General features: G+C 42.6%; 190 protein-coding genes, 4 tRNA genes, 7 pseudogenes and 2 riboswitches (1 of these 203 cut by a window edge). Of the genes and pseudogenes, 127 read left to right on the top strand and 74 right to left on the bottom strand.

Going from position 1 to position 230,686, the window contains the following annotated elements; translation table 11 throughout:
• From FN961_RS02865 to rraB, 4 genes are all read left to right on the top strand, one after another.
• On the top strand, window positions 1-807 hold the 3' portion of the coding sequence (locus FN961_RS02865) for a metal ABC transporter solute-binding protein, Zn/Mn family (RefSeq protein ID WP_185972698.1). 108 nt of this gene lie to the left of the window's left edge; the window shows 807 of its 915 coding nt (coding positions 109-915); its start codon lies beyond the left edge, outside the window; its stop codon occupies window positions 805-807.
• 72 nt (window positions 808-879) lie between these two features.
• On the top strand, window positions 880-1,674 hold the full coding sequence (locus FN961_RS02860; protein ID WP_143563142.1) for a metal ABC transporter permease: 795 nt from the start codon (window positions 880-882) through the stop codon (window positions 1,672-1,674).
• 157 nt (window positions 1,675-1,831) lie between these two features.
• Window positions 1,832-2,554, top strand: a complete 723-nt coding sequence (locus FN961_RS02855) for a 1-acylglycerol-3-phosphate O-acyltransferase (RefSeq protein WP_143563028.1) — start codon at window positions 1,832-1,834, stop codon at window positions 2,552-2,554.
• A 129-nt stretch (window positions 2,555-2,683) separates the two neighbouring features.
• On the top strand, window positions 2,684-3,148 hold the full coding sequence (gene rraB / locus FN961_RS02850) for a ribonuclease E inhibitor RraB (protein WP_143563027.1): 465 nt from the start codon (window positions 2,684-2,686) through the stop codon (window positions 3,146-3,148).
• Between the two features lie 91 nt (window positions 3,149-3,239).
• Here rraB and FN961_RS02845 read toward each other — a convergent pair whose 3' ends face one another.
• Together FN961_RS02845 and FN961_RS02840 are read right to left on the bottom strand one after the other, a co-directional pair.
• Window positions 3,240-4,208, bottom strand: a complete 969-nt coding sequence (locus FN961_RS02845) for a GGDEF domain-containing protein (protein ID WP_143563026.1) — start codon at window positions 4,206-4,208, stop codon at window positions 3,240-3,242.
• Window positions 4,209-4,222: 14 nt separating this feature from the next.
• Complete coding sequence (locus FN961_RS02840) at window positions 4,223-5,218, bottom strand: response regulator (RefSeq protein ID WP_143563025.1); 996 nt, start codon at window positions 5,216-5,218, stop codon at window positions 4,223-4,225.
• Between the two features lie 387 nt (window positions 5,219-5,605).
• Here FN961_RS02840 and FN961_RS02835 point away from each other — a divergent pair, with 387 nt between their 5' ends.
• On the top strand, window positions 5,606-6,430 hold the full coding sequence (locus FN961_RS02835) for a crotonase/enoyl-CoA hydratase family protein (protein WP_143563024.1): 825 nt from the start codon (window positions 5,606-5,608) through the stop codon (window positions 6,428-6,430).
• A gap of 122 nt (window positions 6,431-6,552) precedes the next feature.
• The gene (locus tag FN961_RS02830) at window positions 6,553-7,047 is read left to right on the top strand and encodes a YqhA family protein (RefSeq protein WP_143563023.1); all 495 of its coding nucleotides are present in this window, start codon (window positions 6,553-6,555) and stop codon (window positions 7,045-7,047) included.
• Between the two features lie 401 nt (window positions 7,048-7,448).
• On the opposite strand, the gene FN961_RS02825 is transcribed toward FN961_RS02830, so the two are convergent.
• Together FN961_RS02825 and rapA are read right to left on the bottom strand one after the other, a co-directional pair.
• On the bottom strand, window positions 7,449-8,342 hold the full coding sequence (locus FN961_RS02825; protein ID WP_143563022.1) for a DUF3530 family protein: 894 nt from the start codon (window positions 8,340-8,342) through the stop codon (window positions 7,449-7,451).
• A 131-nt stretch (window positions 8,343-8,473) separates the two neighbouring features.
• Window positions 8,474-11,380, bottom strand: coding sequence for an RNA polymerase-associated protein RapA (rapA, locus tag FN961_RS02820; RefSeq protein ID WP_143563021.1), 2,907 nt, complete (start codon window positions 11,378-11,380; stop codon window positions 8,474-8,476).
• Between the two features lie 432 nt (window positions 11,381-11,812).
• Between rapA and FN961_RS02815 the strand changes: the two genes are divergently transcribed.
• The 4 genes from FN961_RS02815 to FN961_RS02800 all read left to right on the top strand — a co-directional run bounded on the left by FN961_RS02815 (window position 11,813) and on the right by FN961_RS02800 (window position 20,455).
• A complete protein-coding gene (locus tag FN961_RS02815) occupies window positions 11,813-13,207 on the top strand; it encodes a PhoH family protein (protein ID WP_143563020.1) in 1,395 nt (464 codons plus the stop codon).
• A gap of 324 nt (window positions 13,208-13,531) precedes the next feature.
• A complete protein-coding gene (locus tag FN961_RS02810) occupies window positions 13,532-17,239 on the top strand; it encodes a response regulator (RefSeq protein ID WP_143563019.1) in 3,708 nt (1,235 codons plus the stop codon).
• Window positions 17,240-17,479: 240 nt separating this feature from the next.
• Complete coding sequence (locus FN961_RS02805) at window positions 17,480-19,885, top strand: zinc-dependent metalloprotease (RefSeq protein ID WP_143563018.1); 2,406 nt, start codon at window positions 17,480-17,482, stop codon at window positions 19,883-19,885.
• 264 nt (window positions 19,886-20,149) lie between these two features.
• Complete coding sequence (locus FN961_RS02800) at window positions 20,150-20,455, top strand: hypothetical protein (protein WP_143563017.1); 306 nt, start codon at window positions 20,150-20,152, stop codon at window positions 20,453-20,455.
• Between the two features lie 77 nt (window positions 20,456-20,532).
• Here the strand turns inward: FN961_RS02800 and FN961_RS02795 are convergent, their stop codons facing one another.
• Genes FN961_RS02795 through FN961_RS02785 form a run of 3 tightly spaced genes read right to left on the bottom strand, consistent with a single transcriptional unit; the run spans window position 20,533 to window position 22,980 of the window.
• Window positions 20,533-20,883 carry a hypothetical protein gene (locus FN961_RS02795; RefSeq protein WP_143563016.1) on the bottom strand — a complete coding sequence of 117 codons (351 nt, stop codon included), beginning with the start codon at window positions 20,881-20,883 and terminating at the stop codon, window positions 20,533-20,535.
• A 40-nt stretch (window positions 20,884-20,923) separates the two neighbouring features.
• Complete coding sequence (locus FN961_RS02790; protein ID WP_143563015.1) at window positions 20,924-21,580, bottom strand: Qnr family pentapeptide repeat protein; 657 nt, start codon at window positions 21,578-21,580, stop codon at window positions 20,924-20,926.
• A 44-nt stretch (window positions 21,581-21,624) separates the two neighbouring features.
• A complete protein-coding gene (locus FN961_RS02785) occupies window positions 21,625-22,980 on the bottom strand; it encodes an MATE family efflux transporter (protein WP_143563014.1) in 1,356 nt (451 codons plus the stop codon).
• Window positions 22,981-23,211: 231 nt separating this feature from the next.
• Here FN961_RS02785 and FN961_RS02780 point away from each other — a divergent pair, with 231 nt between their 5' ends.
• On the top strand, window positions 23,212-23,502 hold the full coding sequence (locus FN961_RS02780; protein ID WP_143563013.1) for a co-chaperone GroES: 291 nt from the start codon (window positions 23,212-23,214) through the stop codon (window positions 23,500-23,502).
• 83 nt (window positions 23,503-23,585) lie between these two features.
• On the top strand, window positions 23,586-25,238 hold the full coding sequence (gene groL, locus FN961_RS02775; protein ID WP_143563012.1) for a chaperonin GroEL: 1,653 nt from the start codon (window positions 23,586-23,588) through the stop codon (window positions 25,236-25,238).
• Between the two features lie 450 nt (window positions 25,239-25,688).
• Here groL and FN961_RS02770 read toward each other — a convergent pair whose 3' ends face one another.
• The 4 genes and pseudogenes from FN961_RS02770 to FN961_RS02755 all read right to left on the bottom strand — a co-directional run bounded on the left by FN961_RS02770 (window position 25,689) and on the right by FN961_RS02755 (window position 35,225).
• Window positions 25,689-28,283: an AAA family ATPase gene (locus FN961_RS02770; RefSeq protein ID WP_143563011.1), complete on the bottom strand. Its 2,595-nt coding sequence runs from the start codon at window positions 28,281-28,283 to the stop codon at window positions 25,689-25,691.
• Window positions 28,284-28,338: 55 nt separating this feature from the next.
• Window positions 28,339-29,323, bottom strand: a pseudogene (locus FN961_RS02765) (nuclease-related domain-containing protein).
• Between the two features lie 351 nt (window positions 29,324-29,674).
• Window positions 29,675-31,825: a bifunctional 2',3'-cyclic-nucleotide 2'-phosphodiesterase/3'-nucleotidase gene (locus FN961_RS02760; protein ID WP_143563010.1), complete on the bottom strand. Its 2,151-nt coding sequence runs from the start codon at window positions 31,823-31,825 to the stop codon at window positions 29,675-29,677.
• Between the two features lie 1,177 nt (window positions 31,826-33,002).
• On the bottom strand, window positions 33,003-35,225 hold the full coding sequence (locus FN961_RS02755) for a winged helix-turn-helix domain-containing protein (RefSeq protein ID WP_143563009.1): 2,223 nt from the start codon (window positions 35,223-35,225) through the stop codon (window positions 33,003-33,005).
• A gap of 351 nt (window positions 35,226-35,576) precedes the next feature.
• On the opposite strand from FN961_RS02755, the gene FN961_RS02750 reads away from it, so the two are divergent.
• The 3 genes from FN961_RS02750 to FN961_RS02740 are packed head-to-tail and all read left to right on the top strand — an operon-like array spanning window position 35,577 to window position 37,914.
• Entirely contained in the window at window positions 35,577-36,461 is an 885-nt protein-coding gene (locus FN961_RS02750) for a TolB-like translocation protein (RefSeq protein ID WP_143563008.1), read from the top strand.
• Window positions 36,462-36,516: 55 nt separating this feature from the next.
• Complete coding sequence (locus tag FN961_RS02745) at window positions 36,517-37,713, top strand: serine hydrolase domain-containing protein (RefSeq protein ID WP_143563007.1); 1,197 nt, start codon at window positions 36,517-36,519, stop codon at window positions 37,711-37,713.
• Window positions 37,714-37,722: 9 nt separating this feature from the next.
• Window positions 37,723-37,914 (top strand): hypothetical protein, encoded by a 192-nt coding sequence (locus tag FN961_RS02740; RefSeq protein WP_143563006.1) that lies wholly within the window; start codon window positions 37,723-37,725, stop codon window positions 37,912-37,914.
• Window positions 37,915-38,310: 396 nt separating this feature from the next.
• Here FN961_RS02740 and FN961_RS02735 read toward each other — a convergent pair whose 3' ends face one another.
• Complete coding sequence (locus tag FN961_RS02735; RefSeq protein WP_229814614.1) at window positions 38,311-39,549, bottom strand: Xaa-Pro dipeptidase; 1,239 nt, start codon at window positions 39,547-39,549, stop codon at window positions 38,311-38,313.
• A gap of 304 nt (window positions 39,550-39,853) precedes the next feature.
• On the opposite strand from FN961_RS02735, the gene FN961_RS02730 reads away from it, so the two are divergent.
• On the top strand, window positions 39,854-40,258 hold the full coding sequence (locus FN961_RS02730) for a hypothetical protein (protein ID WP_143563005.1): 405 nt from the start codon (window positions 39,854-39,856) through the stop codon (window positions 40,256-40,258).
• A gap of 131 nt (window positions 40,259-40,389) precedes the next feature.
• Here the strand turns inward: FN961_RS02730 and FN961_RS02725 are convergent, their stop codons facing one another.
• The 4 genes from FN961_RS02725 to FN961_RS02705 all read right to left on the bottom strand — a co-directional run bounded on the left by FN961_RS02725 (window position 40,390) and on the right by FN961_RS02705 (window position 47,232).
• Window positions 40,390-40,662, bottom strand: a complete 273-nt coding sequence (locus FN961_RS02725; RefSeq protein ID WP_143563004.1) for a DNA polymerase III subunit epsilon — start codon at window positions 40,660-40,662, stop codon at window positions 40,390-40,392.
• 557 nt (window positions 40,663-41,219) lie between these two features.
• Window positions 41,220-42,395, bottom strand: a complete 1,176-nt coding sequence (locus FN961_RS02715; protein ID WP_143563003.1) for an NAD/NADP-dependent octopine/nopaline dehydrogenase family protein — start codon at window positions 42,393-42,395, stop codon at window positions 41,220-41,222.
• A 673-nt stretch (window positions 42,396-43,068) separates the two neighbouring features.
• On the bottom strand, window positions 43,069-45,789 hold the full coding sequence (locus FN961_RS02710; protein WP_143563002.1) for a c-type cytochrome: 2,721 nt from the start codon (window positions 45,787-45,789) through the stop codon (window positions 43,069-43,071).
• Window positions 45,790-45,807: 18 nt separating this feature from the next.
• The gene (locus FN961_RS02705; protein WP_143563001.1) at window positions 45,808-47,232 is read right to left on the bottom strand and encodes a hypothetical protein; all 1,425 of its coding nucleotides are present in this window, start codon (window positions 47,230-47,232) and stop codon (window positions 45,808-45,810) included.
• 540 nt (window positions 47,233-47,772) lie between these two features.
• On the opposite strand from FN961_RS02705, the gene FN961_RS02700 reads away from it, so the two are divergent.
• The gene (locus tag FN961_RS02700; RefSeq protein WP_143563000.1) at window positions 47,773-48,084 is read left to right on the top strand and encodes a zinc-ribbon domain-containing protein; all 312 of its coding nucleotides are present in this window, start codon (window positions 47,773-47,775) and stop codon (window positions 48,082-48,084) included.
• Window positions 48,085-48,165: 81 nt separating this feature from the next.
• On the opposite strand, the gene FN961_RS02695 is transcribed toward FN961_RS02700, so the two are convergent.
• Window positions 48,166-49,047, bottom strand: a complete 882-nt coding sequence (locus FN961_RS02695) for a hypothetical protein (RefSeq protein WP_143562999.1) — start codon at window positions 49,045-49,047, stop codon at window positions 48,166-48,168.
• 337 nt (window positions 49,048-49,384) lie between these two features.
• Window positions 49,385-49,470, top strand: a riboswitch (cyclic di-GMP riboswitch).
• A 66-nt stretch (window positions 49,471-49,536) separates the two neighbouring features.
• Between FN961_RS02695 and FN961_RS26135 the strand changes: the two genes are divergently transcribed.
• The 4 genes from FN961_RS26135 to FN961_RS02675 all read left to right on the top strand — a co-directional run bounded on the left by FN961_RS26135 (window position 49,537) and on the right by FN961_RS02675 (window position 55,996).
• Window positions 49,537-51,720 (top strand): immunoglobulin-like domain-containing protein, encoded by a 2,184-nt coding sequence (locus tag FN961_RS26135; protein WP_143562998.1) that lies wholly within the window; start codon window positions 49,537-49,539, stop codon window positions 51,718-51,720.
• Window positions 51,721-51,856: 136 nt separating this feature from the next.
• The gene (locus FN961_RS02685; RefSeq protein ID WP_143562997.1) at window positions 51,857-52,351 is read left to right on the top strand and encodes a peptidylprolyl isomerase; all 495 of its coding nucleotides are present in this window, start codon (window positions 51,857-51,859) and stop codon (window positions 52,349-52,351) included.
• Window positions 52,352-52,688: 337 nt separating this feature from the next.
• Window positions 52,689-53,618 carry a transporter substrate-binding domain-containing protein gene (locus FN961_RS02680; RefSeq protein WP_143562996.1) on the top strand — a complete coding sequence of 310 codons (930 nt, stop codon included), beginning with the start codon at window positions 52,689-52,691 and terminating at the stop codon, window positions 53,616-53,618.
• A gap of 8 nt (window positions 53,619-53,626) precedes the next feature.
• Window positions 53,627-55,996, top strand: a complete 2,370-nt coding sequence (locus tag FN961_RS02675) for a putative bifunctional diguanylate cyclase/phosphodiesterase (RefSeq protein ID WP_143562995.1) — start codon at window positions 53,627-53,629, stop codon at window positions 55,994-55,996.
• Window positions 55,997-56,086: 90 nt separating this feature from the next.
• Here FN961_RS02675 and FN961_RS02670 read toward each other — a convergent pair whose 3' ends face one another.
• Window positions 56,087-57,475 carry an aminotransferase class V-fold PLP-dependent enzyme gene (locus tag FN961_RS02670; protein ID WP_143562994.1) on the bottom strand — a complete coding sequence of 463 codons (1,389 nt, stop codon included), beginning with the start codon at window positions 57,473-57,475 and terminating at the stop codon, window positions 56,087-56,089.
• A 900-nt stretch (window positions 57,476-58,375) separates the two neighbouring features.
• Here FN961_RS02670 and ppnP point away from each other — a divergent pair.
• The gene (gene ppnP, locus FN961_RS02660) at window positions 58,376-58,657 is read left to right on the top strand and encodes a pyrimidine/purine nucleoside phosphorylase (RefSeq protein ID WP_143562993.1); all 282 of its coding nucleotides are present in this window, start codon (window positions 58,376-58,378) and stop codon (window positions 58,655-58,657) included.
• Window positions 58,658-58,797: 140 nt separating this feature from the next.
• On the opposite strand, the pseudogene FN961_RS26235 reads toward ppnP, so the two are convergent.
• The 4 genes and pseudogenes from FN961_RS26235 to FN961_RS02645 form a co-directional block, all read right to left on the bottom strand.
• Window positions 58,798-59,040 (bottom strand): annotated as a pseudogene (locus tag FN961_RS26235) (methyl-accepting chemotaxis protein); the annotation flags it as partial.
• Between the two features lie 12 nt (window positions 59,041-59,052).
• Window positions 59,053-60,246 (bottom strand): annotated as a pseudogene (locus tag FN961_RS02655) (PAS domain-containing protein); the annotation flags it as partial.
• Between the two features lie 398 nt (window positions 60,247-60,644).
• The gene (locus FN961_RS02650) at window positions 60,645-61,022 is read right to left on the bottom strand and encodes a DUF3135 domain-containing protein (RefSeq protein WP_143562991.1); all 378 of its coding nucleotides are present in this window, start codon (window positions 61,020-61,022) and stop codon (window positions 60,645-60,647) included.
• A 324-nt stretch (window positions 61,023-61,346) separates the two neighbouring features.
• A complete protein-coding gene (locus FN961_RS02645) occupies window positions 61,347-62,531 on the bottom strand; it encodes an MFS transporter (RefSeq protein ID WP_143562990.1) in 1,185 nt (394 codons plus the stop codon).
• 459 nt (window positions 62,532-62,990) lie between these two features.
• On the opposite strand from FN961_RS02645, the gene FN961_RS02640 reads away from it, so the two are divergent.
• The 4 genes from FN961_RS02640 (at window position 62,991) to FN961_RS25740 (ending at window position 66,824) form a co-directional block, all read left to right on the top strand.
• Window positions 62,991-63,434, top strand: a complete 444-nt coding sequence (locus FN961_RS02640; RefSeq protein WP_143562989.1) for a GNAT family N-acetyltransferase — start codon at window positions 62,991-62,993, stop codon at window positions 63,432-63,434.
• Entirely contained in the window at window positions 63,434-64,519 is a 1,086-nt protein-coding gene (locus FN961_RS02635) for an AraC family transcriptional regulator (protein WP_229814608.1), read from the top strand. Before FN961_RS02640 ends, FN961_RS02635 begins: the two co-directional genes overlap by 1 nt.
• 64 nt (window positions 64,520-64,583) lie before the next feature.
• Window positions 64,584-66,668: an alkyl/aryl-sulfatase gene (locus FN961_RS02630; protein WP_229814609.1), complete on the top strand. Its 2,085-nt coding sequence runs from the start codon at window positions 64,584-64,586 to the stop codon at window positions 66,666-66,668.
• Between the two features lie 15 nt (window positions 66,669-66,683).
• Window positions 66,684-66,824, top strand: coding sequence for a hypothetical protein (locus FN961_RS25740; RefSeq protein WP_185972697.1), 141 nt, complete (start codon window positions 66,684-66,686; stop codon window positions 66,822-66,824).
• A 404-nt stretch (window positions 66,825-67,228) separates the two neighbouring features.
• Here the strand turns inward: FN961_RS25740 and FN961_RS02625 are convergent, their stop codons facing one another.
• Complete coding sequence (locus FN961_RS02625; RefSeq protein ID WP_143562988.1) at window positions 67,229-69,883, bottom strand: M66 family metalloprotease; 2,655 nt, start codon at window positions 69,881-69,883, stop codon at window positions 67,229-67,231.
• Window positions 69,884-69,980: 97 nt separating this feature from the next.
• Window positions 69,981-70,068: riboswitch (cyclic di-GMP riboswitch) on the bottom strand.
• A 372-nt stretch (window positions 70,069-70,440) separates the two neighbouring features.
• On the opposite strand from FN961_RS02625, the gene FN961_RS02620 reads away from it, so the two are divergent.
• From FN961_RS02620 to FN961_RS02600, 5 genes are all read left to right on the top strand, one after another.
• On the top strand, window positions 70,441-71,658 hold the full coding sequence (locus tag FN961_RS02620; protein ID WP_143562987.1) for a cation:proton antiporter: 1,218 nt from the start codon (window positions 70,441-70,443) through the stop codon (window positions 71,656-71,658).
• 79 nt (window positions 71,659-71,737) lie between these two features.
• Window positions 71,738-72,106: a tautomerase family protein gene (locus FN961_RS02615; RefSeq protein ID WP_143562986.1), complete on the top strand. Its 369-nt coding sequence runs from the start codon at window positions 71,738-71,740 to the stop codon at window positions 72,104-72,106.
• 189 nt (window positions 72,107-72,295) lie between these two features.
• Window positions 72,296-72,670 (top strand): hypothetical protein, encoded by a 375-nt coding sequence (locus FN961_RS02610; RefSeq protein ID WP_143562985.1) that lies wholly within the window; start codon window positions 72,296-72,298, stop codon window positions 72,668-72,670.
• A gap of 61 nt (window positions 72,671-72,731) precedes the next feature.
• A complete protein-coding gene (locus tag FN961_RS02605) occupies window positions 72,732-74,108 on the top strand; it encodes a class II fumarate hydratase (protein WP_143562984.1) in 1,377 nt (458 codons plus the stop codon).
• Between the two features lie 178 nt (window positions 74,109-74,286).
• Window positions 74,287-74,883 carry a DUF1287 domain-containing protein gene (locus tag FN961_RS02600; RefSeq protein WP_143562983.1) on the top strand — a complete coding sequence of 199 codons (597 nt, stop codon included), beginning with the start codon at window positions 74,287-74,289 and terminating at the stop codon, window positions 74,881-74,883.
• A 210-nt stretch (window positions 74,884-75,093) separates the two neighbouring features.
• Here FN961_RS02600 and FN961_RS02595 read toward each other — a convergent pair whose 3' ends face one another.
• Entirely contained in the window at window positions 75,094-75,321 is a 228-nt protein-coding gene (locus FN961_RS02595; RefSeq protein ID WP_143562982.1) for a hypothetical protein, read from the bottom strand.
• A gap of 204 nt (window positions 75,322-75,525) precedes the next feature.
• Here FN961_RS02595 and FN961_RS02590 point away from each other — a divergent pair, with 204 nt between their 5' ends.
• Window positions 75,526-75,828, top strand: a complete 303-nt coding sequence (locus FN961_RS02590; RefSeq protein ID WP_143562981.1) for a hypothetical protein — start codon at window positions 75,526-75,528, stop codon at window positions 75,826-75,828.
• A gap of 468 nt (window positions 75,829-76,296) precedes the next feature.
• On the opposite strand, the gene FN961_RS02585 is transcribed toward FN961_RS02590, so the two are convergent.
• The 3 genes from FN961_RS02585 to FN961_RS02575 all read right to left on the bottom strand — a co-directional run bounded on the left by FN961_RS02585 (window position 76,297) and on the right by FN961_RS02575 (window position 80,546).
• A complete protein-coding gene (locus tag FN961_RS02585) occupies window positions 76,297-77,304 on the bottom strand; it encodes a class I SAM-dependent rRNA methyltransferase (RefSeq protein WP_143562980.1) in 1,008 nt (335 codons plus the stop codon).
• Window positions 77,305-77,519: 215 nt separating this feature from the next.
• Window positions 77,520-78,458 carry an EamA family transporter RarD gene (rarD, locus tag FN961_RS02580; protein ID WP_143562979.1) on the bottom strand — a complete coding sequence of 313 codons (939 nt, stop codon included), beginning with the start codon at window positions 78,456-78,458 and terminating at the stop codon, window positions 77,520-77,522.
• Between the two features lie 192 nt (window positions 78,459-78,650).
• A complete protein-coding gene (locus tag FN961_RS02575) occupies window positions 78,651-80,546 on the bottom strand; it encodes a DUF885 domain-containing protein (RefSeq protein ID WP_143562978.1) in 1,896 nt (631 codons plus the stop codon).
• A gap of 335 nt (window positions 80,547-80,881) precedes the next feature.
• Here FN961_RS02575 and FN961_RS02570 point away from each other — a divergent pair, with 335 nt between their 5' ends.
• Complete coding sequence (locus FN961_RS02570; protein WP_143562977.1) at window positions 80,882-82,423, top strand: FG-GAP repeat domain-containing protein; 1,542 nt, start codon at window positions 80,882-80,884, stop codon at window positions 82,421-82,423.
• A 121-nt stretch (window positions 82,424-82,544) separates the two neighbouring features.
• Here the strand turns inward: FN961_RS02570 and FN961_RS02565 are convergent, their stop codons facing one another.
• Complete coding sequence (locus FN961_RS02565) at window positions 82,545-83,831, bottom strand: sensor histidine kinase (protein ID WP_143562976.1); 1,287 nt, start codon at window positions 83,829-83,831, stop codon at window positions 82,545-82,547.
• Between the two features lie 2 nt (window positions 83,832-83,833).
• Complete coding sequence (locus FN961_RS02560; RefSeq protein WP_143562975.1) at window positions 83,834-84,517, bottom strand: response regulator transcription factor; 684 nt, start codon at window positions 84,515-84,517, stop codon at window positions 83,834-83,836.
• A 222-nt stretch (window positions 84,518-84,739) separates the two neighbouring features.
• Here FN961_RS02560 and FN961_RS02555 point away from each other — a divergent pair, with 222 nt between their 5' ends.
• Entirely contained in the window at window positions 84,740-85,414 is a 675-nt protein-coding gene (locus tag FN961_RS02555; protein WP_143562974.1) for a YiaD family glycine zipper/OmpA-like lipoprotein, read from the top strand.
• Window positions 85,415-85,613: 199 nt separating this feature from the next.
• Window positions 85,614-86,420 (top strand): molybdate ABC transporter substrate-binding protein, encoded by an 807-nt coding sequence (locus FN961_RS02550; protein ID WP_143562973.1) that lies wholly within the window; start codon window positions 85,614-85,616, stop codon window positions 86,418-86,420.
• Between the two features lie 49 nt (window positions 86,421-86,469).
• Here FN961_RS02550 and mgtE read toward each other — a convergent pair whose 3' ends face one another.
• From mgtE to FN961_RS02490, 12 genes are all read right to left on the bottom strand, one after another.
• Window positions 86,470-87,834 carry a magnesium transporter gene (gene mgtE / locus FN961_RS02545; protein WP_143562972.1) on the bottom strand — a complete coding sequence of 455 codons (1,365 nt, stop codon included), beginning with the start codon at window positions 87,832-87,834 and terminating at the stop codon, window positions 86,470-86,472.
• 80 nt (window positions 87,835-87,914) lie between these two features.
• Window positions 87,915-88,190 (bottom strand): HPr family phosphocarrier protein, encoded by a 276-nt coding sequence (locus FN961_RS02540; RefSeq protein ID WP_143562971.1) that lies wholly within the window; start codon window positions 88,188-88,190, stop codon window positions 87,915-87,917.
• The gene (gene rapZ, locus FN961_RS02535; protein ID WP_143562970.1) at window positions 88,183-89,025 is read right to left on the bottom strand and encodes an RNase adapter RapZ; all 843 of its coding nucleotides are present in this window, start codon (window positions 89,023-89,025) and stop codon (window positions 88,183-88,185) included. Before rapZ ends, FN961_RS02540 begins: the two co-directional genes overlap by 8 nt.
• Window positions 89,022-89,465, bottom strand: a complete 444-nt coding sequence (gene ptsN / locus FN961_RS02530; RefSeq protein WP_143562969.1) for a PTS IIA-like nitrogen regulatory protein PtsN — start codon at window positions 89,463-89,465, stop codon at window positions 89,022-89,024. The genes rapZ and ptsN overlap by 4 nt, the downstream gene beginning before the upstream one ends.
• Before the next feature lie 2 nt (window positions 89,466-89,467).
• Complete coding sequence (hpf, locus tag FN961_RS02525) at window positions 89,468-89,755, bottom strand: ribosome hibernation promoting factor (RefSeq protein ID WP_143562968.1); 288 nt, start codon at window positions 89,753-89,755, stop codon at window positions 89,468-89,470.
• A gap of 135 nt (window positions 89,756-89,890) precedes the next feature.
• Window positions 89,891-91,372 carry an RNA polymerase factor sigma-54 gene (locus FN961_RS02520; protein ID WP_143562967.1) on the bottom strand — a complete coding sequence of 494 codons (1,482 nt, stop codon included), beginning with the start codon at window positions 91,370-91,372 and terminating at the stop codon, window positions 89,891-89,893.
• 152 nt (window positions 91,373-91,524) lie between these two features.
• The gene (gene lptB, locus FN961_RS02515; protein WP_143562966.1) at window positions 91,525-92,256 is read right to left on the bottom strand and encodes an LPS export ABC transporter ATP-binding protein; all 732 of its coding nucleotides are present in this window, start codon (window positions 92,254-92,256) and stop codon (window positions 91,525-91,527) included.
• Window positions 92,253-92,855, bottom strand: a complete 603-nt coding sequence (lptA, locus tag FN961_RS02510) for a lipopolysaccharide transport periplasmic protein LptA (RefSeq protein WP_143562965.1) — start codon at window positions 92,853-92,855, stop codon at window positions 92,253-92,255. The genes lptB and lptA overlap by 4 nt, the downstream gene beginning before the upstream one ends.
• Window positions 92,856-92,934: 79 nt before the next feature.
• Entirely contained in the window at window positions 92,935-93,492 is a 558-nt protein-coding gene (gene lptC, locus FN961_RS02505; RefSeq protein WP_143562964.1) for an LPS export ABC transporter periplasmic protein LptC, read from the bottom strand.
• Entirely contained in the window at window positions 93,489-94,040 is a 552-nt protein-coding gene (kdsC, locus tag FN961_RS02500; RefSeq protein ID WP_143562963.1) for a 3-deoxy-manno-octulosonate-8-phosphatase KdsC, read from the bottom strand. The genes lptC and kdsC overlap by 4 nt, the downstream gene beginning before the upstream one ends.
• 124 nt (window positions 94,041-94,164) lie before the next feature.
• Window positions 94,165-95,142: a KpsF/GutQ family sugar-phosphate isomerase gene (locus FN961_RS02495; RefSeq protein ID WP_143562962.1), complete on the bottom strand. Its 978-nt coding sequence runs from the start codon at window positions 95,140-95,142 to the stop codon at window positions 94,165-94,167.
• Between the two features lie 87 nt (window positions 95,143-95,229).
• A complete protein-coding gene (locus tag FN961_RS02490; protein ID WP_143562961.1) occupies window positions 95,230-96,189 on the bottom strand; it encodes a calcium/sodium antiporter in 960 nt (319 codons plus the stop codon).
• 186 nt (window positions 96,190-96,375) lie between these two features.
• Here FN961_RS02490 and FN961_RS02485 point away from each other — a divergent pair, with 186 nt between their 5' ends.
• The 7 genes from FN961_RS02485 to murA are packed head-to-tail and all read left to right on the top strand — an operon-like array spanning window position 96,376 to window position 101,095.
• Window positions 96,376-97,191 (top strand): ATP-binding cassette domain-containing protein, encoded by an 816-nt coding sequence (locus FN961_RS02485; RefSeq protein ID WP_143563138.1) that lies wholly within the window; start codon window positions 96,376-96,378, stop codon window positions 97,189-97,191.
• A 60-nt stretch (window positions 97,192-97,251) separates the two neighbouring features.
• On the top strand, window positions 97,252-98,034 hold the full coding sequence (gene mlaE, locus FN961_RS02480) for a lipid asymmetry maintenance ABC transporter permease subunit MlaE (protein WP_143562960.1): 783 nt from the start codon (window positions 97,252-97,254) through the stop codon (window positions 98,032-98,034).
• Window positions 98,035-98,090: 56 nt separating this feature from the next.
• Complete coding sequence (gene mlaD, locus FN961_RS02475; protein WP_143562959.1) at window positions 98,091-98,561, top strand: outer membrane lipid asymmetry maintenance protein MlaD; 471 nt, start codon at window positions 98,091-98,093, stop codon at window positions 98,559-98,561.
• Window positions 98,562-98,564: 3 nt separating this feature from the next.
• Window positions 98,565-99,224, top strand: coding sequence for an MlaC/ttg2D family ABC transporter substrate-binding protein (locus FN961_RS02470; protein ID WP_143562958.1), 660 nt, complete (start codon window positions 98,565-98,567; stop codon window positions 99,222-99,224).
• Window positions 99,225-99,527 carry an STAS domain-containing protein gene (locus tag FN961_RS02465; protein WP_143562957.1) on the top strand — a complete coding sequence of 101 codons (303 nt, stop codon included), beginning with the start codon at window positions 99,225-99,227 and terminating at the stop codon, window positions 99,525-99,527.
• A 4-nt stretch (window positions 99,528-99,531) separates the two neighbouring features.
• The gene (locus tag FN961_RS02460) at window positions 99,532-99,822 is read left to right on the top strand and encodes a BolA family protein (protein WP_143562956.1); all 291 of its coding nucleotides are present in this window, start codon (window positions 99,532-99,534) and stop codon (window positions 99,820-99,822) included.
• Between the two features lie 13 nt (window positions 99,823-99,835).
• Window positions 99,836-101,095, top strand: a complete 1,260-nt coding sequence (murA, locus tag FN961_RS02455; RefSeq protein ID WP_143562955.1) for a UDP-N-acetylglucosamine 1-carboxyvinyltransferase — start codon at window positions 99,836-99,838, stop codon at window positions 101,093-101,095.
• Window positions 101,096-101,166: 71 nt separating this feature from the next.
• Here murA and degS read toward each other — a convergent pair whose 3' ends face one another.
• The 3 genes from degS to FN961_RS02440 all read right to left on the bottom strand — a co-directional run bounded on the left by degS (window position 101,167) and on the right by FN961_RS02440 (window position 104,266).
• Complete coding sequence (degS, locus tag FN961_RS02450; protein WP_143562954.1) at window positions 101,167-102,261, bottom strand: outer membrane-stress sensor serine endopeptidase DegS; 1,095 nt, start codon at window positions 102,259-102,261, stop codon at window positions 101,167-101,169.
• Window positions 102,262-102,366: 105 nt separating this feature from the next.
• A complete protein-coding gene (degQ, locus tag FN961_RS02445) occupies window positions 102,367-103,719 on the bottom strand; it encodes a Do family serine endopeptidase DegQ (RefSeq protein WP_143562953.1) in 1,353 nt (450 codons plus the stop codon).
• Window positions 103,720-103,867: 148 nt separating this feature from the next.
• The gene (locus tag FN961_RS02440) at window positions 103,868-104,266 is read right to left on the bottom strand and encodes a ZapG family protein (RefSeq protein ID WP_143562952.1); all 399 of its coding nucleotides are present in this window, start codon (window positions 104,264-104,266) and stop codon (window positions 103,868-103,870) included.
• Between the two features lie 114 nt (window positions 104,267-104,380).
• Here FN961_RS02440 and zapE point away from each other — a divergent pair, with 114 nt between their 5' ends.
• From zapE to rlmB, 8 genes are all read left to right on the top strand, one after another.
• Entirely contained in the window at window positions 104,381-105,487 is a 1,107-nt protein-coding gene (gene zapE / locus FN961_RS02435; protein ID WP_143562951.1) for a cell division protein ZapE, read from the top strand.
• Window positions 105,488-105,748: 261 nt separating this feature from the next.
• A complete protein-coding gene (gene rplM / locus FN961_RS02430; RefSeq protein ID WP_013049718.1) occupies window positions 105,749-106,180 on the top strand; it encodes a 50S ribosomal protein L13 in 432 nt (143 codons plus the stop codon).
• Between the two features lie 14 nt (window positions 106,181-106,194).
• Window positions 106,195-106,587, top strand: a complete 393-nt coding sequence (gene rpsI, locus FN961_RS02425; protein WP_143562950.1) for a 30S ribosomal protein S9 — start codon at window positions 106,195-106,197, stop codon at window positions 106,585-106,587.
• A gap of 134 nt (window positions 106,588-106,721) precedes the next feature.
• Window positions 106,722-106,910: a DUF2065 domain-containing protein gene (locus tag FN961_RS02420; protein ID WP_143562949.1), complete on the top strand. Its 189-nt coding sequence runs from the start codon at window positions 106,722-106,724 to the stop codon at window positions 106,908-106,910.
• A gap of 66 nt (window positions 106,911-106,976) precedes the next feature.
• A complete protein-coding gene (locus tag FN961_RS02415) occupies window positions 106,977-108,272 on the top strand; it encodes an adenylosuccinate synthase (RefSeq protein WP_143562948.1) in 1,296 nt (431 codons plus the stop codon).
• A gap of 417 nt (window positions 108,273-108,689) precedes the next feature.
• On the top strand, window positions 108,690-109,292 hold the full coding sequence (locus tag FN961_RS02410) for a tetratricopeptide repeat protein (RefSeq protein WP_280525008.1): 603 nt from the start codon (window positions 108,690-108,692) through the stop codon (window positions 109,290-109,292).
• A 60-nt stretch (window positions 109,293-109,352) separates the two neighbouring features.
• Entirely contained in the window at window positions 109,353-111,830 is a 2,478-nt protein-coding gene (rnr, locus tag FN961_RS02405) for a ribonuclease R (RefSeq protein WP_143562946.1), read from the top strand.
• Between the two features lie 15 nt (window positions 111,831-111,845).
• Complete coding sequence (rlmB, locus tag FN961_RS02400; protein ID WP_143562945.1) at window positions 111,846-112,586, top strand: 23S rRNA (guanosine(2251)-2'-O)-methyltransferase RlmB; 741 nt, start codon at window positions 111,846-111,848, stop codon at window positions 112,584-112,586.
• A 470-nt stretch (window positions 112,587-113,056) separates the two neighbouring features.
• On the opposite strand, the gene FN961_RS02395 is transcribed toward rlmB, so the two are convergent.
• The gene (locus FN961_RS02395) at window positions 113,057-113,827 is read right to left on the bottom strand and encodes a 5'-methylthioadenosine/adenosylhomocysteine nucleosidase (RefSeq protein WP_143562944.1); all 771 of its coding nucleotides are present in this window, start codon (window positions 113,825-113,827) and stop codon (window positions 113,057-113,059) included.
• A 609-nt stretch (window positions 113,828-114,436) separates the two neighbouring features.
• On the opposite strand from FN961_RS02395, the gene FN961_RS02390 reads away from it, so the two are divergent.
• Both FN961_RS02390 and FN961_RS02385 read left to right on the top strand, forming a co-directional pair.
• Window positions 114,437-114,793, top strand: a complete 357-nt coding sequence (locus tag FN961_RS02390) for a methanolan biosynthesis protein EpsI (protein WP_143562943.1) — start codon at window positions 114,437-114,439, stop codon at window positions 114,791-114,793.
• The gene (locus tag FN961_RS02385) at window positions 114,768-116,093 is read left to right on the top strand and encodes an SPFH domain-containing protein (protein WP_143562942.1); all 1,326 of its coding nucleotides are present in this window, start codon (window positions 114,768-114,770) and stop codon (window positions 116,091-116,093) included. Before FN961_RS02390 ends, FN961_RS02385 begins: the two co-directional genes overlap by 26 nt.
• A gap of 363 nt (window positions 116,094-116,456) precedes the next feature.
• Here the strand turns inward: FN961_RS02385 and FN961_RS02380 are convergent, their stop codons facing one another.
• The gene (locus FN961_RS02380) at window positions 116,457-117,209 is read right to left on the bottom strand and encodes a DUF481 domain-containing protein (protein ID WP_143562941.1); all 753 of its coding nucleotides are present in this window, start codon (window positions 117,207-117,209) and stop codon (window positions 116,457-116,459) included.
• Between the two features lie 252 nt (window positions 117,210-117,461).
• Between FN961_RS02380 and rpsF the strand changes: the two genes are divergently transcribed.
• From rpsF to rplI, 4 genes are read left to right on the top strand one after another with little or no spacing between them, the layout of a single operon-like run.
• Entirely contained in the window at window positions 117,462-117,881 is a 420-nt protein-coding gene (rpsF, locus tag FN961_RS02375; RefSeq protein ID WP_143562940.1) for a 30S ribosomal protein S6, read from the top strand.
• Window positions 117,882-117,889: 8 nt separating this feature from the next.
• Window positions 117,890-118,195, top strand: a complete 306-nt coding sequence (gene priB / locus FN961_RS02370) for a primosomal replication protein N (RefSeq protein WP_143562939.1) — start codon at window positions 117,890-117,892, stop codon at window positions 118,193-118,195.
• A gap of 11 nt (window positions 118,196-118,206) precedes the next feature.
• The gene (gene rpsR, locus FN961_RS02365; protein ID WP_076415822.1) at window positions 118,207-118,434 is read left to right on the top strand and encodes a 30S ribosomal protein S18; all 228 of its coding nucleotides are present in this window, start codon (window positions 118,207-118,209) and stop codon (window positions 118,432-118,434) included.
• A 27-nt stretch (window positions 118,435-118,461) separates the two neighbouring features.
• Window positions 118,462-118,914, top strand: coding sequence for a 50S ribosomal protein L9 (gene rplI / locus FN961_RS02360; RefSeq protein WP_143562938.1), 453 nt, complete (start codon window positions 118,462-118,464; stop codon window positions 118,912-118,914).
• A gap of 226 nt (window positions 118,915-119,140) precedes the next feature.
• On the opposite strand, the gene FN961_RS02355 is transcribed toward rplI, so the two are convergent.
• Window positions 119,141-121,363, bottom strand: a complete 2,223-nt coding sequence (locus FN961_RS02355) for a S46 family peptidase (RefSeq protein WP_143562937.1) — start codon at window positions 121,361-121,363, stop codon at window positions 119,141-119,143.
• Between the two features lie 107 nt (window positions 121,364-121,470).
• Between FN961_RS02355 and dnaB the strand changes: the two genes are divergently transcribed.
• From dnaB to FN961_RS02340, 3 genes are all read left to right on the top strand, one after another.
• Window positions 121,471-122,877: a replicative DNA helicase gene (gene dnaB, locus FN961_RS02350; RefSeq protein ID WP_143562936.1), complete on the top strand. Its 1,407-nt coding sequence runs from the start codon at window positions 121,471-121,473 to the stop codon at window positions 122,875-122,877.
• Between the two features lie 56 nt (window positions 122,878-122,933).
• Window positions 122,934-124,010 (top strand): alanine racemase, encoded by a 1,077-nt coding sequence (gene alr / locus FN961_RS02345; RefSeq protein WP_143562935.1) that lies wholly within the window; start codon window positions 122,934-122,936, stop codon window positions 124,008-124,010.
• A 78-nt stretch (window positions 124,011-124,088) separates the two neighbouring features.
• Complete coding sequence (locus FN961_RS02340; protein ID WP_185972696.1) at window positions 124,089-125,414, top strand: BamA/TamA family outer membrane protein; 1,326 nt, start codon at window positions 124,089-124,091, stop codon at window positions 125,412-125,414.
• A 163-nt stretch (window positions 125,415-125,577) separates the two neighbouring features.
• Here FN961_RS02340 and FN961_RS02335 read toward each other — a convergent pair.
• Window positions 125,578-126,039: pseudogene (locus FN961_RS02335) on the bottom strand (chemotaxis protein CheX); the annotation flags it as partial.
• A gap of 643 nt (window positions 126,040-126,682) precedes the next feature.
• Between FN961_RS02335 and FN961_RS02330 the strand changes: the two are divergent.
• A complete protein-coding gene (locus FN961_RS02330) occupies window positions 126,683-126,979 on the top strand; it encodes a hypothetical protein (RefSeq protein ID WP_143562933.1) in 297 nt (98 codons plus the stop codon).
• 494 nt (window positions 126,980-127,473) lie between these two features.
• Here FN961_RS02330 and FN961_RS02325 read toward each other — a convergent pair.
• The 3 genes and pseudogenes from FN961_RS02325 to FN961_RS02315 all read right to left on the bottom strand — a co-directional run bounded on the left by FN961_RS02325 (window position 127,474) and on the right by FN961_RS02315 (window position 131,951).
• Window positions 127,474-128,471, bottom strand: a pseudogene (locus tag FN961_RS02325) (transposase).
• A 193-nt stretch (window positions 128,472-128,664) separates the two neighbouring features.
• Window positions 128,665-129,750, bottom strand: coding sequence for a porin (locus FN961_RS02320; protein WP_308426184.1), 1,086 nt, complete (start codon window positions 129,748-129,750; stop codon window positions 128,665-128,667).
• 332 nt (window positions 129,751-130,082) lie between these two features.
• Window positions 130,083-131,951, bottom strand: a complete 1,869-nt coding sequence (locus tag FN961_RS02315) for a methyl-accepting chemotaxis protein (protein ID WP_143562932.1) — start codon at window positions 131,949-131,951, stop codon at window positions 130,083-130,085.
• Between the two features lie 445 nt (window positions 131,952-132,396).
• On the opposite strand from FN961_RS02315, the pseudogene FN961_RS26020 reads away from it, so the two are divergent.
• The 9 genes and pseudogenes from FN961_RS26020 (at window position 132,397) to FN961_RS02260 (ending at window position 144,754) form a co-directional block, all read left to right on the top strand.
• Window positions 132,397-133,399, top strand: a pseudogene (locus tag FN961_RS26020) (transposase).
• A gap of 1,142 nt (window positions 133,400-134,541) precedes the next feature.
• Window positions 134,542-135,360 carry a hypothetical protein gene (locus FN961_RS02295; protein WP_143562931.1) on the top strand — a complete coding sequence of 273 codons (819 nt, stop codon included), beginning with the start codon at window positions 134,542-134,544 and terminating at the stop codon, window positions 135,358-135,360.
• 496 nt (window positions 135,361-135,856) lie between these two features.
• Window positions 135,857-137,035: an AlbA family DNA-binding domain-containing protein gene (locus FN961_RS02290; protein ID WP_143562930.1), complete on the top strand. Its 1,179-nt coding sequence runs from the start codon at window positions 135,857-135,859 to the stop codon at window positions 137,033-137,035.
• 180 nt (window positions 137,036-137,215) lie between these two features.
• Window positions 137,216-137,848 (top strand): hypothetical protein, encoded by a 633-nt coding sequence (locus FN961_RS02285; protein WP_143562929.1) that lies wholly within the window; start codon window positions 137,216-137,218, stop codon window positions 137,846-137,848.
• A 961-nt stretch (window positions 137,849-138,809) separates the two neighbouring features.
• Complete coding sequence (locus FN961_RS02280) at window positions 138,810-139,865, top strand: nucleoid-associated protein (RefSeq protein WP_143562928.1); 1,056 nt, start codon at window positions 138,810-138,812, stop codon at window positions 139,863-139,865.
• Window positions 139,865-141,172 (top strand): hypothetical protein, encoded by a 1,308-nt coding sequence (locus tag FN961_RS02275; protein WP_143562927.1) that lies wholly within the window; start codon window positions 139,865-139,867, stop codon window positions 141,170-141,172. The genes FN961_RS02280 and FN961_RS02275 overlap by 1 nt, the downstream gene beginning before the upstream one ends.
• A 136-nt stretch (window positions 141,173-141,308) precedes the next feature.
• Window positions 141,309-142,727, top strand: coding sequence for an alpha/beta hydrolase (locus tag FN961_RS02270; RefSeq protein ID WP_143562926.1), 1,419 nt, complete (start codon window positions 141,309-141,311; stop codon window positions 142,725-142,727).
• A gap of 603 nt (window positions 142,728-143,330) precedes the next feature.
• Window positions 143,331-144,236: an endonuclease/exonuclease/phosphatase family protein gene (locus FN961_RS02265; RefSeq protein WP_143562925.1), complete on the top strand. Its 906-nt coding sequence runs from the start codon at window positions 143,331-143,333 to the stop codon at window positions 144,234-144,236.
• Between the two features lie 11 nt (window positions 144,237-144,247).
• Window positions 144,248-144,754: a hypothetical protein gene (locus FN961_RS02260; protein ID WP_143562924.1), complete on the top strand. Its 507-nt coding sequence runs from the start codon at window positions 144,248-144,250 to the stop codon at window positions 144,752-144,754.
• Between the two features lie 373 nt (window positions 144,755-145,127).
• Here FN961_RS02260 and FN961_RS02255 read toward each other — a convergent pair whose 3' ends face one another.
• Window positions 145,128-146,081, bottom strand: coding sequence for a helix-turn-helix domain-containing protein (locus FN961_RS02255; RefSeq protein ID WP_185972693.1), 954 nt, complete (start codon window positions 146,079-146,081; stop codon window positions 145,128-145,130).
• Window positions 146,082-146,207: 126 nt separating this feature from the next.
• Between FN961_RS02255 and FN961_RS02250 the strand changes: the two genes are divergently transcribed.
• The 8 genes from FN961_RS02250 to FN961_RS02215 all read left to right on the top strand — a co-directional run bounded on the left by FN961_RS02250 (window position 146,208) and on the right by FN961_RS02215 (window position 150,824).
• Entirely contained in the window at window positions 146,208-146,450 is a 243-nt protein-coding gene (locus FN961_RS02250; RefSeq protein WP_143562922.1) for a DNA-binding protein, read from the top strand.
• Window positions 146,451-146,496: 46 nt separating this feature from the next.
• Window positions 146,497-147,039 (top strand): phage regulatory CII family protein, encoded by a 543-nt coding sequence (locus FN961_RS02245; RefSeq protein ID WP_143562921.1) that lies wholly within the window; start codon window positions 146,497-146,499, stop codon window positions 147,037-147,039.
• An 8-nt stretch (window positions 147,040-147,047) separates the two neighbouring features.
• Entirely contained in the window at window positions 147,048-147,311 is a 264-nt protein-coding gene (locus FN961_RS02240; protein ID WP_143562920.1) for a pyocin activator PrtN family protein, read from the top strand.
• A gap of 22 nt (window positions 147,312-147,333) precedes the next feature.
• Window positions 147,334-147,696 (top strand): hypothetical protein, encoded by a 363-nt coding sequence (locus FN961_RS02235; protein ID WP_143562919.1) that lies wholly within the window; start codon window positions 147,334-147,336, stop codon window positions 147,694-147,696.
• Window positions 147,697-147,765: 69 nt separating this feature from the next.
• Window positions 147,766-148,005, top strand: a complete 240-nt coding sequence (locus tag FN961_RS02230; RefSeq protein WP_143562918.1) for a hypothetical protein — start codon at window positions 147,766-147,768, stop codon at window positions 148,003-148,005.
• A 1-nt stretch (window position 148,006) separates the two neighbouring features.
• Window positions 148,007-148,294 (top strand): hypothetical protein, encoded by a 288-nt coding sequence (locus tag FN961_RS02225; RefSeq protein ID WP_143562917.1) that lies wholly within the window; start codon window positions 148,007-148,009, stop codon window positions 148,292-148,294.
• Window positions 148,291-148,545 carry a hypothetical protein gene (locus tag FN961_RS02220; protein ID WP_143562916.1) on the top strand — a complete coding sequence of 85 codons (255 nt, stop codon included), beginning with the start codon at window positions 148,291-148,293 and terminating at the stop codon, window positions 148,543-148,545. Before FN961_RS02225 ends, FN961_RS02220 begins: the two co-directional genes overlap by 4 nt.
• Window positions 148,545-150,824, top strand: a complete 2,280-nt coding sequence (locus FN961_RS02215; protein ID WP_143562915.1) for a replication endonuclease — start codon at window positions 148,545-148,547, stop codon at window positions 150,822-150,824. The genes FN961_RS02220 and FN961_RS02215 overlap by 1 nt, the downstream gene beginning before the upstream one ends.
• A gap of 316 nt (window positions 150,825-151,140) precedes the next feature.
• On the opposite strand, the gene FN961_RS02210 is transcribed toward FN961_RS02215, so the two are convergent.
• A complete protein-coding gene (locus FN961_RS02210; protein ID WP_229814610.1) occupies window positions 151,141-151,395 on the bottom strand; it encodes an Ogr/Delta-like zinc finger protein in 255 nt (84 codons plus the stop codon).
• A 1,090-nt stretch (window positions 151,396-152,485) separates the two neighbouring features.
• Window positions 152,486-155,245, bottom strand: a complete 2,760-nt coding sequence (locus FN961_RS02205) for a hypothetical protein (protein ID WP_143562914.1) — start codon at window positions 155,243-155,245, stop codon at window positions 152,486-152,488.
• Between the two features lie 571 nt (window positions 155,246-155,816).
• Here FN961_RS02205 and FN961_RS02200 point away from each other — a divergent pair.
• Complete coding sequence (locus FN961_RS02200) at window positions 155,817-156,395, top strand: DUF2913 family protein (protein WP_143562913.1); 579 nt, start codon at window positions 155,817-155,819, stop codon at window positions 156,393-156,395.
• Window positions 156,396-157,093: 698 nt separating this feature from the next.
• Complete coding sequence (locus FN961_RS02195) at window positions 157,094-157,780, top strand: hypothetical protein (RefSeq protein WP_143562912.1); 687 nt, start codon at window positions 157,094-157,096, stop codon at window positions 157,778-157,780.
• A 96-nt stretch (window positions 157,781-157,876) separates the two neighbouring features.
• Here FN961_RS02195 and FN961_RS26015 read toward each other — a convergent pair.
• Both FN961_RS26015 and FN961_RS02190 read right to left on the bottom strand, forming a co-directional pair.
• Window positions 157,877-158,103, bottom strand: a pseudogene (locus tag FN961_RS26015) (transposase); the annotation flags it as partial.
• Between the two features lie 845 nt (window positions 158,104-158,948).
• The gene (locus tag FN961_RS02190; RefSeq protein ID WP_143563134.1) at window positions 158,949-160,022 is read right to left on the bottom strand and encodes a site-specific integrase; all 1,074 of its coding nucleotides are present in this window, start codon (window positions 160,020-160,022) and stop codon (window positions 158,949-158,951) included.
• A 148-nt stretch (window positions 160,023-160,170) separates the two neighbouring features.
• Between FN961_RS02190 and dusA the strand changes: the two genes are divergently transcribed.
• The 4 genes from dusA (at window position 160,171) to FN961_RS02170 (ending at window position 162,527) form a co-directional block, all read left to right on the top strand.
• Window positions 160,171-161,139, top strand: coding sequence for a tRNA dihydrouridine(20/20a) synthase DusA (gene dusA, locus FN961_RS02185; RefSeq protein ID WP_143563133.1), 969 nt, complete (start codon window positions 160,171-160,173; stop codon window positions 161,137-161,139).
• A gap of 271 nt (window positions 161,140-161,410) precedes the next feature.
• Window positions 161,411-161,710, top strand: coding sequence for a hypothetical protein (locus FN961_RS02180; RefSeq protein WP_143562911.1), 300 nt, complete (start codon window positions 161,411-161,413; stop codon window positions 161,708-161,710).
• A gap of 157 nt (window positions 161,711-161,867) precedes the next feature.
• Window positions 161,868-162,089 carry a PspC domain-containing protein gene (locus FN961_RS02175; RefSeq protein WP_143562910.1) on the top strand — a complete coding sequence of 74 codons (222 nt, stop codon included), beginning with the start codon at window positions 161,868-161,870 and terminating at the stop codon, window positions 162,087-162,089.
• A gap of 84 nt (window positions 162,090-162,173) precedes the next feature.
• A complete protein-coding gene (locus tag FN961_RS02170; protein ID WP_143562909.1) occupies window positions 162,174-162,527 on the top strand; it encodes a hypothetical protein in 354 nt (117 codons plus the stop codon).
• 23 nt (window positions 162,528-162,550) lie between these two features.
• Here FN961_RS02170 and FN961_RS02165 read toward each other — a convergent pair whose 3' ends face one another.
• Window positions 162,551-163,288, bottom strand: coding sequence for an enoyl-CoA hydratase-related protein (locus FN961_RS02165; RefSeq protein WP_143562908.1), 738 nt, complete (start codon window positions 163,286-163,288; stop codon window positions 162,551-162,553).
• Between the two features lie 32 nt (window positions 163,289-163,320).
• On the opposite strand from FN961_RS02165, the gene FN961_RS02160 reads away from it, so the two are divergent.
• From FN961_RS02160 to FN961_RS02150, 3 genes are read left to right on the top strand one after another with little or no spacing between them, the layout of a single operon-like run.
• Window positions 163,321-163,797, top strand: coding sequence for a copper chaperone PCu(A)C (locus FN961_RS02160; RefSeq protein WP_143562907.1), 477 nt, complete (start codon window positions 163,321-163,323; stop codon window positions 163,795-163,797).
• Between the two features lie 30 nt (window positions 163,798-163,827).
• Window positions 163,828-164,799: a DUF2333 family protein gene (locus FN961_RS02155; protein WP_143562906.1), complete on the top strand. Its 972-nt coding sequence runs from the start codon at window positions 163,828-163,830 to the stop codon at window positions 164,797-164,799.
• 7 nt (window positions 164,800-164,806) lie between these two features.
• On the top strand, window positions 164,807-165,556 hold the full coding sequence (locus FN961_RS02150; protein WP_143562905.1) for a TIGR04219 family outer membrane beta-barrel protein: 750 nt from the start codon (window positions 164,807-164,809) through the stop codon (window positions 165,554-165,556).
• 102 nt (window positions 165,557-165,658) lie between these two features.
• Here FN961_RS02150 and tolC read toward each other — a convergent pair whose 3' ends face one another.
• Window positions 165,659-166,990, bottom strand: coding sequence for an outer membrane channel protein TolC (gene tolC / locus FN961_RS02145; protein ID WP_143562904.1), 1,332 nt, complete (start codon window positions 166,988-166,990; stop codon window positions 165,659-165,661).
• Window positions 166,991-167,302: 312 nt separating this feature from the next.
• Here tolC and nudF point away from each other — a divergent pair, with 312 nt between their 5' ends.
• The 7 genes from nudF (at window position 167,303) to parC (ending at window position 175,426) form a co-directional block, all read left to right on the top strand.
• Entirely contained in the window at window positions 167,303-167,926 is a 624-nt protein-coding gene (gene nudF / locus FN961_RS02140; protein WP_143562903.1) for an ADP-ribose diphosphatase, read from the top strand.
• A gap of 19 nt (window positions 167,927-167,945) precedes the next feature.
• Complete coding sequence (locus tag FN961_RS02135; protein WP_143563132.1) at window positions 167,946-168,398, top strand: DUF1249 domain-containing protein; 453 nt, start codon at window positions 167,946-167,948, stop codon at window positions 168,396-168,398.
• 9 nt (window positions 168,399-168,407) lie between these two features.
• Window positions 168,408-169,247, top strand: coding sequence for a 3',5'-cyclic-AMP phosphodiesterase (gene cpdA, locus FN961_RS02130; RefSeq protein WP_143562902.1), 840 nt, complete (start codon window positions 168,408-168,410; stop codon window positions 169,245-169,247).
• Window positions 169,248-169,431: 184 nt separating this feature from the next.
• The gene (locus FN961_RS02125; protein WP_143562901.1) at window positions 169,432-170,010 is read left to right on the top strand and encodes a YqiA/YcfP family alpha/beta fold hydrolase; all 579 of its coding nucleotides are present in this window, start codon (window positions 169,432-169,434) and stop codon (window positions 170,008-170,010) included.
• 48 nt (window positions 170,011-170,058) lie between these two features.
• Window positions 170,059-171,945 carry a DNA topoisomerase IV subunit B gene (parE, locus tag FN961_RS02120; RefSeq protein ID WP_143562900.1) on the top strand — a complete coding sequence of 629 codons (1,887 nt, stop codon included), beginning with the start codon at window positions 170,059-170,061 and terminating at the stop codon, window positions 171,943-171,945.
• 47 nt (window positions 171,946-171,992) lie between these two features.
• Window positions 171,993-173,153: a PQQ-dependent sugar dehydrogenase gene (locus FN961_RS02115; protein WP_143562899.1), complete on the top strand. Its 1,161-nt coding sequence runs from the start codon at window positions 171,993-171,995 to the stop codon at window positions 173,151-173,153.
• Window positions 173,153-175,426, top strand: coding sequence for a DNA topoisomerase IV subunit A (gene parC / locus FN961_RS02110; protein ID WP_143562898.1), 2,274 nt, complete (start codon window positions 173,153-173,155; stop codon window positions 175,424-175,426). The genes FN961_RS02115 and parC overlap by 1 nt, the downstream gene beginning before the upstream one ends.
• 66 nt (window positions 175,427-175,492) lie before the next feature.
• On the opposite strand, the gene FN961_RS02105 is transcribed toward parC, so the two are convergent.
• Complete coding sequence (locus FN961_RS02105; RefSeq protein ID WP_143562897.1) at window positions 175,493-175,684, bottom strand: bacterioferritin-associated ferredoxin; 192 nt, start codon at window positions 175,682-175,684, stop codon at window positions 175,493-175,495.
• Window positions 175,685-175,961: 277 nt separating this feature from the next.
• Here FN961_RS02105 and FN961_RS02100 point away from each other — a divergent pair, with 277 nt between their 5' ends.
• On the top strand, window positions 175,962-177,542 hold the full coding sequence (locus tag FN961_RS02100) for a methyl-accepting chemotaxis protein (protein WP_143562896.1): 1,581 nt from the start codon (window positions 175,962-175,964) through the stop codon (window positions 177,540-177,542).
• A 481-nt stretch (window positions 177,543-178,023) separates the two neighbouring features.
• Here FN961_RS02100 and FN961_RS02095 read toward each other — a convergent pair whose 3' ends face one another.
• From FN961_RS02095 to rsgA, 6 genes are all read right to left on the bottom strand, one after another.
• The gene (locus tag FN961_RS02095) at window positions 178,024-178,950 is read right to left on the bottom strand and encodes a D-2-hydroxyacid dehydrogenase (RefSeq protein WP_143562895.1); all 927 of its coding nucleotides are present in this window, start codon (window positions 178,948-178,950) and stop codon (window positions 178,024-178,026) included.
• A 400-nt stretch (window positions 178,951-179,350) separates the two neighbouring features.
• A complete protein-coding gene (locus FN961_RS02090) occupies window positions 179,351-180,049 on the bottom strand; it encodes a glycerophosphodiester phosphodiesterase (protein WP_143562894.1) in 699 nt (232 codons plus the stop codon).
• A complete protein-coding gene (locus tag FN961_RS02085) occupies window positions 180,049-183,261 on the bottom strand; it encodes a mechanosensitive ion channel domain-containing protein (protein WP_229814612.1) in 3,213 nt (1,070 codons plus the stop codon). The genes FN961_RS02090 and FN961_RS02085 overlap by 1 nt, the downstream gene beginning before the upstream one ends.
• Before the next feature lie 139 nt (window positions 183,262-183,400).
• Window positions 183,401-184,279 (bottom strand): DMT family transporter, encoded by an 879-nt coding sequence (locus tag FN961_RS02080; RefSeq protein ID WP_143562893.1) that lies wholly within the window; start codon window positions 184,277-184,279, stop codon window positions 183,401-183,403.
• Complete coding sequence (asd, locus tag FN961_RS02075) at window positions 184,279-185,142, bottom strand: archaetidylserine decarboxylase (RefSeq protein ID WP_143562892.1); 864 nt, start codon at window positions 185,140-185,142, stop codon at window positions 184,279-184,281. The genes FN961_RS02080 and asd overlap by 1 nt, the downstream gene beginning before the upstream one ends.
• 33 nt (window positions 185,143-185,175) lie before the next feature.
• Window positions 185,176-186,234, bottom strand: coding sequence for a small ribosomal subunit biogenesis GTPase RsgA (rsgA, locus tag FN961_RS02070; protein WP_143562891.1), 1,059 nt, complete (start codon window positions 186,232-186,234; stop codon window positions 185,176-185,178).
• Window positions 186,235-186,344: 110 nt separating this feature from the next.
• On the opposite strand from rsgA, the gene orn reads away from it, so the two are divergent.
• From orn to FN961_RS02040, 6 genes are all read left to right on the top strand, one after another.
• The gene (orn, locus tag FN961_RS02065) at window positions 186,345-186,890 is read left to right on the top strand and encodes an oligoribonuclease (protein WP_143562890.1); all 546 of its coding nucleotides are present in this window, start codon (window positions 186,345-186,347) and stop codon (window positions 186,888-186,890) included.
• Window positions 186,891-187,034: 144 nt separating this feature from the next.
• A tRNA-Gly gene (locus tag FN961_RS02060) sits at window positions 187,035-187,110 on the top strand.
• A gap of 127 nt (window positions 187,111-187,237) precedes the next feature.
• Window positions 187,238-187,313 (top strand) — tRNA-Gly (locus FN961_RS02055).
• A 128-nt stretch (window positions 187,314-187,441) separates the two neighbouring features.
• A tRNA-Gly gene (locus FN961_RS02050) sits at window positions 187,442-187,517 on the top strand.
• A gap of 131 nt (window positions 187,518-187,648) precedes the next feature.
• Window positions 187,649-187,724, top strand: a tRNA-Gly gene (locus tag FN961_RS02045).
• A 743-nt stretch (window positions 187,725-188,467) separates the two neighbouring features.
• Window positions 188,468-188,923, top strand: coding sequence for a hypothetical protein (locus tag FN961_RS02040; RefSeq protein WP_143562889.1), 456 nt, complete (start codon window positions 188,468-188,470; stop codon window positions 188,921-188,923).
• A gap of 110 nt (window positions 188,924-189,033) precedes the next feature.
• Here FN961_RS02040 and FN961_RS25725 read toward each other — a convergent pair whose 3' ends face one another.
• Window positions 189,034-189,195 carry a hypothetical protein gene (locus FN961_RS25725; RefSeq protein ID WP_185972692.1) on the bottom strand — a complete coding sequence of 54 codons (162 nt, stop codon included), beginning with the start codon at window positions 189,193-189,195 and terminating at the stop codon, window positions 189,034-189,036.
• 499 nt (window positions 189,196-189,694) lie between these two features.
• On the opposite strand from FN961_RS25725, the gene tsaE reads away from it, so the two are divergent.
• The 13 genes from tsaE to FN961_RS01975 all read left to right on the top strand — a co-directional run bounded on the left by tsaE (window position 189,695) and on the right by FN961_RS01975 (window position 202,098).
• Window positions 189,695-190,153, top strand: a complete 459-nt coding sequence (gene tsaE, locus FN961_RS02035; protein ID WP_143562888.1) for a tRNA (adenosine(37)-N6)-threonylcarbamoyltransferase complex ATPase subunit type 1 TsaE — start codon at window positions 189,695-189,697, stop codon at window positions 190,151-190,153.
• 2 nt (window positions 190,154-190,155) lie between these two features.
• Window positions 190,156-191,475 carry an N-acetylmuramoyl-L-alanine amidase gene (locus FN961_RS02030; RefSeq protein WP_143562887.1) on the top strand — a complete coding sequence of 440 codons (1,320 nt, stop codon included), beginning with the start codon at window positions 190,156-190,158 and terminating at the stop codon, window positions 191,473-191,475.
• A gap of 58 nt (window positions 191,476-191,533) precedes the next feature.
• Window positions 191,534-193,360 (top strand): DNA mismatch repair endonuclease MutL, encoded by a 1,827-nt coding sequence (mutL, locus tag FN961_RS02025; protein WP_143562886.1) that lies wholly within the window; start codon window positions 191,534-191,536, stop codon window positions 193,358-193,360.
• 67 nt (window positions 193,361-193,427) lie between these two features.
• Window positions 193,428-194,318, top strand: a complete 891-nt coding sequence (gene miaA / locus FN961_RS02020) for a tRNA (adenosine(37)-N6)-dimethylallyltransferase MiaA (RefSeq protein WP_143563130.1) — start codon at window positions 193,428-193,430, stop codon at window positions 194,316-194,318.
• Window positions 194,319-194,410: 92 nt separating this feature from the next.
• On the top strand, window positions 194,411-194,695 hold the full coding sequence (hfq, locus tag FN961_RS02015) for an RNA chaperone Hfq (RefSeq protein ID WP_143562885.1): 285 nt from the start codon (window positions 194,411-194,413) through the stop codon (window positions 194,693-194,695).
• Window positions 194,696-194,717: 22 nt separating this feature from the next.
• A complete protein-coding gene (gene hflX, locus FN961_RS02010) occupies window positions 194,718-196,016 on the top strand; it encodes a ribosome rescue GTPase HflX (RefSeq protein WP_143562884.1) in 1,299 nt (432 codons plus the stop codon).
• Window positions 196,017-196,059: 43 nt separating this feature from the next.
• Entirely contained in the window at window positions 196,060-197,199 is a 1,140-nt protein-coding gene (gene hflK, locus FN961_RS02005) for an FtsH protease activity modulator HflK (protein WP_143562883.1), read from the top strand.
• 3 nt (window positions 197,200-197,202) lie between these two features.
• Entirely contained in the window at window positions 197,203-198,081 is an 879-nt protein-coding gene (gene hflC / locus FN961_RS02000) for a protease modulator HflC (protein ID WP_143562882.1), read from the top strand.
• Window positions 198,082-198,404: 323 nt separating this feature from the next.
• Entirely contained in the window at window positions 198,405-198,995 is a 591-nt protein-coding gene (petA, locus tag FN961_RS01995; RefSeq protein ID WP_143562881.1) for a ubiquinol-cytochrome c reductase iron-sulfur subunit, read from the top strand.
• Window positions 198,995-200,209 (top strand): cytochrome b, encoded by a 1,215-nt coding sequence (locus tag FN961_RS01990; protein ID WP_143562880.1) that lies wholly within the window; start codon window positions 198,995-198,997, stop codon window positions 200,207-200,209. The genes petA and FN961_RS01990 overlap by 1 nt, the downstream gene beginning before the upstream one ends.
• Window positions 200,209-200,910, top strand: coding sequence for a cytochrome c1 (locus FN961_RS01985; RefSeq protein ID WP_143562879.1), 702 nt, complete (start codon window positions 200,209-200,211; stop codon window positions 200,908-200,910). Before FN961_RS01990 ends, FN961_RS01985 begins: the two co-directional genes overlap by 1 nt.
• Before the next feature lie 108 nt (window positions 200,911-201,018).
• Entirely contained in the window at window positions 201,019-201,648 is a 630-nt protein-coding gene (gene sspA / locus FN961_RS01980; RefSeq protein ID WP_143562878.1) for a stringent starvation protein SspA, read from the top strand.
• Window positions 201,649-202,098 (top strand): ClpXP protease specificity-enhancing factor, encoded by a 450-nt coding sequence (locus FN961_RS01975; RefSeq protein WP_143562877.1) that lies wholly within the window; start codon window positions 201,649-201,651, stop codon window positions 202,096-202,098.
• Window positions 202,099-202,141: 43 nt separating this feature from the next.
• Here the strand turns inward: FN961_RS01975 and FN961_RS01970 are convergent, their stop codons facing one another.
• Window positions 202,142-203,245 (bottom strand): GGDEF domain-containing protein, encoded by a 1,104-nt coding sequence (locus FN961_RS01970; protein WP_143562876.1) that lies wholly within the window; start codon window positions 203,243-203,245, stop codon window positions 202,142-202,144.
• Between the two features lie 132 nt (window positions 203,246-203,377).
• Between FN961_RS01970 and FN961_RS01965 the strand changes: the two genes are divergently transcribed.
• From FN961_RS01965 to FN961_RS01935, 7 genes are all read left to right on the top strand, one after another.
• Entirely contained in the window at window positions 203,378-203,950 is a 573-nt protein-coding gene (locus FN961_RS01965) for an anthranilate synthase component II (RefSeq protein WP_143562875.1), read from the top strand.
• 184 nt (window positions 203,951-204,134) lie between these two features.
• The gene (locus FN961_RS01960) at window positions 204,135-206,618 is read left to right on the top strand and encodes a S9 family peptidase (protein WP_143562874.1); all 2,484 of its coding nucleotides are present in this window, start codon (window positions 204,135-204,137) and stop codon (window positions 206,616-206,618) included.
• Between the two features lie 186 nt (window positions 206,619-206,804).
• Complete coding sequence (locus tag FN961_RS01955) at window positions 206,805-207,947, top strand: HDOD domain-containing protein (protein ID WP_143562873.1); 1,143 nt, start codon at window positions 206,805-206,807, stop codon at window positions 207,945-207,947.
• A 683-nt stretch (window positions 207,948-208,630) separates the two neighbouring features.
• Entirely contained in the window at window positions 208,631-209,848 is a 1,218-nt protein-coding gene (locus FN961_RS01950) for an aspartate aminotransferase family protein (protein ID WP_143562872.1), read from the top strand.
• A gap of 134 nt (window positions 209,849-209,982) precedes the next feature.
• On the top strand, window positions 209,983-211,002 hold the full coding sequence (gene astA, locus FN961_RS01945; protein ID WP_143562871.1) for an arginine N-succinyltransferase: 1,020 nt from the start codon (window positions 209,983-209,985) through the stop codon (window positions 211,000-211,002).
• A gap of 10 nt (window positions 211,003-211,012) precedes the next feature.
• The gene (astD, locus tag FN961_RS01940) at window positions 211,013-212,473 is read left to right on the top strand and encodes a succinylglutamate-semialdehyde dehydrogenase (RefSeq protein WP_143562870.1); all 1,461 of its coding nucleotides are present in this window, start codon (window positions 211,013-211,015) and stop codon (window positions 212,471-212,473) included.
• Window positions 212,474-212,654: 181 nt separating this feature from the next.
• Window positions 212,655-213,452 carry a DUF1338 domain-containing protein gene (locus tag FN961_RS01935; protein ID WP_143562869.1) on the top strand — a complete coding sequence of 266 codons (798 nt, stop codon included), beginning with the start codon at window positions 212,655-212,657 and terminating at the stop codon, window positions 213,450-213,452.
• Window positions 213,453-213,511: 59 nt separating this feature from the next.
• Here the strand turns inward: FN961_RS01935 and FN961_RS01930 are convergent, their stop codons facing one another.
• The 4 genes from FN961_RS01930 to crp all read right to left on the bottom strand — a co-directional run bounded on the left by FN961_RS01930 (window position 213,512) and on the right by crp (window position 216,620).
• Window positions 213,512-214,846: an ATP-binding protein gene (locus FN961_RS01930; protein WP_143562868.1), complete on the bottom strand. Its 1,335-nt coding sequence runs from the start codon at window positions 214,844-214,846 to the stop codon at window positions 213,512-213,514.
• Window positions 214,843-215,517, bottom strand: a complete 675-nt coding sequence (locus tag FN961_RS01925; RefSeq protein ID WP_143562867.1) for a response regulator transcription factor — start codon at window positions 215,515-215,517, stop codon at window positions 214,843-214,845. The genes FN961_RS01930 and FN961_RS01925 overlap by 4 nt, the downstream gene beginning before the upstream one ends.
• 47 nt (window positions 215,518-215,564) lie before the next feature.
• A complete protein-coding gene (locus FN961_RS01920; protein WP_143562866.1) occupies window positions 215,565-215,903 on the bottom strand; it encodes a PepSY domain-containing protein in 339 nt (112 codons plus the stop codon).
• Window positions 215,904-215,984: 81 nt separating this feature from the next.
• Window positions 215,985-216,620, bottom strand: coding sequence for a cAMP-activated global transcriptional regulator CRP (crp, locus tag FN961_RS01915; protein WP_012144207.1), 636 nt, complete (start codon window positions 216,618-216,620; stop codon window positions 215,985-215,987).
• Window positions 216,621-217,087: 467 nt separating this feature from the next.
• Here crp and FN961_RS01910 point away from each other — a divergent pair, with 467 nt between their 5' ends.
• The 5 genes from FN961_RS01910 (at window position 217,088) to FN961_RS01885 (ending at window position 224,843) form a co-directional block, all read left to right on the top strand.
• Window positions 217,088-217,870, top strand: a complete 783-nt coding sequence (locus FN961_RS01910) for a tetratricopeptide repeat protein (protein ID WP_143562865.1) — start codon at window positions 217,088-217,090, stop codon at window positions 217,868-217,870.
• Window positions 217,871-218,321: 451 nt separating this feature from the next.
• Complete coding sequence (locus tag FN961_RS01900) at window positions 218,322-218,711, top strand: hypothetical protein (RefSeq protein ID WP_229814613.1); 390 nt, start codon at window positions 218,322-218,324, stop codon at window positions 218,709-218,711.
• A 271-nt stretch (window positions 218,712-218,982) separates the two neighbouring features.
• Complete coding sequence (locus FN961_RS01895) at window positions 218,983-220,377, top strand: TolC family protein (RefSeq protein WP_143562864.1); 1,395 nt, start codon at window positions 218,983-218,985, stop codon at window positions 220,375-220,377.
• On the top strand, window positions 220,377-221,699 hold the full coding sequence (locus FN961_RS01890; RefSeq protein ID WP_143562863.1) for an efflux RND transporter periplasmic adaptor subunit: 1,323 nt from the start codon (window positions 220,377-220,379) through the stop codon (window positions 221,697-221,699). The genes FN961_RS01895 and FN961_RS01890 overlap by 1 nt, the downstream gene beginning before the upstream one ends.
• A gap of 12 nt (window positions 221,700-221,711) precedes the next feature.
• Window positions 221,712-224,843 carry an efflux RND transporter permease subunit gene (locus tag FN961_RS01885; RefSeq protein ID WP_143562862.1) on the top strand — a complete coding sequence of 1,044 codons (3,132 nt, stop codon included), beginning with the start codon at window positions 221,712-221,714 and terminating at the stop codon, window positions 224,841-224,843.
• A 476-nt stretch (window positions 224,844-225,319) separates the two neighbouring features.
• Here the strand turns inward: FN961_RS01885 and FN961_RS01880 are convergent, their stop codons facing one another.
• The 3 genes from FN961_RS01880 to FN961_RS01870 form a co-directional block, all read right to left on the bottom strand.
• The gene (locus tag FN961_RS01880) at window positions 225,320-226,207 is read right to left on the bottom strand and encodes a phosphoribulokinase (protein ID WP_143562861.1); all 888 of its coding nucleotides are present in this window, start codon (window positions 226,205-226,207) and stop codon (window positions 225,320-225,322) included.
• A gap of 112 nt (window positions 226,208-226,319) precedes the next feature.
• Window positions 226,320-226,556 (bottom strand): YheU family protein, encoded by a 237-nt coding sequence (locus tag FN961_RS01875; protein ID WP_143562860.1) that lies wholly within the window; start codon window positions 226,554-226,556, stop codon window positions 226,320-226,322.
• A 6-nt stretch (window positions 226,557-226,562) separates the two neighbouring features.
• The gene (locus tag FN961_RS01870) at window positions 226,563-227,531 is read right to left on the bottom strand and encodes a hydrolase (RefSeq protein WP_143563128.1); all 969 of its coding nucleotides are present in this window, start codon (window positions 227,529-227,531) and stop codon (window positions 226,563-226,565) included.
• Between the two features lie 150 nt (window positions 227,532-227,681).
• Between FN961_RS01870 and FN961_RS01865 the strand changes: the two genes are divergently transcribed.
• A complete protein-coding gene (locus FN961_RS01865; protein WP_143562859.1) occupies window positions 227,682-228,191 on the top strand; it encodes a TAT leader-containing periplasmic protein in 510 nt (169 codons plus the stop codon).
• A 55-nt stretch (window positions 228,192-228,246) separates the two neighbouring features.
• Window positions 228,247-229,845, top strand: coding sequence for a GMC family oxidoreductase (locus FN961_RS01860; protein WP_143562858.1), 1,599 nt, complete (start codon window positions 228,247-228,249; stop codon window positions 229,843-229,845).
• The last annotated feature ends 841 nt before the right edge of the window (window positions 229,846-230,686 follow it).

The raw sequence follows: 230,686 nt of genomic DNA, 5'->3' as shown, positions 1-230,686 counted from the left end.
GCAGCATTAGCGAAAGAGTTAGCGCCTGATGCTAAGATATATTCGGCGACGACCGCGATGCAAGATCCTCATCAAGTTCAGGCAAGACCTAGCTTAATCGCTAAGATGCGCCAAGCTGATCTCGCTATTTGTGCTGGTGCAGATCTTGAAGTTGGTTGGCTGCCTATGTTGCAGATGAAGTCGTCTAATGCCAAGGTGCGTTCAACAGATCAAGGGCTGTTCTTTGCTGCTGAACATGTGAATACCTTGGATAAGCTTGAGTCTGTCGATCGTAGCATGGGTGATGTACATGCTAAGGGGAATCCACACCTGCATTTTTCTCCACAGAGGATGTTAAAGGTGGCTGAGGCTTTGACCGCTAAGCTAATTTCCCTCGATCCAGCTTCACAGGAACAATATAAAGCTGCCTTAAGCAAATTCAGTGATAAGTGGGCTCAAGCTACCTCAAAATGGGAAACTAAAGCTGCGCCGCTAAAGGGAAAGAAGGTGATAGCGTATCACTCTAGTTTCCGCTATCTGTTTGACTGGATTGGAATAGAGCAGGTTGGTGATCTGGAACCTAAACCTGGTTTGCCACCTAGTAGTAGCCATCTGGCGAGTTTGCTTAAGCGTGCTGAAGCTGGTGACATAATGGCTATCATTGTGGCGTCTTATCAAAGTGAGCGAGGGGCTGAGTGGTTAGGTGAGCGTGCGAACTTACCTGTGCAGATCTTACCTATGTCTGTTGGTGGTAATGATCAGAGCCAAGATCTGTTTACGCTGTATGACAGCGCTATTGATCTGTTGCTTCAGTATCAACCCCGCTAAATAGTGGATTTGTTAAGGTATTGCCCCTCTTCGGGGCGATACCTATTTCTATACTACTAAAGAGTATTAATGATGTTTGATACTGATTTACTCTCCATTTTACTTCCTGCCTTTGTCGCAGGTATTTTAGTCTTGTCTACCCATGTCGTACTTGGTCAACAGGTATTGAAACGGGGCATTATCTTTATTGATTTAGCCATTGCACAAGTGGCTGCTTTAGGGGCCATAGTGGCTCACCTTAATCATGACATTGAGCATTTACCATTTTCTAATGTGTGGATGCCTGCACTGTTTGCACTTGCTGGAGCTGGTTTTATTGCTTGGTTGTCGAAACGAATGGCAGATGAGTTAGAAGCCATTATCGGGTGCTTTTATGTTCTAGCCGCAGTAGCTGCGATGTTGATGCTCTCAAATGATCCCCACGGTGCAGAGATGTTGAAGCAGCTGATGTCAGGCCAGATCCTTTGGGTCAACTGGTCGCAATTGATATTACCTGCTGTTGTTTCTGTTGGTATTTTGAGTTTGATTTACGTTAAGCCTGCACTGCTTGATGGCAGAGGTTTCTATATCATGTTTGCACTAGTGATCACGCTCTCTGTTGAGTTAGTGGGGGTGTATCTCGTGTTCAGTACCTTGATATTACCAGCGTTAGCAGTTAACAAATTCAAGGTAAAATACAGATTGCCCACTGCTTATTTAGTTGGTTTGGTTGGCTATATCTTTGGGCTTATTCTTTCGGCTCGTTTCGATCTCCCCAGCGGCGCGGCTATCGTGGCCACGTTGGCAGTGAGTGCGATAGTCTTTAGGTTAATGCTTGGTAAGTTAGCGGTGGTTGATGCAGAGAAAAATAAATTAACCCAGAATTAAAATAGGATTAATGTTGAGCGGTTAAACTCCCTTGTTTGATGAGTATACGTGTTCAGGCTACAAGTGTATGACGAAGTATAGATTGGTATAAAATATTTGATTGAGTCGTTTCAGCTTGCTGGCTATACTGTCGCCATTGGTACCAAGGGAGTAAGTTGTGCTTTTAATCTTAAGAACGTTAGTTTTAGCAGTTATGTTACTGCTAGCATTTGTTTTTGGTGGTCTTGTTTGTTTATTAAGACCGAGACATCGTGACAATGTACACATGTTCGCTAAAATTTTCTCCTATGCTGCGCCAGTATTAGGTATCAAGGTCATAGTACGTAAACCTAGCGTAGCGACGACTGAGCCTTGTGTCTTTTTGGCAAATCATCAGAATAATTTCGATATGTTTACCCATACTGCGGCAGTACCGAAAGGGACGGTCAGTCTTGGAAAGAAGAGTTTAGCTTGGGTGCCTTTTTTTGGTCAGATTTACTGGTTGTCCGGTAATATTCTAATTGACAGAAAAAACCGCAATAGAGCGTTTGAAACCATGGCGCAAACCGCCAAAAAGATTAAAGATAAGTGCTTATCTATCTGGATATTTCCGGAAGGTACGCGCTCTCGTGGCAAGGGCTTATTGCCTTTTAAATCTGGTGCATTTCATACTGCAATAGATGCGGGAGTGGCTATGGTACCTGTGTTGGCATCAAATCAAAGCCATATAAAACTTAATCGTTGGAATAATGGTGTGGTTATTATCGAGATGATGGATCCAATCGAAACTAAAGGTTTGGCTAAGTCTCAGGTAAAGGAGTTGTCTAAACGTATCCACGCTATGATGTCGAATCGTTTAACTCAGTTGGATCAAGAAGCTTCAGCCTTAATGGCAAAGTAATCTATCATCCTTTGATCTTATTAGATTAAATTAGGCCCCCGCTTCAGGGGGCTTTTTTGTCTCGCTATCCTTAAATTTACACTTGTTTATCGTGTATAATCTTTGCAGATTTTTTATTTGGAGTTACCTATGTCAATTGATCGTTTACTTAAAGCGCAGAAACAAGAAAATCAGGAGATTGTTACGGCTATCTTAGATGATGGTTCTAACACTAGTGCTGAGTACACAATTGAACATCATTTTGCATCGGACAACTTTGACCGTTTAGAAAAAGCGGCCGTTGATGCATTCAAAGCGGGTTTTGAAGTCAGTGATGCCGAAGAGGTTGAGCTTGAAGATGGATCTGTGATCTTGTGTTTCGACGCCATTGCTCATCACTTGTTGGATGTGGACTTGCTGGATAAAGCATGTGAGTCACTCTTACTGCTTGCTGCTAAACATAAAGTGGATTATGACGGTTGGGGCACGTATTTCATTGATGAAAACGGTGAAGAGATCCGTGAAGAGGATTTCGAAGATGGTGAGTTTGAAGACGATGATTATGAAGATGACGACTTCGAAGCACAAGAGAAGAAGAAAAATCCACTGCATTAATATCAATTGATATAAGCGGTTTCTTTTATCAATAAAAATGCCCATCTTGATGGGCATTTTTATTGGGTGCGTGCTGCATATTGCTATTTACTTAAGCTGTTTTCGGCTTGTAGATAACGCACTTGTTTCGTCCTGACTCCTTGGCGGAATACAGTGCCTCATCGGCAAAGTTAAGCCATTGACCACTGTTTTCCAGTTCAGCTTGTATGTCACATATCCCGATACTAACCGTCACATTAATGGATTGGTTCTCATAGACCAGCGCAGTCTCTTCAATCTTCTTTCTTAGTCGCTCTGCAAATAGTAATGCATCGTTTGCCGATGTCTTTGCTAATACCACTGAAAACTCTTCGCCACCATAACGGCCAGCACAATCAGTTTCACGCAAAGACTGGGTTAGAAGGTGTGAGATATGCTGAATGACTTTATCGCCTATGGTGTGGCCGTAATTATCATTGACCTTCTTAAAGTCATCGATATCAAACATAACCAGACTGGTTTCGTCACCATAACGTGCATGTCTATCAAACTCTTTCTGCATGCATTGCTGCCAATAGCGGCGATTATTAAGCTGAGTGAGACCATCAGTCTGACTTAGGTGCTCTAGACGCTCATTCACGCCTTTTACTTGCAGCTTATTGATTGCAACATCAGTGACATCGTAAATGATCATACTGATATGAGTGATCTGGCCTGTGAGTGAAGATAGAGGGAGCAAGGTGACATTTTGGTACATGAAGTCTGCTCTACCTGTGATTGGACGGTAGTTTTTAAACTGAAAGATATAGGGACGTTGTTCCCAGCTAATAAAAGCGCGATTCTTAAGTAAAAAAACCGATTCCATTTTCTGTTTTAACCAATTTGCTGGAAGACCTTCAAATTGATCAAATAGGTTTTTTCCCTTGATGGAATTTGGTGAAACGCCGCTGTGGTTTTCCATAAAACCATTCCAAAGCTGGATATCAAAGTTCTTATCAAGGACAACCAAACCAACCTCAATGGTCTGAACCATATCGATCAGCCAGTGGAGTTCGTTCATTGCGCTTTGGTCATATGACATAGACTGAATCCAACTTAATCTAACAGGTAACCGAGCTTAAAATTAAGCGTCGGTAGTGAGTCTTCAGTAAACAGTAAAAGAAGATCACACTGAATATCATGATCCTCAATCCGGTAGTTTATCTCCATCGCTAAGGTGCGAGACCATTTCTCTGAATTGTCATGAATGAGGTCGTTAACGGTACAGTGACGACCCAGTACGACAGGGTGACTCTGGCTGAATTTCATGTGCAGTTGCTCAGAGATCCCGTTTAGGAAGGCGCCGATCAATACATTACCGGTATCGATCATCACTTCCATCTCGGTATTGATATCTTCAGGATTCGCAAGGCCCATCAGTTTAGCCATATCTTTAAAAGAGGAGTCATGGAACAGGAGTAGGGCTTCGCCTGCGATACCTGCGCCAATAAATCCCTGACACAGAGCAGACACTTTACTGTGCTCCTCCGTGGCCTTTAGCGTCATGGTTAATTCACTGACTTCGAGGACGTTGACATTCGGAATAGGTAAGAGCACGAACACATCAAGGAGTTTAGCGAGTAGATCCGCAGCTCGCCCCATGGCGACATTGGCTATCTCCTGACAGGCATCCCGTAGATCAACCTTGATCATTGGGCTATCGGCTACGCCTTCGTCGAGGGCGACAGTTAAGATCCCGTACTCTTGAAGTATGTTACTGATGGAGTCGGCACTTACCGGCTTTTGAATAAAGTCTAAGGCACCTAGTGCTTTGACTCTTTCGTGTGCCTTGATTTGAATATCGCCGGAGACGACGATAACGAGTGCGGGGAGGTCCTCTCTTTGGATGATCTCTAACACCTCGTAACCATCCATTACAGGCATATTTAGATCGAGAAAAACAATCTCACCTTTACCGGCTTTAATCGCTTCAATACCTTCTGCGCCGTTTTTGGCAAAGGTAATATCCACTTCCCAACCTTTAGGGAGCGTTCTGGCCATCTGCTTTCTGGCTAGTGCTGAATCATCACATATGAGTACTGGGATTGGCATTTTTCTTTTAACGTCCTAATCTGCCCATATATTCAAAGATAACACTTATTAGTGAACTCGCCCGTTCAATCGTTGAAAAATATTGCAGTATCTGTTTTTGTTTTTAAAGTTCAGTCTAAGCTGAATCTCATAAATTGCTTCTAATTAATCACTTTCATTCAGTTTTGTTGAACAAAAATATTGTGTAAAATATTTGCTGCCTAAGACAATCGATAGGGGTAAGCATTATCTATTACACTATTGTCTATCAGTATGACCAGAAAGGCTTAATTATAATGTCATTTTTTTGACGATAGTCAAACTTTCTTTGTATGTTATCTCTATTAGGTAAATATGCCAAATATGTTAATCTGGACACTGGGCTGACCAGTTTGAAAGGAGAAGGGCATGGCGGTAGGTGAGTTCGTTCAGTTAGAGCGAAAAATGGGGATTGCGTACGTAACGTTAACACGTCCTGAAAAATATAATGCACTCAATTTTCAAATGTTTAAAGAATTAGATAGCGTGATCTCCGACCTAAAAAAAGATCGTACTATCAAGATCGTTATCTTATCGGGTTCGGCTGGCAATTTCAGTTCGGGTCTGGATGTAAAAAGCGTATTGAATTCACCTTTGCAGGCTGTCAGCTTACTTTTTAAATGGTTACCGGGTAACGCTAATTTAGCTCAAAGAGTCTCCTGTGGTTGGCGAAACTTGCCTATTCCTGTGATCGCGGTTATTGAAGGTTGCTGTTTCGGCGGAGGAATGCAGATCGCGCTTGGTGCCGATATTCGTATTGTATCCCCTGACGCGAAGTTATCAATTATGGAGGCTAAATGGGGCTTAGTACCTGATATGGCCGGATTTGTATCACTCAGAGAGCTGGTAGGTAAAGATCAGGCGATGTTATTGACCATGACGGCTAAGGTGCTATCGGCAGAGGAATCACTCGAAAAAGGTTTGGTCACTGAGATATCCACCACGCCTATGGCCCGAGCCAAAGCGCTTGCTGACGAGATCAGTAATACTTCTCCCGATGCGAACGCGGCGATTAAGATGAGTATTAACAAGAGCTGGACTGCCAGTGTCAGGCGCCTATTATCTCGTGAATCTATCAGTCAGATTAGATTACTTATGGGGAAAAATAGGCTCATTGCGGCTAAGCGGAATAGTGAGGATGTAAAAGGAGTTGAGGTAAAGACAAAGTATCGAGATCGTCAGTCTGGCTGGTGACCTATCTTAATTTGTCATTATAAATAGTGAGTAAGATCACATTGTATTTATCTCATTGTAGTCAAAGGAATATTAGCCTTTAAGATCGGGATTCATTTCCTTGTCATGGTTTGGATTTACCAATGCGAAACTTATTTGAGCGTATGTTGTGGAGTAGCCGCCTGTCGGTCATGTTAGGCGTATTAGCCTGTATCGTGGCGGCATTTGTCATCTTTGTGATGGGGTTGAAAGATGTCATCCATATGCTAGATCTTATCTGGGTGTATATCTTTACCGGTGGGCATGACGTACGTAATGATCTCATTATGGTGGTGGTTGAGATCTTAGATACCTTCTTACTCGGCGCAGTATTGTTGATTTTTGCTTTTGGACTTTATGAGCTTTTTATCAATAATTTAGAGGCTGCAGAGAAGAGCAAAGCAGGTGGGAAAATATTAGTCATAAGCAGTATTGATTCACTTAAGAGCAAACTTGGCAAGGTTATCTTGATGATGCTTATCATCAAGCTATTCTCCTATTTTATCGAGATGAAACCACAGAGCATGTTAGAACTACTCTATATGGGAATTATTATCGTGTTGGTGGCACTCTCTTTGATGTTAACCAAAGATAAGTAGTATACCAATTACATTAAGTATCTGTTCATTCCGCGGGAATTCAAAGCGCTGAAGGCAAGGTCTGTATTTGCTCCTGCAATACAGACATTCGCCACATCCATGTGGCTAGCGGATGATTGAAGCTAATAGTTATTCTCGGCTCTGGCATCCTGCTTCGCCCTACCTTCTGCATCCATGCAGTCGTATATCTAAATCATTCAACACTGCATCCAGGGCTTTGAAACCCGCCCTGCGGGAGGCTCTCAAACATTCCACTTTTGCTTTCCATTGACTTACAAGGGGGATAACCATTCTTTCATCAATGCGCCTTGAATTGAAAAGTTTGAGTGCCTCTGAATTGATAACACATTTAATGTAGTTGGTATTACTTTGAGCGTGTTTTCGTTTTCAGCCCACCTCTCTTAATACGGATTATTAACGCGGTGGGCAAAGCCTTCGATTAAATCTAAGCAGGTTTGCCAAGCCTCTGCATGATCGAGGTTTAACAACATCAATTGCTGTCTGTAGCGATAGGGTTCATTTTGAGGGGAAAGCAGGCGTCGATCTGTTGTGGTCTTCTGAGAGGCGACATGGCCGTCTGCAGACTGGATATCGAGCACAGGAATATCTAATGTTGCTAGTAGTTTAGGAAGACCCAGATTCTCATGTGTCGTGCCCATAAAGGGATTGATAAGCACTAAAATATCGGGTTTGGCTAACATGTTTTTACTTAGCATTGAGATGACGAATCCAGCCCCTTGATTGGTGGCAATCAGTATCCTTTTCCCTGGGTAGGGAGTGCCTATCTCATCAAGTTTATTCATTGTGTTGGTAATGAAGGTTTCCTGCTTTTCTCGGATTTTTTCCCATTGTGCTTTTGAGTATTGCGGTGTGCGTTCGGCATTGTTTGGATTGAATTTTCCCTCACCCGCTTTCGAAATATTCTCCGGTGAAGTGGAAAAGTTCAGCCTTGATACCTTCTTTGGTGGTGTGATGGCGATCGTTGCCCAACCTGTATGGGGCAGTTCTCGTCTTAAAAATGCTTGTAGTCCTGCGGAATCGGCGTTCATGCCGGGGTTGGAGAACAGAATTGCCGCACCGAGTTCCTTCTTACCGACCCAACTACGTACTAAGACTTCTGATTTTTGTTTGCCGACTTCAATGAGGATGACCTCTTCACTTTCAAGGTAGTTATACTTGGGATGGCTAGTGACTTGTTCGGCGGCCCAGCTGTTTATGCTAAATGTACTGAGAAGCATGAAGCCTATTAATAAAGAGGACAGGGAGAAGAAGTGAAGTGTTTGGCTTACTTTCATCGAAGCGTCTCTTAGTGTGAATCAATTTGCGTGCTGCTCAAGTATAACAGAACCATGAGCCGATAATAAAAAGGCCCCTTAACTATAAATAGTTAAGGGGCCTAGAGAAAGTGCTTATGCTAAATAATTAGTTAGGCGTGACTAACCAAGATTAGGCGTATGGCGTCGAGCTGCAATATAGCCCCGTCCAAATAGGTGTTAAGTTCGGTCATCTGCTGGTGCAAATGCTCAATCTCCTCATCACGGATATTCGGGTTAACGGCTTTGAGTGCTTCTAAACGTTCCAGTTCACCTGTCAGTTGAGAAGTCATCTTAATACGAGCGCTGTCTGCTAGCAGTTTAAGCTCTGTAGCGGCGAACTCTTCACCTTTAGCAAATAGTGGATGCAAAATGCTCTGTGACGCATTTACAAGCTTACTGGCAATATGACGATTCACCGCACTAAGTTGCTTATTGAAACTGTCATAACTGACATTTTCAGCTAAGTTATTGCCATTTTTATCCAATAACACACGCACTGGAGTCGGTGGCAGATAACGATAAAGCTGGCTTGATTTAGGTGCAGACGCATCAGCCATGTATATCAATTCGAGAAAGATAGTTCCCGCAGGCAGAGACTTGTTTTTCAACACCGCGACGCTCGTGGTGCCAGTTTCTGACGATGTTATCAGATCCAGACCTGTTTGCACGATAGGGTGCTCTTGAGTGATCAGAGCAATATCATCACGAGAAAGTGCCATCTCTCTGTCGAAAGTCACGGTAATGCCGTCTTCAGGCAGACCTGGATACGTCGGGAACATCATATGTTCACTCGGGCGTAGCACGATAGCGTTCTCTCCACAGTCTTCTTGATCAACGCCGATAATGTCCCATAGACGGATCACTGAACCGATGAGGTTGGTATCTTCGTCACGCTTGGCCAGCTCTTTCACTAGCTTGTTGGCGCGCTCGCCGCCGTGAGAGTTAATTTCAAGTAACTTATCGCGACCTTGTTCCATGACGGACTTCAGCTCTGCATATCGAGTCTGAGTGTCATTTAACACTTGCTCTAGCACTTCTTTATCTTGGCTTATTAGCACATTAAGAAGTGATTCTGAGAACTCGTTAAACAGAATATGGCCACTTGGGCAAGTTTGTTCGAATGCGTTAAGCCCTTTGTGGTACCACTGCATTAAACATTCTTGTGCGGTACTTTCTAGGTAAGGCACATGGATCGAGACATCGTTATTCTGTCCAATACGATCCAAACGACCTATGCGTTGTTCGAGCAGATCTGGATTCAAAGGCAGATCGAACAAGATCAAGTGACTTGCAAACTGGAAGTTACGACCTTCAGAACCAATTTCAGAACAGATGAGGGCTTGAGCACCACCAGTTTCCTGTGCGAAGTATGCGCCGGCTTTATCGCGTTCGATAATCGACATTCCTTCGTGGAAAACAGTGGCCTGTATACCTTCACGTGTACGCAGTGCTTCTTCTAGACTAAGCGCTGTTTCAGCTTGGCTAGCAATGATAAGCACTTTTTCTCTGCGATGAGTTTTTAAGAAATCGATAAGCCAATCAACGCGAGGGTCAAATTTCCACCAGCTGGCGCTTGAGCTTTCGAAGTCTTGGTAAATCTTCTCTGGACTCAGTGCTTGTTTAACTTTTCCTGCCGTATCTAAATGGCCATTCATCATGGCACCCACGCGTGCAGCAGTGACATACTGTGCCGGCATTTTCTGCGGATAAGCGTTAAATATACGTGTCGGGAAGCCTTTGACTGAGGCGCGGCTGTTACGATATAGAACGCGTCCTGTGCCGTGTCTGTCGAGTAGATCTTGTAGCAGACCATCACGCGTGGCTTGCTGAGCATCTACATCGCCGTCAGTGGCCTGAATCAGCGCAAGGCTAGCACTGATATCTTTTTCAGATAAAAGTGTTTTCAGGCTATCAATCAGCTCTTGTGGTAGAGGTTCATTACCAGCAAGTGCATCTGCAGTGGTGGCGACATCGGCATAGTTAGCTTCCTCTTTTAAGAAAGCCTCGTAATCATAGAAACGATCAGGATCGAGCAAGCGTAAGCGAGCAAAGTGGCTCTGGTGGCCTAATTGATCTGGTGTCGCGGTCAATAACAATACGCCAGGTACGACTTCGCTTAAGGCTTCGATAATGCGGTAAGCGCGGCTGGGCGCATCTTCAGTCCATTCAAGATGATGAGCTTCATCGACAATCATCAGATCCCAATCGGCATCTAACGCTTGATCTAAACGTCGCTTCTTACGCAGTAATTCCAATGAACAGATGACCAGTTGTTCGGTATAAAACGGATTGTCGTTATCGGCATAAGCCTCAACGCATCTGTCTTCATCGAAAACTGAGAATTTAAGGTTAAAGCGACGCAGCATTTCAACCAACCACTGATGACGCAGCGTATCTGGCACAATCACGAGAATACGTTCGGCGCGGCCAGTCAGCAGTTGCTGATGAATAATAAGGCCTGCCTCAATGGTTTTACCTAGTCCAACTTCATCGGCGAGTAATACTCGCGGAGCAAATCGACGACCCACTTCATGGGCAATCCACTGTTGATGGGGAATTAGGCCGACTCTTGGACCTTGTAGACCAAGCAGATCTGAGGTGGCAAGTTTATGCCTGAGTTGCTGACATTGGTAGCGAACACCGAAACGCTCCAGGCGATCGATCTGCCCAGCAAACAATCGGTCTTGGGGCTTATTGAAACGAATATTGTGGTTCAGCAGTGTCTCTCGTAAGCTGACCTGCTCACCGGTTTCACAATGAATACCATGGTAGATAATAAGATTATCTTTCTCTTCAACTTCACTAACGGTCAAACTCCAGCCTTCATGGCTTTCAGCTTTATCGCCCGGATTAAAAATAACACGTGTTAACGGCGCATCGGCACGTGAGAACATACGGTTCTCATCAGTTGCTGAAAACATCACAGTGACCATGCGGCCTTCCACAGCGACGACAGTACCTAAACCAAGTTCAGATTCGGTGTCACTTATCCAGCGTTGACCTAAGGAAAAGGGCATTACTTATATTCTCATCTACAGGGTAAATCACGAAGGGCGCGTATGTTATAACATTAAGCGTATTTATGTCGAACGCTAATCTTGGCCGTTTGTCTCGCCAGCGCCTCAATAGTTGATGGTTAATTATACAGACGTGATATTAGGAATCAATTTGTCATCTGTTTGTCATCGAATCGTCATATAAATTCGTAAAGTTTAAAAGTAGGAACTCACAAGTAAGTTATTGAAGCTATACTTAATAGTGTGAGTATAGATTTTCAGGAAAAGTTTTTTAGTAACAATTATTTTTTATAAAAATTAATTGTTTAGTGGCTTAGGCTAAGGTAGGTTTGAATTATAGCTAGGCTATAAATGAACATCTTTTTACTTACATAACAAGGAGAGCATCGACCCGTATTTCAACGAGAGTTTAATGGAAATTATGGAGGCGCCATGGAACAAGACGACAGAAAGTTGTTTGTACTGGATACCAATGTATTACTACATGAACCTTTAGCCATTTATTCATTTAAGGAACACGATGTAGTAGTCCCGATGACCGTTCTGGAAGAACTGGATCAGATTAAGGACAGAAAAAGAGATGTAAGTCGAGATGCTCGAGTGGCAATCAGAGCATTAGAAGATATTCTCGGAGGAACTACCACACCTGAAGCGATAATTCAGGGCGTAAAGCTACCAAGGCGTGAAGATCATGGGGATGCATCTGGATCATTAGCCATTTTCCCTGACCATCAACTTGAGATGACACAAGCATCCCTTCCCGGGGATAATAACGATAATCGCATCATCAATACTGCGCTACACCTACAACAAATCCACCAACCTCGCACCGTCGTACTTGTCACCAAAGACATTAATATGCGCCTGAAAGCTAAAGGTGCCGGCATATTAGTGGTCGAAGATTATCGTACGGATCAACTGATCGACGATATTCGTTTCCTAACTAAAGGTTTCCACCAAGTTGATGGTGACTTTTGGCAACGAAAAGAGCATGTGACAACAGAAACGTTAGGGCGTCATACCGTACATACCGTGCCTATCTCAGAGGTAGGTGAAGAGAATTTTTATGTAAACCAATACCTAATGGATAAGGATTCCAACTTTTGTAGCCGTATAACGGAGAAAACGGATACAGATCTGCATTTACTTGATTTGGGTAAAGACAGGTTGTTAAATCTCGATGCTTGGGGGATCCGTCCAAAAAATATCTATCAAGGTATGGCAATGCAAGCCTTGCTGGATCCGGACATTGATCTGGTCATATTAACGGGCCCTGCTGGGTGTGGTAAAACACTCTTAGCAATAGCTGCCGCGCTTGAAATGGTGGTAGAACGTGGCTTATACGATAAGATTATCGTGACCCGTAACACCCCTGAAATTGCTGAATCTATTGGCTTTTTACCCGGTACCGAAGAGGAGAAAATGGCACCTTGGCTTGCAGCTATCACTGATACCTTAGAGGTGCTGCATAAAAATGATGTCAATCCGAGTGGTAGCATGAACTACATCATGGATAAGGCCAATATTCAGTTTAAGTCGATTAACTTTATGCGTGGTCGCTCGATTCAGAACTCGGTGGTCATCCTCGATGAGTGTCAAAATCTGACAGCATCTCAGATTAAGACCATGATCACCCGGATGGGAGAGGGGACTAAATTAATCTGTAGCGGTAACTTAGCTCAGATTGATACCAACTACCTCACCGCAGTCACATCTGGCTTAACTTATATTGTTGAGCGGTTTAAAAACTTCGAAGGAAGTGCAAATATTTATCTTAATGGCGTGGTTCGTTCTCGCCTCGCGGAGTTTGCCGAAGAGAATCTCTAACCCTCTTTAAACTCTTTGATTAGGCCTCTGACTTTTAGACTCGTAGAGGCCTTTTTACTTTCTATTGATTAGGCATGATATTGGTGGGTATACACTGATGTATCATTTTTATCCAGTTTGTCGTGTTTAGGTAACGGATTCATTAACGCTTTAACAAACGGCATTAGGCTTTTCTACACCGATCGCTCGGTTAACAAGTATCAGGAATATTGTGTGTTCCATTCACCTATCTTCCTGATACTATATATCAATTGATATTTATATTGAATTTTATAGCTCTGGCAGGCAGATGCCCGAGTGCGTTGTGTTACTCAAGGGTCAACAATGAAACCGACTGAGCCGGATCTTCAACTGAAGTCACCGATACAGAAAAACTATAACCGCGCTGTTTTTTATACCTATATTGGTGTGATCATCATGTCTTTGATCACGGCTTGGTTTTTCTTTGAGCGTGAAAAAAATCAGTTGTTGGACAAGAGAGAGGAGCAAGTTGAGCGTCATGTTCTGCAAGTTGATCTGCTATTAGAGTCCAGTATTCGTGCGGTAAAAAGTCTGCGTAACGTTGCTATCGATCATTTAAAGCTCGGTGAATTGGTTCGTACCGACAGATTACCCCAGTATGAAAAGTTTAATGAAAGTGGCCAATATTTTACCTTAGAGCCCAGTTACGCCAAAACCGGTGAGCCTTTTACTAACATGGGTCGCATCACTGGTGCGGGTTCGCTTAATGGGCGCAGTGATAAATTCTATCAAGAGCTTGAGATGTTGTTCGAGCTGTCACTCTCTTTCCCTGTTGCGACTGAAGCAGCACCCAAAGCCTCCTCTATCTACTACATCTCAAAACGCAGGATCATGTCTTATTATCCTTGGCCTGCTGATGAACAACGATTTCGTGAAGAACTACTCAATAAAAATCAATTTCAGTTAGCGACTCCAGCAATGAACCCACAACGTAGTGTGTTTTGGAGCCCTGCCTATGTCGATCCCAATAATAAAGAGCTGCTAACCACCTTGGGTGTGCCTATCTACCTACAAGATGAGTTTATCGGTTCGATTAATTTGGACATGACTCTGTCATCGCTTGCGAGACAGATTCGTCTCTATTTTAAGATGCCTGGCACGGTGATTCTGCTGGATCAAAAGAACAATATTCTCTCCCATAGTGGTGATGACAGTACCGATATGGGACGCGTCTATCATATCAGCCAGAAGATCCCTTCTGAGCTGCATTCACTGCCCGAGTCTGAACTGTTCGATGCCCATGAAGGGGTAATTCGTAACGGTTACTATATCAATTCAGTGGCTTTGCAGAATGTGCCTTGGCGCCTCCTATATCTGCAAAGAGAAGATGCGCTGTTTAAAGACTCGTGGGAAAAGTTGGAGCTGACGTTTATTTTAGTGGTATTGGCCTTGTCTATATTGGTGACCATTGTTCACTGGCAGACTCGTCGTTCCTTCGTCAACCCCGCATCTCAACTGCTGACTCACCTTGAGGGGTGCTCACAAGCACCAAGAAAACCGCCTGAGAAGATGACTTTAGGTTGGGAGCCTTGGTTTCAACTCGTGAGTCGAATTTTTGAAGAGAACCAGCAGTATACTCGTCACCTTGCCGAGCAAAATCGTCGTCTAGATAAATTGGTGGCAAGGCGTACTGAGCGACTTAAAGAGACCACTGAACGTCGTGAGCGCGAATATGCTCTATTACGTTCATTGCTCGACTCCATTCCTGAAGCGATTGTATTTAAAGACCGAGAAGGTAAATACCTCGGCTGTAACAAGTCTGCCGAGCGGATGTTGGGTTATACCGAAAGCGAGATGATCGGTCAGGAGAGCATCAAGCTCACCTCCGAAGAGCAATCAGTGCGGATCAAAGCAGAAGATGAACGCGTTCTGTCTGAACGTACGCCATTGCGTTATCAAGAGAAGGTCGAGTTAGCGGGTAAACCTGTTCTGTTAGATACCCTCAAAATACCGTTTTATAATCGCAGAGGTGAACTACTCGGCTTGATTGCGGTATGGCGTGATGTGACGCGTGAGTATGAATCTGCCGAGCAATTAAGGCTGTCAGAAGAGCGTTATCACTTGGCGATGGACGCCGTTGAAGATGGCTTGTGGGATTGGTATCTCGACTCGGAACAGATCATCTGTAATCCGGCTTACTACTCAATGCTCGGTTATAAAAGTAATGAGTTTCCGGCATTAGTATCAACCATAGACTCACTGATCCACCCTGACGATCGTATTCGTGTTGAAGAGTATCGTGAGGAGTACTTGTCAGATCCTATTGGCGCATTCGACATCGAATTTAGAATGAAGGGCAAGAGTGGTGAATACCATTGGCTACTGTCCCGTGGACGAGTAGTCGAGTTTACCGCCAATAATGAACCTAAGCGTATGGTGGGCACCCATAAGGATATTACTCGCCATAAGAGTAACGAAGTGGTGATGCTTGAGGCCAAACAGGACGCAGAATCAGCGAACCTGTATAAGAGTGAATTCCTGGCGAACATGAGCCACGAGATCCGTACGCCGATGAACGCCATTATTGGTATGTTACAGCTAGCACAACGTACCTCGTTGACTCCACAACAAGAGGATTATCTGGATAAGGCGGGTTTCTCGGCTCAGTCACTGCTTAGAATCATCAATGACATTCTTGATTTCTCTAAAATTGAAGCGGGTAAGTTGGAGCTAGAACGTGTCTCCTTCCCGTTAGATAAAGTGCTTGATCATGCTTTGGATCTTAACGCGTTAAAAGCCCAAGAGAAGGGCGTTGAACTGCTGCTTTATGCCCCCGTTACTGCAGGTTTGATTCTAGAAGGCGACCCTTTGCGTCTGGGTCAGGTGCTGATCAACATGCTCTCCAATGCCGTTAAATTTACCCAAAGTGGTGAAATTGAGTTGGGATGTGAAGATGTCGGAGAGCGAGATCATCGCATTACGCTGAAGTTTTGGGTGCGCGATACCGGTATTGGTATCAGTAAAGAGCAGCAGGAAAGCTTGTTCGATGCCTTTGCTCAGGCCGATGGTTCGACGACGCGCAAGTACGGCGGTACAGGTCTAGGGCTTTCTATCAGTAAACACTTAGTGTCAATGATGGGTGGCACCATGCAAGTGCAAAGTGAGATGGGAGAAGGAAGTACCTTCAGTTTTACCATTAGCTTTGAGATCGCCGAAGAAGCTGAAGTTAAACCTATGATTGTGCCTGACAAGTTAGGCAGTCTTAAAACTTTAGTGGTGGACGATAACCCGACTGCATTGCAGATCTATTCGACCATCATGCAAGGGTTCAAATTCGACGTTGATACTGCTGCTAGTGGCTCCGAGGCGATTTATAAACTCAGTAAGAGTTCGGTTGACTTGTTATTGCTCGATTGGATGATGCCAGAGATGGATGGTATCGCCGTGATTGAAGAGTTGGACCGTATGGTAGCCGATGGCCGTCTGGATAAACGGCCAATTATCATCATGATGACGGGTTATGCCGCAGAGCCATTAAAAGAGGATGTGGAGAAGTCAGATATCTACGCCATGCTGCAAAAGCCATTTAAAGCCTCGGCGTTGTTTGATGAAATTATCTCAGCCTTTATCGATAAACCTAAACTGAATCCAGTGAAGGAGTTAATCACAGAGGCCGTGGATGATGAGGTCACTGGGCAAGTATTGCTAGTCGAAGATAACTTTATCAATCAGCAGGTCGCAACTGAGCTGCTAAAAAGCGCGGGCTATGAGGTCGATGTGGCTGATAACGGCCAAATTGCTTTGGATATGATTGAAGAGAAACAGTACGATGCCGTTCTGATGGATATTCAGATGCCAGTTATGGATGGCTTAACAGCGACCAGAGAGTTGCGTAAGCATTACAGTCAGTCTGAACTTCCTGTTATTGCCATGACCGCTCATGCGATGTCGGGTGACAGAGAGAAGAGTCTGTCTGCGGGGATGAATGCGCACATCACTAAGCCAATTGTGCTAAATGAACTGTTTGATACATTAAGCTATTGGATTAAGCAGAAAGATCAGGTGAGCTAGCAACTCAGATTTTCATATCGCCATCAAAGGGGAGTGTTCTTAGGAATATCTCCCCTTTGTTGCTTTAGGAGATAAGGAAATAATAGCACTTGAGACTGAGGTGATTGCTGTTACCATGGAGTATTCAAAATACAGACTTACCTAATGATGTTGCTATTTATTAGGTGGCGCTAACTATCTAACAATACAGCTGAAAACAATAATTTAAAAAAGCTGTGTGACCCTATTCAAGGAGATAAAATGAAGCCCTTTAATATTGCACTGGCAGTTGCCCTTATGTCTGCGCCCGTTGTTAATGTCATTGCAGCACCAGTCAATACCGCCACATTAATCAAAAAGAGTCAGGCGGCTACCGGTTTTACCAATCTTTATTACGCTAATGCCTCAGGGGATCTCTACCTTGAGGTGGACAAACTTAACCAGCCATTTCTATTACTAACCAGCTTACCCCACGGTGTTGGATCCAATGATATTGGACTCGATCGAGGCCAGCTAGGTTACACTCGTTTAGTGCAGTTTGAACGCCATGGTCCTTATCTGATATTGAAACAGCTCAATACTCAGTATCGAGCAAGTAGCGACAATAGTGCAGAGCTGCGAGCTGTAAAAGAGGCTTTCGCTGAATCGGTATTGTGGCGCGGTAAAATTCTGGATGGAAAGCGCGACCTAGTGGCGATCAACGATCTGGTGATTAATGATCTGCACGGGATCTCATCAAGACTTGAAGCAACAGAGCAGGGAAGTTATCAACTGGATGCCGATCGCTCCTTGATCCTTCCAGAAGGGGTTAAGTCTTTCGAGCGTAACAGCGATGTCGATGTACTCCTGTCATTTAACAGTAAAAAAGCCGGTGATCATGTCGCCCAAGTAACACCAGATGCTAATCATTTGTCGGTTCGAGTGCGTTACTCGTTTATTCAGTTACCCGATGAAGGTTACGTTCCACGAGATTACCATCCTATGAGTGGTTACCTCTCAGACGAATATTTGGATTATGGTACGCAGGTGAATGAAGACATTCGTCAACGTCATCTATTGCGTCATCGTCTGCAAAAAGTCACCCCTGGATCAGCGCCTAGTGAGGTGGTGACCCCTATTACATATTATTTGGATCCCGGTGTGCCAGAACCGATCCGCAGCGCTCTGCTCGAAGGCGCGAGCTGGTGGGAGGAGGCGTTTACACAAGCAGGTTTCATCAATGGTTTTAAAGTTGAATTGCTTCCTGAAGATGCCGATCCACAAGATGTACGTTACAACATGATCCAATGGGTGCATCGTGCGACTCGCGGTTGGTCTTATGGCAGCGCAGTGACCGATCCTAGAACAGGCGAGATCATCAAAGGCCATGTCACTTTAGGCAGCCAGCGTGTGCGTCAGGATCATTTGATCGCCCGTGGTTTAACCGCTGGGTGGGAAGACAGAGCCGCTGCAGAAGATGCGGCAATGAAGCTCTCTTTGGATCGCATTCGTCAGCTCTCGGCTCATGAAGTGGGTCACACCTTAGGTTTTGATCATAACTTCGCTGCATCAACAAATGACAATGCCTCTGTGATGGATTATCCCCATCCCAAAATAGCCTTAGTCGATGGCAACATTGATATCTCAGCGCCTTATGACATCGGTGTGGGGGCATGGGATCGCTATATCGTTGAATATGGTTACGGCGAATACACAGATGCAAAAGAAGAATCGGCTCAGTTGCCAGCATTGATAAAGCAGGCGCAAAGTGAAGGGCTACGTTATATCGGCGAAGCAGATTCCCGCGCTAAGAGTGCCAGTAATGCCTATGCGAGTTTGTGGGACAATGGCAGCGATCCCGTAGCTGAACTGGTTCGCTTGGGAGAGGTACGCGCTAAAGCCATCAATGATTTCTCTCAGCTTGCTCTGCTTAAAAACCAGCCCTCTGGTGAGCTGAGTGACATTTTTGTGCCTATCTATCTACTGACCCGTTACCAGATAGAAGCTGCTGCGAAGTTCATTGGTGGCACAGATTACAGTTATGGCGAAGGGGTGGATGGCGAAGCCTGGCACTATTTGGCACCACAACTGCAACTTGATGCGCTAGAAGCATTACTGACGACCTTATCCCCAGAGCAATTGGTGATATCGCAATCTCTGCAGGAAGCCTTGGTGCCTAAGTCGGGCAACTATCGAAACAGTCGTGAGAGTTTTGATTCTGGCTTAGGGGTTATCAACGATCCCTTGGGCATGGCTGAAGTCTTGAGCCGACATACGCTATCGCAGCTGTTTACATCTGAGCGTTTAAACCGTGTTAATCAAGCTTACCTGAATGATAAAGAACAGATTTCGGTGCCTGACTTAGTCGATAAACTGCTCGGCGCCACTTTGTATGAAGATATTCCAACGGGAGCAGAACTCGGTGTTTGGATGCGAGTGAATACCGTTCTTCTTGATGAATTACTGTCTGCCTATCACAACAAGCAAACGCGTCCTGAAGTGAAAGCACAGTTAGCTGGTCGCTTAGCTGCAACACTCAAGCAGTTAAAGCGTAAGGTTAAACGTGTTAGCGCCTATGAGGCTGCACACTTTGCCTGGTTAGCCGAAGGTGTTGAAGAAGGGATGAAGGAGCCTGAATTCAAACTGATATCTGAGCCGTTAACCATGCCACCTGGATCGCCAATCTGATACAGGCATAAATATGATTAAATAAAACACTAGAGCCGAGTAACTCGTCGCTCGACTCTGGTTTCTTTCCTTATCTCTGCGATCTTATAACACTTCATTGCTCACTCTCATTATTCCGCATAAGTTCAACCATCTGTTTATATTGAATTTTACATTATAGGTCATGTAACACTTTGTATGAAATGGGACTCGCACATTCACCGCAGGGCAAATTTGCGTTAAAGTGGTGTTAATAATTTGTGGTCAATAAGATTGGAGTTCTACATGAAGTTGTTAACCAGCGTGACCTTGTCTGCAGTACTTGCCTTTGCATCTACATCAGCTTTGGCTGAGAAGCCTGATTTTTCTAAAACGGCTGCGGCGAAAGCCAGCTATGACTTTTCCAAAAATAAAGCAGCGTCGGGAAATCAGTTAGTTCAGTCATCCAGCCGACACGATTTTTCTAAAACAGCAGCAGCGAGCAATGAATACCAATTTCCAAAAAATCAGCCCGCTCACCTGTACAAGGTCAGTTTGCCTTCAACTCAACATGATTTTTCAAAGACTTCATCCTTAAAGCACGGCTGTTGATTTAACGCGTGTCCCGTCCTGAAATTAAAAGGGGCCAAACATAGCTATGTTTGGCCCCTTTTGAGTTTGTTAGAGTGTTAGTTTTCAGCTTTATCTGCAATGGCACCCAGCCAGTACGCATCGATGACACCGACTAGCCAAGAGATAATTAATGCGAAAGTGGCAATGTTATTATAAAGCGCTTGCTCGGCGGCGGGTTGCTGAGTGATAAGTGGGTAGATGACGCTAAGATCTAACGGGATCTGTCCATTGGCAATCTTATCTGAGATATCTTGGGCTCGCGCAACCGCTTGAACAAGCAGGTAAACTAAGGCCCCGAGAGTGACAGTTGAGAGTAACGTGCCCGTGTTATAGCGCTTTAGATAAAAATGACCACCGCCGGGACAGACAAAAGCGGAGATAAGGGCGGCTTTCATTGCTTTATTCATAGGGTTTCCATTTTCATGCTCAGTTATTACTGAGCAGCTATCAATCAGTTGTAATAATAAGACCCAGTGGTGCTAGCAGTAGCTCTTGCTGCCACTGGTTTATCATCACCCCTTCAAGCTTTACATTACGAGGGTCAAGCCCATCAAGTTCAATACGGCATAAGTTACAGCCCGATAATTCAAATGTGCCCCATTGCGATTGGGAAAAGTCACCACCGCTGAGATCAGAGCCCTTCATCGAAGACCCTAATAAGTTAGCCCCACGCCAGCGATTGTCCATCAGTTCACATTTTTCCAGCAGTGCCCCTTCGAAGTTAGCGTAAGCCAGATTGCAGGCGGTAATGTAGGCCGAGCAGAAGAAGGTTTTGTGGGTGATATGGTTGGCAAAACTGGCGCGGCCAAAATCGGCTCCCTGCAGGTTACACTCCCGAAGCTCAATGCCAAAACACTTAGCGCCAGTGAAGCTGGCCATGCTCAAGTTGCACTGTTTAAAGCTGGTGTTGGTTAAGGTGGCGTAGTTAAACCGACAACCTTGGTCATCGCCTTGTTCGACGAATTTACATTGAATAAAACTGGCATCACTTAGATCCGCGCGGCCAAAGTCACAGCGATAAAACTGACAGTCTTCAAAGATAGCATCTTGCAGATCGTCTTCGCTGAAGCTAGTGTCTATGAATACTTGATGACTGGCCTGCATACTATTTCCTTGCTGAATTGACGATTGTTGGCTGGTGGATATTTTTATGCCAATGATGGTTCGGTTTTTACAGGTTCAGAGATCTTCGTTGCCAATATATAACAGGCGATGCCGAGTGCGGTATTGGTAATTGGCAGTGCCAGTAGCAAGCCTTTTACGCCGCCTAAATATGAGCCTAAAGCGGCCAATGGCAGCATGACTAAGAACAGACGACACAGATTCAATACCAGTGAGCACATGGGTCTGTGATAAGCATTAAGTGAGGTGGCCAACAAAATCACCACGCCCAATGGGCCATAAGCCACTGGCAGCATAATAATATAAAAGGTTAACCACTCAACTACCTGAGGATCGCTGCTGAAAAGCTGGGCAATGGTACCAGCAAAGAAATACAGCGGCAGATAGAGCAAGGTTTGAAAAATCAGTACAAATTTAAGCGATAACAACAGAGCTTCACGGGCTCTGTCAGTTTGACCGGCCCCTAAATTTTGCGCGATAAAAGGCACTAAGCTGGACGAAAGGGCCATCACAACCACCAACAGTACCGACTCTAAACGTGTTCCGGCGCCAAACGCTGCCACAGCACCGTGGTCGATACGGGCTAGCATGGCCATAATCATGGCATTGGCCAGTGGATTCATCAGGTTCATCAAGGCCGCTGGCTGAGCAATATGGGCGAGCTTTTTCCAGTTATGTCGAAGTCGAGTGATATTGAAGCCAGCAAACTCCACCAGATGGCGTTTAAATATCAACAGATAACCCGATAGCGACAGGGCGACCATCCAAGAGATCACCGTGGCAATCGCCGCGCCTTCTATCTCTAAGCGAGGAAACGGCCCTATGCCGAAAATAAGCAGAGGATCTAAAATCAAATTGATCAGTGCCGCTAGCATCATGATTTTAGCGGGTGACTTAGTATCGCCAGTGGCACGTAGGCCTTGGTTGCCCACCATTAACATCACTAATAAGGGCGCACCGAAATACCAAATGAACATATAGTCATGGATTAACGGCAGACTTGAGTCATTAGCCCCAAGTAGGCTAAACAGCGGCTCGATACACAGACTGCCCAGCAAGGAGATAAACCCGGTTAAGATAAAGGTCAGCAATAAAGAGTCGTGCAGGAACACCTTAGCTTTAGGGGCTTGTCCGCTACCGATAAGTCGGCCTAAATTGGTCGAGACTCCGGCGCCTATGCCAATCGCGATGCTTGAAATGACCAAAGTAACAGGAAAAGTAAAGCTAATCGCCGCGAGAGATTCAGTGCCTAATTGACTGATAAAAAACGTGTCGACGAGACTGAACCCCAGAATGGTTAACACACCAATCAGGTTCGGTAGGCTCATATTTAGCAGTACACGACCAATTGGCTGAGTAAGCAGCCCGTGTCTGTCTCTCATGGGAAAGTTTTGCCTTATTACTGAAGGAGGGCAATTCTATCAGGATTGACCTCGCATTTATAAAGCCAAGTTAAAAAAAATGGACTTTTTTTTGTAAAGCCCTTGGTTCTGAACCAGATCACCCCCATATATCGAACGTCAAGCAGTAAAAAGTTGACTTAATTTTATTTACTGTATTTATTATACTTGCCAACCTTTGTTGGGCTAAAAAATCATTAGGAGCATCCATAGATGAATATTCGTCCATTACATGATCGTGTCATAGTTAAGCGTTCTGAAGTTGAATCAAAGTCAGCGGGTGGGATTGTACTTACCGGTAGTGCTGCTGAGCAATCAACTCGTGGTGAAGTTCTTGCAGTAGGCAATGGCCGAATTCTTGAAAATGGTTCAGTACAACCACTTGACGTTAAAGTGGGCGACATCGTTATCTTCAACGAAGGTTACGGCGTTAAGAAAGAAAAAATTGATGGTGAAGAAGTTCTGATTCTTTCAGAATCTGATCTAATGGCTGTAGTGAGCTAAATCACTTCGTTTAGAGACTTTTCCAATGCCTGGGGTGGTCAACGCCGCAGGTAATTAAAAAAAGAATTAAAGGACAATCAAAGATGGCAGCTAAAGACGTATTATTTGGTAACGATGCACGTGTAAAAATGCTTGCAGGCGTTAACGTACTCGCAAACGCAGTTAAAGTAACCTTAGGCCCAAAAGGTCGTAACGTAGTATTAGACAAGAGCTTCGGTGCTCCGCTAATCACTAAAGATGGTGTATCTGTCGCTAAAGAGATCGAACTTGCAGACAAGTTCGAAAACATGGGCGCACAGATGGTTAAAGAAGTTGCTTCTAAAGCCAATGACGCAGCGGGTGACGGTACAACTACTGCTACCGTACTTGCTCAAGCTATCGTAACTGAAGGCCTAAAAGCTGTTGCTGCTGGCATGAACCCAATGGATCTTAAGCGCGGCATCGACAAAGCGGTTATCGCTGCAGTTGCTGAGCTTAAAAAACTATCTCAAGAGTGTTCAGAGTCTAAAGCCATTGCACAAGTTGCGACTATTTCAGCTAACTCTGACGAATCAATCGGCGAAATCATTGCAACTGCAATGGAAAAAGTCGGTAAAGCTGGCGTGATCACTGTAGAAGAAGGTCAAGCACTTGAAAACGAACTAGACGTCGTTGAAGGTATGCAGTTTGACCGTGGTTACCTATCTCCATACTTCATCAACAAGCCTGAGACCAGTAGCGTAGAGCTAGAAAGTCCATTCATCCTACTTGTTGATAAGAAAATTTCTAACATCCGCGAATTGCTACCTATCCTTGAAGGTCTAGCTAAAACAGGTAAGCCACTGCTTATCGTTGCAGAAGACGTTGAAGGCGAAGCACTAGCGACGCTAGTTGTGAACAACATGCGCGGTATCGTTAAAGTCGCAGCTGTTAAAGCACCTGGTTTCGGTGATCGTCGTAAAGCGATGCTACAAGATATCGCAATCTTAACTGGCGGTACTGTTATCGCTGAAGAGATTGGTCTAGAACTTGAAAAAGCCACGCTAGAAGATCTTGGTACTGCTAAGCGCGTTATCATCACTAAAGATGACACTACAATCATCGACGGTACTGGTGAGCAAGAGCAGATCCAATCACGTGTTGCACAAATCAAGCTTCAAGCTGATGAATCAACATCTGACTATGACAAAGAGAAGCTTCAAGAGCGTATGGCTAAACTTGCTGGCGGCGTAGCTGTTATCAAAGTTGGCGCAGCCACTGAAGTTGAAATGAAAGAGAAGAAAGCCCGTGTAGAAGATGCATTACACGCGACTCGCGCTGCTGTTGAAGAGGGTGTGGTTGCTGGTGGTGGTGTTGCACTGGTACGTGTTGCTAGCAAGATTGGTGATGTTGAGGTTATCAATGAAGACCAGAAGCACGGTGTGATTATCGCACTACGCGCTATGGAAGCACCACTTCGTCAAATCGCGACTAACGCGGGTGAAGAAGGTTCAGTTGTTGCTAACAACGTTAAAATCGGTACTGGTAACTACGGTTACAATGCAGGTAACGACACATACGGTGACATGCTAGAGATGGGTATCCTAGACCCAACTAAAGTAACCCGTTGTGCACTACAGTTCGCAGCATCTATTGCAGGCCTAATGATCACAACCGAAGCAATGGTTGGTGATGCACCACAAGAAGATGGCGCTGGTGATATGGGCGGCATGGGTGGCGGTATGGGCGGTATGGGTGGAATGGGCGGCATGATGTAATTTTACTAGCCTAAATCGGTGATAACTGTGTTGCTTCACCACTCGTTTAAGAAAGCTAAACGTCGTGGTAAAGCGCCTTGTTCTAACTCGATTTATACTGCGTAAAATGCATTGCTGGTCTATAGCCTAAAAGCTTAAAGCCAAATGAATGAAAGCCCCGATACTTAACAGTATCGGGGCTTTTTGCTTTTAGGAGATAGTGGTTGCGCTCCTTTGCCGCTCTTAATAGTTGAGAGCTCAAAAGACTACACGTCGCGCCAAAAAGCCTTGCTCTAAAGCGATTTATCCTACGTAAAAACGTCTACCCCATAGGCCTGAGCTCTTGGTTGAAAGATAAGAACAACACCTAAAAAGAAAACCCGAGACTGGAAACCGTGTCGGGTTTTTAATGGCTAATCGCTTTACAAAAGCTAGAACTTTTCGTTCAAGATTAGTGAGGTGATGATAAGGTTACTTTCTGCTATTTTTTACTTCCTTAAAAAATGCAGCCAAATCTTCGATGTCTTGATTTAGTTCGTCAATGTCAGGCATAGGCACTACACCTGCATTAGCTGGGTTATCGTGGGCATCAAGGAAGCAACAACATTTGTCATAGATGGCAGTAATAAAAGCTATTTCTGACTCGCTAATTTTCAACAGCTTAGCGATCATCGTTACTCGGACATCTCTACTGAAACGTTGAACAATATCGCCAATTAGCCACTCTTCAATGAGTCGCTCTAAAGTGGTTCGCAACTTCCCATAGACGTATCTAGCTTTCTCTTTATAGTCTTCCTCTATGAAGTTCTCTAAATCTTTACAGTATGCTCTTAGAACATCAACTTGCTGACGTAGGGAAGCTATTCGTTCTCTTGTGGACGTTACATCCCATGGTAGACGGCCAACAGGGAAACCAGAATATGGGCCTCTCTTAGCAATATGTAATAAGTTAAACGAAGTCTCTGTTGCTGCTTCTCTCAACATGACTAGAAATGGTAAATCGTGCGTTAATACAATTACCTGACGGTGCAGAGATTCTACGGCTATCCGTTTTGCAAACAACCTACGCCATTTGTGGTCTAGTGAGTTTACAGGGTCATCAAAGATAATTGCTGACTTACGATTATCGATTGTTAACTCGGACATAAAGCCTGCCAAGGCAATACATTTTTGTTCACCCTCACTGGCTATATCTGAGATCTTTGTAGAGGTTATATTCGAAATAGCCAACTTCAACTTCTGCTCACCTGCTGAACCACGAGTTTTAGTTTCGACAGGAAAAGATTTAAAACCTAATACTGACAACTCGCTTTCAAATACACCTTTTAACTGACCTATTGCACCTGCATTACTAAGTACAGATGTAAACGAAGTTACTCTCGTGAGTACAACACTAGCTATAGCATTTTGAAACATCTGAAAAGTGTAAAGTCTGTTGATCTCATTTAAGACGGATTGTTTTTGTTGGCGTATTGTTTGTCTATCCTGTAACTCCAGCAGTCGTGAGTTCTTTTCTGCAAGCGATCTAGCTAATGAACCATCATCGGCCACGCTTTCAATCTTAGCTTTGAGAGAATCCAACTGTGCTTTCAACCAGCTTGGTACACTAAGAATTAGCGGCGGCTGGATAAAACATGGAGTGGTAGCTAGGACAGATTCTCTGCGCTTGGTTAGTTGGCCCATCAGTTCGCCTAAAGCGGCCATCACTTCAGGTTTTATGGCTTCGATTTCAGTTAGAATTCCAGCGAAGGGTGATAAATCGAAAGATAGGTTTTGAATAAACTGTATACGAGCTTGATATGCTTGAGTTGCTTTTTGAGCTTCAACTTGAGACTGATCTTGTAAGTAATTGTGGAATGCCTTCATACGTTCAGCTGTTGCAGTATCTATAACCTGTAAACAAGTCGGGCAATTCTCACCTGCAACTGGAGGGAAGGAACCATTTTGACTAGTTATAAAACCTTCAACATGCCTCCACATTTGTTTCCAAACTTCAGCACCAATTCCCCCAATAGGTAAACCTGTGAGAGTCGTTCTCCTTATGGTTTCTGCCGCAGCGACTTTGGATTTCTGTTCATCATACAATCGTCCTATTTCGCTTAAGTTGCCGTCACTAAGCTGAAATACCAAATTATTAATGAATTTATATAGGGGTTCTCGATGACCGTACTTACCTGCAAGTTCCTTTTTTAATTGATCTGGCGTTTTACCTGTTAACTCGACAATTTCTAGCTTTAAGGGTTCTATTTGAGCTATTTCTTCATCTGTTGCACAGTGAGAGTCTAAAGTTGTTGTTGATTCTGCAATAGGCAAATTATTTAGTGACTGTACAAACGCATTAACTTTAGTCGATGGGTTATATCCAAATATTGGGTGCGGTGCTGAATGATGCTTCTGTTCACCTAAAAGTCTTCTTTTCACCTCAAGACAAACACTTACTAGCTCATCAAGTAACTTGAGTTCTGCTGGTTTGTACTCAACGCTATCTTCTTTGGATATGTAATGTACTGCTGACTTAGAATCAAAAATACGAATGGACTTTAACTCTGGACTTTCATCACCATCCTTTTCCCAAATAAAGGGGGTAGGTGCGCTACCTGCTGTACTAAAACTCAGTGTAGCTTGAGGATTTTCAGTTGATGGTTTGAAAACATTTGTAAGAATATTAGGGACATCGCCACGAGTTAGACACGCGCTTTTTAGGATTTTTGCATAGCTAGATTTACCTGCACCATTGTCCCCATAGACGACTGTTAAACCATTAGGGTCGAAGTTTAGGTTTTGGTCTGGTACAAGAGATGAAACGTTCCGAACCATACCGAGAGAAAGTAGATTTATAGGGTGTTCTTCAACACCGAACCCCATTACTCCCACTGGTGATATATTTGATGGGTAGATCTCATCTTTTTGTAAGAGTCCAAACTCCATCTTTGCAAGGTTATATAAGACATCAACAAATTCAGGTTTGATCTCTCCATGACCTAAAGCTAAGCGTATAGCGTGACGCCACCAAAGTGGCTTTCCGTCTTGGTTTACCCATTCTACAACCTGTGCAACTTGTGACATTTTCAAAAGCCTATTTAAATTATGAGATAACGGGGCAGAACCCTTTACCTGAAAGTTAGTAGATCAACCCAGTTCCCCAACCACACTCTTGGCAGCTTAAGGTGTAGGTCTCTTTGCTTTTCTTCACTCTGGTATTCTTACTGCTGCACTGTGGGCAGGCTTGTTTCATCGGCGTGTTTTTAGTGCATTGATTGCAATGTATGTAATAGCCGAATTTGCCATACATTGGGCTGTAATTCGTTGATTCTCCGCAATGTTTACAGCGTAAAGTGATTTGAGTTGTTTGTTTGTTATTTAGAGCTTGTAGGTTGACTTGAGTTTTTTTTGGGGGGGGGCGCCTCATTCTTCATGGCGGCGATGATTGGTGCAGGTTTAGTGGATGCTGTTTTAGGTGCGATATGCTGCTCAATTAAAAACACGCCGATAGAGTCTAGCTCTGCGGGATTGAAGTCTGGGCGGGTATCGGTGAAGTTGACTACGCGTAAAAACTTATTCTTTAAGTTCATTATCTTGTTGAGCTTTTCTACTAGAAACTCCGACTTTACTAGTTTGTCTGAGACCGCTGCCGACATAGTTTTTCTGTCGATAACGGCATCGCTGGAGATGGCGCAGAGTTGATCCCAACAGCGCATGTTGAATCCCTGCTGTTTTATACCGAGTAACTTACTTAATATCTCGCTTTTATGTGCGCGTAGTAGCTCTTTTAATAAAGCCTGTTGCAACTCCACTTGTTTGATGGGCGATGCCATTCCTTGCCACTGACTGCTATGACTTCTAGTCCATTCACCTTGTTTGTTAACTTTGACATGTCCTTTAATGCTTTTTGATTCGATCAACACAAAGCCGTAAGGGTAGATAATCAGGTGGTCAATCTGGGCTATTTCATCGTTAAAAGTGAACTTAAAGTCATTGATGACCAGCACTTGCTTATGGTCTTTGTAGGCTCGACGTAAAAAGAAGGCAACGTTCTGCTCCTGTTTTTGACCTGCCACAGTTTGCGGTGTTTTGGTATTTTGAAGTCGCTTCGTCTTGAGAATCATTTATCAACAGCATCCATTCAACTGCTTTAACTCTCTCGGTTAGCGAGGGCTAGCAGCTTGATAATAATTGAACGTATTTTATCTGGCCTTTGTGTAAAAAAGCTACTGAAATAAATGAGTTTTAGCTTGGGTTAACTGTTACCTGTTTAGCTATTGAATCAATATACCTAGTTATGTATTTTATAAAGATATGGCTGCCCTGTCTTTCTTGAACTTAAATTGGCTGAGCCATATTTAATAACTTCATCTCTCATCAGCCTGAATATAAACATAAAACCCCCTACTTATTGCTAAGTAGGGGGTTTAGTTTAATCACAGCGTTTAAGCTAACTTGGTTTAGAGTCGTTTAAATTACTGAGCTTTAGCCGCACAGTTGAACTCTCCGTTGTAGTCAAAGTTAAAGTGGAACTTAGTAAAGCCTTCAGAGCCCGCTTTAGTGCCTTCTTCTTTATCTGTAGAAAGGCCAGTGATTCCATTGTCAACACAACGGAAAGCTTCATCAAGTGTTGCCGATGTAAACCAAACGCTCTTAGTATTTGGTGCTACAAGTTGGAACACTTCAGCATTAGGGAATGCCAATGAAGCATCGCCTTGGTTCTCAGCTAGAGAATCTTCTAGGTAGAATTGCACTAACTCACGGTTATTAAATGCAGCTTCTTCTTTAACTAGAACAGCTTTATCTACACCTGGCATGCTCTTATTAGATGCACGGTAGTTGTTAGTGATGACATAAATTTCAGCATCGTCAGCAATTTCAACGCCGTTATAGGTCAGGTTTGTTACCTGCTTATTCTCTGTCACGTCATGCTCAAAGCCATTAATATTGATGTACTTTGATTCATTTTCAACGTTAACAGTGTACTTAAGTAAGCCTTCACCTGATTGGCTAAAGCCACCAAAGAATACGTCAAAGTTATAACCAGGGAATGATTCATTTAGGAATCGTTCGCCAGCTGCTAAAGGTAGGCTGTTGTAGGCATTCGAGTTAACCCACTCAATCCAGTTCTTCATATCAGAACCAGTCATCTTTAACACTGCTGGTGTATTGTTATCAAACACATAGATATCAGCAACAGATGCGTTAGTTAACTCACCTTCTTGAATGTTAGTGAAATCTTGTGGACCATTACGACCAGACTTAAATGGCGCAGAAACAGACAAGAAGATAGCGTCTTGAGATGCATTGGCAAATTCACCTGCTTCTTTCCACTTTATTAACTGATGCAGTTGGGCTTCGTTAACGACCTGAATAGACAAATCAGGTACCACTTGTGGGAAGAAACTGTTCATGTTCACATCGATTGAAGCAATAGAGGTAGACATGTAATCAATCGTGCCTTGATGCTCATCTGCCACTAAATCTTCGATGATTTGGTCTGAGCCGTTTGGTACTAGTGAACGCAGCTCTGAAGTTGATTTAGTATGGTCAACAGCCCAGCTTTTTCCGTCATCTTTAGTTGTTAGCGTTAAATCAATAACGCCTAACTTAGCACCCCAGAAACCTGGCATAACAGCTGGAACACCATTAATTAATCCAAGCTTTGCATCTACACCTTCAATTTCACCGTATTCACCCGTTGTATTTGGGAACTCACGATGGTCATGGCCAAACATGATTGCATCAATATCATCTACATAGGCAAGGTGTAATGTTGCGTTTTCAGCAAACTCATTGTCATTATCATTTAAGCCTGAGTGAGGAATGGCAACAATAATGTCTGCGCCTTCTGCTTTCATTTTAGGCACATAATGTTCAGCTGTTTTCTTGATATCAGACACCATGACATTACATTTTAGTAATGATGCATCCCAACCCATAATATTTGGTGGGGTAAAGCCAATGACACCGACTTTAATGGTGTGGTAATCACCGTTACTGCTTTGGAATTCACGATCTAAGATCACGTATGGCTGATATCTGTGTTCAGCTGTGTCATAGAACTCTTCAGTGATGCGAACTTCACACTCTTCAGCTGCATTGCTGACTTTCTCTAGCGAGTTATCAACTTTCCATACGTTGGCACTCACATACGGGAATTTTGAACCTTTAAGTGACTCATCAAGGAACTCAAGACCGTAGTTAAATTCATGGTTACCTAAGTTAGCGGCATCGTATTGCAATTGGTTCATTGCTTTGTAAACAGGATGGGTATTCTCTTTAACGTGCTCAGTACCAAGCGAAGCCATATAGTCGCCCATCGGGCTACCTTGGATCAAATCGCCATTATCAAACAGCATGCTATTTTGAACTTCATCACGTGTCGCTTCGATAACCAAAGAGGTACGTGCTAAGCCCCATTCAGGTAACTTGGTTTCGTTGGCTTCTTTGCTGACAAAGTAGTTGTATGGCATTACGTTTGTATGGATGTCAGTGGTTTCCATCAAACGAACGCTGATAGTGCTATTGTTCACGTTATCATTGTTGTCTGATGAGCTGTTACAACCCACTAATGCTGCAGCAATGCTTGAGACAAGCAGAAGCTTTTTAGTACTCAATTTCATGTTCACTCCAAAACCATTTTATTATTTTTTATTAAAGTCATCATCACTTAAGATCCCGGTAGTGAACTCTTAAATGAAGTAGGGAATATCAAGCTGTAATGCTTAATATCAATAAATTCGCAGGCAAATTAAATAAAAAAAGTAACGAAGTAAAGTGAACAATGTATTTCTTAAAATAGCCGTTAACAATTAAAATGAAGAAGAAATTAACAGTAAAAGGAAATTAAGTAATAAAATTAAAAAATGTAATAAATATAAAGGTATAACAGACGGTGAATAATCAAATCTAGCCATATTTTTCAGCTCAAGCCCAACTACAACTACACAACCAAACATCGTTTAGTTACACAAAAATAAAACCTTTAGTTATTTTTTGTCACAATGGTTGCGATTGCGTTCATAAGTAAACGTCATATAAACATACATGCAAAATCAAAACATAGTTCATAAAATAGAACGCTAAAATTAAATCAGCATTTAAACTAATTAGAAACAATAAACTAGCTCACGACACGATTAGGCTATTACTATTAATCGCTGTGGTTTGGTAATATTTATATCTTAGCAAAGCACGTCTTGAACACTGATCTCCTGAATTAGTTAGTAATGATATATCTTGTTGATATTTAATGATCTAAATAGAACAATTTTGACTAAAAACTAAAATTAAGTGCTGTTTTTTACTACAGAAATATTTTTTATTAATATAATTTCCTACACTAAATAAAGCGGTATTAGTAACGTGATGGAAACATACTTAGAACAACTGCAACATGATGCATAACCCGTGAAGAGAAGCGGAGGAGTACCTCTGAGAATTCAGCTAAGACACTAAACAAACGAATCATCACTATTATTAATAGCGCTCTGATTCTTAGGGGGCATTTTGAGCTAATGGCTAAATCTATTGCATAGTGTAACAAGTGACACTTTTGGAGCGTTTCTCGGCTTAGCCAACCGAAAGGTGTACGAAGTTACACTTTGTTGTTGAGAATTGAGCATTCAAATAAGCTGGGTAAGAGTAAGTTTTATCCGTTCCCAAGTTGTAGCACTCTAGCGATCGTTGTCTGTCCACCGAGTGCTTGCTGAATAAAGAGTCTTCTATTAACCTGCTCACAATTGACCTGTCAGCTGATTGTCCTTAGAAGACAATGAACAATCGATTCTCTCTACTTGTTTATTTGCTTAAGTAGAGTTCAGCGACCTCTTTTTTTGAAAAAGCCCGTATTGTCATCAAAAGCTGTGTCTGATTGATGTCGGTTAAATAGTCTACATTTTTAGGTGACTCTCCGATGATTTCAAATTTGTCTGCGTCCAGAGCATATGACCACAATTGAAAATCATCATTGATACCATAAATGACACCGTCTTCTACCACGAATCGCTTACCACTTCCTTGGTCATCTAGCGCTTGAATAAGCTCATCTTCAACAGCTCCTGAACGCCAGAATCGTTCCATGTGATCGAGGTAGATGAGTTGACCATTATCATCTTTTGTTGCCCAAGAAACCGGTTTGTCATTAATCATGCGTATGGCGGAATTAGTTAAATTAAGCTCTACAGATTTTAATATCCCTTTGATACGTATATGCATCAAAGCGGTGTGCTTTTGGCTGTCCCATTGAAAAAGACGTACAACAGGGTATTCCAATGGCAAGGTTTTATGATTTGAATCCAGGTCAATTTGAGTCAGCATGTCGTTGGCATTCACTAAAAGGCTTTGTCCGTCTGCAGCCCACTCCATGCCAAAGATGTATGTATCCATAGGGAAGTGGCTGATCTGTCGTGAACCTTCACCATCGGTGATCCACACTTGCTCTTCGCCCGAACGCTCTGACTTATAAGCAATTAACTCGCCGCCCGGTTGAAATATTGCATTGTCCTCACCAGCTGTTGAACGCTCTAAAATAGTGAGTTCTTTGTCTTGTGATGTCGCAGTTAGTGTATTTGCTATCTGTGAGAGTGACACAGATACAATATCACTATCGTAACGCCCTTTAATCACCACCATTCGATCACCATTAGGATGAAATACGGGTGAGCCTATGGGTTCATCAAGCGGCAAGCTGACCTTACTGATTTGACCTTCGTATGACAGTGTAAAGAGCTGCCTACCAGTACTAAAAACGAGCAGGTTTTCAAAGGGAGAAAAGTTGGGATAGATATGCCTGAATCTTGGTATCTCTTTGGGCTTATTGATTCGATGACTCGATACAAGCTGACCATCAGTGCTAACTATTTCAATGTAATAATGGCCATCATGATGGATTGTTGTGAGAGCAAACAAACCGTCTGTGATTGAATAATCGTAATAGATGATGGTGCCATCATTGATTTCATATATGACTTGGCTTTCATCTTCGCTGACGGAGTAATTGATTAACTTCCAACGATCTGACGCCTTTTGTAATAAAGCGATGTTGTCATTATTCAACCATTTGGGTCTTTGTATTTTTGAATATTTACATTCCATTAATTCATGTAGAGGCTGAGGCGAGTTCAGTGCCTTGTTAAAATCCAAGCTCATGAGTTTGTAACATTTTTTCTGTGTGATCGGTTGACTACAGTCGATAGATTGAACAAAAGCCAGTTTCTGGCCGTCTTCAGAAAAGCTGTGACTGCCATATGTATCTAAGTTCTCGGTTAGCCTAAACTCCTCCTGTGTTTTGGTATCCTTGGCCCAAAGGTTGTTTATACAAAACTCTTCTGAATAACGATGGTAAACAATGTATCGACCGTCAGGCGAATAAATACCAGCACTCTCTTTGTTATCTGTAGCGGTAAGTGCGCGCAGTTCCCCAAAGGATAATTGTGGGGGTTGCTCGGGAGCGAGAGATTGATATCCAACAAAAGTCAGCATGATAATACCGATAATGATGGCCATCGACATTAAACGGGATCTTGAAGATGTTTGAGTTTTTGCTGCGTTTTCTACAGCATTAGGGGCTAACTTGGCGGGGTGATTAATATCGCTATTAGCGTCATCCCCCTCAACACCGATCTCGTCAACACAAATTTCATCAAGGATAGCTTCTTGAGTTTCATTGAGGTTAACCGATTCAGCGTTTGTTGAGTTGGCACTATCATGCCAGCGAACATCACACTCTAAACTGTATCCCTGTTTAGCATGGGTCTTGATATAGACTTGAACTTTTCCATCGTCACCCAGTGCCTTTCTTAATTGGGCAATGCTTCTTTGTAGCGTATTGGTTGAGACTACAGTGCCTTGCCAGACTTTCGCTAACAATTCGTCATGGCTTACTACTTTACCCCGATTTTCAGCCAAGTGGGTGAGCACTGCTAAGGCTTTGGGAGCAAGAGTTTCCGATTGATTATTTTTCGTGATTTGATTTCTGGATAAATCGATAAAAAAATCACCAACCCAGTATTGCTCTGACATATAACCTCTATTTAGGATGAAAGCTGATACTCGAAAGTGACTCTAAACGAAGAAATCACGCTAGCCTATTCCAACTCCTATCCAGCATACCTGCCACACCTATTGAGTACAACTTTGTAACCAACTGATAACAATGGGCTTTTACATTATCATGAAGACGTCAGGTAAAAATCATATTAACTTCAAGTGTTTTAGTTTCAATTGGTTGAATTTAGGACTCTTACTTCATTAACTATCGCGTTAAATGTTTATCGCAAAAAGTAGTGATTGTGAGTCGTTACCTGACCGTGTTTGCCATGACAGGAATACACGGTGGGCTTGGTTATCAAATTGGCAAAAAAGGAATTAAAAATGAAACCAATATCTCTGTTAATTGCACTGTTGCTTGCTGTATTAGCGATGATCAGCAAATGCTATGGCCAAGAAGGCTGGCCAATTTTAGAAGGCCCTTATATGGGGCAAACCCCACCAGGCATGACTGCAGAGCCATTTGCACCAGGTATCATCTCGAAAGATGGATGGGAGCTTGAAGGGGTGTTTGCACCCGGCATGAAAGAGTTTTACTTCACGACTGACAATGGGGATAAGACTCCTGCGGTGGTGATAGGCTTCCGCCAGGAAAACAATATCTGGAAGAAGTACCTAGAGGTTCCACGTATCGGCGAAACGGTATTCTCGCCTGACGGCAAACGCTGGCACATGGCAGAAGGCTACAGGGATCGCATTGGCGATGGTTGGTCAGAGCGTCAAAGCCTTGGGCCAATGTTTGATAAAAAAGACTGGGGCATTATGCGCCTATCTGCCTCCGCCAAGGGCACTTATGTGTTTGACGATTATAAAAGCAAGGATGTCATTCGTATATCGACGCTTAAGGACGGCAAGCGTCAAGCTCCGATACTCATGGACTCAATGGTCAATTCAGGGACGTACACAGCTCACCCTTTTATCGCGCCAGACGAAAGTTACCTCATTTGGGACAGTAAACGTAAAGGCAATTACGGAGACTCAGATCTTTATATCAGTTTTCGACAAAAGGATGGTTCATGGGGCCCAGCTATCAATATGGGCGATAAGGTTAATTCCGATAAATGGGATGCTTACGCGAGTGTTACGCCAGACGGCAAATACCTACTCTTTAATCGACGTATAGATAATGGCACTAATTACGACAACATGGATGTGGATATCTACTGGGTGGATGCAAAGATAATTGAAACTCTAAGACCCAAGCTATAAGCCACAAGCCATTATTTTGCCTTGGATAGAGGCATTAACAATTTGAAGGATTAACATGACCATCAACTTGAAATTCAAAAGAGTCATCGCAGTAGTGCTCCTTGGCGGCATGAGTAGCTTTGTGGCAGCAAGTGCTGAAGACAGTGCAGACCTCGCGCCAGAGGCCACAGCCGCTGAGGCTCAAATCTCATTCTGGGATATGCCTTTTCTCAAAAAAGCCTATATTGATACAACTCCAGCCGATAGAAAAGATGGTATTGCCGTTGGCGAATTAGGCGTTGATGGCGGTAATAAAAATAAGATTGTCATGCTGGCCCAAGAAATCGCCGACAGTAGGCACGGTGGCTACGACAGCCTACTCATTGCCCACAAGGGCAAACTCCTCTTTGAATCATATTATCAGCGTGCTCGTGTTAATCTGCCGCATTTTCAGTCGTCAACGACTAAATCCTATACCAGTCTAGCGCTTGGTCGTGCTATCCAGATGGGGTATTTGACCATGGCCGATTTGGACAAGCCCTTGGTCAGCTTTCTTAAGGACCTGGACCCAACAACATTCGTCGATGGTGCAGAAAAGATCACGTTGCACCAAGCATTGATCATGAGCTCTGGCATTCGCATCAGTGATGAACAAAGGGAAGAGTTCGAGAAAACTCCCAGTCGACTAAAGGGTCAAGGCGAAGTTCAAGCTTTTCTTGAGAGTAGCGCGCCTATCACCGCAAAGTCTCAGATATTTAAATATGGCGGCGGCCAATCAAACTTGGTGATGCAAGTAATCGAGGCCGTGGTGCCGGGGACGGCTAAAGCGTTTATTAAAAATGAGCTTCTCGACAAAATGGGTATCAGCAACTATCGCTGGCAGACTGGTGTAAGCGGGCTACCAGAAGCGGGTCAGCGTGTGAGCATGACATCAAGGGCTATGGTCAAGTGGGGCACCTTGGTCATTAACAAAGGCAAATGGCAGGGCGAGCAACTCATATCCGCAGATTATTTAGCTAAGGCCACCAGTAGCGTGACTAAGGCGACTGAAGATTGGCATCCCAAAAATTTCTTCTACGGCTATTTTTGGTATCAAACCAATATAACCATCGGCGATAAAAACTATGATGCCAATTTAGCGTGGGGTGGTGGCGGGCAACGCATTATTACAGTTGCTGAGCTTGATCTCATTATTGTGATAACAGGTGCTGATGATGCAGATACCATCATGACTCAGGTTTCAAAAATCATCCTACCCGCGTTTGCTAAATAAGGAGTCACCATGAAATCTGCTTATGTTTTTGCTCTTTCGGTACTGATAATGAGTAGCGGAAGCCATGCTCATGATGAGGCTTCAGTACTCGAAGGCCCTTATATTGGGCAAACACCACCAGGCTTAACGCCTGAAGTTTTCGCCCCTAGTATTTTTCTACAGAGCATCGAGATTGGGGTGGTAGCTTCACACCCGACATGAAAGAGTACTACTTCTCTAGGAGAAACAGCAAAAGTGGGGAAAATACGACCGTTGTTTTTAAATCCGAGAATAATGGATGATAGAATGGTTATGCCCTTGTGAGTTTAGTCAACGCAGAAGTAGGCAGCCAAAACACTCCTGAAAGGCGAGTTTTAGTGCATCCGATGCTTAAACGTAGAGCAACTATGTTCTTCGCTCGATGCGCAGATCATAGAAAACCTTAGGCCGAAAAGATAAACCATGTCAGGGCATTTATATCCAATTACTTTTGCCCTGCGTTTTTATTGATTATCGAGCAAGAGATTAGGATGACAACTTTTGGAACGGCAAGGATTAAAGCAGAGTGAAGCTGAACACTCTGCTTGTTTGTGTATTGACTGTTTAAACTACGAGTGTTTATTCGCTGGTTAAGTGTTTAAAGATTTGCCCATCCTTCATCACGAAGGTCACGTTTTCCATCAAGCTAATATTCTCTAACGGATCGCCTTCGACGGCGATGATGTCAGCTAAGAATCCCACTTTTATTTGCCCCATGTTGTCTTGCTTAAGTAAAGCAGCACTGTTAACCGTCGCAGCTTGCAGAGCTTGAGCTGGGGTCATGCCAAATTTAACCATGCGTGAGAATTGGTTGCCGTTATCACCATGGGGATAGACAGCAGCATCAGAGCCAAACACCATGTTAGCGCCTGCTTTGACTGCTTTTCTAAAGCTGTCACGCTGGGCTTGTGAGACGAGCTTTTCTTTGTTGATATTCTCTTCCGGGACACCATTGGCTGCGCCAAAGGCGAGGGTGTATTCGGTATTGTAGATATCGCAAGACAGGTAGGTACCCGCTTTAATGGCCATGTTGATTGCTTCATCGTCCATAAAGCTGCAATGCTCGATGCTGTCGACTCCGGCTCTGATTGATTCTTTAATACCACTGGTGCCATGGGCGTGTGAGGCAATGATCACTCCACGCATATGGGCTTCATCGGCGGCAGATTTTATCTCTTCATAGGTTAGCTGTTGAACGCCGACCTTAGTCCCTTTAGAAAATACGCCGCCAGTGGCACAGACTTTAATGGCATTGGCACCGTATTTAATATTCTCTCGGACTTTGGCGCGTATTGCCCAAGGTCCATCTGCGACACCTTGTGCTATTGACTGCTTTTCTGGGGCAGAGAAATTATCGTCACAATGTCCGCCGGTAATACTAATAGGATTGCCTACCGCCCAAATTCTTGGTCCTGGAATTTCACCTGCGTTGATGCCGTCACGGGTTGCTATTACTGCATAGCCTGAAGCGCCTAAGTCTCGTACTGTGGTAAAGCCTGCCATTAAGGTTATCTCGGCATTCTTGACCGCTTTTACAGTTTGGCGGGGAATCGAATAATTTTGCGCAGCTAAGAAATTATCCTCAGCATCACCGGCTAGGTGAACATGCATGTCCATAACACCAGGGAGCAGGGTTTTACCGCTTAGATCGACGAGCTTGTAATCATTATCCGTTGGGATTTTTGACTGTTTGGTTATTTTGCTTATCTGATTGTCGCTAATCACGATAGCCACGTCTTTAATGGTTTTCCCTTCGAGGACATCGACGTAAGCATCTGCGATTAACAGGGTATCTTGTGCGAGGGTTGGCAAGCTCATTGTGAGTGCGATTGTCGCTGCTAAGGATAATTGCAGAGAAGACTTTAAATTGAATTTAGTTAACGCCATGAACGCTTTATTGTTTACCATCCGTGTGGTCTTCCCTTTTTTGTTTTGATTGAAATAAGCTTGAAACCTATCATACGACAAATGTTAAGTTAGCGTTAATGCAGATAACTGTCGAATTGAAACAAGTGATGTAACGTATAAAGAATTCAGGTTATTTAATATTAACCTCAGTTATGTTGATTACAATGGGTTGCTTAGTCATCTACTTAAACAGTTAACAGAGGGTTTTGTCATCATGGGTACAGATAATTCACATTCGACTCGTCGTAAGCCTTGGATTGCGATAGGTGTCATCTTATCTATAGTGCTGCTTTTTTGGTTGTTGTTAATGATGATGCCAAAAGGGTTTAAGTCGACCTTTGAGGAGATCGGTGCTGGTAAGCCTGTGCTGGTGTTTGTCTATGATCCCAATCTGGCGGTGAGTAGCAGCCAAACAGAGCAGATGAATGAAGCGCGTGCACTGCTTGATGATAACGTGCTTTTTTTACTCGCCAGAGTGGGCACTCCAGAGGGGCAGCAGCTGATAGCTAAACACCGAGCTGGCCAAGCGGAGCTATTACTCTTTGATGCGTCAGGAAGCTTAATTAAAAGGCAGTTTGCTGTGAGAGGCGCTAATGAGCTAATACAGTGGGTGCAGTAGTTGCATGGTATAAAATAGGCTAAAAGTCTGAGGGATCCCAACGAGTCTAATCGTATGTTTGTGGATCCCTGACTCAATCTTGCGATATCTAACTTGCTTTTAACACCGCATCCATAATCAATATGGCTGTTTTACTGTTCGGTAAATGCCGCTTGAACCTTTTCTAACTCTTGCTCATCTCTAAGCTTCTGCTTTTCTTGCTCAGTCAGTTGTACTTCATTTTGAAGTGCTATTTGTCTTTGCTTAAGCTCGAATTTCTCATCTTTAGTCAAAAATTTATAGGCTTTCTTGTTGGCAAGTGCATAGGCAACAACGTCTTCGCCTTTTGTTCTGCGCTCATCAACTCGCTGTGAAAAACGTTCGTTATCTCGTGCTTTACGCTCTTCAGCGTTTAATTTACTCATCTTTTATTTCCTCATCAGTTAAACACTAGGTTCAGTCAAACAAATGAGATCTATACCAATCAGTATAAGAAAGTGATCTACTCAGTGCGGCTTTTGGCAAACTAGTTCAAGGCGAATGAATGACGGAATGGTTATTCCCTTGTGAGTTCATTCAACGCAGAAGTAGGTAGTCAAAAACACACCCAAAGGGCGAGTTTTAGCGCTTCTGATGCTGTGTTAACGAGCTTAAACGTAGAATAACTATGCTCTACACTCGTTGCAAAGAACATGGATGTTCTGAATGTCGTTAATGCAGGAGCAATTAATGTCCTTGCCTCTGAATCGCTAAATTCTCGCTGAGCGATCACATCTTTATACTGATTGGTATTAAACATTCATAAAGCTGAGAGCGGATTTTAGCATAAGATGCATTGCAAGCCCCATGGTATCTGGCTTTAGATTGATTTTAGAGCGTTAGATGTGAGATATATACGGGGTCAGAGTCAACTTTTGAACAAGTGGGATGCTCGTCAACTTTTAACCTGACCCTTTCTATTTTAAGGCTTAATGCTGTGTACTCACACTGGCATGGTTAAAAGGCTCTTTTGACCATCAGTTTCGACAAATTGCAGTAACTCCTCTTTCGTTAGTTCCGCTAACCCTAACGAAGCTAATGTCCTGCCTTCGGCATAGAAATCCCTTGATAGAATGCCACTGCACATCTCAATTAAACGATTACATTCAGGCATGTCGATACCTAACTTTTCACCTAATGAGGATAATAAAACCAGCCCCATAGGCACATCTTCAGTGACGTATCGGTTATCGAAACTATAAGGGCCTGGAGGTGATGATATTTTATAGCTTTCAAACACCTCTCTAGGATCTTGGTTAAGATCTTCTTCATTCCTGAATAAGCATGCTTCTAGATAAGGAATAGGTTCACATCCTAGGGCGCTTAATACCGCCATTTTCTCAGCGTCCAATTTCTCTATCATTAACCAAGCCATGTCCGTCGAAAGTGCATCTCTGTACATATATGGCACTTCATCAGGATGATGCTTGGCACAATATTCCAGCATGGGATACATAACATACTGCCCGATTGTGTGAACAATAATATTGGGATTATGCAGTGCTGAATCGAAGATATGTTTTCGAGCGTTACTGATTTCAAGATCGTAGGCTGGAAACAAGCGAGATGCTATCGCCATCCCTTCTGCCATTCTTGTTGCAGGGAAGAATGCTAGCGAGTTTCTGGCGTTCTTAAATAACACTTTTACAGTACCAGGTTCAACGACTCTTGCGTCATTAGGGGTTGATTCCCCTTCGGCAAATATCGGATTGTTCTCGCAAAACTGACTATAGAAGATGCTGCCTGCATAGCCTGGAATTGAGATGACAAGTTGGTCATCAGTGAAATATTTTGCGATTCGCTTTGCTAAATGAGGATGGTAAGTGGTTTGAATAAAAATCATGATCACATCCGCCCCCTCAATCGCTTCTTTAGGGTCTCGAGTTATCAGTTCTAATGGTTGAAAGGTTTTTTCGGCATCATCTGCGCTATCTGTAAAATGTCCTTTTTTGGTGTTATCGATGCAATATATGCCCTTATTTTTGACCATTGTTTCAAAATGATCATCATGAGTAATATTGTTCGATGTCTTCAGTAATCTGACTTTATGTCCTGCCTCGGCAGCCATAAACGCACAAGCAGAACCAGCATTGCCAGCTCCAATTATGGTTATTTTCATTTTATTCCTTTTATATTTTGTTTTTATTTAAGAATTTATGAAAATTATTCTCTTGAAAATGTGGAAATGTGTAAGCTTCGAGATGTGTAAGCTTCGAGATGTGTAAACTTCGAGATGTGTAAATTTCGAGATGTGTAAATTTCGAGATGTGTAAACTTCGAGATGTGTAAACTTCGAGATGTGTAAACTTCGAGATGTGGAAACTTCGAGATGTGGAAACTTCGAGATGTGGAAACTTCGAGATGTGGAAACTTCGAGATGTGAAAACTTCGAGATGTGAAAACTTCGAGATGTGAAAACTTCGAGATGTGAAAACTTCGAGATGTGAAAACTTCGAGATGTGAAAACTTCGAGATGTGAAAACTTCGAGATGTGGAAACTTCGAGATGTGGAAACTTCGAGATGTGGAAACTTCGAGATGTGGAAACTTCGAGATGTGGAAACGTAGATAGGTAGAAATGGCCTTAGGGTGAACCTGCATAAACGCTAATCAAAGCTGGATGCAATCGATATAGATTGAGCGAGCGGAGTATACCCTATACTGATGCTGGCGTCATAAAGCATTGGCCTGATTTTATTCGTCTAAGATATGGCAAAAAGTAGCGTGCTGGGTAAACAGCAAGCTACTTTCTGCTTAACGGATGACAAAGAGTGCATTGTTCAATGTGAATGCCTACTGAGGCATATCGGCTTGAGTCACGTCTGCATCAGGCTTACTGCGTTGAATGTTTTCATATTGAGCCGCTTTGACCTTGGCTGGATTTTGCATTTGTTCTATGTATTGCTGAGCAATGCTGGCATCAATCATTTTTTCTCCTCGATGTTGCACATTATAACGAGATAGATAGAACCAAATATCCTTCGCCTGAAAGCCTTTAATGATGTGGCCTTTTTGCGATTCAGCGTAGTTATGCTTAAAGCTATTGCTTTGTACATAGCTGACAACCCGTTTAATTTCGTCTTTGGTCAGCGTGCCACCGACTTTGTCATTATTACCAATACCAAAAGCGGGCATTGATGCGGTGGGGTTACCAGAAAAAACGAACGCTTCCATTGTCGCCGCAGGGTATCCCATAAAGTTCTTCAACGGTTTGCCATCAATGCCTTCACCGTTTTGGCCATGACAAAGCATGCAGTTTGCTTCAAAAATTTGCTTACCGCTTAGGTCATGTTGTGTGCCTTTACCGATAAGTATGGGCTTTGATGGTTGCAACGGAATGTGCGAACCGTCAGTACGCACCAGATCCGAACGGTTTACTAAACCCTCAACACCTTGGTTGGTGAGTGCTAACTGGGGTGCATGTTTAAGTGAGGGATGCTGCGCCAGTGAAAAGTTCATGGCGACATGGTCAAGATTATCGCCTTGGTAAGTATCACCTTCGATAGCATTAAACGCGGCATTTGATGCTGAACCAAGGTTAATTTTCACAACAGCGGCCATAACAGGAGCTGCGCCGTATTCACCATGTGCTTTACTCACATAGGGGATGCCATCAGCATCGTCATCGCCTGTACCATATCCAGTGAAAACCTCACCGGTGGATTGGTGCTCTGACAACAATAAGCCGCTTTGGTTAACGGTTTGAACCCACCAACGTGTCATGTGTTCTACTTGGTCTTCAAGCAAATAGCTTGGGGTGGTAAACATCACTTCACGTAAGGCTGCCATGGTAACGCCCACTGAATAAGGGGTGACGGTGGCAATATCATTGTTTAACTCACTGCGATAAACCCCATCTTTGACTTGCCAGTAATCGCGGTTAACATGGTTGTAGGCTTTTCGTGCTGCAGTGAGATATTTATCATCACGACTGGAGTAATAGGCTGCAATTAATGCTCGGATCCCTTCAAATTGCGATACAGCAAGACCATTTTTCCCCTGTGCTTGCCCTGATGTGCTGTAACTACTGTTAAAACTGCCATTAGGATTTTGCACTTTAACTAAAAAGTCCGCGTTATTGACCAGTAGTGTTTTTGCTTGTTGAACCAGCTCTGGTTTACGCGCCATATTTTGCCATGACTGTGCCATATCATTGATGGCGACCAGTGCCATTGCCATATCTTTTAATGTAATGGTTGAGCCTTTACCTTCTTCCGGATGCCATTGAGACACAAGTATATTGTTATCTGTGTGCATTGCTTGAATGTTACTAAAGACGGCATTACCAATTGATTCGGCCAGTAACCCTGTACGTTTTTCGACTAAACCGCCATCTACTGGGGGGTTATCCGTGAAAAAGTCACCACGGCGATTTGCAGCGACAGCATAGGCTGACGTTGCCCATACCCAAGATGCTTGATCCCATAATTGGCTACTTGGGTCTTGGATATCCATGGCCCAAACCCGCTCTGGAATGTCTCCCACCCATAATAGGTTTGGCTTTATTTCATGGGGAAGGTATTTAAAGCCATTTTTAGGATCATAGGTATCGGTATTGACGCCGATGAGTTTTTCACCATCGGTAAACATGGATGATTTAACCTGCAGCATGGCGTTCAAGGCACTCATGGTGAGCCCCCAACCACGCATGCCCTCTTCAGCATCATTACCTAATAGCGGCACCTCTTTATGCTTGGATATATGGGTTGTGCCCCTGTGATTGGCTTGGAAGAATCGGTCTAACCATTGTGATCGGCGTTTTACGAACTGTCCCATGGCACCTAAGTTAAAGGTGGTGTCCATGTCGCCATGATCAAAGCGTTGAGGCAAGTCGTTGAAGTAGGTATTAGGGACTCCCCAGCCTCCTTTTTTGCCACTTATTGGGTCGTCGAAACTGTCGGTATTGTCTAACTGACCAGTGAAAAAAGGTTGTACCGACTTGTATTGTAAGTAGGTTGGTTGAATATCATCGAACACGCGTGGGAATCCAGTTCGTTGATATACAAGGGGTAAATCCATCCCTAATAGAATGTCTTTGTTTGAAAATTGACGCTCACCTCGGTCACGCACTAATTTGTTAAACTGGCTGTGCTTGTCTGCTTTCATGCTGAAATATGGACCATGCACCATATGCACACCAGAGTGGCTACGTCCGCCAATATAATCCAGTAAATAGCGCGCATAGAAGTACATTTCACGGGCTGTGACCCATTGAAATGCTCTTTTATAGGCAATAGGAAAGCTGGCTTTCACCATGTCGTTATAGCCTTCCATTCCGGTTTTATAACCTTCATTTGCCATGAAGGTCGCTTCATTGGTATAGAAAGTACGATCAATGATTTTGCTGTCAATGCTTGAACGATATTGCGACAAGTCAGGTTGCGAGAAGCCGCCTTTAATCGTCACGGTTCGCTGATCAGGCGTTAATATGTAGTTCTTAGCTAATGCTTGGGTGATAAATGCACTGGCGATAGAAATACAAAATATCTTGATAATAAATTGTTTATTTTTCATTTTATGCGCTTCCTTAGCTTAAAGAATCGTACTGATAGAGAAACGGAAAACAGCTTCTGGTGCAGGACCTAAATCAGGTTCAATAACGCGGAAGAGTGATGAAAGGGTGAAACGCAATTGAGGATTAGGGCTAAAAATTAGAGACGGTGCGACAAACCCCGTTAATCCACCTGAAAATCCAGGACGATGGCCAACATCAAACACAAAGGCCTCTTCACCCACACTGCCACAGTTGCTGATCACGCCAAGATCTTCGGCGACACAGGTATGAATTTCTGGCTCTGGAATATTGCCAGCGTAGGTGTCTTCTTCGCGATCGAAAGCGATTAAGCTTAAATCCAGCGACAAGTAATCCTTGTAGATAGGTTTAACGAAAGAGGTGAAATAGGTGGTGATATCACCAGGGTCTATTCCATCATCTTCTGAAACAAATTTATGGCTAAATCCACCGTGTAATGCCGAGCGTCCAATGAAGCTATTCTCCGAGAATTGCTTCGTTAAAAAAGCCCCCACTAAGAAACTGGTCGATCCCGTTCCTGACTGTAAAATGGAAGGCAGGCGACCATCTGCTGAAAACCGACCAAAAACACCATTGTTAAAGGGGAAGTCTCCAACAAAGGAGTTGTCGAAGTTGCTGCCACCTGGCGCGAAGCTTTGTACTGCGGCAGAAGGTGCGCTAAAAGCGGGATTGTTATTACACAGCTCCCTATTATCAATATTGAAATTTCTGAAGAAACAGCGACCATCTCCCCAAGTACCATTGGCAACATTTGCCCGTTGTACGGCGTCAAAACCTTGGGCTGCGACAGTGTTGGGAGGCTGTGGACGTCGAGCACTAATTCGACCATTACTGCCAAAAGTTGCTTCGTTGCTACCAGTGGGTAAGAAAACAGCGCCAACCATGGCTAAACCAAAGCCACTATTGGCTTGATCGAGAATTTTCTTTTTTAAAAAGACACCAACGTCACCGATATGAGAAGAGCTACCGGCATTTTCTAAGCTGATGAAGGGTTGGCCATTAGGGTTAACTGAGCCGTTTGTTTCTACAGTACGGTAGGGTATGTTAACTCGTAGTGTAAAGCTATGGAGGTACTTTGTGTTTAAATCGAAGCCATAAAATAGATCGAGATCGGATAACTGCCGATTAACTTCAAAATTACTGAATACATCAGTATTAGGGGTTCCATCTTTAAAAAAATCATTTCCATCCAAAGAGATATACCGTTGAGAGAAATCTAACCGGAACGCTCCTGGTGGTAAAACATACGCATGTTGAGTGACTGCGGGAGTTAATAAGGGGGGAATAAAGGTTTTTATTTGATTGCCAATTTGAGTTCTATCATGCGCGTAAAAATCATCACTGCCATAAATACTGTCAGTGGTGCCTAATGTAAGATAATCATCAATGCTATTTTTTTTAACCTCCTCAGCGTGAGTTACCATCGATGTATTTAATAATAAAGCAAATAATAGAGTCTGCTTTATATTGAATTTTTTATGTTTAACATATATATCCAAAATAATCCCTTACTACTAATATTAATAACGTGGGATGATTCTACGGCTAAAAAAATATTATACTTCACGTGGAGTGATGTATTTTATAACGAATGTATCACGAAATATTATATTCAAGTTAATCATAGGTTATTAGGTAAGGGTTTTTATTTAAAAGGTAATTATATATATTATTTCCGGTATTGACTTTATTATATGTACCATTTGAAGATAATGTAACTAAATATTTTAACTTAATGTTGAGTCATTTTATAAACACTAATATCTAATTATTCATAAGATTATGTTAATAAGCATGCTCCTTCATTTACGGTAATTAGCATTAACCCTGGCCTTTTCTTGCCTATTGGTAAATCAAACAGGTTGCAACTACTTAGTGTGAGATTGCTTACCCGAGGCTCATTTTTATGTTTCAATAGACAATAAATCATTGGCTAAATCGGTGTAATTTAATGGAGATTGAGCATGTTATTTCTTGTCGGCATGGACAAAAAGTATGAGTTGATAGAGCCTTTAATGACTTGCCATTGCCAACGCTGTGGTGAGGAAAGGCAATGGAGCTTGTACAAGGAAACCGAATTAGCGTCATTGTTTTTCATTACGGTTTGGCGCTTCACCCCTGATTACTTCTTGGTGTGTGATGTATGCCAAGATATGGTTAAGCTTTCTAGGGTGCAGGGTAAGCAGTTGGTACATATGGGCTCTCGTGATCAAAAAATACACGATGAAGTCGAAGGCTTAGTGATTGAGCATCAAACAATTAATGACAAAAGTTAGTAAACACTGACATTTGTGATAAAACTAACCTCGCGCATGCAGAGGTTAGTTTCATATAAGCTTATCGAAGTGATTAGGGAACTATTTAAATGACAATCCCCACATGACCACTTTGCCACCAGCAGAGAGATCTGATGTTCCCTTAGCTGAGATTCTGATTCTGTCAGTATATGTGGTATGAGGTAAGGTAAACTCCTGTCGTTGATAGAAAGGGGCTATTTCAATCGGGGCGAACTGATAGCTTCCTACAGTTTCCCAAACTCCATCTTTCCAAGCATCAACAGTGAATGAAGTTAATCTAGTGCCTTCACCATTATTAAAGGAACCCAATCTAAAGGTTTTAAGTTTTAGTGGCTTGTTAAAGTCTAAATAGAATGACATCGGAAAAGGTGTTCCACCAAACCCAGTGTCGGTTTGCACGAAAATACCTGTATTAGGGGAAAATTCAGCTTCATAAATGGGTTCAAGATTATCAGTATCGACTAGAAAATTTGAATTTAGTGTATTATTTACACTATTATCGCCTACATCAAAAATATTATCAGCATAGTAAGAGGTTATATTCTTGAACGTAGGAATATCTTTAGTTAATACATCTGAATGGAAAGTAAAGTCACCTTGTTGACCACTTGGTCCATACCATACACCTTCCCAGTAGTTATTCTCGATACGGCCAAAATACCAGTTTCTGGTATCACCCTGATGGATCTCGAATCTAAACCTTGGCTTATCACCAGAGCCTATATAACTATTAGATGCATTTTCAACAACCCCAGAAATAATTGATCCATCTTCAGTTTTACCAATAATTAGATTACCAGATAAATCTACATTAATCTTAATATGATTCTGGTAATCATTAGCCCCATCAACAGTTTCATCGTAGTGTAAGTACACCACTTCATTTGCTGAAAACGCAAAAGGAGAAATCATACACAGAGCAGTAAGAAGCGTTTTTTTCATTAATACAGTTCCTTGGAAAGCAGATTTTTTAATATTTATTTGCAGAGTAGCGTCATTGATAACCCTGTTATCAGTCATGCTAGCTGCGGCTATTATCAGTTAAATCAACCTTGCAGGAAAAGTTTTTTAGTTCAAATTATCAGATAGTTAACTAATTTGTGATATCGAGCAAGAATACAGGTTTGGGTGGATAGCGGCTTACTAACACTTTTATTATCCGCTCATGTTAATGAATGAGATATCCTAATGAACCGCGTGTTTTTTAAATGGATTTTCATTTACAAAATAAGTATTAAAGATAATAATCATCAAGATTTTTATTGGTGCAATACCGCATTTGATGAAAAGGCAAAACATGTGAAAGCATGTGACGCAAAGCATCCAGCCTAAGGGGTATAACCCTAGGGTAGTGGGGTTACCTCAAGTGACGTAGGTTGCGCCGTAGGCATGCCTGTCACTTTTCTCTATTGAATGAAAAGGCATAGTTTAATGAAATCGTTTACTCTCAATCTCGTTGGATCTGGCATTGCATTGGCAATTAGCTCCTTGTCGTTACCGGCTGTAGCCAATGGTAGTGATATGGTGAATCCAGAGTCTGGTGTGGTTGTTGGCTATTGGCATAACTGGTGCGGTGGTGCGGGTTATAAAGGTGGCGTTGCCCCTTGTGTGTCACTTGCTGACATCGATCCGCAATACAACGTTGTTGATGTGTCTTTTATGAAAGTTTATGGCGCCGTTGGCACCATTCCTACCTTCAAGCTTGATCCTGAAATTGGTTTAACCGAAAGTCAGTTTATCGACCAAATTAGTGAGCTTAACCGTCAGGGACGTTCCGTCTTGATTGCCCTTGGTGGTGCGGATGCTCATATTGAGTTGCGACTTGGTCAAGAGCAAGATTTAGCCGATGAAATTATCCGTCTTGTTGAACAGTATGGTTTCGATGGACTCGATATTGATTTAGAGCAAGCTGCGGTGACAGCAGCCGATAATCAGGTGGTTATTCCTACCGCACTGCGCATCGTTAAAGATTACTACCGTGCTCAGAACAAAAACTTCTTGATCACCATGGCGCCAGAGTTTCCTTATCTCACCAGTGGCGGCAAGTATGTCCCCTACATTACTGCATTAGACGGTTATTATGATTGGATAAACCCCCAATTTTATAATCAAGGTGGCGATGGTATCTATATCGAAGGTTTGGGCTGGATAGCTCAAAATAACGATAACCTTAAGCAGGAATTTATTTACCACATTGCAGATGCTCTGGCTAACGGCACTAACGGATTTACTCAAATCCCTCACGATAAATTAGTGTTTGGTATTCCTACCAATATCGACGCTGCTGCAACTGGATTTATTCCAGATCCGCAGAAGTTATATGCCGCATTCAATCAATTAAAGCAGCAAGGTCAGCCTTTACGGGGTGTGATGACATGGTCCATTAACTGGGACATGGGACAGAACTCCGCTGGGCAAACTTACCAAGAGTCATTTATTAAGGCATATGGTCCGTTTATTCATGGTCAAGATATTCTTCCGCCAGAGCCGGATAACGGTAAACCTATTTTTTCTGGCTTGAGTGATACTCGAGTCAAGCTTGGTGGCCATTTTGATGCCTTAGCAGGGGTCAATGCTCGCGATATGGAAGATGGTGATATCAGTGCAGATATTCAAATAGAGGGTGCGGTTAATACTCATGAGTTAGGGTTGTACCCGCTGACATATAAGGTTGCTGATAGCGACGACAATGTCACTGAACAAGTTCGTACTGTTGAGGTGTATAACACCAAACCTGAGTTCTCTGGCGTTGCCGATATCACGATTACCTTAGGCAGCGTATTTAATGCCATGGCAGGCGTCAGTGCTATTGATGCTGAAGATGGTGATTTAACGGCAAATATCTCCGTTGAAGGTGAGGTTAATAGCGATCATATCGGCCAGTATCCACTGATGTACCGAGTGACTGATAGTGCTGGGCAAGTCTCTCGTGCTGAACGCATCGTGACGGTTAAAGAGCAAGGTGCTGTTTGTGATAACGCATGGGATGGCACTAAGGTTTACCTTGGCGGTGAGACTGTCAGTCATCACAGCCAGAGTTGGCTTGCAGGTTGGTGGACGCAGGGTAACGAGCCTGGCACGACCGGTGAATGGGGTGTTTGGACCTCAAAAGGTGACAGCGATTGCGACAGTGGTATTCCACCTGTTGTAAAGCCAACACTGGATGTGACTGGGCTCGCTTCTCGTTACCAGCTCGAACAAGGCGCGGTTGATATCCACTTCTCGGTTAGTGTGAGCCAAACCATGATGGTGAGCGCAAGCCTAGTGCAAGGCAGTGACACTTTTGCTCAGGCTGAGATTGAGTTAAGCAGTGAGGGATCACTAACGTTATCGGCTGCTAACTTAACAGCGGGCAGCTACGAGGTATTGGTTGAGGCTAAAGCTGGCAACCTCATGTATCGGGTCGCAGTGAACTTGACTGAAGAAGACGGTGAAGGTGGTGATTATCCTGAGTACGTGTCAGGCACTCAGTATCAAGCTGGTGATGTGGTGACCAATGCTGGTGGCGTCTATCAATGTCGTCCATGGCCTAACAGTGGTTGGTGTGGTGGATCTGCAACTCACTATGCACCTGGAACGGGTAGCGCATGGAAAGATGCGTGGTTTGTGCAATAAACCAGTCGCTATATATTAGTGATAACACTAGCCTCATCATTAAGGTGAGGCTTTCCCTTACGGTGTTTAAGTGAGGATGATGTTTGGCTATTGGTGTTAGTCGACTTAATTTATTCCAGTTGAAATAAGGATCTCTATGATTATTTTTACCACCAATTTTGGTGATATCGAGATTGAACTCGATTTTGAACATGCGCCTGTGAGTGCAAAGAACTTTCTGAGATATTGCGAGGAAGGTTTTTATGATGGGACTATTTTTCATCGGGTGATTAAGGGGTTCATGATACAGGGGGGCGGCTTTACTGCTGACATGGATGAGAAGCCCACGCGAGCGGCTATTGTCAATGAAGCCAACAAGGGACTAAAGAATGTGATCGGCACACTGGCAATGGCGCGAACCGATGCGCCGCATTCGGCCACGGGACAGTTCTTTATTAATTTGGCAGATAACGCATTTTTAGATTATACCACCACCACCAATTTAGGCTGGGGTTATGCCGTTTTTGGTCAGGTAAGCGTCGGTATGGATGTGATTAACAAGATGGCGAAAGTGAAAACTACCTCCAAAGATGGTCATGATGATGTGCCACAGGAGATGATTATTGTTGAGAAGGTGATTGTAGCCCAATAGTTTTTTCGGCTGGAATTGGAGCACTATTATAGCGTCATTAAAATGTTATTGATGTTAGTATTTGTATTATTTTCAAACTAACTGTACAGTTGACTACTCATGTTGTTAATCATAGTTAACTTAAGTGCTTAAATCTTGATCAATTGTTGTATTTGTATCCAACTCTATGTGATTAATTTGGCGACTTTAAGCTGTATTGTTATGACTGGATTTCAGCAGGTTTTTTTCTGTTCAAGATGTCTCAAAGTGAGGGTGGTATCGTTGTAAATATAGGCTTGAAATGTATACTGCTTGCCGAATTTGTCTTATTTCCAAAACAAACAAAGAGATATCAATAATGCGACTTTTTGCTCTATCTAAGTTAATCACAAAGTGCCTTTTTTTGATCTTCTTAGGTGGCATTTCGATTCAAGTGATGGCGCGAGATTTGGAAGAGATCCAAGCGGAGGGAGTACTTCGTCATCTTGGTGTCCCCTATGCGAGTTTTGTCACTCAGTATACCGAAGGTAGCAAGAATTCTCACAGTGGTTTAGATATTGAGTTGATGCAAAATTTTGCAAAGCATCTGGGGGTTGAATATCAGTTTATCCCCGCGACTTGGAATAATGTTTTTGGCAAGCTAACTGGGCGTAATGGTCAGTTTATCGATAATCAAGTTGTGTATTCTGAACAGCAAGTCATTGAAGGCGATGTGATGGCTCACGGTGTGACCATTTTAGATTGGCGCAAAGAGATTATTGATTTCTCTGATGATTACTTCCCCTCCGCTGTTTGGTTAATTGCTCGCACAGAGTCCGAACTTGATCCTATCGTTCCTACTGGCTCAATGAGTTACGACATTACCGCTGTTAAAGCATTAATTTATGGTAGAGATGTGCTCGCAATGAAGCAGTCGTGCCTCGATCCTGATCTGTATGACCTTTATGCCACAGGTGCCAATGTGATATTACCCGCTAAGCGACTGCAGCTTAATGAAATGGTGCCAGCTATCTTAAATAAAGAAGCGGAAATGACGTTGCTAGATATCGCCGATTCACTCATAGCATTGGAAAAGTGGCCGAGTCAGATAAAGGTGATTGGTCCTATGTCTGAAGAGCAAAGAATGGCGATGGGATTTAGAAAAGACTCGCCTAAGTTAAGAGAAGCGTTTAATGAGTATTTAAAACAGATTAAAGCCGATGGAAGTTACAAAAAGCTCATTAAAAAATACTATCCAAGCGTGTTCCATTATTACCAAGACTACTTTTCATCTGCGATAGAATCCTAATTGATATTATGAATATAAAGAAATGGTTTAACCGTCGAACTGCCATTATTGTCGCTGGCATTCTCTTAACTGCTTATCTCTTTTTAATCCTGACAGTGACGAATTTAGGTCAAAGCCGGTTACAAGAGTCTCAAAATAATGCCTTGGATCTTAAAGTCAGTAATTACACTGATAATTTGAGTTTCTTTTTCGATGTGAGCCAAGAAAATATCGCAAACCTTGCTACCAATATCGAATTCAATACCTACTTTTCAAATTTGGCAGCTGGCATGTCATTGCAGTACGGGCTCGGGTCGAGCTTGTTTAATCTTAGGAAGACAATCAATACTTTTGTTGAAACGAGTGAGATAGATCATCATCAAATCTATCAAAGGCTGCTGGTTGTTGGCTTTGGTGAAACGGTGATAGCCGATACCGATCCCAATGCACTATTTGATGTCAGTCAGATCCCAATGAAACTAATGGAGCATACAGGCACTAAAATTGTAATGCTATCGACTCCTAATGGGCCTTCGATCACCTTGCTCAGCACGATATATCTTCAGGGTAAACCTGTGGGAGTCTTGATTGCTGAGATCAATAATGATGTCGTCACCCACCAACTCTCAACCCAAGAGCATGTCAGTAGTGGTAGTTGTTTAAAGCTGATGACACCGCTTGGTGACATATTAGTGTGGAATTCGCTTAAGCCTCTAGCTGGGTCTAAGCCTGCATTACGGGGTATGACGAGTGCATCTATTCAATCCACAGAGCTACAAAGTCACACTAATACTTCAGCTCACGATATCTATTTTGAGAAAGATATTAGTGGCACTCCTTTTAAATTAAAGAGTTGGTTTGAGCCTGTTAATGAACAGGATATTTTTACCTCGGCTTGGTTTATTGCGGCGATATCTTTGTTGGCAGTGCCAGTCATGCTGGGATTACTCTATTTAATGCGGGTCAATAACGCGAATTTAGTATTACAAACCCAAATAGTAGTCTCATCAGAGCAGCAGCAGGAGCTGACGAATCAGAATATGTTGCTTGTCGATGAGGTTAAAAAGCGTAAAACGTCAGAGAATAAATTGGCTTATCAAGCTGCTCATGACGAACTGACAGGGTTATCGAATCGAACTCATAGTATGACTAAGCTAGACAAAGCAATTACTACAGCTCAGTCTAATCAGACTAAGGTGTTGGTGATGTTTTTGGATCTGGATAACTTTAAACAAGTCAATGATACTGTGGGGCATCAGGCGGGAGATGATCTCTTAAAGCAAACCAGTAAACGCTTGTTAAATTCAGTGCGAAATAGCGATACCGTCGCAAGATTTGGTGGGGATGAGTTCTTAATTATTATTCCTGAGTTGTCCCACCAAGATATGGCAAAAATGCAGGCAAGTTTAATACTCGGGCTCTTTGAACAAGGATTCGAGATTGATGGCCATGAGTTCTTTGTATCTACGAGCATTGGTATGTCTATTTACCCGCAAGATGGAAACAGTGCAGCCACATTGCTCAAGAAGGCCGACATTGCGTTGTATCGTGCTAAAGATGCGGGACGTAATGGCTTCAGTTTTTATAACGAGAATATGAACCTAGATGTGCAGCGTAAATTGACCCTTAATGGGCGTTTACATCAGGCGATAAACTCGGATGAGATTGAAATTTACTATCAACCCATTTTAGATCTCGCCAGTGGCAGAATCGTTGGCGCCGAAGCGCTGATGCGTTGGACTGACAGTGAGTTAGGGGTTGTTTCTCCGGAAGAATTTATTCCTCTATCGGAGAAAAATGGCTTAATTCATAAGCTTGGAGATATTGTGTTAATGACGGCCTGTGAGCAAGCCGCACATTGGCAAAAAATCAGTCCGATTAAAATCGCGATCAATTTCTCCAGTGTGCAGTTCCGCTATTGTGAGCAGTTACAGGCCAGAATTGTAGAGGTGTTGGCGCAAACTGGTTTACCTGCTGACAAGTTAGATATGGAGGTGACAGAAGGCTTGTTGATTGAGGAGGATAATACCTTAATGAACATGCTGGCCTATCTTAAACAGTTGGGTGTTGAGCTTTCAATCGATGATTTTGGTACTGGCTATTCTGCGCTGAGTTACTTGCAGAAGTTCTCATTTTCTAAATTGAAAATTGATCGGGCTTTTATTAATAAGATGGCGTCAAGTAAAGCGGACAGAGCGCTGGTAACGGCGATTCTAGCGATGGCTAAATCCTTGGAGTTAAAAGTCGTCGCCGAAGGGATTGAAGATGAGCACCAAGTTGAATTCTTGCAGAGTCATGGTTGTGAGTTTGGTCAAGGGTTCCTCTTTAGCCGCCCTGTTACTGCAGAGGTATTTACACAGCAGCTTTTGGACCAAGAGGTTTGCAGCGCCATCGCATAAAAGCCAATATCGATAGGCATCACTAACCAGATAATAAAACGGCCTTGAGTATGTCTCAAGGCCGTTTTTTATGGTTAATCAGAAGGTTGATTACACCATATTTCGATATAGTCGTTTCATCGCTTTCACTAATCCTTCCACATCATCTTCATCGTGGAATAGGTGAGTCGAGATACGAATGGTGTGGATTTTTTGCATGTCATCTTTCTTATTGTAGAAAGAGGTTGTACGTACAATATAGCCATATTCTTCGTGTAAACGATCGCGGAACTCGGTTAAAAGCTCGCCGTCATGTTGATCATAAAAAGGGTTAAAGGTGGTTAAACCGCTTGATAGTTCACGAATGTTAGGCGCATAGAAGTTTGCAAACGGGAAGGTGTCGAATAGCTCTTCCTTACATAGCTCACTTAGATCCAGTACGCGTTCTTCAATGACGTCTCGACCAATCTCTTCCCACATGACACAGCAATCGGCTAAGGCTTGCTTAGCTGGATAGTTATCTTGACCTACTGATTGCAGTTTAGCTTGTAGCTCTGTAGAGGAAGATGACGAGTTGATGCACCAAAGTGGAGTGTTGCGGTCACTCCAGTATTCGGCTAAACGCTGCGCATTGTCACGAACATAAAGGATACCTGTTGCGCCTGGACCACATTGCCATTTATGGCCTGCACCTGAGTAGAAGTCGCAGTCAATATCATGGAAATCGAGGTTAAGCATACCTGGAGTATGTGCGCCATCGATGAGAGTCACAATGCGATTTGGAATAGCGACTTCCTGACAGATACGCTTGGCTGGCAAGGTGGTGCCAGTGGTGTAGGTGATGTGAGAGAAGACAATCAGGCGTACTCGGTTACCGTACTCAGCAACAGCATCTGCAAATACATTAACGAAGTCATCTTCAGATACGGTGTTATTGCCTGTATATACAGGGATCTCAATCTCTACAACTTCAACATTATAACGATCACTAACATGCTTAAGCGGTATTTTTACAGCACCGTGCTCATGATGTGTGGTTAGAATGACATCGCCTTCTTCAAATTGAAGACCATTAATAATGCTGTTCATTCCGTCAGTGGTATTACGGTTTAATACCAGTTCGTGGTCATAAGCACCAAACCCAGGTGCAACCTGTTTTGCTAACTCAATTGTCGGTACGTTACTTTGCCAAGGATTAGCTGAAATCATCTCATTGGTACGGGCGTAAGACTTTAAAATGCTCTTTGGCATAGAGCCTGATGTGCCTACGTTCATGTAAGTAGTGCGCTTATTGAGTACAAACTCTTTGCGAACCTTTTTCCATAACCGTTTATCTGAATTGTGGCCTCTAAATTGTGTTAGTTCTTGCTCATCTCCTTTGGCTGCAGCAACTGATGGAAACATCATAGTGCCCGCACCGGCAAGTGCTAATCCTGTAGATGTTTTTAAAAAACTTCGACGGTTTAAACCTGGTGTGGCATCTTTATTATCGTTATTCATACTACTCTCAAATTAATTGATGACTGAATATAATTGTTTCTCTAGTGTAAAAAAAGCCTAATGGTATCAAGCTTATGTTGAGCGTTTTCAATATACATACATCGCGAATGTTATTAGTTATAAAGAGTGAAAATCGTGATGAAGAACACAGTTGTGGCAAAGGCTTATATAGAAAGAACTAAAGTATTAAATGTGAAGATCAATGAGTCACTGCGTTGTCGATGTAGCAGTATACAGTTAGGCAGTTGTTTAGTCATGTGTTTTGGGCGGGGTTCCAAAATTTTACGAACTTAGCTCATCGTTAACTCCGCTCTTTTACCTCGTGTGTCACAAATAATATCAATCACTTGGGTTTTGTATGTGTGCTAGGGAGATTAAGAGGTTGTAATGCTCTGTAACAATGGCAACGGGATCACTATCGTTCATCGCTCACTTTTACTGGTAAGAAAACCGAGTTTCGTCAACAGGCCGTTGATCATAAAGCGGCGTTAGCCAAGATAAGAGCCTCGCTGAAGGACAACGGCGTATTTATCATTTTGATCATGAGGCGGTAAAAGGTTCTGGTTATGACGCGCCAAATTCAACCCACAGAATTGATTCCAATATCGTCAAATATCAGATGGAAGAAGCTGGTTTTAAACTCGTTGAGGAAGCTTTTTATCTTAGAAACCCTGATGACAATAGATCGGTGAATGTGTTCGAAGATGAGACCCGTGGTAAAACGGATAGGTTTATCTATAAGTTCACAAAAAGCTAAAGATCTGCATTTTTAGTGTACTGGATTTAGCGATCTGATTGTGTAGTCACTGTTTTAGAATTACTGAGCCAAAGCTTTACTGCCAATGACCCAGTTTTATGGTATATCTCGCGAGTAAGATTATTCTATTTGAGAGAGATAACATGTTAGCCGTAAATGAATATTTTGAAGGGCAGGTTAAGTCCATTGGTTTTCAAGGCGAAGACAAACCAGCGTCAGTCGGCGTGATGGAAGCGGGTGATTATGAGTTCGGTACGGCGGCACCAGAAGTGATGCATGTTATATCTGGAGCATTGACCGTGTTATTGCCTGACAATGATGAATGGCAGACTTTCAAAGCGGGCGATAAGTTTGATGTGGTGGGAGACGCTAAGTTTCAAGTGAAAGTCTCGGTTCAAACGGCATATTTGTGCGTTTATGGCTAATAAAATCTACTAGCTGAGCTATGGCCGCTTATTGATTTTTGAGTAAAAAAAGCCCCTCTCACTTGAGTCAGTGAGAGGGACTTTTTAGTGCATTATGATTGATCGAGTTTTAGATTGACGGCGAGGTCTTGTAAGAATCGCTGAGTTTCTTCGGAAAGTTTGTTTATCTCAGTTACAGATTCTGATGAGCGAGAGGCCAGTTGGCGAACTTCATCAGCAACCACTGCGAATCCTCGTCCATGTTCTCCGGCGCGTGCAGCTTCAATGGCGGCATTGAGTGCGAGTAAGTTGGTTTGATTTGAGATCCCATCGATCACTTTAGCGATATCGGCGATCTCACTGCTGGACTTGGCGACATTGGCCATGATCTCATTCATGCCATCGCGCATCTCTACCTCTTCGGTGACATCCCTTAGGAAGGCTGTGTATAAAATTCGCCCGCTGACTTCGACTTTTGAAAGTGAAAGCGATCCCCATTTCTTACTGCCATCTTTACAGAATACGGGGACTTCACGGACAGTGCCGACAATTTTGTTGATGCCTGTATTTCGGTTCGCATTGACTAAGTTGTCATGGTTGGCCTGAAGCTCCATCGGCACTAACATTTTGACATTTTGGCCAATAACCTCATGTCGTTTATAGCCCCATAGCTCTTCTGCAGCCTTATTGAACATGGTGACAATATTGTGGTCATCTATAGAGACTACGCTGTCTAAGGCTTGCTCTAATGTTTGATCTATCGCTTCCTGTGCCAATTTAGCTTCGGTAATGTCACGTACAAATGCGGTGTATCCTATCTCTCCACCAACCTCTACTTTACATAGGGATAGATTTGCCTGAATGGTGTCACCGTCGGGGCGGGTTAAGTCTATATCTCGGCTGGTTCCGACGATCTTATTAATCCCTGTACTGCGATTGGCATTAACTAAAGAATCGTGGCTAGCTTTTATCTCATTAGGCACCAGCATTTTCACGTTGTTGCCAATAACGGTCTCTCTGGATATACCCCATAGTTTTTCAGCGGCTGAGTTCATGAAAGTGACGATGTTATTGCTGTCTATGCTAATGACGCCATCGAGAGCCTGTTCAAGTACTTGTTGCATGGTTTCTCTAGCTTGACGTCGTGCACTGATATCTCGAGCGAAGCCAACGTAACCAACACCATCATCACTTTCTAATCTGGAAAGGGCGAGGTTTATCCATGTTTTTGAACCGTCTTTACGTACCAGTTCTACATCGCGGCTGGTACCGACAATGATATCTTCGCGGGTACGTCTATTTTTATTCACAAAGTTATCATGGTTGGATTGGATCTCTTTAGGAACGAGCATTTTTACGTTCTTTCCGATCACCTCCTCTTTGGTGTATCCCCACATTTTCATTGCAGAATCATTGATAAAAGTAACAATATTCTGATCATTTATCATGATCACAGAATCTACAGATTGACCGAGAACTTTTTCAACGGCTTTGTTACCCGCTGCAGTGATGGCTTCTTGCACCTTTTTTTCTCTTAGCTTATCGCGTTCTTCATCGGCGGCAGATGGCTTATTTGATGAAGAGAAGAAGTTTTTTATAAACCCGGTCATGTCTGTTTACCTCTTAATCGGTATCATGTCTAAAGGAAGATCGTGGTGACATTTCCATGTCAGTTACTTCTCGCTAAAGTGTCTGAATTTTTGGTTTGAAATATTTTATTTATCAACACTTGTTCAAATTATAGTCAAGAATATGAATGCCACTTATTTTGTGTAAGTAATTTTGTTTTAAGTGTAGAAAAGTCATGAAATGGGGAGGGGAATTTATTGAAATGAGAGGAGTTAATATAGTTTTTTGGCTGATGGTATAGAGTGTGAACAGGTCAATGATAAAGCCCCATGAGTTAAGGTTTCATCATCTTTTGAAACCTTCCCATTGTGTTACTCGCTGATTGTTAAAGTGGGCATTAGCGTTCCAATGCTTACCCACTTTAGGAGATGCTAGAAAATCATGTTGCTTCAGGGGATTGTTTGTTTTGTTGGAAATGAATAATGTCCCTAACATCATGTTGTTTATCTGACAGATCATTTAAAACCCAATTGCTGTGATCGTGTTGCTCGGAAAATTCATTAAGTGTCGTATGCAGTTCACCTAAAGATTGGTGCATCATCTGTGAAATACGGATACAAGAGTCCATTGGGTTTTTAGCTATTATGCGCTGAGCATCCACTTGAAACTGTAATCCTCTAAGACGATGGTGATGCTGCTCCGATGCACTGCCTATCACTTCGTTAACTTCTTCCCTGAGTAAATGTTCAAGTTGTTCTGGATTGTTTTTTGCCATTTTCATCAAGGTGTCAAAATCTGGGAATGTTTGCTGACTCATAGTTGTTACCTACCACTTTTATTTTGATTTGAATTCGCATTTGCTCATTACATTCGAATATTTTTTCTTGCGTAATTTGCATCTTCTAATAGATAGATAAGGCAATTTCCGAACCAAAAAAGATCAGTAAATTTATCAGATGGTTAAAAATTTGGAGTTGGTCGAGTGTCGCAAATGTGAGACTCTGATTTGCGTTGCTACTACATGTTTAACTTTTTAGCATTGGATAAAAGTGGAGTTTTCTCAGGGGATGAGTGAGGTAGATAGGGTGAATAGAAGGAATAAAAAGGAGGCTGTTAAGCCTCCCTTTTTTACGTCTTAGAATTAAGCGCCAGCAATGGGGGTCTGCCCAGTGTGGATTTTTTCACTGCTCTTAATAAACATATAGAGGCAAGTGGTAATTAAGCAACCGCCTAAATAGAAGATCAAAGCATTGGGGGAATCAGATAGATTCGACGCCAATAAAGGGCCTAACACTGAGCCAATACTGTAGCTCAACAGCATTATCTCCGTTGCTGAGACTATTTTTTCCATCTGTATCGCATCACAAGCAAGCGTGATGGCGATTGGGTATAGCGCGAAACTACAAGCGCCTAGTAGTAAGTAGCTTGCACTGAGCACCATAAATGACTTTGATTCTAAAATGCCCATTACAGCGAGTGCACCGAACAAACAAAATAGTGCCATCAATAAGCTTTTGCTCATCTTAGGCGATAAATAGCTCACAAGTGGTTGGACTAACATGCCACCTAAAATGATAGTGGCCATTAGAATTCCAGTTTGCTCTGCTGAACCGGTCTGATTGGTAATATAAACGGGCATTAACCCGTATATTGGTCCAAGCAACAGTCCTGAAACGAGACAGCCTAATATCGCAGGGCGGCTAAGCTTCTTTATTTCACTGAGCTTCATTTTCAGGTTGTGTTCGTTTTTAGGCTGCCCGCTTTTAATCAATAGCGGAGGCAATATTGCCAGCATGAGTAGCCCTAGCACGAATAAATAAGGTAATACTCCATCGATTCCGACAGGGCCAATACCCAGTTGGCCTAAAGCGCTGCCGCCATAGAGAGAGGTCATGTATAGACCTAAACGCTTAGCTCTTTGTTTTGCGCTATCAGCCATCAGTAACCAAGACTCGACGACAACGAAGATACCTGCAACAGCAAAACCTGCAATAAATCGCGCCAGTAACCAAGTTGCTGCGCTTGGAAGGCTGAGCATTAAGACAATAGTCGAGATCAACAAGGACAAAAACAGGATAAATGCCACTCTGTGCCCAGTTTTTGCCACGACGCTTTCTATGCAAGTTGCACCGATGAGCAGGCCAAAGTAAAAAATACTGGCAAGCCAAGGAACGAGCGACTCATCAAGACCGAATGAAGATAATGAGAGAGGAATAAGGCTCATTAAGAATCCGGACGCGACAGCAAAAAACGACAATCCCACTACTGGGACGAAAGTGCTATTTTTGACTGGCTCACAGCTATTTACGTTCACGTTTACCTTCATTAGTCTGCACTTAATATAGCTTAGTGGCTCTATGCGTGTCGGGACGGTTTTAATTGGTCATTGGTTATTTTTTGCGAATGTATTCCCATTTATTAAAGAAGTAAAGAAGATAAATTAATGTAAAGATTAATTTTTTTGCATGTTTATTTATACCGTTGTTTTTAAATAAATATTTTTTACTTTTTTAGATATTAAATTTAATGAATTTCTTTATTGAATAATTACATTTTTTCTAATTGTTAGTGATTTTGGTTGTTTTTGTTATTTATTTTTTAACGTGTAAAAGTGCCATTAAATTGCTTTTAGGTGCTCTTTAAAGTGGGTTAGGTGCCACTTGGTTGCTCTAACTGTTATTTGTTGGTGTTTGTTTGTTGGTTTTGTCTAAGAGGGGAAATATGAGAGCAAAGCTGTTAGCCTAAAAGCAATGGATAAAAAATTGCTTTTAGGGAGTGTTGATTTATGGATTTCAATTTGGTGCAGGCGAGCGCTGAAGATCGCGGGTTTTTATTGGCTTTAAGAGTTGCGACTATGGTGGAGCATTTAGAAGAAGCTGGGATCTTTTTGACTCAGGAGGAGCATTTAAATCGACTTAATGAAGAGTATGATTGCTCCTATCTGATCCTTATTGAAGAGGAAGCTGTTGGTACATTGAAGTTTCGAGAGCAGATTGACAAGGTTGAAGTCATGCAGCTGCAGATCACTCCGACTCATCAAGGTTATGGCATCGGTAAAATGGTGTTGGAACGAGTGATTCAATGGTCTGTCGGTGCAAATAAGCCCGTGGCTCTAACTGTCTTAAAGGCGAATCCGGCCAAAGCGCTTTATTTACGTTTAGGCTTTACCTTAGTCGATGAGGATGAATATGAATTTCATATGCTTAGATCGCCGGTCAACATCGAATAATGAAATCAAAACCTGCTGATGCGACGTTGGTGAGCACTTCGATGGAGTGTGGCTTGGCTAGTGAGCCAAAGGCAAAGTACACCACGATAGCTGCTTGGTCATTAGCCGTTGCTCGGACATTAGATGCTGCGGGTATTGACCCTCAACCGGTATTTGAAGGGGCGGGTTTATCTCTGCAGGAACTAGAGTCAGCGCCAGAGTCACGTATTGCCATTGAGCGCATGACTCAATTTTGGGGTGATGTTGAAAAAGTTACGCAGTCAGCGGCATTTGGTCTGAGTGTTGGGCAATATGCGTATCCAATGCATTTTAGGGCCTTAGGCTTCTTGATGATGACATCGGATACTTTGGCCCAAGCCTTTGAAAAATTGCCCAGTTACTATGCGCTAATAAGTAATTCTGCCGGCATCAAGTTACAGCGAACGCCGCAATTAATTGGTTTTACTATCACCCCGCTTGATGGCGTAGAGATAAGCCATATGGCGATAGATGCGTTTTTTTCGACCTTGATGCACTATGGCGACTTGATGATTGGTGACTCGTGCTTTACTCATCGTGTGGATCTGATGCGCGCTGAACCCAAAGATCCAAGGCCTTGGCTAGATAGCTTTAAGGCGCCGGTGTCGTTTAACAGGCAGGAAAACTGCTTGTGGATGGACAGAGGGATACTTGAAAAGCCCACTTTCATGGCTAACCCTGAACAGGCTGCTGAAAATGAGCATCGAGTCCGTCAATACCTGAATATGATGCAGGCACTCACTTGGCAAGAGAAGACCTCTCAAGCGATACACGCCATGTTAGTGGTGGCTGAGCCAACTGCTGAGCAAATCGCAACAATCTATAATATTAGCGAACGTTCCCTAAGCCGTTATCTAAAACTGGAAGGAACCAATTTCCGATATCTACTCGGAAATAAACGCAAAGAACTTGCCCATTACTACCTGAAAAATAGTGAGATTAGTGTCACTCAGTTGGCCGATAAACTTGGCTATAGTAGCTTAAGTAACTTCACTCGAGCCTTTCATGTTTGGTATGGAGTCAGCCCAAGCGAGTATCGTTCAAGTGTGATGGTTGGCGTAAAATGATAACCTGAGTGTTGTCGATATGTAATAGGTTGGGTTTACTTGTTATGAAAGAGAACCTAGCAAAATGTCGAACCTTCCTCCATGTATCGCGATAGATCCAAGCCTGAATATAAAGGGCAGTACCCAAAAAAGAATAGGGACCATAAGGGCTAATCCTCTGTGTCGATTACTGCTTCCCTGCAGTGTGGGTTTGTTTTTGGTGGGCTGTCAGCCAGATAATACACCGATAAGTGGGAGCGAGCTAACGAGCATAGATGCAAACGGTTTCTCTGCTGCATCGATCTATACCATTGATGCTAATCGTCAGGTGTTAGATCAATTACCTTTTGAAGATACCCAAGACTTCACTGATGCAAAGCGTGGCTTCATTGCCAGTCTTCCAGATCTTAACGTCAGTGGATCACAAGGGGAGACGATTTGGAATACACCCGAATATGACTTTATTGAAGGGGAAGCGCCGACGAGCGTAAACCCTAGTCTATGGCGACAGGCTAGCCTTAATAACATTCAAGGTTTGTTTGAGGTGACCAAAGGGGTGTACCAGATACGCGGTTTCGATCTGGCCAATATGACGATTATTGAAGGTAAGACGGGATGGATCATCGTTGATCCACTGACAACAGCTGAAACTGCCCGAGTCGCTATTGAATTTGTGAATCAAGAGCTGGGTGAAAAACCCATCTCTGCCATCGTGTTCACGCACAGCCATATGGATCACTTCGGCGGCGCTTTAGGGCTTTTTAAAGGGGATATTCAAACAGAGTTGGCTGGCATTGATATTGTCGCCCCTGCAGGATTTATGCATGAGGCAACCAGTGAGAATGTGATGGCGGGCACCGCCATGGTTCGCCGTGCAATGTTTATGTACGGTAAACGTCTGCCCCGCAACGAAAGAGGGCATATCGATTCAGGCCTAGGCAAAGAGCCTGCTTTTGGTACCTTTGGTATTTTAGCGCCAACAATTTCGGTTGAAATCGATGAGTCACATCAAATCGATGGGGTTCAATTCGATTTCCAAATTGTATCTGGCTCAGAAGCCCCTGCCGAGTTTACTTTCTACCTTCCCGAGCAAGAGGCTTATTGTGGAGCAGAGCTGGTCTCTAAGACCATGCATAATCTCTATACCCTAAGGGGCGCTAAAGTCAGAGATGCGTTGCAGTGGAGTCGTTCAATTGATGAGGCGTTAATGAGTCAACGAGAGGCTAAGGTCTACTTTGGCAGCCATCATTGGCCTATTTGGGGAGGAGAAGCGATTGATGATTTCCTCGAGAAACAAAGAGATACCTATAAATATATCCATGACCAATCGGTGCGCATGCTCAATGCTGGTTTGACGCCGAGTGAGATAGCAGAAGCGATCCAGATGCCGCCTTCGTTATCGAATACTTTTTCGAGTCGAGGTTACTATGGTACGACCAAACACAATGCCAAAGCGGTTTATCAAGCTTATCTTGGTTGGTATGACGCCAACCCTGTGAATTTAGACCCTCTGCCTGAAGAAAGTGCCGCAATTAAGTATGTGGCAGTAATGGGAGGTGCTGACGCGGTCTTAAAGCACGCTGAAGCCGCTTACTTAGAAGGAAGTTACCGTTGGGCCGCCGAGTTGCTCAATCACTTGGTGTTTGCTGACAGCGACAATAGTGCGGCCAAAGCGTTATTGGCTAACACCTATGATCAGTTAGGTTATCAGGCCGAGTCTGCTCCTTGGCGAGATGTGTATCTCTCTGCAGCGTATGAATTACGTAATGGTAGTCCCGAGAAAGGCATCGATCTGGTGTCGATGAAACAGATCTTACTGCGATCGCCAGTCGAGAACTTCATGCAATCTATGGCGTCAAGAGTCATAGGGCCAGAGGCTTTTGGAGAGGAGTTTTTACTGAATATCCACTTTACGGATCTGAATGAGAACTATGTGTTAGAGCTGAAAAATGCCGTATTAAATCATAGAAAAGCACCGAAAAATCCACAAGCGAATGCAACGTTGAACATTAGCCATGAGTTGTTTGTCGATATCATCATCGGCAGTGCAAGCGCATCGGATATTCTATTTTCCGATGAGCTAAATATCGAGGGCAGCAAATTGGATCTGGTTAGCTTCTTTGGGCTGCTTGATAAACCTAAAGGCGTGTTTAATATCGTGACACCATAAGTGGGAGGCCTTCGAATGAAGGCTGATTTCATTTTCATTTTTGGTTTAGGGTTTGGTTTAGGTTTAGGTTTAGGTTTTAGTGTCTGGCTGAATTGGTATTGGGAGGTTCGTTTTAAGTTTAACCTTCATTGTTACTTATCACCTGCTGTGAGCTAATGTGTAGTTACTTCTGTGACACGGTGAATATGGCGTAGCCATGAGGTTATGAACGAGAGGCAAGGATGCCGAACTGGCTGTTAGACAAGGATGTTATTCAAGTACAATCCCTGTGGGCTTTACGGCCGCATCTGATGTGAATGGATTCACAAATGCCGAGGTGACATGGATGTCATTGAGCGGCCATGTCACGGACGGTCACAGCCGCATCTACACCTGATGATTTAAAGCAAGAGTTTCGCTTCGATTTGGCTTGAGTTGTTGTGATCAGCTTTTGATTCTCTCCGTGTCCTCAGTGGTGAAGCTTGGGAGTTTTGCTTTTATAGTAATTTATCACTGGTGGTCACAAATAAAAAATGGCCAGTAGCGATGGGCTATTGACCATTACAAAAGCTAACTAAAACTTAATTGATGGTGGAGATATATGTCCAGAATCGATTATTGGTTTTATTGGTTGGGAAATACCAATAGCGGGCGTCGCTACCTAATCCAGATAGTTTGAATAACTCCTTATCTCCATTGTAAGGGTTGTCGTAGACGTACAGATCGCCAAGGGTGCCTATTCGATCAAAATCTCCCCATTGATGATAGGTTTCATCTTTATCATAGCCATTCACCGTGTAAGACAACGAAGTTTTAACTGGGTCAATTAACTTTGCGACTAAGGTGTCTCCTTTGCACACAATGGCTGCACGTTCTGGCTGCTGCGCTTCAGGTATATTCACATGGAATTTGTTCATGGTAGTACCATTGATGCGAACGGCTGACAGCTTAAAGTTTAAAGACTGCCCATTACTCGTCTCTACATTCAGCTGACAATCATTTGCTGTTAGGCGCTCATTGTCATTGCTGTAGGTAAAACCGTATGAACCATGCAGGGCAGGGTAAATGTAGCTCGGCAATATCCCTTGGGGATCGTAATAACCCACAAGCGTGGTAATAGGTATACCAAAGGAAGTGGGCGCTTTTGCTATGGTCAGATCAGGAGCCTCTGCTTCATTCCATGTTATGCCGTCAGAGACATAGGATATGTTCAATCCATTGTAGATAAGAACCGACGTGTCATTGATGTATAGATAACTGTTGTAACCCGCTTTGTGGTTTATCGTGATAGCACGGCCTTTGTTAAGCTCAGAAGCTATGGGGACATTGATGTTCTTTGCCCAATTTCCGTTGTACATCCCAATGTTAACTAACGCATGGTCGTTAAATAACCCCGACAGATAGGCTTCCGATAAATGGTTGATAGATGCATTTATCTGCTCTCCATCCATCACTCGGTGTTGATAATCGGTCATTGTTTCAGTGACAGCATCCCATTTTTTAAAACCAGTATTGGAATCGGCTGAAAAAACAATTTTAGACTCTAGATTACGTTGAATATTAGCCGCGGTATAAGGCGTGTAGAGCGTGAATCGGTTCATCATCGACATGGGAGCGCCGCCAGCCATAGAATCTGAACCGAATGAGCGACCCTCGAAGGGGGCTTGGCACATGCCATTTAGGCACGCGCTTTGATTACTTTTCTTAGATGACATGTTCGGAATAAACTTATTCAGATCTGCATCCCAACCCCAAGTGGAATTAACGGCATCTGCTTGGCGGTGAATCGAACCATCGAAGCCTCCTGGGTAATGACCCATATTGAAGTTGTGTCCGATTTCGTGGCTAAACTCATTACCCAAAGAGGAGTCTAACGTCACTATCCCGCCACCACCGGAGCCACCGTGAGTGACGACTCCGTTCTCATAATTCCCGCGAGTGTTATGAGCCGCTAATTGTGAGGCTAAATAGGGATGGCCACTTTCGCCCTCACCAATGGAGCTGTTGATCCCATAATTGGCGTTATCAATGCCGATAGAGATGAGCTCTTTCCCAATTCGTTGACGCATTGTGCCACTGTGCCAGCCTCCGGTACTTGGATCGAAGTCGGTCAGTAAGGTGCCGTTTGGCAACATCACTTCAGGTAAGTATAAAGATTCATATTGGCTAACTGTCATACGGCTCACTGGCACAGTTTGGAAATACTCACGTTGTGCCAAGGCATCATTGGCAAAGTGAAAAGCGCCGCGGGGCTCAGTTAACATTCCGACATCAATGGTGTGGATAAGTAACTCTGAAGGCGCGCCAACTTTTACGTCACTTAATTTGCCTGATAGCTCACCATGAGAGAACTGCATCGTCATGCCTGGTTGAATCCAGTTTGGTGGCAGTTTGAGACTCCAAGTGTTAACGGCATAAACTAATTTGTTATTTTCTAATTCACCTTCAAGGATCCATTGGCCACTTAAGTATTTAAATACCAGTGTGTTTCCTGTTGTCAGAACGGTAGAGCGGTTGCTGTATTTTATGGTTGATGAGTATCCAGCTCTTGAGGTCACCTTGACGACTTTATCTGCCATTGATGCTGAATTTGGCAAGTAAATATCCCGAGTCCACACACCATTAGCGGTAATGATTTCGACTAAGTTATTGTCTGTTAGGCTTGTCTCTAAGTACGCCGCGCTAGGATCATTAAGTTTAGCCATTTCCGAAGCTGAATGAATGACGGTTGAGGCTCCAGCTACCGGAGTAAAATCGAGTTCACCTTCAGGTGCTCCGTCAATGGCATAGACTGTTTTAGGTAGTTGGTTAGGCGGGTTGAGGCGCATTGTACCCAGAAACTGACCTTGGCTATTCGTCGCTGTAACACTCAGTGGTGTTGCTGTATTGAGATCCTTTTGCTTGGGTTTGAACATCAGCAATGTGGTTCGCAGGGCTGCTAAATAGGGTTGAACATCTCCCTCTACCCCATGTTTTGATGGCATAATTTGGCTTTGAGCAAACGATACCGATGCAGCTAAACTGCCTTCTAAATCACTGGGGAAATCATTGTTATTAAACACCTGTAAATTCGCTGGTGCGGTGGTGGGGTTGATGACTTGTTCAGTCGCGTAAGCAGTGCCTGAAGCTAAAAGGCTAGCCACTATGCTGGCGATATAAGTGGTTTTTACGCGAGAGTGAAGAGGTGAGAAATGTTGCTTTTCCGAGGAAGCCAAGGAAAGAATGTTATTCGACATGTTTTATATCCTATTCGTTAGAAATTATTAACGAAAAGGGCTGCAACCAAGCAGAAAATATAGACAGTTATGATCCATTCTAAACTGTTAATAAAGCTATGGTGGCCCCGCTGTCATAGGTTTTAACAACCCTTAAACCGGTAGCTTTGCGTCTTAGCCTTTCGACTAGTTTGCCCTTTACATATACAAGTTAAACATTAGTACATCGTAGTTTTTTAGATACGATTTAAAATCACTAAACTTTAACTTAATAATAACAATATAGTTTTTTGAATGATTAAACAACTTGTCGTACGGTAACTGCTTAACATTTGATCACTGCACCATTATTCTTTGATCACTTAGTCGCAATGACATCGTGTTATTGACGAGACCTGCAGTGGTTTCAAACGTCGAAAGGGGAAGTTTTAATGAACGTATTTTAATGTCGGAGGGGCTCGTTGCTGGTATTCAGCACATGCTAAGTCAGCGCATATTTGTTAATCTATGCCCCTGAAGTTGTAACTGCTTAAATTCAACGTAAATTCAATATCATTGTATCGTTTTCAAAGGTGAACATGGACGACCATATCGTAATTTTGATTATTGCTTTGCTGGTATTGCTTTATGGCTATATCTCTAAAGCTCTATCTCGACTTAACATCTCCGGCCCAATGGTTTTTACTAGCTTTGGCTTACTACTTTCGCCCTTAGGCTTGAATCTTACGCAGGTGGAAGTCGATTCTGGTTTTGTGAAAATAATCGTCGAGATAGCCTTGGTGCTGGTGTTGTTTGCCGATGCAGCTCTGTTGGATTTTAAGTTGTTAAAGCAGTCATGGAAAATTCCCGCTCGCCTGTTATTTATCGGTTTACCTATCACCATTGTGGTTGGAACTTATGTTGCTATGCTTATCTTCCCTGAAGAACCGCTGACTTATCTGCTACTGCTGGCATTATTGCTGACGCCAACTGATGCTGCATTGGGTAAGGCTGTGGTAACCGATCCTAAAGTGCCAGAAAGGATCCGCTTGAGTATTAACGTTGAGAGTGGCTTAAACGACGGCATCGTGTTTCCCATCGTGTTGACTGCGGTCGCAATGATTCTTAGTGGTTTAACAGAAGCCCAAGATAACGGCTGGATGGGCTATGTGGTTGAACAGATCATATTTGGTGCCTTGGTTGGCGGAGCCGTTGGCTACTTAGGCACTAAGCTGACCATGAAGTCTGTAGAGAAGCGCTGGATGGAGCTGAGTTACGAAAACCTCATTCCCATAGCGTTAGCTATTTTGTCTTTCTATTTGGCTGAGTCATTTGGTGGAAATGGATTCATCGCTGCCTTTTTTGCAGGTTTGTATGCGGGGAATACCTGTGAGAAGACCAGACAACATATTGAAGATTTTACCGAAACTGAAGGTGAGTTATTTGTACTCATGAGCTTCTTTTTGTTTGGCTTAGTTTTTGTCCCACTCACCTTGCCTTACATCACTTTCGACGTTGTCTTATATGCATTTTTAAGTCTGACAGTGTTGAGAATACTGCCTGTGATGATCTGTTTGATTGGTGCTAAATTGGATCTGGCGACCATGGCGTTTATTGCATGGTTTGGCCCGCGAGGCATCGCTTCAATCCTGTATGTATTAATCGTTGTCCATGAGATAGGCACCATGGAAGGGTATGAAACTATCTACGCTGTCGTGACCTTGACCGTGTTAATGAGCATTTTAGCCCACGGGCTAACTGCCCAACCTTTTGCTAATTTGTACGCCAAGTCTCATAAAGAAGAGCACAAGGAATAAGTCGGCCTTCGCATGAAGGCTGATGATATTATCTTGCTGCGATTGAATAAGCTGTCATGCAGCAAAGGAACCTATTTGTATGCCTCACGTAGAAATTAAATATTCTGACAATTTAGACATCGATACCCACAAGATCTTTGATGCGGTCGAGAAAACCATCAATCAAAATGACATGAGCGCAGGGGAGTGTAAATCAAGAGCTTACCCTTGCTCTCAGTATAAATACAGCCATGTGCTGGTCACAGTATCGTTATTAACAAAACCTCATCGAGATAACGTTTTTACCCAAAATTTAAGCCGTGAAATAGAAACGGCGATAAAAGCTCATCTTAAACAAAGCTTATATTTTTCGTTAAATATTGAATATAGTCTGGATTACTACACGACAAATATTCATCTTGTTGAAGGCGATGAGCTACAAAGTAGGCTTGATGACGTTACAAGTTAAGTGGTTATCAATTGCTTTTATTGCCTAATCCCCCTCAATGAGTAAGAGCCTTAGCCCTCATTCATTCTCGTCACAGTGGTGCTAAATCGAAGCGATACTCAAATGCTTGTCAGTAGAGTAAATATCGTTGACATATCATACGTAAAACCACTTAATGAGATTAGTTGTTATTCTCATTAAGTGGTTTATATGTGCCAATGCTTCCCACAATTTGAACGTCAAGATCCTGCGATAAATGTGCTGCGCCATAAGATACGACATGCTGAAGAGGTTGATAATCCAAGTTTGGTGTTGATCTGGTTTTCCATGGAGGAAGCTTTGATGGGCGCATGTAAGCATGCGGCCTGGTCTCTTCATGTCGCAGAGTACCGATTATTGCTCGATACTCTATCTGATGACATGCTTGCAGGCCACTGGCGACTTTGGTGTTTAGATAACATCTATAAGCCGTTGAGTGTGTTGTCGAGGCTGGTGGACTGTGACGCTCAAAAGCAAGAGCTAGAAAAGCTCTTCTATGAGTTAAGAGTGACGAGCGAGTTCTTTAAGCCAGGTTTAGCGCAATGAAGTGGCTCACCAAAAATAGTGCTATGCATATCAAACGGCAATTAGGGTGGATAGATAGATCATGAATACACGTATTGAAAAAGACAGCATGGGTGGGCTTCAGGTGCCAGCAGATGCGCTCTATGGTGCCCAAACACAGCGAGCAGTGAATAACTTTCCTATCAGTGGTCGAACTTTACCTAAGGCCTTTATTAAATCCCTACTCATGGCCAAGTCTGCTGCGGCTCAAGCTAATGCCAAATTAGACTTGTTACCACAAACGATGGCTGACGCTATCTCTGCTGCTGTGAGTCAACTGCTTAACGATCAGAACATGATGCAACACTTCCCTGTTGATGTGTTTCAGACTGGCTCAGGTACAAGCTCGAACATGAATGCGAATGAGGTCTTGGCCACTCTAGCTTCTAAAATAGCGGGGCAAGCCGTCGGTGCGAATGATCATGTCAATTATGGTCAAAGCAGCAACGATATCATTCCATCTTGTATTCATATCAGCGCAGCGATGGAGCTAGAGGGACACCTTTTACCCGCCCTTAAGCATCTGTTGACAGTGATTAAGCAAAAAGCCCAAGAGGTGGATCATCATGTGAAGACAGGTCGAACTCATCTGATGGATGCAATGCCCGTACGTATGAGTCAAAGCTTGTTGAGCTGGGCGAGTCAGATAGAGCAAAATATCGAATTGATAGATGGGATAAGACCTAAATTACACAGCCTCGCACAGGGAGGCACAGCGGTGGGAACCGGCATCAATGCCCACAAGGATTTCGCCGCCGAGTTTACTCGTCTGCTCGGTGAATCAACCGGTTTACCCTTTACCCCCGCGAGCAATTTTTTCAGTCACATAGGCACTCAAGATATCGCCGTTGCCTTGTCGGGGCAGCTAAAAACCACGGCGGTGTCGATGATGAAGATAGCTAACGATCTCCGTTGGATGAACTCAGGGCCATTAGCAGGGTTAGGTGAGATTGAACTTCAAGCGTTGCAGCCAGGTTCATCAATCATGCCTGGCAAGGTGAACCCAGTGATCCCTGAAGCCACCACGATGGTCGCCGCACAGGTTATCGGTAACGACAGCGCAATCACTATTGGTGGCCAGTCAGGTAATTTTGAATTGAACGTCATGTTGCCTATGATTGCCGACAACCTGCTGTCGAGTATCAACTTACTTGCCAATGTCAGTTATCTATTGGCAGACAAAGCGATAGCCACTTTCACTGTCAATGAGCAGCAGTTGCAGAAAGCGTTGGCACGTAACCCCATCTTAGTCACCGCTTTGAACCCGATAATTGGATATGCCAAAGCTGCCGACATTGCCAAGAAAGCCTACAAGGAGGGTCGATCAGTACTCGATGTAGCCGAAGAGGAGACTGATATTCCGCGAGGGGAATTAGAGGTGCTATTAGACCCTATGAAGCTCACTTTAGGAGGTTTATAAACAGTTCTTCGAATGAAGACTGATTACATTTTTCTTGGTTTGATTTTTAATTTCTGGCTGAGTTTAGGGATTGGGTGATGTGTTTATCGTTTAATTCAGAGTGAACGATTTGCAATTTAGGGGGAATATAAAGCAGCATGGACTTATATAGTTAAAACCTACTATTTGAGGAACCATCATGAAACGGCTAACACTAGTATTGGCTTTACTATGCTCCCCCACGGTTTATGCAGGTGCATCAGCTCCAGACTTGGTTTATGCGGCTTTAGAAAGAACCAAGCATAGTGTGAGGTATGATGGTGCTTACCATAGCATCAGCTATCCCAATGGCGATGTTCCTGCAAATATTGGTGTATGTACCGATGTCATTATTCGCAGCTACCGGCAATTGAACGTAGATCTTCAAGCGTTAGTTCATGAGGATATGCTGGCAAACTTCTCCGAATATCCATCAAAAAGAATATGGGGGTTATCACGTCCTGATAGCAATATTGATCATCGTCGTGTACCAAATCTGCAAACCTTTTTTACGCGTCATGGCACGGTATTGCCAATCAGCCAGAATGCGAAAGCATACCGTTCTGGGGATATTGTGACTTGGATGCTACCAGGTAATCTTCCACATATCGGCATCATAGTTAACCAAGACGTTGGTGATAAAGAAAAGCCTTACGTGGTACACAATATCGGTTCAGGCCCAATACTTGAAGATATGCTGTTTGATTATCAAATCACAGGGCATTATCGATATGAGGCAACAGTTAGTGGTGATTAATTTAACCTTCGAATGAAGACTAATTACATTTTTTGGTTTGGTTTGGTTTGGTTTTAGTTTTTGGTTGAATTTGAATTTGAATTTGAATTTGAATTTGAATTTGTATTGGTTTGGATTCTTTTGTTCAAACTTCGTTTGAAATTAAAGTCGTGGTATTCCATACCACACCGGGCAAGGAGGACTGCTCGTCCTCATCCTCCTTGCATCCACCTATGACGCCCCAGCGAAGTTACATGCATTGAGTACATGCCTCATACTCCAATCAAAATAGCTTAACGGCTCAGATGCTACATCCATGTAGCTCCGAGCCTGAACCATCATCCATGATGCCTCTACAGCATTTTGAATTACGTATTTCGGCAACTTCCAATGGGGATAACTTAAGCCTGCAACGGCAATTGGAATCGCGCCAAAAGTGTTATTCGGATTTATAAACACCCACGTATCTCTTATTGGAAAGCCTTAATAGTTTTCCTTTGTATAATTTAGAATAATTCTTTTATAGCAAATGGTTGCATGTTTTAATCTCACCTAAGCAATCAAACCGATAGGAATGTTTATAGTAGTTATATTGGATAAGCGGTTATAAATCTAAGACATATTGTGTTTAATTAAATTATTCAACTAAAGCATGGAGCGTAAATGTTTAAGAAAGTATTCTTCTCTTTTGTAGCTATCTTATCGATCTCTGGTTGTGCTACTAAAACTATTGGTCCAACACCAGCTGGTGAAAACACCTATGTAATATCAAGACAAGAAGGTGCATTCCCGTCTGGAGATGAACCTTTACTTGCTGAAGCTTTAGGCGAAGGTAGTCGTTTTTGTAGCAGCTTAGGGAAGGTTTTAAAACTTGTTAATACTCATGAAAATCCAGGGCCTTATATTTTAGGTAATTATCCTAAGGCAACAGTAACTTTTGAGTGTGTTAATAAAACTAAAACTTAGGTGTAATGGGCTTAAAGGATGCACATTTAAACGGCTAAAATTAATTGAAAATGTTAGTTTTTCGCTGGTTTTAATCAATAGTTTTTAGCCTTTTCAGAAGCGTTAAACCTTAATCGAAGAGATAAACACTCGGGTGTAGATGCGGCAGTGAGCTTCGATGACATGGATGTCATCGTAGAGACTACAGGGATTGTACTTGAATGATATCCTATCTAAAGGCCAGTTCGACATCCTTGTCTCTCGTTCATAAGCTCAGAAACTTAAAGTTTCTATTCACCGTGTCACTGAAGTATCTGCACATAGGCCTGCTGCAAGCAATAAATACCATTGAAGTTATGGTATTCAGTAAACAAACCAAATACCAAACCTGCCCAATGAACCCAACTTCAAAGATACTTGAAACTTGTTATCCGACAAGTAGAACCAATTTGTTATCCGACAAGTCATCCAACACTGGAACTAAAGGCTTTAACCTAAAGTTAACGCCACCATTTTCAATGGGTGATTACCATCAAATGAAGGGAAGTCTTCATGGCAGTCTAACCACTGGTGGCTGACAACAGCACGTCCCTGTTTTTCGACACATTTGACCAAGCTATCAAACCAAGCCTGACGCTCAACTTTAGCGACATTGTTACAGCAGACGATGGTGCCACCTTTCTTGGTGGTTAACATGGCGGGTTTAAATAGACCTTGATAATCATTGATCAGATCCACCGTACCGAAGGCACTTTTGGCAAAACGTGGTGGGTCGAGGAAAACCAGATCAAACTGTGTGGATGTCATTTTAGGGTAAGCGGGCAGCTTTTGATTACGACGACCCGCGACTTTAAGTCCGGCGAGTTGGCGTAGTGCAGGGAAGGCATCGCTTTGGATAAACTGACAAACCTCAGACACACCATTAAGTTCAGCATTTTTGCGGCCAGCTTCTAAGGCGAACGATGAGAAATCGATATTGACCACACGTTTTGCTCCGCCAACAGCAGCGGCGGTGCCTATGCCACAGGTGTATGAGAACAGGTTGAGCACGGTTTTGTTGTGACTGTTGGCTTTGACGTATTCACGGCCGACACGCATATCTAAAAACAGCAGCGGATCTTGCCCTTCATGGCGAAGTTTAGAGGTGAATTTAATGCCATTTTCATGCATCACTAGCGATTGATTGGCGATGTCTTCGCTACAAACGTCAAGTTGGTTCATGACACGAGAGTTTTTATCGGAGCGATCGTTGTAGATAATCGGCAGGGCTTCGACTTGGGTTAACGCATCTCGAATCTCTGTTAGCTCTAGCTCACTGAGTGTTTGATGAAAAGTTTGTATTAACCACGCTTCACCGTACCTATCTATGTTTAGGCCATTTACACCTTCAACTGTGCCATGAAATACACGGTAACAATCTGTGTTGTTTGTCTTAGCTTGGGCAAGTAACGGGTGACGCTTTTCGAGAGCTGAAGCTAAAAATGTAGAGATAGACATGGTAAATAACTCGTTTAAATGGCTAATATTGATTGCAGGCCGTTGCCGCTGCGCAATGATAGCAAAATTACTCGCTAAAATCGGCGTTAAAATTGAGACTTACTGACAGATGAATAGTAGCAGTGAACAAGCAATTTAATGTTTATCTACATATGTCGATGATATTTAGCCAACAAGTTGTAGATGAAATTTTAAAAACACTCGCCGAGTCATAGTTACCTTTTCAGCGCTTTACGAGAGGAATGCTTCAGTGCTGGAAGTGCTTCAAGCGAACATAGCAATAGACCTGTCCAGATCAATGCGAAGCTAACCACTTTGACGTGATCGAAATGCTCGTTAAACAGCAGCACGGCTAAAAGGAAGTGCAAGCTAGGTTCGATATATTGCATTAGGCCTATCATAGACAAGCTGGTGGCTCTGATGGCTAGCGCAAAAAAGACCAAAGGCAATAAAGTCAGTGGTGCAGTGCCGATGTAGAGCAGGAGTACTGAGACTTCCCCGGATAACGCCGATGATATGGCGACACTTTGATCTGAACTCCATAGCCAGATCAGATAAGCCGTCGCAAAGGGCAATAGCCAGATGGCTTCGAGAGTGACTGAAGTCAGAGAATCGAAGCGGATAAACTTTTTACATAGGCCATATAGCGCAAAGAAGCCGCCCATGCTCAGTGCAAGCCAGGGCAGTTCCCCGTAGCTGTAGACCATATAACTGATGCCACAGCTTCCCAATACCACCGCCGCTTTCTGCGCTGCGGTTAATTTATCCCCCAGAAAAAGTACGCCGAGTCCGATAGCGAACAGAGGATTAATGAAAAACCCTAGGCTGGCGGCTAACACTTGTCCATGGGTGATAGCCCAAGTAAAGCTATACCAAGAGACACACATGATAAGCGATGCGAGTCCACACAGTACCACTGACTTTTTGTCAGATTTCAGCTGTGATATTGAAGGCATACGTCGCCCCAATAGAAGAAAAACCAGTGCCATAAAGGGGACTGAGAAAAGGATCCTAAAGGCCAGCAGTTCATTAATATTCGCATCGGGCAGGAATTGATAATACAGCGGCATTAAGCCCCATAACAAAAACGAGAAGGCTGCGAGTGCATTGCCCTTAAATGAAGAGCTGTTATGGCTTACTGACGAGGAGTGCATATGAAAGAACTTGAATTGATTTCGCTATTTAAGGGCGCGCATTCTCTCACTGAAAAGAGGATTAAAATGTGATGGTGATCACTCTACGGAGCCGCGAAGTGAATTATTTTTAACCGTTTAGTGTGCGAAAAGAAGAGGTGCTCCTTGAGTTGATTGAGGTCACTCAAGGAGCCATTTAGCGATGACATTGGTCTAGCTGGTGGTTTTGCCGTGTTGAGCAATCCAGCGATCGACATCGGCTTCGACAACACTCATAGGGCGAGCGCCAGGCAGTAATATCAGGTCATGGAATTGGCGGATATCAAACTGCTCACCCATAGCTTGTTTAGCCTTAGATCTGAGTTCGACCAATTTTAGCATTCCTAATTTGTAACCCAGTGCTTGTCCCGGCCAAGCGATGTAACGGTCGATGGCTGAGGTGACATTCGCTTGAGTCGCCCCCGTTGCTTGGGCAAAGTATTCAATGGCTTGCTGACGTGTCCATTTTTTATGGTGCAGTCCAGTATCGACGACCAATCGTGCTGCCCGATACGCTTCAGCTTTAAGGCGACCTAAGTTACCCCAAGGATCGTTCTCATACATGCCCATTTCAAAAGCGACTTGTTCTGAGTAGAGCGCCCAACCTTCAATATAGGCATTAAAGGACGCATTTTGACGCATCAACCCAATATCAGTTTGCAGCATATTGAGCGCTATCTGGAAGTGATGCCCAGGTACTGCCTCATGGTAGGTTAATGTTTTCAGGTCGAACTTAGCGATTGAGGTCATATCCTTCAGGTTAATAAGGTAAACACCATCGCGACTGCCATCAAGTGCTGGAGGTACGTAAGCGCCTCCAGCTGCACCAGCTTCGACCTCAACAGGAACGCGCTTAACCACAACCTTTTGTGGCGGCAAAGTTGAAAACAGTTGTGGGGCTTTTGCCATGACAAGTTCGATATCTCGACTTAGGTCACTGAGCAGTTGTGCACGGCCGTCATCGGAGTTCTCATAGAGGAAGCGGGGCTCATTATTCAATTGAATCATGCGCTCGCCAACAGTCCCTTCGCTGTAACCGTTTGCCTTTAAAATACTGTCCATTTCGGCGGTAATACGTGTGACTTCGGCGACGCCTATTTGATGGATCTCGTCGGCAGTAAGCGTTGAGTCGGCCAAATAAGTGATCCCATGCTGATAGAAATCGTCACCATTAGGTTGCGCCCATATGCCGACATTTTCAGGTGCTTTCTCCTGAAGCTCTCTCATTAGGCTATCGACTTCGCGGTAGGCTGGGTATATTTTCTGGGAAACAATATGACTTGCAGATTCAATGAAATCTAACTGTTGTTGCTTGTCTAATGATTCAATGGCATTTAGTTTCTCATTAAAACTGGTGACTAAAGTATGCTCGCTAGCTGGGCTGGCGACAAAGTTAGAGAGAAACTTTAACATGTTGGTGAATAATGGCTTAGGGAGTATCACGCCCTTTTCTGCATCATCTATAACCTTGGCTTTTACCTGATTAACCATGACCGCTAATGCCTCTAAGCGGGCAAGGTAATCCTGTGCTTCCTCAATATTGGTGACGCTCTGTTGGTCGCTTAAAATCACTGGTATGTCGATGAGCGGACCATTGATCTGGTTAACGATATAGGGAAGGTGACCCGCCCAAACATCGATGTACCCCGCGCCGAATGCTTTATCACCGGCGTAGTAGTTGGCGATAACCTGATTAACGGTGAGGTGGCGATTGTCATCATCTGAAAATGTATCGGTTGCGATATTGGCGAGTTGAGAGGCGATTAAGCTCATCTCCTTTTGCATTGCCTGCATGCCGTTTGTGGAGTAATCGGGTAGTCGACGTTGAAAATCTCCAGCGGTTTCTTTAGAGAGGTTTAAGGAGGTCGCTTGCGCAGGTTGCTTGCTCATGAACTCGTTGACGAACGCGTCTACTTTGGCATCTAGTACTATTTTGGGACTAGATTGAGTCGCTTGTACTGGTTTTTGTGGGCTAACTGAGTCTTGAGCTGTGGATGTGGTGTCATTGTCGTTCCCACAAGCCACAAGTGCCAAAAGGACACTCAAACCGATTACACTTTTCTTAAACATTGTTATTCTTCCATGTCAGTAGTTTGTTCTTTTTTTGTAAACTATACCCTGTTTCATTCGCTGAATGGGCTTATCCTTGGTTTAAGATTATGTTTTTAGCATTAGAGAGTATATTTAATCATAAGCAATCCTTTATTAGTGCAAGGTTGAAAGCATATTCGGTGGCACTAGGTTGAAAGTATATGAGGTTAACTTGGAAGAAGTGGCTTGGTGTATTCGATCTAGTTTGTAACAGAGCGTAAACCTGAACTTCCTTTTTGCGTCAGAGTCGATAGATTAGGGACTCTTACCTATTTTTATCACGTAGGTATTCACCAGAAGGGAGTTTGGCGTCAATGGTAAAAAGTACAGGAAAGCTAACTGATTTAGCATTTATATTGGTTAGCGGTGTCGGGCTAGCAGGTTATTCATTCAATGCTATGGCGGCGGGTGATAATCAAGATTTAGTGTTTACTGAACAGGTAATTCAAGCACCCTTTAAGCTGACTCATTCCTTACTTCCTGTTGATGTTTTGCCAGATGCAGGCAAGGAGTTATTGGCATTTGGCGTCGATGACAACCAACAGAAATGGCTGGGGGTATACACGTTAAATCCTACCTCTATGCAATACAGCTTAGCGAATAAATTCATGTTACCTGTGTCATTTCATACTTTTGATATTAGCGAAAATGAGGGGGGTAGGGATCAAGTCTATTTTCAGTCCAGCGAACATTTACTGCAGTTAGTGCCTACTGATAAATCCGCACCTTTTAAGAAAATCGCTGACATTACCCCGATGACACTTAAATCGCGGGCAGATTATATTAGTCGAGGGAACTTTGTCAGAGATCTTAATGGCGATAACCAGGCTGATGTTGTGATCACTAATTTTACGGATATTACCTTACTACTTGCACAAGAAGAGGGGGGATTTGTTGCTCAATCTTTACCTATTCAACCTTTCGTAAATGTTTATGAAAAGAGCGTTAATTACAGTGCATCTAAGCTATACCTGGCCGACATGAACCTTGATGGGCGAAAAGATATCGTAAAAATAGGGGAAGGAGCCTTAGAAAGTTACTACCAAACGAATGAAGGCAGTTTCTCGACAACAGCCAATTATCACCCGATGAGACAAGCGATAAGTGGGGTGGATTGGTGGCTTAAAAAAGATGCTTTTGGGGATAGTTTAGATCAAAGTTCATTGGTATATCGTAAGGTTGAGGAGATCAAAGATATTGATAATGATGGGATCACTGATCTTGTGCTTAGGTATACAAAAAGCTCTGGCGTGCTGGATAGAGTTAACGATTACGAGATATTTCTTGGTGAGAACAAAGAGGGGAAATTGGTCTTTCCGATTGAACCTAACAGTGTGATCCATGCTGAGGGGACGTTAACTGGATTTGAGTTTATCGATATTGATAACGATGAAAAACTAGAGGTGATGGTGTCAGGTTTTGATATCGGCCTTTCTCAAATTATTGGTGCGTTAATCTCTGGCAGCATAGATCAAGATGTCTATCTATTTAGAATGGATGAGAATAGACGTTTTAAAGAGAAGCCGAATATGTCTAAAGATGTGGAGCTTAGTTTTAGTCTAACATCGGGTGAGAGTGGTCAACCTGTGATTAAGCTGGCTGATTTTAATGGCGATAAGCGACAAGATCTGCTCTTGTCTGATGGGGATGATAACTTAGAGGTGTTCTTAGGTGAATCGAGTAGAACCTTAATCAGCAAGCGAGGAGAGAAGTTAAAGGTGAGTCTTCCTAAAGAGGGCGATATGCTGTCGATTGCTGATCTTAACGAGGACGGGAAAGATGATATTTTGATTAAATATGGTCGCCAAGATGACGAAACATTGTTAAATCAGTTTAAAGTGATCATGTCAGAGTAAGCTTGTGGGCAGTGTTATTGAGTTATAGCCATAGTTAACGATGGCTTTTGCTCATGATACTGCCGCTTTATCATGTGCAGTTATGCGCTATTTCCTCATCGCTCAGATGATCTTTCAACACTTAATGGACAATCTCATGACAACTCGGGAAATCGAGTTTGGCAATACAACCCGATTTACTCCCCGGTAATAAAGACAGTTTCCATGCATAACGATCGCAGATCGCATCGACAATAAGTAATCCCAAGCCATGACCATCTTTACTTTGCTCAGTGTCATTGAGTCCGCGTCCCTCATCGATGACTTGTATGCAGTTAGCTTGAACTTCTATTGTGATCACCCCTGAATCACTGGCGTTGATTGAATTTTGCAGTAAATTGCTCAGCAACATCCGCACCACGGCGATGTTGGGGTGGATCTTTGGCTCTGCGACAACAATGAGTTCAATCGTGATTGATTTTGAGTCTGCTAATGGTTGAAGATATTCAATCGTTTGCTCTATCTCTGCCCGCTGCAATATCCGACTAATGTGGCTGTCGTTTTCCCGTTCATGTTTAACTAGGCTTAATAGCGCTTCGATGGTGTGATTCATGTCTGTGGTGGCTTTGGCTATCCTTGTCCTTTGTCTGTTATTAAAGGTCGCGTTGCCTTCCAATTCAAGCAGTTTTGTCGCGCCTTGAATAATTGTTAGTGGGGTTCTTAATTCATGGCTAGCATATTTTGCAAATGCTTGCTCTTGGCGGATGAGTAATTCGTTTTGGGAGCGATAATAGTTAAGGCTAGAGGCCAGCTCTTTAAATTCAGTGACAGAGCTTGAGGACACGGTAAATGGGAGTCCTGCCTTGTCTGATTTAAGCTGTTTACTCAATTGTTTGATCGGGGTGATTAAGCGGCTTGTGAGTTTAGCGATCGCATAGCCAAATAGAATGAAAAGCAGGAACATGACCAGAATAGAGATGAGATTAATGTTGCGCCACTCGCTTTCTGAAAGCTCTGCTTGCTCTGCATCCATGATGAGCAGCAAAGGGATGATCTTGTCATGATGAAGATACTCGGTGCGGTAAATAAAGAGTTCATCCTTGCCGTCATGAGAGATCTCATCGAGGAAACCCAAAGGATAATTAGATAAATATTTGTACTTGCTGGGGAGCTCGTCAGGGTTGTTGTAAGCGGTGATATTGTTGGCAATGATTAGAGGCGGGGTTTCTCCTTTGATAAATTGCACCATTGCTGGGGTGGCACTCTGCTCTAGGATCCTTCTGTTTAATTCATCTTCTAGCCAGTAAAGTACTGTTTGGCTAAAAATAAATAATAACGCAGCAACAAGAATGGCTATTGAAGCAAAATAGACACTGAGTTTTTGTGTCAGTGTATTCGCGGATCGTTGGTCAGCGTTTATTAGCGGCATCGTTAGTCCTGCAGCTCTAGCTTAAAGCCTATTTTGGGAATAGTGACTAATATTGGTGCATCGAACGGCTTATCCACTTGGCTTCGTAACTGATACATATGACTGCGCAATATGTCATTACTGGGCGGCGTGTCGCCCCATAGTTCATCGATGATCTCTTCTCGTTTGACCAAGTTGGGTGCCCGTTTGATCAACATCTGCAAAATTTGATAGCCGATAGGAGTCAAGGCTATCTTGTGACCTGAGCGGTATAACTGATGCTCCGCGGTATTTAATTCCAAAGGACCATAGCGTAAAGAGCTGATAGCGACATTACCTCTGTGCCTATTCAGCAGTGCTGTCACACGGGCATTAAGCACATCAAGATCAAAAGGTTTAGCTAAATAGTCATCAGCACCGGATGAGAATCCACTGAGAAGATCGTTTTTATCGTCCAGTGCGGTCAACATGATGATGGGAGTGGCACAGCCTACTTCTCTGAGTTTTTTGGCTAAGGTTAACCCATCCATTTTAGGAAGCATGACATCTAAGATAATCACGTCGAAGCTTTCTTTTATCGCTAATTGATAACCCAACTCGCCATTGGTGGCAAAGTCGACGTCAGCGCCTTGTGCATCAAAGTAGTCCGCTAATATACCGGCAACATCAGCATTGTCTTCGATAACTAGCAGTTTTGTACGAGGCATTTGATTCTCAGGTTTATGCATTATATTAATCGGTATTATTACATGGTTCTGTGAACGTTTTGTCGAAATTCATGTGGTGTTTTATTCTTGATTGATCTGCCGCTGGTATGTGCGACAATGCTTCAGCCTTTAATGGTTGAACCATTTTCTATTCGTTATAAGTTGGTATTATCTGAACGGAATTAATTGCTTATTTCTGTTCTATGCTAGCTTGGAGTAAACATGAAAAACTTGAAAACCTCATTTGCTGTAAAAGCAATGTTAGCCTGTTCACTTGTCGCGCTGTCTGGCTGCCAAACAACCAATCCTTATAGTAATGAATCACAAAATGCCAAAGCGACCAACGGAGCGATCATTGGCGCTATCGCTGGTGCGGCGATTGGTGTTGTTTCATCAAGTAAAAGCGATCGAGGTAAAGGTGCATTGATTGGTGCCGCATCTGGTGCTGCGCTAGGTGGTGGTATCGGTTACTACATGGATACTCAAGAAGCTGAGTTAAGAAAACAGCTTCAATCGACGGGTGTGAGTGTTACCCGCAGTGGCGACAATATCGTATTGAATATGCCTAATGAGGTGACATTCGGTGTCGATCAGACCGATTTGAGTCCAGCGGCAAAGAATGTGCTGAACAGCGTGGCGCTTGTCGCTAAAGAATATGATAAGACACGATTAAATGTACTTGGTTACACAGATAGCTCAGGTTCTGAGTCTTACAATTTGAGGCTGTCTAAGGTTCGTGCTGTTGAAGTGGCCGATTATCTAGTGTCTCAAAAAGTGAAGTATGCCAGAGTAAAATCTAACGGTATGGGTGAAGCCCAACCTATTGCATCTAATGCGAATAAAGAAGGACGAGCACAGAATCGTCGTGTGGAAATTATTTTGAGTCCACTCTCTTAAAATAGATCATGTATTGTGATTATTAGAAGCTGCCTTATGGCAGCTTTTTTGTGTCTTGAAAATGCGACATTTTGTCTTCACCTGAATAAAAGCACGCGATCTGATTCTCACTTTACCAAAGTTCATCTCAGATGCACTTGTTGCCCTATGCGGGTTATGGCTTGATGTGGCCATAATTAAAGAGAGTAAGGTAAATGGAATGAATAGATGGATTGTTAGTTTGGTGCTGTTGTCACCTTTGATGTTAACCGCGGCGGAAATTGAGCAGCCAGGTACGATTGAACTCAGGGCGGCGGGAAGCTTGAAAAAGGCGATGAACGAGATTGTTGAATCTTATGCTCAACAAGGGGGAGAACAGATTCATGCTCAGTACGCACCTTCAGGGTTATTGCGTAAACGTATTGAAGCCGGAGAGAGGGTAGACCTTTATGCTTCTGCAAACATGAAACACCCCAACGCACTCAAACAGGCGAATAAAGGCGGACCCGTGGTGATGTTTGCTCGTAATAAGCTGTGCGCGATGGCGCAGCCAGAGATTGAGGTGTCTAGTTCAGATCTGCTTAATACCATACTCAACAATAAGATTCGGTTAGGCACGTCGACGCCTAAAGCTGATCCGGCGGGGGATTATGCGTGGAAGTTGTTTGCTAAGGCTGAGACCTTGGTACCGGGTGCTCAAGCACGTTTAGAGAGTAAGGCATTGCAACTGACCGGAGGCGCTGATTCAGCTCAAGCACCTAAAGGAAGAAACCCTTACGCTTGGGTGATGGAAAATAACCGAGCTGATATCTTTTTAACTTATTGCACTAATGCCGTATTGGCACAAAAAGAGCTGCCATCGTTGCAGATTCTGGCCATTCCAGACTCACTGTCAGTGGGGGCTAATTATGGGTTAATGGTGCTAGATAATGCTCAGGATGAGTCAGCTGAGTTAGCCATGTATATTTTGTCACACGAGGGGCAAACAATTTTGGCTAAGTATGGCTTCGATGCCCCGCTACTCTAAAATTGAAAAAAGGGAGCCGCTGGCTCCCTTTTAGCTTAGTAATCGTAATTTAATTAAGCAGGAATATGGTCGCTAAACCTAGGAAGGCAAACAGACCAATAATATCAGTGACCGTCGTGAGTACCATGCCACCTGCGAGAGCCGGATCGATTTTCATCTTTTTAAGCAGTAAAGGAATACAGGCGCCAGCAAGCCCTGCAACAGTCATGTTGATTAACATGGCGCCGCCAATGAGTGCGCCTAACGCAATATCATCTTTCCAGAGCCAGATAGCGATAAAGACAAGCACTGACCAGAGGATGCCGTTGAGGAAACCAATCGCCAACTCTTTACCGATAAGCCAGCGAGAGTTACTTTTACCTATCTGACCTAAGGCGAGACCACGTATCACCAAGGCTAAGGTTTGATTGCCTGCTACACCGCCCATACTTGGGACGATTGTCATCAAAATAGCAATGGTCGCGAACTGCTCGATTGTCCCTTCGAACATATTACTGACAGAAGCTGCTAATAATGCGGCAAATAGGTTGATGGTCAGCCAAAGTGAGCGCTGAAGCGTACTTTTTAAGACTGGACCGAAGGTATCTGCGTCATCATCCATACCTGCCATTCCCATCATGGAATGTTCGGCATTTTCCCTAATAACGTCAACCACATCATCGATGGTAATACGGCCAAGAAGTTGGTTGTCATCGCCGATAACCGGTGCGGATATCCAGTCATGTCGTTCAAACAGTTGAGCCACTTCGTTATCAGACATGCCGACAGGAATACCTTCTAGCTTGGCATCCATAATAGCTCGAATAGATGAATTAGGATCGCAAGTCAGCAGATCCGCAAGCTCTACACCACCGAGTAACCGATCATGTTTATCAACCACATATAAAGTGTCAGTGGCTTCAGGCAGTTTACCTCTGATCCTTAAATACCGTAGGATCACATCGATGTTAACATCGGGTCGTAGCGTGACAGTATCGGTATTCATGATACTGCCTGCGGTATCATCAGGATACGAGAGTGCTTGTTCAACTCTGACTCTGTCTTGACTGCTCATGGAGTTCAAAACTTGTTTAAACACACTGTCTGGCAGGCTACGTAAGATATACGCGAGGTCATCTGTGTCCATGCGGGCGGCTGCTTTTGCAACGCGCTCAGGACTCATCTGTTTTATCAGGTTATCTTTGAGTTCTTCACCTAGTTCATCGAGGATCTCACCGGTTTGATCTTGATCGATTAACTGCCATAAAACCTGACGTGTTCTGGGAGGGGACGATTCGAGAATAAAAGCAATGTCCGAGGCTGCCATATCATGGAGCATATTTCTGACATGGACAAACATGCCGCTACCTAGGGCTTGAGTGAGCTGATTTAATCGTTGATCGGTAAGCGCATTATCTAATACTTCAATTGGCATAGCCGGGCCCCTCTGAACTGTCTATATTTAGGGCTAAATACAGATTTACGGTGTTTTGCTGAGATCTTTAGTGGTGAGGTTTAGCTAGCTTCATCAAATTTGGCGTCAACTAGGGCACAAATAGCATCAAGTGCTGCTTTTGCGTCTTGACCTTCTCCGAGTAAGGTAATGGTTTTACCTATGCCGGTTTCTAACATTAATAAGCCTAATACACTCGCTGCAGAGGCTTTTTTATCACCTTGTATGATGGTGACTTGGGCATCGAACTCCGAGGCGAGTATTGCAAGTTTCGTTGCAGCACGGGCGTGGAGGCCAAGCTTATTACAGATGGTAACTTGGCGTTCGAGTTTAGTCATTGATTAATTCACGGTGGCGAGCTTGAACTGTATGTTTGCTTTGACTAAAGAGTTTAGCTAACTGCTCAGTGACGTAGACTGAACGATGCTGGCCGCCAGTACACCCAATAGCAATGGTGAGATAACTGCGATTGTTTCGCTCTAAATGCGGCAACCAGGTTTCTAATAGGTTCTCAATTTGCCAGATAAACTTATTAACCGTGGGCTGTTGGCTCAGGAAAAGTTGCACAGGTTCATCAAGGCCTGTCATCGGTCTGAGTTCCGGTTCCCAATGAGGATTGGGTAAGAATCTGACATCAAACATAAAGTCAGCTTCTGCGGGCATGCCATATTTGAACCCAAAAGATTCGAAGTTAATGACTAACTCTTTATCGACGCTGCCTAATAAGATCTCTCTGACTTGATTACTGAGATCGTAAATATTCAGGTTTGAGGTATCAATATAATGGTCGACAAGTTTAGAGACGGGCTCTAGTAGCACTCTTTCAAGATCTATCGCCTCTTTGAGTGAGGTTTTACTTCTTGATAGCGGGTGAAGACGACGGGTTTCACTGTAACGTTTGAGTAGAACTTCATCGCTTGAATTTAGGAAAAAACTCAATAGTTCAGTCCCTTCAGGCAGATGCGAAAGTTGTTTCTCTAACTCGGTCTCATGCATATTACGAACATCGACACTGATAGCGACAAGCTCTGTGCTGCCTTTGAGCTGCTCAAGTAATGTGTCCATCAGTGGTAGAGGTAAGTTGTCGACACAATAGTATCCTAGATCTTCTAATACCCGTAGGGCAACAGATTTCCCCGACCCGGATCGACCGGATACCATAACAAGTTTCATTGCGTTATCACCTGGTAAAGTTCTGACTCATCTTGTGTTTTTCGTAACTGCTTCAAAATTAGTTTGTCATTAAGCTTCTCTGCCATGGCAGATAAGGTGCTTAAGTGCTGCTCACATTGATCAGCTGGAACTAATAGTGCAAATAGTATATCTACCGGCTGTTTATCAATTGAGTCGAAAGGAATTGGCTCCTCGCACTTTATGAGTACTGCAACGGGTTGACTAATATTGGCTAACCTTCCATGTGGAATAGCTATGCCGTTACCTATACCTGTGCTGCCCATTTTCTCTCTGGCTAAAAGACTTTCAAAAATCTCTTGAGAGGAAAGGCTTGGGTACTGGACAGCGGCTAGATCGCTGATAAGTTCCAGTACCTTTTTCTTACTGCCCGGAGTGGCGCAAGTTGTACATTCCGGCTGCAGGATGGTGCTTAATTCCATTATTAGTGTTTTAGTTGCTTCTCTTTATGTTTAATTACCTGACGGTCGAGCTTGTCAATCAGGGAGTCGATTGCGGCATACATGTCAGTGCGTTCCGACATAGCAAAAACGTCACCACCTGCTAGGTGTAATTTCGCTTCTGCTATCTGCTGCATTTTCTGAACATTTAAAATAACGTGCACATTATTGATCTGATCGAAATGTCGTTCAAGCTTTGAAAACTTTTCTTCAACATATTGGCGAAGAGATGTTGTGATTTCGATATGATGACCTGTTACGTTAATTTGCATAGAAATACTCCTCCGGGTTCGATTGTGTTAATAAACACGTTCGTCGATTAGAGGTTTACATTGCATATTTAGGCATCAGACTCATGCCACAATGATTAACCTCAACACATAAATACCTACGTTTTCAACAATATTCTACAAGCTCTTTCTTTGGTTTGATGGTGGTATTAGCAAGGCTTCACGGTACTTGGCTATGGTTCGCCTTGCGACTTTAATGCCCTGTTCGGCTAAAAGTAGCGCCATCTTACTGTCACTTAACGGTTTCTGTTGGTTTTCTGCGGCGACAAGTTTTTTAATAAAAGCGCGAATTGCGGTTGATGAACATTCGCCACCGTCGTCGGTACCCACATGACTTGAGAAGAAATACTTCAGCTCAAATATGCCTCTTGGCGTGTGCATGTACTTTTGGGTGGTGACGCGTGAAATGGTCGATTCATGCATTTCGACCTCTTCAGCGATATCATTTAGCACCATAGGCTTCATCGCTTCTTCGCCGTATTCGAAGAAACCTTGCTGGAACTTAACAATGCAGTTCGACACCTTAAGTAGCGTATCACTTCGACTCTCTAAACTTTTGATAAACCATTTAGCTTCTTGCAAATGCCCACGAATAAACTGGCTGTCAGCTTGACTCTTAGTACTGCGAGCCATGGATGCATAATGTTGGTTTACATTAATTTTTGGCAAATAGTCTGGGTTGAGTTCAACTATCCAACGACCTTTTTTCTTGGTCACTGTGACATCGGGGATCACATATTCATCACGGTTTGGAGTAATGAGTAATCCTGGACGAGGGTTTAAAGTTTGGATCAACTCTATGGCTTGCTTTAACTCATCTTCTTTTAGTTTGGTTTTTCGCATTAAGAGGCGGAAGTCACGGCCGGCGATAAGATCCAAATGTTCTTTAATTAAGAGTCTGGCATTGTCAATATGAGGAGTGGTGTCTGCGTACTGTGCAAGCTGAATAAAGAGGCATTCACTGAGATCTCGGGAGGCAACGCCAATAGGATCAAAATGCTGGATGCGTTTGAGTACTGCTTCTACCTCATCAAGTTCAATTTCGGGATCGCCCATGGCTTCCAAGATATCGTCGGTATTTTGTGTGAGGTAACCACGCTCATCGATAGCATCAATAATGGCGGTGGCGATAGCGAGATCATTATCTGAAAATGGGGTTAAGTTTTTTTGCCACTCAAGGTGTTCGTATAAACCTTCGCTGGTTTCACCTTGGTAGGGGAGATCGTCGTCTCGCATGGCCCCTGAACTGGAATTTGGGCTTGCCGTATAGAGTTCGTCCCAGGTGGTATCCATAGGCAGATCTTCAGGCATTGAATCTTGTGCTAAGGCTTCGGACGTTTCCAGTGTCGAGTTATCTTTATCGGCAGAGGCTTCAGGTGAAGCACTAAAATCAGTTTCATCATTACTCTTGGGATTAGTCATCTCAGCTGTGACATCGACCTGCTCTTCATCCAATTCAAGTAGTGGATTGGAATCTAATGCTTGTTGGATCTCTTGTTGCAGTTCCAGTGACGAGAGCTGCAACAGGCGTATGGCCTGCTGGAGCTGGGGAGTCATGGTTAAGTGCTGACCCATTTTGAGCTGGAGTGACGCTTTCATGTACTGCTATTCCCTTCATTGTACTTATAAAATGAGAAAGCCTGCAGGAGTTATTTTTGGAAGTCTTTGCTTCCTAAATTCACTTCATTAGAATGACCAATAACGATATATCATATCTATTTTCTAGGGGGGGAATCTATTCCCTAAATTAACTATAGCTTGAATTGTTCACCTAAGTACACAGCTCGTACTTGCTGATTGTCTAAGATTTCCGCGGGTGTTCCTTCGGCAATTAGGTTTCCATGGCTTACGATATAAGCATGCTCACAAACGTCTAATGTTTCCCGCACGTTATGGTCAGTAATGAGCACACCTAGGCCTCGACTTTTTAACTGTAAGATAATTTTCTTAATGTCGATTACGGAGATAGGATCGACACCAGCAAAAGGCTCATCGAGTAGGATAAACTTAGGATTTGCGGCTAGGGCTCTAGCGATCTCTACGCGTCGACGTTCACCACCAGATAGCGACATACCTTGGCTATCTCGAATGTGAGTAATATGAAACTCTTCCAGTAGGTGCTCTAACTGCTCTTCCCGTTCATTGTTATCTAGCTCATCTCGGGTTTGCAGTACCGCCATGATATTGTCTCTGACCGACAATTTTCTGAAGATACTCGCTTCTTGTGGCAAGTATCCAATGCCTTTACGGGCACGCAAATGCATAGGATCGAGTGTCAGATCATCATCGTCGATAAAGATACGACCTTTATCGCTTTGCACTAAACCTACGACCATATAAAAAGTTGTGGTTTTTCCGGCACCATTAGGACCTAACAAGCCAACAATCTGGCCTGTTTTGACGGTTAAGCTGACGTCTTGTACTACAGCACGACTTTTATAGCTTTTGGCTAAATTTACCGCCTTTAATGTCAAAGAACTCATTTGATCTCCTGAGCTTTTAATGCAGGATCTTCTTGTGTCTTTGGCTGTTCATCTTGTACTTCAGACGGAGATTTTGAAGGCTCTGTCTTTGTGTCAGACTTACTATCTTCCTGATAATTTTCAGGTTGAATAATAGTGATAACACGATCATTACCTGAACTCTCAGCGATGAGTTGCTGTTTGGCGATGTTATAGCGTATTTGATCGCCAGTGACCTGACTACCGTCTTGCTCGAGTGTTGCATTGCCTTTCAAAATCAAAGTGCGCTTAGATAGCTCATAGAGGATCTCTTTTGCACTGGCACTCGCTAGACGACCATCTTCCATTATCTGTGAATAAGTCGCAGGGTTACCTGTTGCCACTAAAATTCGGCCACCGGCTCCCTCTTTGGTATAAGCTCTGAGCTTATCGGCGTTTATTTTTACAGAACCTTGAGTCACTTCAACTGGGCCATTAAAGATGATCTGGTTATTTTTAATATCGGCTTCTTGACTCGCAGCGGAAATTTTTACTTCTTGTTTTAAATCATCCACTTTTGCTAAGCTGTTAAAGCTGAACAGGCAGAGGAAAACTGTGATGATACCGGTATTATGCTTCATATATCCCTTCAGTTTGACTGAACATTTGTCAATGCTAATCATCTAGAACGCGTCTATTTATTGCCTAGATAATGCTAAATTAGTGTGTTGAATATGTGCCTTGTACTTGGCTGGTCAATTTAACGCTTTCAGCGTTGAGGTCGGCATACAAGCCAACCCCTTGAATAAGAAAATCGCTACCAGTAATGTAGATATCCTTATCTGACGTCATGATCATCGTATTGAGATCTAATTCGAGATAACTGGTTTCTATTGATTGAATCGGTTCTTGTGAGTCTATGGCCTTGATAATAACATTGTTCTCGAGTATCACTTTTCCCGAACCTTTATTCATGGTGCCCTTCGTCGATTGCAGCTGCCATTGTGCCTGACCTTGTTCAGGGTACACTAGATAGATAGGATCGGTGAAGTAAGTCATATTATCTTCTTCATAGTGTTCCATGTGTTTAGCACTCACACGGCTGTTCACCAAGCCAAGCTCATTATACTCAACACTTTTGAGGTTATCTGCAATGTAATCAGGGCGGGAACTAACATCAACGGTTAATTCTGTTTCTCCACGCTTAGATTGCACCTGCCAGTAGAGCGCTAGGGCTGTGCCAAAAAAGATGACAATGGCGAGGGTGACTCTATTCATATACTCATTCCATGAGCTGTCTCAAATTTATTTTGGCTAAGCAACAGTAAATCGGTTAATTCACGCAGGGCGCCATGGCCGCCTTTAATATGGGTGACAAAATCGGCACCTTGTTTTACATAAGGGTGGCCGTCAGCGACGCACACTGATAATCCCACTTGCTTCATCACGGGCAAGTCGACCATATCATCACCGATATAGGCGACCTCTTCAGGGCTTACCTGATATAGAGTCAGCAGTTCTTGATAAGGAACCAGTTTGTTATCGACACCTTGATAAATATGAGTGATCCCCAGTGCAGTCATGCGGTCTTCGACTATTTTTGACTTTCTACCCGTTATAATAGCCACTGGAATATTACTGGTGAGCAGAGATCTAACCCCATAACCGTCACGGGTGTGAAAGGTTTTTAGCTCATCGCCAGTATTACTCATATAGACTAAACCGTCGGAAAATACCCCATCAACGTCACAAATGAGCAGTTTGATTTTGCTGGCCTTCTGCCAAACATCATCCTCTATAGGGCCGTAAAAACCTTGGTGTGACATATTAAAGAATCTCCATTATCGCCATATCTAGCATATTCATTGCATCGATAAAGTCGCTTTGCCATTTTATTAAGCTGGCTTGTATTCGTAAAGAAAGAGCTAATGCTCTATTAAACTAGCTGCACTAAATCACGCCGGCCTTGACCATATCGAGCATGTTTAACGCCCCGATAGGATGCTGCTCAGCATCGATCACGATCAAGCCATTGATGTCTTTATCTTCCATCACTTTCAATGCTGCCGCCGCTAAGATATCAGCAGACACTGTGATACAGCCTTTAGACATTACATCACTGATAGAGGTTGTGCGCAGGTTAACTTCGCTATCGATAACACGCCTTAAATCACCATCGGTAAAGATGCCCACTAGCTTGTTATCACCATCGACAACCGCCGTCATACCTAGACTCTTTTTAGAGATCTCATAGAGGGCTTCTGTAATACAGATATCATGCTCAACTGAGGGCAACTCTTTGCCTTTATGCATGACATCACTCACCTTGAGCAGTAACTTTCGTCCTAAGCTTCCACCCGGATGGGAGAGGGCAAAATCATCTTTGGTGAAGCCTCTTGCTTGCAAAAGTGCAACTGCCAAAGCATCGCCCATGACTAATGTTGCTGTTGTGCTAGATGTAGGGGCTAAGCCTAGAGGGCAGGCTTCTTCTGGTACCTCTATACACAGATGCACCACAGATAACTTGGCCATGTTGGAGTCTGGGTTTCCAGTACAGGCGATAAATGGCAGTCCCATACGTTTAATGACCGGCATTAATGTGAGTATTTCATGGGCCTCACCTGAATTTGAGATGGCCAAGATAATATCATTTTCACTTAGCACACCTAGGTCACCATGGCTTGCTTCACCTGGGTGAACAAAGAAAGCGGGTGTTCCAGTGCTGGCCAATGTTGCCGAAATTTTATTGCCGATATGTCCTGATTTTCCCATGCCCATAACAATGACTTTGCCAGTGCAATTAAGGATGAGCTTACAGGCTTGGGAGAACTCATCAGAGTCGACATATTGGTATAGGTTATCGAGTGCATTACGCTCGATGTCGATAACATTTCTACCCCATTGGCGAAGTTGAGTTACATCTACCATCTTGATCTCTCTATTTGTTCAAGGCTATCTATGTTTAGGTTAAGCTTAATAAAATATGTCAGCTTATTTTACCAAAAATCGATTTAGTTAAACCTGAAACAGGACTAACTGATATGCGATAAAGGTGCAGAGTAATACCACACCATGCCAGCGCTTTAAGGATCTCGCTCGACCGCTTAACAATATAAATACTGCCAGCGCGCTGCTAGTTGCCAGCACCATGTAAAAGTCACGGGTACTGGCTGCTGCATCAACGACACCTGGGGCGATAATCCCCGGAATGGCCAATACAGCTAAAATATTAAATAGGTTTGAGCCTACAATATTGCCAATTGCCAGATCATCCTCTTTTTTGAGCACACCCGCAACACATGCGGCAAGTTCAGGAAGACTGGTACCGATGGCAATAATGGTTAACCCTATCACTAAGTCAGACAAATGGTAGGCTTTTGCGATACCAACGGCGCCCTGCACCATCCAATCTGCAGACAGAGGCAGAAGGACGATGCCGACAACTAACCACATTATGGCTTTGGATGTGGGCACACCTTTTGGCACCTCACTGTCGTCTTCATCATCTTGCACATGTTGTTTTTTATTGGTGACAGCATGCCAGATAAAGTAGCCCATCAGCATAAAGAAGAGTCCCAACAACATAAATCCTTCTATACGGGTCAGCATGCCATCATGCAGGAAGTAGCCTGCGATTGCGGTGGCAATGATCATTAGAGGGATTTCACGTTTTAAGGTTTGCGAGCTGACGGCGATGGCGCCCAGCAGTGCCGTGAGACCTAAAATTAGCGTGATATTTGCGACGTTAGATCCTAAAACATTTCCAATGGCTGTATCTGTCATTCCTTCCATTGAAGCGGTCGCTGCGACGAACATTTCAGGCGCTGAACTGCCCATGGCGACAATGGTTAATCCGATTAACATAGGAGGAAGACCAAGATTTCTTGCAAAAGCAGCAGCACCGTAGACGAATTTGTCAGCGCTCCAAACTAGCGCGATTAATCCAGCGATAAGCATGAAAATATTAAATAGCATCAATTAACTTCAGTAAAAGAGTCAGATGCACATTTTCGCTGGAATTGAGCAAAATTGAAAGTATTGCGACAAGATAGTGTTGATTCAGTTGTGCCTAATAGGTCAATTACGTACAATTTGTCTCTTTTTCTTTCGTTAGGCTGTTGAATTGGACAGTTAACTCACTTTAAGTGGAATGGAGACATGATGGAGCACAAGGTGATAACTGAGCCAAAACCATTGGTTGAAATCCACAATTTGAGTTTTAGCCGTGGTGAACATGTAATTTTTGATGACGTTAGCCTGTCTATTCCTAGAGGGAAGGTCACGGCTATTATGGGTCCCAGTGGCATCGGAAAAACCACTTTGCTTAAGTTAATGGGCGGGCAACTGACACCCGATACCGGCAAAGTGTTATTTGATGATGTCGATGTGAATAAGTGTCGCCGAGAAGAGTTGTTCGAATTGCGTAAGCGCATGAGCATGCTGTTCCAAAGTGGGGCACTTTTTACTGACATGAACGTGTTCGATAATGTCGCATTTGCCTTGCGGGAACATTCAGGTCTACCGGAAATGATTATTAAGCGTATTGTCTTAATGAAGCTTGAGGCGGTGGGCTTGCGCGGTGCAGCAAAGATGATGCCTAATGAACTCTCTGGTGGCATGCAGCGCAGAGTTGCATTAGCAAGGGCTATTGCTCTTGAACCTGAAATGGTGATGTACGATGAACCTTTTGCAGGGCAAGATCCTATCTCAATGGGGGTTTTAGTTAAGCTAATTCGTGAGCTGTCTGATGCATTACAACTGACCTCAGTCGTGATATCACACGATGTGCAGGAGGTGCTCAGCATTGCTGATTATGTGTATGTGATGGCTGATAAACGGGTGATAGCCCAGGGAACACCTGCTGAGCTGAAAGCGTCTGAAATTGAGCAGTTAAAGCAGTTTATTGGTGGCGAGCCTGATGGGCCTGTGCCTTTTCATTTTCCAGCTCAAGATTATCAAAAGGATTTGCTTGGATAAGATGATGATATTGAATCTATGTTCAGCCACATTCAGGCAATGCCCTGTGTGGGGTAAAAAATGAGTTTGCTAGATAAAGTCGCAAACTTGGGGCGGTCGGGCATTGAACTGATCATGGGCCTTGGCCGTGCAGGTTTAATGTTATGGGGAGCCATTGCCCGTAAACCAAGAGCAAAAGATTTCTCTTTGTTCGTTAAGCAATTATACGTTGTTGGCGTGCAATCTATGGTGCTGATATTTGTCTCAGGGCTTTTTATCGGCATGGTTCTGGCATTACAAGGGTATAATATTCTTGTTGGCTTCGGTACTGAAGAGAGCTTAGGACCTATGGTTGCGCTCAGTTTGCTTCGCGAACTAGGACCGGTGGTGACGGCACTTTTATTTGCGGGACGCGCGGGCTCTGCACTCACCGCCGAAATTGGTTTGATGAAAAGTACTGAGCAGCTGTCTAGTTTAGAGATGATGGCCATTGATCCGCTAAGACAGATCATTGCACCGCGTTTTTGGGCTGGTGTGGTGAGTTTACCCTTGCTAGCACTTATCTTCACTGCGGTGGGGATATATGGCGGGCATATTGTCGGGGTTGAATGGAAGGGCATAGATAGTGGCAGTTTCTGGTCTATTTTGCAGGCATCAGTTGAGTGGCGACAAGATATCGTCAACTGTTTAATTAAGAGTATCGTATTTGCTGTCGTAGTCACTTGGATTGCCCTGTATCGTGGCTATCAAGTGATACCAAACCCTGAGGGGATAAGCAAAGCAACGACGCAAACGGTTGTACAGTCTAGTTTGGCTGTGTTGGCGTTGGACTTCTTGCTTACAGCACTGATGTTTGGTCGTTAATGGATGAACATGAGTATCAGCACGATGGTATTCAAACATAGAGTGGAAATAAAAGTATGTTGACGCGTAAAATCGAATTATTGGTGGGCTTGTTTATTTTATCAGGCTTAGCTGCATTTTTAGTCTTGGTGTTTAATGTTGCGAATGTCGAAGTTAAATCGAATAGCAGTAATTACACTCTATACGCAAAATTCAGTAATATTGGCGGGCTGAAGGTGCGTTCACCGGTAAAAGTGGGTGGCGTTGTTGTGGGGCGAGTGAGTGAGATAACCCTTGATCCTGCTGAGCTAGTCCCTGTGGTTAAACTTGCTATGGATAAGCAGTTTAATCAGTTTCCTGAAACCAGTAGTCTTTCAATTTTGACATCAGGTTTATTAGGGGAACAGTTTTTAGGCCTTACTCCTGGCTTTATCGACGACGATATCGCCATGCTAGTCGATGGTGACCGCATCGATGATACTCACTCTGCACTTGTGTTAGAGGAGTTGATTGGCCAATTTTTATATAGTGCATCATCAAAGGATTAATGAATGAGAATGTTTAATTGTATATACAAGCTCGCCGTTTCACTCGCATTCGTGGCTGTCAGTGTGTCAGCACATAGCGAAGAGTCTGAAGTGAACAGCATGGATCCCTATGCTATGGTGGAAACCGTTGCCAATAATACCTTTGACAGATTTCATCATGATATTGCCATTATTGAGACCAATCCTGACCACCTTAAGGTGATAGTATCGGATGAGTTGATGCCTTATATCGATACGAAATATGCCTCTTACAAGGTGATGGGAACGTATTTAAAGCAGACAAGTAAAGATCAACGTAAACGGTTTGTTGAAGCGTTTAAAGGTTACCTAATCTCGACTTATGCGCAGGCATTTACTGAGTACACCGATCAAAAGGTGAGTTTTGCTCGAGCAGCGGATTTCAGTAAAGAGAAAATGGTTAATGTGGACGTACAGATTGTCGATGTGGGTCGACCACCGATTAAACTTCAATTCAGAGTTCGTCGTCTTAAAGACGGTAGCTGGAAGGCGTTTGATCTTGTGGCAGAGGGCGTAAGCTTACTGGCATCGAAAAGTGCAGAGATTTCGAACTTGATCCGTCAAAAAGGAATTGAAACGGTGATCACTGAACTTGAGGAACGCACTAAAACGTCAATCCAGCGTGCGTCGGATAAGCAGGCTTAAATGGTCGATTTTATTCAGCAAGGCGCAGTGTGTCAGATTAGCGGGCGCTTGTCCCAAGCAGAAGTGCCAGCACTGTGGCAACAGAGACACTCACTATTAAATAAAGGCGTAGAGACCATCGATCTCTCCACACTCTCATACAGTGACAGTGCCGGAATCGCCTTTATTTTGGAGTTGATGAGTTTAGCAAGAACTGAGAAGCGCAGCTTAAGCTTCGTTTCTCCTTCAAAGCAACTCTCAAAACTAATTGATTTATATGATTTAGAACTCTTCTTCAGCGAAGAAGCCAAACAAGGTAGATAGATACATGAATTCTAACGAAACAGAACAAGTTAACGACGAAGCTGCAAAACTTAAAGAGATCGAGCAGTTGTTATTGAATGCACTTTCATTAGATGAAGTTCATGTGACTCAAGCCGGTACCCATTATAAAATCGTCGCCGTCGGTGAATGTTTTGACGGCATGGGACGAGTAAAGCAGCAGCAGACCATTTACGGACCATTAATGGATCGTATCACTAGCGGTGAACTGCATGCGCTAACGATCAATGCTTTCACGCCGACACAATGGAAGCGTGAAAAAGTATTTAACATGTAATCTGAGAGTTAAAGTGGATAAATTAAAAATTGAGGCAAGCAAAGCGCTTGCCGGTAATGTTGTAATATCGGGCGCTAAGAATGCCGCACTGCCTATTTTAATGGCGGGTGTTTTAGCTGAAACCGATTTTATTGTAAGCAATGTACCCAATCTTAGAGATGTGAATACCAGTTGCGAATTATTGCGTTGTCTTGGTGCAGAAGTGACCCGCACTGATAACAGTGAAGTGCGTATTTCAACGGCCTCGCTAAATAACTTTTGCGCGCCTTATGACTTAGTTAAAACCATGCGTGCATCGATCCTAATTTTGGGTCCTTTGCTAGCTCGCTTTGGTACCGCTGATGTGTCGCTGCCTGGTGGTTGTGCCATCGGTGCGCGTCCTGTGAATCTTCACCTTCAAGGTTTAGAGCAGATGGGCGCAAAGATTGAAGTCGAAGAGGGCTATATCAAGGCTCGAGTTGACGGTCGTCTTAAAGGCGCGCATATCTTTATGGATATGATTAGCGTTGGCGCGACTGAAAACTTACTGATGGCTGCCACACTTGCCGAAGGTGAGACGGTCATTGAAAATGCTGCTCGTGAGCCTGAAGTGGTCGATTTAGCAAATTGTTTGATTGCCATGGGCGCTAAAATTGAAGGTGCTGGCACTGACTCAATTCGTATTCAGGGTGTGGAATCTTTGCAAGGTTGTCATTACCGTGTGATGCCAGACAGAATCGAGACTGGCAGCTTCTTAATTGCAGCAGCAGTAACGCGGGGCAAAATACGTTGTGTTGATGCTGATCCTTCGACCCTTGAAGCGGTACTGGCTAAGCTTGAAGATGCTGGCGCAACGATCACCACGGGCAGCGATTGGATTGAGCTGGATATGCAAGGTAAGCGTCCTCAGGCTGTCAATATAAAGACAGTACCTTATCCAGGTTTTCCGACTGATATGCAGGCGCAGTTCTGTTTGTTGAATGTGTTAGCTGAGGGAACCTCAACGATCACTGAAACCATATTCGAAAACCGCTTTATGCATGTGCCTGAGCTTATCCGTATGGGCGCAAATATGGAGCTGGAAGGGAATACTTGTATCATCCAAGGCATAGAGAGACTTAACGGTGCTCAAGTGATGGCAACGGATTTGAGAGCTTCTGCGAGTTTGGTTATTGCAGGCTTAGTGGCCGATGGCACAACCATTGTCGATCGTATTTATCATCTTGATCGTGGCTATGAACATATCGAAGATAAGTTCAAAGGCTTAGGTGGACAAGTTGTTCGTGTAAGCTAACAACTATTTATTTAAGATTTAACGTGAAAGCCACTAGTTGACCTAGTGGCTTTTTGTTTTAGCGGTAAACACTATTCGGCATCTTCAGCCACATTTTCACCTATCGTCACTGGCACATCATAGACCTTACCTTTACGGATAATGGTCATTGTGACTTGTTGATTAGGTGTTGATTCGGCAATTCTGTCCATCAGCATCTCAACACCAGGAACAAGTTCACCTTCAAATTTGGTGATGACATCTCGGGGTTGTAATTGAGCTTTTGCGGCTGGGCCGTTAGGGTCAACTGCCGTGATAACCACACCAGCCAGATCCGGCAGGTTGAGAATTTGCGCTATCACAGGTCCAACAGGTTCCCCTGTTATACCCAGCGCACCACGTATGACGCGTCCATCTTTAATCAGTTTACCCATAATGCTATGGGCTAGTTTGATTGGAATTGCGAAGTTAATGCCATGACCGCCACCTTCACCACCGACCTGAAAAGCGGCGGTATTGATCCCGATAAGTTGACCGCTGGTGTCAATAAGCGCCCCACCTGAATTACCGGCATTAATGGCAGCATCAGTTTGTAGAAAATCTAAGTAACCAGAACTTAAGCCATTACGCCCCGTTGCGCTGATAATGCCTTGAGTAATGGTTTGCCCTAAGTTGTAGGGATTACCAATGGCTAAGACGACATCGCCGACCTGGGCTGGTGCACCTAAGTTTACCGGCACGATAGGGAGTGTATTCCCCTCAACCTTCACTTCAACTTTCAGTACAGCAAGATCGGTAACCGGATCGGAACCTACCACTTCAGAGGTGAATTTGCGGCCATCCTGTAGCGCGACAACAATCTCATCGGCTTGCTTGATAACATGATAATTGGTGAGGATGTAACCCTCTTTGCTCATGATGACGCCAGAGCCCAGACCTTGAAGCGATCCAGAATTTAGCGGTTGATTGCGATTAACACTCAGGCTGTAGATGTTTACAACTGCTGGGGCTGCTCGTCTGACGGCTTTAGAAAAAGAGAGTTCAAAACCGTTATCACCACGTTTTTGGAAAAAGAGGTCTGAAGAGTTATTGGTGAGCAGTGGAGTGACGAAAAGAAAAACTGCAGCCATGATAAGGCCAAAAGTGACTGCCTTAGCGACGTATAATAATGTGTCTTTTATAGCCATATTTGAGAGAGTTAAGCAAAATTTGCATTAGATTAACACGATTGTACTTAATAAGCATGAGAGGATTGACGGCTAACATCGAGTGATAACCGTCAATCTTTAGTTTTATCTTAGGACTAAGAAAAGACTGTTATTACCGCGTTGTACTTTCAGTGCCACCGTACCTTGCTGCTCTTTAAGCTTAGCTTTAAGCGCGCTGAGATCATCGATAGAATTGCGGTTTACGCCGACAATGATGTCGCCTTTTTGTAAGCCGCTAGCCGCAGCGGGTGAGTTTTGTGCAAGATCAGTGATTTCGACACCATCATCGCCATTTTCAAGTGTCGCCCCTGCAAGCATTGGGTGTACAGCTCCGGCTGAGGTTTCAGTGGTTTGGCTAGCTTCGCCAAGTGTTGCTGATACTGTTTTTGAATCACCATCGCGGATCAAGCCAAATTTAACTTTAGCGCCCGCGCCCATTGTGGCGACTTTTGCACGCAACTCTTGGAAGCTCTTAATTTTACGATCATTAACACTGACGATGATATCACCAGCCTTGATGCCAGCTTTATCGGCAGCACTATCTTCCATGACCTGATCGACAAAACCACCATGTTGCGTATCGAGTCCAAACGCCTGTGCAAGCTCGTTAGTTAAATCTCTACCAGACACGCCGAGTACGCCGCGGCGCACTTCACCATGCTCAATAATTTGGTCGACTAAGTTATTGACCATATTAGCGGGAATTGCAAAACCAATCCCCACGTTACCGCCACCGGGGGCGACAATCGCAGTGTTGATACCGATAAGGTCGCCATTAAGATTAACTAAGGCGCCGCCAGAGTTACCGCTGTTAATCGCTGCATCGGTTTGAATAAAGTTCTCAAGCATCTCGATACCTAAGCCGCTACGGCCCATGGCACTGACAATACCTGATGTAACGGTTTGTCCAAGACCAAAGGGGTTACCGATAGCAACAGCAAAATCACCGACTCTAAGCTCGTCTGAATCAGCACGTTTTACGGCAACTAAGTTTTTGGCCTTAATCTGTAGCAGTGCAATGTCAGATTCAGCGTCGGCACCAATCAGGGTTGCTTCAACTTCTCGACCGTCATGAAGACCAATCAAGATCTCATCAGCACCTTCAATCACATGGTTGTTGGTGACGATATAGCCTTTTTTAGCATCGATGATCACACCTGAGCCAAGTCCACGAAAAGGACGCTCCTGAACTTGTTCTTGTGGCGCATTAGGGCCAAAGAAATAACGAAAGGCATCAGGGATTTTCTGTTTAGATACGTGGGTGCCTTCAACTGCAACAGCAACAACCGCTGGAGTTGTTCGCTCTAGCATAGGGGCGAGGCTTGGAATGGCATCGCCATTAACAGAAATAGGGATCGCTGCTTGAGAGATGGCTGGAGTCAAAGTAAGAGAGACCGTTAACAGGGCGGCTGAGAGTAAGCTTAATTTCGTTTTCATCAATTCATGGCTCCAATGTCAGATATGGATATGTGATCACCTAGGAATATTAAAGAATATTAATGCTTTTTCAAGCAGTGATCACAGATCAATTATTACAAAGTCCGACCTAATCAATGTAATGAAAGTTCACCTTTATTAACAAAGATTAATGATTTTGATTCACTATAATGATGCTGTCAGTCTCTTGTTCGTCTAGCAGGTGCTCTTTATCGTCTAGTGCGTTGGCGTCTTGCTTTGTCTCTTCGGCCTTATTGGCACCAAAAGTGGCCAAAGGCTTAAGACTGTTTTTGGGTGCTAATGTGTTAGCGGCTTCATTCCACTGCTTGTTGACCTTATTGAGCTGCTCAGTAAGCTCAGCAAGTTGCTGATAATGATCTTCAAAATGGTCGGTGACTTCTTGTTTATGCTGACTCAGCTCTAAACGCGTTTGTTCCAGTACTTCATCTTTGCCATTTGACTCAGTATTCTTGGCAAAAATAGATCTGATCACATAACCTAAAACGATACCTAATATAAAAGTGGCAACAACTAACGGCCATTCCATAGATGAATCCTCTGTATTTTTCATCGAAACTGATGATTGAAACAATATTAACATTGGTGATTCTTGGCATGATACCATTTAGACGAATTTTTAAGATAGAAGAGATCATTAGACGTGCCCCATCTAACGCCTTGGCAACATTACCAGCAAGACCTCACCCGTGATGATTTTTCCCCTGATCCGGCGCAAGAGCAAGCAGTAAAAAGTCTGCAACGGGTTTTTGATGAGATCCAACATCTAAATAGTAAACCTGCAGGTCTGAGTAAGTTTTTCTCTTTTCTCGGTGCCAAGGCGCAAACCGTTCAAGGCTTGTATCTGTGGGGAGGGGTTGGGCGTGGTAAAACCTATCTGATGGATACCTTCTATGATTCACTCCCTGGAGATAAAAAACTCAGGGCTCACTTTCATCGTTTTATGCATCAAGTGCATCTCGACCTCGATAATTTAAAGGGGCAAAGAGACCCGCTGCTTGTTATTGCTAAACAGATGTCAGAAAAATATCAGGTCATCTGCTTTGATGAATTTTTTGTTTCGGACATTACCGATGCCATGTTACTGGGCACCTTATTTCAAGCATTATTTAAAGAGGGAGTCGCGTTAGTCGCAACCTCTAATATCATTCCCGATGAGTTATATCGCAATGGCTTGCAGCGCGCTCGATTTTTGCCAGCGATTGAATTAATTAATAAAAACTGCCAAGTGTTAAATGTTGATTCAGGTATCGATTACCGATTACGTACCTTAGAACAAGCGGAGATTTATCATTTCCCCCTTGATACTCAGGCTGATAAAAACCTGCTTAGTTATTTTGAAAAATTAGCACCAGAGTCAGAAGTTTCAACGGCCGAAATCGATATTGATGGACGTAATATTGCCATTAGACAACAAGCTCAGGGCGTGTTGCTGATTAATTTCAGAGATTTGTGTGATGGCCCCAGAAGTCAGCGCGATTATATGGAACTGGCGTGTCTCTACCATACGGTGTTACTCAGCGGCGTAGAGCAGATGGGAGATAAGCTGACTGGGGATGATATTTCACGCCGGTTTTTGGCGATGGTGGATGAGTTTTATGAACGTAATGTTAAGCTAATCCTCTCTGCTGAAGTCTCCCTTGAAGATATCTATATCCAAGGTTTATTGACCTTTGAATTCAGACGCTGTCGTTCACGGTTAACGGAGATGCAGTCCCATGATTACCTCGCTTTAGAGCACCTTCCGTAACATTAAAAACGGGGCTGTTGACCACTGTTATGAATGAGATAACGGTAAAGATCGATTTAAATTACCTACATTGTAAAAATTAGGTGATTTTTAGCTCAGCTTTGTCTATAATCCGCCACCTGCCCTCGTTACTCCGTCTATATGATGGAAGTTGTAAAGCCTAATTCTTTGCTCGAAGGGGCGGGGAATGGCACTATTTGTGTTTTATCAAATAATTGATAGAGCATTTGAGACAGAATTTTAACATTGGGTTTTTGTAAAATGAAGACTACTTTTACTGCTACACCAGAGACAGTCACTCGCGAGTGGTTCGTCGTCGACGCTGAAGGTAAAACTTTGGGTCGTATCGCTACTGAAATTGCATCACGTCTACGTGGTAAGCACAAGCCAGAGTATACGCCTCATGTTGACACCGGTGACTACATCATCGTTATTAACGCTGAGAAAGTTACTGTTACTGGTAATAAAGCGAAAGGCAAAGTGTACTACTCGCATTCGGGTTTCATTGGTGGTATTAAGCAAATCACTTTTGAAAAGTTGCAAGCTCATAAGCCTGAAATGATCATCGAGAAAGCGGTTAAGGGTATGTTACCTAAAGGTCCTTTAGGACGTGCCATGTTCCGTAAACTTAAAGTTTACGCTGGTACAGAACATAACCACGCTGCACAACAACCTCAAGTTCTTGATATCTAAACGGGATTAAGCTAATGGCTGCAACTCAGTACTACGGCACAGGCCGTCGCAAAACATCTACAGCTCGCGTATTTGCGAAAGTAGGAACTGGTAACATTATTGTTAACAAGCTTCCTCTTGATCAATATTTCGGTCGTGAAACTTCTCGTATGGTTGTTCGTCAGCCACTTGAGCTAGTTGAAATGACTGACAAGTTAGACATCGTTGTTACTGTAAAGGGCGGTGGTAACACTGGCCAAGCAGGCGCAATACGTCACGGTATTACCCGTGCGTTGATGGAACTTGATGAGTCACTACGTCCATCTCTACGTGCTGCTGGTTTCGTTACCCGTGATGCTCGTAAAGTTGAGCGTAAGAAAGTTGGTCTACGTAAAGCACGTCGTAAGCCACAGTTCTCTAAGCGTTAATTTTCGCTTTCAGAATACAAAAAACCCAGCTTATGCTGGGTTTTTTATTGCCTGAAATTTATATCATTCTGAATGGTTTTGGCTAAAATATGCAAAAGTCGATACAGATTGTTTACTATTAGGAACTCACTATTATGTCTTTCCAGTTAATCATGCTTGCACTAGGGATCGTGCTTATTATTGAAGGGATTGGGCCGCTTTTGTTTCCTAATCGTTGGAGAGCATATTTGAAAGATATTTCGAATCAAAATCAGCAGCTTCTGCAACGTTTAGGTGGTGGTTTAGTAACCGCTGGTGTGGTTTTGTTGATTATTTTTTCATAAATGACTTGCCTACCGCCCCTATAGATCTGCTAAAATCCCGTTTTAACCACTACCGTGCAGCAAATAATGGGCAAAAACGTCGTAGTTCTCGGCACCCAATGGGGTGACGAAGGAAAGGGTAAGATAGTCGATCTACTTACCGAACAGGCAAAATATGTTGTTCGATACCAAGGTGGCCACAATGCGGGTCACACTCTTGTCATCGACGGCGAAAAAACCGTTCTCCATCTTATTCCATCAGGGATCTTACGCGATAATGTAAAATGCATTATTGGTAACGGTGTGGTGCTTGCACCAGACGCGCTGATGACAGAGATCAATATGCTTAAAGAGCGTGGAGTTCCTGTTGAGGAACGTCTACTTATCTCTGAAGCATGTCCACTCATCCTTCCATTCCATTGTGCTCTAGATGTTGCCCGTGAAAAAGCTCGAGGTAACAAAGCTATTGGTACAACGGGTCGTGGTATCGGTCCTGCTTATGAAGATAAGGTTTCACGCCGCGGTCTTCGTGTTGGCGATCTGTTTAACGCAGAGCTATTTGCAGAGAAGCTAAAAGAGGTGATGTCTTATCACAACTTTATGCTAACCGAATACTACAAGTGTGATGCAGTCGATTACGAAGAGACATTGAAAGATGCGCTCGCTATCGCTGATTACCTGAAGAGCATGTGTGTTGACGTTACTGAACTTCTTGATCAGGCACGTAAAGCTGGTGAGCCAATTCTATTTGAAGGCGCACAAGGCACATTGCTTGATATCGACCACGGTACTTATCCGTTTGTAACTTCTTCAAATACTACTGCAGGTGGTGTTGCGACAGGTTCTGGATTTGGCCCACGTCACCTAGACTACGTCTTAGGCATCATGAAGGCTTACACCACACGTGTTGGTGCAGGTCCTTTCCCAACAGAGTTGAAAGACGAAATTGGTGATTATCTTGGTGTTAAAGGTCACGAGTTCGGTGCGACTACTGGTCGTAAACGTCGTCCAGGTTGGTTAGACGCTGTAGCAATGAAGCGTGCGGTACAGATTAACAGTATCAGTGGTTTCTGCCTGACTAAGCTAGATGTTCTAGACGGTCTTGAAGAAGTTAAGATCTGTGTCGGTTACCAATATCCAGATGGCACTGTCGCTACAGTGACTCCACTTGCAGCCGAAGGCTACGAGATGGTGACACCTGTACTTGAAACAATGCCAGGCTGGAGTGAAGTGACTGTCGGTGCGACATCTTTAGAGCAACTGCCACAAGCAGCTTTGAACTATATCAAGCGTCTTGAAGAGTTACTCGATACGCCAATTGATATTATCTCAACGGGTCCCGATAGAAACGAGACCATGATTCTGGTGAATCCGTTTAGTTAATTGTTTAGAGGCCGCGCAAGCGGTCTTTTTATGTCAGGAACATTTATGAAGATTTACTAGGGATGGATATAAATCTTCTTTATGTCAGGAACATTTATGAAGATTTACTAGGGATGGATATAAATCTTCTTTATGTCAGGAACATTTATGAAGATTTACCAGGGATGGATATAAATCTTCGTTATTGCTTTGTTTACGTGTTAATAGAGAGAAATTTAGTTGCCCTTAAGAAATGGGCTATACTGCCGATGACCTATTAAGGATAGGGAATGGTAAGTATGGATGATATAAAGTACTTAATATTTTAGAGTGTTTTATCTCATCGCTACTTACATAGATAATATTTTTGTGGGAAAAGCCATGTTAAGAAAAGAGTTAATAGGTTTTATAGCAAATTTGCCACGGTCTGCATTTATTATGCTGCTGACACTCGTGACTCCTTTGCCAAGCCATGCTGAAACTGAGGCTGTAGATATCTATAGCCAAGAGCAGTTAATTGAGCTTATTCGCAGTAAACAGTATCTTGCCCGTGTAGTAAGCGATGACTGTCAGTTAGTTCAGGATATTGAAGCCAGAGCCGAAGTGTTGAAACAGCCACTTTATCAATATCTCTGGGGCGAAATGTTGAACTATGGCACATGCGTGAAAGCCAATCCTCAGAGGGGAATGGCCTTAATGAGAGACGCTGTGGCTCAAGGCAGTGCCGAAGCCATGGTGAGAATTGCCGAATACTATTACCATGGTACGTTTGTATTCCAAGATAAAAATCGCGCCGTCCAGTATGTGTTACCTGCTGCGGCCAGTGGTGATCTACCCGCTCGCGTGTTATTAGTGAGACTGTTTGGTGAAGGGTATGGTAGCTACAGAGATTTTGAAACGGGATACCACTGGCTATATAACGGCATATTTAGCGATGAGGCGACCAAAAAAGAAGCCTACGAATTATTGAAGGTGCTTGAACAGAAAATACCGCCTAGCATCGTTGCCAGGATCAAGTTGGAGCACCTGAAATCCCGATAATTAATACAATTTTATTTGTATGACCTAGATAGAGTTCTAGGTATGAATTTGAGATATTGAATGATCAAAGATCCGCATTTAAAGCGTGAACAACAAAATTATGAAAACCCTATTCCTAGCCGCGAGTATATTTTAGATTACTTGCGCTCTGAAACATCACCCCTTAACCGTGAACGAATAGCCGCAGCACTCAAGCTTGAAGGTGAAGAACAGCTTGAAGCATTAAGACGTCGACTTCGCGCTATGGAGCGTGACGGTGAGCTAGTGTTTACCCGTGGTCAATCTTATGGGTTGCCAGAGAGAATGGACCTGCTAACCGGCACCATCATAGGGCATAAGGATGGCTTCGGCTTCCTGAAGCTTGAAGAGGGCGGTGATGACCTCTTTATTAATAACCGTGACATGTTGATGTACTTCCATGGCGATAAAGTGCTGGCGCAAAAAGCTGGTGTTGATCGCAAAGGACGTCGCGAAGCCAGAATAGTACGTTTAGTTGAGCAAAGAGCTGCGGCGCTTGTAGGGCGCTTTCATCTTGACTCTGGTATGGCATTTGTTATTGCCGACGACAGACGTATTACTCAAGAAATTTTGATCCCAGATGAAGACCGAAATGGTGCTCGTCAGGGAGATATCGTTGTGCTTGAACTGACTCGCCGCCCAGGCCGTTATGTCAAAGCCGCAGGTAAAGTGACTGAAGTACTCGGTCAGCAGATGGCGCCAGGCATGGAAATTGAAATTGCGCTGCGCAATTACGATCTGCCTCATACCTGGTCTAGCCTTATTGAGAAAAAGCTACGTGCTATTCCCGATGAAGTGACCGAAGAGGATAAAAAAGGTCGTGTCGATCTGCGTGATCTGCCTTTAGTGACCATTGACGGTGAAGATGCTCGCGATTTCGATGATGCGGTTTATGCTGAAAAGAAAAAAAGTGGCGGCTGGCGTTTATGGGTTGCTATCGCTGATGTGAGCCATTACGTGCGCACAGAGTCTGCACTCGATAAAGAAGCTCGCGCTCGTGGTAACTCAGTATATTTCCCATCGCAAGTGATCCCAATGCTTCCCGAGAAAATCTCTAACGGATTATGCTCATTGATGCCAGAGGTTGATCGCCTATGTATGGTGGCTGAGATGACCATCTCTGCTGCGGGTAAACTGTCGGGTTATAAGTTTTATCCTGCTGTGATGCACTCTCATGCTCGTCTAACTTACACTCAAGTTGCTGATATGCTTGAAGGTGGAGAGGTGAGTGATAAGCTTAAGCCGATATTGCCACATCTTCAGGCTCTGCAATCTTTGTATCTGACCCTTGATGAAACTCGAGCTGAACGTGGTGCGATTGCATTTGAAACCACCGAAACTAAATTTGTGTTTAATGCGGATCGTAAGATCGACAGCATTGTGCCGAGCACTCGTAATCAAGCCCATAAGATCATTGAAGAATGCATGATCTTAGCGAACGTTGCCTCGGCAAAGTTCGTTAAAAAGCATAAGGGCGAAGTCCTTTATCGAGTGCATGAGTCACCATCAGAGCAGAAACTCACGAACTTCAAAGATTTCCTTAAAGAGCGTGGCTTGACGATGGATGGCGGCCTTGATCCAACGCCTAAAGATTATCAGGCTATCATGGAGAAGATTGCTGACAGACCGGATGCTGAACTGATCCAGATTATGCTGCTCAGATCCATGAAGCAGGCAACATATACGCCAGATAATGAAGGTCATTTTGGTTTAGCGCTAGAGGCATACTCTCATTTTACTTCGCCAATTCGTCGTTACCCTGATCTTATTTTGCACCGTGTCATCCGTTATCTATTAGCGAAAGAAGCCGGTGAAGGAAAAGAGAAGTGGACACCGGATGGCGGCTATAACTATCAACTCGAAGAGTTAGATTTGTTAGGTGTTGAGTGTTCAACCACTGAACGTCGTGCAGACGAAGCAACCCGTGATGTGAGTGATTGGCTGAAATGCGAATTTATGCAAGATCACGTTGGTGACACGTTTGAAGCTGTGATCGCTTCAGTGACTCACTTCGGTATGTTTGTTCGTTTAGATAAGCTATTTATCGACGGCTTAGTGCATATCTCAAGTCTAGGCAGTGACTACTTCCAGTATGACAATATGCGTCAGCGTCTTGTGGGTGAAGCCTCAGGTCAAATCTATCAGCTTGGTGATGCCGTTACCGTTAAGGTCGCAGGTGTTAACTTAGATGATCGTCAGATAGAGCTGATGATGGCGGGTGAAGAGGGTAAATCCAAACGTCCAAGCCGTGGCAAGAAGCCAATGACTGCTAGAGAGCGTGTGAATGCCGAAGGCGCCAAGTTAGGCAAAGCGGAAAAAGGTGATAAGCCTAAGCGACGCGGTTCTCGCTCAAAAGCGGGAGCAGGTAAAGCCTCTGGTGAAAAGAGCAAAGATTCAGGCAAAGCGAACCCAAGTGGTGGAGCAAAGAAGTCAGGCACGAAAACAAAATCGGCAGCTAAGAAGTCGAAGGCTAAAAAGCCTTCAGCAAAAAAGAGCACGGCCAAAAGCAAAGCTAAGTAATAGAGATAGTCATTAATGAAAAAACAAGATATCACCTTTGGAATACACGCTGTTGAAGCAGTATTAAAGCACAGTCCAGAGCGCGTGATCGAAATGTGGGTACAAGCTGGTCGTGATGATCAAAGATTAACTGCGTTGGTTCAGACCGCTGCAGAGTTTGGTGTTGCAGTGCAAACATCAGCACGTAAAGTACTTGATGAAAAATCAGATAACGGACAACACCAAGGTGTGCTCGCAAGAGTAAAGCCCGTTAAACAACTCAACGAGAAAGATCTTCTTACTTTGGTTGAGAAAACAGACATGCCTTTCTTCCTGATTTTGGATGGCGTGACAGACCCTCACAACCTAGGTGCGTGTCTACGAAATGCGGATGCTGCAGGTGCACATGGTGTGATCGTTCCGAGAGATAACTCTGTAGGCTTAACGCCAACAGTGAGCAAAGTGGCGTGTGGTGCAGCTGAAGTTGTGCCTTTATTCCAAGTGACTAACTTAGCGCGCACCATGAAGAGCCTGCAAGATAAAGGGATCTGGATTGTGGGCGCGGCTGGTGAAGCTGATAGCGACTTGTACAAGACTGATCTTAAAGGGCCGCTAGCGATTGCTATGGGTGCTGAAGATAAAGGCTTACGCCGTTTAACTCGTGAAGGTTGCGATTCAATTGCATCGATTCCAATGTCAGGGTCGGTGTCTAGCTTGAACGTCTCTGTTGCGAGTGGAATTTGCTTGTTTGAGGCTGTACGCCAGCGATTAAGTTAAGTTTCTGAAAACTTAACTATTGTCATTTTGGGAGTCTGTATCCCACAGTGATATTGAATGCCGATGCGGATTACTCCTCATCGGCATTTTTGTGTCTGGTACATTAATGTCAGTGCCCCATGCAAGGAAATCCATTGGCTCTGTTTTTTAGTATTTGATGACGGATTATCTGCCTGTAATGATATTGGTACTAATCGCTTGCAGCGTGCTTATGTGCAGTTACTTCTGCGAGACGCCCCAAGCACATCCATGTGGGCTTTACGGCAGCATCCATGCTGCCGAAACTCGCAGGCGCATCTAGCACTAGCTTATTTATCTCTTCGATTGAGTTTTATTCGTCAATTTCTATTCTGGTAATCTGCGTTAGATTTAACTTGTAACGCTGATCTGTCTACCCAAATATGTATGTGACTAAGAGACTAAGAGACTAAGAGACTAAGAGACTAAGAGGCTAAGAGGCTAAGTGAAGGTTACAGTTTGCTGATCATGTTTAACGTGATAGCGACTGAGTTATCGGCGGTGACTTGTTTGGCTTCTTCATACACTAGATGGGCGGAGCCATCAGCTTTGTCGGAGATAGTGCGGATAACTACAAGTGGGATATCAAACATATCGGCTACTTGTGCGACGGCTGCACCTTCCATCTCGACGGCGATAGCATTAAATTCTTCGAGTAGCATGCTCACAACGGCTTTATCAGCAATAAACTGATCACCTGTGGCGATAATACCTGAGTGAATACGATCTTTGCCGACCACTTTTTTAGCTGCTTCTAAAGCAATATTTTGCAACTTTTTATCGGCATAGAAGTAGCGATCATCATGTCCGTCTAGTTGGCCTTTTGGTGCGCCAAATGCGGTTAAGTCAACATCGTGTTGAACGAGGGCGGTAGAGATAACCACATCAGCGACATTCAATTCTGGCCCTGCAGCGCCAGCGATACCAGTGAAGATAATGCTGCTTGAGTTGAAATGATTGATCAATACATAGGTGGTGATTGCAGCATTAACTTTACCGACACCTGAGCGGGTAACAACAACAGGTTTACCCTGAATTTGACCAGTATAGTATGTGTTTTTAGCAATGGTGTGAGTTTGGCGTTGTTTGATCTCTGGCAGTAGTTTTTCTATTTCAGCATCCATAGCACCCATAATTGCGATGGGCTGCAGTTGATCCTCTGCGTTAACGTTAGGCGAAATAATAGCAAACATAAAAGCGAAAACAGTAATGATGTGACGCATTGTGGCGATCTTCAAATGTGTTAGGGAGGCGCATCATAACGTGTAAAATGAGAAATGAAAGATCAAAGAAAAGGTTTGTGCATTACTAAGCAGAGTTACAAGTAATAGAGACCTATAACCGTAATGGTATCGGAGTATTGCTAAGCTCCGCATTTAACACGGTGAATCCAATCTAAAAGACTGTTGAAATTAGTTATCTGATAAATGGATTTTTTAGGCCATTTTCATCAGAGACAAATCCGAAAACAATTGAAGCTACCAGCCATAAAATAAACATCCAAAGCTCGGGTAATTGCGAGATTATTCCGGTGTAAAATAGGCCTATATATGGCAAAGCTATAGCCATGAAAATAACCAAGCTCCGAAGTGCCAGATTCTTGGGTAGCGACATGAAAATCGATTTGAGCATCCCTTGTCTCCTCTAAAGCTTCCTGTTTTGGCTAGAAACTGAATTACACTTTGTTTTAGTTTGCTAATCAGTAGGGGATACCAAGTCTACCCTGTTTTTTACATTTTAAACCTGTAAAATGACGATTGTCGTAACATATGTGTGCAAGTGTATGTGTAATTCGACAAAACCAAATATTCAAAACACCATAAGTTGAAATTATGTTTTTTTATATTACAGGGTTAAGTGCACTCATTATTATCTTGTGCGCAGCGCTTTATGTCATCTATCGCAATATGCATAGGGGGCGAGTAAAGAGGGCGCAAGAATATAATGTGTTATTTGATGAAGATACGGTTGTTGATGAGTTAATCACTCAACTTATCGAAAAAAATCAATATCAAGAAAATGAAGATAAAACGGCACAAAGCAAAGAAGACATACTGGCAACCTTTATCGACCTACATAGGTCTGGCAGTTTCTGTGCTCAATTGAGCGAGAAAGAGATCATCTACTTTGTCAAAAAGAAATTAAATATGGAGAGCAATACACATGGAGAGTCAGGTGCAAGAGACTAAACCAAATCTAGTCCGTCGTATTGGACGTCGCAACATTATTTTAATATCAGCATTTATTACGGTTTTAGTCGTTATTGCTATTTTAGTTTCACAAATGATTGCTTGGAATGAAGCAGATGAGCGATTGGTTCATCAATCTGCTTTTACCGGAAATCTAACCGTAATAAATCAAGCTGGACCTTATTTCAAAGCCTTTGGTACTGTGTCTGCTTATAACAAAGTGATCTCAATTAATTTTACCGGTGATGAGGGCGCAACTGCGAGTGCATTGGTATCGTTAATCCCCATTCGTTTTCTTGATACGACCACTGGTGACGCGAGAGGTGTCGCACGTTTTAGATTACCGGGTAATGTACCTGCTAATGAGTCTGGTCAGTTGAAGGGATTGCTTAAAATTCATGAAGAATTTGGTTCTCAAGACACGTTAATTTCAAATTTATTACTGCGTGCGACAACTGAAAATGTGAAGGCGTCAGCTAGAATGATGTCAGTTGAGCAACACTATTCAGGTGGCAATGGTCAATTAAGTCAAGATTTCTCAGATCAACTGGTCAATGGCATTTTTGTCACAGAGCAAACATTTGGTTCGAATCGTAATGAGGGAACTGATGAACTCAATAACTTGAGCAAACAGCAGCGTGTTACGATAAAAATTAAGCAAGACGGCAAAGGAAATAAACTGCGTAATGCTCCTATTTTAGGGTCATACGGGATCACGGTTGTCGATGCCAGTATTATCGACATTGATTATGAAAGTAAAGTTAACTCTAGGCTTGAAGCGCAGAAACAAGCCGCTGCAGATGAAGCGCTAGCACGACAAAACTTGAAAAAAGCGGAGCAACAAGCCCGTACTGAAGTGGCTCTTGGTGAGCAAGCTATTGCCAAGCAAAGGGCTGAATCAGAGAAGTTGAAAATTAAGGAACAAATCGATGCTGAGAGAGTAAAAGCGAATGCGATTATTTCTGCTCAGCAACGTGTAGCCGTTAAAGCTGAATTAGCGTTAGAACAAGCAGAGATATTAAAACAGCAACGTCTAGAAGCTCTTGGTATGGATGTGTTAGCGGAAGCGCGTCAACGTGCTAAGTCTGCTGCGCTTGATCCTAAATATGTCTTTGATCAAACTCTAAAAGCAGAGATTCAAATTCAGACGGCTTTGTTTAACAGTTTAGGTAATAGTCGTTTGGTGCCTGAAATCGTCATCGGAGCTGGAGGTGATGCACAAAGCAATGGTTCTGAGTTTATGCGTTTACTAGCAGCTGACGCTGCATTGAACCTTAAAGAACGCCTAGAAAAGAAATAGAGCTTGGAGTAACAAGTAAATAGAATCTATTTTTGATTCTATTTACTTTGTTGACTCAAGCAGATTAAAAACGGTATCTATATCCAAGTTGATAATCCATTTGGCCGAGTTGTTTCCAGTCTCGATAGGAGATATTCAGTTCAATTGCTGAATGTGCGCCAAGTAAAAATTGATTTTTAAATTGAATTGGTGTTGACCGCCATATTCGAAATCGGCATATCGGTAACTGAGCTGAGTTTGAAACCATCCTGTTTCTGCCGATACCCCATAACCATCATTCTCTCTCTCCTCTCCTTTAGATATTCTCCTGTCAGCGTCTAACTGGCATCAGAAAGGAGCCAGCTAGCACTTACAACGAACCTGCTATTGGAAGGTATAGAGCAAGTTGAACGTGGTGATAGTATCAGTTTGCTTGGTGCCTTCAGGGACGATGTCAGTGTATTTAACGTTGACGCCAATCTTAAAGGCCCAGTCTTGGAATAGCGTATTTTTGTAGTTCATGTCCAGTGTGAGGGTACTATTGTCTTCGCCAGCTTCAGCGGTGAGATCGGCATTTAAAGTGGTGTATTCTTGCAGTTTCTGCTCAAACTTAATCGCGGTTCGTATGATGATGTCTGCATTGGCTTCAGGATCGGGCTCTGATTCTGTTTCAATCGGCATGTTATATCGGTAACCTGGGCCAACTTCTAAGCTTAGGCTGGTGTTGAGATTTGAAATGGCGTCGAAACCATAACCAGAAGACAAGGTCGATATCTGGGTGTAACTACCAAATCTGTCTGAAGTGAAATCGCCACGACCAAATACGTATCCTCCCCAGTCGCTGTTTAGCTTGTAGTTAGACTGAAGTTGAATGTCGTACTTCTCTGAGGTTGTTTTCTCATCATCTGCCGCGAAATAAGCTTTGAATGTTGCTTCTTGTTTGGTTTTGCTTGTGTCGTAAACCAGTTTAGTTCGACCGTTAAAACTACTCGATTCAGTATTACCTGTGTTGAGCTGAAATCCTGCTTCAATCTCAGCAGTAAAGTCGCTTGGCGGCTCTTGATAGTCTGGTGGCACTAAGGCCCAGGTGGTAATAGGGAAGGTCAAAAAAAGTAGTACTGCGATCGCTTTAAACATTCTTATTATTCTTACTATTATTCTTTAATGCGGGAGAGCAATTTTTGGCGTTCCAACATCATACCTATATTGCCTCTTTTCGGCAAAGTGATTATCTAAGCTGAATTTAGGTTATCTAAAGAATTAGCTTGAGTAACGTTGATTTCTTATGTATGATTCCGCGGCTTAAATCAGTCACTTTAATTAGTTCCTTGCCTCAATTTGGTTTGACTGAGCCAATAACGAGGCTAGATAACCGTAAGGAGCAAAAATATGCGTCATTATGAAATCGTATTTTTGGTTCACCCTGATCAGAGTGAACAAGTACCTGGTATGATTGAACGTTACACGGGTGTAATTACCCAAGCTGGCGGTCAAATTCATCGTTTAGAAGATTGGGGCCGTCGTCAACTGGCTTACCCAATAATCGAACTGCATAAAGCTCACTATGTTCTTATGAACGTAGAAGCAACTGCTGAGTCGGTTGAAGAACTTGAGACAGCTTTCCGTTTCAACGACGCTGTACTGCGTAACATGGTTATGCGTACTAAAGCTGCTATCACTGAAGCATCTCCAATGGCTAAAGCTAAAGACGAGCGTGATTCACGTCGTTCAAGCGAAGGTGAGCGTCGTACGCCTGCTGAAGCAACTGAAGAAGTTACTGAAGAAGCTGCTGAAAACACAGCTGAGTAAGTTTTTCTGTGGCCACGAATCATTTGGTGTTATCGGGAACCATTACGCGTTCCAGAAGCTTTCACAGCCCATCAGGTATCGCACATAGTGTGATCATGTTGGAACATAAATCGCAGTGTCTCGAAGCAGAAATGCTAAGAAACGTATACTGTCAGATGCAAGTGATATTTAGTGGCGAACGCTTTGAAAGCGTTGCAGATAAACTGAAGGCCGGTGTGGATATCGAGGTGCAAGGCTTTATCGCTCTTCAACAGAGTCGAAATGGCCAAAATCGTTTGGTATTACACGCTGAAAATGTCGAATTGAAAACTTAGGAGACTGTCACATGGCACGTTATTTCCGTCGTCGCAAGTTCTGCCGTTTTACTGCAGAAGGTGTAACTGAGATCGATTACAAAGATATCGTTACTCTAAAGAATTATGTTACCGAAAGTGGTAAAATTGTTCCAAGTCGTATCACTGGTACGAACGCTAAATATCAACGTCAACTAGCTCGCGCTATTAAGCGTGCTCGTTATCTTTCTCTACTGCCGTACACTGATTTACATCAGTAATACTGCAATAATTTAGAGGAATTAATAATGAACGTTATTTTACTTGATAAAATCGCAAACCTAGGAAACCTAGGTGACCAAGTTGCAGTTAAAGCAGGTTACGCACGTAACTTCCTTCTGCCACAAGGTAAAGCTGTTGTTGCTAATGCTGCTAACACTGAAGTCTTTGAAGCACGTCGTGCTGAATTAGAAGCTAAGTTAGCTGCTGGCCTTACTGCTGCTAACGAGCGCGCTGAGAAACTCAACGCACTTGAAGGTGTTGTTATCGCTTCTAAAGCTGGTGACGAAGGTAAGCTATTCGGTTCAATTGGTAACCGTGATATCGCTGATGCAGTTACAGCTGCTGGTGTTGAACTTGCTAAGAGCGAAGTTCGTCTTCCACTAGGTGCTTTACGCACTACTGGTGAATTCGAAATTGAAGTTCAAGTTCACACTGAAGTTAAAGCTTTTGTTAAGATTTCTGTTGTTGCAGAAGACTAATATTTGCTTAAAGCTAAGCGTTTAATACTTAGGTATTGATGTAAAGCTTTACATGGAGAACACCGCACTAATCTGATTAGGCGGTGTTTTTTTATGTCTGAAATATAGCGAAGAGTTCGATACTCGTTGGCTTCGCTTTGCCTTATCTCGCTGCTATTGTGAGTAATAAAAAACCACCCGTAGGTGGCTATATTTATGATTGGTGAACGTGTACAAATTGATAGTATTAGTTACGCACTAAGTCTAATTCTTCAATCAGGTTATCTGCGTGGTCGACTTCGTCCATCATCCAGAGGATGTAGCGGATATCCACGTGGACTGCACGGGTGATGGTTGGGTTAAAGAACCAATCCTTGGTGATAGCTTCATAGGTTGAATCGAAGTTAAGGCCGACCAACTCTCCGTTCCCATTGAATACCGGTGAACCTGAGTTACCGCCAGTGGTATCGACACTGGAGAGGAAGTTCACGGGGACAGAGTTGAACTCTTCAGGTTTATCTAAACATGAGAAGAGTTTACAGATCCAACTGCTTGGGTCTTCAATCACCGACGCAACTTTATGACTACCGTAGCGTTGTTCTTTAATGGCATCTAACACCTTTTTAGGTGCATTAAAGGGTTCTATACCTGTGTGTTTAGCGGTTATGCCTTCTAAGCGAGTGAACGGTTGCTTGTAGAGGGCATCGCGAGATTGATAGCCATCGACCATGCCATAAGTGATACGTAAGGTGCCGTTTGCATCAGGGTATACTGGCCAGTCATTGGCTTTGTTATAAGCAATAATGGCTTTCATATAACCTGGTCTGGCTTGAGATAGTTCGCCTAAAAGGGTCTTCTTCTCTTTTTCTTGTGCCATATTGGTATCGTACAGAGCAACAGCGAGTCTGATAAAAGGATCAGAGCTGGTTTCAAATGCGGTGGTGCTCGCATTCATCCATGCAAGACGCTTATCTTGATCGGTTAATGTGGTCAGTGCATACAGTCCTTCGAGTTTATCAGACAAGCTGGCTAGATTATCATTGCCACTTAACATAGCATCTAGTGCCGCAACGCGATGCTCTTGCGCCATATAAGCTTGTAAGTCCTGTTGCCAAAGGGTTTTATCAACAGTGATGTCGAAGCTTGAATCAATCCGCTTTAGCCGTGCCTTAAACATTTTGGTATCGCGTTCTTGGTATCCTTCTTCACGCTCACTGTCGGGTTTCGTTTTCTCTTTAGCCAAGCGATAGAGTTTATTGGCTGCACTCAATAAGTCACTTGATTGGGCATTTTCGAAGTAGTGGCGTGTTTGCATATTAATGCGTTTTTTATCTAGCAGGGTTTCAAGCTGATCAAATTGAGTTTGATATGTCTGATAAGTGTTATCAGCGGCAAGCCATGTGAGAAAGTCATCTTCACGGGTTTGTTTAATGCCAGTGATATCAGTGGCTTTAAATCCATCAAGTAGACCATTGTATTTTTTCATACGGTTGGCCATTGAGGCGAGTGTGCCAGCATATTTTATTTCGACTTCACCGTCAGCATCGCCCATGGCTTCTATGGTGTCGATACGCAGTTGATAGCGGCTCGCCAATGTAGGGTAGAGCCAGTCGCTCGCAAATTGCAGTTCGCTGGTTAAGCGATAACGACTTGTAGATCCAGGGTAACCAGCAACAAAAACACCATCACCAGCTTTAACACCATCGGCGTTGATCTTGAGGTAGCTTTTAGGCGTAAAAGGCACATTGTCTTTTGAGTAAGCAGCTGGTTGGCCATCCTTGCCTACGTAGGCACGTAGAAAGGTGAAATCTCCTGAGTGACGTGGATATTCATAGTTATCCACATCGCCGCCAAATGCGCCAACACTCATCGGTGGGGCGTACACAAGACGTACATCACGGATGATTAATTGTTTGATGAGGTAATATTCAAGGCCACTGTGGAAACTGCGCACTGAACAGCGATAATTATCATCGCTTTCGCACTCTTTAATCAAAGATTTACGGTTAGACTGTATCTCTTCGTAGCGAATTAATGGATCTTGGCTGAGGCTTGCTGTGATCGTCTTTGAGACATCCGTGACCGCTTCAGTGATGTAAAGACGCTCGTTAGGCCCTGCACTTGGTTCTTGATTTTTACTGTTAGCTAAAAAGCCATCTGCGATGTAATTATGCTCTTTTTTACTGTTATATTGGATCGCACGATAGGCACAGTGATGGTTTGTGACAACTAAGCCTTGGGGGGATACGAAACTGGCGGTACAATACCCGAGCCCGACAACAGCGTTCATTGGATACTGTGTTAGATCGGCAAGTTGCTTCGCCGGAATTTTTATGCCGCGTTCACTGAGTTTATCTGCAATAGATGGTATCTGATAAGGTTGCCATTGGCCCTCATCGGCAAATGCGGCACTCGATGCCAATACGACACCTGAAGACAGCAAAACTGCTGAGATCAATGCATTACGCATGTTCTTTCCTTATTTTTATTGTTGTTTGGATTGGAACGTAAACGTTCCTTTTGCTTGACCCGGTTTTATACCATATTTTGTTTAACTGTTGGGAATTTGGAGATTAAATGTCACAACAAGGTGCCTTCAAGGCCAAAAAGAAGCCTAGAGATATCCAGATGGATGCACTCAAAATGCCACCGCACTCATTAGAGGCGGAGCAGTCTGTATTGGGCGGTTTGATGCTCGACTCTGACGCGTGGGATAGAGTGAGTGAAGCTGTTGTGGCAGAAGATTTTTACTCTCGTTCACATCGTATGATCTTTACCGCAATGGGGACTTTGACTGGGATAGGTAATCCTATCGATCTGATCACGGTTTCTGAGCAGTTAGAAGTTGAAGATCAATTAGAAGATGCTGGCGGTTTTGCCTACTTAGGCGAGATTGCAAAAAATACACCAAGTGCCGGTAACATACTTTCTTATGCTGGCATTGTTCGTGAGCGTGCGGTTGTACGTGACATGATCAAGGTCGCCAATGAGATTGCCGATGCAGGTTTTAACCCTGAAGGCCGAAACTCCAGTGAGCTGTTAGATCTTGCCGAGACTAAGGTTTTCAAGATTGCTGAATCTCGTGCCAATGCGAACGAAGGTCCTGAAGGGATCAAGACGATTCTCGAAAAGACCGTCGATAAAATTGAGCAGCTTTATAATAACCCAACCAACGGTGTGACTGGGGTATCGAGCGGTTTTAATGACTTAGATAAGATGACAGCGGGTTTCCAATCGGGTGACTTAATTATCGTTGCTGCGCGTCCATCTATGGGTAAGACTACCTTTGCGATGAACTTGTGTGAGCAGGCAGCGCTTAATGAAGATAAACCTGTACTCATCTTCAGTCTCGAGATGCCTTCAGAACAGATCATGATGCGTATGTTGGCATCACTGGGACGTGTCGATCAAACTAAGATCCGTACTGGTCAGCTCGATGATGATGACTGGGCTCGCGTATCCTCAACCATGGGGATCATGCTTGAGCAAGGCAAGATGTACATCGATGATGGTTCAGGTTTGACCCCGACGGATGTTCGAAGTCGAGCACGTCGTATAGCTCGTGAACATGGCGGCTTATCGATGATCATGATCGATTACTTGCAATTAATGCAGGTGCCAGCGCTTAAAGATAATCGTACCTTGGAAATTTCTGAGATATCGCGCTCTTTGAAGGCGCTCGCAAAAGAGTTAGAGATCCCTGTGATCGCTCTTTCACAGCTTAACCGTTCATTGGAGCAACGTGCTGATAAACGTCCGATTAACTCAGATCTTCGTGAATCTGGTGCGATCGAGCAGGATGCCGACCTTATTATGTTTATCTATCGTGATGAAGTTTATAACGATGACTCTGAGCATAAAGGCGTGGCTGAAATCATTATTGGTAAGCAACGTAACGGTCCGATTGGGCGTGTTGCATTAACTTTCCAAGGCCAGTTCTCTCGTTTTGATAACTATGCAGGTCCTCAGTTCGAAGAGGATTAAACATAGATTCATGACATGTTAACAATATTTGCTATCCAATAAATTAAGGTTATGGTTTGAAACCCTTTCCCCGTGCAGAGATAAGTGCTCAAGCGCTCAAAGATAATTTGGCGCGTTTGCGCCAAATTGCGCCTAACAGTAGAGTTATGGCGGTCGTTAAAGCGAATGGTTACGGCCATGGTCTAATGAATGTTGCCAACTGCCTTACAGAAGCTGATGGCTTTGGTCTTGCTCGCCTAGAAGAAGCACTCGCACTTAGAGCGGGTGGGGTAAAAGCAAAGCTTGTTTTGCTAGAAGGTTTCTTTAGGCAAGTGGATCTAATGACCTTAGTTGAGCACGATATCGATACTGTTATCCATAATGAAGTACAGCTGGAGATGCTGGAAAATGCCTCTTTGTCTAAGCCTGTTACAGTATGGCTAAAACTCGACTCTGGTATGCATCGATTGGGTTTTACTCCCGAACAGTTTGCTAGTGTGTATGCCAGACTTGAGGCTTGTCCTCAAGTTGCCAAACCTATCCATATCATGTCCCACTTTGCTTGTGCTGATGAACCGGATAATTCAATGACCGTTGATCAGTTAGCGGTTTTTGAAGCATTGACAAAAAATTCACCGGGTTACCGTACACTGGCGAACTCGGCAGGTACCTTATATTGGCCTGACAGCCAAGCCGATTGGATCCGTCCTGGAATAGCCCTCTATGGTGTTTCACCCGTTATGGGGGATTTGGGGCTGAATCATGGTCTAGAACCTGCTATGGCGTTGGTTTCTCAACTCATAGCGGTTAGGGATCATAAGGCGGGTGAACCTGTGGGCTATGGTTGTTATTGGTATGCTAAAGAGGACACTCGACTTGGTGTTGTTGCCATTGGTTACGGTGATGGTTATCCCCGTAATGCACCAGAAGGCACACCAGTATGGATTAATGGGCGTCGCGTTCCAGTCGTTGGCCGTGTTTCTATGGATATGTTGACTGTGGATCTGGGTAAAGATGCCAAAGACAGTATCGGTGATGATGCCATTTTATGGGGAAAAGCCTTGCCCGTAGAAGAGGTAGCTGAACACATAGGTACAATCGCTTATGAATTAGTCACCAAGTTGACCCCTAGAGTGGCAGTTTGCTTGGAATAACTAACTAAATTTATCTTCTTAGTCGTATCAATTTTATGAGCATGAGCTCATTATTGAGTGGAAGTGTTGCTTAAATAAATGACCCATTATCTAATCATATTGGCACTTTGCTGTGCCTCTAGTCTGTCTTACGCCTGCGCGGCGGAATCTAATCCTATTGATGATGAAATACTCGACTCTGGCGTAGCCAAGTCTGAGGATGTGTCTTCAAAAAAAGATCAGGAAAGTGTTTATGAAGCTGATTTTGCAGCTGTTCCTTTCATTTTTTCGACTGAAAACTTAAGTGCAACTTTGGGTGTTGCTGGTGTACTTAAGCATGCAGGCCAAGCGCAAGCTTCGCTATTCGGCATCGGGCTTTATAGTAAGAATGATAGTTGGTTGACTTACCTTGGGATAAACAATTATCAGCTCCCTAAGCTAGATCAATGGCTATTTTCAGGGGAATACTACCGTGCGAATTATAAGCAAGGCGTCTATTTTGTTCCCTCTGGCACTGAAGGGACGCAAGGTGCTAATGGCAAAGTCGGTGTACCGACAGACAGGGTTGTAACCGTTGGCGATGAGACCTACGCGAAACTGCATTTAAAGTATGTTCTACCATGGGGGAGAGGTTCACAAGGCGCGGCCAGAAGTCTCATTCCTGCGAGAAAGAATATTAGTTGGGATCCTAGAGAGTCTGGAGTTTCAAGTATTACGTTAACACCGTTTATTCAGACTCGTGAGCTTGTGGGCTATGATGACTTACCCACTAAAGCTCAAGGGGTAAAGCTAAAGCTGGATTGGGATAACCGCGATAATGGTAAAAATAGCCATACTGGTGGGCGTACTAGTTTAACGTTCAGCCGTGATTTTGGTGCCAATGGTTCAGAGAATGGTAAGAGTGATAGAGAAAGTTGGACAACTTGGGAGTTTGAGCAAAGTGCTTTCTTTTCCCTTGGAGAAAATAGCTGGTTCGATGAGCAGACGTTGGCGCTTAACCTTTATGTGGCCGATACCCCTACTTGGAATGATGGCGATATAGCATCTGGAGATTATCACCGACCTCCTTCTTTTGCTGGGGTCAGTTTAGGTGGCTTTGACAGTTTACGTGGTTATTCAAGCAAGCAATTTGTGGGTCGAAGTGCTGTGCTCTATTCAAGTGAATATAGAATGCAACCTAAGTGGCAACCACTTCAAACTCTGCCAATTTTCAATCTCTACAACGTCCCTTGGTGGCAATGGGTCGTGTTTGCAGAGGCGGGTCAGGTAAGTGATCAGTTTGACTTTAATGAATTGCACCAAGATATGAAGTGGACCTTAGGTGCTGGTATGCGTTTTGAGGTTGAGGGTGTCGTGGTAAGAACAGAGTTTGCTTATAGCGGTGATGAACGCCAGTTTTGGGTCATGGTTAATCAACCATTCTAACTTTGTATTAGCGTGCTCATCGTCCTAGCTTATCAATGTTCTTTCCTGAGCAGATTTGAGATTCTGCTTAGGTTTAATTTTGGTACTATGCACTAGGATCTGTACTTTTGTCTGCACCTTTAGTTTCTTCAGTTTTTACAGCAGTCGCTGATTCTTGGCTGACGTCCTCGAAGCATATTTCGATAAATGCACTGCCATGTGGACTAGAAAAAGGCATGATAATTTTTTTGCCATTGGCTTTATGTGAAATTGTGTGGCCTATTCCCGATACGACGACTGGAGTGGCCATGTCAAAATCATAGCCCTTATCACCGAGTTGATTTTTAGCTCCACCAGTGACCATATTGGTAATTTCACCAACAAGATCGGTTATCTCCTCGTTCATCATACCTGGGTTTTCCCCCAACATATTTTGCATAATTTCAAGAATGAGTTTTAACTCGAAAGTGATAGAGAGTGAGCCCTTTGTTTGCGGTCCAACCATGCCAATAAGACCAGACACATCGCCTTTGGCAAGATTGTCTTTCTTTATCCCCGGTTTACCTGGAGTTAGCTGCATATTTGCCATTGTTGAGATGACGTTAATTAACGCCTCAAGAAAAGGGTTAATAAAATTTACGTTCATAACTAATTTCCCCGCACTGAAATGGATATTGGACTCGTTTAGGCCTTTGTAAAAGCTACTCTAATAAAGATTAGGCTATTTTGCCCTAGAGTACAGCTTTATAATTGAATTCTGTCAGTGTAAAATGCGCCGCTAAGCTCGTTTGCCCTGTTTATTTATTGGTTACTCATATGTCGTCGCAAATCATGGAATCAACTATCAAACCTCTCAGCCGTACCTTCTCTATCGCTCCTATGCTGGATTGGACCGTTTTTAAGGTTTTATGAGGCTTCTGATTGATTGAGGGGCTCAATAGGGGCACCATATAAAAATATAGAATAAAAATGGGGTCCCAGCGTGGACCCCATTTTTGTATTGAAGGTATTTTTATGGCCGTTGTGAGCATTAACCGATTTGAGCAATCAGCTTAAGTCGCTTTTACCCCAAAGTTACTCAAAGTAAAAGCTCGTTCGAATTTCGTTGATATGATTTTGCCCTACAAAAAGTGATCCGAGACGGCGAACGATTATAATAATGGTAAAATACACTGCATATAGCAACCGAATTTTCGTTATCGCGAACTAAGCCACTGATTATACTTTTAAGTAAGTGCTGTAGCTGTATCCTAGTGATTATAAAAATGGCTATCATAGGAGGATTGTTTTTGATAAGTACTGAATACGTAGCAATAAAACCCGATGAAAAAGAGTTACTCTTGACTATTGAGTTAGGTATACCGGAGCTAGACCCAATTTCGGGAATGAGCGATTATCGTTGTAAATTTAGTGCGCCAGCCTTGGGGATTGATGAGTATATTTACGGGGTTGATGCTATCCAGTCACACTGTATGACTCTAAAACGCTTAAGGTTGCTCTTTGATGACCTCATCTCAAAAGGTTGGAAATTTTATTTCCCCGGTCACCTCGATATGGAAGTGGATATAATGTCAATACTCTTTTAGGTACGCATATACAGATTTGGATTAAATATTGAATAATCTCGATGCCACTTTATTACTTAATTGTGAAGTTCGGCGTTTACAGCCTTGGTTATCATAAAAAAGTGGCATCCAGAAATAGAAATATGAGAATAAAGGGGCAGACTGAATTAGGGGTTAGAAGCAAATTAAGATACTTTTTCTCTAATAGATAGGCAAAACTCAAGACCTGACCCCGAAGCCCAAACACAGCCACATTCAGCCCCGTCAGTTCTGCCCTCGTGATGACAGTGATGGCTACTATTTACTTTCTAACACGACGAGAATTAATTAAGACATCCACTCTTATTTCTGCCTAGTTGCATCTCATTTCAGATGACTGACTCGGATGATTAGTCGCAATCAATCATTGTGAAAGATGAATCTATCCTCTAAACATTCAACTATTTATCTGAAATTCAAACATGAAAAGTGCCAGACGGTTGTCTGGTTACTGAGTCGATAGGTGAATTGTAGAGTTATTGTGCGCTATCTAACCACCGGCGGCAGTTTGCAGCTCCTTGCCTTCGTTTACGCTCAGAGTGTTCGCAATAAGCATCAAGCTCTTGAAGCGTACCTACGGCGCCTTTAAATAGTTTGGTAAATTCGCTGGTGATTTTCAGCCAGTTTTCTTGAGGGATATTAAGCCTATCGAGTAACTGTTGTGAATTTTGGGTAATCGCCCCACGTTTATCACTTCTGATTATTCGCCCAGCATCATCAACAAGTTGCAGATAATCCTTGGCATTAAACGTTAATCCTTTGGTCATATCTTTACGCTCATCCCCCACAAACGGTAACAAGGAGCTTGGTTGCTCACCTTTCATGGCGGATTTAATGCGTCTTTGAATGCTGGTGAAATCGGAAGTGTCTGGCGTTTTGGCTATTTTTACTCGTATTGGATTGAGGTCTACATATGCCATGCAAGCCAGAACAGCGGTTTCATCAAGTAACGCCTGGGACTTGAACTTTCCCTCCCAGAATCGGCCTTTACACTTATCTTCAGCATTGGCCTTACGGGCAATAGGCTCGTTCAATGCTCGCAACTCTTTTGAAAACGTTAGCACGAGATATCCATCAACCTTATACGATACTCTTTAACCCGTTTATTGATGATGATTTGTTGATAGGATTCAAGTGTTTCACCTTTAATAAAGTCATGATTAAGGCTATCGCCTTTGAACAACTTTTACCATTGAGATACCACTTCTATATCTGACCAAATTCGAACCAAATCAGCATCAACTCGCAATACCAGATGTAGATGATTACTCATCACGACATAGGCACAGATATCGATAGCGAACACAGCCGCTAATTCTAACAGTCGATTTTCAACCCAACTTCGTCTATGCTCATATGATTGACCAGTATAACGATCAACGCCGCACAAAAAAGCCTTTCTAACACAACGAGGTACACAGTGATAATAGGGTGTATCCTCCAAACTAACTAATGCTTTCCTTGGTGTTGGCATAACAAATCCTCCTCAACAACTCATACCTAAGCTTAGTCAAGGGATCTGCTTCTAACAATTCTGGGTGTCTCGATAAGATGTTTTATTACACGTATTACGAACGGGCGCCTAGTTGCTAAGCTCAGTGCTGTATCTGTATTAACAAAACCGGAATAGGTCTTCGTATCCTATTCCGGTTTTAATTTAGCAGTGCTTAATTACCGTTACCCCATACAAGATTAAAGTCATATCTAAAACCGATAGTGATGGTTTGATCATCATTTTTCTGATCATAGTTACGCACTAAATATTCTAAATGAAGGCGAATATTATCCACTGGGTTCCACTCTAACGTGGTGTTATAACCGTCGTAACTTTGGGTTAGCAGTGCACTTTTACCGTCGTCATAATCAAAATAACCGAGTTTAACTTTATAATGTTCAGCGATGGGATAGGCTACTGCCGTGTCTAACGTACTACCACTCTTACTCAGCCCCGCAATATCATAACTGTAATCGACATCAGCATAGGCAGCAGCTAAGTAAAGGCCGTTGTCGAAGCTGTAGGCAACAGAACCTGCCCATGTATCCTTATCGCCATCGACGTCAGTACCACCAAACACGTCGCTTGTGTTTTGATCTAGGTAAGCGATGCCTATGTGCAAGTTATTATTGTCAAACGCCAACCCCGAGTTATACAGATGAGTGTCTTTGTCGCCATTAACTTGTGCTGCAGCCATAAAAGTAAACTCATTTAGGTTGAGTTTGTAGGTCGCAAAATTATTGACAAAAAATGGACCGTTACTGTCGAAGGCAAAAGGGCTAGATGCATGATTGAAGATGTCGAGGTACTCTTCAACTAAAGTGTACTGCGCAGGTCTTTGCTTACCGAAGGCGACTTGGCCATAAGGGGAGGCAATACCTAGGTACGCTAGGCGTGCATTGCCCAAGTTACCGTTGTTAGCGATATCAACACTCCACTCTCCTTGGGCTATTGCGCTCCAGCCCTCGGCAAATTCGGTGCTGGCCTTGATGCCAATTCTAGAGAGTGCATCACCAATATCCCAGTCATCTTTGTCGTTACCTTTCTCAGCGTTATAGACTAAGGTTGGTCTGAAGGAGCCATAGAGGCTGACTTGGCTATTTTCAAATTGTGAAGGGCTAATTGAACTTCCCTCTAACTGTTCAATTCGTTTATTTAATGCATCAACTTGTTGTTCAAGTGTAGGTGTTTCTGCTGCACTAACACTCATGCTTAAAGCACATAAACCAAAAGGCAGTGCCGTCATTAGTTTCATCATTATCTTATCCCTATTCATCTAGATTTTATAATTCAGACACACAGCTACCCTAATAAAACCCCTCCGCCACATGAAGGGGTTTTGCGCCCATCCCCTCGAAATCGGCATTAGGGTCAAAGAGGACTGGGGTTACAGTGTAAATAATTAATATGTCGACCTTAAAGTTACACTTTTGTAGGTTCAAATTTACGTAAACTTAAAGTAGATCTTAAGTTTACACTTAGATAAAATCCTTAAATATCAATAATTAATTAAATAAAGGTTGATTTTCGACGGGATAGTAACAACCCCCTCATAGAGTAAAGAGTGAGTTTCTTGACTATGTTTTATCATTAAACAGAAAACTGATTAAGCAAAGCCTGCTGCTGTTTAACGTGCTCAAGCTGTACATTTGAAGAGACATTGGACTGTTCCGCATTATCGGCAACCTCCAAAGATAGATCTCTTATATTGGTCGTATTTTTATTCATATCTTCGGCAACATGACTCTGCTCTTCTGCAGCAGTGGCGATCTGCAAATTCATATCGGTGATCTCTTTAATACTGTTACGGATATCATTTAACGTTTCATTTGCCATTTTTGCTTTTTCAACGGTAGCAGAAGTGGTGCTGCGACTCTCTGCCATCACTTTAACAACACCTGCAACACCAGACTGTAACTTCTCTATCTTCTCCTTTATCTCAGAGGTGGACTCTTGTGTTCGAGCAGCTAAAGTACGCACCTCATCAGCCACCACAGCAAACCCTCGACCAGACTCACCCGCTCTTGCTGCTTCAATTGCAGCATTTAGCGCCAGCAGATTTGTTTGTCCTGCGATCTCACTAATCACACCTAATATTGATTCAATACTAACAGTGTCAGACTCCAGCTCTTTAACCGCAACAGCTGCTTGCTCTATTTGCTTAGCAAGTATTTCAATTGAATCTGTAGTTTCTAGCACCGCTTTAGTACCGTCAGTAACAGCACAATCAGCTTGACGCACAGCAGAGGTTGCCCCCTGAGCATTTTGTGCCACTTCTGATGCAGTCATCGCCATCTCATGCATAGCCGTAGCCAATTGCTCCACCTCTTGAGCTTGAAGTGCCATGGCTTTTGTCGCAAAGCCTGATCCAGTAGCAATACTCTCAGATCCTGAGCTAACTTCATCGCCAATCGATTTTACTTGCTGAATCAATTCCTGAAGCTTGATGACAAAACGGTTAAAGTTATCCGCCAATGTGGCAAACTCAACATCAGAATCAGTGCTTAACCTTCGAGTTAAATCTCCATCTCCAGTCGCAACATCAGCCATAGCTTCATTTAAAACTTCCAAAGGTTTCATCAAGCGACTAAGAATCCAACTCATAAGCAGTATTGCAATAATCAATGAGAGCAAGGAATATAAGATCGCATCATTTCTAAGCTCATTGGCTGCCGCATAAATGACTCCCTCATCCAGAACTATTCCTAGGGTCCAATCCAGTCCAGTAAGTGAACTAAAGCTCACCGAATGCATACGGCCATCAAGCTCTATTCTGGTATTTCTTTTACTGGTATCGAGCGACTTATCAAAATATCCATTCATAGATTTGCCATTTTGGGCCGTATCTGGGTGAGCTATAAAGTTACCTTTTTCGCCGACAATAAAAGCATAACCAGCACCAAATAGATCGGCTTGATTACTAATTTCAGCTAAACTTTCAAGGCTAATGTCAGTAAATAATGCACCTTTGAACTGACCATTTTCAAACAAAGGTATCGACGCAGACACAAGGATTTCTCCACTGGATGCATCAGCGTAGGGCTCTGTAAATAATGGTTTACCTAACCTCTTAGCTTCTTGATACCACATTCTCTTACGAGGATCATAATTCGATCCAGGGTTCCACTGCGGATCATTTCCAACAAAATGTCCCGTTTCCAGCCCCATTCCCGCTAAAAGAAAATGCTTTTTAATCACAGGCTGACTTAACACCTCTAAAAAGCGCTTATCTGACAGGTTTGTTTGTAATAAAGATACAGCATAGGCGGTTAAGTCGGCTTTTTCTGCCATCATAGCTTCAATATTGCTATTCATTGAACCAGCAAGCTCAGCCACACTGCTAGTCACTTGCTTCTCTAATTGGCGTTTAATTTTAAAATATTGATAAGTTGATAAAGAGCCTAGAGATAAAGATAAAATCAAACTTACAGCAATAACAACTTTATGTAGAAACCGCATTTAAATACCCTCAAAAAAACTGAATTAGCAGCTATACAATTAAGCTCCAACCAGAAGGATTACATTTCTGCTACAAAATAATATCTACAATATAGTTATATTTTCAGCATAAATATATACAGTAAACTTATTCGTTGGTTGATCATTCTTGCTCAGCAAATGTAGAAAGCAGAAATAGAACAGACTATCCAATGAAAAGCAGTAACCTACTCACTCAAATTATGAGCACAAACAGCAAAAGATCAAGGCCCCCGTTCCTAATAGGGGGGGGGGTAAGCCTCAATTAAGGAAACCATCTAATGTCTGATTTCATCAGCATTCTAACTCACACCCGTAGATTCAAAGCCGCAGTAAGGAGTTAGAGCCATCTTATCGAGACACCCAGAATTGTTAGAAGCAGATCCCTTGACTAAGCTTAGGTAAGAGTTGTTGAGGAGGATTTGTTATGCCAACACCAAGAAAAGCATTAGTTAGTTTGGAAGATACATCCTATTATCACTGTGTATCTCGTTGTGTTAGAAAGGCTTTTTTGTGTGGAGTTGATCGTTATACTGGTCAATCATATGAGCATAGACGAAGTTGGGTTGAAAATCGACTGTTAGAATTAGCGGCAGTGTTCGCTATCGATATCTGTGCCTATGTCGTAATGAGTAATCATCTACATCTGGTATTGCGAGTAGATGCTGATTTGATTTGATTCGAATCTGGTCAGATATAGAAGTGGTGTCTCAATGGCAAAAGTTGTTCAAAGGCGATAGCCTTAATCATGACTTTATTAAAGGTGAAACACTTGAATCCTATCAACAAATCATCATCAATAAACGGGTTAAAGAGTATCGTATAAGGTTGATGGATATCTCGTGCTAACGTTTTCAAAAGAGTTGCGAGCATTGAACGAGCCTATTGCCCGTAAGGCCAATGCTGAAGATAAGTGTAAAGGCCGATTCTGGGAGGGAAAGTTCAAGTCCCAGGCGTTACTTGATGAAACCGCTGTTCTGGCTTGCATGGCATATGTAGACCTCAATCCAATACGAGTAAAAATAGCCAAAACGCCAGACACTTCCGATTTCACCAGCATTCAAAGACGCATTAAATCCGCCATGAAAGGTGAGCAACCAAGCTCCTTGTTACCGTTTGTGGGGGATGAGCGTAAAGATATGACCAAAGGATTAACGTTTAATGCCAAGGATTATCTGTAACTTGTTGATGATACTGGGCGAATAATCAGAAGTGATAAACGTGGGGCGATTAGCGAAAATTCACAACAGTTGCTCGATAGGCTTAATATCCCTCAAGAAAACTGGCTGAAAATCACCAGCGAATTTACCAAACTATTTAAAGGCGCCGTAGGTACGCTTCAAGAGCTTGATGCTTATTGCGAGCATTCTGAGCGTAAACGAAGGCAAGGAGCCGCTAATTGTCACAGATGGCTAGATAACGCATCATAACTCTATAAATCAGAGTGTTCACTCTATAACCAGACCGCCGTTTGGCACTTTTCATGTTTGAATTTCAGGTAAATAGTCGATACTTTATAGATAGTTAAATGTTTAGAGGATAGATTCATCTTTCACAATGATTGATGCGACAAATCATCCGAGTCAGTCATCTGAAATGAGATGCAACTAGGCAGAAATAAGAGTGGATGTCTTAATTAATTTTATTACGTCTAACTTTCGGTGTTGTAAACCGACTGGTTTCAGCGGCTGTCAGATAGAGATGTAGGAGGCCGTTATCGATCACATCACAAAAAATATCCCTAATGTTCAATTTTTAAATTTCTTAGTGTTAAAACAATGACTAGTTTTATCATTATGGGTCTTTGGAGGCTATTTTTAACTCAACTCTCGAAGTGGTGAAATTGACCAATTATTGAAATTTGAGTTCTAGCGCTTTTCAAAGAGGTAAACGTATAGTTTTGAGGCGTTCAGTAGTGATTTTGATTGAGTGGTCATAACGTTATGCGCACAATATACAGAGTGTTAAATTGAAGCTGAAAACATAAATTTATCCCGCTTTATCTTTTAAAAAGAAACCTTATTGAGCGCAAACTCACACCACCACAAAAGTTAACTAGGCTGATTGTGCGTAAAGCTGAGGACAGTGCCTTTCTGTCCCAGCTTTTCCACATGAAGACACACACAACGGTAGGAAGCGGGTAAATATAATGCTGAGCTCAACGCCTTTTATATTGATACCGTTCCGTGGGATCTAGCTGACACATTAATGCCCCAAAACGAGTCAGCAGCCAATTTTAGGTACACACATACCCTATCCATTTCCCCTATTTTGTCTTATCGGTTGCAGTTCGATTTATCAAATACTGAATCAAAGTTAATCAAAATAAAATCACACCCAACTTTACACCGATGTAGTCAGATGTATAATTAGCGCAGATGGAAAATGGTAATGATGCATTAGAGCTTAAGCTATAACGCATTTATGCCCCAAAATGAGTTTCGCAGTTTAAAAGTTAAATAGGGTGAATAAAGCTCTACTGTTATTACCGAGCGAACAATTACTCGCTTTGAAGTGAACTCAATCGATCATTTTCACTGTGTTTAAGTAAGCAAACCAAGGAGGAGGAGCAATGGTAATCAAAGGCAAACAAAACATTCTTGCAAAAGCCAAAGAAATCGCAAAAAACAGTAATATTATGGACAATAAACAGATGTTCTTAATGTTACGAGATGAACTATCAAATGAAGGAGTTAGGCGCGACGCTATAGTTGATTGCTATGAGATAAATAAAATTACCGGATGCATTACTGGCGAACTTTATGATGTCGGAGTGACTGCCACAAGGAGCAACGAAGAAGAGCAAAGTAAACTAAACGAGAAACAACGAGAACTAGCTGAACAGCAGCGACTTGATTACTACTTCTCAGCAAATGAGCAGCAAGTCTCAATCCATCGTGAGGATGTTGTTGTAAAGAATGGTAGAGTTGAAAATATGACAGAAGTTAATCATAGTCACTTTTCTAAGGGCGCAACAATGGACTGGGATGGTTATAACAGCTACGAACTATCAAGGGGGAAAGTTTGTCAAGTAATCAAGCTCAAGGACTGCGATAAAGAATTCAGATTAGTACTTGGTAAAGCCTCCAAAGGTGCGAGAACTTATGATGTGTTAGATTTTTCAGCAACTGTTAGTCAAGCGAATAAAAAGATAATTAACCTTGATCGCTCTACAATTGTAGGTCTGGGCTGTTTCAATATATCGAAACCCATAACTGTACATAATAACTGGTACCCAAGTATCATGGCAGCGTACAGATCGTTATCACCAATGATTAGTTATTCATATGTAACGAAACTAATTAGTAAGGGCGATTGCGCTGATGAAGTCTTTAGCAAAACAACAATAAAACGACAAGCCTTAGGTAGCTTAACTAGGCACGCTATATGATATGTGGGGTCAGTGTAAACTTTTTTGATTACCATACTTTCCGGCTCCTAAGAACCACCTTTAGACTCCTAGCTATAACCCATTTCTGTCCAGTTACGTCTTAGAGCGATCACTCTAAGACGTTTTTGCCCCAAAACGTTTTAGGGCCTTTAATTTTCCATTTTCTCTGCCGTCCGTTTTACCCTACTTTTTGTCACCGTACTTCTAGATATTTCTTTTGAATATTGTCTTTTATACAGTGTTATTGACATTTAGTAAAAATTGAGCACGGTTTACTAGCATTGATATTGAATAAGTTTTGATAAAACAGTAGGCTAGCATTCGTGTAGAGTTAGGTTACAGGCAGAGGTAGCATCAAATGCACATGCACGCTTTACTCGTAAATTGATCTAAACGAAATGAAGTAGGGTTTGATAACCAAAGGGAAGCCAGTGCAAGATTTTTACTGGTCTGAGTTGATAAACGCGCATGTACGTTATACAAACGTTGGAAATTTATGAGCACTGAAGAACTTATCAATAGCCTTCTATATGAAGAGGAAAGCACCACTCTTGACTTCAAGTCTGAGCAATATAAGTTTGTAAAGGCTCAAGACTGGGAAAAGGCTGAACTCCTAAAAGATATTGTCGCATTCTCAAATGCTTGGAGGCGTTCAGATGCGTACATACTTATCGGAGTTAAAGAGCTTAAAGGGGGAAAGTCTCTAATTGAGGGTATCTCTGACGATCTTGATGACGCACAATTGCAGCAGTTCATTCAGTCAAAAATTAACAAACCAATACATTTCTCGTACCTAACAACAGAAATGGAAGGTAAAAAAATAGCCCTCATCACTATACCGGTTCAAAGCAGACCAGTTTTCCTTAAAAAGGATTTTGCTAGCCTCAAGGCTAACACGGTTTATGTAAGGAGAGGGTCATCCACGTCGATTGCACTTCCTGACGAAATAGCGAGTATGGGATCAAGTGACAATGGGGAGGTCAAAAAATCACCGAAATTAGAAGTTTTTATTGTTAGTGGTGAGCATGATGAAATACAGCTGGATAGCATTGATGAGTCGGTACTTCTGGCGAAAATACCAGGCAAAGACGAGTTTCCGAAATATGGAGAGATTGACTACCCACCTCAATTCCGACACTTTGCATTATCCTCCTCTCTTTTAGGTGGTAAGAACAGAGAGTATTACTCTGAGTTCGCAGAGTACTTTAGGCAGGTTCAATCATTTTTCACTCTCAAAATCGGGGTGAAAAATGACGGGAACCTAGTTGCACGAGACGTAAGGGCAGTCGTAGATTTCCAAGGATTACCGGAAGGTAGCGTTGTTTTTCATGAGTGTCGAGTGCCGGAACGTCCAGAACCAGAAACTGGCTATCCATCTTTACATAATTATAATAGGGCTCCTGCTATTTATGACTTAAGCATAAAGACTATTGCAGAAGGGTATCGTGCTAATTTTGATTTTGGGAAACTACAATCTAAAGATTCTCTAGTCTGCTCTGAATGTCTGTGCGTGAAAATTACAGATTCATGCCAAATATCTGCAAGTGTTACTATATATTCTGATGACCTAGAAATCCCCGAAAAGTTAAATTTACTCATCAATGTTAGTGCTGAAGTAAAGAATTATTCAATTAATGAAATGATGGAGTTGTCCGAGCGATTTCTAATCAGGTAGCCGGAGATATCTAGCCTCCAGCCCCCACACTACCCTGCATGCGGCTCCGCACACGACTGAACGGATTCAGGAAGTAGAGTAATGCAGGAGCACGCAGTTGAGCTTGGCGTTATATTTATTTTGGATAATTGAGAGTTCCATACACAGTTTATGACTAAACTTTTTTACTATGTCGATAGAGTGAATTTTGAAAGTTTCATTGATAAAAATGAGATTTCTGCCCATACAACATTTTATTTTAACGGTGAACTAACTGATGGGATTAGCTTAACAAGAAATAAAAATTTAAATCACCGGAGATGTGACCAAACGGTTAGAGTTACACTTGACTACTTTTACTTGAGAGCAAATTCCAAAATACATCCCGTTCACTCTAATAATAAATATGGCGAAGTAGTACACGAATCAAACGTTAGGCTACAGGTGGATAAAAATCTTCAAAATATCGAAAGGAAAAAGCTAGAAGATGATCCTAGTGTCATCTCTAGTAATATCGGTCGAATTGTGTTCGATGCTTCGCAAACTGATGCTTTTAGAAGCAATGTAGAAATTGAAACTCAGAAAGAACTAACAATGAATCAGTTTTCTCCTAGCGGTTGCAACGTAAGTAAACACTCTACAAATGGCCAACCATGGAGTGAAGAATTTCATGTAGGTCCAATCCAACTTGTTCAAGAGTGCGCTGCGGGCACACTTAAACAAGCGCGTAAGTATATTGCTAAAATTGAAATTGACCAGGGTTCAAGATACTTTCATCATAAAATTGAGAATTGGTGTATACAGAGAAATATCATATATGGGTGGTTAAAATAAATATAACAGATAAGGATAGGCCGCGCGTAGCCGCGACCTATCCTTATCCCCATATTTTCCTTAATGCGAATAGTTATTTTCAGAGCTTAAGCTCTGACTCATTTATGTCCACTTATGTCTTAGAGCGATCACTCTAAGACATTTCTGCCCCAAAGTGAGTTGACAGATGATTTCATCAGTTTTTGATTAATAGAGGTTTGATATACAAAAACTTATCGAATTATGGATGAAAGGCTTGCGCCAAAGGTTGCATCATTTGTGATTTCTGCTTTAATCATTTTGATTAATGACACAAACTTATAAACCTAGCTAAATTTTACACTGACCTCATTTATTCCTATCAGCTAAAAACTATATTTTTCAATGAAATAACGGTCTGCATATTGAAACCCATAACAAAAGTAGGTTATTGTGTTTGCAGTTAGGGGAACGCAGGCTACTCATGAAAGTAGCCATTAAGGGATGTAGATAAGCTAGCAGCACTCACTCTATTTCAGAAAAAGCAGGTGTAACAGCGCAAGCGATTGATTTGTATCAATATTATAGCTGTTTTTCACGCTTTGCAACGAAAGCTTTCCCCAAAAAACACCCAATCAGTTAGATTTAACAATGGGTGTCTTAGTTATTGTTTTTTGAAGTAACATTACGAGCTAACACACGGTTTCGGTTTAGGTTTTCAAGTAATGTTGTTAGTTAAACGTCCTACAAAACCACCCATCGAGGCAAGGAAGCCAGCATTATCACTTCCCTCGATTTACTGCACACAGCTGATATATCTATTTAATGTACGGGGTCGACAAAAGAATATGAAAATCAATTACTTGAAGGTTGGTTGGTTGCTAAAAAAGAAAAATCCAAGCAGATTAAACTCAATAGAAGAGATGAAGAAAATAATACTGAGGGGCTTAGAGCATGGCCTAACTTGTGATTTGGCTAAGATAAATATCAAAGGGATGTTTGTATGTCAGTAATAGTCTCACATTTCATTATTCATGAACTAATCAAAAATCAAGATCCTTCGATGGCACCAAACTTACTTGATTTAGAGGATCCTATAGTATTGGGCTTAGCTCAAGATATTGCAGATGTATATATTAAAAAAACGTCAGTAATGTGGGGTAAGTTTAGGCAAGGAGGAGCATTTCCTACTGAATTGATAAGCTATACAGAAAGCGATTCATCTGATGATCAATTTACATTACTAACTTCAAACTCTATGACGCGATTGGCTAGTAACATGTCTGGCACATCAGGAACAGGAGGCTATATATGTTTTATTGAGTATAATTATCGAGGTTGTAATCGCTTATTAATTGCGATGATAAAAAACACTAAAGGTGTAAAATTAACCGATTTAATTCCGCAACTCAATGTTCATGTTGATATAAGTAAGTTATATCAAGCGCTCGAGGTTAATGTTAACAATTACCAAAGTAGTATTGGTGCTACGAGTGTAATACAAAGTTATTTAGGTTTTATCAGTAAAAAGGGAGAGCCTAGCGACTATTTCCAATCAGCGTTTTCTTGTACTGATAATGTGACACCAACAGTTGCAGTTAAAAAATCACCAAAAGCGTTAGAGGCATACCTTAAACAATATACCGATAGTGCTAGCACGCTAAAGTCAGCTGATACAATGTTGGTTAATTATTTTAAAGATAATCTTGGCTCAGTGGTAACATTGCAACGCATAAACGAAATAGCAAATGCATTTTTACCTGAGGATGTCGCTGATGAAGCAAGAGACGGCTTTTTAGAATTTGCGAAAACAGAAGATTGGCAATTACCTGACCATTTTAATGCTGTGAAAGGTGCAGTGGAGAGCATGTCTAGAATTTCGTTTTCCAGCGCTAATGTTTCAGTAAACTTCGACAGGCAGTCCCTCGGTGTGACAACCTGCGAAGCAGATGAGCATAAGCCTATATTATTCGATCCTAATGGCGATAAACTTATCCTCAAAGATCTATCTCGTGAATTTATACAGGCTATAGAACAAGAGCTTAACAGCAACTCATAATGACAACTGAAAGAGCAACAATAGCATCGGTTTTTAACCATTTAGTAGACTTGTTTAAAAGTTTACCGAACGTTGCTGCTCCAAATTTAAATTGGATTAAAGTTGATGATAACTTTAGCTTAACTCAATCACATGTTGACCACTTAACGTTCCTATACCAGAACCGCTGGGCTTTTAATGAATTTGACATTGAAATTGACTATGCAGCTGTATGTGATTGGTCAGTTGGCGCAAATTGTACAAAGATTAATTTAACACTTAAATCAGATGATTCTGGTAACAGAATGTGCTTTGTTCAAAGTGAACAAGAATTAATTAGTAAGTTCTCAGTTCAGTTGGCACGTGGAGCCGCTCTTCCAACATTGTTTTACGTCATCAATTCAGAGCATCAGAGTAATGTTGATGAGACTACCCTATTATTATCTAAGTTAGAGATGATTCAAGAGTGGCTTTCTCTTTTTAGAAATGTGGCTGATATTGTCAATGTGTCAAACAAGGGGGAATCTCAATATTTTATTCTAAAAACTGATGAAGACAAGTTCGTCAAACCGTTTGAGTTTAGCGTGGCAATAACGGAAGAACTGCTATCTTTAGATATTTCTCCTATTGGAGATTTTAAGGCTCTGATTAACTCCGAAGGGCGGCAAGACTTAAATATTGAAGAAAAGAGAAATTTTTTCAAACTCGCATTCGTTGAGTTGCTCAAAAAGCTGACAATTGAAACTCCTCAAAGAGAATATGTTTTACTGGTATTTGAAAATATTGAACGGCTGAAAACATCGTATGATGAGCACTACGAAGTGTTCATTCACAATTTCGCGCTAAGTGAATTTCATGACAAAGTTGAAGAAAAATATTTTGAATATGCGGAAAAAATACAAGCTGTTCTAGGAGATATTCAGACCAAAATATATGCGATCCCAGCAGTACTAATTGGTATGGGTATGCTTGCGAAAGTTAATACCTTTGAGGCGTATGTTTTTGTTGTAGGTGGTATATTTTTTACTTCGTTATTCACACATTGGATGTTGTGCGACCAAATAGCACGATTGAGTCAGATAACCGATAGTATGGAGTTCGTTTTTAAGAAACTAAGCTCTAAAGGTGCCGAGAGGTTGAAGTATGAGGAGGTTGTTCAAGATATAAGCACCATGAAAAGGAAACTCGAGAAAAGCATAGAAAAGCGAAAGCATCGTTTACTGTGGTATATATTTTATAGTTGGTTTCCTTTAGTTATCACTGTTGTTCTTGTTCTTATTAAATATAGTGACAAACTACTCAAGTTAAGCTTAGATTTTTTATTGTAAGCAGTTTCAATAATTGTGTAAGTGGTAAGCCCCTAGAGTTGTAGACTCTTCATTAAGTTACTCATATAAAAAAGCGACACTATGTCTCAGAATTAGAGCTGTGAAGTTCGCAACGTGTAATAAAAGGTAATTGGTTATGGAAATAAGTCCACAAATTGTTGGGACGTTTTTAGATAAACTTAAATGTAGAGAATATTATACACTGTCAAAAAGCATCCCATTTTATGTCAATTATGAGCATGGCTGTATTGCTATAATAAATAAAAATCAAAATACTATAAAAGTTGGCGTCTGGAAATTTTATAACTTGGTAGCAGAAGTACTGGGCAGTATGAGTTTCAAAACCAGCGACTATCGTTCATATAATCATATTTCCTACCTTCTTCCAATCGTTGCAGATTTATTACTCTTCCTTGATGAAGATATACATGACTATACTCCACCGCGCAAAGGGTGGAGCAACGTCAAGCGTAGCAAGTACTCTACAAAAATTGATATTGAACTTACAACACTACAGAATCGTAAGATTTGTTCAAGCAGTAATAAGGTTGCTTCAAGAGCTATTGAACATGGAGAAGATATAAGTGAATCTACTGAGAAAATTGTAGATGTGCACTTCGCAACTAATCGCGTCAAAGTAAATGATGCGAGAATGTTCTCAAGTGATATTGGTATTGCTACTTGCTATGGCATAGCAAAAATTTCAATACCAGAAACCCATAAGTTTGGAAAAATAGAAAAACCTCTTAGTGTCCTAAACGTCAAGTTGGGAGAAAAAAAAGGGAAACATTTTACAGTTGATCACACTGAGGAGCTTAGTTTCAAAGAGTTTAGAGAAAGTTTAACCTCAAAAACTTCAGGTGAAAGTTTGATTCTTTTTATACATGGTTATAATGTTGACTTTAAAAGTGCATTATTTAAATCAGCACAAATAAAAAATGATTTTAAATATAAAAACCCTTTATTATTATATAGTTGGCCATCGCACGCTAATCCGCTAGCTTATAGTGGTGATAAAGAGAGAGTTGACCAATCTGTTGACTGCTTAGCCAAACTCATAGTGGACGTATCTGAGCTTGGTATTAAGAACATTTCAATCATAGCTCATAGCATGGGAACATATTGTTTAGTTAAAGCGTTAAAGCAGCTGAATTCACAAGTAGCTAATTTTGACTCGTTAGCTTTAGCTTCTCCTGACATACCTAAGTCTGCGTTTATTAATAACTATTTTACTTATGTTAAATCAGCGTTTGAGAGGGTTGCACTTTATGCCTCTTCAAAAGATAAAGCACTATGGCTTTCCAAAACAATTAACCGTGATATCAGATTAGGGCAAGCGGGCGAAAATATTACGATAATTAATGGCGTAGAAACAATAGATGTTTCAAAAGCTGATTTTGGGTGGTACAAACTAAATCACTCGGCACCGATTGGTAACAGCATGAGTATGATAGATTTACACAATTTCTTGATACGAAAGCAACCAGCAGAAGATCGACTCTTAGCTGAAGCATTCACAGCAAATAACGAAGCCTATTGGTATGTTCACAATTAATATTACGACTCGATTTAGGTATTAAAAATAAGGATAGGTCGTGTACCGTCGCGACAGTTCTTATGTTGTTATCGCATTCCAGATAACCATACTTTTTCTAATCAAAACCTCATGAGCTAGAGCCAAATCTCTAGCTCATTTTTGCCCCATTACCAGTTAGAGTAAAAGCTCATTCTCATATTGTTAATGTTGATTTCCCCTACAAAAGTTTATCCAAAGGGCGAGTGACAAGCTGATTAAATTTGGGTAAGATCACGAGTGAGTGATTTTTGAACTCTTAGATTATTTTTCGAACCTTTAGCTACTCACGTCTTGTTGTGTTGAGTGCTTTATGTGCAAATTATGCAGGAAAAACACTCAGCTCGTGTTCGAAAAACATTCACGCTCTCACCCTGCTGATTGAATGAAGCGGAATCTGGCGTTTAAAATCCAATCATATTAATTAAAATCAAAAAGTTAATGCCAAACAGTATTTCGGCAATTGTATTGGACGTAGCCGGAGGCTGTTTTTCGTTGAGGTAACCTAGTAGCATTAAATGCAAAACTAATTTACCCATATACAACAAAAGGATAAAATGCAATTTTTCAATTTGGTAGTTATAAATGCTGCTTTATAATCTAAGATTTGGTTGGTGGAATGTTGCGTTATCTCCTTCAGCACTAAAAGCTAAAAGTAAAGCAAACGCTACAACCTATCTGACTATACTTGCTCATATTGAAACATTAATGTGTGAGAGTTCTTGTGATTTCTTAGCTTTATGCGAAGTCTCTGCTGAGGATGTTAGATATCTTTCTGATAACCTGAACTTAGAAGATGTAACTCTATTGGATCTCACACATACAGTTGGTCGGACGAGGTTTGATATAGCTGTTATATATAAGCATTCAAAGGTAAAAGTCCGGCACAATAGAACACTTTCTAAGTTTTTAACTGGCAACACTGTAAAAGCAGCACAATTAGTAGAAGTTGAAAACATTGATGACTCAAAAGTTATTTATATATATTTGTGCCATTGGGCTAGCCGCTTAAATGGTGATGGAGAAGCTAAAAGGATTACGGCTGCAGATATTGTTTATAACGACGCAATAGAGATTATGGATGCAGGCAATGATGTTATAGTAATGGGTGACTTTAACGATAACCCTTATGATGCAAGTCTCAACAATCACTTGAAAGCGAACCGTTGCCATGACGCGGTAAAAAAGTATCCCAAAGAGTATTTCTATAATCCGTTCTGGCGAAGTATTGTTTCAGAATACAAGTATAGCCATGCTGGTACTGCCAAAACATATCGTTCAGGTAGCCATAAGTATAAACAGTTTTTAGGCACTATTTGGCATTCTTATGACCAAATAATTGTATCAGGTAGTTTCCTTAATAATAGCTATTGGCATCTTAATGAATTCAGAACACAGATATTAACACCGGAAGTACTACTCACAGATTTTGAAGACAGTAATAATTTTATTGATCACCTTCCAGTCGTTTGCGAAATAACAAGAGTATGAGGTAATAACACATGTCATTTAATTTCGATGAACTCTTAATTCAAGGTAAAGACGCAGCAGATTTAGTCCAACAAAACAAGAACGAAATTGAAGAGGTGTATGAAAAGTTGGGCCATTCTTTGTCTAGTTTCTTAGCATTAGATATCAAGTTTGAAGAAGATGTCGAATACAAAAAAGAGAATAATAACACAGCGATTCACCGAAGTGCGATAGACATATTAGCGTTGCATTCAGTAGGGTTTCCTAAGTCTCGTGAGCTGACCGGTTATAACTACATTTTTATCAAACATGAAAAAACTGATGTTAAAAAGAGTTTAATGAAAGTTAAGCGGTCAAATGGGGGGTATCCAATAACGGTTGTACACGAGAAGAACCATTATGTAGCAGATAACCAAAAAGAGTTCGCTGACGCAGTTGGTGTAGTAGTATCAGACTATCAAACACACTTAATGCTCAGAAGTTTCAAAAGGTTAGTTGATGAAGCAATCAAAAAGGCTGCCGTCGTAGACAAGTCTTAACTTTCCTTTTACAAGCATTCTAGAGTAATTCCTAACACTTACGATTTTACGTTCAAGTTTAGGTTTCGTTTTTACGGCGCAATGTTTATGTTAAGGTGATAGCATTGCTTATCACCTTAACGCGGCGAACTCCATACTTTTCCTAATACCTACAAGCCTTGATAGAGTAAATAATCCAACCAATTTCTGTCTAGCTACGTCTTAGCGCGATCGCTCTAAGACAATTTGCCCCAAAATCAGTTTTGCAGTTCAACAGGTAAGTGATTGCTCTAAGTCGTTATCGATAGAGTGAAACGTCCTTATATACCTGAAAGATAGTCATTCCTAATCTTGGGCTCAGTGGGTTCTGTATTTCACTCATACAACATCCTTATTAAACGCTTTGTAAAATTGATACCACCTTGCCGTGGATCTTGGTGGTGTCTGTGTTAAACGGATATTTGTCTTGGCCATCGATGAGGTAGATATTACCATCGGGCAGCTGTCGCAGTTCGCCTATCTGATAGTTGTCGTTGATGGCAAATAAGTACTGGCCTTTGGTCACTTTTTTAAAAGTTACATTAATAAAATATAACTCAGATAGGCCAATAACAACCATGTCTGAAGGTGGGTTGATACCAATTTTTGACCAAAATAAATCATTAGCTACATACTTGGAACTTAATTTTAACTGTCCATTGTCGAGTTCGTAGGTCTGTTCGCATGACTGCAAGCCATTATCTAACATGCCCTTATTAGACGCTTCACTGCTTGAAGGAAGGTTTATACTTCTCTGTTGTTGGCCTTCTTCCCACTCTCTACCAAAACACAAAAAATGCATTGAGATACCGGTAGCAAGATGAATTCTGCATAGCAACTCATGTGGAGCTATCTTTCTGGTGTGCCAAGTAGATAGTGTTCCCACGCTAACGCTAAATAATTCGCCCATTTCTTTTTTACTGCTGACTTTAAAAATAGAAACTAAGCGCTCTATCAATACAGCGCCACCATAGTAGTTTATGGGCTGACAAATAGAATAACGAAAGATGTTTAGGTTGTGTTTTATGTTGGCATAGTTGGGTTGAGTGATGTGATTAGGAGCGTATAGCATTACATCGTAATTACCCTTTAACTCTTCAAACAATAAATACTCTAATGACACCCCTGTCGCCAAATGCAATCTGATAGCTAGTTCATAAGGAACTACGTTGCGGGTCTGCCATGTAGCAAGCGAACCAGTAGACACACCAATTAACTCAGAAAGTTCAACCTTGCTTCTTAAACCAAATAAATGAACAAGTCTGTTCACAAAGACTTTACCACCTTCGACTTCTAGTGGCTTTTTCATCTTATTTAACACTATTTCGCTACAATTGTTGATATTCATATCTGTATGATCAATAATCTTATTCAAATTGAGGTGCTCGTGGATCCACCAAGATTCAACACGGGCTAACAAATAAAAGGTACCACAATGGTTAATATTACTCTACAGGTTACAACACCTTATCTCACCTATGCGGAGTATGCCCGCGCATCAGGTCTGCCTTACAACACCGTTAAGAAAATGGTTTACGAAGGCCGTCTGCCTACCCGCCCCAAGAATGACCCACGCAGTAAACCATTAATCAATGTTCAAGCGCTTGTGATTGAAGCGGCAGAACTTAGATTAGCTGACCAGAAAGCGCTTATAGAAGACGCGAATCAAGTAAGTTAATTACTCATTTGAAGAGTTAACAATAGCAAAATGGAGTTTCCTATCTATGTATACGATCAATTCTAGTACACAAATGAATACTAAGTCATGTCATTTGAATGGGGCACTTCGTCAATTTGCTGCAGATGAGAATTTAAAGTCAGTTGCAGCAAAGGCAGAGATCTCCAGCGCGCAGATATTGCGTAACAAGCTGTGTTTAGAGCAACCACATAAATTATCGGTGGTTGAGTTGGTGGCTATTACTCGTTCCAGTGGCAACCGTTGCATTATCGATGGGGTGTTGTTGGACTTAGATTGTGCTGTTTCTGTGTCGTTAGTGGAATTAGGTTCAGCCAGTCAGCATGAGTTAACCGATAGGGCGTTAGATATTACCGTCAATGCGGCGCAACTGGGTGCACTAGCTCTTGATGTAAAAACAACAAAGCGAATCACTGAGCGGATGCGTCATGAAACGGTGAGACGCGCGACATATGTGATGGAAGAACTGGCTATTTTTGTCCATGACGTTGAGCAAAAGTTTCAAGCTATTCCGGTATTAACCGTCGCAAGCGATGCACTGCAAACAATGCCGATGCCTGGCTTAATGTAGGAAAGAATATGAATACTTCTTTTGCGTTATTGGCTCGATTTGAGTCACCAACAGTTGAACTAAAAATTATTTGTGAAGAGTTCTTCGGCTATACACCGAAAACTGCGGAGCAAAAAGCGAAGGCGAAAGACTTACCCGTACCTACTTTCAAATTACGTGATTCAGAACGTTCGCCGTCCTTGGTTAAAGTTGCTGACTTAGCGGCTCATGTTGATAAGTGCTATCAGGAATCAAAATCTGACTGGGATGTTATTCAGCTTGCTAAACAATAAACCAAATTTTAAAGGAACAGATATGAACACTTTAAAAAATGATCAAGTTACAGCATTAACGCCGTCAATAACCAACGTAGTTAACAACATCTACACCCTCACCACGAAAGATAGATTCAGTGATATTAGGACCATTCTAGGTAGAAGCTGTGCAGCGAGTCAATACAGCAAGCTCACTGAACAGCAAAAAGCGATAGTGTTATTTGGTGCCCGTATCAGGCCGAGTACCCACATAAATATCCCTCTAGAAGCGATGACTTTCGAAGAACGAAATCAGATCCGTTTATCCATTATCGCCCTAAGAAATTTAGGTAAGTCGTTTGGTGAGAGCTTACTAAGTCGAGATGAATTTAATGTTAAACCCACCCGTAAATCCCATGCATAAAAAAGCCACTTCCGTTGCACCGGATGTGGCCGTGTCGAATCAATCAATAGATCTTCAAGGATATACATTATGAAACCGACAACACAGAGTTTAACAACTGACACCGCAATTCGCAATGAAGCGAACAGGGTTATTAACGCTTTAAATCATTCCTCCTATCCGATAGAGCCCATCGTTGCCGAATCGGTGATCGAGTCATTGCAGATCGTTGCTGAATCACTTGATCTATCAATAGCAAAAACGCTTAACGTTCGATTAATTGCTATCCGAAACAACATTCACGTTAACCAAATTCAACGGTCGGCCTGATATGAGTGCACTTAATCAAACCTCGGTGTTAGACAGTGGTTTTGTAGGTAGGGAATACTTTTTAAGGCTGTTAAAAATGCACTTTGATAGTTTTAATTGCGCCATTGATGAGGGACAGCATTCAATAGCAGAGCGCCATATGGATGCGATAAGTGCAATGCACAATTTATCTGGCGTTATCCTGCCAGATGATTTTGTTTGTAAATCACTTCAAGCACTTAACTGGTTAATGCTAGCAGCAATGGGAAAGGCGATTAAAGAAGGAAAGTTCGCGAGGGCTGCAGCATGAGCAGCGCAGCATTCCAGCATTTACTTAGGCATTTTCGTACCAACAAGCAATCTCTTGCCGCAGAGATACAAGTTTTTATTGATAACGGGAGCTTGAGATATAGCACCAATATGATGAAGATTGCCAAGTACTCCGGTGCGCTTGATTGCTTGTATTGGCAAGCTTTGGGCAATGACCTGACCAACTTTGCCAAAGGGATCCGTCGCACTTTAGAGAAAGCCAAGCTTCATCACGGTTTTGAGGGGGTGTAATGCCTTTTCCTACATTATCACCTCAGCCCTTGGCTCTTTTTTCTGGATTTGTAAAAATCCCGCCTAAAGGGCGCAAGTGCGTGTTTGTTGCTGACTATCAGCACATTCAAAAAATACAGCTGTTATCAGCGGAGCAGTACCAAGAGCGACACTTTCTTGATGGTTATAAATCGACTGAACTGCCAAAGGGAGCGAATGCGCGCCAGGCACTCAAAGAAGTTAATGAATTACTCGATGACGTTTCACCCAACCACGCGGTACTTAACAGCAACCGCAGTTTTGCCAATGCCCGTCTGAGTCATCTGCCTAATAAAATCAGTATTAAGATTAGCGATGAGTATCAACGCCGACTCACCAAAAAAGACGGTATGGCCAACATTCGTAGCGCCAATATATATTTGAGAAAGACGACTGATTTTATCAACAAGGTTTGGCTCAAGTACCCGTTTCACAATATTGGTAGTTTCGATAAATTCACCTCAAAGCACATTAACGAAAGTAACGATAAGCGAACTACTCACTACGGTGGGTTCGAGTTAATCAAATATCGTAAAAGTAAACGGCTCAAAGATGTGGCGAACCGTTTGGCCTTAACCGTCCTTGATGAAGTGAAAGACGCGGCCAGCCAGAACCATGGTGATATCGCTTTTTTAAAAGCCTATGACGCTGCAGCTGCAGTGTGTAAACAGTGGCAAGTTAATCCCCCTTATTATGCTGATGTGAAACGTAATCAGATTATCGAGGCGGCAGAGTGTGCCATTTTACGCATGACTAGCCCTAAGTGGTGGCTTAACCAATTGGGTTCGTTACGTGATTTGTGCTGTGAGCATTTGAATGTTGCAGCAGGCCTCGTCGGTGAAGACAGCCCTTATTTGAGCCGTGACAGTTTTAATGAATGGTGTGAGCAGCAAAAGAGTGGCCGTGAATGGCTAGAGAGCACCATGATTGAATCAGAGGCGGGGGTGATCATACCGCTTATCGATGCGGCGATGGCTGGTAACGCTAATCCAGCTAATCGTTTTGTTGAATTGATTGTTAGGGCGCGCGGGCTTGAAGAGATTGCCGAAGAACAGGGCAAAGTTGGCTTAATGGTGACGTTAACCGCGCCAAGTAAATATCATTTTAATTCAGGCAAGTGGAATTGTGAGAACGCCCAATATACCCAAGCTTATTTGTCTGGGCAATTTCGAAAAATCCGCTCTGCATTGTCATATCGCAAAATTAAAATTCAAGGGCTACGAGTCACCGAACCCCACAAAGATAGTACGCCCCATTGGCACATGTTGATTTTCGTCCATCCAGAACATGCCGATGTGCTTAAAGCGATACTCGAAAAGTATGCCTTTGAGGTCGACGGTGATGAAGACGGCGCTGCTGAACATCGCTTAAAGATTGAACCTGTTGATAAAACCAAAGGCTCAGCGGTTGGCTACATCATTAAGTACCTGTCGAAAAACATTAAAGGTGAGCACATGCAAGGCGAGCTAGATTTTGAATCTGGTTTAGCGGCAAGCGCGGGTGCTGAAAATGCGGCGGCGTGGGCAAGCCGTTATCGTCTGCGGCAGTTTCAATTCTTTGGTTCTTCTTCTGTGCAAGTGTGGCGTGAACTAAGAAAGTTAAAAGAGTGCCCGCAGCCCCCTGAAATAGAGCTCGCCAGAGCGGCGGCAGATTCATCAAACTGGAAAGTCTTTGAACAGGCCTTGGCTGTTAATCCAATCAAGCTGGAATATGAAGAGACTGAATGCGGCAATGAGTTTGGTGAAATGACCAAGCGAGTACTTGGGTTGTGTGCCATGGCCACGAAAGCTGATGGTGAAAGCAAGGTCAGATCGTTAATCACTCGTGGTGAGAAGTGGACCATTAGAGCCATGAATGACGATGAGAAGGTGAACTATAAAAAGCTCAAAGCCGAACGTGCGCTTATCTTTAGTGAAAATGACGCTATTGAGAACAAAGAGGATAAGAAACCCATGCCCAAGTGGAAGCAACCGCTTGGTTCTGGATTGAAGAGTCGCGACAGCGGCGATACTCGGACTTGTGGGAATAACTGTACAGATGCCGTTTTGGGAGACCATTTCGGATGCAATAAAGCTGAATTCTCTGAAGAGGTATTGCGATATCTCGCCTCTCACGGTGTTGTCGATAAATATACGCTTGATCAGCTCCGCAGTGGCTTAAGGATCTTTACTGATGCTGGCCGAATTTGGTGGGTAAGTGATGGCCAGTTGCAGTTTGAGAGGTTGTTTGATGAAGAAGTGAGTGAGTTTGATTATTTCTAAGAGATGACTTTTCCTGTCGTACCACAATAAATGAGTTTTACGTTAATAAGTTCGAGTTACGTGAATGTACCGGCTGTATTTATTGGGTTAAACAATGGGGGACACGTTTTTACATGCATGAATAATTGATGAGACACAGTTGTTGATGTGTCAATTATGGAAAATTGAGTTATGACAGAAAAATCTATGTTGTTTCAGAAAGTAGACTTACTGAATGGACTATTTCCAGAGCTAGGTACTGAAGCTAAAAAGGATGTGTGTAATGCTATCCTTGCTGATGTGTTAGCTATGTACAGGGAACCCGACTTATATAATGTTAAAGAAGGTTCAGCTCTTGTTGAATCTGCTGACGCTGAACAGGGGATAGGGCACGAAACAGCTCAGAGACAATAGCTGTTGTCGATTTTGCACTGGGGCTTAAGGTGTGACTAAAGCTTAAGTTCGCAACAAACGTATGACCACATTCAGGGTCAGTGCATGAACAATACAGGTCGGCATGGGCTAAACTTAAGCGATTAGTCTTGCCGATAATCGCCTTTTCACCACAAGCAGTACAATGAACTTGCATCATAATCTCCCAATTTTTTCAATTTGCTTAGTTTACTCCATAGCACTGTGTTTTTGAACAGTGTTATAAGGTTGGAGTGATAATGTTTGTTATATAAATCATTTGTTCTTAGGCTAAATTTTACATATATCGATGTTATGTATAATTATATTTGACTATCAAAGTCTTAGTCTTAGCAAGGTGAGATAGCTTAGAGAGGACATATAATCTGATCTTAAATTTCACTTCACACTCAAGGAATCATGAAGGATAAAACAGAAAAACGTGTGCATGATTTCACTGGGTAGGCTCTTTGCTGAGAAGTACAGCCCGCCAAGATTCATCAGGGCAACTATACATTTTGTGTACTGAGTCATACTGGCGTACCCAAATGACATCTTTGGCTTTATAGCATTTGATCTGCTGATTGCGCCTGAGTACAACAGAACCAGTGTCTTTGCCTATTGTCTACGGTAAGCATTAACGATTGCAGTACTGTCAGTTTAGTCACGGAAACTAGCACCACAGATAACTAACGCCACGGAATCCGCACTCTTCCTCACCCTCCTGCGGGCTTTTTGTTGCCATTTTTTTTCAGTTTTCTATTACTACAGTTCATATCTCCAGCCCGCGCCGCTACAAGGTCTTTGCAAGGATCGGAGATCTGAAAGGATCGCAGTTTTTTTCAGTTTTTTTCAGTTTTGTTGATGCGAAAGGAAGGGAGGGGAAGCCGTGAAACCCGCATATACACAGGGTTTCGTCTCGATTACGTGGAGTTTACCTAATTTAAGCAATGTGAGTTCAGAGTAAATAATTAATTAAAAACAGAGTCTTAGCGGATTTTCAAACTGAAAGATAAATTGAATTGGATCCTAAATCCCAAAGTGGATTCTTTCACCGTTGCACGACAAAGTCCCTTGGTGATCACATGTATTAGAGTGTTAGCTCTAGCACATTCCTGGACAGAAATGTGCTAGAGCAGTGAGTCTAATTGAGTTGATATTGATTAGAAAAGGTAACTTGGTTTATTCAAAAGCTCTAGTTCGTTCTGACCCCTTTATCTTGTCCAGTTCTAGAACCGTATAATTTAAGTAAGAGGCATAACTCCTATAAATTATTTTAAATAGTAACCTACTTTTAAGTATTGAGGCTCATTTTCAGATGTAACTTCGGCCATATAACTACCTACTGTATATGGAGTGAATTTATCACTTTCTGCTTGTGGAAAACCATCAATTTCACCGGACGCGCTTATCATTGTTGCTGTATATTTATATACGCTGTTTGTAAACCCATGGCTGTATGTAGAGGAAGTTTCAAACTTAGCAATTTTCGCACTGTAAGATAAACCAAATGTAAAATCAAAGTCATGCGCTTTAGATGTTATGTCTTCATAGGCGCGACCTGTCGTTTCAGTAATACTAAGACGAGTTCCCATAGATCTACTCACACCCATTTGATAATTGCTGTCTGGATAACGATATGGATACTGCACTTGTAACTCTGATTTATTGAGATAAGAAGACGGAACCCCCAATTCACCGTCAAAGACATGGTCATAACTTGAGAATGGGTTTCCTAGGTTGTCCATTGCAGCAGACCAATCTCGGTGACTAGTTGAAAAGCGAATTGGCTCTCTAATAACATTGAATTCAATGGGATCACCAACTAAAGCGCCACCAGGTATGTTAGGAGTCCCTGTAATCGTGTAGGTAAATACATCCATAGGTATAAAATCGAAAACGAGCATATTAAGACCTGAATGGGCAGTAAAACCGACACCCCCAGCGGTAACAATACCCTGCCCACTATAAGTCGATTTACTGAAAGCGCTTTCAAACCCAATTTTGAAACCTGGACCTACGTCACCGCCGAACTCTGCAGAAATACTTGCACCAAATCCATTGCGGTATTCATACCCCTCTATCGCAACAGAGTCAGTTGTATAAGCCACTGAGACTGTAGACCTTTGTTCGTTGGCAATAGCTGAGTAATATGGGACCGTCTCAATTGCTGTGTTCAATATAGGTGGCGATATCCTTACAGTATGTATATCCGCATACTCCGCAGTACCTAAATCATAATCAGTATTGCCAGCATATAGTCCAGGAAAATCATAGTTGTATCCGCTGTTTATTGTTTTAACAGGTGTGTAGTGTAAAATTGGAGATAGATAATCATCTGGCCCAACACCGACTGAACTCCTAACAATAGAACCATTATCCATTAAATCATCAAAAATACCTGAGTCTATATCAAACAGTTCATACCTACGTAATGAATATTTGCCATAATCTCTATTTACATGAACAAGAATAAGTTCTTCTCCCTCAGCGCGATAGTTAAGATCAGAACCATCTATGGTCTTTAACCTAGCTTCATCATCAACATAAAGGAATTCGTTGTAGTCATCGGCAAAGTTACCGCTAACCCATTCCATATAAACTTCTGAATATGAGCCGGTATTAACCGTTTTTATAGACGTCATTTTAGAATCGGCACTGGGGTCATAAGCAAAAATCTGGTTACTGAAAGCAAGATAATCTTGGCCTAAACCGATCATATCTGCCGCTGCAATACTGTTCTGTTTATACATCGTCGAAACACTGAGATCTGTAGACCATTTAAATACCGATGGAATATCGGATACAACTAATTCGTCATTGCCTACGTTACTTAATTCTAAGACACTAATAGTTTGATATGTATAATCCCCAAAGCTACCTCTAAGTTGATAATATACTCCCCCTAAAGCAATTTGAGGTTTATCTGTATTAGAGAAATTAGTAACAGTTGCAGTTGTATAGTTAGCCTCACCAAAATCTTTCCCTCGGTACTGCTCTATCAAACTATTAATACCTACATTGTCCATAGAGAATATTGTTCGATAACCAGTGCTTCCCAATGAAATAACTTTCAAGACATTCATTCTACTATTAGAGGGATAACGCTGCTCACTTATGTATTTGTAAGCATAAAGGTAAATTAATTGTTCACCTTTTTTTTCTGGATGAACCTTCCCTACTGATAACGAAGCAACGTAATCAGAAGAAGAGTCTGTAGCGAAATTCATTTTGTCAATAGTGTAACTTTGTACATAATTTTCAATATACTTATAATCATCATGCCAAAGAAAATTAGTTATATTCCAAACGTAAATTTTCCCATAATATTCAATAGCTAAAGTGTCATCTTCACCATTCCCATCGGTGTCGGCGAATACTGCTTGCATTTTGTTACCAAGACGTAATTCAGCATTGTTAGCTTCAGGGAAATCAACTCCTCCATAAAGAGATAGGTTTACTAAATATGCATGACCATTCTCATCTCGTTGGGAAAGCGTAATGTTGTTTCTTGAGGTGTGCAAAACAAATGTATACATTTGCGGTCGCGCAATAATTCTGTTTCGGTGAATCATTCCTGATCCCATTTTTATCGGGAAAACACCTTCTGCATATGCGTGTCGTAGAATTGTTGAGTCACTGGGGACTGAAGAAAAAACAGAGCCGTTAGGTAAGGGGTTTTGGATATCTACAACATCATAACTTTGGTTGCTGGACGTACCCAAAGAGTGAGTATCTTGGACTAAATACTCTGTTCTCATTCCATTTTTAAAGGTAGGAAAAAGGAATTCATCAACTTTACCAAAGTGAGTATATCGTGGTCCCGCTATATATGTGTCATCAAAACTATCTGTTTCCGGATTATAGATACGTACATCTACCCCACCTAAAGGAACACCTATATCGACTAAATCACTTACATAGGGATCATCAGGTCTGTCTGAATCGATAGGTCGTTTCCCAACAGCATTTGCATTGAGTGTACATAATAATAGGGTCATACAAACATAACCCAATATTCTACTTGTCATAAATAATCCTTATCAAGACATGTGCTAATTAAAAATTTTGCGAGGTTATTTACCATTACATTCTAGATTTATTAGGCTTGTTCTCCCTGTTTGTATCGCTATAAATTACGAATTGACGTTTGACTATTTAAGTTTCACGTAGTTAATCAAATCGTACATAACATACACGCCTAGAATAATTGACCTGATAAATATATTAATGGTTACGTTACTTTATTAACGTGGAGTGTAAGTCTTTTTTACGAGACTTTAGCATACTACACTTATTGATACTCATGTGTATCAATTGGTTACTGGAGTGCTGAGGAGGCTGGTGCGAGAAAAACGCTACTGTTTTGGTCTCTAAAGTTGATACCCAAGAAGTATCTATGTTGATTTCTCTATGCTTGTAATACGAACAACCTCCATGTAAAAGTAATATGGGATGCAAGTATCTGCAGGGGGAAAAGTGCTAGATCTCAAATCTCAATAATTAGTCAATTTTATCATTTCGAGAGTTGAGTTTAAAATAGCCTCAAAAGACCCATAATGATAAGGTTAGTCATTGTTTTAAAACTAAGAAACCTACAAATTGAACACTAGGGATATTTTTTGTGATGTTATCGATAACTGTCTCCTACATCTCTATCTGACGACTGCTGAAACAAGTCGTTTTACACCGAAAATTAGACGTAATGAGATCTTGGTGCGTTATCTCAAACCAATGATAAAAGTTAAACGCTATCAGGCGAGTAAGAAAGAGATCCGAAGACTGCTTGCATTAGCGAGAACTGAGAGTTGTGATCTTGAAGCTAAGCTCATCGAGTTGCGTAATTTGTCATTGCGTCACGACAAGAATGCCACCGATGCAAAGCGTTTGTTTAACTTACTCTCCATCATAGAAAGTGGCCTAGGATTTCCTAGTCGTTTCTTAAGCAGTCCCAGCGAGACACAGCGAGTGCCTAATATGATTTATATGCTGCAAGAGCATGTAGAGAATGGATTTATCGAGTCTGGCGAGCAGGTAGCGCCTGTATCACTGTTCTTAGAGTCTGATCACGTCACTAAACTCATTGACCTTATTAATGACACTGGATTGTTCCTGGCTAAAATGGAGCAGCATAATCTTGTCACCAAGCAAGGGCATATTGTATTACATCGGCCAAAGTAGATATCAATGGCAGCGTTAGCTTACACCGTCGAAAATGCGAATCGCGATGAACCACGTCTTCATGTTGAATGGTGTATTCATATAGGTCCCATTATTGTGGTTTTGGGTCTTTTTGTTGGCTGTTTTACTGCGATGAAATCCTCAAAGGCACAGTATCAGCATATATAGCCTTGTCCTTATTGTTGTTGCTCACTGCTTTTAGTTGTCATATTTGATAACTAAAAATTTGTCATTATCAAAAATGATAACGGCTTGTCATCAGAACTGAGGGAGGAGTCAGAGTGATCTCACACACCTAAATCATAATTGGACATAAATCAGCTAGAGCTTCGACTCTAGCTGATGAGTTTGGGGTTAAGAAAGGTATCGCATATTACATAAAGTTCACACTGGCCCCTACGTATCTCCTAATTAATAGTTTCTCCAAAATGCGCGAAAATAACATCTAAAAGCTTATACATTACCTATGTTTTTTTCTTACTTAGGTTGCAGGCTCATTTCTTGAGTTGTTGAATCATAGTAACGTCAAAAAATGTCCCAGGGATTTATCATGTGTATGATTATGTGTACTTGTATGTATTTGTATCTGTTTGTGCATATCTGTGTGTATTTGTGTGTATTAATGTTTATTCATATGTATACTTCGTGGTGAATGGAAGAACGTCTGAAGTTTATAATTAATCTTTTAAGGAATAAATATGAGTGAAGTATGCTACGGGTATGAAAAATCAAATAGAGAGGAACAGAGTTCATTCAAATTAAAGAATTATATTATGAAAATTAAATTTGGATCATCAATTTTAGCTTTACCTGCTGTATTTGCACTAACTTCTCCTGTTCAGGCTGAGGAAGTTCACAACGTAGAACTTGGCTTGAAAATGGTATCAAACTGGGGAACCGTAGCACCAAAAAGCAAAGTCCATATACTAAATGATGTTTGGGTGGCACTTGGTCGCCCTTCAACTGTCGATTTCTATGTACAAGATGCACCAGGAATTCTTTATCATTACTCAGCAGCTGTGGTGGTAAGCTCTAATGGTCAATATCGATTATCTGAAAAAATGGGGGGCGATAGAACGCCGCCTATCGGATTTAATCTACATAAAGTCTGTATTGATTACCCGGCAGCTTATGGTGAAAATAAAGAAGTATGCTCTTCAGGCGCATCAATTTATGATGGTAGTTCTAGTGGTGATTATAATTGGGAGACACATACTGTTAAATTGAATAAATGTAGAGGCTTACAGGAATTTGATTGGTCTGGTTCATACAACACTGGTGCTGTTGTTAAATACTCTGGAAGTGCATTTAAAGCTGTTACAGCTGCGGATAATCAACATCTATATAATAAAGACTATTGGGAAGAGTTAGGTTTCTGTGACTAATATAGTTTAGAGAAACTAAACACCCACCGTCTAAATACGGTGGGTTAAAGCACCTGGACTGAAAGTCCAGCATTCCTGCTAAGGAAGCCCATCTGTTCATTCAACATCAAAATCATCTTCTGTTTTTCGTTCGAAATGATGCTCCAAATACTCATTAATCATTTCCTTCGTTAACTCTCCGGCAGTGACACAGAAAACCCCCTCGCCCAAAAGTGCTGACCCCAGTATCTCTTTTTTAAACGTGGAACTCTTGAAAAAGTTTAGTTGAGCTTCATGATATCTAAAGGAGATATATTTGGAGGGGCTAACACTAACAGGTGAACAAACAGCAAAAGATTAAACAAAATCAGCCTGCGGCTGAGACTTTAAGAGCTAAAAATCAGCATCTCATCTTTAGATATAATGTAAAATCCCGAACCGGAGTCTTGAATATGTGACAACACATTATATTGAAAAATATAAACAAACTGTTCAAAACCGAGTACATCTAAGCTAAATAAATCCCTCATTTCCATGTTTTCCATGAGGTTTCATAAACTCAATTTTTCTACTTGCGCTAAAGGGCATTGTTCGCGAATAATGTTCTTCATCATTTTCTTCTGATGAGCGACCAGTAGCGCCTCATTATTGCAGAGATAATTATCTCCATCTTTGACAAAAAGCACATTTAATAAGCCTAATATCTAAGCCCTGCCTTGGAAAAGTCATTGATTGATAAGCACTCTATCAGAGTCATGCTGAATAAACGAGTTCGGTAAATTAAAATGTGAGCAATGGATATTTATGTCTTATCTTAAAGTAATCATTAATTGTCATTTACCTATTAGTAAAAGTAGGTCAACTGGCTTGTTACTTATCTGCGTTGCTTATCGCCTGTAACTCACAAGGGGTACAATTAGCTTAGAGTGATCACTTTAGGCTGAATCAATAGGAGGGATTCTACGAGTCAAACGGCGCGCTATAACTTTACTGTCACCATTGAGGCATTTTTACTCCATTGAAGTGTGACCGTGAGTTAGTAAAATAGGGGGCTTAGGTGTTCTAAGGGAAGGTGGATAAATCATAATATATTGAAAATAATGTGAAAGTATAGATTATTAAGGTTAGCCTTTCTTCGTTATGGGTGGAGGAAGCTTGGCTCGAACCCAAGTCTCAAAAGACTACATGATTAATTAGCAAATTTATCATGTAGTTTGTGCGGGAACAGCTGGGTGTAAACCTGCCAGAGTATGTTTAAGTTCCTATGACCAGTTACTTGAGCCACTTCTTCGATAGAGTAACCCTTTTCAAATAATCGGCTTGCTCCTTCTCTTCTCAAATCGTGATAGCGAAGATCTTCTATGCCAAGTTCGTTACGTACACGCTGAAAACCAGCTGTTACAGATTTAGGGTTATAGGGAAATATAAAAACGTCATTCTCTGCTTGACGCTTAGCAATATCAAATGAGCCAGCAAGCAAAGGCACAATCATGTGATTACCGGCTTTTTTCCTAGGGTCTTTTCTATCACGAACTAAAATGGTTTTATGATCTTGGTTTAAATCTTCCCAGCGTAATTTACAGACCTCACCAATCCGCATGCAAGTTAGAATACTGAAATCCAAGATATCGATAAAAGGGATCCGAGTAATGCCATTGGGACGGTAATCCATTCTTGCTTGCAGGCCATCTTTAAGTTTTTCGAGCTCGTTCTCAGTAGGGCGGCGTGTACGTTTTTGACTTTTCCCGACTAAACCCATTTCGATGAGAACGGGGACTGCATCTTCAAAAATTTGATAATTGGCTGTAATATCCCAAACGGGTAAAGCCTTTTTCATTACACTGCGAAGATAAGCGATGTCGTGATAAATAGTTGCAGGGCCTGCACCCGCAGCCCGCCTATTTTTACAGTGCTCAATTAGATCGCTGGTTTTCAAAGAGTCGCTTTTAATTTTGCAGATATCGCAGTCAATAAGCATTTTAATGACATAGCGTTTTGTTCGGCCGGTTTTATTCCACAAGTCATGATCTTCAAAGTATAAATTTAACAGGGCCCCAAGGGGCACCACTTTGTGTTTATTGAGTGCCCCATGATGCTCAATTGTATCACATCGAGTTTTTCCCCAGGTGCGAGCGACATCTTTTTTACTGAAAGTTTTTGACTCTCGATGTATAATTTCGCCAGATTCTTTGACGCGCACAGTACAACGGTAACTAAACTCGCCGCTTGCTTTTGCTCGTTTCTCTATTGTAAAAGATGCCATATCAGTGAATTTCGCCAAATCGTCCTACCCCATTGAGGGGCCCATATGGGACACCATACAACGAAACTCGACGAAATTACAGGCAATTCAGGGCAACTCGGAATAAATGATAGCATCAAGTAAATTAGGCTGTAAGCCAGCAACACCAATGAAACCACTAAATAGAACCTTCTCAATTGCGCCGATGCTGGATTGGACCGATAGGCATTATCGTTATCTAGCCCGTTTGATGTCGGCAGAGCTACTTCTTTATACCGAGATGGTCACTACTGGGGCGATTATTCATGGTAAAGGAGATTACCTGGCTTATAACGAAGAGGAGCATCCTTTAGCGCTACAACTTGGGGGCTCTAATGTCCATGATCTTGCCATTTGTGCCAAGCTTGCGGCTGAACGGGGCTATGATGAGATAAATTTGAATGTAGGCTGTCCTTCAGACAGAGTGCAGAGCGGACGTTTTGGTGCTTGTTTGATGGAAGAGCCTGCACTTGTGGCTGAATGTGTGAACGCAATGCGAGCCGTTGCTGATATTCCAGTCACAGTCAAAACTCGTATCGGTATCGACGATCAAGATAGCTATGAGTTTTTAACTGAATTTGTTGAAACGGTCCGAGATTCGGGTTGTGATGCTTTTATCATCCATGCTAGAAAAGCCTGGCTTCAGGGTTTGAGCCCAAAAGAGAACCGTGAAATTCCACCGCTGGATTACGATAGAGTTTATCGTCTTAAGGGAGATTACCCTGAGTTGAGTATCTCAATCAATGGTGGCATTAAGTCGTTAGAGGAGTGTAAAACACACCTAACGAAATTGGATGGTGTGATGGTGGGCCGTGAAGCGTATCAGAATCCTTATATGCTGGCTGAGATTGATCAACAACTTTGTGGTATTGAAAAGCCTGTTTTAAGTCGAGATGCTGTTTTAGAGAAATTTATTCCTTATATAGAGAAACACCTGCAAGCCGGTGGTCGCTTAAATCATATTACTCGTCATATGACCGGGTTATTTCAGGGAGAGGCAGGTTCTCGGATCTGGCGACGCTATATTAGTGAGAATGCTCACAAGCCTGGTTCTGGAATAGAAGTCATTGAACAAGCAAGAAAAAATATGATTTCTTAAATTGTATAACATAAAAAAACCGCCATTTATGGCGGTTTTTTTATGTGCGTTTTTCTATGTTAGTAAAATTAACCAGCCCGTGGTGAAATTTACTAAAAGCTAAACAAGCTTAATTGCATTTTTGTTTTACAAGGTCGAGGTTGAATTGTTTTTTAGTTATAAAACAATGTCTTGCATGTCTTCGTGAAAGTTGGCACGCTACTCGCAATACCTTCTATGTGAAAGAGTGAAACACTCTACAAATTACTTAAATCATAGAGAGGAAGGAATCATGTTTAATTCAACTATCGGTAAAATAGCAAAAACATCTCTAGTCGCTGCAGTGCTAATGGGCGCGAGTGCAACAGCCAATGCGGATACACTTATCCCAGCAGATTTAACCAGCAACATTGAGCAAAATATTGCAGCACAGATGCAAGACATGATGCAGTTAGCTCAACGAGAGCTAAGTATGTCACTGCAGACGCAATTATCATCAAGCATGTTTGATAGTAATGAAGCTGATGAAGCGAATCAACTCGCTCAAGAACCGAAAGAAGCAGTGATCACAAGTGCGATGGTTGAAGAGTAATGATGTTATTTACGTCGCAAATCGCGGCCCTGTTATTTATCCCGGTATTGAGTTTTGTACTTTGCTCGTTAATTGTTTGCGGGTTTAATTGGCACAAAATATAAACCTGACAATGAAATTTGTTAGGGACGGGTTCTTAAGGTGAATGGAGATATTTATGAGTAGTTTAGATTCTTTAAGTGGTTATATAGAGCGGATGAAGCGACCTGATAGTTTGGTATGTGGCGTTGCAGCTATGATGGCTGACAAGTTTGATTGGTCTTGTTTGTGGACTCGAGTTATTTGGGCTTTAGCGGTCGTAATGAATCCAGGATTGGGGTTATTGATCTACTTTGTATTGGCTTTAGTGTTACCTAAATGGCAGAAAAGTGGCTACTAGTACTTGTCATCAATTCAATAAATCGGGTGTGGCCTCGGTATATATACGAGTGTATCGATTGTGAAATTGAAACGTAAATTAACAATGAAAAGAGTTTTGGATCTACTTATTGGATTCAGTATCGTCATTTTGGCTGTAAGTATTTTGATTGCGGCGGTACAAACTTGGGGAACGGCCCAATTTTTCACTGGAGCTGTTTTAAGCTCTGAACCAGTATTTTGGATGAGTGAGAGAGTGTGGAGTATTGCTTTCACTGGAGTGGTGTTAATGGTGACAGTACTTTGGTTAGTCTTGGCATTCAGCTTTATCGCGTTAATCTCTGCATTATGTATTACCGCTGCATTAATTATGATTTTTGCAGGTTTTTCACTTTTCTGGCCAGTGTTACTGCTTCTGCTTGCTACATGGGGTGTGAGCCAAGCTAGCGAAATAGACTAGCTTAACCATTCATAACTCGGTCACTATTTTTTCAGGAAAGCCTGAAATCGCATCTTAGCTTCATCACTTTTTAATCTTATTTCAAACTCTTTAAGTTCCATCTCCATCTGTGCTCGAACCAATTCTTTATTGGGGCGAAGTAAGGCACGGGTTGCTTGTAATGCTTGAGGAGGCTGACCAGCAAGTTTAATGGCTTTAGATAACGAGTATTCAAATATCATGTCATCGGATATCTGCTCATTGATAATATTGAGTGACTTGGCGGTTTCAGCGTTGAAACTCTCCCCGAGGAGTAAAAGTTCAGATGCTTTTTGTAAGCCAACAAGCTGGGGTAGCAGCAAACTTGCACCAGCTTCAGGCACAAGCGCTAAATTAATAAAAGGTAACTGAAATTTTGCAGATGGTGCAGCATAAACGAGATCGCAATGAAGTAATAAGGTTGTGCCGATACCGACTGCAGCCCCCGTCACTGCGGCTACAATGGGTTTAGTTAGGTCTAAGAGGCTAAATAAAAAACGAAAAGCAGGATGTTCTGCATCCAAGTTACTATTTGTTAAAAAGTCAGTAACATCATTGCCTGAAGTGAAACAATCTGCTTGGCCTTTGATTAAAAAGGCATGAATTGCGTTGTCCGACTCACCTTGGATAAGGTATTCTGTGAGGCTAGTATACATCTCAAGGCTGAGTGCGTTACGCTTTTCAGGGCGGTTAATGGTAATGATTCTAACGCCTTGCTCATCCTGAACCTGAATTGTACTCATGTCGTTGTATCCTCTTAGACGAATGGGGTTAAATGGAGTTTATTACATTGAAACAAATATTCAAACAAGTGTTTAACTTAGTCGCCTTGATGTCAATCTCTTTCTCCTCTTTAGCTAATGTTATGCTAGTGGATGGGCATGTTAGAGCTATGCCCCCCAGCGTTCCCAATAGCGCAGCTTATTTTACCTTGATGAATCATGGGCCTAGTATTAATTTGATTGGTGTTGAAGTGGCCTTTGCTAACGAAGCACAATTGCATACCGTGTTGGAAGAAGATGGCATGGTTAAGATGCGTCAGGTACCAAGCTTTGAGGTTCCTGAGCACGGTACGTTAACTTTGAGTCAGTCAGGTGAGCATGTGATGTTATTAGGGCTAAATCAGCCACTGGTCACAGGTGACAGTGTAGAACTCATTTTACAGTTTGATGATGGCAGCAAGTTACCGATTAGCTTAAAGGTAAGTAAGCAAGGTATGGGTAAAATGGATGGCCATGAGCATCATCATTAATGATATTTGGAATATAAAGGAGCGCAATAGATGCAAATGACATGGAAAAAAGGTGCTGGCATTGCCGTACTGATACTTTTAATCGGTTATTTTGTCAGTGTTTGGGCGAGCATCGAGCCAGATGTCATTGAGCCCCAAGAGTTAATTGTCGCAAACGGCGATGAGGTGGTTGGTTATGCTACTACAACCTCATTAATATTAACCATGGAGACTTTATTAGGTAAGAACGGCGGCTGGTTATCCAATGATATTTTACCTCCTGCCATTTTTATGGACAACATGCCTGCATTTGAGTTCGGGGCGTTGGAGCAAGCGAGAGATCTTGCCTTAATTATGCGTAAAGAGTTTAGTCGCTCTCAATCGCAATCCACTGCAGACAAAGATCTCCTTGCCGCCCATTCTAAACTTAATATTGAGCATACGAGTTGGTTGGTTCCCAGTGCCGAAGGCGAATATAAAGAGGCCATTAAGTTACTGAAAGTTTATCGTGCTAAAATTGGCGACGTAAATAATCGAGACGCACAATTTTATGCGCGTGCAGATAATTTAAATGAGTGGCTGAAAGAGGTTCAGAAACGTTTAGGCAGCATGTCTCAGCGTTTGTCTGCGAGCGTTGGACAAGAGCGTTTGAATACCGATCTTGCGGGCGATAGTGAAGCGTCACAGTCTACCCCAAACCTTGGTAGTAGACAGATAAAAACAAGTTGGTGGCAGATTGACGATGTCTTCTATGAGACGCGTGGAGCGAGTTGGGCGCTGCTCAACTTTATGAAAGCGATTGAAGTCGACTTTGCCGATGTATTGCAAAAGAAGAATGCAGAAGTCAGTTTACAACAGATTATTCGTGAACTGGAAGAAACACAGCAAGCCGTTTGGAGTCCTATTGTGTTAAATGGTTCTGGTTTTGGGCTTGTAGCAAATCACTCGTTGGTGATGGCTAACTATATTTCCCGCGCTAACGCAGCGGTAATTGATTTAAATAACTTATTGACGAAAGGTTAATTACAAAATGAAAAAGACAATTCTAGCATGTGCGCTATTGGGTTCTGTAGCTGTCACCTCTGCACAGGCTGCAACACTTGTTGGTTTTAAAGTGGGTGGCGATTATTGGCAAGCTGATACTAGCGGTACTTTTGCTGAGAATGGCCAAGCACAGCAAGATTTTAATTACAGCTCTTCATCGCAAGGCAGTTTTTGGGTTGCGATTGAGCATCCAATTCCGTTAATTCCTAACGTTAAGATCCGTGAAAACCGTTTAGATGCCGATGGCAGTGCTACGGTTGATGGTTTTGACTTTGGTGGAACAACCTTTAGTGGTGATGTAAACACCAGCACAAATTTAAGTAATACAGACTTCGTTCTCTATTATGAGCTGTTAGATAATGATTTGGTTGCATTGGATTTAGGTGCTGCCTATAAGAAGATGAGCGGTTCATTGCGTGTTAACCACACCGCAACCCAAGGCCGTGTATCATCTGAGAAAGATCTCGATGGCGGCATTGTGATGGCTTACGCTGATGCACAAGTGGGCATTCCTGGTTTAGGCCTATACGGCTTTGCTGAAGTGATGTTAGGTGTCGATGAGACCAGTGTGTACGATTACTCTGTCGGCCTAGGTTGGGAGTTTGACGGTGTTGCGCTTGATACTAAGCTGCGTGTTGGTTACCGTGACTTTAACTTCGATGTGAATGACTTTGATGGCGTGAGTGTAAACTCTCAATTCAATGGCTATTTTGCAGGTGTAGAATTAGTTTTCTAATCCCTCCTTGCTAAAGATATAAAAAACCGCCAGCTCTTCGAATGAGTTGGCGGTTTTTTATTGTCTAACGTTTGCTGTAATAGCCAAACTGACATCGGACGGTTATGGCGTTACAGTCGGTGCTATTAGCCCGCTGTTGATGGTGATAACGTCATCTTCGTTTAGAGTACCTGCCGCTTGTTTCAGTGCCAGAATCGACTTGATGTAGCTATAACGTGCATCTGACAACTGACGCTTTGAATCATAAAGGTCTCGGGTACGGTTTAGTACATCAACAATCGTACGTGTACCTACTTCAAAACCTGCTTGAGTTGCATTGAGCGCGCTTTCAGATGAAACCACTGATTGCTCATATGCTTTGATAGAGCTGATTGATGCGCCCACGTTATTAAAGTTGTTACGTATATCTTTAACGACTTTACGATGGCTTTGCTCTAACTTTTCGCTGGCTTCTACGAATTGGTATTGAGCTTGGTTGACTTGAGAGTCAACTTTAAAGCCTTGGAAAAGAGGGATGCTGAGTTGTAGTGCAACATTGGCATCATCAAAATCATTCTGACTATTGCTGTTACTTTTTTGCTCTATGTTGGTTTTGTAACCTGCATTTAAGCTTAAAGAAGGCATGTGGCCCGCTTTATAAAGAGAGATGGTCTCTTTGGCTATGTCTTTTCCAATACGGTTTGTCATTAAATCGACACTATTGGTTTCGGCCATTTTTAACCAATCACTTGGAAGTGCTGGCGATGGCGTTATTGCAGTAAAACGCAGCGTGTCTAAAATATCGATAGATTTATGTTCAACACCGGTGATCTCACGTAGTGCTTCGTAGCTATTGTTTAGCTGGTTTTCAGCTAAAATCTCAGATGCGCGAGACAGATCGTACTGTGCTTGAGCTTCATGTACATCTGTTATAGCCGTTAGGCCTACCGCAAATCTTTGTTTGGTTTGCTCTAGTTGACGTTCGATAGCGCGTTTTTCAGACCCTTTAAATTCGTAGTCATCTTTCGCTGAAAGCACGTCAAAATATGCATTGGTGACACGAATAATTAAGGTTTGTAGAGCTGAAGCGTAAACTGAGTCAGCCTGAGAAGCGGCAAGCTCTGCTAAACTTAAACCAACCCAAGCGCTATGGTCATAAATGACTTGATTTAGGGTTACACCGCCATTGAGTCCGCTTGCATCAGTTTGTGCTTGATTCTCTTCATCGTGCCAGCTTTTACCATAACCTATGCTTGCGCTGATAGTTGGCAGTAAAGGTGCGCGATTTTCTTCTATTTTCTCATAGAGTGCATTACGTTGAGCTTGGGCTTGTTGCGCAATAGGATCGCTGGTTAAAGCTTGTTGATATATCTGCAATAAGTCATCGGCCTGAACCGCTGAGGTTGCTGCTGCAAGCGTAAGGGCTGCACATATCGTTCGGATCTTGAATTTCATTAGTTGTCCTTTTTAGACAAAATCCTCCACTGGAGGAGCAAATTAACTGCGTAGAGCTAAATGATACCTCACACATAAATGAGAGGCGGTTTGCGCTTCCCGACGCTTCCCGATACATCTAAACTTAATGGTGATAATCTTTTAAAGATAGATATTAAGAAATTACCTGTTTTTAAGTCAACTTGGAAGTGTAACAGTTTTTGATTTTAATTATGTTTTTTCTCTCTAAATTGGCGCTAGTCTTGTGTTGTAGGTATTTTTTATTATTTTTCATTCAGGTTTGTGTATGACTGGATAAATAGAGGTATGGGAATGAAACAGAGATTTAATCGTCAAGATATCGAGTTGTTGGAAGTTACGAACGTATTTAATGGTTTCTTTACCATGGATGAATATCGATTTAAGCATAAATTATTCAAAGGTGGTTGGAGCGGGGAAGTTAAACGAGAAGTGTTTGAGCGAGGCAACGCTGTTGTGGTTCTTCCTTATGATCCTAAAACAGACCAAGTGGTGTTGATTGAACAGATACGTATTCCCGTTATTCACTCAGGGCAAACACCTTGGTTGTTCGAATTAGTCGCAGGGATGATTGAGCCCGGAGAAGAGTCAAAGGATGTTGCCCACAGAGAGCTGTTAGAGGAATCAGGGCTTAAAGCGAAACAGGTGCACTTAGTTTCTAGCTATTTTGCCAGCCCTGGTGGTACAAGTGAAAAGTTTGACTTCTTTTGGGCTGATGTCGATGCGAGCTTGGCTAAAGGTGTTCATGGACTCGATGATGAAAATGAAGATATACAGGTGCATGTCATGAGTCGGGTAGAGGCTTTCACTTTAGTTAAAGATGGTATAATTAATAATGCATCGACAGTAATAGGGCTTCAATGGCTTGAGTTGAACTATCTTTGCCTACAAAATAACCCTGAAACCTCAGTGAGGTGAGGAGATAGTATTGAGTAAGATGGTAAACCCTCAAAAGGGCCAGTTGAACCATAAGAGGTATCAACCCGACATCAATAAGTTTTTAGCTCTTTGTGGGCGAAACTACTTTTATATATTGAAGTGGTTACCTGATCAGGCTAGTCAAGGCGATAACTGGTTGGTTGAAGATAAGATGGGCAGTTTGAGTGTTCGCTTAATTGAGAATACTAATTATACCCAGTTGATTGAGATCTCAAGGAGCGTAGGTAAATCTGACTATATTCATGTACCTTGTGTAACAGTTCGTGTTTATCATGATGCTAAATTAGCAGAAGTGTTAACTAGTCGACAGATTTCTCAGCTAAGTCCAGTATATGATTATCCAAATATACGTATGTACCATCGTGACGAGAAGTATCAAGTGAATGCTTTTCTGGAAGAATTATTAAAGATTGGTGGTCATATGAGTACCAATTGTCTGTCAAAATCTTAGGGTTAGAATGTGTTAGAAGAGGCCATCTCTTATTCCATTGATGTTGAAGCCAGCGTGAAGATCGTACAAGTTACGGATCCCCACCTGTTTGCCGATCATGATGCTCAGCTATTAGGAGTGAATACAGCCCTTAGTTTGCAAGCGGTTCTGGACACCATAGGTGCAGATCATTGCTCTGCTGACTTCATGCTAGCATCTGGAGATATCAGTCAAGATTACTCTGCAGCGTCATACCATAACTTTGTCAAAGCCATTTCTCCGTTAGGCCTTCCTTGTCATTATTTGCCGGGTAATCATGATGATCCTAGGATCATGCGATTGAATATGCAGGGCCCTAAAATTTCAGGTAAAAGACGTATTCTCGCCGGCAGCTGGCAAATTATTATGCTGGACTCAACTGTTCACGGTAAGCCTGGTGGCTTTATGTCAGAGTCTGAGCTTGAGCTTATCAAATCGGCTGCCGAGGATGAGCCTGAGCGTCACATCTTACTTGTGATGCACCATAACCCTATTTTGGTTAATTGTGCTTGGTTGGATCAGCATTGGATGAGTAACGGTAATGAGTTTCTTGAACAAGTAGCTCTGCTTCCACAAGTGAAAGGTTTACTATGGGGGCACGTGCATCAGCAGATAGACAAAGAATATTCAGGACACTTTGGTCCAATACAACTCATGGCAACACCGTCTACCTGTATTCAGTTTAAACCTAAATCTTCCTATTTTGCCTTGGATGCACTTCAGCCAGGTTACCGTCTACTTGAACTTAACGCTGATGGCAGTATCGAAACCAATATTTATCGGGTACCAGGTGAGCATTTTTCACCGGATAACAGTGCTAACGGTTATTAGAGGTGTAGAGTAACGCTGTTTTACAGCAAATTTATGGTTTAGAGCGACTTAATTTACCTATGTACTTGGTAGATACTCAAGCAAGTGTTAGCATTCCTCTTGATCTTTTGTGAGTTTTTGAAATTCAATTAAATTGATATCATATGATTATATGGCGTTTGCATAATCTTATGTATGAGGAATTATGCTGCTCTATATACATGGGTTTAATAGTTCTCCTTTATCAGAAAAGGGGTTAGTGACAGCTCAGTTTATGGCTGAATTTTATCCTGATATCATTTTCCATCAGCCTCAATTACCTTCTGACCCTACAGATGGCATGACCTTGTTATCTTCGATTGTTGAGTTAGCATTAGCAAAAGGCGAGGCTCTGACCTTTATTGGTTCATCTCTTGGCGGCTATTACGTCAGTTACTTGGTCGAGAAATACGGTGGGCGAGGCGTACTGATTAACCCTGCTGTCAAACCATTTGAGTTGTTCGATGAGTTTATAGGGCCCCAATATAACCCTTATACTGATGAGCATTATCAAGTTGTCGCTAAGCATAAAGATGATGTAAAAGAATTTAATACCCAAGTGATCCTAAATCCTGATCGCTTTTTAGTGTTACTGCAGTCGGGTGATGAAGTACTTGATTATCGACAAGCCGTTCAGAAATATCATTGTTGCCAAATCTTACTCGAAGCAGGCGGTGATCATAGCTTTATCGGCTATGAAGAGAAGTTACAAAGGATCTGTCAATTTCTGTTTCTTGACAAATAACCATTCAGGGCCGCAACATGGCCTTAATAACTATAAAATATGTGTGCCATGACAAATCAATATACCTCAAATGCAATTGAAGTTCTAAATGGACTGGATCCTGTAAAACGCCGCCCTGGTATGTATACCGATACCACGCGCCCCAACCACTTGGGTCAGGAAGTCATCGATAACAGCGTCGATGAAGCATTGGCGGGGCACGCAACTAAAATTGAAGTTATTTTACATAAAGATAACTCTCTTGAGGTTATCGATGATGGCCGTGGTATGCCTGTCGATATACACCCAGAAGAGGGTATTCCAGGTGTGGAGCTTATCTTAACGAAACTCCATGCTGGTGGTAAATTCTCTAATGACAGCTATCAATTCTCCGGTGGTCTACATGGAGTCGGTATCTCTGTTGTAAACGCCTTGTCTAGTCGAGTTGAAATAAGCGTGCGTCGAAATGGCATCGTTTACGAGATGGCATTCGAGCATGGTGATAAGGTTGAAGATCTAACCGAAACAGGAACTTGTGGCCGACGTAATACAGGTACACGGGTTCACTTTTGGCCAACACCAAGTTATTTTGATTCCGCAAACTTCTCGATTCCTAAATTGACTTATCTGTTAAGAGCCAAGGCCATTTTATGTCCTGGATTAAAGATTAAGTTCGTTAATAAGCAAACTGATGAAACCACTGAATGGTACTATGAAAGTGGATTAACAGATTATTTGATTGCCTCAACTAAAGATTCATTAATGTTACCGGAAGAGCCTTTTGTTGGTGCTATGAAAGGTAATAATGAAGCGGTTGATTGGGCGATAACTTGGTTGCCGGAAGGCGGTGATTACCTTAATGAAAGCTATGTTAACTTGATTCCAACGCCATTAGGCGGCACTCATGTTAATGGTTTCAGGCAGGGCTTGCTGGACTCTATGCGGGAGTTTTGTGAATTCCGTAACTTGATCCCAAGAGGGATTAAGTTAACCCCTGAAGACATTTGGGATCGCTGTAGTTTTATCCTGTCGGTAAAGATGCAAGATCCACAATTTGCAGGTCAAACAAAAGAGAAATTGTCGAGTCGTCAATGTTCTGCATTTGTATCAGGAGTTCTAAGAGATTCTTTCAGTCTTTGGCTGAATACTCACACGACGCTTGCTGAAGCGCTGGCAGATATGTGCATTAACAATGCACAAAAGCGTCTAAAGTCAGCTAAAAAAGTGGCGCGTAAAAAAGTCACTTCAGGACCTGCATTACCAGGGAAACTGACAGATTGTAGTGGTCAAGACCCGATGCGAGGCGAGCTCTTTTTAGTCGAAGGAGACTCTGCGGGCGGGAGTGCAAAACAAGCTCGAGATCGCGAGTTTCAAGCAATCATGCCGCTTCGAGGCAAGATTTTAAATACATGGGAAGTGGATGCCAGCCAAGTATTGGCATCTCAAGAGGTTCACGATATCTCTGTCGCCATCGGGTGTGATCCTGATTGTGAAGATATCTCTGAGCTAAGATACGGTAAAATATGTATATTAGCCGATGCGGATTCTGACGGACTGCACATTGCGACTCTATTGTGCGCGCTGTTTATGAAGCACTATAAGGTGTTGGTGGAACACGGACATATTTATGTCGCTATGCCACCACTGTTCCGTATTGACGTGGGTAAAGAGGTCTTTTATGCACTTGATGAAGCGGAAAAGGAAGGTATCTTAGATCGCATCATCGCGGATAAAAAGAAAGGCAAGGTTCAGGTGACTCGCTTTAAAGGACTAGGTGAGATGAATCCACTTCAACTCAGAGAGACTACAATGGACCCTAATACGCGTAGGCTTGTGCAGTTAACCATCGATGATATAGATGATACGATGGCTCTTATGGATATGTTACTTGCTAAAAAACGTTCTGGAGATCGTAAGATTTGGTTAGAAACTAAGGGTGACCTAGCCGACTTTTAGACCGTTTATTGTGCCAATCAATATTGAATTAGGCTTATATAATAATAATGTTGTTGAATCAGACAAAGAATCATAGGTGGACTTACTTGTTTTGGGCTTGTATCTCTGGGCTTTTTAGCCTGTCGATACAGGCTGCCTCACAGCCTAAAATGATCACAGTTTCTAAAGGCTTTGGCCTAACGCTCTATGCCTCAGATCTCGGTGATGCCAAACAGATGGCATTAGGAGATAAAGGTACGTTGTTTGTTGGTTCCTATAAAAAAGGCACCATACTCGCATTAGTCGATAGCAATCAAGATGGTCGTGTTGATAAGCGTTATGTGGTTGCGAAGGGGCTTGATAATCCTGAAGCAATCGCTTTTTATAATGGTGATCTTTATGCTGCTGTAGAGGAGCGTATTGTTCGCTTTGTCGATATCGAAAATCGATTAAGGCGTCCTGGTAGGGGCAAAGAGGTTTACGATCGCTTGCCCGGCAAGACCAAGAAGAGTCATCGAGCACTCAATTTTGGTCCCGACGGGCGCTTATACGTCTCCATTGGTGCCCCATGTAATGTGTGTGTAGCTGAAGACCCTTTCGGCAGCATTATTGCTATCGATATTAAGACCGGCAGTAGCGAGCAGATTGCGTTAGGGATCCGGAATGTGACTGGTTTTGATTGGTCTCCTGAAGATAGCAGTTTGTGGTTTGCCGATCTCGGTAGAGATTGGATGGGAGACAGGTTACCACCGGATGAGATTAATCGTGTTGAAGAGATAGGCGCTCACTATGGCTTCCCCTATCTCCATGCTTCATCTGTACTTGAACCCGCCTACGAGAAACCAAAAAATTTAAAGATTACGTTGCCTAATTTTGAACTTCCTGCCCATGTAGCTCCTATGGGACTGCATTTTTACCGTGGTAAACAATTTCCTGAAAAATATCATAATCAGATGTTTGTTGCTGAAAACGGTTCTTGGAATCGTTCCAGTAAAATTGGTTATCAAGTGGTGATGCTTGAGATTGAAAATAACAAGGTAGTGAATAGAAGTACCCTTATTAGCTTTTTAGATGGAGAGTTTCCTGTTGCCAGACCTTACTCTCTATTGACGGCTCCAGATGGAGCCATGTACATCTCTGATGATCTGAAAGGCAATATTTATCGTTTATTTTACAAAGAACCTATTAATGAAAAGATTGAACCTGAGCCAAAACAGGATAATGAATAATGAGTGATGCGATAGATTTGAGCCTCGACGGCGTTGAGCAAATGCCGATGCGCCGCTTCACGGAAGATGCTTACTTAAACTACTCCATGTACGTCATCATGGACCGTGCGTTGCCACACATCGGTGACGGGCTTAAGCCTGTGCAACGTCGTATTATCTATGCCATGAGTGAACTGGGATTATCTGCTCAGTCTAAGCATAAGAAATCAGCGCGTACTGTTGGTGATGTATTGGGTAAATACCATCCCCATGGTGATAGTGCTTGTTATGAAGCGATGGTGTTGATGGCTCAACCATTCTCCTACCGTTACCCTTTGGTTGATGGTCAAGGTAACTGGGGAGCACCCGATGATCCTAAATCTTTTGCTGCGATGCGTTATACCGAAGCCCGTCTCTCTAAGTTTTCTGAGGTTTTGCTTAGTGAATTAGGTCAGGGAACAGTAGATTGGGGCGTGAATTTCGACGGTACGATGAAGGAGCCTTTGGTGCTTCCGTCTCGTTTACCGCATATTTTACTTAACGGTATTACTGGTATTGCCGTTGGTATGGCGACAGATGTGCCGCCACACAATACCCGTGAATTAGTGTCAGCTTGTGTTGAGCTGCTTGATAATCCTAAAGCTGATTTAGCCAAAATAATGGAGTTTGTCCCTGGGCCTGATTATCCGACTGAAGCTGAGATCATTACTCCGGCTGCAGATATCGTAAAGATTTATGAAACAGGCCGCGGCTCGATAAAGATGCGTGCCGTTTATGCGATTGAAAACGGCGAGATTGTGATCACGGCTTTACCTCATCAGGCGAGTAGTGGCAAAATCTTAGAGCAGATAGCGAGCCAAATGCAGGCTAAAAAACTGCCTATGGTGGTCGACCTTAGAGATGAGTCTGATCATGAAAATCCAGTTCGAATGATCGTGGTGCCTCGCTCGAATAGAGTGGATTGTGATCAGGTGATGGCTCATCTATTTGCAACAACCGATTTAGAGAAATTTTTCCGTGTTAACCTGAATATTCTAGGGCTAAATGGCCGACCACAGGTAAAAGGCCTGCTGCAGATATTGACTGAATGGTTGGAATATCGTTTCAACACTGTGACACGTCGCGTTCAACATCGACTTGATAAGATCTTGTCTAGATTACATATTCTTGATGCGTTAATGATCGCTTTTTTGAATATCGATGAAGTTATTGAAATCATTCGTTATGAGGAAGACCCCAAAGCGGAGTTGATGTCTCGTTATGAATTATCTGAGTTGCAGGCTGACGCGATTCTTGATCTTAAGCTACGTCATTTGGCAAAGCTTGAAGAGTTTAAGATTAAGGGCGAGCAATCAGAGCTGGAAATTGAACGAGATAAACTTCAGTTGTTGTTAAGTTCTGACAGACGAATGAAGACGCTGATCAAAAAAGAGCTGATAAAAGACGGTGAAACCTACGGTGATGACAGGCGCTCTCCTTTAATTGAGCGTGGAGAGTCTAAGGCATTAACTGAACATGAGTTAGCGCCAGTGGAAGCTGTTACGGTAGTCTTGTCAGAAAAAGGTTGGGTACGTTGTGCTAAAGGGCATGATATCGACGCAACAGCTCTATCTTATAAATCTGGTGATAACTTCCTCTGCTCGGCAATGGGAAGAAGCAATCAAACCAGTGTATTTATCGGTTCGACCGGTCGAGCATTTGCCACAGAAACCCATACTCTGCCTTCTGCCCGAAGTCAGGGCGAACCGATCACGACTCGATTTAACCTTTCTCCTGGTGAGATTATGGAGCATGTACTGCTGGGTGATGAAGGCAAATTCTATCTGCTAGCTTCCGATGCTGGATATGGGTTCGTTGGTTCCTATAAGGATATGATATCTAGAAATAAGGCGGGTAAGGCATTACTGACACTGCCAGCTAATTCGAAAGTTATCACACCTAAATTAGTCGACAGATCTAAACCTGAATCAATTTTGGCCATAACCAACGAAGGCAGAATGCTGCTATTTTCGATGGAGGCTTTACCTCAGTTGTCTAAAGGTAAAGGGAATAAGATTATCGGTATACCTGGAGAGCGTGCTAAGGCTCGTGAGGAGCTGCTGATGCATCTGTATGTTGTACCAGAAGATACTAGCGTGACACTTTGGGCCGGTAAACGAAAGCTGACTCTTAAGCCAAGTGATCTTGAGCATTACAGAGGTGAGCGAGGTAGACGTGGGGCTAAACTTCCAAGAGGACTTCAACGTGTTGATAGTGTTGAACTTGGTGAGGGTTCTCCTGTGTTACCAGAGTAATATCAATTTATATAGTACAAAAAAAGCTGCCAATGGCAGCTTTTTTTGTATAGGTTGTAGGCAATGTCAGGCTACTTCATAGTAGTTTGGCTCAACATCTAATTGTCTTTGGATTATTTGAGTAGCCATTTTGACACATTTACCACATTGATCACCGACACCTAAGCGTTTTTTCACATCACTTAATGAGCCATCACCTTGGCTGACAGCTTCTTTGATCTGAGTATCGGTCACAGCATGGCAAAGACAAACGTACATTGATTGGCACCTGAAATATTTATTAATACAAGTATAAATGAAAATGATTCTCAATGCCAATAGCTGGTGATTTTTATTTACTACGAAAACTAGTGACTCATTTTTAATAACAGTGAACTATATTTATTAATAGTAAAAAGTTTAATTCAAACCTACTTGCAGCATTATGAATCGTTTTTTCGTATCAATTTAGCGTGGAATGTCGTTTTTTTCATCAGTAGTAGTTACTATGGTGGGCAAGTAAAGAAAAGATAACACTATTTTAGTGGAGCTATGCATGAGACAAAATTTACCCGTCACTCAAAAAAATTACGATTATCCAGCCAATTGGATACTACTGTCGACAACTGATACCAGCAGTATCATTAAATATGCAAACCCTTCATTTTGTGATGTTGCAGGCTACCCCTTAGATCAAATGGTTGGTGAACCTCATAACATGGTGCGCCATCCTGACATGCCCCCAGCGGCATTTGAAGACATGTGGAGTACGATTAAGGGGGGGCATCCTTGGAAAGGAATGGTTAAAAACCGCTGTGGTAATGGAGACCATTATTGGGTGGATGCATTTGTTACCCCCATATCGGAAGGCGGGAAGGTGGTTGAGTATCAGTCGGTACGAACCAAACCTTCATCCGAGCAGATCACTCGAGCTGAATCAGCGTACAAAGAGCTAAACGACAAGGGCAGTGTTGCTAAATTAAAGCGAGTAATGAGCTTACCAAGTAAGCTGATGACGCTTGCCGTTATTGCTCTATTGCCAATGCTATACGTTGCAATTGAATCTGGCATGCTTGGTATTGGTTTGTTTGCACTGACGGCTGTCATCTTAGTGGCTGGCTTGAATGTTTTATTGGCGCGATATAAGACCATTATTGATCAATGTAAGGCCATCTATACTAATCCGTTAATGTCTTACCTTTATACTGGTCACACAGATGACGTTGCTCAGATAGAGTTAGCGTTAAGAATGCAGTCATCTGAAATGAAAGCGATGTTGGGCCGTGCTCTTGATTCATGTGAACAATCTGCTTCTAAAGCAACTGAGTCAGTGAGTAAAGGTGAAGAGGTCAAGAGTAATAGTGATTCATTAACCCTTGAAGTAGAACAGGTTGCTACTGCAATGCAGCAAATGACTGCGACTTTAGGTGATATGGCTTCAAATTGTTCCGATGCAGCGAATTCATCTCAATCGGCTTCTGATGAGGCTAATGCGGGAGATGCTATTGTGACACAGACGATAGCTTCTATAGAGTTGATGTCAACTCAGCTAACTGAAACCTCATTGGTTATCACAGACCTCGAGGAGCAGAGTAAAGGCATTGGTACTGTTCTTGATGTGATTCAAAGTATTGCAGAGCAAACGAATTTACTCGCACTAAATGCGGCTATTGAGGCTGCAAGAGCTGGTGAGCAGGGACGAGGTTTTGCGGTTGTCGCAGATGAGGTTAGGGCGTTGGCTAAGCGAACTCATGACTCTACAACTGAAATTCAGACTATGATTAACCTGTTGCAGCAAGGGACAGCAAAGGCTGTACAGAGTATGCATCAAGGCGCAGACTCGGCGACACAGTGTGTCGATCAAGCCGCACAAGCTGGTAATGCATTGAGAACAATTAAAGAGGCAATTGTCTCTATTTCAGATATGACCCATCACATCGCGAGCGCCGTCGAGGAGCAGTCCAGCGTCTCAAATGAAGTTAATCGTAGTATGGTGAATATATCTCAGTTAAATGGCTCATCTAATGATTTAGGTAACGAGATGGTAGAATTGAATCATGTTGTGGTGGCAAATATCAACTCTCAGAAAGCATTAGTAGAGCAGTTCCTTAAGCGTAGTCAGGAACAAACACTCTAACGCGAACTCAAACGAGAGAATATGATGATAAAAATAGGGAAAGCTAAGGCTTTTCCTATTTTTTTACAAGTACAAAAACAGAATACTCTTCGGCTGAATGCCTATTGAATGTAGTCAAGCTTGAAGTTCGTGCTCTATAACTAAACTATTTGGAAGTGCAGGATTCAGTGGGGATTTAATGTGCTCTAGGTAAGGTTTACAATGTGCTCCTCAGTTCTAGCATCCTCAGTAACTGCCCCTGCGTTACTCTACCTCCTATATTCATATAGTTGTGTATGACTCACATTCACATCATCCATGGTGATTATATTGATTGTAGCTATTGGTTACTCACTTGGTAAAATCAATAACGCAGAATGGATCGTATTCATCCCCTTCTTAAAAGGATTTTCGTTAGTTCATTTCGTTGTTTTCGATTAAAAGAAAGTAACCATTTCTATTCTGAAGTGCCTAGAATTAAACTCGCGCAGCTGTTTTAACGTTAATAGCCTCGAGCGAAGTTTACCTCATGGGATAATTGTTCACCCTGAAGTAACTTGTGATAATTGTTAGAAAATATCTCTACGACTTGTTCTGGAAAGCTTGGTGCTGCGATATGTGGTGTAATGATCACGTTATCCAGTGTCCAGATAGGGTGTTCTTTTGGCAAGGGCTCTTGGTTGAAGACATCTAATATGGCATGTTGATCGTTATTTTTAGTTAACTGCATGTAGAGTGCATCAAGATCCAGTACATCCCCTCGGCCTAGATTAAAAAAGATAGCGCCAGGTTTCATAAGGGAGAGAAGCTCGGCATTGAGCGAGCCTCTAGTCTGTGAAGTGCTAGGTAATATACTGGCGACAGCATCGGCTTGAGTAAGGTGATGAGAGATATTGGCTAAAGTATCGACCTTATCGAATCCTTGTGTTGGTTTAGCGCCTCGATTTATCCCTGTGACGTTCATACCAAAATGCTTGGCTGTTTTAGCAAGATGTTTCGCTATATTGCCAGTACCCAAAAGAAGCAAGTTTTGGCCTTGCAAGGTTTTAAAGTTACCAGGAAGCCAAATTTTTTCTGCTTGTTGGTTTTTATATTTTTGATGTTCACGCTGATGTGCCAGTAGATACCCGAAAAGATATTCACTCATGAGAGGACCGAAAACCCCTCTGACATTGGTCAACTGATAATCCTTCCGTTGTCGAGGTTTTACTAAAGCGTCTACGCCAGCAATGGTCGACTGCATCCAAGTTAAGTTCTTAGCATGAGGGAGTAAAGGTGCAGCTAGCGCAGGTTCTGCTAGCCAAATGTTGGCTTCTAAAATATTGCTAGTTTCATCACCAAGTAAAACGATCTCGGGCAGGTGGCAAGAGGAAAGCAACTCCCGGTAGCGTTCATTATTACTAGTGAGTAATAGCAACTTGTGTCTCATACTTTCTCCAATTATTTTAAACTCAGTTTATTAATAGACCTGATTGTGTAGCATATTATTTCAATGTTTCATCAAGTTACTAATTTGCTACATCCTTGATTGAGCTCGTTGTCTATATCAATTGTAGCTTGTTTATTTGCCATTATTTAGGCTGATGCCAATAGAATTTAAGGCTAGATTATTTTTCTGCTCTTTCACTCTAGGTAAGTTTAGTTTTGTAAACGTACCTATCTTTCTTGTGACGATACAAATCGTGACCGACTGCCCACTACTAGCTAGAGCATGGCAAAACTGCCTGCTCCATGGCTGTTATGGTCTGTGATCTTAATAGTTTGTGTATAGGTATTGGGTACAGAAAAATCGCCAAGTTAGAGTTTACTTAAATAAAGTTTAGGCGTGATTACCTTCTTTCCTCTAGAATTTTGAACGCTCTATCAGGGTAATTAGTAAATATACCATCAACCCCCATATTTGATAGCATTTTAATATCATCCTTGTAATCGACGGTATATACAAACACTTTTAATCCTTTAGCGTGCGCTTCATTGATAAGCTCTTGATTGATAAAGCTTAGGCTTAAGTTGATTGAATGTGCGCCCAATCGTAATGCTGCATAAGTGTTGTCAAGTTGTACGCCTTCAATTAAGGGGGCGATGTAAGCGTTAGGAAAAGCCTCGCGAAATTCCAGCAGAAATCTATGGTGGAACGATGAAATAAGGAGTTGTTCTGTTTTAAAGTTTAATTCATTTAACAGTGTGGGATAAAGGGCAATGAATGGGGCTAAACAGGTCATTCCTTTTAATTCAATATTCACCATACAATCGTGCTTACTTAAGTAAGCCATTACGGTCATAAGAGTTGGTATTGGTTCATTGTGCACTGAAACAGTATTAAGGTAGTCTCTAGATACTTGATCAATGATACCTTTACCACTGCTGAGGCGATCGAGTCTTCTATCGTGATAGACATATAACTCTCCTTCAACACTATGAATATCCAACTCAATGGCCTTTACGCCTAATTCAATAGCTTTTTCCATGGCGGCTAAAGTGTTTTCAGGCGCGTAGCCGCTCGCTCCTCTGTGTGCAAAAATAATCATTAGGTTCTAATGATTCCTTGAGTGTCTTTGTTATGGGTATTATTAATATGAACTTCCAGCTGTGGGAAAGCCAATTCGAGGTTATTTTCACGCAGTTTTTTACTGATCTCTTTATGCAATTTATGGCGAAGTGGCCATCGCGTATTCATGTCTTTTGCATAAGCTCTAACTTCATAATCTTGAGTGTGTTTACCAAATCCAGCAAACCAAACCTCTGGCTCTGGAATTGCCAGCGCTTCATCACACATCTTCACGGCTTGATATAGTGAAGCTTCTACACGGGCAGGATCTGAATCTCGTGCCACGGAAACATAGACAATAACTCGGGTTATCGGATCAGAAAGCGACCAGTTAATTAGCTGTTCTGTAATAAACGCTTTGTTGGGGATAATGATCTCTTTTCTATCCCAGTCGATAATAGTCGTGGCACGAATTTGAATCTTGCTTACTGTTCCTGTTAGGTCGCGTATCGTCACTGTGTCGCCAATTCGTACTGGCTTTTCAAATAATATTATTAGGCCTGAGATAAAGTTTGCGAAGATCTCTTGCAAGCCAAAACCTAGGCCTAGGGAGAGTGCAGCAATGAGCCACTGCAGCTTTGACCATTCCATGCCTAAAGTGGAGAAACCGCTCAATATACCGAAGAATATGACCAAGTAACGACTGACTGTCGTAATAGCAAAGCCAGTACCTTGAGTCAGATCCAGTCTTTGTAAAATGGTCAGTTCGATGAGGCCTGGTAAATTGGTGGCGATCATGAGTGAGAAGCCGACAATGATCAGCCCTAATAGCAAGGATTTTAAAGTGATAGGTAGCGGTTGTTCTATACCATTAATTGTCGTGTTACTGGTCCATAACGTGACTCCATCGAGTAAAGAGAAGAGTGCTGTATGAGTTTGGGTCCACAATCCGACCAGAATTACTAGGAAGGCTAAAATGAGTAGTGAGCGGACTAATCCAAGGGATTGACTGGAAATGGTCTCTAAATCAACTTGAGGCTCTTCGTAGGTATCAAGAGAGTCATTATTATTGAGTGCTTCTTCACCTTTCTCTCGTTGAGATAATATTTCAGCTCGTCGCGCTTTAGCGCGATCAAATGCGATACGTCTACGCTCAATTAACATCCAACGTTTTATGAGTTGGTAAACCAACATAAAGCCAAGAGAGAGTAACAAAGACATCTGTAACTGCAACAGCATCTGGAAAGCTGTGTAGTAGTATCCCCTGAAAGCCAGTACTGCACATATCGGTGGCACGAGAATGAGTACAGACCAGATAAACCGCTGCAGTAATTTCTTATTCTTACCATCTTGAAGGGTCAGGTGCTCTTTTTTGGACAGTGACACTATCTCTTTGTAGAACATAAGCAATAAAATACAGAAGATGATAAAAGCTCCTCTGCCAATACTGTTTCTTAATACAGAATTGTTTATAACCTCTGTAAATCCCATTATCCCGAAGAAAGGGATGGTCATGATTACAAATGATTTTAGCTTTACCTGACCTTGACGAATAATCCCTTCATGTCCTTTGAAGTGACCAATGAGCAAACCATTATTCAGGGCGAGTAAATAGGTAAAGCGATACACAAAGAAAACTAAACCTATAGCCAATATTCCCATGCCGATGGCTGAAACGATATTGAGTTCCGACTTCAACATGATTGCGCCGGCAAGTATGACCGGAGAAGGGATGATGATGCTGTACATTAATGTGTTGATTAGCGCCATTAAGGTATAGAAGAAACTATCTTGAGTTACATTCCCTACAAATGTCACATCCTGAATCATGGCTTTATGAAACTTTGGAGTCAAAATGTCTTGAGCAATAAAACTGATAATTAATAGTATTAGCCACCATGACCAGAGTTCACTTTGAACACTGATAGATGTCGATACTTGTGTTATCGGGCTCTGGCTAATAAGCCATTGGGTGCTTTGCAGTACATCAGTGAACCACAACTTCCCCATTGAGTTTGCATTCGGTACCCAAAATAGGTGCTCGTTGAGCGTACTTTTGAGGGTTAGGTTTTGCTGAGTAAGTTGTTCGTAGACGATTCTTAGATCGGCGAGTTCACTCAAATACAACTCATACCCTTGAAGCAGCTGGTTCAACAAATCGTGTTGTGATTCTAGTAGCTGGTTCTGAAGAAGAGTAAATGAGCCTGACGATAGAATTTGTTGGTTATTTAACGTCTGATCTTGCTCTAATTGATATTTAACTAGCCTGCTATTAGCAATAAGTGTTTGTAGTTTGTCTTGATCTGGAGGAGCCGGAAGCGATTGGAGAATCTGTAAAAAACGCTCACCAAAGGCCGAGTTTAATTTAATCCAACTGATTTGCTGTTGGATATTGGTGAGTTGTTTAGCTTGTTGTTGATATAGGTTTTCAGCATTTTCTTGTTGTTTAACCGCTTGATTAGTGCGTTGGGTTAATGATTTTAATTCATCCACGTACTCACGGTTTTTCCGGCTCAACTCTTGAGTTAACGGATTCGTTTCATTAGATGTTTCGATAAGACTCTTGGCTATGGTGGAGTCAGTTTTTTGCTGACGCTGTTCAGCCATCTCGCTATTGATCGCTTCAATTAAGCTCTCTTGCTGAGATAATTGTTTTCTAACAAGCTGCATTTGCAGCTGATTAAGACTGATGCGCTTTTGACTGCTTGCAAGTTCGGCTTCGAGTGTTGAAAGTGTTTGAATATACAGCTGCCGTTGCGCAGTAAGTAACTTTTGCTCTATGGTGCCCGTTTCTTGTATTTTATTTTTGTTGTGGGCTAATAAGGTCTTTCTTGCGCTGGTTATCTTGCTGGGAAGCTGGTTATGTTCCTTGAGGAGAGTTGTAATTTTGGCGTTGAGTTCGGCTTCAATCTCTTTTAGCTCAGACAATCTTAAATATGCCAATGAGGCTTGTTGTGTGAAGTCTTGGTTTTTTGACCAGGTTAATGGCGCCTGAGCTTCTTGTAATTGATACTCAATGCTCAATTTGTGACTTTGATAATTATTAATTGTATCTAAATAGCTCTGCTCTACTTCAACAAGTTCATGGGTAGCACGTTCTAAGTGGGTTAGTTTTTCCTCAGCTGTCAGTTCTCCGGCTTGAGATTGGTTTAATCCTAAGCGTTTGTTTATGTCTAAAGGGTTCGCTGCGCTAGTGGTAACGGAAAAGATGAAAACGATGAGCAGTAAAATAGAACGAATAGCTAGAAACATAACAAGATGCTGGTTGGGAAATCGATTAACGCTATATTACCAATAAAACGGAATATTGTATCGTTGGCGATTTATTTTCAATAAATTTAATCTTTATACATAGAGGGGAGGGGCTAGCAAAATTGGAAAAGCCTTAATGTTATAGCTTCTGTTTTTTACGACTCTGTTGAGTCTCGAATATCGCAGTAGCAACAACCATGATACCCCCTATTGATGTCTTTATATCTAAGTCTTCCCCAAGGAATATTAACGCTAACATTGCGCCATAAAAAGGTTGGAGGCAAGAGACTAAACTGACTGTCTTAGCACTTAAGTGGCGCAGTGCTGCGGTAAATAGAGCATGGGGAGCTGCAGTAAATACAACACCGAGTAGGAGAACCATCCACCATACATTCATCTCTATTTGGCTTACCTCTATCGTGTTCCATGGGGCAAGAAAAAACACCGCGACCCCAGTTTGATAGAACATGGCTTTAGGACCGGAATAAGCAGAGAAGTATTTTTTATGCAGTAAGTTTCTAGCAGTAAAAAATACGGCTGATAGAATGCCTAATGCGATCCCTAAAGTAACATCATTGCCTAGACTTGCCTCTGGAATGAGGAGCATGACTCCAAGCAGAACAATTAAACCACTGACAATATCGGCTCTGTTTATTCTGTTGCCTGTAAAAAAAGGTTCTATTAAAACGGTCATTACCGGATAGGTAAAAAAGGCAATCATACCGATCGCAACGGAAGACAATAGCATCGATGCAAAATAGGTTACCCAGTGCAAGCTGACGACAATGCCTAACCCAATAGCGATAAAATAATCTTTTGACGAGTTGAGACGTAATCTGTTTTTACTGACTTTTACGATTAAAGCTAAAACAAGGGCTGCAACAGCACAGCGCAAAATTGTGATGTCTAATGCATTAAGGGGAATGAGTTTTGAAAAGAGTGCAGTGCCACCAAATAGCAGCACTGCAATGTGTAACTCTAATAAACCTGACTGCCTATTGCTTTCAGCTGGAGACATTAATCTTCAATTTTTGCGAATGGTTGGCCCATACGTGTAACTGATTTTGGCATCACGCCATCTGCAAATTCATCTAATGCGTCTTTAGCGAAAAGCATGACCACAGTGCTGCCAAGTTTGAATCTACCCATTTCAGCCCCTTTTTCTAAAGTGAGCGCATCCGGCCCTTCAGTTGGGTACTCCCAAGTAAATACTTTTTTACCTGTTGGCGGTGTGACGGTACCAGCCCAAATGGTTTCTATGCTGGCAACAATCGTGGCGCCGACAAGTACCATAGCAATAGGCCCTATCTCAGTTTCAAAGATAGCGACAACGCGCTCATTTCTGGCGAATAACCCTGGTACATTTTCAGCTGTTAATGGGTTGACTGAAAACAGATCTCCAGGCACATAGGTCATCTTTGATAACGTGCCTTTAATCGGCATGTGAATTCTATGATAGTCCTTTGGGGCTAGATAGATGGTGGCAAAATCACCCTCTTCAAATCGTTTAGCATCGTCGGCTTGGTCGCCTAAAAGGGCAAGTGATGAATACTCATGACCTTTTGCTTGAAATATTTGGCCGTGATTTATTGGACCGCACTGGCTTACTGCGCCATCCACAGGGTGGACAATGTAATCTTTATCTTCAGAAATAGGGCGTATGCCTGACTTCAGAGCGCGTGTAAAAAAGTCATTAAAGGTACGATATGCTTCAGGTGAGCTCTGAGCAGCCTCACCCATGTCAATTTTGTACTGTTTAATAAACCATTTTATTGCAGCAGTCGTTACGCTTCCCATTTCCGCAGCCGCTAACTTACCGACAAGGCGAGAGATTAAATGCTTAGGCATCATGTATTGCAGCGCAATTTTTACTTTATCCACTTATTAGTTCCCTTCATTTTTGTCGCTATCTGATTAATCGTCAGTGTCTGCTCTAAAGTGTCGAGCATGGCGTTGTTCATCTAAGCTGCCGATAATTTTGTGGTAGTTGTTATACCTGTCTTCGGCGATAAGACCTTCATTAAAGGCTTGAGTGATGGCGCAGCCCGGATCGTTTTTATGTTTGCAATCTCTGAATTTACACGTACCAAGATAGTCTCTAAATTCAATGAAGCACCAACCGACTCTTTCGGCAGGAAGGTGCCATAACGCAAACTCACGAACACCTGGGGAGTCAATAAGATCTCCACCACTTGCAAAGTGGAGTAGTTTCGCTGTGGTTGTCGTGTGTTGTCCTAGGCCTGAGTTTTCAGAAATATCACCAATAAGGAGTTCTGCGTCGGGCATCATAGAGTTTATTAGTGATGATTTTCCTACTCCAGATTGACCGACAAATACACTCACTTTCTTATCGAGTAATGCCTTTATTTGATCAACACCTTCGCCAGTTTTACTGCTCACCTTCAGTACTTGATAACCGATGTCACGATACCGTTGGAGCGCTGCTTCAATAGAATCTCGTTCATCAGACGAAATTAGATCTATTTTATTCAAAATAATTACGGGATTAATTTGGGTGTCTTCTGCAGCGACGAGGTAGCGATCTATTATCTGGGTTGTAAAGCTAGGCACAACCGAGGATACTATCAATATCTGGTCAATATTGGCAGCAATGATCTTAATGCCGTCATACATATCAGGGCGAGAAAGTGAGGAGTGACGGGGGTGAACAGCTTCTACAACACCCGCGATCCCAGTTTCTACATCTTGAGCAAATCTAGCGATAACTTTATCGCCAGTGACTAAACTTTGAATGTTTCTACGCATATTACAGCGCACAACTTGGCCTGATTCTGTTTCAATATCGGCGTGTTGTCCAAAACGAGATATAACAGTTCCGAGCTGTTCTGGCCCAAGTGAACTATCCTGTAACTCAGGGGTACTGTTCCCCGAATCTCGCCGTTGCAGTCGTTTTTCTTGATTGGCTCGCATACGGCGTCGCTGACCTTGACTTAGGGGTTTCTTTTTACTCACAGTTTTGTCATCGTTAAATAGGTTATTTTGTGTCGCTTAAAAAAGCAGTATGATACACGGTCTTAAACAAAAAAGCCTGAATTTAGGCAAACAGGGAAAAAGGCAGATTTATGGCTGCAGATGCAAACAATCTCATTTGGGTCGATTTGGAGATGACAGGGCTAGATCCTGTAGTCGATAGAATCATTGAGATTGCAACAATAGTGACAGACAAAGAGCTCAACATCGTCGCTGAAGGGCCAGTCATTGCTATACATCAATCTGATGAGCAACTCGCGAAGATGGATGATTGGAACCAAAAGCACCATGGTGAGTCCGGTTTGGTGGAGCGAGTTCGCTCGAGTCAATTTACCGAAGAGCAAGCTGTTGCAATGACCATTAAGTTTCTTTCTCAGTATGTCACTAAAGGAGATTCTCCAATGTGTGGCAACAGTGTAGGCCAAGATCGTCGTTTTATGACTCTATATATGTCGGAGCTGGAAGATTTCTTTCATTATCGAAATATAGATGTCAGTACCGTAAAAGAGCTCGTTCGTCGCTGGGAACCAGAGGTGATGAATGGCTTTACCAAGCTAGGAACCCACAAAGCATTGATCGATATTCAGGAATCTATCGCTGAATTGCAGTATTATCGAGCAAAAGTATTTAAAATTTGACCAATCAGTCAATTTATTTTCAAGAAGGGGTTGCAGCAATATGAAATTCTCATATAATGCGGCCTCAACTCTACTGCTGTAGCAGATAAGAGTCGATATCAGAGAATAATTGGCGATAGCGTTAACCTCTCTAATAAACAAATTGCGACATTAGCTCAGTTGGTAGAGCGATACCTTGCCAAGGTATAGGTCATCGGTTCGAACCCGATATGTCGCTCCAAATTACAATTTAAAGACTTACCAAATTCTTTAAATTAAAAAGTTTTAAGCGACATTAGCTCAGTTGATGAAGGTGAAAGACGATACCTTGTTGATGATGACAGCTAACGTTGTTCGAAAAGATTTAAGCGACATTAGCTCAGTTGGTAGAGCGATACCTTGCCAAGGTATAGGTCATCGGTTCGAACCCGATATGTCGCTCCAAATTACAATTTGAAGAATGACCCAATTCTTTGAATTAAAAAGTTTTAAGCAATATTAGCTCAGTTGATGAAGGTGAAAGACGATACCTTTGTTGATGATTACAGCTAAGGTTGTTCGAAAAGATTTAAGCGACATTAGCTCAGTTGGTAGAGCGATACCTTGCCAAGGTATAGGTCATCGGTTCGAACCCGATATGTCGCTCCACATTTAGTTTAAAAGCGAAATTCGCTCAGTTGATTTACTCGAAAGAGTTGATACCTTTTTTTCCAAGGTAGAGGTCATCGGTCTGAACCCACTCTTTACAAAAGAATGGTCGCTCAAGTTTAAAAGATTACGCGACATTAGCTCAGTTGGTAGAGCGATACCTTGCCAAGGTATAGGTCATCGGTTCGAACCCGATATGTCGCTCCAATCTTCCTCTCTGTTTCAAACTCCAAATTATTCCTAAGTTCCACTATTATTTTAAGATTACGCAACATTAGCTCAGTTGTGTTAGTAGAAGATGTTGATACCTTCTTTTTGCCAAGGTATAGCCGTATCTCGAAACATAAGGCGGTTCGAACCACTCTTTATGAAAAGAAAGGTCGCTCCAATCTTCCTCTCTGTTTCAAACTCAAAATTATTCCTAAGTTCCACTATTATTTTAAGATTACGCAACATTAGCTCAGTTGTGTTAGTAGAAAATGTTGATACCTTTTTTTGCCAAGGTATAGCCGTATCTCGAAACATAAGGCGGTTCGAACCACTCTTTATGAAAGAAAGGTCGCTCCAATCTTCCTCTCGATTTCAAACTCCTAGTAATCATAAGCTCCAAGCTTCTGAAAATCTCCAAGCACATTTGAATTTTGTGAAATATTTGGCAATTCCATATCGCGCATAAGTTGATACTGAATATTTAAGTGTTGACTCTGGGGTGGGGAACTCTCTGACATGCAAATTATCTATTTCAATGCCTCATCAAAGACGTGAAAGGTACTCAGATCACTTTATGAGTATTTAGCGTGATGAACTCCTAAGTTCATTAACAAGCGTTAATGTTTGAGCCTTGAAAGGTCATAAAGTTTGAACCTGTTCAAATATTCACAAGTTCTTTAACTGCATAATGATATTTCATTAAGTCAGTTTACTTGACGAAGCTTAGGGAGATAACAGCAATGCGATTTCAACAGCTCAGCGAACTACTCAGTTATGTTGCGACTTGCCGACATGAGATGGCCAATTTGTATGGCAGATTATTAACCGACGCAGACTCTTCTCGTGTGAAAATGATGCTGGTGTATTTTAGACAGCATCAAAATAGTGTGGCAGAACAGTTGGAAAACTATATAGATGAGGCGCCAAAGAAAGTATTGGACACTTGGTATAAAGGCATTACTTTTGAAGATTTTATAAGAAGATGTAACGATATTACCCTGACTGCAAATATGTCTGTGGAGGATATTTTAGAAACCCATCTTGATCTTGATAATCGTTTAATTGATCTACTGCAAAAAACTGCAGAGCACTCTTCGTCAAATGAGATTGCTGGTGCGCTAAACGATTTGGTGCGTGTTGAAAAAATTCAACAACAGCGATTGGTACACAGCTCTATTAGAATGGATGATCTTTAACTGCTCTAGGTTAGATCCAATGTAAATTATGAAGCGACGGGGTGCCTTAGGGGACCTTCTTTGCATGAGTAATATCATTCAGAATGGCATTTAACGGTTCTTTCTACTATTCAATCCTTATCTTTGTCGAGCTGAATAACGGCTTTATATATGCCAAAAGCAACCAAAATAATGCAGATAATCAGTAATGCCTGTATTAAAATTTTTGAGTGTAATGGTTGGCTAATCAGCAGTAAAGATAGTGCTAAAATGGCCAAGGTAATGAGCTTCATCCTTTTGCTCCATAGTGATAAGTGCTAGTTCATTTATCGCCTCCTCTCAGTGTAGTGACACTTCTTTCCCTTTACGAATTTAACACACAATTATCCTACTTAGATTGACTCCTAATGCTCGCCTTACTATTAACGATCTTGATGGATATGGAACCAACCCCGCCTTTACTAAGCTGAAAAGTGAGTTATTTCGTCTTGTTATTATCTTTATTTGGAAAGAGGTTGTTAGATATTTCAGCTTGTAGACTATGTAAATTCACCCTGTTTTTTGAACGATTGATGGGGTCATAAACGAGATAAAGTTCGACAGATTTTACTGCTATGGGGGAGGATGAAACGGCTGTATCGGGTGACTTAATGACAGATATTAAATACTTAGTTAATAATCTTTAGAATTTAAGTAAAGTTTTACTTCAATTGAATGAAAGCTGTTTAGCTAGTAAGCTAATTGGTATAAAGTAGCAGGTTCGAAATAACTTTGGGTTTAATGAAAGATACCATGGCATCAGTTAATGTCTACTTGGCTAATGAGCTAGATACCGTCGAATTAGGGCGACGTTTAGCGGCAATTATTACACCACCGTTGATTTTAAATCTTTCCGGAGAGCTTGGAGCGGGGAAAACGACCTTGAGCCGTGGGTTAATTCAAGCATTTGGCCACGAGGGAGCGGTTAAGAGCCCGACTTATGCCTTGGTTGAGCCTTACGAACTGGCTGGTGTTGATTTATTTCATTTTGATCTTTATCGATTAAGTGATCCTGAAGAGCTCGAATATATGGGGATCAGAGATTATTTCACTGAAAATAGTATTTGTATCGTAGAGTGGCCAGATCGTGGTCATGGAGCAATACCTGATGCCGATATCAGTTGTCACATAAAATATGTGGGTGAAGGTCGTGAAGTTGAGATCGTATCGGGTTCAGAAAAAGGTCAATTGTTACTGAGTAAATTCAAATAATAATGATAAAAATAGCGTCGATTTTACAGTTTCTCTTATTGTCACTCACTCTCTGTTCATCTTTTTTTGTTCACAGTGCTAATAAGCTCAATGGAGTGCGGGTTTGGGCTGCGCCGGAATCGACTCGAGTTGTTTTTGATCTAAGTCATGCGCCTAATTTTACGCATTTTACATTATCCAACCCCTACCGTTTGGTTGTTGATCTTAAAGGTACTTCAACCTCTTTCAACCTTAGTAAGTTGGCTAATAACAGTAAATTAGTAAAAAGAGTTCGGATAAGTAAGCCACCCTCTAAAGGGACCTTAAGACTGGTTATTGATTTGACAAAACCGGTTAAATCAAATTTATTCTCTTTGTCTCCGACAGCTCCTTATGGCAACAGACTAGTGGTCGATCTTGATGCCAGTGGCTCGAAACCTGCGGTAAGTAACAGTAAGCCTAAAGTTAAGCTTAGAGATATTATCGTGGCGATAGATGCAGGCCATGGAGGTGATGATCCTGGTTCAATAGGACCGTCGGGTATCTACGAGAAGCAAGTGGTGCTGCAGATCGCAAAGAAAGTTGAAGCTAAGATTAATGCGACGCCCGGAATGAAGGCTGTGATGACTCGTTCAGGCGATTATTTTGTCAATCTGAATAAACGATCTGACATTGCTCGCAACAGTAAAGCCGATCTATTAATTTCAATACATGCTGACGCATTTACATCACCTCAACCTAGAGGAGCTTCAGTGTGGGTGTTATCGATGAGGCGAGCAAACAGTGAGATTGGTCGCTGGCTTGAGCATAGAGAAAAACACTCAGAACTATTAGGCGGCGCCGGCGAAATAATTCAAAATACTGATAATGAACAGTATTTAGCCATGACATTGCTTGACATGTCCATGGACAGATCGATGGCCATTAGCCACAATATTGCTGATGATGTGCTGTCAAACTTGGGCAAAGTGACTAAGTTACACAAGTACAAGCCTGAGTCGGCTAGTTTTGCCGTATTGAAATCCCCTGATATCCCCTCGATTTTGGTTGAAACAGGCTTTATTTCCAACCATAAAGAGGAAAGACTACTAACGCAGCGAGATCATCAGAATAATATCGCAAATGCGGTACACAAAGGTGTGCTTAAATACTTTGAGTCCAATCCGCCAGTCAACTCTTTGATGGCGAGTAAAGGATCAATTAAGCATAATGTGCGTAAAGGGGAATCTTTATCTGTGATAGCCCATAAGTACCAAGTTTCGATCATTAGTATCAAGCAGGCCAATGGTTTGAAGACAAATACCCTGCGAATTGGTCAAAAATTGGTTATTCCTAGAGCATAGTTTGTTATAGGCTTAGGGGCATATTTGCCGCTGAGCTTAACTATTTAAGATAAAAGATATGACTATACAGATCCTATCGCCACAATTGGCAAACCAAATCGCTGCTGGTGAGGTTGTCGAACGACCAGCCTCAGTGATTAAAGAGTTGGTAGAGAACAGCTTAGATGCTGGCGCAACCCGAGTTGATATCGAGATCGATAAAGGGGGCAGCAAGCTGATAAAGATCCAGGACAATGGTTCTGGGATCATCAAGTCTGAATTAGCTTTAGCGCTATCTAGACACGCCACCTCAAAGTTGAGCTCTTTAGACGATCTTGATGCTATTTTGAGTTTTGGGTTTCGAGGTGAAGCGCTCGCAAGTATTAGCTCAGTTTCTCGATTGACCTTAACCTCACGCACTGCTGAACAAACTGAAGCCTGGCAAGCCTACACAGAAGGCTCTGATATGGCGGTAAAGATTATACCGGCGGCTCATCCAGTAGGTACAAGTATCGAAGCCGTTGATCTTTTCTTTAATACCCCTGCGCGAAGACGATTCCTCAAAAGTGATAAAACTGAGTTTACTCATATTGATGAGTGGCTTAAGCGTATTGCTTTGGTAAAACCAGAGATCCACTTTACGTTAAAGCACAATGGTAAGCAGGTTCGTAATTATCGTCCTGCTAATAATCAAGACCAGTACTTAATGCGTTTAGCTCAAGTCAGTGGCAAAGCCTTTGCTGAACAAGCACTCGAGATTAATTCACAACATGAAGGGTTGAAGTTAAGTGGTTTTATTCAATCACCATATTTTGATTCTCCAAACAGTGATACTCAGTTTTTCTATGTAAATGGCAGATTGATCCGCGATCGTTTAGTGAGTCACGCTGTAAGGCAGGCTTTTTCTGAATACGGAACGGGTGAGCAAACCTCTTATGTGTTGATGTTAGAGATTGAGCCCAATCAAGTGGATGTTAATGTCCACCCAGCAAAGCATGAAGTTAGGTTTCATCAAAGCCGCTATGTTCATGACTATATTTTGCAAGCGTTGCAATCGGCATTGATTCAAGTGACTCAAACTTCACTGCAGTTTCCTGAGAAAAAATTGAAGGAATCAGTTCAAGATAGCTACCAGAGTAAACCTTTGTCAGAGAGTCGTGTCGCTGAAGTGACTCCGTCAAGTTATTTGGCTCATTCTGGCGGGGAGCAAAGAGGTGCGCCGAATACTTCATTTGGTCAATCAAGTTCGCAGCCTTCCTATTTAAGAGGTAGCGATGCTTCATCTCGTGCTCAAGCAGAGCTGCCTTCGGCGAGTGAAATTGCAACCTATACTCGATTATTAAAGACCCCAGAGCTTCAGAGAACGCCTAGTGCGGCCGATAATGATTTAGTGAGTCAAATGCCTCCAGTCTTAGCGGGTAAATATTGGGTGCGCGTTACAGGGGATGAGTTATCTTTATTATCAATAGAGACAATTGCAAATTGGCTTGTTAAAAGGGACATTTTGGACAAAATAGCCGTTGGGTTAATCAGTCAGCCTTTGCTTATGCCTGTTTCAATTAAGTTCGATGAGGATTGGCTGAAGACTATTGATGAAAGAGAGCTGCTACTCAGAAAGTTAGGAATTGAAATAACAATCCGCCTAGGGCAGTTGATTATAAAAAAAGTGCCCCCATATTTAAGACAGAGTCAGTTAGTTACAGTGATCCCTGAACTATTGCAGTGGCTTAGGTTCGAAGAACCCAGTGATGAGGCTTTAGCCTCTTGGCTAGTCGCTCAAGACAAGGCAAGATTTGAGTCAGTGGTAGAAACCTGGCAGGCATTGAGTATGTTGGACAAAGATATCCAGCATGAATTAACACAGAAGGCTAAGGTTTTACCTTGGTTGTCTTGGCTAGAAGAGTAACCGAGTGACTGAAGATAGTGCGTCTACACACACAAGTGATCGTGTTTTACCCCAGATCTTAACATTAATGGGTCCAACTGCTTCGGGTAAAACAGCGCTAGCTATAGAGCTGGTCGAGCAGCATAATTGTGAGATTATCTCGGTAGATTCTGCTCTTATCTATCGAGGGATGGATATCGGAAGTGCAAAGCCCACAGCTGAAGAGTTGAGTAAGGCTCCCCATAGGCTCATTAATATTCGGGATCCGTTAGAGAGCTATTCAGCTGCGGATTTTAGATGTGATGCCTTGTTGGCGATAGAAGATATTCTAGCTAAAGGAAAAACCCCACTACTTGTCGGTGGGACGATGATGTATTTTAAGGCATTATTAGAAGGCTTATCACCGCTTCCAGCGGCAGATGATTCGATTAGAGTGCAGATAAAAATTGAATCAGAGGAGCATGGGTGGCAGTATCTGCATGATGAACTTAAGCGGATAGATCCTGTTTCAGCTGAACGTATTCACCCTAATGATCCGCAACGATTATCTAGGGCTATCGAAGTGTACAGAATTAGTGGCAAATCGCTCACTGAACTCACGAAAATTAAGGCAGAACCTCTGCCTTACGACGTTGTTCAATTTGCTATTTCGCCAAAAGATCGAAAAGTGTTACATCTTTCTATAGAAGAAAGATTCAAATTGATGTTAAATCAAGGATTCGTTGAGGAAGTGCAGTCGCTCAGGGAACGAAATGAGCTGCATATAGACCTGCCTTCGATGAGGTGTGTTGGCTACAGACAATGTTGGCAATACCTAGATGGCGAGTATGACTATGATAATATGGTTGAAAAAGCGATAGTTGCTACTAGGCAATTAGCTAAACGTCAATTAACATGGTTGAGAGGGTGGCCTGAGCTAAATTGGCTAGAAAGTGGAGTAGACTCAAATCTGACCACTGTATTGCGACATTGTCGCTAGCAAGTTAGTCCTTGCTATATAATACTAAAACTAAATAAAAGTTATGTTGTATTAGTTTTACTACTTATTTTTAATAAAAAGGAAATTACAAAATGGCTAAGGGGCAATCTTTACAAGACCCGTTTTTGAACGCACTGCGCCGTGAACGCGTTCCTGTTTCTATTTATCTTGTTAATGGCATCAAACTACAAGGACAGGTTGAGTCATTTGATCAATTTGTTATTTTGCTGAAAAACACGGTCAGTCAAATGGTATACAAGCATGCTATTTCTACTGTTGTTCCAGCACGCCCTTTTAACGTGAGTGCGCATCATGCTACACCTGCACCAACACCAGCTGGTGGTTTTAATGGTCAGACTGATGACACTAGCGAGTAATCATTGATAAGGAGTTTGCTTTTTGTTTGATCGTTATGAGGCGGGAGAAAACGCGGTTCTTGTCCATATTGAGTTCTCCGATGAGGAACGTAGGGAAGATTTGGTCGAGCTTCAACTTTTAGTTGAGTCGGCTGGTGCCCAGTGTATTGGAGTGATAACAGGAAGCCGTCGTTCGCCGGACCGAAAGTTTTTTGTAGGCTCGGGTAAGGCTGACGAATTAGCTGCTATGGTTGCTGCGACAGAAGCGAATGTGGTGATTTTTAATCATGCACTGAGCCCAGCTCAAGAGAGAAACCTTGAGCTGGTTTGCCAATGTCGAGTGTTAGACCGTACCACGCTCATTTTAGATATTTTTGCACAGAGAGCACGTACGTACGAAGGAAAGTTACAGGTAGAGCTAGCGCAGTTACGCCATATGTCGACTCGCCTTATACGTGGCTGGACTCATCTGGAACGCCAGAAAGGTGGTATTGGTATGCGAGGACCTGGGGAGACTCAGCTCGAAACCGATAGACGTCTACTCCGAGGTAGGATTAGCACCATCAATAAGCGTTTAGCAAAAGTAGATAAACAACGTGAACAGAGTCGAAGGGCCAGAAATCGTAGTGATTTAGCGACGGTTTCATTAGTTGGTTATACCAACGCAGGTAAATCGACTCTATTCAACTCTCTTACAGCGTCAGATGTGTATGCAGCAGATCAGCTTTTTGCTACTTTAGATCCGACTTTAAGAAAGTTAGATCTGGAAGATGGTAATATTATTCTGGCTGATACAGTAGGTTTTATTCGTCATTTGCCACATGACTTAGTGGCGGCGTTTAAGGCTACATTGCAAGAAACACGTCAAGCTGAACTACTACTCCATATTGTTGATTGTCATGATGACAATATGGCGGACAACTTCGAGCAAGTTCAACTTGTACTCAAGGAGATCGGTGCCGAAGACGTTCCACAACTTATTGTTTGCAATAAGATTGACTTGTTGGATGAGGTTTGCCCTAAAATCGATTATGATGATGAAGGCGTCCCCATTAGAGTGTGGGTTTCAGCTCAAAAACAACAAGGTCTAGAATTATTAAAGGAAGCTATCAACAGCATTGTTGGAAAGACGACTTTAACATTAGACTTAGAAATTCCAGCAACTGCTGGACATTATCTTGGTCAGTTATACCGACTTGATGTGATACAGCAGAAAGAATATGACGATCTGGGGAACTGTATCTTGTCTGTGCGCTTGTTAGAGGCCGATTGGCGTCGACTTGTGAAGCAGAGCGAAGGAGAGTTAGAGGCGTTTGTTGTTGAATATTCGACAGCAGAGTAGTTTTTAGTGATCTCATTTATTTCATACACCTGTGGAGTGCTAAATGGCTTGGAATGAGCCCGGTAACAAGGGTAAAGACCCTTGGGGAAATAAAAGTGGAAACGATAAGGGACCACCGGACCTAGATGAAGTTTTTCGCAATATCTCTAAACGCTTTGGCGGCGGAAAAGGCAATGGTTCAGGCCCGAGCTTCAGCTCGTTCAGCTTAGTTATTGTTTTGGGTATCGCTGTTGCTGTATGGGGGCTATCAGGTTTCTATACTGTGAAAGAAGCGGAAAAAGGTGTTGAACTCAGATTTGGTAAGTATGTCGGTGAAGTTGAGCCTGGTTTACAATGGAAGGCAACTTTCATTGATGAAGTCTTCCCAGTCAACGTAAACACTGTTCGTTCAATCCCTGCCTCAGGAAGCATGCTTACTGCTGATGAGAATGTGGTTTTAGTCGAACTCGATGTGCAATACCGTGTTGTCGATGCTTATAACTTCCTGTTTAGCGCTGTTGATGCCAACGCCAGTTTACGTGAAGCAACGGACAGTGCTCTGCGCTATGTTGTTGGTCACAATAAAATGGATGACATCCTGACAACTGGTCGTGATCAAATCCGTCGTGATACTTGGGCTGAAGTTGAGCGTATTATCGAGCCATACAAGCTAGGTATTCAGATTGAAGATGTTAACTTCTTGCCCGCACGTCCGCCGGAAGAAGTTAAAGACGCTTTTGATGATGCTATCTCAGCTCAGGAAGATGAACAGCGCTTTATTCGTGAAGCTGAAGCTTATGCAAGAGCTATCGAGCCAAAGGCTCGTGGTCAAGTTCAACGCATGGAGCAGCAAGCTAACGCTTATAAAGAACGTGAAATCCTAGAGGCTAAAGGTAAAATTGCTCGTTTCGAGCTGTTACTGCCTCAGTATAAAGCTGCACCAGAAGTGACTCGTGAGCGTCTGTACCTGGACTCTATGCAAGAAGTTATGAAAGGGACAAGCAAAGTGTTGGTTGACTCTAAGAGTAGCAACAACATGATGTACTTACCTTTAGATAAGTTGATGCAGAACAGCCAGTCTGACAGTAAGCCTCGTAAGGTAAGCTCAAATTCTTCGCTTAATTCGTCAAGTAATACGGTGAGTAAAAACAGTATGCCAACTGACTCACGTCCATCACGTGGCGAACGTCAAGGGAGGAACTAAAAAATGGGAAGATTAGTCGCAATTATTGCAGCAGTACTTGTCGCTGTACTTTTGTCCTCCATTTTGATCGTTAATGAAGGCGAGAAAGCCATTGTTTCACGCTTTGGTAAGATTTTAAAAGATGAAGGCGTCACTCGTATCTATGAGCCAGGTCTTCACATTAAACTGCCTATGATAGATAAGATTAAGTTTCTTGATTCACGTATCCAAACTATGGATGGCGCGGCTGACAGATTCGTTACTTCAGAAAAGAAAGACCTTATGGTTGATTCTTACGTGAAGTGGAGAATATTTGACTATGAGAAATACTATCTTTCTACTGGTGGCGGTATTAAAGCAACTGCCGAATCACTGCTTCAACGTAAGATCAATAACGATCTTCGTACCGAGTTTGGTCGTCGCACGATTAAAGAGATTGTTTCGGGTAGCCGTGATGAACTGCAACAAGATGCCTTAGTTAATGCTGCTGAAAGTGCCGCAGATTTGGGTATTGAAGTGGTTGATGTCAGAGTAAAACAGATTAACTTACCTGCAAACGTAAGTTCAAGTATCTACCAGCGTATGCGTGCAGAACGTACCGCTGTAGCGAAAGAGCACAGAGCGCAAGGTATGGAACAATCTGAAATTATTCGTGCTAAAACAGATGCATCAGTTACTATTCAAATTGCAGATGCTGAACGTAAAGCATTAGAAGTAAAAGGTGAAGGTGATGCGCAATCAGCTAAGATTTACGCTGATGCCTATTCCAAGGATGCAGAATTTTACAGCTTTCTCCGTAGCTTAGAAGCTTATAAGGCGAGTTTTGCTGATGGTTCAAATGTCATGATTTTAGAGCCTGATAGTGAGTTCTTTAAATACATGAACAGCTCCCAAGGTAAATAAAGTCCTTTTAATTAAAAGCTCGGCTTAGGCCGAGCTTTTTTTTGCTTATCATATCTAACTCCCTAATTTAGCGATGAATACTATTTATTTTTATCCTTTCTTTTTGTTGAAATATCTTTAAAACCTCACTTATAACGTGTGTTTTTTAAGCTAAGATAGCTATTTTGCTAACATAGTTAACTTTGTTCTCTGTTTTACTATGATCTGCTTCTGATTTTTGGCTATAATGAGTACCACCTCAAGTTCTTTTTTTTAGTTTTGGGGTAAACACCAAATTCCGAAAATTTAAAACAAAAATTCCAACACTCTCTGGAGATAAGTGGATGAGCAATGCGCCAGTCGATACCGGACGTCGCAGATTTCTGACCGCAGCAACCGCCGTAGTAGGTGGTGTGGGTGCCGTAGCTGTAGCGGTACCTTTTATAAAGTCATGGAATCCGAGTGCCAAAGCGAAAGCTGCAGGCGCACCGGTTGAAGTAAACATAAGTAAAGTAGAGCCGGGTCAATTGATCCGTGTTGAGTGGCGTGGAAAGCCTGTATGGGTTGTACGCCGTACTGAAGAGATCCTTGAGAATCTAGCGACATTAGATGATCAACTTCGCGATCCTGCATCAGTGGAAGAACAGCAACCTGTTTATGCCCAGAATGCCGGACGTTCAATCAATCCTGAGTTCTTTATCGCAGTGGGGCTTTGTACTCACTTAGGTTGTTCTCCTACCTATTTACCAGATACTTTTGGTGAGCAGGTTGAAGGTGTACCTTCTGGTTTTTTCTGTCCATGTCATGGTTCTAAGTTTGATATGGCTGGTCGAGTATTCCAAGGTGTGCCAGCTCCGTTGAACTTAGTTGTTCCACCTCATCAATACATCGATGACAGAAATGTCTTGATCGGTGTTGACCAAGGGGCTGCGTAATGGTTAAGAATATAGTTGATTGGATTGATGCTCGTATACCTATGACGGCTACCTACAACCGTCATGTTGGTCAATATGCAACACCTACTAACTTTAATTTTTGGTACTTTTTTGGCTCGCTAGCCATGTTAGTTCTGGTAAACCAGTTACTAACAGGGATCTGGCTGACCATGAATTACGTCCCAACGGCTGAAGGTGCGTTTGCTTCAATCGAATACATCATGCGTGATGTCGAGTATGGTTGGTTATTACGTTATATGCACTCAACAGGCGCCTCGGCGTTTTTTGTGGTCATCTATCTGCACATGTTCCGTGGTCTAATTTACGGTTCATACCAGAAGCCTAGAGAGTTACTATGGCTTTTCGGCATGTTGATATTCTTGGTGCTAATGGCTGAAGCCTTTATGGGCTACTTGCTACCGTGGGGCCAAATGTCCTACTGGGGAGCGCAGGTAATTATCTCCTTGTTTGGAGCCATTCCCGTTATTGGTGATGACCTAACATTGTGGATTCGTGGTGACTTTGTCGTCTCTGGAGCAACGCTGAACCGCTTCTTTGCACTGCACGTTATTGCATTACCTTTAGTGCTGGTTGTTTTAGTTTTCTTACACTTAATTGCATTGCATGAAGTGGGATCAAACAACCCTGACGGTATTGAGATTAAGAAGAACAAAGATGAGAATGGCTGGCCTATCGATGGTATCCCATTCCACCCTTACTACACTGTTAAAGATATTATGGGCGTCGCTGGCTTCCTGATAGTCTTCTGTTATGTGTTGTTCTTTATGCCTGAAGGTGGCGGTTATTTCCTTGAAAAGCCAAACTTCGAAGCAGCTAATCCAATGAAGACTCCTGAGCATATTGCCCCAGTTTGGTATTTCACACCTTTCTATGCAATCTTGCGTGCGATCCCTGATAAATTATTAGGTGTTATCGGTATGGGACTTGCGATAGCAGTGCTGTTTGTATTGCCTTGGTTAGACCGTTGTAAGGTTAAGTCTGTTCGTTACCGTAGTCTGACTCATAAGCTGAACATCGCTCAGTTTGCAGTGTCTTTCGTGGTTCTTGGTTATTTAGGTGCTGTTGCGGCTACACCTGCATTAACCATCGCAGCTCGTGTCTTTACTCTGACTTACTTCGGTTTCTTCGTATTCCTTTGGATATACAGTAAGAACGAGAAGACTAAGCCTGTTCCAGAGAGGTTGACTCACTAATGAAAAAATTGATTATTGCATTAGTTACCTTAATTCCTACACTTGCTTTTGCAGCCGGTGGTTCACATGTCACGCTAGAAAGCGCGAACATTGATCTGCATGATAAAGAGTCACTGCAACGTGGATTGGATAACTTCCAACTCTATTGTGCAGGTTGTCACAGCACTCAGTATCAACGTTATGATCGTGTTGCGAATGACTTAGGCATTCCTCTCGATGATATGCGTGCTAAGTATATGTTCGATGACAGCGTCAAGCCTGGTAGTTTGATGGAAAATGCGATTCCAACTGCCGATGCAGCTAAATGGTTTGGTGCTTCGCCACCGGATCTTACTTTAGTGGCTCGTGTGCGTGGAGAAGATTGGATTTATTCATATTTGAAGGGATTCTATCATGATGAGAATCGTCCTTTCGGTGTCAATAATACCGTGTTCCCAGCTGTAGGCATGCCGCATGTATTGCAAGAACTGCAAGGCCTTCCTGTTAAGCAAGAAGATGGTAGCTTAGTCGCTACTGGCGGAAAGTTAACGGCTGAAGAATATGATCAAGTTGTTCGCGACATTACTGGATTTCTCGTTTATTCGGGTGACCCAGTTAAACTTGAGCGTGAAAGCTTAGGTTGGTGGGTGATGGGCTTCTTGTTTATCTTCTTCGTGATAGCTTACTTGCTAAAGAAAGAGTACTGGAAAGATGTACACTAACCCTTAGAAAGGTTAGAATGCATCATTCGCATACTGTAAACGAGGGGCTTTGCCCCTCGTTTTGCTTTTTGTTTTTTTGCTTTTTTCATTAAATCTCGGAGGGTATCAATGGCTGTTGCTGCCAATAAACGCTCAATCATGACCCTGTATTCAGGTGCTGACGATCTATATAGTCATCAAGTTCGTATCGTCTTAGCTGAAAAAGGAGTTACAGTTGATGTACTTCAGGTTGAACCAAATGATATGCCTGAAGATTTAATCGAATTGAACCCTTACAACACAGTGCCGACTTTGGTTGATCGTGAATTAGTGCTTTATAACTCACGTATTATCATGGAGTACTTGGATGAGCGCTTCCCTCACCCACCTCTAATGCCTGTCTATCCTGTATCTCGTGGACGTACACGTTTGATGATGCACCGTATCCAAAAGGATTGGTATTCATTAGTGGACCGTATCCGCAGTGGTGACCGTGCTGATGCTGCTCGTAAAGAGTTGCAAGAAGGCTTAACGTCTATCGCACCGATATTTAATGAGATGCCATATTTTATGGCGGAAGATTTTGGTTTAGCAGATTGCTACTTAGGCCCATTACTATGGCGTTTACCTGTACTTGGCATCGAACTCGATACTCGCACAGCTAAAGAAGTTAAAGCGTATATGACACGTCTGTTTGATCGTGAATCATTTAAAGCGTCATTAACTGAGGCCGAGCGCGAAATGCGCATGGGTGATTAAATGATGCCTATGACCCCGAATCGTCCATACTTGCTGCAAGCATATTATGACTGGTTAATGGATAACGAGCTGACTCCACATGTGGTTGTTGATGCTTATGTTCCTGGTACTCAGGTTCCACAACAATATGTGAAAGATGGTCAAATTGTACTTAACATTACCTCTTCTGCTGTAGCTAACCTACAGATAGGACATGAGTATATTGAGTTCAATGCACGTTTTGGTGGTGTACCTCAACAAGTTGTTCTTCCTATGGCTGCGATAGTTGCTATCTATGCCAGAGAAAATGGTGCCGGCACCGTTTTTGATTTAGAAGATGCATATCAACTTGAAGGTGAGGAGCTTGAGCCAGGTTTATCTGTTGTTGATGCAGCAAAAGATGAAGAGACTGATGATGGCCCTGAAACACCAGATCCAAAGCGTCGAGGTCATCTCACGTTAGTTAAGTAACTTTTAGCTAATAGAAATAAGCCAGTCACATGACTGGCTTTTTTTATGCAATATTTCTAGTCTCTTGCCTGTTTCTTCCTCTGCTCTTCGCCGAATATAAGGCATCATCCGCTTCCTTAATAACGTGGTCTAAGTTGTGTTGTCCAGTGAAGATGCACAGACCAATAGATGCGGTGATTTTGTATTTTTGGTCGGCATAATAAAAAGGTGAGTTTTCTAGTTTGAGTAAAAGAGTGTTGGCTCTGTTTATGGGGGTGGCGGATTCAGTGTCTATGTACACCATGGCAAACTCTTCTCCTCCGACTCTAGCGAGTAATCCACTGTCGCCTATATGTTCCTTTAAAAGGTGGCTTACGTGCTTGAGAGCCTCATCGCCCGCATCATGCCCACCTGTATCATTTATGCGTTTAAAGTGGTCAATATCAATGATCGCTAAGGCTAGTTGCTGTTGATCTAGCTGCTTTAACAGTATCTGTTGAAAGTTATCAATGAAATGGCGACGATTATTGAGAGAGGTCAAAGGATCAGTGTTAGCCAGTCTCTCAAGGTAGATCTCATTTAATTCTGAGTAACGCTCACTTATTAGCAACAGTAAGATAATCGTAAATACGCTTGAACCCACCATAATGACTCTCAACAGGTTGAGCTGCTGTGCTTGTAGTTCATATATTTCAGGCAGTGATGGCCAGCCATTGATCTGGAAAAAGCAGTAGAGGCTAAGGTTGGCAATAAAGAGTAATGCGGAGGAGCGCCACTGCGCTATCTCGAAGAATGCTGCGGGTATAATGGCAAATAGTAAAAAGTAGTAGTGGATCAGAAATATGGTGCCTTGGGCTAAAAAAAGAGTGACGGCAGTATCTGACATTACAATGATAAAAATGGCCCATCTGGCTAAGAAAAATCTCCCTGAATGATTAAGCCACCATACTAAAGGCAATAAAAGTAAGAAGGGAGTTTGTATCAACCCTGAGTAAAATACAGTCCAGTTTCCCGTCAGGTAAAAAAGTACATCAAAAATAAGAATTGTGGCAGCACTTACCATCACGCCAAGGTTCACTTGTATGACCTTGCGCTCTAAGGTTTTACTGCTGCAATGTTGGCAGCCTAAGGTTAATAGCTTAAGAAAAAGGGACGATAGGCTCGGCATTATTATCGCTCTTGTTTATCTAAGATTAAGCATAGTTGTTTTTATGCCATGTGTGGTGATCCATATGGGACTCTGTGTTAGCATCTGCCGCCAATTACCCTACTATCAGCGTTTTACATTTCGGACCGATTTATGCTTTTGATGATCGATAACTATGACTCTTTCACATTTAACTTAGTGCAATATTTCCAGCAGCTTGGTCAAGAGGTTGTGGTTAAGCGAAATGATGAGATCACCATCGCCGAGATAGAAATGTTAGCCCCGACTCACATTGTTATTTCCCCTGGGCCTCGTAGCCCAAATGAAGCGGGAATATCATTAGCCACCATTGAATATTTTGCAGGAAAGCTACCAATCCTCGGCGTGTGTTTAGGACACCAAGCGATTGCACAAGTTTTTGGTGCTCAAGTGATACGTGCTAAGCGGGTCATGCATGGTAAAACCAGCTGTATTACTCATCTGGGAGAGCGGCTTTTTAGTGAGTTGAATAACCCTCTGACGGTGACGCGTTATCACTCTTTGTTAGTCGAATCATTGCCCGATGACTTTACGCTTGATGCGTGGTTTGATGACGAGGTTCATGGGCGTGAGATCATGGCCATGAGCCATATTCGTTTACCGATTTATGGGGTGCAGTTTCATCCTGAGTCTGTGCTTACTGAGCAAGGGCATGAGTTATTACAGAATTTTCTCAACTTAAGTTAATACCGTTCTTTTTTATCTTTACCCTTTTAGAGCTTCACTTTTCTTAGCTTGTTACAAGATTTCCTTATTTTCCTCACTAAAATGAGGCTGTTTTGTGATATAAATATCGCAAAATAATATCAATGACGCAGTATGACCCTCTGTTTTAGATAGTCATGATCATTGAAAAATAAAAGGAAGCACAATGACGAGTCTGATAAGACATTCGGGACTAAGTGTCCTAGCTATTGCCATCTTAAGTGGCTGTACGGCAACCTCAAGTGAACAAACGATAAACGAACAAGTTACCCAACAGCAAAGTCAGGTTTTACTCGCCAGTCCTCCTAAGGTTAATGAAGCACTAAGCCTAAAGCAGATCATGGCTAATCCAGACTGGATGGGAATATTGGCTAAAGGGGCGTATTGGGGGGATGATAGTCAGTCTATCTTTTTCGTTCGACAAGCTCACGGCAATCCAGTTAAAAACTACTATGAACAAGCATTGAATGGCGATAAAGCAACGCAGTTGACGCTCAATGAATTACATAAAGCATCTCAGAAATATGGCGTACTTGATAACAAAAAAACTAAAAAAGCTTATATCTATCAAGGTAACGTCTTTGTAAAGCAACTGAGTTCGGGCTTAATTTCACAGTTAACCAGACAAAACTCACCTGTTAATGGCGTACGTTTCCTAAATAATGGCGATATCGCTTATTGGCAGGGAGATGATATCTATCGTATTCATAACTACACGGGTATGCATGAGCAAATAGCCAGCATAAAGATGTCTGCCAAACCAAAAGGCGTGGAAGACCCATCAAGTTACATTGCTAAGCAGCAACACAGGCTGATCAAGTATGTGTCTCAGCAGCATGATAATGATAAAAAGAGAGAGCAATATAAGGCTGAATTAGCTGAACAAGATCCAACACTGGCAAGCAAGGTTTGGTATTTGGGAGACAGTGAAACGGTCTCTGACTTAAGCCTTTCACCAGATGGACGATATGTTCTGCTTTCATTAATCGATAAAGGATATAGCTGGCGTGGCGAACACGACATCATGCCTAACTATCTTGGTAAAGATGGGTATGTTGATGCCGTACCTGCTAGAGCGCGTGTAGCGGAAGATAAGAATCCGGGTGAGCGCCTAGTCTTGTTGGATCTCGACACTCACACTGAACGTGCAATCACTATCGAAGGGCTTGAAGGTTTCGATGAAGATGTGCTCGCTAAAGTAAAGGCCGAAAATGCCAAGGCGAAGGGTGAATCTTATAAGAGTGAGCGTGCGCCACGTAAAATTCAATTAATACAAGATTGGGGATGGGAGCAGAGCGCGATTCAGTGGCAAGAAGCGGATAACAAAGTGGCTGTCATGCTTGAGGCAGTCGATAATAAAGACCGCTGGATAGCAACATTAGATCTGGATAAAGGCTCGCTTAACACTGAACACAGATTGCATGATGACGCTTGGATTAACTATAACTTCAATCAGTTTGGTTGGTTGCCCGCTACCGACGATCTCTATTATTTGTCTGAAGAAACCGGTTACTCTCACCTCTATCTTAAGCGTGAAGGTAAAGAAGCTGAGCCTTTAACTCAAGGTCAATACGTCGTTAGTGATATCACTCTTGGGCCCAAAGCCCAGTTTATCTATTACAAGGCCAATAAAAGTCATCCAGGTATCGACAATGTCTATCGCGTGGAGATCAATACAGGTAAAGATGAGCAGTTAACGCAGTGGGATGGACAGCTTGATTACAGTTTGAGTCCAGATGGTAATAATTTGCTACTCAATGCTTCACGTCGTACAGAGCCGAGTGAACTTTATCTGCAGCCTATCGGCGGCGATCTTAAAAAGATGACCTCATACACCAGTGATGCTTTCAAACGTTATCCTTGGCAAGCGCCAGAGGTTGTTACTGTGCCGTCAAGCCATGGTGCTGATGACGTGTATGCCCGAGTCTACCTACCACAAGGGTATGATAAGAGCCAAGCAGACAAGTATCCTGCGGTGATCTTTAATCATGGTGCTGGTTACCTGCAAAATGCACATTACGGCTTCTCAGGTTACTTCCGAGAGTTTATGTTCCATAACTTGCTTACCCAACAGGGTTATGTGGTGATGGATATGGATTATCGCGGTTCAAAAGGGTATGGACGTGATTGGCGTACGGCTGTATATCGCCAAATGGGCACGCCTGAGGTTGAAGATCTAAAAGATGGCGTAAGCTGGATGGCGGCAAATGCTAATGTTGACGCTAATAAGGTTGGTACTTATGGCGGTTCATACGGTGGCTTCCTGACCTTTATGGCGCTCTTTAACGAGCCAGAGTTATTTCAAGCAGGAGCTGCTTTACGTCCGGTTACTGACTGGGCGCATTATAATGCCCCGTACACTTCAAATATTCTAAACACACCAGATGTCGATCCTATCGCTTACGAACGTAGCTCGCCAATTGAGCACGCTCAGGGTCTGCAAAAACGATTACTGATTATGAGTGGAGTACTCGATGACAATGTCTTTTTCCAAGACAGTGTTCGTTTAGTGCAGCGTTTGATCGAGCTGGAAAAACCTATGTTTGAAACTGCTATCTACCCTGTTGAGCCACACGGCTTTAAAGAACCATCAAGTTGGTTAGATGAATACCGTAGGATCTATAAACTATTCAATGAAGAGCTCAAGTAAGGTCTAGAAATATAAGCCTCTGAACGGAGGCTTTTTTATTTCTAAATCCATTGGGGGAGGAAGTAAAACTCCCCATCAACTTAATGGGCTTGGGTGTTGCTAGGCTCGTTATTTATCGGCAATGTATAAATATTGTTAATAAAGGTGCTAAATTATCACTTAGACCTTTTTGAGGAAAAATAGACAGTGGCTATATCAGTGGCAGGTGGAGTTAGGCCAGGTAAGGTTATTGAAATAGAGCATAGACTTTATAAACAGTTGATCGTGGGAAAACAAAAATCTGATTCCATGTTTGATGAATTGGATGCTGAGTTAGAGGATGATGCTAACAAACTGGCTATAGAACGAGAAGCTGTATTAGAGCGATTAGCTAAACAGATAGAAGCAAAACAAGTTTTTGAGCGAGTATCAGAGCAGCTAATTAAAACAGTAAGTAACGCCGTTAATCACAGGTTAGCTTCGGCTGATGCTGTTATAAAAAGTGCCGGAGTTAATGAATCTCAATTGTTGATGTTGGAGCTCCTACAGGGGAGTAACATCGATATCAATCGCCTTCGCCCATTAATTGCAAACGAATCATGGTTAGTCCGCGATCTTCTCAATATCGTTAACAGCACCTCATTCAGACATCGACGCCCAAAAGGGTCTGATGTGAAACTGACAGACTTAAAATTGGTGCTTAACTTTATCGGCATCGAAAATATCAAGTTGTTGATCCCGCATTTTTGCTTAAGAAATTGGTTGCCTTCAGGACATGCAAACTTGCTGTGGACGACTCGTAAGTTGTGGCGTTATTCCATGGTGAGTGCGATTGCTGCTCAGGCACTGGGAAAGCTGCATGAAAAAGACAGCATATTTGTCTATATCTGTACTCTGTTAAGCCAGTTAGGGCCCTCTGTAGTATTAAAAAATAGTACCTTATTGTTTGAGGAAACATGGGGACTCTGGTTGGGGGAAGCCAATAATAGTAGAGATAAAGAGCTTTATGATGCTGTTTTAGTGACGGAGTTTCCATCACAGAAAGTATATGAGTTAGTGATAGAGCACGGCGATAGATTGAACTGGCAGCTACTGCAGCAGTTAAATTTTAGTGACAGCCCTATGACGTCAGTAATGGCAGAGTTAGATAATAACTTGAGTTATAAAGATCTCTCTGAAAATGCGTCTATTGTTGCCAGAGCAAACTGCTACGCTAAAGTGGTGCTATTAGAAGAGATGAAGCTGATAAACCCGCAAGAGAAGCGCATTATGTTCGACTATTATGAGTTGAGCGAGCAAGAGCTAATCAGGCTCAAAGGTCAAAATTATCGAAAGTTAAATATTATCTGATCCCTTCTCTTAGCATTTATCAGCCTTAAAAGTCGTGGTGACACAGCAGGGGGCGGGGTTTATACCCAAGCTACCTCAAGATGCTCGTTTCAGAGCTCCCGTAGGATAGCTGAACAAGGCAGTGATTGAGGATAATGGCTATTCCCTTATTGATATCACTAACACAGTGCAGATATTCTACGGGAACTCCCGAAGGGCACGGCGAGAAGCAACATGTTTCTGCGTTATGAAAAAGTGAATTAGAATAACTAGTCCAGCAATTTCGTGCCTTGAACTCTGTCACTTCTCGACATGCTGAATCCTGCATCTTGAAGTTGTTTGGGTATAAGCTTTAAACATATACTAATTAGCGGTTAACTTTGGTGTATTTAATACTATTCACTCGTTAACTATGCATGTTTGGTGAATAGTTAGCGGAAATGGTTTCGAATAACTTTTTTTATGACTAATTATGCTCGAAACCCCCGTTATAAACGCTTGTATAATTCTTAAACTCAACTCTTTATGCAATAAATGTGTGCAATAGATCTTAGTTGGGTGTAAGAAACTGGCGTTTTGATCACATTTTCGCTATTAATGTCTATTAAGTAATAAAAATTAGCACCGCCATCATGAGTTTTTATAAAGAAAAAGGCGGGCATAGTGGCTTTCAGAGCCATCACAACAATAAAGGATGAGAAGGTATGAGCGTAAACAAGACCCTGACAAGAGCCCAGTTTGATGAAGTGATGGTGCCTAATTATGCGCCTTCGGCTGTTATTCCTGTTCGTGGAGAAGGAAGCCGAGTTTGGGATCAAGAGGGTAATGAGTTTATCGATTTTGCGGGTGGTATTGCCGTTAACTGTCTGGGTCATTGTCACCCAGCTTTGGTTGGTGCACTGAAAGAGCAGGGCGAGAAGCTTTGGCACCTGTCTAATGTAATGACCAACGAGCCAGCTTTAGCACTTGCGACTAAGTTAGTGGATGCGACTTTTGCCGATCGTGTCTATTTTGCTAACTCAGGTGCAGAAGCAAACGAAGCAGCACTTAAGCTTGCGCGTCGTTACGCTATGGATAAGTTTGGTGCAGAGAAAGATCAAATCATCGCATTCGATAGAGCTTTCCATGGTCGTACTTTCTTTACCGTAAGTGTCGGTGGCCAAGCGGCTTACTCTGATGGTTTTGGTCCAAAGCCACAAAGCATTACTCATGTTCCTTTCAATGATATTGCTGCACTAGAAGCTGTATTCTCTGATAAAACCTGCGCGGTCATGATGGAGCCACTTCAAGGTGAAGGTGGAATTATCGACGCCGATCCAGAATTCCTAAAAGCAGTGCGTGCCCTGTGTGATAAGCACAACGCGCTATTGGTCTTTGATGAAGTACAAACTGGTGTGGGTCGTTTGGGCGAACTATATGCCTACATGCGCGGCGATGTTGTGCCTGACATTCTGACCACGGCTAAAGCCCTAGGTGGCGGATTCCCAATCGCGGCGATGCTGACGACTAAAGAGATTGCTGATCACCTTAAAATAGGTACTCACGGATCGACTTATGGTGGTAATGCACTTGCCTGTGCTATCGGTAATGCAGTTTTGGATGTTGTAAACACTCCTGAAGTCCTTAACGGCGTTAAGCTTCGTGAGAAGTTGCTTCGTGAAGGTCTTAACAAGATTAATGATAAATACCAGGTTTTCTCTGAAGTTCGTGGACAGGGTTTACTGCTTGGTGCTGTATTGAATGACAAATATCAAGGACGTGCAAAAGAGTTCCTCGTTGCATCAGTGGGTGAAGGCTTAATGTGCCTAGTTGCTGGTGCTAACGTAATACGTTTCACTCCTTCTCTGGTTATTCCTGAAACTGATATCGCCGAAGGGCTAGTTCGCTTTGAGCGTGCTGTAGCTAAAGTCGTTGCAGCCTAATTGACATACCGAGTGTTGAAGTGTTCAACACTCTTTTTTTGTCATTAGGAATGCTTGAATCTTAACCTATTTAAACTTGCCTTAATTAGAGCAAGGAAGGGGGAAGAGGAGAGTGAAAGTGAGGAGGCTCAGAGATGTTAATAATACGTCCCATAAGATCTAGCGACTTTGAAGCGCTGTATCAAATAGCTGAAGAATCCGGTCACGGGTTTACATCATTGCCTGTCAATGAAGAGCTGCTTAAAAGCAAGATAGCCAGAGTAGAAGCTTCATTTCTTAAAGAAGTGAATAAACCTTTTGATGAAGGTTATCTCATGGTGCTTGAAGACACCGAAACTGGTGAAGTCGTCGGAACATGTGGTATCGAAGCTGCTGTTGGAATGGTCGATGCTTTCTACCATTACAGGCTCGGTACTGAGGTATATCATTCAGAACAGATTGACGTTAGAAATGAGGTTGAGACCCTAACCTTATGTCACGATTACACCGGTGCAGCTGAGTTGTGTACGCTATTTTTACGTGGTTCATACCGTAAAAATAACAATGGTCGCATGTTGTCCCGTAGTCGATTCCTGTTTTTAGCCCAACATAAGCAGCGATTCGGTGAAACCGTGATTGCTGAAATGCGTGGTGAAAGTGATAAAGATGGGAACTCCCCATTTTATGATTGGCTGCAAAAGCATTTCTTAGGAATAGATTTCGTTGAAGCGGATTATCTTTCAGGCCTTGGTCAGAAAGGCTTTATGGCTGAGATGATGCCTAAAAATGCGGTCTATGTATGTCTGTTACCAGAAGCCGCGCAAAAGGTGATTGGTGAAGTGCATACTAACACACGTCCAGCGTTGAATTTGCTCCAAGCTGAAGGATTCAGATGCCGTGGTTATGTGGATATTTTCGATGGTGGTCCCACGGTCGAATGTAATATTAATGATATCCGTTCGGTTAGAGAGAGCCGTTTATTGACGGTAACTATTGGCGTGCAACCAGCATCAGACACTAGCTATGTTATCTCAAACACACAGTTGGCGAACTATCGTGCGACATCTTCAACACTGCTTGTTAGTCAAGAAAGTGATGAGGTTGTCATCTCACCTGAATTAGCAGCTGGCTTGCTGGTTAAGCAAGGTGAGCAAATCCGTATTTTGGCTTTGTAGGAAACAAATAATGACTCAATTTATAAACGGCCAGTGGATCACTGGTTTAGGTCACGATGTGACATCTAAAAATCCCGCGAACAATGAAGTGATCTGGAGCAGCAAAACTGCAACAGCAGATCAGGTCAACACCGCAGTTGAAGCAGCTCGTGAAGTACAGTTCGATTGGTTTATGCTTGGATTTGAAGGTCGTCTGGCGATCGTTGAAGCTTACCGTGCTCAGCTTGAAGCGAACAAGGCCGAGATAGCTGAAGTTATTGCCCAAGAAACTGGCAAGCCTCAATGGGAGACAGCCACAGAGGCTGGCGCCATGATAGGTAAAATAGGCCTTTCAGTGGCGGCTTATAAAGAGCGTACTGGCAGCACTGAGAACGATATTCCTGCTGGACGCGCCGTTTTACGCCATAAGCCTCACGGTGTAGTTGCCGTATTTGGCCCATATAACTTCCCTGGTCACTTGCCAAATGGCCATATCGTGCCAGCACTCCTTGCGGGTAATACCGTGGTTTTTAAGCCATCAGAGCTGACGCCTAAAGTCGCTGAACTCATGCTTAAGTGTTGGGAAAAAGCGGGATTACCAGCCGGTGTTGTTAACTTAGTCCAAGGTGAAGTTGAAACAGGTAAAGCGTTAGCATCACACCCACAGATAGATGGTCTGTTCTTTACGGGAAGCTCTCGTACTGGTCATATTTTACATCAGCAATACGCTGGTGAGCCGGGTAAGATTTTAGCCTTAGAGATGGGCGGCAATAACCCGCTAATCATCAAAGGTGTTAAAGATACTAAGGCTGCAGTCCATGACATCATTCAGTCAGCGTATATCTCTTCGGGTCAACGTTGTACTTGTGCGCGTCGTCTCTATGTTGAAAAAGGCGCTGAAGGTGATGCGTTATTACTTGAGCTAGCTGCCGCGGTTAAGCGTATTCAAGTGGGAGCTTGGAATACTCAACCTCAGCCATTTATGGGATCCATGATTTCAGAAGTGGCGGCGAAAGGCATGGTACAAGCGCAAGATAACCTACTTAAATTAGGCGCTCACTCTCTGGTTGAATTGACGCATCTTGAAGCAGGTACGGGTTTAGTCTCACCGGGTTTGATTGATGTTACTCAAGTGATTGAACTGCCAGATGAAGAGTACTTTGGGCCTCTGCTGCAGGTGGTTCGTTACACCGACTTTGATGAAGCTATTAAGCTAGCAAACAAGACTCGCTATGGTCTATCTGCCGGTATTCTTGCGGACAGTCGTGACGATTACGAATACTTCTTAGCGCGTATTCGTGCAGGTATCGTGAACTGGAACAAGCAGATCACTGGCGCATCGGGTGCTGCACCATTTGGTGGTGTTGGCGCATCGGGTAACCACAGAGCGAGTGCATTTTATGCTGCCGATTACTGTGCTTATCCAGTTGCTTCTGTTGAGGCTGATACTGTTAGCCTACCAGCGAGCCTAAGCCCAGGTTTAAGTATCTAATACTGAAAGTTGTTAAAAGTAATGGGAGGCATCGTAAGGTGGCTCCCATATTTATAAATGGTACAGAAAGTCAGATAGGTTTAAACCACTTTACTCTCGCTGTACTTATATCGTGATAACAATAATACCAGGACTGACCTAGGTCGGTGATTGGCTCGCGATGCCGTTAAGGAATAAATTGATGCACACCGATGTTAACAAGCTATTTAAATCACTTTGGAATGATTATATTGAGATGACGCCTTCTGCTGCTAAGGTTCATCAACTCCTGTCAAAAGGGGAGACCATCATCAATGATCATATTGCCTTGCGTACGTTCAATATTGAGAAGGTAAACTTAACGGTTTTAGCTGCTCATTTTGAAAGCTTGGGATATGTAGACAGTGGCGATTACAACTTCGAAGCGAAAAAGCTAAAAGCTAAGCATTTCGAACACCCAGATCCAACTCAGCCTAAGGTCTTTATCTCTGAGTTGATGGTTGAAGAGTTTAGCCCACAGCTACAAGGTATTATTAAAGGTTTAGTTGAACAGATCGATATCGACGCAACGACTGCTGATAACTTCCTTTATTCAGGACGTCATTGGGATCTGGATTTTACCACTTATGAAGCACTACTTGCCGAGAGCGAGTATGCGGCTTGGGTAGCAGCTTTTGGTTACCGAGCGAATCACTTTACAGTCTCAATCAATCACCTTCCTGGATACTCAACTATTCTAGATGTGAATGAGACCTTGAAAAAAGGGGATTTCGTGTTGAATTCGGCTGGCGGTGAAGTGAAAGGATCGGCTGAAGTCTTGCTTGAGCAATCTTCAACGATGGCAGATAAGATAGAAGTTAGCTTTAAAGACGTTCAGAAGTCGATTCCTAGCTGTTTCTATGAGTTTGCGCTGCGTTACCCTAAGGCTGATGGTGAGCTTTATACTGGCTTTGTCGCAGCTTCTGCTGACAAGATTTTTGAAAGTACAAATGTAAGTTAAGCACTCGATGTAAACTAAACATTGGTATAAGAGGCCGTCCAGAGTGACGGCTTTTTGCATTAGAACTCCAACTTTACCCTCAAGCCTCCCTGTTTCATGCTTTTGGTAAAGGTGAGTTTTATCTCGTACTGTTCGGCAATATCTTTAACAATCGAGAGTCCAAGGCCATGACCCATGGTATCTTCATCCAAGCGCTTACCTCGATTAGTGAGCAGACTTAACTCATTATCTGCAACGCCGGGTCCATCATCTTCAATGGTTAGACTAATTCCCTTATTACAATTATCGTCAGTGCAGACAGTCACTTCCACGTACTCTTTTGCCCATTTATGCGCGTTGTCGAGTAAGTTTCCGATAAGTTCCATTCCATCTTCACGATGTATCGGAAGTCGGGTAATGGTTTCGGGAATGTTGAACTTGCAGGTGATCTGCTTATTGAAATGAACCTTGTTTAAGGTTTTAGCCAAGTCTTGAATATCTTTAGGAAGTTGCATCTGGGCCGCAGGCAACATATCACCAGTGATCCGCGCGGTGGCTAACTTTCTTTCTATCATCTTATGAATAAGGTCTAGTTGGTTTTGTAATGCGATCGCAGAGTCAGGATCTTTTAATCCTAATACTTCCACTTGTTGCTGCATAACGGCCAGTGGGGTTTTTAGCCCATGGCTGAGGTTACCGATATTGTTACGACTGCGCTCCATTTGCTTACTTGAGTAAGTTAATAGGTCATTGTAAGTGGACGCGAGGGGGCGTAGCTCTGAAGGAAGGTCGTTGACCTCTAGGGAGGTGATGTCTCCTTCTCGGAGTCTAGAGAGTGCATCTTGTATCTGGTTGATAGGCTTAAAAGATTGCCTTAACACTAAGAAAATACCGGCAATCATCGCCAATAACATACCCAAGTTGACGCCAAATTTAGTGCCGTAAATTTGGGTAAAAACCTTACGTCCGATACTTAAGTCTTGAGCTACGGTTAAAGTGGCTCCAACATCCATTGAGTCGGATCTCAGACCGATGGAGAGAAGCTGTATATCGTGATTCAGAGGCCCTTTGGCTTGCCACACACGGGTTTCCCCAAGCGCAAGTTTTTCGATATCGAGTTTTTGATCCCATAAAGAGCGAGATCGGATCTCAAGATCGGCAAGATCAAGTTGATAGTATCGTCCTGAAAATACAGGTTTATAAAATCCAGAAAGTTGGCTCTGATCTATTTCTAACTGCTCGCCATCAAGATGTGTCGCCAGCATGACTTGCTCAATATCTTCCTGTAAGCGGGCGATAATGGAATCATGAAAGGCCTGACGCAGCATGGTTTCGAAAAAAATGATGCCAACTGCGGTAGATAAGATGACTAAACCCGTTAACCAAAGGCTGAGTTTAGTCTTGATTGATATCATTCTCTGATGCCGTGGAAGATATATCCTTGGCCACGACGTGTCTCAATGCTGGTTTTACCGAGCTTTTTGCGTAGGTGAGTGACATAAACCTCGACTACGTTACTCTCTTTTTCATCATCAAACTGATATAGCTTATCTGTGAGTTGAGCTTTAGAGAGAAGCTTTTTAGGCGACATGATAAATATCTTTAGCAGTCTAAATTCCATGGCGGTAAGTTCAAATCTCTCCTCTTTAACCACCACAGTCTGCTGATCTTCATCTAACGTCACACCAGCAAAGCTGAGTTCTTTAGAGGGGGAGTTGGCTTTACCGTGAGCTCTTTGTATTAAGGCGTTGATTCTGACCAATAGCTCTTGAGTATGGAAAGGTTTACCTAAGTAATCATCTGCGCCGGCATTAAAGCCTTCGACTTTTTCGTGCCATTGGCTTCTTGCCGTCAGCATAATAACAGGGGTATTGATGCCTTGGTTACGCCATCGGCTCAACAGGTCCAAACCATTATCGTCTGGCAGACCAATATCCAATATCACACAATCATAATTGGTCTCTTTAAGCAGATAATCGGCTTCGGCGGCCTTATCGGTTACATCAGTGACGTACCCGGCCTGCTTCAATTGCTTCTCTAGTTCTGCAACCAGTAATTCATTATCTTCAACGAGCAGTAGTTTCATAGGAACCTGTCAATAAAAGGTATCAAAGGAGTTGGTGTTACCAGGGACTATTTTTCAAAAGCACGGCATTCACTTGGCAATGATTTATTAGGATTAGGTTGTCCAGTGCTGGCATCCAAGCTTAGATCTATGATTTGGCCACGTTGTGCCTTAATTTGCAAATCATAACGCCATTTTCCTTTGTCTTGATACAGATGGGCATCAATAAGTTTCCCAAAACAGAAAGACTCAGTCTTGGTTAAGGTGACATCGAGAGAGAGGATTTTTCCCGTACTGACTAACTCTTTCGCTTGATTATGTTCAAGCTCGATTAGTGTGGTAGCAAGAGATGTTATAGGCAGTAAGGTCGCAAGAGCTAATAAGCCAAATAATTGAGCTCTTGTCATTAGCATTTTCTCCAAAAAAATGGCCTGAGATTATCTCAGGCCACTTTAGCGAAGCTATCTTAAATCTAACTTAATGTTAGCTTAGCGAGTACCGTATACTACGATTGTTTTACCGTGAGCTTGGATCAAACTTTGCTCTTCAAGCATCTTCAGAATACGACCAACAGTTTCACGTGAACAACCCACAATTTGACCAATCTCTTGACGAGTGATCTTAATTTGCATGCCGTCTGGATGAGTCATCGCATCAGGCTGTTTTGCCAAATGTAATAGCGTTTGGGCAATTCTTCCAGCAACGTCAAGGAAGGCTAAATCACCGACTTTTTGACTTGTACTGTGCAGACGGTAAGCCATCTGAGAAGAAAGCTTCATCAAAATTTCAGGATTTACCTGGATCAACTGCTTAAATTTCTTGTAAGAAATTTCTGCAATTTCACAAGGCTGTTTGGCGCGAACCCAAGCAGTACGCTCAGCTTGCTCTTCAAACAAACCAAGTTCGCCAATAAAGTCGCCCTGGTTTAGGTAAGAGAGGATCATCTCTTTACCTTCTTCATCTTTGATTAAAACAGCGACTGAGCCTTTGACGATATAGTAAAGAGTATCTGACTCTTCACCAGCGTGGATCAAAGTACTTTTGGCTGGATACTTATGAATGTGACAGTGTGATAAAAACCATTCCAAAGTAGGATCTGGTTTAGGCTTACCAATAAGAGCCATGCCTATGTTCCTCGACTGTTTAAATTAAATACAAGAATATGCTAAATAAGCAGTTTACGTCAATTAAGTCCGTAAAACTTAGAGGGAGGTCTAAATTTAGACAAAATGAATGTAACTAATATGCTATTTATGCTGGAAGTTGCTAGGTATAAATTGGCGAATATTTTGATACATTAGTGATATAAGTCAACTAATAAAGCATAAAGATACGGTGAATGGTGTAACAATGCTGAGCGAGTCACATCTTACATGAATTTAGGTAAGAACTTGTTTGTTCTTTAGTTGTCTTATAAACAGAGTCGCCATTTGTGCTTTTACCTCGTTCGTATCGTCGAATTTTATCTTATTTATAAAAAAGACTTATTTTGTAATGGTTTTATTTATATTTATATTTTGTATACTGGTTCTCGCTTTGTCGTTACAGGGCTCCCCCTCTTTCCTGTTTGTTTATTTCGTAGGAGTTGTGTGTGAAATATCATTCGTTAATCATTAGTGCTGGACTTGTCATTACCTCTGTAATGAGCACTGCAGCGTATGCTTTTTCAATTCCCCAACCCGCCACAGAGGTGGCTGCCAGTAAATTTGCTCACATCGAACTTAAAGCGACACATGGAGATCAAGAGGCACAGTTTCTATTGGGCTTAATGTATCTTTCTGGACGTTTTGTTGAGCAAGATCAGCAGCTCGGGATCAAGTGGGTATCATTGGCCGCAGAGCAGGGACATGTCAAAGCTCAGCAAACTCTCGCCGATCTCTCTTTTGAAGGGAATATCGTCGCCCGTGATTTGACGGTAGCAGAGCATTGGTATCTGGCGCTAAGTGAGCAAGGCAGTAAATGGGCAGAGTTCAGATTGGGCTTTATCTATGCCGCTGGGGGCGAGGGCGTTCAACGTAATTGTGGCAAAGCGGTCGAACGATTTAGTGCGGTAGGTGATGTAGTGTCATTGGGGAACGTAGCGTGGATCTTAGCAACGTGTCCGGAAGCTAAATACCGAAATGGTGAAAAAGCGCTTAAACTGGCACGAAGCTTAGTTGAGGGAGATAAAGAAGATCCCACCAATTTAGATAACCTTGCAGCCGCTTATGCCGAAACAGGTGACTTCAATTCGGCAATTTTGACTCAACATAAAGCCATCGATGCATTAAAGTTGAGTGAGCATGTCGATCGCTCTGATGAGTTCGAGCAGCGTTTGCAAATCTATGAACAGAATAAACCTTTTCGTGAGTCAGTCCCTTTAATGAACGAATAAAAGAGACCTCAAAGTGCACTTGTCTTTCTTGAGAGTGCTCTTTTGCCACCTTGCTCACGTTTATCCCATCTCTTTTGCTGCTCAGGTTGTATATTGCTGTTATTTATCTAGAACTGAAAATCAGACTCTGGTTTAATACCAATCAGTATAAAGATTTGATCGCTCAGCGAGAGTTTAGCGGTCCTGAGGCAAGGCAGCGAGTGAAGAGCATAGTTATTCTACGGTTAAGCTCGTTAACACAGCATCAGAACTGCTAAAACTCGCCTGTAAGGAGTGTTTTTGGCTGCCTACTTCTGCGTTGAATGAACTCATAAGGGAACAACCATTATGTCATCCATTCGCCTTGAATTAGTTTGCCAAAAAACACTCTGAGTAGATCAACTTCTTATACTGATTGGTATATTACACCATTGGTTTAACGTCATTACTCTTTAGATATCGGAAACACAGCTTGTTTAGCATTAAAGCTTCAACACAGATCATGCAATCTAAGTTGACACTGGTTCTTTTACTGGTGGTTTTCGTGTCGCAACTTTTCCCTACCTGCGTTGCATCGGATATTCATATTAATGAGCACACTTCACAAGAGGCGCCACAAGCTCAAATGCAGTCAGAGAGTGAAGAGCAAGATTCTTGTTGTCATCAAGTAGGGGATTCTTGTGCGCATGCAAGGACGGTGTCTGAACAAGATGGGCATGATGATGACTTTCATACCTCATGTCATCCACCTGAAGAGTTAAGGTTTTTGACTAAACGAAATTCAGGCCAAGATACATACCTCTTTGTTCTTCAATACCAAAATAGAAGCTACGCTCCTCCTATTCCCCCGCCACACGTATAAATTCAGTTATACCGATTAGTATTTATTACAATATTTAGTCTTAATTTTTGATTGAGTCTTAGGGCCAAACTCAGACGTAACGGCATGAATCACCGATAACATTATCGAGTGAACTGCTGATATTCGTTGTACATCTTTTTGATGTTTTGAGCCGGAACTAATGACCCGAAATCAATCGATCTGCACCGTTGATTTATCAGGTTTTTGTAGAGCTGTCCTTGGGCTTTCTCACCTTCATAAACGCGCAGGTTAATTAACTGGAGTTACTCTCGTGAAGAGATATTTAGAGATCACACTTGTGGCCTGCCAACGCGGGTTGGTTACAGTGATTTTGTGTGGACTGTCGCTGGTCGTCAGTATGGGGTTTGTACAAGCAGAGACAATGCCGAAAACCAATAGCAGTGTTATTACGCTGCCTTGGGTGCTTGAAAAAACCTTACTTTCCAATCCGCAGTTACAAATCTTTCCCTATGAGTTAAGGGTCAATGAAGCTTTGGTTTTACAGGCGGGTATTACGCCTAACCCTGAGTTATCGGTTGAACTTGAAAACATATTGGGAACAGGCGATAAGCAGGGGCTGGACAATGCAGAGGTCAGCTTAGGGCTAAGCCAACTGATTGAGCTGGGAGATAAACGTCAAAGACGGATTGATTTTGCGGAGGCTGGCGAACGTCAAACACTCACGGAATATGAAATATTGCGTCTGGATATTTTGGCGCAAGCAACTCGAAATTACTATCAAGTGTTGCGTCTCCAAGCGTTACAGGATTGGAATCTTCAGCGTATTGAGATTGAAGGAAAGGCACTAAACACCATTGCGTCACGGGCTAAAGCGGGTGCAGTTGCACAGGCTGATGTGAGTAAGATGCAGTTGAGATTGATGCGCGCTAAAGCTGTTCAGCAACAACTTGTAGGCGACACACAAGTCGCTAAGCAGAGGTTAGCACTTAGCTGGGCTGGTGAGGTTCATTTTGATCGTATTGAGGGGAAGCTGGATATACTCACCGATATTCCAACCGCTGCTAGTGTGCTCAATGCCATTGAAACCGCGCCTCAATATCTGCAGTTACTGAGTGTTGAGCGCTTGATGTATGCCAAACGCCGTATGGAAGAATCTAAGGCTCAATATGATATCACCTTGGGTGTTGGCGTACGTGGTTATGATGGTTTCGATGACGGTGCCTTGATGGTTAACTTCTCAATGCCTATTCCACTCTCCAATCCAAATCAGGGCAATATTCTTGCAGCGAAAGCGAATGAAGATAAGGCGATGGAGCAGCAAAAACTGGCTCGAACTCAGCTCAAACTGACGTTACTCGAAATTCATCAGGTCATGGTCAACAATGCTCGACAAGCTTCTTTGTTGCGTGAGGAGCTCTTACCTCTGGCTCAACGTCTGCTAACAGAGACCCAAAGTGCGTACCAGACCGGGCAAGTGACGGTGTTACAACTGGTGGATGCACAATCTGAACTTTTCAATGTTGAACGAGAACTTATCGACGCTAAGGTGGCTGTTTATCAGCAAAAGCTCGAACTGGAACGCATCACAGGTCAACCGATGACAGCGGCGCTGTTAAGCGTTAACTCTTATTCATACCCTCATTCAATAAGTTACCTAAACAAAGGGTTAAACACTGAGCCTATGTCGGCGCAGGAGAACAAATAATGAATCTCAAATCCAATGCATTTTTATCGATTTTTATGGCTGTAATGGCTTTTACGTCAATGCTATTCCCTATCAACTCTGCGTGGGCCAGCGGCGACCACGGACATGGGAATGAAGAGGAAGAGGAGCATGTTCCCGAAGGCCCCCATGGTGGCCGTTTACTTCATGCTGGTGAGTTTGAAATTGAAGTTACCATGGCTGAGTCGGGTATCCCGCCAGAGATGCGTATCTACGCTTACTACAAAGAGGAGAAGGTGGATCCGACAACGGTTGATCTTGAGCTTCTTCTCAATCGCCTTGGTGGTCAAACAGATAAGGTTAGCTTTACAGCAGAAGATGATTATTTGGTCAGTACTGTGAGTATTGCAGAGCCACACTCTTTTGAAGTTGAGGTGCATGCAGGCTTTAAAGGGGAATCTTATGATTGGCACTATGAGAATTACACCGGACGTACAGAGATTAACGATAGGCTGTTAGCACTATTTGGAGTTGAGACACACCAAGCGGGCAAGCAGGAATTACTGTTTACCGATACTTTGTTCGGCATCGTAGCACCAATAACCGCTAAGCAGTTTAATGTTACCGCACCTTATGCCGGCGTAATTGAGCAGTTGCATGTCAGCATTGGTGATAGCGTGTTGAAAGGTCAGGTGATTGCGACAGTACGAAACTCAAGTACATTGCAACGCTATGAGGTCAAGAGCCCCGCTGGTGGTCAGGTGACTGAGCAGCTGCTGAGCTTGGGTGACAATACCTACAATCGTGCGTTAGTGCGTATCAGCGATTTGTCATCGGTCTGGATCGATCTGTCAGCTTTCCCTAAAAACATCGAAAAGTTATCACTGGGTCAAAAGGTGACGATTGGCGATGATCATAATGATCAAGGTGCAGGGAGTGATCAAGGGTCAGGAAGTGATCAACATACAGAAAGTGGTGAGCACAGCAGTGCATCTGCCAGTAGCACTATCAGCTATATTGCACCAATGATGACTGGGGGGCATATCGCCCGTGTCCGTGCTGTGATTAATAATGACCATGGTCACTGGCGTCCTGGCATGCACATACAAGCTGCGATAGAAACCCGAAGTAAACAGGTACCGTTAGCTGTACGTGTCGATGCACTGCAAACCTTTATGGATAAGCCCGCTGTATTTGTCAAACATGGCAACACCTTCGAGGTGCGTATGCTGACCTTAGGTGAGAGTGATGGTGTGTATACCGAAGTGCTAGAAGGGCTTGAACTTAATAGTGAATATGTCACTGAAAATAGCTATTTGCTCAAGGCTGATATTATGAAAAATGCCGCTAAGCATGTGCACTAGGAGCCGATAATCATGGATACAATCATCTCCTTTGCATTAAAGAGACGGCTGCTGGTATTGGCGATAACTGTGCTTGTGGCTTTGCTCGGCATCTATAACACCTTTAAGCTACCGATCGATGCAGTTCCTGACATCACGAATGTTCAGGTACAGATTAATACCGCCATTGCGGGATACTCGCCGCTGGAATCTGAGCAGCGTCTAACCTACGTGATTGAAAATGCCATGGCGGGGATCCCTAACTTGGATCATACCCGCTCAATTTCCCGTTATGGATTATCTCAGATCACAGTGATCTTCGATGAGGGCACTGATATCTATTGGGCAAGACAACAAATTGCCGAACGATTACAGGGGATCCGTGGTGAATTACCTAAAGATGCTGAACCTGCGCTTGGACCTGTCAGTAGTGGTCTAGGTGAAGTATTTACCTACTCGATACGTGCGTTAGATGGCGCGTTAAAAGAGGACGGCACCGCTTATAACGCTGAAGATCTGCGTACGATCCAGGACTGGATCATACGTCCACAGCTGGTCAAGGTGCCGGGTGTGACTGAGATCAACAGCTTAGGTGGTTACGAGCGTGAATATCAAGTCGCTCCGGATCCCGGCAAGCTATTGGCATTTAAAGTGACCGTCAATGAGCTGATCACCGCCCTTGAACTTAACAACCGCAATGCCGGTGCTGGGTATATAGAAAGAAATGGTGAGCAGTGGTTAGTTCGATCCCCTGGGCAATTAAAGGATCTCGAGCAGATCCGTCAGGTTGTTGTGACTAAGCGTGACGATGCACCTGTGCGGGTCGGCGATCTGGCTGAGGTGTTTTATGGTAAGCAGTTAAGAACTGGCGCCGCAACTCAAAATGGTGAAGAGACCGTATTGGGTACCGCGTTTATGTTACTGGGCGAAAATAGTCGCGTGGTGGCCAAAGAGGTGGGCGATAAGCTCGCCGAGGTGAATGCCAGCTTACCTGAGGGGATTGTGGCAGAAGCTGTCTATGACCGAACCAGCTTAGTTGATCAGACCATTGAAACAGTACAGAAGAACCTGTTTGAAGGTGCGGTACTGGTTATTGTGGTGCTGTTTGCTCTGTTGGGGAACTTTCGTGCTGCTTTGATCGCAGCCTTGGTGATCCCGTTAAGTATGTTGTTCGCCATTACGGGAATGACCGCTAATCGGGTGTCAGGCAACTTGATGAGTCTTGGGGCTATCGATTTCGGTATTATTGTCGATGGTGCGGTGATTATCGTCGAAAATGCCCTGCGTCGACTCGGGATGGCACAACATCAATATGGCAGATTACTGTCATTGGAGGAGCGTCTTAAAGTCGTCTTTGAGGCAACTAAAGAGGTATTCCGTCCTGCGGTATTTGGTGTATTGATCATCATGCTGGTGTATCTGCCTATTTTCGCCCTGAGTGGTGTTGAGGGTAAGATGTTCCACCCGATGGCCTTTACTGTGGTTGCCGCGCTTATCGGTGCCCTTATTCTGTCGGTGACATTTGTTCCGGCTGCCATTGCTCTGTTTGTAAAAGGTAAGGTAAACGAGAAAGAAAACTTCTTGATGGCGAAGGCGCGCAGTGTCTATGAGCCAGTGTTGTTTTTCTCGCTGAAACGACCAGCCGTTATCTTGCTAACCGCAATCGGTTTGATTGCTGTGACAGGCTACCAGATGACCCGTTTAGGTTCTGAGTTTTTACCTAAACTCGATGAAGGTGATATTGCCATGCATGCCATGCGTATCACGGGGACTGGCCTTGAGCAATCTACTGAGATGCAGAAGAAGCTGGAGCTGGTCATCAATGAACTCGATGAAGTGGAGCGGGTATTTTCAAAAATAGGCACACCAGAAGTGGCAACCGATCCGATGCCGCCTAGTGTTGCTGATACCATTTTGATCATCAAACCGCGTTCTGAGTGGGCAGATCCAACCAAGAGCAAAGCGCAGTTTATTGATGAGCTTAGGGAACATGTTGAGCAAGTCCCTGGTAATAACTATGAGTTTACACAGCCTATTGAGATGCGTTTTAACGAGTTGATTGCCGGCGTCAGAGCGGATGTAGCTTTGCGGATCTATGGTGACGATCTCGATACACTGAAGGCTGCAGGCGATCGCGCTCAAGCGCTCTTTCATAAAATCGAGGGAGCGAAAGATGTGCGTGTCGAGCAGATGTCAGGCTTACCGACGCTTTCTATCGAGCCTAACCGTGATCATTTAGCCTTGTTAGGCTTGACGATAGTGGATGTGCAACAAGCACTGCAAACCGCTGTGTCGGGTGTGCCTGTGGGTCTGATCTATGAAGGGGATCGTCGCTTTAAGCTGGTGGTTCGTATGCAGGATCATTTCAGCCAAGATCTCAGGGCGTTGGAGAGTCTGCCTATTGCACTTCCTGCGGATCTTAATCCTGATCTTAGTTATGTGCCTCTGGGAGAGGTGGCTGATATCCAGTTTAAAGTGGGGCCAAACCAGATAAACCGCCAAAGTGGTAAACGTCATGTGGTGGTGACCGCTAACGTTGAAGGTAGGGATCTGGGATCCTTTATTCATGATACTAAAGCCTTGATGAGTGAAGAATTGGATCTACCTAGCGGTTATTGGAGTGAATATGGTGGCACCTTTGAGCAGTTGGAATCGGCATCAAACCGATTAATGATCTTGGTGCCGCTGACGCTGCTACTAATCTTTGGCTTGCTCTATAGCGCTTTTGGTTCAATCAGGGACTCACTGATTATCTTCAGTGGTGTGCCGCTTGCGTTAACGGGTGGTGTGATGGCCTTAGTGTTCAGAGATATGCCGCTCTCTATTTCAGCCGCCATTGGCTTCATTGCGCTGTCTGGAATCGCAGTGCTTAATGGTGTGGTTATGTTGAGTTTTATTAAGGAGCTTAAACTCAAAGGGCTAGAGCTTATCGATGCGATTAAGCAGGGCGCAAGTCAGCGATTACGTCCGGTATTGATGACGGCTCTGGTGGCCAGTTTAGGTTTTGTTCCTATGGCGATTAACGTGGGAACAGGTGCAGAAGTACAGCGTCCATTAGCGACCGTTGTAATAGGCGGCATTGTCTCTTCAACATTACTGACATTGGTTATCTTACCCGTGCTCTACTTGCTCGTGTACCGCCTAGGGGCTAAGCGAGCTAGATAACGCTAGAGTAAGAATAATCGACATTATGATAAAGCCAGTCTCAATTTGAGGCTGGTTTTTTATTTCTGGGGCTAGGCTTGAGGTGCTAGGTGCTAGGTGCTAGGTGCTAGGTTTATCCTAGGGCTTTCTTGGAAAAGGCTTGAGGTTTTAGAACCTAGGAATTTGTTTTATCCTAGGGCCTTCTTTGAAAGAATAGCCAGCATACTCAAGCTTTTTTGTAAACCAAGAGTTAGATAAAGCATTAAAAGTGGAATTTACTAAGAGGGTCTAGAACCTAGGAACTTGTTTTATCCTAGGGCCTTCTTTGAAAAGAATAGTCAGCATACTCAAGAGAACAAACAGATCAAGATGGGGGAATTTACTCCCAAGAGCATGCTAACTCATCAGTCTTTCGCCTGAAATCCCGACGAGATAAAGTCTACAAGAACATGCTTAAACAAAGCTTAAGCAAATCTTATCCTATTCACAATCCGACTCTATTCACTGTCCAGTGATAGCAGCTGTTTACGCTTCTCGAGTAGATCCCGAATAAGCGGGGTCAGAATTAATTCCATCGCCAATGACATTTTCCCACCTGGAACCACTAAGGTATTAATTCGAGACATAAAAGAGCCATCGATCATTTTCAGATAATAGGGGAAATCGACATTTTTGATGCCACGAAAACGGATCACCACAAAGCTCTCATCTAAGGTTGGAATGCTCTTAGCACTGAAAGGGTTCGAGGTATCGACAGTCGGTACTCGCTGAAAGTTGATGTGAGTACGGGAGAATTGAGGCGTCATATGGTTGATGTAATCATCCATGCTACGCACGATCGACCCCATCACTTTTTCACGACTGTGGCCCCTGTCTGATGTATCGCGAATGATCTTCTGGATCCATTCCAAGTTAACGATCGGAACCATGCCGATAAGCAGATCCACATGCTCGGCAACATTACAGGAATCGGTTTTAACCCCACCATGAAGCCCTTCGTAGTAGAGCATATCGGTATTTTCAGGCAGAGAATGCCACTGGGTAAATGTACCTGGCATCTGGTTAAAGGGAACTGCCTCATCAAAGGTGTGCAAGTAAGCACGAGTCTCACCTTGGCCTGTTGCACTATAGTCACTAAAACACTGCTCTAACTTACCAAAATCATTGGCTTCGGGGCCAAAGTAGCTGATGCTCTTATTGTCCGTTTGGGCTTGGCGTATCTTCAGCTCCATCTCTGGACGGGTATAATGATGAAAACTGTCTCCCTCAACCGTCGCAGCATTGATCCCTAGTTGGCGAAATATATGCTTGAAGGCCCGTGTTGTTGTCGTGGTACCTGCCCCTGAGGAGCCAGTTACTGCGATAATGGGATGTTTTGCTGACATTAATTTTCCTAGATGGAAGCTGTAAAGGCGAATAGCTATCGAGTAGCGAATCTCTATTTATACGATAATCAGTGGTCAAAGGTCAAACTTGACCGCTCTGATCGTGTAGATTTTAATGGCCTAATTGCTCTCGTTGTCGAATCGCAATCGATTCATCTTCTTCACTAAACTCCACCACCAGCACACCCTGTTTAAGTGCCTGCTTACATTGAACTATGGCGGTTTTTAGCCCGTCCGCATCTGTGTTTGAGAAGCTGCCATCTTCGAGTTGAGTAAAAAGGTACTCTTTAATCAATGCCTCGAAGGTTTCAGTTGGAAGCTGCACTAATGAATCATATGGAACAAGCATTTCGTTTTACTCTGGTGATAATAAAAAATTAAGTATTCTCTGTTCTAGATAGTACTTAGGTTTAAACGGGTTACCGCCATTAATGAATCCAACATGGCCACCTTGATCATGCAGCTCGTAAGTGACATGAGATGAGATCTTATCTTCAGTCGGGATCACATCTGCGGTCATAAAAGGATCGTCTGCCGCGTGAAGCACTAAGGTCGGTTGTCTTATGGTGGCTAGGTAATCGATACCACTGGATTTTTGATAATAATCATCGACACCAGTAAAGCCATGAAGAGGTGCTGTCACCCTATGATCAAATGCGTAAAAAGTATCGAGCTGGCTAATTTGCGCTAAGGATACAGGCATAGCGTCTCGCAGAGAATCATCTTTGACTTTATCTGTGACTTTTTGCTGTAACTGCTTGATTAAGTAGCTTTGATACACCTTCGAAAAGCCTTTTTCTAAGCGTTTAGCACAGGCGGATAACTTTAGAGGCGCCGATATCACAGCGCCGCGCTTGAGTAAGCTATTCTCTCCCTGTTCACCGAGATATTTGGTGAGCACATTACCCCCTAAGCTGTAACCAACGGCCAGCAGAGGCGAGGTCGGGAACCTGAGTTTTAGATGCTGAAGGTTTTCTTGTAAATCTTGAGTATCACCACTGTGATAGCTTCTTGCGAGTCGGTTGGATTCACCGGAGCAACTTCTATGGTGATGAACCAAGGCACAAAGACCACGTTTATTACAGTCATGAAGCAGCCTACGAACATAGTGCGATTCTGCACTTCCCTCAAGCCCGTGGATGATAACCAGTATTGCTTCTCCCTCTTTAGGCGTACTCAACCAGTCGAGATCGATAAAATCCCCATCTTGGAGTTCAAAGCGCTCTCGACGTAACTCTGGTCTGTCCACCTTAGTTAATAGAGGTAAAATCGTTTGGATATGGGGGTTTCTGGCCCACCAGGGAGGTAAGAAATTAGTCATGATCACTTTTGGCTATTGCTGAAAATTAAAACGTGTGTTTAATTATATGGGAATGATTGTAGCATAAATAGCCAATAGCTTAAGCTCACTTGATAGTTTAGTAGTCTGTTATCGGTATAAAACCTCAATACATCATCATCTTAAGGGTTGAGCATGGAACGACGTACTTTTTTAACTACCGCGCTGGTGGGCACTGCGACATTGGCGCTGGGCTTGAGTATCTATTCTCCTGAACATATTCGGGTGAATAAGGCACTGGATAATGAGCACAGGTTGTTATTTAGCGTGCTACTTCCGGTATTTCTAGAAGACGCATTACCTAATGTTGAGTCAATGCGGGTTGCAGCCCAAAATAGAACGCTCGATGCCATATCCCAAACGATCACCTATTTGCCTCAAGAGGGGCAAGATGAGCTCGAAGAGTTGCTGGGTATGTTGGAACAGAGGTTAGGGCTACTGGTATTAACTGGCAGTATGACGCCGCTAATGATGCGCTCTCCCAATGAATTGATCGCCATGTTGGAATATTGGCGGAACAGTTTCTTAGATCTACTGGTGACGGCTTACCAGGGATTAAGGGAGTTGGTGTTAGCAAGCTACTATTCATTTCCCGAACACTGGGGTCATCTCAATTACGCTAAACCTACTTTTTTTGAAGAATAGAAAACAAAAAAGATAGAGAAAATAATAATAACATTTGTGCTTGGAGGTAGATGCGGTGGCTATACAAGATCCCATAGAAGAAGGCCTAGCGTCGGGGTGGAAACACATTGATGCGAGTCAGTTAAGAGAAGGGAAAACCCTTGAGGCCGATGTCGTCATCGTTGGCAGTGGCGCCGGAGGTGGTGTTGCAGCAGAGATCTTAACTCAGGCAGGACTCTCAGTGATTATTGTGGAAGGAGGCCCGCTTAAATCATCCAAAAGCTTTAATATGGAGGAGAGACGCGCTTACCCGAATCTCTATCATCAAGCGGCAGGCATGAAAACAAAAGATAAAGCCATCGGCATCTTTCAAGGCCGCGCTGTCGGTGGATCTACCACGGTAAACTGGACGACCTCTATTCGTACACCCACGCCAGCATTAGAGTATTGGGCCAAGGATAAATCCGTCACAGGTCTTTCTCGAGCAGAGCTTGATCCTTGGTTTGAGAAGATGGAAAAACGACTGAATATTTCCGAATGGAAATATGAGTTGAACCGCAATAATCAAGCACTAAAGACAGGTTGTGAAAAACTGAACTGGGATTTCACTGTTATTAAGCGCAACGTCAAAGGCTGCTGGAACACTGGCTACTGTGGCATGGGGTGTCCGGTTAATGCCAAGCAATCTATGTTGGTGACGACGATTCCTGCTGCGCTCGACCTTGGGGCGACGCTAGTGAGTCGAACGAAGGTGATGAAGCTTGAACACCTTAATGGCAAGATCACGGGCATTAAGGCGATAGCACTTGATGAGCAGTTAAAGCCAACAGCAATAGAGTTGAGCTTTAAGGCTAAACACTACATTCTATCTGCTGGTGCGATACACACACCAACCATTCTGATGCGCTCAGGTGTTGTTGACCCGCATCAACTGTTGGGTAAGCGCACTTTCTTACATCCAACCTTGTTGAGCGGTGCCCTGTTTGACGACCCGATTAACGGCCACAGTGGTGCGCCACAATCTATCTACAGTGATGAGTTTGTTTGGCGCGATGGCGCAGTCGGTGAGCTGGGTTATAAATTGGAAGTTCCGCCGGTTCATCCAATACTTATCTCTACAAAGACAATTGGTTATGGTAAAAGTCACGCAGCCTTGATGGAAAACTTTAATCAACTGCAAGTGACGATTGCGCTGGTGCGTGATGGTTACCACCCTGATAGCCAAGGTGGACAAGTGCACTTAACGGACACGGGTTTCTCACTCGATTATCCACTGACCGATGCTTTCTGGCATTCAGCGAGACGAGCATTTGCCAGCATGGCTGAGTTACAGTTTGCTGCTGGGGCTAAACAGGTTTTACCTATCAGCGAAGGTATGCCGTACTTAAATAGTTGGCAAGAAGCCAAGTCAGTGATTGAAAATATGGAATTAGCACCATTGAAAACTGTAGTCGCCTCCGCACATGTGATGGGTGGCTGTCCTATGGGAGAAGATACTCAGATGGCGATGGTTAATAGTTATGGCGAGTCTCATTACTATGAAAATCTCTCAGTCATGGACGGGTCAATATTCCCTACCAGCTTGGGAGCCAACCCACAGCTTTCAATCTATGGCATGACAGCAAGAAACGCGACTCGATTAGCAGAAAAGTTAACTGCTTCTTCTCGAACGTAAAGCTGAGAAGGACGGGCTGCGCCCTACTAGGACGGCACTGCGTGCCTGCGAGGTCGTTCGCAAGCTCACTGCTAGAGCGCTTCGCTGCGATAAGTTCAAGAGATAAATGCTTCAAGTACATTGTTCTGGCTATTGTCTTTCTCCGTGGCCCTCCGTGGTGAAAACCTTTGAGTTGTAACTCGCTTTTGGACAACAATTTGCTGACTTGCTTGATAGCAAGTTTCAAATATCTTTTAGGTTGGGTTCATTGAACAGGTTTGCTGTTTGGTTTACTTATGATCAACCACGATTTCATATCTAATCTATAGCCTGCGGCTCGTTTAATGTGTAAACACTTCTGCGACACGCCGCAAGCACAATCCCTGTGGGCTCTACGACAGCATCTGATGTGAATGGATTCACAAATGCCGTGGTGACATGGATGTCATAGAACGGCCATGCTGTCGAAGGTCGCAGCCGCGTTCACACCTAATTGCTTATCTCTTCGATTTAGGTTTTGTACGACAAAGTCCCTTGGTGATCACAGTTGTGAAGTTGTTGGTTATAACTCATTTCTGGACAGAAATGGTTTAGAGTCAAAATTCTTAAAGTGATGACTCTTATTAGGGAAAGTATGGCAAGTGGATAAACGGTAACGCCTAATTAACAGGCAAAAAATTGTTGGCTAAAATAAGCGACGAAGGAGCAAAAGCCAACTGTTTTTTGTCCTTGTTTAATTTCTTGTGTACGCCCAGCATGGGCATGAACTAATGAGGTGAAAGTCCTCTGTAGGAAGGTCACCGTTCAATAACATGCTGTTATTAAACGTTAACTACTAGCGAATGGCAAGGGCTTATCCGTG

This window comes from Shewanella hanedai (assembly GCF_007197645.1).
Lineage (GTDB): Bacteria > Pseudomonadota > Gammaproteobacteria > Enterobacterales > Shewanellaceae > Shewanella > Shewanella hanedai.
Note: the sequence above shows the minus strand (reverse complement) of the source record. Positions and strands in the feature narration are given on the sequence as shown.

Coding starts and splice junctions, on each gene's coding strand:
- FN961_RS02860 (WP_143563142.1), top strand. CDS start 880: ATGTTTGATACTGATTTACTCTCCATTTTACTTCCTGCCTTTGTCGCA.
- rraB (WP_143563027.1), top strand. CDS start 2,684: ATGTCAATTGATCGTTTACTTAAAGCGCAGAAACAAGAAAATCAGGAG.
- FN961_RS02845 (WP_143563026.1), bottom strand. CDS start 4,208: ATGTCATATGACCAAAGCGCAATGAACGAACTCCACTGGCTGATCGAT.
- FN961_RS02840 (WP_143563025.1), bottom strand. CDS start 5,218: ATGCCAATCCCAGTACTCATATGTGATGATTCAGCACTAGCCAGAAAG.
- FN961_RS02835 (WP_143563024.1), top strand. CDS start 5,606: ATGGCGGTAGGTGAGTTCGTTCAGTTAGAGCGAAAAATGGGGATTGCG.
- FN961_RS02830 (WP_143563023.1), top strand. CDS start 6,553: ATGCGAAACTTATTTGAGCGTATGTTGTGGAGTAGCCGCCTGTCGGTC.
- FN961_RS02825 (WP_143563022.1), bottom strand. CDS start 8,342: ATGAAAGTAAGCCAAACACTTCACTTCTTCTCCCTGTCCTCTTTATTA.
- rapA (WP_143563021.1), bottom strand. CDS start 11,380: ATGCCCTTTTCCTTAGGTCAACGCTGGATAAGTGACACCGAATCTGAA.
- FN961_RS02815 (WP_143563020.1), top strand. CDS start 11,813: ATGGAACAAGACGACAGAAAGTTGTTTGTACTGGATACCAATGTATTA.
- FN961_RS02810 (WP_143563019.1), top strand. CDS start 13,532: ATGAAACCGACTGAGCCGGATCTTCAACTGAAGTCACCGATACAGAAA.
- FN961_RS02805 (WP_143563018.1), top strand. CDS start 17,480: ATGAAGCCCTTTAATATTGCACTGGCAGTTGCCCTTATGTCTGCGCCC.
- FN961_RS02800 (WP_143563017.1), top strand. CDS start 20,150: ATGAAGTTGTTAACCAGCGTGACCTTGTCTGCAGTACTTGCCTTTGCA.
- FN961_RS02795 (WP_143563016.1), bottom strand. CDS start 20,883: ATGAATAAAGCAATGAAAGCCGCCCTTATCTCCGCTTTTGTCTGTCCC.
- FN961_RS02790 (WP_143563015.1), bottom strand. CDS start 21,580: ATGCAGGCCAGTCATCAAGTATTCATAGACACTAGCTTCAGCGAAGAC.
- FN961_RS02785 (WP_143563014.1), bottom strand. CDS start 22,980: ATGAGAGACAGACACGGGCTGCTTACTCAGCCAATTGGTCGTGTACTG.
- FN961_RS02780 (WP_143563013.1), top strand. CDS start 23,212: ATGAATATTCGTCCATTACATGATCGTGTCATAGTTAAGCGTTCTGAA.
- groL (WP_143563012.1), top strand. CDS start 23,586: ATGGCAGCTAAAGACGTATTATTTGGTAACGATGCACGTGTAAAAATG.
- FN961_RS02770 (WP_143563011.1), bottom strand. CDS start 28,283: ATGTCACAAGTTGCACAGGTTGTAGAATGGGTAAACCAAGACGGAAAG.
- FN961_RS02760 (WP_143563010.1), bottom strand. CDS start 31,825: ATGAAATTGAGTACTAAAAAGCTTCTGCTTGTCTCAAGCATTGCTGCA.
- FN961_RS02755 (WP_143563009.1), bottom strand. CDS start 35,225: ATGTCAGAGCAATACTGGGTTGGTGATTTTTTTATCGATTTATCCAGA.
- FN961_RS02750 (WP_143563008.1), top strand. CDS start 35,577: ATGAAACCAATATCTCTGTTAATTGCACTGTTGCTTGCTGTATTAGCG.
- FN961_RS02745 (WP_143563007.1), top strand. CDS start 36,517: ATGACCATCAACTTGAAATTCAAAAGAGTCATCGCAGTAGTGCTCCTT.
- FN961_RS02740 (WP_143563006.1), top strand. CDS start 37,723: ATGAAATCTGCTTATGTTTTTGCTCTTTCGGTACTGATAATGAGTAGC.
- FN961_RS02735 (WP_229814614.1), bottom strand. CDS start 39,549: ATGAGCTTGCCAACCCTCGCACAAGATACCCTGTTAATCGCAGATGCT.
- FN961_RS02730 (WP_143563005.1), top strand. CDS start 39,854: ATGGGTACAGATAATTCACATTCGACTCGTCGTAAGCCTTGGATTGCG.
- FN961_RS02725 (WP_143563004.1), bottom strand. CDS start 40,662: ATGAGTAAATTAAACGCTGAAGAGCGTAAAGCACGAGATAACGAACGT.
- FN961_RS02715 (WP_143563003.1), bottom strand. CDS start 42,395: ATGAAAATAACCATAATTGGAGCTGGCAATGCTGGTTCTGCTTGTGCG.
- FN961_RS02710 (WP_143563002.1), bottom strand. CDS start 45,789: ATGAAAAATAAACAATTTATTATCAAGATATTTTGTATTTCTATCGCC.
- FN961_RS02705 (WP_143563001.1), bottom strand. CDS start 47,232: ATGGTAACTCACGCTGAGGAGGTTAAAAAAAATAGCATTGATGATTAT.
- FN961_RS02700 (WP_143563000.1), top strand. CDS start 47,773: ATGTTATTTCTTGTCGGCATGGACAAAAAGTATGAGTTGATAGAGCCT.
- FN961_RS02695 (WP_143562999.1), bottom strand. CDS start 49,047: ATGAAAAAAACGCTTCTTACTGCTCTGTGTATGATTTCTCCTTTTGCG.
- FN961_RS26135 (WP_143562998.1), top strand. CDS start 49,537: ATGAAATCGTTTACTCTCAATCTCGTTGGATCTGGCATTGCATTGGCA.
- FN961_RS02685 (WP_143562997.1), top strand. CDS start 51,857: ATGATTATTTTTACCACCAATTTTGGTGATATCGAGATTGAACTCGAT.
- FN961_RS02680 (WP_143562996.1), top strand. CDS start 52,689: ATGCGACTTTTTGCTCTATCTAAGTTAATCACAAAGTGCCTTTTTTTG.
- FN961_RS02675 (WP_143562995.1), top strand. CDS start 53,627: ATGAATATAAAGAAATGGTTTAACCGTCGAACTGCCATTATTGTCGCT.
- FN961_RS02670 (WP_143562994.1), bottom strand. CDS start 57,475: ATGAATAACGATAATAAAGATGCCACACCAGGTTTAAACCGTCGAAGT.
- ppnP (WP_143562993.1), top strand. CDS start 58,376: ATGTTAGCCGTAAATGAATATTTTGAAGGGCAGGTTAAGTCCATTGGT.
- FN961_RS02650 (WP_143562991.1), bottom strand. CDS start 61,022: ATGAGTCAGCAAACATTCCCAGATTTTGACACCTTGATGAAAATGGCA.
- FN961_RS02645 (WP_143562990.1), bottom strand. CDS start 62,531: ATGAAGGTAAACGTGAACGTAAATAGCTGTGAGCCAGTCAAAAATAGC.
- FN961_RS02640 (WP_143562989.1), top strand. CDS start 62,991: ATGGATTTCAATTTGGTGCAGGCGAGCGCTGAAGATCGCGGGTTTTTA.
- FN961_RS02635 (WP_229814608.1), top strand. CDS start 63,434: ATGAAATCAAAACCTGCTGATGCGACGTTGGTGAGCACTTCGATGGAG.
- FN961_RS02630 (WP_229814609.1), top strand. CDS start 64,584: ATGTCGAACCTTCCTCCATGTATCGCGATAGATCCAAGCCTGAATATA.
- FN961_RS25740 (WP_185972697.1), top strand. CDS start 66,684: ATGAAGGCTGATTTCATTTTCATTTTTGGTTTAGGGTTTGGTTTAGGT.
- FN961_RS02625 (WP_143562988.1), bottom strand. CDS start 69,883: ATGTCGAATAACATTCTTTCCTTGGCTTCCTCGGAAAAGCAACATTTC.
- FN961_RS02620 (WP_143562987.1), top strand. CDS start 70,441: ATGGACGACCATATCGTAATTTTGATTATTGCTTTGCTGGTATTGCTT.
- FN961_RS02615 (WP_143562986.1), top strand. CDS start 71,738: ATGCCTCACGTAGAAATTAAATATTCTGACAATTTAGACATCGATACC.
- FN961_RS02610 (WP_143562985.1), top strand. CDS start 72,296: ATGTGCCAATGCTTCCCACAATTTGAACGTCAAGATCCTGCGATAAAT.
- FN961_RS02605 (WP_143562984.1), top strand. CDS start 72,732: ATGAATACACGTATTGAAAAAGACAGCATGGGTGGGCTTCAGGTGCCA.
- FN961_RS02600 (WP_143562983.1), top strand. CDS start 74,287: ATGAAACGGCTAACACTAGTATTGGCTTTACTATGCTCCCCCACGGTT.
- FN961_RS02590 (WP_143562981.1), top strand. CDS start 75,526: ATGTTTAAGAAAGTATTCTTCTCTTTTGTAGCTATCTTATCGATCTCT.
- FN961_RS02585 (WP_143562980.1), bottom strand. CDS start 77,304: ATGTCTATCTCTACATTTTTAGCTTCAGCTCTCGAAAAGCGTCACCCG.
- rarD (WP_143562979.1), bottom strand. CDS start 78,458: ATGCACTCCTCGTCAGTAAGCCATAACAGCTCTTCATTTAAGGGCAAT.
- FN961_RS02575 (WP_143562978.1), bottom strand. CDS start 80,546: ATGTTTAAGAAAAGTGTAATCGGTTTGAGTGTCCTTTTGGCACTTGTG.
- FN961_RS02570 (WP_143562977.1), top strand. CDS start 80,882: ATGGTAAAAAGTACAGGAAAGCTAACTGATTTAGCATTTATATTGGTT.
- FN961_RS02565 (WP_143562976.1), bottom strand. CDS start 83,831: ATGCCGCTAATAAACGCTGACCAACGATCCGCGAATACACTGACACAA.
- FN961_RS02560 (WP_143562975.1), bottom strand. CDS start 84,517: ATGCCTCGTACAAAACTGCTAGTTATCGAAGACAATGCTGATGTTGCC.
- FN961_RS02555 (WP_143562974.1), top strand. CDS start 84,740: ATGAAAAACTTGAAAACCTCATTTGCTGTAAAAGCAATGTTAGCCTGT.
- FN961_RS02550 (WP_143562973.1), top strand. CDS start 85,614: ATGAATAGATGGATTGTTAGTTTGGTGCTGTTGTCACCTTTGATGTTA.
- mgtE (WP_143562972.1), bottom strand. CDS start 87,834: ATGCCAATTGAAGTATTAGATAATGCGCTTACCGATCAACGATTAAAT.
- FN961_RS02540 (WP_143562971.1), bottom strand. CDS start 88,190: ATGACTAAACTCGAACGCCAAGTTACCATCTGTAATAAGCTTGGCCTC.
- rapZ (WP_143562970.1), bottom strand. CDS start 89,025: ATGAAACTTGTTATGGTATCCGGTCGATCCGGGTCGGGGAAATCTGTT.
- ptsN (WP_143562969.1), bottom strand. CDS start 89,465: ATGGAATTAAGCACCATCCTGCAGCCGGAATGTACAACTTGCGCCACT.
- hpf (WP_143562968.1), bottom strand. CDS start 89,755: ATGCAAATTAACGTAACAGGTCATCATATCGAAATCACAACATCTCTT.
- FN961_RS02520 (WP_143562967.1), bottom strand. CDS start 91,372: ATGAAAGCGTCACTCCAGCTCAAAATGGGTCAGCACTTAACCATGACT.
- lptB (WP_143562966.1), bottom strand. CDS start 92,256: ATGAGTTCTTTGACATTAAAGGCGGTAAATTTAGCCAAAAGCTATAAA.
- lptA (WP_143562965.1), bottom strand. CDS start 92,855: ATGAAGCATAATACCGGTATCATCACAGTTTTCCTCTGCCTGTTCAGC.
- lptC (WP_143562964.1), bottom strand. CDS start 93,492: ATGAATAGAGTCACCCTCGCCATTGTCATCTTTTTTGGCACAGCCCTA.
- kdsC (WP_143562963.1), bottom strand. CDS start 94,040: ATGTCACACCAAGGTTTTTACGGCCCTATAGAGGATGATGTTTGGCAG.
- FN961_RS02495 (WP_143562962.1), bottom strand. CDS start 95,142: ATGGTAGATGTAACTCAACTTCGCCAATGGGGTAGAAATGTTATCGAC.
- FN961_RS02490 (WP_143562961.1), bottom strand. CDS start 96,189: ATGCTATTTAATATTTTCATGCTTATCGCTGGATTAATCGCGCTAGTT.
- FN961_RS02485 (WP_143563138.1), top strand. CDS start 96,376: ATGGAGCACAAGGTGATAACTGAGCCAAAACCATTGGTTGAAATCCAC.
- mlaE (WP_143562960.1), top strand. CDS start 97,252: ATGAGTTTGCTAGATAAAGTCGCAAACTTGGGGCGGTCGGGCATTGAA.
- mlaD (WP_143562959.1), top strand. CDS start 98,091: ATGTTGACGCGTAAAATCGAATTATTGGTGGGCTTGTTTATTTTATCA.
- FN961_RS02470 (WP_143562958.1), top strand. CDS start 98,565: ATGAGAATGTTTAATTGTATATACAAGCTCGCCGTTTCACTCGCATTC.
- FN961_RS02465 (WP_143562957.1), top strand. CDS start 99,225: ATGGTCGATTTTATTCAGCAAGGCGCAGTGTGTCAGATTAGCGGGCGC.
- FN961_RS02460 (WP_143562956.1), top strand. CDS start 99,532: ATGAATTCTAACGAAACAGAACAAGTTAACGACGAAGCTGCAAAACTT.
- degS (WP_143562954.1), bottom strand. CDS start 102,261: ATGGCTATAAAAGACACATTATTATACGTCGCTAAGGCAGTCACTTTT.
- degQ (WP_143562953.1), bottom strand. CDS start 103,719: ATGAAAACGAAATTAAGCTTACTCTCAGCCGCCCTGTTAACGGTCTCT.
- FN961_RS02440 (WP_143562952.1), bottom strand. CDS start 104,266: ATGGAATGGCCGTTAGTTGTTGCCACTTTTATATTAGGTATCGTTTTA.
- rplM (WP_013049718.1), top strand. CDS start 105,749: ATGAAGACTACTTTTACTGCTACACCAGAGACAGTCACTCGCGAGTGG.
- rpsI (WP_143562950.1), top strand. CDS start 106,195: ATGGCTGCAACTCAGTACTACGGCACAGGCCGTCGCAAAACATCTACA.
- FN961_RS02420 (WP_143562949.1), top strand. CDS start 106,722: ATGTCTTTCCAGTTAATCATGCTTGCACTAGGGATCGTGCTTATTATT.
- FN961_RS02415 (WP_143562948.1), top strand. CDS start 106,977: ATGGGCAAAAACGTCGTAGTTCTCGGCACCCAATGGGGTGACGAAGGA.
- FN961_RS02410 (WP_280525008.1), top strand. CDS start 108,690: ATGCTGCTGACACTCGTGACTCCTTTGCCAAGCCATGCTGAAACTGAG.
- rnr (WP_143562946.1), top strand. CDS start 109,353: ATGATCAAAGATCCGCATTTAAAGCGTGAACAACAAAATTATGAAAAC.
- rlmB (WP_143562945.1), top strand. CDS start 111,846: ATGAAAAAACAAGATATCACCTTTGGAATACACGCTGTTGAAGCAGTA.
- FN961_RS02395 (WP_143562944.1), bottom strand. CDS start 113,827: ATGCGTCACATCATTACTGTTTTCGCTTTTATGTTTGCTATTATTTCG.
- FN961_RS02390 (WP_143562943.1), top strand. CDS start 114,437: ATGTTTTTTTATATTACAGGGTTAAGTGCACTCATTATTATCTTGTGC.
- FN961_RS02385 (WP_143562942.1), top strand. CDS start 114,768: ATGGAGAGTCAGGTGCAAGAGACTAAACCAAATCTAGTCCGTCGTATT.
- FN961_RS02380 (WP_143562941.1), bottom strand. CDS start 117,209: ATGTTTAAAGCGATCGCAGTACTACTTTTTTTGACCTTCCCTATTACC.
- rpsF (WP_143562940.1), top strand. CDS start 117,462: ATGCGTCATTATGAAATCGTATTTTTGGTTCACCCTGATCAGAGTGAA.
- rpsR (WP_076415822.1), top strand. CDS start 118,207: ATGGCACGTTATTTCCGTCGTCGCAAGTTCTGCCGTTTTACTGCAGAA.
- rplI (WP_143562938.1), top strand. CDS start 118,462: ATGAACGTTATTTTACTTGATAAAATCGCAAACCTAGGAAACCTAGGT.
- FN961_RS02355 (WP_143562937.1), bottom strand. CDS start 121,363: ATGCGTAATGCATTGATCTCAGCAGTTTTGCTGTCTTCAGGTGTCGTA.
- dnaB (WP_143562936.1), top strand. CDS start 121,471: ATGTCACAACAAGGTGCCTTCAAGGCCAAAAAGAAGCCTAGAGATATC.
- FN961_RS02340 (WP_185972696.1), top strand. CDS start 124,089: ATGACCCATTATCTAATCATATTGGCACTTTGCTGTGCCTCTAGTCTG.
- FN961_RS02320 (WP_308426184.1), bottom strand. CDS start 129,750: ATGATGAAACTAATGACGGCACTGCCTTTTGGTTTATGTGCTTTAAGC.
- FN961_RS02315 (WP_143562932.1), bottom strand. CDS start 131,951: ATGCGGTTTCTACATAAAGTTGTTATTGCTGTAAGTTTGATTTTATCT.
- FN961_RS02295 (WP_143562931.1), top strand. CDS start 134,542: ATGGTAATCAAAGGCAAACAAAACATTCTTGCAAAAGCCAAAGAAATC.
- FN961_RS02290 (WP_143562930.1), top strand. CDS start 135,857: ATGAGCACTGAAGAACTTATCAATAGCCTTCTATATGAAGAGGAAAGC.
- FN961_RS02280 (WP_143562928.1), top strand. CDS start 138,810: ATGTCAGTAATAGTCTCACATTTCATTATTCATGAACTAATCAAAAAT.
- FN961_RS02275 (WP_143562927.1), top strand. CDS start 139,865: ATGACAACTGAAAGAGCAACAATAGCATCGGTTTTTAACCATTTAGTA.
- FN961_RS02270 (WP_143562926.1), top strand. CDS start 141,309: ATGGAAATAAGTCCACAAATTGTTGGGACGTTTTTAGATAAACTTAAA.
- FN961_RS02265 (WP_143562925.1), top strand. CDS start 143,331: ATGCTGCTTTATAATCTAAGATTTGGTTGGTGGAATGTTGCGTTATCT.
- FN961_RS02260 (WP_143562924.1), top strand. CDS start 144,248: ATGTCATTTAATTTCGATGAACTCTTAATTCAAGGTAAAGACGCAGCA.
- FN961_RS02255 (WP_185972693.1), bottom strand. CDS start 146,081: ATGAAAAAGCCACTAGAAGTCGAAGGTGGTAAAGTCTTTGTGAACAGA.
- FN961_RS02250 (WP_143562922.1), top strand. CDS start 146,208: ATGGTTAATATTACTCTACAGGTTACAACACCTTATCTCACCTATGCG.
- FN961_RS02245 (WP_143562921.1), top strand. CDS start 146,497: ATGTATACGATCAATTCTAGTACACAAATGAATACTAAGTCATGTCAT.
- FN961_RS02240 (WP_143562920.1), top strand. CDS start 147,048: ATGAATACTTCTTTTGCGTTATTGGCTCGATTTGAGTCACCAACAGTT.
- FN961_RS02235 (WP_143562919.1), top strand. CDS start 147,334: ATGAACACTTTAAAAAATGATCAAGTTACAGCATTAACGCCGTCAATA.
- FN961_RS02230 (WP_143562918.1), top strand. CDS start 147,766: ATGAAACCGACAACACAGAGTTTAACAACTGACACCGCAATTCGCAAT.
- FN961_RS02225 (WP_143562917.1), top strand. CDS start 148,007: ATGAGTGCACTTAATCAAACCTCGGTGTTAGACAGTGGTTTTGTAGGT.
- FN961_RS02220 (WP_143562916.1), top strand. CDS start 148,291: ATGAGCAGCGCAGCATTCCAGCATTTACTTAGGCATTTTCGTACCAAC.
- FN961_RS02215 (WP_143562915.1), top strand. CDS start 148,545: ATGCCTTTTCCTACATTATCACCTCAGCCCTTGGCTCTTTTTTCTGGA.
- FN961_RS02210 (WP_229814610.1), bottom strand. CDS start 151,395: ATGATGCAAGTTCATTGTACTGCTTGTGGTGAAAAGGCGATTATCGGC.
- FN961_RS02205 (WP_143562914.1), bottom strand. CDS start 155,245: ATGACAAGTAGAATATTGGGTTATGTTTGTATGACCCTATTATTATGT.
- FN961_RS02195 (WP_143562912.1), top strand. CDS start 157,094: ATGAGTGAAGTATGCTACGGGTATGAAAAATCAAATAGAGAGGAACAG.
- FN961_RS02190 (WP_143563134.1), bottom strand. CDS start 160,022: ATGGCATCTTTTACAATAGAGAAACGAGCAAAAGCAAGCGGCGAGTTT.
- dusA (WP_143563133.1), top strand. CDS start 160,171: ATGAAACCACTAAATAGAACCTTCTCAATTGCGCCGATGCTGGATTGG.
- FN961_RS02180 (WP_143562911.1), top strand. CDS start 161,411: ATGTTTAATTCAACTATCGGTAAAATAGCAAAAACATCTCTAGTCGCT.
- FN961_RS02175 (WP_143562910.1), top strand. CDS start 161,868: ATGAGTAGTTTAGATTCTTTAAGTGGTTATATAGAGCGGATGAAGCGA.
- FN961_RS02170 (WP_143562909.1), top strand. CDS start 162,174: ATGAAAAGAGTTTTGGATCTACTTATTGGATTCAGTATCGTCATTTTG.
- FN961_RS02165 (WP_143562908.1), bottom strand. CDS start 163,288: ATGAGTACAATTCAGGTTCAGGATGAGCAAGGCGTTAGAATCATTACC.
- FN961_RS02160 (WP_143562907.1), top strand. CDS start 163,321: ATGGAGTTTATTACATTGAAACAAATATTCAAACAAGTGTTTAACTTA.
- FN961_RS02155 (WP_143562906.1), top strand. CDS start 163,828: ATGCAAATGACATGGAAAAAAGGTGCTGGCATTGCCGTACTGATACTT.
- FN961_RS02150 (WP_143562905.1), top strand. CDS start 164,807: ATGAAAAAGACAATTCTAGCATGTGCGCTATTGGGTTCTGTAGCTGTC.
- tolC (WP_143562904.1), bottom strand. CDS start 166,990: ATGAAATTCAAGATCCGAACGATATGTGCAGCCCTTACGCTTGCAGCA.
- nudF (WP_143562903.1), top strand. CDS start 167,303: ATGAAACAGAGATTTAATCGTCAAGATATCGAGTTGTTGGAAGTTACG.
- FN961_RS02135 (WP_143563132.1), top strand. CDS start 167,946: ATGGTAAACCCTCAAAAGGGCCAGTTGAACCATAAGAGGTATCAACCC.
- FN961_RS02125 (WP_143562901.1), top strand. CDS start 169,432: ATGCTGCTCTATATACATGGGTTTAATAGTTCTCCTTTATCAGAAAAG.
- parE (WP_143562900.1), top strand. CDS start 170,059: ATGACAAATCAATATACCTCAAATGCAATTGAAGTTCTAAATGGACTG.
- FN961_RS02115 (WP_143562899.1), top strand. CDS start 171,993: ATGTTGTTGAATCAGACAAAGAATCATAGGTGGACTTACTTGTTTTGG.
- parC (WP_143562898.1), top strand. CDS start 173,153: ATGAGTGATGCGATAGATTTGAGCCTCGACGGCGTTGAGCAAATGCCG.
- FN961_RS02105 (WP_143562897.1), bottom strand. CDS start 175,684: ATGTACGTTTGTCTTTGCCATGCTGTGACCGATACTCAGATCAAAGAA.
- FN961_RS02100 (WP_143562896.1), top strand. CDS start 175,962: ATGAGACAAAATTTACCCGTCACTCAAAAAAATTACGATTATCCAGCC.
- FN961_RS02095 (WP_143562895.1), bottom strand. CDS start 178,950: ATGAGACACAAGTTGCTATTACTCACTAGTAATAATGAACGCTACCGG.
- FN961_RS02090 (WP_143562894.1), bottom strand. CDS start 180,049: ATGATTATTTTTGCACACAGAGGAGCGAGCGGCTACGCGCCTGAAAAC.
- FN961_RS02085 (WP_229814612.1), bottom strand. CDS start 183,261: ATGTTTCTAGCTATTCGTTCTATTTTACTGCTCATCGTTTTCATCTTT.
- FN961_RS02080 (WP_143562893.1), bottom strand. CDS start 184,279: ATGTCTCCAGCTGAAAGCAATAGGCAGTCAGGTTTATTAGAGTTACAC.
- orn (WP_143562890.1), top strand. CDS start 186,345: ATGGCTGCAGATGCAAACAATCTCATTTGGGTCGATTTGGAGATGACA.
- FN961_RS02040 (WP_143562889.1), top strand. CDS start 188,468: ATGCGATTTCAACAGCTCAGCGAACTACTCAGTTATGTTGCGACTTGC.
- FN961_RS25725 (WP_185972692.1), bottom strand. CDS start 189,195: ATGAAGCTCATTACCTTGGCCATTTTAGCACTATCTTTACTGCTGATT.
- tsaE (WP_143562888.1), top strand. CDS start 189,695: ATGGCATCAGTTAATGTCTACTTGGCTAATGAGCTAGATACCGTCGAA.
- FN961_RS02030 (WP_143562887.1), top strand. CDS start 190,156: ATGATAAAAATAGCGTCGATTTTACAGTTTCTCTTATTGTCACTCACT.
- mutL (WP_143562886.1), top strand. CDS start 191,534: ATGACTATACAGATCCTATCGCCACAATTGGCAAACCAAATCGCTGCT.
- miaA (WP_143563130.1), top strand. CDS start 193,428: ATGGGTCCAACTGCTTCGGGTAAAACAGCGCTAGCTATAGAGCTGGTC.
- hfq (WP_143562885.1), top strand. CDS start 194,411: ATGGCTAAGGGGCAATCTTTACAAGACCCGTTTTTGAACGCACTGCGC.
- hflK (WP_143562883.1), top strand. CDS start 196,060: ATGGCTTGGAATGAGCCCGGTAACAAGGGTAAAGACCCTTGGGGAAAT.
- hflC (WP_143562882.1), top strand. CDS start 197,203: ATGGGAAGATTAGTCGCAATTATTGCAGCAGTACTTGTCGCTGTACTT.
- petA (WP_143562881.1), top strand. CDS start 198,405: ATGAGCAATGCGCCAGTCGATACCGGACGTCGCAGATTTCTGACCGCA.
- FN961_RS01990 (WP_143562880.1), top strand. CDS start 198,995: ATGGTTAAGAATATAGTTGATTGGATTGATGCTCGTATACCTATGACG.
- FN961_RS01985 (WP_143562879.1), top strand. CDS start 200,209: ATGAAAAAATTGATTATTGCATTAGTTACCTTAATTCCTACACTTGCT.
- sspA (WP_143562878.1), top strand. CDS start 201,019: ATGGCTGTTGCTGCCAATAAACGCTCAATCATGACCCTGTATTCAGGT.
- FN961_RS01975 (WP_143562877.1), top strand. CDS start 201,649: ATGATGCCTATGACCCCGAATCGTCCATACTTGCTGCAAGCATATTAT.
- FN961_RS01970 (WP_143562876.1), bottom strand. CDS start 203,245: ATGCCGAGCCTATCGTCCCTTTTTCTTAAGCTATTAACCTTAGGCTGC.
- FN961_RS01965 (WP_143562875.1), top strand. CDS start 203,378: ATGCTTTTGATGATCGATAACTATGACTCTTTCACATTTAACTTAGTG.
- FN961_RS01960 (WP_143562874.1), top strand. CDS start 204,135: ATGACGAGTCTGATAAGACATTCGGGACTAAGTGTCCTAGCTATTGCC.
- FN961_RS01950 (WP_143562872.1), top strand. CDS start 208,631: ATGAGCGTAAACAAGACCCTGACAAGAGCCCAGTTTGATGAAGTGATG.
- astA (WP_143562871.1), top strand. CDS start 209,983: ATGTTAATAATACGTCCCATAAGATCTAGCGACTTTGAAGCGCTGTAT.
- astD (WP_143562870.1), top strand. CDS start 211,013: ATGACTCAATTTATAAACGGCCAGTGGATCACTGGTTTAGGTCACGAT.
- FN961_RS01935 (WP_143562869.1), top strand. CDS start 212,655: ATGCACACCGATGTTAACAAGCTATTTAAATCACTTTGGAATGATTAT.
- FN961_RS01930 (WP_143562868.1), bottom strand. CDS start 214,846: ATGATATCAATCAAGACTAAACTCAGCCTTTGGTTAACGGGTTTAGTC.
- FN961_RS01925 (WP_143562867.1), bottom strand. CDS start 215,517: ATGAAACTACTGCTCGTTGAAGATAATGAATTACTGGTTGCAGAACTA.
- FN961_RS01920 (WP_143562866.1), bottom strand. CDS start 215,903: ATGACAAGAGCTCAATTATTTGGCTTATTAGCTCTTGCGACCTTACTG.
- crp (WP_012144207.1), bottom strand. CDS start 216,620: ATGGCTCTTATTGGTAAGCCTAAACCAGATCCTACTTTGGAATGGTTT.
- FN961_RS01890 (WP_143562863.1), top strand. CDS start 220,377: ATGAATCTCAAATCCAATGCATTTTTATCGATTTTTATGGCTGTAATG.
- FN961_RS01885 (WP_143562862.1), top strand. CDS start 221,712: ATGGATACAATCATCTCCTTTGCATTAAAGAGACGGCTGCTGGTATTG.
- FN961_RS01880 (WP_143562861.1), bottom strand. CDS start 226,207: ATGTCAGCAAAACATCCCATTATCGCAGTAACTGGCTCCTCAGGGGCA.
- FN961_RS01875 (WP_143562860.1), bottom strand. CDS start 226,556: ATGCTTGTTCCATATGATTCATTAGTGCAGCTTCCAACTGAAACCTTC.
- FN961_RS01865 (WP_143562859.1), top strand. CDS start 227,682: ATGGAACGACGTACTTTTTTAACTACCGCGCTGGTGGGCACTGCGACA.